This window comes from Cryobacterium sp. GrIS_2_6 (genome assembly GCF_035984545.1).
GTDB lineage: Bacteria > Actinomycetota > Actinomycetes > Actinomycetales > Microbacteriaceae > Cryobacterium.
This window is the reverse complement of sequence record NZ_JAXCHP010000001.1, coordinates 3,303,793-3,533,957: the sequence shown is the minus strand read 5'-3', so window position 1 is coordinate 3,533,957 and position 230,165 is coordinate 3,303,793. Positions and strand designations below refer to the sequence as shown.

The 230,165-nt window shown below is 67.4% G+C and carries 197 protein-coding genes, 3 tRNA genes and 3 pseudogenes (1 of these 203 running past the window's edge); 84 read left to right on the top strand and 119 right to left on the bottom strand.

The annotated features are described in order from the left end of the window. Nucleotides 1-817: the 5' portion of a DNA methyltransferase gene (locus RCH22_RS17095; RefSeq protein WP_327014852.1), read on the bottom strand. It extends 140 nt beyond the left edge of the window; 817 of the gene's 957 nt are visible here — the first part of the coding sequence; its start codon is at nt 815-817; its stop codon lies beyond the left edge, outside the window. Between the two features lie 34 nt (nt 818-851). Here RCH22_RS17095 and RCH22_RS17090 point away from each other — a divergent pair, with 34 nt between their 5' ends. After that, entirely contained in the window at nt 852-1,205 is a 354-nt protein-coding gene (locus tag RCH22_RS17090; protein WP_327014851.1) for a GNAT family N-acetyltransferase, read from the top strand. A 36-nt stretch (nt 1,206-1,241) separates the two neighbouring features. Here RCH22_RS17090 and RCH22_RS17085 read toward each other — a convergent pair whose 3' ends face one another. Together RCH22_RS17085 and RCH22_RS17080 are read right to left on the bottom strand one after the other, a co-directional pair. After that, on the bottom strand, nt 1,242-2,291 hold the full coding sequence (locus RCH22_RS17085; protein ID WP_327014850.1) for a biotin/lipoate A/B protein ligase family protein: 1,050 nt from the start codon (nt 2,289-2,291) through the stop codon (nt 1,242-1,244). A gap of 9 nt (nt 2,292-2,300) precedes the next feature. After that, nucleotides 2,301-3,164, bottom strand: coding sequence for an alpha/beta fold hydrolase (locus tag RCH22_RS17080; protein WP_327014849.1), 864 nt, complete (start codon nt 3,162-3,164; stop codon nt 2,301-2,303). 71 nt (nt 3,165-3,235) lie between these two features. Between RCH22_RS17080 and RCH22_RS17075 the strand changes: the two genes are divergently transcribed. Then, nucleotides 3,236-3,712 (top strand): MarR family transcriptional regulator, encoded by a 477-nt coding sequence (locus RCH22_RS17075; protein ID WP_327014848.1) that lies wholly within the window; start codon nt 3,236-3,238, stop codon nt 3,710-3,712. After that, nucleotides 3,709-5,040 (top strand): MFS transporter, encoded by a 1,332-nt coding sequence (locus tag RCH22_RS17070; RefSeq protein WP_327014847.1) that lies wholly within the window; start codon nt 3,709-3,711, stop codon nt 5,038-5,040. The genes RCH22_RS17075 and RCH22_RS17070 overlap by 4 nt, the downstream gene beginning before the upstream one ends. 200 nt (nt 5,041-5,240) lie before the next feature. On the opposite strand, the gene RCH22_RS17065 is transcribed toward RCH22_RS17070, so the two are convergent. Next, nucleotides 5,241-6,707 (bottom strand): peptide MFS transporter, encoded by a 1,467-nt coding sequence (locus tag RCH22_RS17065; RefSeq protein WP_327014846.1) that lies wholly within the window; start codon nt 6,705-6,707, stop codon nt 5,241-5,243. Between the two features lie 127 nt (nt 6,708-6,834). Between RCH22_RS17065 and RCH22_RS17060 the strand changes: the two genes are divergently transcribed. Both RCH22_RS17060 and RCH22_RS17055 read left to right on the top strand, forming a co-directional pair. Continuing rightward, entirely contained in the window at nt 6,835-7,230 is a 396-nt protein-coding gene (locus RCH22_RS17060; protein ID WP_327014845.1) for a sortase, read from the top strand. 153 nt (nt 7,231-7,383) lie between these two features. Further along, nucleotides 7,384-7,974, top strand: coding sequence for a DJ-1/PfpI family protein (locus tag RCH22_RS17055; protein WP_327014844.1), 591 nt, complete (start codon nt 7,384-7,386; stop codon nt 7,972-7,974). Between the two features lie 119 nt (nt 7,975-8,093). Here the strand turns inward: RCH22_RS17055 and RCH22_RS17050 are convergent, their stop codons facing one another. Then, nucleotides 8,094-8,873, bottom strand: coding sequence for a dienelactone hydrolase family protein (locus RCH22_RS17050; protein WP_327014843.1), 780 nt, complete (start codon nt 8,871-8,873; stop codon nt 8,094-8,096). Between the two features lie 264 nt (nt 8,874-9,137). Between RCH22_RS17050 and RCH22_RS17045 the strand changes: the two genes are divergently transcribed. Continuing rightward, on the top strand, nt 9,138-9,956 hold the full coding sequence (locus RCH22_RS17045; RefSeq protein WP_327014842.1) for an FCD domain-containing protein: 819 nt from the start codon (nt 9,138-9,140) through the stop codon (nt 9,954-9,956). Between the two features lie 112 nt (nt 9,957-10,068). Beyond that, the gene (locus RCH22_RS17040; RefSeq protein ID WP_327014841.1) at nt 10,069-11,331 is read left to right on the top strand and encodes an alpha-hydroxy acid oxidase; all 1,263 of its coding nucleotides are present in this window, start codon (nt 10,069-10,071) and stop codon (nt 11,329-11,331) included. Nucleotides 11,332-11,397: 66 nt separating this feature from the next. Here RCH22_RS17040 and rocD read toward each other — a convergent pair whose 3' ends face one another. Together rocD and ddaH are read right to left on the bottom strand one after the other, a co-directional pair. Further along, complete coding sequence (gene rocD / locus RCH22_RS17035; protein WP_327014840.1) at nt 11,398-12,696, bottom strand: ornithine--oxo-acid transaminase; 1,299 nt, start codon at nt 12,694-12,696, stop codon at nt 11,398-11,400. Beyond that, on the bottom strand, nt 12,693-13,538 hold the full coding sequence (gene ddaH / locus RCH22_RS17030; protein WP_327014839.1) for a dimethylargininase: 846 nt from the start codon (nt 13,536-13,538) through the stop codon (nt 12,693-12,695). Before ddaH ends, rocD begins: the two co-directional genes overlap by 4 nt. Nucleotides 13,539-13,813: 275 nt before the next feature. On the opposite strand from ddaH, the gene RCH22_RS17025 reads away from it, so the two are divergent. Further along, nucleotides 13,814-14,251, top strand: a complete 438-nt coding sequence (locus tag RCH22_RS17025) for an Lrp/AsnC family transcriptional regulator (protein WP_134449176.1) — start codon at nt 13,814-13,816, stop codon at nt 14,249-14,251. Between the two features lie 40 nt (nt 14,252-14,291). On the opposite strand, the gene RCH22_RS17020 is transcribed toward RCH22_RS17025, so the two are convergent. Both RCH22_RS17020 and RCH22_RS17015 read right to left on the bottom strand, forming a co-directional pair. After that, a complete protein-coding gene (locus RCH22_RS17020; RefSeq protein ID WP_198413731.1) occupies nt 14,292-15,065 on the bottom strand; it encodes an ABC transporter permease in 774 nt (257 codons plus the stop codon). A 109-nt stretch (nt 15,066-15,174) separates the two neighbouring features. Beyond that, nucleotides 15,175-15,627, bottom strand: a complete 453-nt coding sequence (locus RCH22_RS17015) for a YdeI/OmpD-associated family protein (protein WP_327014838.1) — start codon at nt 15,625-15,627, stop codon at nt 15,175-15,177. A 94-nt stretch (nt 15,628-15,721) separates the two neighbouring features. Here RCH22_RS17015 and RCH22_RS17010 point away from each other — a divergent pair, with 94 nt between their 5' ends. Further along, nucleotides 15,722-16,084, top strand: a complete 363-nt coding sequence (locus tag RCH22_RS17010) for a GntR family transcriptional regulator (protein ID WP_327014837.1) — start codon at nt 15,722-15,724, stop codon at nt 16,082-16,084. Nucleotides 16,085-16,155: 71 nt separating this feature from the next. Here RCH22_RS17010 and RCH22_RS17005 read toward each other — a convergent pair whose 3' ends face one another. The 4 genes from RCH22_RS17005 to RCH22_RS16990 all read right to left on the bottom strand — a co-directional run bounded on the left by RCH22_RS17005 (nt 16,156) and on the right by RCH22_RS16990 (nt 24,873). Continuing rightward, nucleotides 16,156-17,154 (bottom strand): NAD-dependent epimerase/dehydratase family protein, encoded by a 999-nt coding sequence (locus tag RCH22_RS17005; RefSeq protein WP_327015560.1) that lies wholly within the window; start codon nt 17,152-17,154, stop codon nt 16,156-16,158. A 5-nt stretch (nt 17,155-17,159) separates the two neighbouring features. Then, a complete protein-coding gene (locus RCH22_RS17000; protein ID WP_327015559.1) occupies nt 17,160-20,000 on the bottom strand; it encodes an alpha/beta fold hydrolase in 2,841 nt (946 codons plus the stop codon). An 11-nt stretch (nt 20,001-20,011) separates the two neighbouring features. Then, a complete protein-coding gene (locus tag RCH22_RS16995; protein WP_327014836.1) occupies nt 20,012-21,034 on the bottom strand; it encodes a 3-oxoacyl-ACP synthase III in 1,023 nt (340 codons plus the stop codon). Between the two features lie 212 nt (nt 21,035-21,246). After that, the gene (locus RCH22_RS16990) at nt 21,247-24,873 is read right to left on the bottom strand and encodes a bifunctional proline dehydrogenase/L-glutamate gamma-semialdehyde dehydrogenase (RefSeq protein ID WP_327014835.1); all 3,627 of its coding nucleotides are present in this window, start codon (nt 24,871-24,873) and stop codon (nt 21,247-21,249) included. 164 nt (nt 24,874-25,037) lie between these two features. On the opposite strand from RCH22_RS16990, the gene RCH22_RS16985 reads away from it, so the two are divergent. The 4 genes from RCH22_RS16985 (at nt 25,038) to RCH22_RS16970 (ending at nt 29,536) form a co-directional block, all read left to right on the top strand. Beyond that, nucleotides 25,038-25,919: a LysR family transcriptional regulator gene (locus RCH22_RS16985; protein WP_134449181.1), complete on the top strand. Its 882-nt coding sequence runs from the start codon at nt 25,038-25,040 to the stop codon at nt 25,917-25,919. Between the two features lie 323 nt (nt 25,920-26,242). Further along, the gene (locus tag RCH22_RS16980; RefSeq protein WP_327014834.1) at nt 26,243-27,178 is read left to right on the top strand and encodes an aldo/keto reductase; all 936 of its coding nucleotides are present in this window, start codon (nt 26,243-26,245) and stop codon (nt 27,176-27,178) included. An 83-nt stretch (nt 27,179-27,261) separates the two neighbouring features. Then, the gene (locus RCH22_RS16975) at nt 27,262-28,878 is read left to right on the top strand and encodes an NAD(P)/FAD-dependent oxidoreductase (protein ID WP_327014833.1); all 1,617 of its coding nucleotides are present in this window, start codon (nt 27,262-27,264) and stop codon (nt 28,876-28,878) included. A gap of 124 nt (nt 28,879-29,002) precedes the next feature. After that, complete coding sequence (locus tag RCH22_RS16970) at nt 29,003-29,536, top strand: SRPBCC domain-containing protein (RefSeq protein WP_327014832.1); 534 nt, start codon at nt 29,003-29,005, stop codon at nt 29,534-29,536. A 91-nt stretch (nt 29,537-29,627) separates the two neighbouring features. Here RCH22_RS16970 and RCH22_RS16965 read toward each other — a convergent pair whose 3' ends face one another. Next, entirely contained in the window at nt 29,628-30,191 is a 564-nt protein-coding gene (locus tag RCH22_RS16965; protein WP_327014831.1) for an acyl-CoA thioesterase, read from the bottom strand. 42 nt (nt 30,192-30,233) lie between these two features. On the opposite strand from RCH22_RS16965, the gene RCH22_RS16960 reads away from it, so the two are divergent. Beyond that, nucleotides 30,234-30,872 carry a LysE family translocator gene (locus tag RCH22_RS16960; RefSeq protein ID WP_327014830.1) on the top strand — a complete coding sequence of 213 codons (639 nt, stop codon included), beginning with the start codon at nt 30,234-30,236 and terminating at the stop codon, nt 30,870-30,872. A gap of 10 nt (nt 30,873-30,882) precedes the next feature. Here the strand turns inward: RCH22_RS16960 and RCH22_RS16955 are convergent, their stop codons facing one another. Together RCH22_RS16955 and RCH22_RS16950 are read right to left on the bottom strand one after the other, a co-directional pair. Then, the gene (locus RCH22_RS16955; protein ID WP_327014829.1) at nt 30,883-31,863 is read right to left on the bottom strand and encodes an alpha/beta hydrolase; all 981 of its coding nucleotides are present in this window, start codon (nt 31,861-31,863) and stop codon (nt 30,883-30,885) included. Between the two features lie 96 nt (nt 31,864-31,959). Beyond that, nucleotides 31,960-32,505 (bottom strand): YbhB/YbcL family Raf kinase inhibitor-like protein, encoded by a 546-nt coding sequence (locus RCH22_RS16950; RefSeq protein WP_327014828.1) that lies wholly within the window; start codon nt 32,503-32,505, stop codon nt 31,960-31,962. Nucleotides 32,506-32,639: 134 nt separating this feature from the next. Here RCH22_RS16950 and RCH22_RS16945 point away from each other — a divergent pair, with 134 nt between their 5' ends. Then, complete coding sequence (locus RCH22_RS16945; protein WP_327014827.1) at nt 32,640-34,340, top strand: cation:proton antiporter; 1,701 nt, start codon at nt 32,640-32,642, stop codon at nt 34,338-34,340. 112 nt (nt 34,341-34,452) lie between these two features. Next, nucleotides 34,453-35,346 (top strand): rhodanese-related sulfurtransferase, encoded by an 894-nt coding sequence (locus tag RCH22_RS16940; RefSeq protein WP_327014826.1) that lies wholly within the window; start codon nt 34,453-34,455, stop codon nt 35,344-35,346. Between the two features lie 455 nt (nt 35,347-35,801). Here RCH22_RS16940 and RCH22_RS16935 read toward each other — a convergent pair. Then, nucleotides 35,802-36,062: pseudogene (locus RCH22_RS16935) on the bottom strand (LssY C-terminal domain-containing protein); the annotation flags it as partial. A gap of 125 nt (nt 36,063-36,187) precedes the next feature. On the opposite strand from RCH22_RS16935, the gene RCH22_RS16930 reads away from it, so the two are divergent. After that, nucleotides 36,188-37,204, top strand: a complete 1,017-nt coding sequence (locus tag RCH22_RS16930) for an MDR family oxidoreductase (protein WP_327014825.1) — start codon at nt 36,188-36,190, stop codon at nt 37,202-37,204. A 366-nt stretch (nt 37,205-37,570) separates the two neighbouring features. Beyond that, entirely contained in the window at nt 37,571-40,264 is a 2,694-nt protein-coding gene (locus tag RCH22_RS16925) for a LuxR C-terminal-related transcriptional regulator (RefSeq protein WP_327014824.1), read from the top strand. A gap of 24 nt (nt 40,265-40,288) precedes the next feature. On the opposite strand, the gene RCH22_RS16920 is transcribed toward RCH22_RS16925, so the two are convergent. Continuing rightward, a complete protein-coding gene (locus RCH22_RS16920; protein ID WP_327014823.1) occupies nt 40,289-41,626 on the bottom strand; it encodes a glycosyltransferase family 2 protein in 1,338 nt (445 codons plus the stop codon). Nucleotides 41,627-41,918: 292 nt separating this feature from the next. Between RCH22_RS16920 and RCH22_RS16915 the strand changes: the two genes are divergently transcribed. The 4 genes from RCH22_RS16915 to RCH22_RS16900 all read left to right on the top strand — a co-directional run bounded on the left by RCH22_RS16915 (nt 41,919) and on the right by RCH22_RS16900 (nt 47,180). Continuing rightward, nucleotides 41,919-43,280, top strand: a complete 1,362-nt coding sequence (locus RCH22_RS16915; protein ID WP_327014822.1) for a nucleotide sugar dehydrogenase — start codon at nt 41,919-41,921, stop codon at nt 43,278-43,280. Nucleotides 43,281-43,364: 84 nt separating this feature from the next. Further along, on the top strand, nt 43,365-44,423 hold the full coding sequence (locus RCH22_RS16910; RefSeq protein ID WP_327014821.1) for an NAD-dependent epimerase/dehydratase family protein: 1,059 nt from the start codon (nt 43,365-43,367) through the stop codon (nt 44,421-44,423). Further along, complete coding sequence (glmS, locus tag RCH22_RS16905; protein ID WP_327014820.1) at nt 44,423-46,207, top strand: glutamine--fructose-6-phosphate transaminase (isomerizing); 1,785 nt, start codon at nt 44,423-44,425, stop codon at nt 46,205-46,207. Before RCH22_RS16910 ends, glmS begins: the two co-directional genes overlap by 1 nt. Before the next feature lie 148 nt (nt 46,208-46,355). Further along, nucleotides 46,356-47,180, top strand: coding sequence for a hypothetical protein (locus RCH22_RS16900; protein WP_327014819.1), 825 nt, complete (start codon nt 46,356-46,358; stop codon nt 47,178-47,180). Nucleotides 47,181-47,198: 18 nt separating this feature from the next. On the opposite strand, the gene RCH22_RS16895 is transcribed toward RCH22_RS16900, so the two are convergent. The 12 genes from RCH22_RS16895 to hemE form a co-directional block, all read right to left on the bottom strand. Then, nucleotides 47,199-47,543: a hypothetical protein gene (locus RCH22_RS16895; protein ID WP_134449197.1), complete on the bottom strand. Its 345-nt coding sequence runs from the start codon at nt 47,541-47,543 to the stop codon at nt 47,199-47,201. A gap of 78 nt (nt 47,544-47,621) precedes the next feature. Beyond that, nucleotides 47,622-48,953, bottom strand: coding sequence for a glutamate-1-semialdehyde 2,1-aminomutase (gene hemL, locus RCH22_RS16890; protein WP_327015558.1), 1,332 nt, complete (start codon nt 48,951-48,953; stop codon nt 47,622-47,624). After that, nucleotides 48,953-49,939, bottom strand: a complete 987-nt coding sequence (gene hemB / locus RCH22_RS16885; protein ID WP_327014818.1) for a porphobilinogen synthase — start codon at nt 49,937-49,939, stop codon at nt 48,953-48,955. Before hemB ends, hemL begins: the two co-directional genes overlap by 1 nt. Before the next feature lie 76 nt (nt 49,940-50,015). Beyond that, on the bottom strand, nt 50,016-50,807 hold the full coding sequence (locus RCH22_RS16880; RefSeq protein WP_327014817.1) for a uroporphyrinogen-III synthase: 792 nt from the start codon (nt 50,805-50,807) through the stop codon (nt 50,016-50,018). Nucleotides 50,808-50,810: 3 nt separating this feature from the next. Next, nucleotides 50,811-51,764 carry a hydroxymethylbilane synthase gene (gene hemC, locus RCH22_RS16875; RefSeq protein WP_327014816.1) on the bottom strand — a complete coding sequence of 318 codons (954 nt, stop codon included), beginning with the start codon at nt 51,762-51,764 and terminating at the stop codon, nt 50,811-50,813. Then, nucleotides 51,761-52,879: a ferrochelatase gene (locus RCH22_RS16870; RefSeq protein WP_327014815.1), complete on the bottom strand. Its 1,119-nt coding sequence runs from the start codon at nt 52,877-52,879 to the stop codon at nt 51,761-51,763. The genes hemC and RCH22_RS16870 overlap by 4 nt, the downstream gene beginning before the upstream one ends. Next, nucleotides 52,879-53,643, bottom strand: coding sequence for a hydrogen peroxide-dependent heme synthase (gene hemQ, locus RCH22_RS16865; protein WP_327014814.1), 765 nt, complete (start codon nt 53,641-53,643; stop codon nt 52,879-52,881). The genes RCH22_RS16870 and hemQ overlap by 1 nt, the downstream gene beginning before the upstream one ends. Before the next feature lie 71 nt (nt 53,644-53,714). Further along, nucleotides 53,715-54,008, bottom strand: coding sequence for a DUF3618 domain-containing protein (locus tag RCH22_RS16860; RefSeq protein ID WP_327014813.1), 294 nt, complete (start codon nt 54,006-54,008; stop codon nt 53,715-53,717). After that, nucleotides 53,998-54,456, bottom strand: a complete 459-nt coding sequence (locus tag RCH22_RS16855; protein ID WP_327014812.1) for a phage holin family protein — start codon at nt 54,454-54,456, stop codon at nt 53,998-54,000. The genes RCH22_RS16860 and RCH22_RS16855 overlap by 11 nt, the downstream gene beginning before the upstream one ends. Next, nucleotides 54,453-54,857, bottom strand: coding sequence for a YtxH domain-containing protein (locus RCH22_RS16850; protein ID WP_327014811.1), 405 nt, complete (start codon nt 54,855-54,857; stop codon nt 54,453-54,455). Before RCH22_RS16850 ends, RCH22_RS16855 begins: the two co-directional genes overlap by 4 nt. Before the next feature lie 95 nt (nt 54,858-54,952). Then, the gene (locus tag RCH22_RS16845) at nt 54,953-56,512 is read right to left on the bottom strand and encodes an FAD-dependent oxidoreductase (RefSeq protein WP_327014810.1); all 1,560 of its coding nucleotides are present in this window, start codon (nt 56,510-56,512) and stop codon (nt 54,953-54,955) included. Then, entirely contained in the window at nt 56,469-57,692 is a 1,224-nt protein-coding gene (gene hemE / locus RCH22_RS16840; RefSeq protein WP_327014809.1) for a uroporphyrinogen decarboxylase, read from the bottom strand. Before hemE ends, RCH22_RS16845 begins: the two co-directional genes overlap by 44 nt. An 83-nt stretch (nt 57,693-57,775) precedes the next feature. Between hemE and RCH22_RS16835 the strand changes: the two genes are divergently transcribed. After that, complete coding sequence (locus RCH22_RS16835; RefSeq protein WP_327014808.1) at nt 57,776-59,140, top strand: glutamyl-tRNA reductase; 1,365 nt, start codon at nt 57,776-57,778, stop codon at nt 59,138-59,140. Nucleotides 59,141-59,308: 168 nt separating this feature from the next. Here RCH22_RS16835 and RCH22_RS16830 read toward each other — a convergent pair whose 3' ends face one another. Next, nucleotides 59,309-60,694 carry a glycine--tRNA ligase gene (locus RCH22_RS16830; protein WP_327014807.1) on the bottom strand — a complete coding sequence of 462 codons (1,386 nt, stop codon included), beginning with the start codon at nt 60,692-60,694 and terminating at the stop codon, nt 59,309-59,311. A 210-nt stretch (nt 60,695-60,904) separates the two neighbouring features. Between RCH22_RS16830 and RCH22_RS16825 the strand changes: the two genes are divergently transcribed. The 4 genes from RCH22_RS16825 to RCH22_RS16810 all read left to right on the top strand — a co-directional run bounded on the left by RCH22_RS16825 (nt 60,905) and on the right by RCH22_RS16810 (nt 66,057). Continuing rightward, nucleotides 60,905-63,214, top strand: coding sequence for a carbon starvation CstA family protein (locus tag RCH22_RS16825; protein WP_327014806.1), 2,310 nt, complete (start codon nt 60,905-60,907; stop codon nt 63,212-63,214). A gap of 40 nt (nt 63,215-63,254) precedes the next feature. After that, nucleotides 63,255-63,503, top strand: a complete 249-nt coding sequence (locus RCH22_RS16820) for a YbdD/YjiX family protein (protein ID WP_327014805.1) — start codon at nt 63,255-63,257, stop codon at nt 63,501-63,503. Nucleotides 63,504-63,682: 179 nt separating this feature from the next. Further along, on the top strand, nt 63,683-64,699 hold the full coding sequence (locus tag RCH22_RS16815; RefSeq protein ID WP_327014804.1) for an alpha/beta hydrolase-fold protein: 1,017 nt from the start codon (nt 63,683-63,685) through the stop codon (nt 64,697-64,699). A gap of 2 nt (nt 64,700-64,701) precedes the next feature. Beyond that, nucleotides 64,702-66,057, top strand: a complete 1,356-nt coding sequence (locus RCH22_RS16810) for an alpha/beta hydrolase-fold protein (protein WP_327014803.1) — start codon at nt 64,702-64,704, stop codon at nt 66,055-66,057. 490 nt (nt 66,058-66,547) lie between these two features. Here RCH22_RS16810 and RCH22_RS16805 read toward each other — a convergent pair whose 3' ends face one another. The 3 genes from RCH22_RS16805 to RCH22_RS16795 all read right to left on the bottom strand — a co-directional run bounded on the left by RCH22_RS16805 (nt 66,548) and on the right by RCH22_RS16795 (nt 71,138). After that, complete coding sequence (locus RCH22_RS16805) at nt 66,548-68,047, bottom strand: cytosine permease (RefSeq protein ID WP_327014802.1); 1,500 nt, start codon at nt 68,045-68,047, stop codon at nt 66,548-66,550. A gap of 115 nt (nt 68,048-68,162) precedes the next feature. Then, complete coding sequence (locus RCH22_RS16800) at nt 68,163-68,990, bottom strand: serine hydrolase (RefSeq protein WP_327014801.1); 828 nt, start codon at nt 68,988-68,990, stop codon at nt 68,163-68,165. Between the two features lie 183 nt (nt 68,991-69,173). Then, complete coding sequence (locus tag RCH22_RS16795; RefSeq protein ID WP_327014800.1) at nt 69,174-71,138, bottom strand: M13-type metalloendopeptidase; 1,965 nt, start codon at nt 71,136-71,138, stop codon at nt 69,174-69,176. A 70-nt stretch (nt 71,139-71,208) separates the two neighbouring features. Between RCH22_RS16795 and RCH22_RS16790 the strand changes: the two genes are divergently transcribed. Beyond that, nucleotides 71,209-72,570, top strand: coding sequence for an MATE family efflux transporter (locus RCH22_RS16790; RefSeq protein WP_327014799.1), 1,362 nt, complete (start codon nt 71,209-71,211; stop codon nt 72,568-72,570). A 128-nt stretch (nt 72,571-72,698) separates the two neighbouring features. Here the strand turns inward: RCH22_RS16790 and RCH22_RS16785 are convergent, their stop codons facing one another. The 9 genes from RCH22_RS16785 to RCH22_RS16745 form a co-directional block, all read right to left on the bottom strand. Continuing rightward, the gene (locus RCH22_RS16785) at nt 72,699-74,252 is read right to left on the bottom strand and encodes an aldehyde dehydrogenase family protein (protein WP_327014798.1); all 1,554 of its coding nucleotides are present in this window, start codon (nt 74,250-74,252) and stop codon (nt 72,699-72,701) included. After that, nucleotides 74,252-74,896 carry an HD domain-containing protein gene (locus RCH22_RS16780; RefSeq protein WP_322136912.1) on the bottom strand — a complete coding sequence of 215 codons (645 nt, stop codon included), beginning with the start codon at nt 74,894-74,896 and terminating at the stop codon, nt 74,252-74,254. Before RCH22_RS16780 ends, RCH22_RS16785 begins: the two co-directional genes overlap by 1 nt. 46 nt (nt 74,897-74,942) lie before the next feature. Then, nucleotides 74,943-76,319: an FAD-dependent oxidoreductase gene (locus tag RCH22_RS16775; protein WP_327014797.1), complete on the bottom strand. Its 1,377-nt coding sequence runs from the start codon at nt 76,317-76,319 to the stop codon at nt 74,943-74,945. Between the two features lie 5 nt (nt 76,320-76,324). Then, nucleotides 76,325-76,645 (bottom strand): 2Fe-2S iron-sulfur cluster-binding protein, encoded by a 321-nt coding sequence (locus RCH22_RS16770; protein WP_327014796.1) that lies wholly within the window; start codon nt 76,643-76,645, stop codon nt 76,325-76,327. A 40-nt stretch (nt 76,646-76,685) separates the two neighbouring features. After that, a complete protein-coding gene (locus RCH22_RS16765; RefSeq protein WP_327014795.1) occupies nt 76,686-77,504 on the bottom strand; it encodes an SDR family oxidoreductase in 819 nt (272 codons plus the stop codon). Further along, nucleotides 77,497-79,443: a PEP-utilizing enzyme gene (locus RCH22_RS16760; protein WP_327014794.1), complete on the bottom strand. Its 1,947-nt coding sequence runs from the start codon at nt 79,441-79,443 to the stop codon at nt 77,497-77,499. Before RCH22_RS16760 ends, RCH22_RS16765 begins: the two co-directional genes overlap by 8 nt. Nucleotides 79,444-79,521: 78 nt before the next feature. Then, the gene (locus RCH22_RS16755) at nt 79,522-80,637 is read right to left on the bottom strand and encodes a PEP/pyruvate-binding domain-containing protein (protein WP_327014793.1); all 1,116 of its coding nucleotides are present in this window, start codon (nt 80,635-80,637) and stop codon (nt 79,522-79,524) included. Next, nucleotides 80,637-82,013 carry a cytochrome P450 gene (locus RCH22_RS16750; protein ID WP_327014792.1) on the bottom strand — a complete coding sequence of 459 codons (1,377 nt, stop codon included), beginning with the start codon at nt 82,011-82,013 and terminating at the stop codon, nt 80,637-80,639. The genes RCH22_RS16755 and RCH22_RS16750 overlap by 1 nt, the downstream gene beginning before the upstream one ends. A 141-nt stretch (nt 82,014-82,154) precedes the next feature. Further along, nucleotides 82,155-82,961, bottom strand: a complete 807-nt coding sequence (locus tag RCH22_RS16745) for an IclR family transcriptional regulator (RefSeq protein ID WP_327014791.1) — start codon at nt 82,959-82,961, stop codon at nt 82,155-82,157. Nucleotides 82,962-83,073: 112 nt separating this feature from the next. On the opposite strand from RCH22_RS16745, the gene RCH22_RS16740 reads away from it, so the two are divergent. The 3 genes from RCH22_RS16740 (at nt 83,074) to RCH22_RS16730 (ending at nt 85,878) form a co-directional block, all read left to right on the top strand. Continuing rightward, a complete protein-coding gene (locus RCH22_RS16740) occupies nt 83,074-84,324 on the top strand; it encodes an MFS transporter (RefSeq protein ID WP_327014790.1) in 1,251 nt (416 codons plus the stop codon). 45 nt (nt 84,325-84,369) lie between these two features. Further along, nucleotides 84,370-85,065, top strand: coding sequence for an endonuclease NucS (gene nucS / locus RCH22_RS16735; RefSeq protein ID WP_134449228.1), 696 nt, complete (start codon nt 84,370-84,372; stop codon nt 85,063-85,065). A gap of 144 nt (nt 85,066-85,209) precedes the next feature. Continuing rightward, on the top strand, nt 85,210-85,878 hold the full coding sequence (locus RCH22_RS16730) for an HAD hydrolase-like protein (RefSeq protein WP_241975487.1): 669 nt from the start codon (nt 85,210-85,212) through the stop codon (nt 85,876-85,878). A gap of 89 nt (nt 85,879-85,967) precedes the next feature. Here RCH22_RS16730 and RCH22_RS16725 read toward each other — a convergent pair whose 3' ends face one another. Then, complete coding sequence (locus RCH22_RS16725) at nt 85,968-88,106, bottom strand: glycosyltransferase family 39 protein (RefSeq protein ID WP_327014789.1); 2,139 nt, start codon at nt 88,104-88,106, stop codon at nt 85,968-85,970. Beyond that, entirely contained in the window at nt 88,103-89,401 is a 1,299-nt protein-coding gene (locus tag RCH22_RS16720; RefSeq protein WP_327014788.1) for a bifunctional glycosyltransferase family 2/GtrA family protein, read from the bottom strand. The genes RCH22_RS16725 and RCH22_RS16720 overlap by 4 nt, the downstream gene beginning before the upstream one ends. 121 nt (nt 89,402-89,522) lie before the next feature. On the opposite strand from RCH22_RS16720, the gene RCH22_RS16715 reads away from it, so the two are divergent. After that, complete coding sequence (locus RCH22_RS16715) at nt 89,523-90,050, top strand: universal stress protein (protein WP_327014787.1); 528 nt, start codon at nt 89,523-89,525, stop codon at nt 90,048-90,050. 27 nt (nt 90,051-90,077) lie between these two features. Here RCH22_RS16715 and RCH22_RS16710 read toward each other — a convergent pair whose 3' ends face one another. From RCH22_RS16710 to RCH22_RS16700, 3 genes are read right to left on the bottom strand one after another with little or no spacing between them, the layout of a single operon-like run. After that, nucleotides 90,078-90,620: a hypothetical protein gene (locus RCH22_RS16710; protein ID WP_327014786.1), complete on the bottom strand. Its 543-nt coding sequence runs from the start codon at nt 90,618-90,620 to the stop codon at nt 90,078-90,080. Between the two features lie 18 nt (nt 90,621-90,638). Then, nucleotides 90,639-92,702: a primary-amine oxidase gene (locus RCH22_RS16705; RefSeq protein ID WP_327014785.1), complete on the bottom strand. Its 2,064-nt coding sequence runs from the start codon at nt 92,700-92,702 to the stop codon at nt 90,639-90,641. Between the two features lie 58 nt (nt 92,703-92,760). Further along, nucleotides 92,761-94,245, bottom strand: a complete 1,485-nt coding sequence (locus tag RCH22_RS16700) for an APC family permease (protein ID WP_327014784.1) — start codon at nt 94,243-94,245, stop codon at nt 92,761-92,763. Nucleotides 94,246-94,519: 274 nt separating this feature from the next. Here RCH22_RS16700 and RCH22_RS16695 point away from each other — a divergent pair, with 274 nt between their 5' ends. Both RCH22_RS16695 and RCH22_RS16690 read left to right on the top strand, forming a co-directional pair. Further along, the gene (locus RCH22_RS16695) at nt 94,520-96,043 is read left to right on the top strand and encodes an APC family permease (protein ID WP_327014783.1); all 1,524 of its coding nucleotides are present in this window, start codon (nt 94,520-94,522) and stop codon (nt 96,041-96,043) included. Beyond that, on the top strand, nt 96,040-96,753 hold the full coding sequence (locus tag RCH22_RS16690) for a helix-turn-helix domain-containing protein (RefSeq protein ID WP_327014782.1): 714 nt from the start codon (nt 96,040-96,042) through the stop codon (nt 96,751-96,753). The genes RCH22_RS16695 and RCH22_RS16690 overlap by 4 nt, the downstream gene beginning before the upstream one ends. Before the next feature lie 6 nt (nt 96,754-96,759). On the opposite strand, the gene RCH22_RS16685 is transcribed toward RCH22_RS16690, so the two are convergent. Further along, complete coding sequence (locus tag RCH22_RS16685) at nt 96,760-96,978, bottom strand: three-helix bundle dimerization domain-containing protein (RefSeq protein WP_327014781.1); 219 nt, start codon at nt 96,976-96,978, stop codon at nt 96,760-96,762. Nucleotides 96,979-97,129: 151 nt separating this feature from the next. On the opposite strand from RCH22_RS16685, the gene RCH22_RS16680 reads away from it, so the two are divergent. Further along, entirely contained in the window at nt 97,130-97,630 is a 501-nt protein-coding gene (locus RCH22_RS16680) for a heme-degrading domain-containing protein (RefSeq protein ID WP_327014780.1), read from the top strand. Here the strand turns inward: RCH22_RS16680 and RCH22_RS16675 are convergent. The 3 genes from RCH22_RS16675 to RCH22_RS16665 all read right to left on the bottom strand — a co-directional run bounded on the left by RCH22_RS16675 (nt 97,617) and on the right by RCH22_RS16665 (nt 100,878). After that, nucleotides 97,617-100,472 carry an EAL domain-containing protein gene (locus tag RCH22_RS16675; RefSeq protein WP_327014779.1) on the bottom strand — a complete coding sequence of 952 codons (2,856 nt, stop codon included), beginning with the start codon at nt 100,470-100,472 and terminating at the stop codon, nt 97,617-97,619. The genes RCH22_RS16680 and RCH22_RS16675 overlap by 14 nt on opposite strands. 87 nt (nt 100,473-100,559) lie before the next feature. Continuing rightward, entirely contained in the window at nt 100,560-100,745 is a 186-nt protein-coding gene (locus tag RCH22_RS16670; protein WP_327014778.1) for a hypothetical protein, read from the bottom strand. A gap of 7 nt (nt 100,746-100,752) precedes the next feature. Next, on the bottom strand, nt 100,753-100,878 hold the full coding sequence (locus tag RCH22_RS16665) for a hypothetical protein (protein WP_327014777.1): 126 nt from the start codon (nt 100,876-100,878) through the stop codon (nt 100,753-100,755). Between the two features lie 300 nt (nt 100,879-101,178). Here RCH22_RS16665 and RCH22_RS16660 point away from each other — a divergent pair, with 300 nt between their 5' ends. After that, nucleotides 101,179-101,553 (top strand): hypothetical protein, encoded by a 375-nt coding sequence (locus RCH22_RS16660; protein ID WP_327014776.1) that lies wholly within the window; start codon nt 101,179-101,181, stop codon nt 101,551-101,553. Nucleotides 101,554-101,565: 12 nt separating this feature from the next. On the opposite strand, the gene RCH22_RS16655 is transcribed toward RCH22_RS16660, so the two are convergent. After that, entirely contained in the window at nt 101,566-102,060 is a 495-nt protein-coding gene (locus RCH22_RS16655; protein ID WP_327014775.1) for a hypothetical protein, read from the bottom strand. Nucleotides 102,061-102,150: 90 nt separating this feature from the next. Here RCH22_RS16655 and RCH22_RS16650 point away from each other — a divergent pair, with 90 nt between their 5' ends. Further along, complete coding sequence (locus RCH22_RS16650) at nt 102,151-103,443, top strand: GNAT family N-acetyltransferase (RefSeq protein WP_327014774.1); 1,293 nt, start codon at nt 102,151-102,153, stop codon at nt 103,441-103,443. Between the two features lie 202 nt (nt 103,444-103,645). On the opposite strand, the gene RCH22_RS16645 is transcribed toward RCH22_RS16650, so the two are convergent. Both RCH22_RS16645 and RCH22_RS16640 read right to left on the bottom strand, forming a co-directional pair. After that, complete coding sequence (locus RCH22_RS16645) at nt 103,646-105,292, bottom strand: DUF222 domain-containing protein (RefSeq protein WP_327014773.1); 1,647 nt, start codon at nt 105,290-105,292, stop codon at nt 103,646-103,648. A 271-nt stretch (nt 105,293-105,563) separates the two neighbouring features. Then, the gene (locus RCH22_RS16640) at nt 105,564-106,298 is read right to left on the bottom strand and encodes an FCD domain-containing protein (RefSeq protein WP_327015557.1); all 735 of its coding nucleotides are present in this window, start codon (nt 106,296-106,298) and stop codon (nt 105,564-105,566) included. A gap of 198 nt (nt 106,299-106,496) precedes the next feature. On the opposite strand from RCH22_RS16640, the gene RCH22_RS16635 reads away from it, so the two are divergent. The 5 genes from RCH22_RS16635 to RCH22_RS16615 all read left to right on the top strand — a co-directional run bounded on the left by RCH22_RS16635 (nt 106,497) and on the right by RCH22_RS16615 (nt 111,798). After that, the gene (locus tag RCH22_RS16635; protein ID WP_327014772.1) at nt 106,497-107,927 is read left to right on the top strand and encodes a gluconate:H+ symporter; all 1,431 of its coding nucleotides are present in this window, start codon (nt 106,497-106,499) and stop codon (nt 107,925-107,927) included. 1 nt (nt 107,928) lies between these two features. Continuing rightward, nucleotides 107,929-108,546 (top strand): gluconokinase, encoded by a 618-nt coding sequence (locus RCH22_RS16630; RefSeq protein WP_327014771.1) that lies wholly within the window; start codon nt 107,929-107,931, stop codon nt 108,544-108,546. 185 nt (nt 108,547-108,731) lie between these two features. Beyond that, entirely contained in the window at nt 108,732-109,328 is a 597-nt protein-coding gene (locus RCH22_RS16625; RefSeq protein ID WP_327014770.1) for a hypothetical protein, read from the top strand. Nucleotides 109,329-109,443: 115 nt separating this feature from the next. Beyond that, nucleotides 109,444-110,736 (top strand): aminotransferase class V-fold PLP-dependent enzyme, encoded by a 1,293-nt coding sequence (locus RCH22_RS16620; RefSeq protein WP_327014769.1) that lies wholly within the window; start codon nt 109,444-109,446, stop codon nt 110,734-110,736. Then, nucleotides 110,737-111,798 carry a hypothetical protein gene (locus tag RCH22_RS16615; RefSeq protein ID WP_327014768.1) on the top strand — a complete coding sequence of 354 codons (1,062 nt, stop codon included), beginning with the start codon at nt 110,737-110,739 and terminating at the stop codon, nt 111,796-111,798. It begins immediately after the preceding gene. Between the two features lie 93 nt (nt 111,799-111,891). Here the strand turns inward: RCH22_RS16615 and RCH22_RS16610 are convergent, their stop codons facing one another. The 10 genes from RCH22_RS16610 to RCH22_RS16565 all read right to left on the bottom strand — a co-directional run bounded on the left by RCH22_RS16610 (nt 111,892) and on the right by RCH22_RS16565 (nt 124,113). Further along, entirely contained in the window at nt 111,892-112,332 is a 441-nt protein-coding gene (locus tag RCH22_RS16610; RefSeq protein ID WP_327014767.1) for a DUF2269 family protein, read from the bottom strand. 24 nt (nt 112,333-112,356) lie between these two features. Beyond that, nucleotides 112,357-112,995: a hypothetical protein gene (locus tag RCH22_RS16605; RefSeq protein ID WP_327014766.1), complete on the bottom strand. Its 639-nt coding sequence runs from the start codon at nt 112,993-112,995 to the stop codon at nt 112,357-112,359. Beyond that, the gene (locus RCH22_RS16600; RefSeq protein ID WP_327014765.1) at nt 112,992-113,963 is read right to left on the bottom strand and encodes an ABC transporter permease; all 972 of its coding nucleotides are present in this window, start codon (nt 113,961-113,963) and stop codon (nt 112,992-112,994) included. The genes RCH22_RS16605 and RCH22_RS16600 overlap by 4 nt, the downstream gene beginning before the upstream one ends. Beyond that, on the bottom strand, nt 113,950-114,921 hold the full coding sequence (locus tag RCH22_RS16595) for an ATP-binding cassette domain-containing protein (RefSeq protein WP_327014764.1): 972 nt from the start codon (nt 114,919-114,921) through the stop codon (nt 113,950-113,952). The genes RCH22_RS16600 and RCH22_RS16595 overlap by 14 nt, the downstream gene beginning before the upstream one ends. After that, nucleotides 114,918-116,039 (bottom strand): DUF2092 domain-containing protein, encoded by a 1,122-nt coding sequence (locus RCH22_RS16590; protein WP_327014763.1) that lies wholly within the window; start codon nt 116,037-116,039, stop codon nt 114,918-114,920. Before RCH22_RS16590 ends, RCH22_RS16595 begins: the two co-directional genes overlap by 4 nt. A gap of 120 nt (nt 116,040-116,159) precedes the next feature. Beyond that, nucleotides 116,160-117,749 (bottom strand): AMP-binding protein, encoded by a 1,590-nt coding sequence (locus tag RCH22_RS16585; protein WP_327014762.1) that lies wholly within the window; start codon nt 117,747-117,749, stop codon nt 116,160-116,162. Between the two features lie 114 nt (nt 117,750-117,863). Beyond that, nucleotides 117,864-119,615, bottom strand: a complete 1,752-nt coding sequence (locus RCH22_RS16580; RefSeq protein WP_327014761.1) for an aldehyde dehydrogenase family protein — start codon at nt 119,613-119,615, stop codon at nt 117,864-117,866. Nucleotides 119,616-120,301: 686 nt separating this feature from the next. Next, on the bottom strand, nt 120,302-121,603 hold the full coding sequence (locus RCH22_RS16575) for an ISL3 family transposase (RefSeq protein ID WP_322135197.1): 1,302 nt from the start codon (nt 121,601-121,603) through the stop codon (nt 120,302-120,304). Between the two features lie 255 nt (nt 121,604-121,858). Further along, nucleotides 121,859-123,328, bottom strand: coding sequence for a HAMP domain-containing sensor histidine kinase (locus RCH22_RS16570; RefSeq protein ID WP_327014760.1), 1,470 nt, complete (start codon nt 123,326-123,328; stop codon nt 121,859-121,861). Further along, nucleotides 123,325-124,113, bottom strand: a complete 789-nt coding sequence (locus RCH22_RS16565) for a winged-helix domain-containing protein (RefSeq protein ID WP_327014759.1) — start codon at nt 124,111-124,113, stop codon at nt 123,325-123,327. Before RCH22_RS16565 ends, RCH22_RS16570 begins: the two co-directional genes overlap by 4 nt. Before the next feature lie 185 nt (nt 124,114-124,298). On the opposite strand from RCH22_RS16565, the gene RCH22_RS16560 reads away from it, so the two are divergent. Further along, on the top strand, nt 124,299-125,135 hold the full coding sequence (locus tag RCH22_RS16560; RefSeq protein WP_327014758.1) for an undecaprenyl-diphosphate phosphatase: 837 nt from the start codon (nt 124,299-124,301) through the stop codon (nt 125,133-125,135). A 77-nt stretch (nt 125,136-125,212) separates the two neighbouring features. Here RCH22_RS16560 and RCH22_RS16555 read toward each other — a convergent pair whose 3' ends face one another. From RCH22_RS16555 to RCH22_RS16520, 8 genes are all read right to left on the bottom strand, one after another. Then, nucleotides 125,213-126,634, bottom strand: coding sequence for a rhamnulokinase family protein (locus tag RCH22_RS16555; RefSeq protein WP_327015556.1), 1,422 nt, complete (start codon nt 126,632-126,634; stop codon nt 125,213-125,215). Nucleotides 126,635-126,845: 211 nt separating this feature from the next. Beyond that, nucleotides 126,846-128,885, bottom strand: coding sequence for a bifunctional aldolase/short-chain dehydrogenase (locus RCH22_RS16550; RefSeq protein WP_327014757.1), 2,040 nt, complete (start codon nt 128,883-128,885; stop codon nt 126,846-126,848). Between the two features lie 109 nt (nt 128,886-128,994). Beyond that, the gene (gene rhaI, locus RCH22_RS16545; RefSeq protein ID WP_327014756.1) at nt 128,995-130,161 is read right to left on the bottom strand and encodes an L-rhamnose isomerase; all 1,167 of its coding nucleotides are present in this window, start codon (nt 130,159-130,161) and stop codon (nt 128,995-128,997) included. After that, nucleotides 130,158-130,550 carry an L-rhamnose mutarotase gene (locus RCH22_RS16540; RefSeq protein WP_327014755.1) on the bottom strand — a complete coding sequence of 131 codons (393 nt, stop codon included), beginning with the start codon at nt 130,548-130,550 and terminating at the stop codon, nt 130,158-130,160. The genes rhaI (RCH22_RS16545) and RCH22_RS16540 overlap by 4 nt, the downstream gene beginning before the upstream one ends. A gap of 168 nt (nt 130,551-130,718) precedes the next feature. After that, entirely contained in the window at nt 130,719-131,783 is a 1,065-nt protein-coding gene (rhaS, locus tag RCH22_RS16535; RefSeq protein ID WP_327014754.1) for a rhamnose ABC transporter substrate-binding protein, read from the bottom strand. A 60-nt stretch (nt 131,784-131,843) separates the two neighbouring features. Then, a complete protein-coding gene (locus RCH22_RS16530; protein WP_327014753.1) occupies nt 131,844-132,893 on the bottom strand; it encodes an ABC transporter permease in 1,050 nt (349 codons plus the stop codon). Beyond that, nucleotides 132,890-133,873, bottom strand: a complete 984-nt coding sequence (locus RCH22_RS16525) for an ABC transporter permease (protein WP_134446407.1) — start codon at nt 133,871-133,873, stop codon at nt 132,890-132,892. Before RCH22_RS16525 ends, RCH22_RS16530 begins: the two co-directional genes overlap by 4 nt. A gap of 59 nt (nt 133,874-133,932) precedes the next feature. Continuing rightward, entirely contained in the window at nt 133,933-135,456 is a 1,524-nt protein-coding gene (locus RCH22_RS16520; protein ID WP_327014752.1) for a sugar ABC transporter ATP-binding protein, read from the bottom strand. 281 nt (nt 135,457-135,737) lie between these two features. Between RCH22_RS16520 and RCH22_RS16515 the strand changes: the two genes are divergently transcribed. Then, nucleotides 135,738-136,745 (top strand): substrate-binding domain-containing protein, encoded by a 1,008-nt coding sequence (locus RCH22_RS16515; protein WP_327014751.1) that lies wholly within the window; start codon nt 135,738-135,740, stop codon nt 136,743-136,745. A 163-nt stretch (nt 136,746-136,908) separates the two neighbouring features. On the opposite strand, the gene RCH22_RS16510 is transcribed toward RCH22_RS16515, so the two are convergent. Continuing rightward, nucleotides 136,909-138,189, bottom strand: a complete 1,281-nt coding sequence (locus RCH22_RS16510) for an MFS transporter (protein ID WP_327014750.1) — start codon at nt 138,187-138,189, stop codon at nt 136,909-136,911. Nucleotides 138,190-138,529: 340 nt separating this feature from the next. Between RCH22_RS16510 and RCH22_RS16505 the strand changes: the two genes are divergently transcribed. From RCH22_RS16505 to RCH22_RS16495, 3 genes are all read left to right on the top strand, one after another. Beyond that, complete coding sequence (locus RCH22_RS16505; protein WP_134446406.1) at nt 138,530-139,171, top strand: class II aldolase/adducin family protein; 642 nt, start codon at nt 138,530-138,532, stop codon at nt 139,169-139,171. 97 nt (nt 139,172-139,268) lie between these two features. After that, nucleotides 139,269-140,435, top strand: a complete 1,167-nt coding sequence (rhaI, locus tag RCH22_RS16500) for an L-rhamnose isomerase (protein WP_327014749.1) — start codon at nt 139,269-139,271, stop codon at nt 140,433-140,435. A 133-nt stretch (nt 140,436-140,568) separates the two neighbouring features. After that, a complete protein-coding gene (locus tag RCH22_RS16495; RefSeq protein WP_327014748.1) occupies nt 140,569-142,029 on the top strand; it encodes a rhamnulokinase family protein in 1,461 nt (486 codons plus the stop codon). Nucleotides 142,030-142,170: 141 nt separating this feature from the next. On the opposite strand, the gene fucO is transcribed toward RCH22_RS16495, so the two are convergent. After that, nucleotides 142,171-143,322, bottom strand: coding sequence for a lactaldehyde reductase (fucO, locus tag RCH22_RS16490; RefSeq protein WP_369125301.1), 1,152 nt, complete (start codon nt 143,320-143,322; stop codon nt 142,171-142,173). Nucleotides 143,323-143,565: 243 nt separating this feature from the next. Here fucO and RCH22_RS16485 point away from each other — a divergent pair, with 243 nt between their 5' ends. Both RCH22_RS16485 and RCH22_RS16480 read left to right on the top strand, forming a co-directional pair. Then, nucleotides 143,566-144,375: an HAD-IA family hydrolase gene (locus RCH22_RS16485; protein WP_327014746.1), complete on the top strand. Its 810-nt coding sequence runs from the start codon at nt 143,566-143,568 to the stop codon at nt 144,373-144,375. Further along, nucleotides 144,372-146,891 carry a glycosyl hydrolase family 65 protein gene (locus RCH22_RS16480; RefSeq protein WP_327014745.1) on the top strand — a complete coding sequence of 840 codons (2,520 nt, stop codon included), beginning with the start codon at nt 144,372-144,374 and terminating at the stop codon, nt 146,889-146,891. Before RCH22_RS16485 ends, RCH22_RS16480 begins: the two co-directional genes overlap by 4 nt. Before the next feature lie 23 nt (nt 146,892-146,914). Here RCH22_RS16480 and RCH22_RS16475 read toward each other — a convergent pair whose 3' ends face one another. From RCH22_RS16475 to RCH22_RS16450, 6 genes are all read right to left on the bottom strand, one after another. Then, nucleotides 146,915-147,940 carry an aldehyde reductase gene (locus tag RCH22_RS16475; protein WP_327014744.1) on the bottom strand — a complete coding sequence of 342 codons (1,026 nt, stop codon included), beginning with the start codon at nt 147,938-147,940 and terminating at the stop codon, nt 146,915-146,917. Nucleotides 147,941-147,963: 23 nt separating this feature from the next. After that, a complete protein-coding gene (locus RCH22_RS16470; RefSeq protein WP_327014743.1) occupies nt 147,964-150,378 on the bottom strand; it encodes an excinuclease ABC subunit UvrA in 2,415 nt (804 codons plus the stop codon). Nucleotides 150,379-150,450: 72 nt separating this feature from the next. Continuing rightward, nucleotides 150,451-151,506 carry a D-2-hydroxyacid dehydrogenase gene (locus RCH22_RS16465; protein ID WP_327014742.1) on the bottom strand — a complete coding sequence of 352 codons (1,056 nt, stop codon included), beginning with the start codon at nt 151,504-151,506 and terminating at the stop codon, nt 150,451-150,453. Nucleotides 151,507-151,523: 17 nt separating this feature from the next. Continuing rightward, nucleotides 151,524-152,501: a sugar kinase gene (locus tag RCH22_RS16460; RefSeq protein WP_327014741.1), complete on the bottom strand. Its 978-nt coding sequence runs from the start codon at nt 152,499-152,501 to the stop codon at nt 151,524-151,526. Between the two features lie 10 nt (nt 152,502-152,511). Beyond that, the gene (locus RCH22_RS16455) at nt 152,512-153,288 is read right to left on the bottom strand and encodes a hypothetical protein (RefSeq protein WP_327014740.1); all 777 of its coding nucleotides are present in this window, start codon (nt 153,286-153,288) and stop codon (nt 152,512-152,514) included. Continuing rightward, nucleotides 153,285-154,589: an MFS transporter gene (locus RCH22_RS16450; RefSeq protein ID WP_327014739.1), complete on the bottom strand. Its 1,305-nt coding sequence runs from the start codon at nt 154,587-154,589 to the stop codon at nt 153,285-153,287. Before RCH22_RS16450 ends, RCH22_RS16455 begins: the two co-directional genes overlap by 4 nt. A 223-nt stretch (nt 154,590-154,812) precedes the next feature. On the opposite strand from RCH22_RS16450, the gene RCH22_RS16445 reads away from it, so the two are divergent. After that, nucleotides 154,813-155,382, top strand: coding sequence for a PadR family transcriptional regulator (locus RCH22_RS16445; RefSeq protein ID WP_327014738.1), 570 nt, complete (start codon nt 154,813-154,815; stop codon nt 155,380-155,382). A gap of 37 nt (nt 155,383-155,419) precedes the next feature. Continuing rightward, a complete protein-coding gene (locus tag RCH22_RS16440) occupies nt 155,420-157,135 on the top strand; it encodes an AarF/UbiB family protein (protein WP_327014737.1) in 1,716 nt (571 codons plus the stop codon). 25 nt (nt 157,136-157,160) lie between these two features. On the opposite strand, the gene RCH22_RS16435 is transcribed toward RCH22_RS16440, so the two are convergent. After that, entirely contained in the window at nt 157,161-157,694 is a 534-nt protein-coding gene (locus RCH22_RS16435) for a DUF6611 family protein (protein WP_327014736.1), read from the bottom strand. 640 nt (nt 157,695-158,334) lie between these two features. Here RCH22_RS16435 and RCH22_RS16430 point away from each other — a divergent pair. From RCH22_RS16430 to RCH22_RS16420, 3 genes are all read left to right on the top strand, one after another. Next, entirely contained in the window at nt 158,335-158,814 is a 480-nt protein-coding gene (locus tag RCH22_RS16430; RefSeq protein WP_327014735.1) for a hypothetical protein, read from the top strand. A 69-nt stretch (nt 158,815-158,883) separates the two neighbouring features. Continuing rightward, nucleotides 158,884-159,363 (top strand): hypothetical protein, encoded by a 480-nt coding sequence (locus RCH22_RS16425; protein ID WP_327014734.1) that lies wholly within the window; start codon nt 158,884-158,886, stop codon nt 159,361-159,363. 180 nt (nt 159,364-159,543) lie between these two features. After that, entirely contained in the window at nt 159,544-161,127 is a 1,584-nt protein-coding gene (locus RCH22_RS16420; RefSeq protein WP_327014733.1) for a hypothetical protein, read from the top strand. Nucleotides 161,128-161,529: 402 nt separating this feature from the next. Here RCH22_RS16420 and RCH22_RS16415 read toward each other — a convergent pair whose 3' ends face one another. From RCH22_RS16415 to RCH22_RS16400, 5 genes are all read right to left on the bottom strand, one after another. After that, nucleotides 161,530-161,721 (bottom strand): hypothetical protein, encoded by a 192-nt coding sequence (locus tag RCH22_RS16415; protein WP_327014732.1) that lies wholly within the window; start codon nt 161,719-161,721, stop codon nt 161,530-161,532. 865 nt (nt 161,722-162,586) lie between these two features. Then, nucleotides 162,587-163,048 carry an RHS repeat-associated core domain-containing protein gene (locus RCH22_RS16410; RefSeq protein WP_327014731.1) on the bottom strand — a complete coding sequence of 154 codons (462 nt, stop codon included), beginning with the start codon at nt 163,046-163,048 and terminating at the stop codon, nt 162,587-162,589. A gap of 64 nt (nt 163,049-163,112) precedes the next feature. Further along, entirely contained in the window at nt 163,113-163,400 is a 288-nt protein-coding gene (locus tag RCH22_RS16405) for a hypothetical protein (protein WP_327014730.1), read from the bottom strand. Nucleotides 163,401-163,498: 98 nt separating this feature from the next. Further along, complete coding sequence (locus tag RCH22_RS21235; protein ID WP_369125309.1) at nt 163,499-163,738, bottom strand: RHS repeat-associated core domain-containing protein; 240 nt, start codon at nt 163,736-163,738, stop codon at nt 163,499-163,501. 538 nt (nt 163,739-164,276) lie between these two features. Continuing rightward, complete coding sequence (locus RCH22_RS16400) at nt 164,277-166,946, bottom strand: RHS repeat-associated core domain-containing protein (RefSeq protein WP_327014729.1); 2,670 nt, start codon at nt 166,944-166,946, stop codon at nt 164,277-164,279. Nucleotides 166,947-167,056: 110 nt separating this feature from the next. On the opposite strand from RCH22_RS16400, the gene istA reads away from it, so the two are divergent. Both istA and RCH22_RS16390 read left to right on the top strand, forming a co-directional pair. Further along, entirely contained in the window at nt 167,057-168,607 is a 1,551-nt protein-coding gene (gene istA, locus RCH22_RS16395) for an IS21 family transposase (protein WP_327012688.1), read from the top strand. Further along, nucleotides 168,604-169,353: an ATP-binding protein gene (locus RCH22_RS16390; protein WP_327012687.1), complete on the top strand. Its 750-nt coding sequence runs from the start codon at nt 168,604-168,606 to the stop codon at nt 169,351-169,353. Before istA ends, RCH22_RS16390 begins: the two co-directional genes overlap by 4 nt. A 109-nt stretch (nt 169,354-169,462) precedes the next feature. Here RCH22_RS16390 and RCH22_RS16385 read toward each other — a convergent pair whose 3' ends face one another. The 4 genes from RCH22_RS16385 to RCH22_RS16370 all read right to left on the bottom strand — a co-directional run bounded on the left by RCH22_RS16385 (nt 169,463) and on the right by RCH22_RS16370 (nt 172,355). Then, on the bottom strand, nt 169,463-169,954 hold the full coding sequence (locus tag RCH22_RS16385; RefSeq protein ID WP_327014728.1) for a hypothetical protein: 492 nt from the start codon (nt 169,952-169,954) through the stop codon (nt 169,463-169,465). Nucleotides 169,955-170,368: 414 nt separating this feature from the next. After that, nucleotides 170,369-170,818, bottom strand: coding sequence for a hypothetical protein (locus RCH22_RS16380; RefSeq protein WP_327014727.1), 450 nt, complete (start codon nt 170,816-170,818; stop codon nt 170,369-170,371). Nucleotides 170,819-170,847: 29 nt separating this feature from the next. Next, nucleotides 170,848-171,801, bottom strand: coding sequence for a DUF3039 domain-containing protein (locus RCH22_RS16375; protein ID WP_327014726.1), 954 nt, complete (start codon nt 171,799-171,801; stop codon nt 170,848-170,850). Nucleotides 171,802-171,962: 161 nt separating this feature from the next. Beyond that, nucleotides 171,963-172,355, bottom strand: a complete 393-nt coding sequence (locus RCH22_RS16370) for a helix-turn-helix domain-containing protein (RefSeq protein ID WP_327014725.1) — start codon at nt 172,353-172,355, stop codon at nt 171,963-171,965. A gap of 445 nt (nt 172,356-172,800) precedes the next feature. Here RCH22_RS16370 and RCH22_RS16365 point away from each other — a divergent pair. Next, a pseudogene (locus RCH22_RS16365) lies at nt 172,801-174,043 on the top strand (IS256 family transposase). A 975-nt stretch (nt 174,044-175,018) separates the two neighbouring features. Further along, entirely contained in the window at nt 175,019-175,615 is a 597-nt protein-coding gene (locus RCH22_RS16360; RefSeq protein ID WP_327014724.1) for a hypothetical protein, read from the top strand. A gap of 143 nt (nt 175,616-175,758) precedes the next feature. Here the strand turns inward: RCH22_RS16360 and RCH22_RS16355 are convergent, their stop codons facing one another. The 5 genes from RCH22_RS16355 to RCH22_RS16340 all read right to left on the bottom strand — a co-directional run bounded on the left by RCH22_RS16355 (nt 175,759) and on the right by RCH22_RS16340 (nt 180,615). Then, nucleotides 175,759-177,789 carry a S8 family peptidase gene (locus RCH22_RS16355; protein ID WP_327014723.1) on the bottom strand — a complete coding sequence of 677 codons (2,031 nt, stop codon included), beginning with the start codon at nt 177,787-177,789 and terminating at the stop codon, nt 175,759-175,761. A 286-nt stretch (nt 177,790-178,075) separates the two neighbouring features. After that, complete coding sequence (locus RCH22_RS16350) at nt 178,076-179,218, bottom strand: ATP-binding protein (RefSeq protein ID WP_327015555.1); 1,143 nt, start codon at nt 179,216-179,218, stop codon at nt 178,076-178,078. Nucleotides 179,219-179,308: 90 nt separating this feature from the next. Next, nucleotides 179,309-179,515 (bottom strand): CU044_2847 family protein, encoded by a 207-nt coding sequence (locus RCH22_RS21230; RefSeq protein ID WP_369125308.1) that lies wholly within the window; start codon nt 179,513-179,515, stop codon nt 179,309-179,311. Between the two features lie 418 nt (nt 179,516-179,933). Continuing rightward, entirely contained in the window at nt 179,934-180,311 is a 378-nt protein-coding gene (locus RCH22_RS16345; protein WP_327014722.1) for a hypothetical protein, read from the bottom strand. Beyond that, nucleotides 180,301-180,615, bottom strand: coding sequence for a hypothetical protein (locus RCH22_RS16340; protein WP_327014721.1), 315 nt, complete (start codon nt 180,613-180,615; stop codon nt 180,301-180,303). Before RCH22_RS16340 ends, RCH22_RS16345 begins: the two co-directional genes overlap by 11 nt. Before the next feature lie 104 nt (nt 180,616-180,719). Here RCH22_RS16340 and RCH22_RS16335 point away from each other — a divergent pair, with 104 nt between their 5' ends. Next, on the top strand, nt 180,720-181,613 hold the full coding sequence (locus RCH22_RS16335; RefSeq protein WP_327014720.1) for a hypothetical protein: 894 nt from the start codon (nt 180,720-180,722) through the stop codon (nt 181,611-181,613). Nucleotides 181,614-181,902: 289 nt separating this feature from the next. Here RCH22_RS16335 and RCH22_RS16330 read toward each other — a convergent pair whose 3' ends face one another. Beyond that, complete coding sequence (locus RCH22_RS16330) at nt 181,903-182,181, bottom strand: helix-turn-helix transcriptional regulator (protein WP_322138500.1); 279 nt, start codon at nt 182,179-182,181, stop codon at nt 181,903-181,905. A gap of 137 nt (nt 182,182-182,318) precedes the next feature. On the opposite strand from RCH22_RS16330, the gene RCH22_RS16325 reads away from it, so the two are divergent. After that, nucleotides 182,319-183,200 carry a hypothetical protein gene (locus tag RCH22_RS16325; RefSeq protein ID WP_322138501.1) on the top strand — a complete coding sequence of 294 codons (882 nt, stop codon included), beginning with the start codon at nt 182,319-182,321 and terminating at the stop codon, nt 183,198-183,200. After that, complete coding sequence (locus RCH22_RS16320; protein ID WP_322138502.1) at nt 183,197-184,966, top strand: hypothetical protein; 1,770 nt, start codon at nt 183,197-183,199, stop codon at nt 184,964-184,966. Before RCH22_RS16325 ends, RCH22_RS16320 begins: the two co-directional genes overlap by 4 nt. Nucleotides 184,967-185,209: 243 nt before the next feature. Here RCH22_RS16320 and RCH22_RS16315 read toward each other — a convergent pair. Then, a tRNA-Leu gene (locus RCH22_RS16315) sits at nt 185,210-185,293 on the bottom strand. A 286-nt stretch (nt 185,294-185,579) separates the two neighbouring features. Here RCH22_RS16315 and RCH22_RS16310 point away from each other — a divergent pair. The 7 genes from RCH22_RS16310 to pknB all read left to right on the top strand — a co-directional run bounded on the left by RCH22_RS16310 (nt 185,580) and on the right by pknB (nt 194,566). Further along, on the top strand, nt 185,580-186,338 hold the full coding sequence (locus RCH22_RS16310) for a DUF3662 and FHA domain-containing protein (RefSeq protein ID WP_327014719.1): 759 nt from the start codon (nt 185,580-185,582) through the stop codon (nt 186,336-186,338). Further along, complete coding sequence (locus RCH22_RS16305) at nt 186,335-186,952, top strand: FHA domain-containing protein (RefSeq protein ID WP_327014718.1); 618 nt, start codon at nt 186,335-186,337, stop codon at nt 186,950-186,952. Before RCH22_RS16310 ends, RCH22_RS16305 begins: the two co-directional genes overlap by 4 nt. A gap of 4 nt (nt 186,953-186,956) precedes the next feature. Beyond that, nucleotides 186,957-188,186: a PP2C family serine/threonine-protein phosphatase gene (locus RCH22_RS16300; protein WP_327014717.1), complete on the top strand. Its 1,230-nt coding sequence runs from the start codon at nt 186,957-186,959 to the stop codon at nt 188,184-188,186. Next, the gene (locus RCH22_RS16295; protein WP_327014716.1) at nt 188,179-189,579 is read left to right on the top strand and encodes an FtsW/RodA/SpoVE family cell cycle protein; all 1,401 of its coding nucleotides are present in this window, start codon (nt 188,179-188,181) and stop codon (nt 189,577-189,579) included. Before RCH22_RS16300 ends, RCH22_RS16295 begins: the two co-directional genes overlap by 8 nt. Next, nucleotides 189,579-191,030 (top strand): penicillin-binding protein 2, encoded by a 1,452-nt coding sequence (locus RCH22_RS16290; RefSeq protein ID WP_327014715.1) that lies wholly within the window; start codon nt 189,579-189,581, stop codon nt 191,028-191,030. The genes RCH22_RS16295 and RCH22_RS16290 overlap by 1 nt, the downstream gene beginning before the upstream one ends. Further along, nucleotides 191,027-192,760, top strand: coding sequence for a protein kinase (locus tag RCH22_RS16285; RefSeq protein ID WP_327014714.1), 1,734 nt, complete (start codon nt 191,027-191,029; stop codon nt 192,758-192,760). The genes RCH22_RS16290 and RCH22_RS16285 overlap by 4 nt, the downstream gene beginning before the upstream one ends. Nucleotides 192,761-192,868: 108 nt before the next feature. Then, the gene (pknB, locus tag RCH22_RS16280) at nt 192,869-194,566 is read left to right on the top strand and encodes a Stk1 family PASTA domain-containing Ser/Thr kinase (RefSeq protein WP_327014713.1); all 1,698 of its coding nucleotides are present in this window, start codon (nt 192,869-192,871) and stop codon (nt 194,564-194,566) included. 166 nt (nt 194,567-194,732) lie between these two features. Here pknB and RCH22_RS16275 read toward each other — a convergent pair whose 3' ends face one another. Further along, nucleotides 194,733-195,947, bottom strand: coding sequence for a hypothetical protein (locus RCH22_RS16275; RefSeq protein WP_327014712.1), 1,215 nt, complete (start codon nt 195,945-195,947; stop codon nt 194,733-194,735). Nucleotides 195,948-196,236: 289 nt separating this feature from the next. On the opposite strand from RCH22_RS16275, the gene RCH22_RS16270 reads away from it, so the two are divergent. Continuing rightward, the gene (locus RCH22_RS16270; protein ID WP_327014711.1) at nt 196,237-197,895 is read left to right on the top strand and encodes a DUF222 domain-containing protein; all 1,659 of its coding nucleotides are present in this window, start codon (nt 196,237-196,239) and stop codon (nt 197,893-197,895) included. A gap of 103 nt (nt 197,896-197,998) precedes the next feature. Here RCH22_RS16270 and RCH22_RS16265 read toward each other — a convergent pair whose 3' ends face one another. Genes RCH22_RS16265 through RCH22_RS16255 form a run of 3 tightly spaced genes read right to left on the bottom strand, consistent with a single transcriptional unit; the run spans nt 197,999 to nt 199,638 of the window. Next, on the bottom strand, nt 197,999-198,637 hold the full coding sequence (locus RCH22_RS16265; protein WP_327014710.1) for a gamma-glutamyl-gamma-aminobutyrate hydrolase family protein: 639 nt from the start codon (nt 198,635-198,637) through the stop codon (nt 197,999-198,001). Beyond that, entirely contained in the window at nt 198,634-198,795 is a 162-nt protein-coding gene (locus RCH22_RS16260) for a hypothetical protein (RefSeq protein ID WP_166787341.1), read from the bottom strand. The genes RCH22_RS16265 and RCH22_RS16260 overlap by 4 nt, the downstream gene beginning before the upstream one ends. Before the next feature lie 9 nt (nt 198,796-198,804). Beyond that, nucleotides 198,805-199,638 carry a class E sortase gene (locus tag RCH22_RS16255; protein WP_327014709.1) on the bottom strand — a complete coding sequence of 278 codons (834 nt, stop codon included), beginning with the start codon at nt 199,636-199,638 and terminating at the stop codon, nt 198,805-198,807. An 80-nt stretch (nt 199,639-199,718) separates the two neighbouring features. Between RCH22_RS16255 and RCH22_RS16250 the strand changes: the two genes are divergently transcribed. Then, nucleotides 199,719-199,964, top strand: a complete 246-nt coding sequence (locus tag RCH22_RS16250) for a cell division protein CrgA (RefSeq protein WP_134448576.1) — start codon at nt 199,719-199,721, stop codon at nt 199,962-199,964. 78 nt (nt 199,965-200,042) lie between these two features. Here the strand turns inward: RCH22_RS16250 and RCH22_RS16245 are convergent, their stop codons facing one another. Both RCH22_RS16245 and RCH22_RS16240 read right to left on the bottom strand, forming a co-directional pair. Further along, the gene (locus RCH22_RS16245) at nt 200,043-200,738 is read right to left on the bottom strand and encodes a rhomboid family intramembrane serine protease (RefSeq protein ID WP_327014708.1); all 696 of its coding nucleotides are present in this window, start codon (nt 200,736-200,738) and stop codon (nt 200,043-200,045) included. A 155-nt stretch (nt 200,739-200,893) separates the two neighbouring features. Then, nucleotides 200,894-201,433 carry a peptidylprolyl isomerase gene (locus RCH22_RS16240; RefSeq protein ID WP_134448572.1) on the bottom strand — a complete coding sequence of 180 codons (540 nt, stop codon included), beginning with the start codon at nt 201,431-201,433 and terminating at the stop codon, nt 200,894-200,896. A gap of 122 nt (nt 201,434-201,555) precedes the next feature. Here RCH22_RS16240 and RCH22_RS16235 point away from each other — a divergent pair, with 122 nt between their 5' ends. Continuing rightward, nucleotides 201,556-202,083, top strand: coding sequence for a hypothetical protein (locus tag RCH22_RS16235; RefSeq protein ID WP_327014707.1), 528 nt, complete (start codon nt 201,556-201,558; stop codon nt 202,081-202,083). An 84-nt stretch (nt 202,084-202,167) separates the two neighbouring features. Here RCH22_RS16235 and RCH22_RS16230 read toward each other — a convergent pair. The 9 genes from RCH22_RS16230 to dnaA form a co-directional block, all read right to left on the bottom strand. Next, nucleotides 202,168-202,240: transfer RNA gene (locus RCH22_RS16230), tRNA-Ala, on the bottom strand. Between the two features lie 89 nt (nt 202,241-202,329). After that, nucleotides 202,330-202,403, bottom strand: a tRNA-Ile gene (locus RCH22_RS16225). A gap of 125 nt (nt 202,404-202,528) precedes the next feature. Further along, nucleotides 202,529-202,939, bottom strand: coding sequence for a DUF3566 domain-containing protein (locus RCH22_RS16220; protein ID WP_134448568.1), 411 nt, complete (start codon nt 202,937-202,939; stop codon nt 202,529-202,531). Further along, nucleotides 202,932-205,442, bottom strand: coding sequence for a DNA gyrase subunit A (gyrA, locus tag RCH22_RS16215; protein ID WP_327015554.1), 2,511 nt, complete (start codon nt 205,440-205,442; stop codon nt 202,932-202,934). The genes RCH22_RS16220 and gyrA overlap by 8 nt, the downstream gene beginning before the upstream one ends. A gap of 64 nt (nt 205,443-205,506) precedes the next feature. Continuing rightward, entirely contained in the window at nt 205,507-207,483 is a 1,977-nt protein-coding gene (gyrB, locus tag RCH22_RS16210; protein WP_327014706.1) for a DNA topoisomerase (ATP-hydrolyzing) subunit B, read from the bottom strand. Between the two features lie 122 nt (nt 207,484-207,605). Next, the gene (locus tag RCH22_RS16205) at nt 207,606-208,094 is read right to left on the bottom strand and encodes a DUF721 domain-containing protein (protein WP_134448564.1); all 489 of its coding nucleotides are present in this window, start codon (nt 208,092-208,094) and stop codon (nt 207,606-207,608) included. Further along, nucleotides 208,087-209,268: a DNA replication/repair protein RecF gene (recF, locus tag RCH22_RS16200; RefSeq protein ID WP_327014705.1), complete on the bottom strand. Its 1,182-nt coding sequence runs from the start codon at nt 209,266-209,268 to the stop codon at nt 208,087-208,089. The genes RCH22_RS16205 and recF overlap by 8 nt, the downstream gene beginning before the upstream one ends. A gap of 8 nt (nt 209,269-209,276) precedes the next feature. Then, entirely contained in the window at nt 209,277-210,425 is a 1,149-nt protein-coding gene (gene dnaN / locus RCH22_RS16195; RefSeq protein ID WP_327014704.1) for a DNA polymerase III subunit beta, read from the bottom strand. Nucleotides 210,426-210,797: 372 nt separating this feature from the next. Next, on the bottom strand, nt 210,798-212,219 hold the full coding sequence (gene dnaA / locus RCH22_RS16190; RefSeq protein ID WP_134448558.1) for a chromosomal replication initiator protein DnaA: 1,422 nt from the start codon (nt 212,217-212,219) through the stop codon (nt 210,798-210,800). A gap of 457 nt (nt 212,220-212,676) precedes the next feature. Between dnaA and rpmH the strand changes: the two genes are divergently transcribed. The 8 genes from rpmH to RCH22_RS16150 all read left to right on the top strand — a co-directional run bounded on the left by rpmH (nt 212,677) and on the right by RCH22_RS16150 (nt 217,889). Next, nucleotides 212,677-212,814 (top strand): 50S ribosomal protein L34, encoded by a 138-nt coding sequence (gene rpmH, locus RCH22_RS16185; protein ID WP_010204566.1) that lies wholly within the window; start codon nt 212,677-212,679, stop codon nt 212,812-212,814. Nucleotides 212,815-212,822: 8 nt separating this feature from the next. Continuing rightward, nucleotides 212,823-213,218, top strand: coding sequence for a ribonuclease P protein component (gene rnpA, locus RCH22_RS16180; protein ID WP_327014703.1), 396 nt, complete (start codon nt 212,823-212,825; stop codon nt 213,216-213,218). Between the two features lie 10 nt (nt 213,219-213,228). Beyond that, nucleotides 213,229-213,552: a membrane protein insertion efficiency factor YidD gene (yidD, locus tag RCH22_RS16175; RefSeq protein ID WP_327014702.1), complete on the top strand. Its 324-nt coding sequence runs from the start codon at nt 213,229-213,231 to the stop codon at nt 213,550-213,552. A gap of 8 nt (nt 213,553-213,560) precedes the next feature. After that, nucleotides 213,561-214,538 carry a membrane protein insertase YidC gene (gene yidC, locus RCH22_RS16170; protein WP_134448555.1) on the top strand — a complete coding sequence of 326 codons (978 nt, stop codon included), beginning with the start codon at nt 213,561-213,563 and terminating at the stop codon, nt 214,536-214,538. Between the two features lie 66 nt (nt 214,539-214,604). Then, complete coding sequence (locus RCH22_RS16165) at nt 214,605-215,132, top strand: R3H domain-containing nucleic acid-binding protein (RefSeq protein ID WP_327014701.1); 528 nt, start codon at nt 214,605-214,607, stop codon at nt 215,130-215,132. Between the two features lie 6 nt (nt 215,133-215,138). After that, complete coding sequence (gene rsmG, locus RCH22_RS16160; RefSeq protein WP_327014700.1) at nt 215,139-215,777, top strand: 16S rRNA (guanine(527)-N(7))-methyltransferase RsmG; 639 nt, start codon at nt 215,139-215,141, stop codon at nt 215,775-215,777. Nucleotides 215,778-215,862: 85 nt separating this feature from the next. After that, complete coding sequence (locus RCH22_RS16155; RefSeq protein WP_327014699.1) at nt 215,863-216,801, top strand: ParA family protein; 939 nt, start codon at nt 215,863-215,865, stop codon at nt 216,799-216,801. Further along, complete coding sequence (locus RCH22_RS16150) at nt 216,801-217,889, top strand: ParB/RepB/Spo0J family partition protein (protein ID WP_327014698.1); 1,089 nt, start codon at nt 216,801-216,803, stop codon at nt 217,887-217,889. Before RCH22_RS16155 ends, RCH22_RS16150 begins: the two co-directional genes overlap by 1 nt. Before the next feature lie 432 nt (nt 217,890-218,321). Here RCH22_RS16150 and RCH22_RS16145 read toward each other — a convergent pair whose 3' ends face one another. The 6 genes from RCH22_RS16145 to RCH22_RS16120 all read right to left on the bottom strand — a co-directional run bounded on the left by RCH22_RS16145 (nt 218,322) and on the right by RCH22_RS16120 (nt 226,265). Further along, nucleotides 218,322-219,281: a D-alanine--D-alanine ligase gene (locus RCH22_RS16145; protein WP_327014697.1), complete on the bottom strand. Its 960-nt coding sequence runs from the start codon at nt 219,279-219,281 to the stop codon at nt 218,322-218,324. A 42-nt stretch (nt 219,282-219,323) separates the two neighbouring features. Continuing rightward, a complete protein-coding gene (locus tag RCH22_RS16140) occupies nt 219,324-220,643 on the bottom strand; it encodes a PLP-dependent aminotransferase family protein (protein WP_327014696.1) in 1,320 nt (439 codons plus the stop codon). A gap of 135 nt (nt 220,644-220,778) precedes the next feature. Beyond that, entirely contained in the window at nt 220,779-221,102 is a 324-nt protein-coding gene (gene trxA / locus RCH22_RS16135; RefSeq protein ID WP_134448545.1) for a thioredoxin, read from the bottom strand. A 9-nt stretch (nt 221,103-221,111) separates the two neighbouring features. Beyond that, the gene (trxB, locus tag RCH22_RS16130) at nt 221,112-222,086 is read right to left on the bottom strand and encodes a thioredoxin-disulfide reductase (RefSeq protein WP_327014695.1); all 975 of its coding nucleotides are present in this window, start codon (nt 222,084-222,086) and stop codon (nt 221,112-221,114) included. Between the two features lie 167 nt (nt 222,087-222,253). After that, nucleotides 222,254-223,873, bottom strand: a complete 1,620-nt coding sequence (murJ, locus tag RCH22_RS16125; protein ID WP_327014694.1) for a murein biosynthesis integral membrane protein MurJ — start codon at nt 223,871-223,873, stop codon at nt 222,254-222,256. Beyond that, the gene (locus RCH22_RS16120; RefSeq protein ID WP_327014693.1) at nt 223,866-226,265 is read right to left on the bottom strand and encodes a DUF6049 family protein; all 2,400 of its coding nucleotides are present in this window, start codon (nt 226,263-226,265) and stop codon (nt 223,866-223,868) included. The genes murJ and RCH22_RS16120 overlap by 8 nt, the downstream gene beginning before the upstream one ends. A 79-nt stretch (nt 226,266-226,344) precedes the next feature. Here RCH22_RS16120 and RCH22_RS16115 point away from each other — a divergent pair, with 79 nt between their 5' ends. The 5 genes and pseudogenes from RCH22_RS16115 (at nt 226,345) to rplI (ending at nt 229,921) form a co-directional block, all read left to right on the top strand. Continuing rightward, nucleotides 226,345-227,778, top strand: a complete 1,434-nt coding sequence (locus tag RCH22_RS16115; protein ID WP_327015553.1) for a CCA tRNA nucleotidyltransferase — start codon at nt 226,345-226,347, stop codon at nt 227,776-227,778. Between the two features lie 268 nt (nt 227,779-228,046). Next, nucleotides 228,047-228,394, top strand: a pseudogene (gene rpsF, locus RCH22_RS16110) (30S ribosomal protein S6); the annotation flags it as partial. A gap of 240 nt (nt 228,395-228,634) precedes the next feature. Then, nucleotides 228,635-229,138: a single-stranded DNA-binding protein gene (locus RCH22_RS16105; protein WP_134448535.1), complete on the top strand. Its 504-nt coding sequence runs from the start codon at nt 228,635-228,637 to the stop codon at nt 229,136-229,138. Nucleotides 229,139-229,199: 61 nt separating this feature from the next. Beyond that, the gene (gene rpsR, locus RCH22_RS16100; protein ID WP_035835236.1) at nt 229,200-229,463 is read left to right on the top strand and encodes a 30S ribosomal protein S18; all 264 of its coding nucleotides are present in this window, start codon (nt 229,200-229,202) and stop codon (nt 229,461-229,463) included. A gap of 8 nt (nt 229,464-229,471) precedes the next feature. Further along, nucleotides 229,472-229,921, top strand: coding sequence for a 50S ribosomal protein L9 (rplI, locus tag RCH22_RS16095; RefSeq protein ID WP_134448533.1), 450 nt, complete (start codon nt 229,472-229,474; stop codon nt 229,919-229,921). Nucleotides 229,922-230,165 lie beyond the last annotated feature (244 nt).

Sequence of the window (230,165 nt, the reverse complement as noted above, 5' to 3'; positions counted from 1 at the left end):
CGAAGAAGTCGAGCACCCAGTCTCCCTCGCGGCTCGAGGCCTGGATCATCCGCCGTAGGATGCCGACCGGTTTCTGTGTGGGGTAGCCGGTCTTCTCCTTGCCCGTCGGCGACACGATCGTGTGCCACCAGACGTCCGTGGGCAGCTTGCCACGGGCGACCTTCTCGGGAGTGACGAGGCCGGGGGCCATGTACGGCTCGCGGTCGACCGTCGCCGAGTCGAAGTAGTAGTGCTGCGGGTTCTTCACGTAGACGAGGATCGTGTCGTGCTTGGTCGGCCAGCGGTTCTTGGACTTCGCGCCGTAGTCGTAGGCCCAGATCAGTTCGTTGAGGAAGCAGTCGCGTCCGAAGAGCGCGTCGAGGAGCACCTTGGCGTAGTGAGCCTCGCGGTAGTCGAGGTGCAGGTAGAGCGTGCCGTCTTCGGCGAGGAGGCGCCAGGCCTCGATAAGCCTCGGTTCGAGGAAGGCCCAATAGTCCTCGAACTGGTCGTCGTAGCCGAGCAGGTCGCCCTTGATCCGCGCGTAGAGCTGCCCCTTGAAGCCGGTGATGGTGCCGGCGGCCGCCAAACCGCCCGCTCGCGACGGAGACACAGCGACCCCAGTCCGGGGGACATCCGCCGATGCCGGGTCAGAGGCAGGCCCGGTGACCGCAGCCACTCGCACCGAAGTGGTCGTGCGCCGATTCTGCTTGCGACCGGTGTTAAAGGGCGGGTCGAGGTAGATCAGTGTGAACGCCCCGTCGGGAAGGTCCGGCAGGATTTCGAGGTTGTCTGCACGGATGACACGGTTGGGGGAGGACGGGGACCACGCGGTTGGCATTCCCTCATTGTGTCAGTCGGCTTACTCTATGGGGATGACTACTGACTCCCCGACGACCGAATCGACGACTCCGGCGGATGCGAAGACGCAGGATACCGCGCGGCCCACCTTCCGGCATGAGCCGGCCCTGTCCCGGTACAGCCTGCTCTTCGGGGAAACGACCGCGGGTTTCGCCGACTATGAGATCGACGGCTCCCGGGTGCTCTTCACCCACGTCGAGGTCGACCCCCGGCACCGGGGCGAAGGACTCGCGAGCATCCTCGTCGAGCAGGCCCTCGACGACATGCGAGAGCGCACTGACCTGACGGTCGTCGCCGTCTGCCCCTATGTCGTCGCGTGGATCGACAAGCACGCCGAATACCAGGACCTGCTGACCCGCGGCCGGTAGCCGCTGTCCCCCGGTCGAGCAGACCTCGACCGTCGCTTAGGGGACGCGGGCGATCCACTCGTCGGTGCCGAACTTGCTCGCCACGAGAGCCGCGGCGGCAGCGTATTCCGCCTCGGTGATGTCTCCCTCGGCCGCGCCGTACATGGTCGTGAAGGTCTGCTTCATCCGGTCGATGATCTCGGCACGGCTGAGGCCGGTCTGGCTGCGGAGCGGATCGACCCGTTTGACGGCACTCGTGATGCCCTTGTCGCTGAGCTTTTCGCGACCGATGCGCAGCACCTGCACCATCTTCTCGCCGTCCATGTCGTAGCTCATAGTCACGTGGTGCAGCACGGCACCGCTGCCGAGACGCTTCTGCGCGGCGCCGCCGATCTTGCCGGTCGGGCTCGTGATGTCGTTGAGCGGCTGGTAATGCGCGTCGATGCCCAGCGAGCGCAACGCCGTGAGCACCCATTCGTCGAGGAAGGCGTAGGAGTCGGCGAAGGTCATTCCCTGCACGAGCGCGGTGGGAGCGTAGATCGAGTAGGTGATGACCGAGCCGGCCTCCATGAACATGGCGCCGCCGCCGCTGATCCGGCGGACGACGGTGAAGCCGTGGGCCTCCGCCTGCTCGGCGTCGACCTCGTTTCGGAGCGACTGGAAGCTGCCGATGACGACGGCGGGCTGCGTCCACTCCCAGATCCGCAGCGTGGGCTTGCGCCTGCCCTCGCCGACCTCGATCGCGAGCACCTCGTCGAGCGCCATCTGCATCACCGGGGGCACGGCCTTGGAGTGCACGAGCTGCCAGTCGTAGTCCCGCCAGCCACTCGCCTGCGCGAGGGACCTTCGGATCGCAACCGCCACCGACTCGGGGGAGAACCCGAGCAGGGTGGCCTGGGCCGGCAGGGCCGCGCGCACCGCGGCGGCGAGCCCGGCAGCATCCGTGCCGGCCGCCAGGCCGGTCACGGCCGCATTGATCGCCTCGAGGGCATCGTCTGGCTCGAGGAAGAAGTCCCCCGCCAGCCGGAAATTGACGATCGTGTCGTCGACGACGTCCAGGTCGACGACCACGAGCTTGCCACCAGGGACCTTGTATTCACCATGCATGAGGCCAGCCTAACCGTCGATCCCGCCGACCCCAGGGGGTAACTGCCTGTCGAGCCAGCCGATCAGCTCGTCGAAGACCTCGGCGCGGTTCGTTTCGTTGAAGACTTCATGCCGGGCACCGGGATATACCACCAGGCGAATGTCCCGCAGCCCTGAGCGTCGCGCGTATGCGTTCTTGAGCATGGTTGCGCTGCGCTCCCCGCCAACGGTGTCGTCCCCGCCGACGAGAATCAGGAGCGGGAGGTCGGCCGGCAGTCCGCGCGCCGGGCGACCGAAGAGACGCGCGGCCTCCCGGAGGCCGAAGAGCTCCGCGAGCGGGGTCAGTGTCGTCAGCGGATCGGCGACAAAGGCGTCCGCGACCGCGGGATCACGGCTGAGCCATTCGACGCCCGTCGTTCCGAGGTGCTTGTGCCGCGCATTGAGGTCCCCGCCATTGAGGTACCCCGGCCAGCGATAGGCGGTACCGGTCAGGACCACCGCGGCATAGGCATCCGCGTGCTCGTTGAGGATCATCTGCGCCATGAACGAACCCCAGCTGTGCCCCAGCAGAACGAGCGGCAGGTGCGGGTGCGCCGAGCGGATGATGCCGCTCAGCTGATACACGCCGGCGACCGCGGCCCGCAACCCGCCAGGGCCGAGCCGTCCGAGCCTGGTCGAATCGCCCGCATACTGTCGCAGCCCGGTCTGCCCGTGGCCGCGATGGTCGTCCGCGTACACGGTGTAGCCGGCCTCGTTCAACCGGCCGACGAGCTCGGTATAGCGATTGGCGTGTTCACCGACGCCGTGCACCACCTGAACGACCGCCCTCGGGCGCGGCACCGGCCAGACGTAGTACTCGAAGGTGACGCCATAGTCATCCGTATAGGTAGGCACGGGGCCAGTCTGTCAGAACGAGAGAATTCACGGGAATACTTAGCCTCGCTAAAAGGTTACAGTTATGAGTTATGGAATCCATGCTCAAACCGGCCGTGACCCCGCCGGACACCCACGCCGGACACCGACCGAGCGTTGCAGAGCTCAGCCATGACTTCCGCGTCGCAAACGGTCGCCTCGCCCGCCGCCTGCGCCAGGAAAAGGCCGACAACGAGCTGAGCGCGAGCCAGTTCTCCGCGCTCGGCTCCCTCTTCTTCAACGGCCCATTCACCCTGCGCGAACTCAGCGAGCACGAGCGCGTCACTCCGCCCTCGATGAGCCGCACCGTCGGGGTGCTCGTATCGGCCGGCCTCGTCCACCGGGCGGGCTCCACGGACGACGGCCGCAAAATCATCCTGACCGTGACCGACTCCGGTCGCACCCTCATGCACGAGACCCGCAACCGACGGGATGCCTGGCTCGCCCTGCGCATCGCCAAGCTGAGCCCGGAGCAGCGCAGCGTGCTCACCGAGGCCATCACCGTCATGAAGGAGCTCACCGACAGTTGAGTACCATGTTCCGCTCCCTGCGCGTCGCGAACTACCGAATCTGGTTCGCAGGCGCCCTCGTGTCGAACATCGGTACGTGGATGCAGCGCACCGCCCAGGACTGGATCGTCCTGACGATGCTCACCGACCACAACGCAACGGCGGTCGGGGTCGTGATGGCCCTGCAGTTCGGGCCGCAACTCCTGCTGATGCCGTGGTCCGGCCTGATCGCGGACCGGTTCAACCGGCGCAGGCTCCTGATCATCACCCAGAGCCTGATGGGCGTCCTGGCCCTCGGGCTCGGCCTGATCGTCGTGACCGGCGTCGCCCAGCTCTGGCACGTCTACGTCTTTGCGTTCGGACTCGGGATCGTCGCCGCGATCGACTCTCCCGCACGGCAGACCTTCGTCTCGGAGCTCGTCCCCGACAGCAACCTGTCCAACGCGGTCGCACTGAATTCGGCCTCGTTCAACGGCGCCCGCCTGATCGGCCCGGCCGTCGCCGGCCTGTTGACGGTCGCGGTCGGTGCCGGCTGGGTGTTCCTGATCAACGCCGTCACCTTCGCCGCGACGGTCTTCGCGATGGCCCTGCTGCACACGAGCGAGCTGCGCCCCCAGCCGCGGGCGCCGCGGAAGCGGGGCCAGCTGATGGCCGGGTTCCGCTACGTCGCGCATCGGCCCGACATCATCGTCGTGCTGATCGCGGTCTTCCTGATCGGAACCTTCGGGCTCAACTTCGCGATCTTCACCGCAACCATGGCGACGGTCGAATTCCACATGGGCGCAGGCGAATTCGGGTTGCTGAGTTCCATCATGGCCGTCGGCTCTGTCGCGGGCGCACTGCTGTCGGCCCGTCGCAGCCGCCCGCGCCTGCGCCTCGTCGTCGCCGGCGCCGCGCTCTTCGGCGTGGCGTGCGGAATCGCCGCGGTGATGCCGACGTATCTCAGTTTCGCCGTCTCGCTCGTCTTTGTCGGGCTGTTCTCGCTCACGCTCATGACGACCGCGAACGCCTATGTGCAGACCACCACGAAGCCCGCGATGCGCGGACGGGTGATGGCGCTCTACATGGCCATCTTCGCCGGCGGCACCCCGCTCGGCGCGCCGTTCGTGGGCTGGGTCGCCGACCGCTTCGGCCCGCGCTGGGCACTGGGTGTCGCGGCGCTTTCGGGCATCCTGGCCGCGGGGGCCATGCTGTTCTGGCTGATCAGGTACCGCAGCCTGCGCGTACGGTACCGCCGCGGGGTCGTGCCTCACGTGCAAGTGCACCACGACGGCGACGGACGCGACCGCGACCCGATCGACGTGGAGACCGCCACCCGCGAGATCGCGATCATCGAGGCGACCCGCTAGGTCGCTCCCGCGCCCGTTTCGGACAGGCCGCGCCCTGTCCGAGCCGCGCCCGCGCCGGTTTCGGCAGCGCGCGCCCGCCCTTTCGGGAGCGGGCTGCCGAAAGCGGCGCGGCGGCGACCGCAACGGCGGGGCGACGGATGCCGGGGGGGCCTGCCAGCAACATCCGCTCGCCGGGTCGCAGGTCTGGCGCAGGAACCTCGCTAGCGCACGCCGCCCATGAGGCGGAGCACCGGCCGGGCGAAGACCGCGAGCCCGATGCCGAACAGGATCGCGACGCCGCCGATCACGCTGAAGTAGAGCGTCTCGGGGACCTCGGTGTACCACTGGGCAAGCGAACCGGACACGGCCGTGCCCAGGGCGATCGACAGGAAGAACAGGGCGACCATCTGGGTTCGGAACGGCGCAGGCGCGAGCTTCGTGGTGAGCGCGAGGCCGACCGGGCCGATCAGGAGCTCGGCGACCGTGAGCACGAAGAGGATGCCGATCATCGCGAGCATCGGCGTCGAGTTGGCACCGCCGCCCACGAACGGCAGGAAGCCGAGGAAGGCCACGCCCATCACCGCGGTGCCGAGCGCGAACTTGACCGGAGTCGACGGCTGGCGGCTACCCCAGCGGGTCCAGAGCGCGGCGAAGACACCGGAGAGCAGGATGATGAAGACCGGGTTGAAGGACTGGATCCAGGACACCGGGATTTCCCAGCCGAACAGGTGCCGGTCGAGGCGCTCGTCCGTGTAGATCGTGACGACGGTGAACTGCTGCTGGGAGAGCGACCAGAACACGGCGCTCGCGAGGAAGAGCGGGATGAAGGCGTAGACCCGCTTGCGCTCGACGATGCTGATCTGTCGGTTGCGCAGGATGACGACGAAGTAGCTGATCGTCGCGATGATCGTCAGGGCGATCACGAGGGTGACGAGGCCGTCCGCCGTGATCACGCCGACAAGCACGAGCACCACGACGAGCACGGCGGCGGTAACCGCGCCGACGAGGTAGGGCGTCCAGCGCGAGCGCGGGAGCGGGTTCGGGACCTGGTGCACGATCTCGGGCAGGCTCCTGCGTCCGAAGGAGTACTGAGTGAGCCCGATCGCCATGCCGACGGCGGCGAGGCCGAAGCCGAAGTGGAAGCCGGCCGTCGTCTGCAGGAGCCCGGTCAGGATCGGGCCGAAGAACGCGCCGAGGTTGATCCCGAGGTAGAAGAGCGAGAAGCCTGCGTCGAGGCGAGGGTCGTCCCGTGTGTAGAGCGAACCGACGACGCTCGTCGCATTGGCCTTCAGGCCACCGCTGCCGAGCGCGATCAGCAACAGTCCGACGGTTACGCCGGCGACGCCGGGCACGAGGGCGAGGGCGAGATGCCCGAGCATGATCACGATGGCGCTGTAGAACAGCACCCTCTCACTGCCGAGCACCCGGTCGGCGATCCAGGCGCCCAGGATCGTCGAGAGATAGACCCCTCCGCCGTACGCGCCGACGATGCCGGCGGCGGTCGCCTGCTCGATCCCCAGGCCGCCTTCGGCGGCGGAGTAGTACAGGTACAGGAGCAGGATGCCCTGCATCCCATAGAAGGAGAACCGCTCCCACATCTCAACGCCGAAGATATTGGCGAGAGCTCGCGGCTGCCCGAAGAAGCTGCGGTCTTTGTGGGCGGGGACGGGTTTTTCGACCGTGGTCATCTCTCGACTGTATCCGCTGGCCCCCGGATCAGGGGCATCGGGGACCCTCAGGGCGCCGCGCCGGGGCACGATACGATCGTGGTCACAGGGCGAACGAGCACGAGACGTGCGGGCGAGAGGGGGGCGAATGGACGCGCACGACCTCATCGGGCTCATCAGCGAGGTCCTGACCCTCGTCGGGTTCGTCGGCGGCGCCGTCCTCTATGTCCTCGGGCTTGGGATCCGCGGTGTCAAGGGCGGCTGGGTCGCCACGGATGGCGTGATCGCGTCCTCGGGATCGCACACGGTCATCCGCTGGTTCGACCGCTCGGGGGACGTGCACGAGCGGGCCGCGAACACGCACGAGAGCCACCGGCTCGCACCGGGCGACGACGTGCCGGTCTGGTACCACTCCCGTGACGCATCCCGCGGGGTCACGCATGCCCCGGAATCGGAGGGCAAGGCCCTGCGCCTGACCGGGCTGATCCTGCTCGGCACCGGGCTCGCATCGGCGGTCCTCGGCGTCGTGCTGATGTTCGTCTGAGCCGGCCTGGAGCCTTTCCCAGCTGTTCCGCACCGGCCTGCGCCGGTGGCACTTGCCCGGCGCGCCGGTCGGGGGAACACTGAAGGCGTCAACGGACGACCCGTCCACTGAGTTCAGCAGCGTTCAGATTCACACAGTTCAGAGAGGAACGTCATGACCAAGATCCTCATTCTCACCGGCGACGCCGCCGAGACCCTCGAGGTGTTCTACCCCTACCAGCGGCTGCTCGAGGAGGGCTTCGAGGTGCATATCGGCGCCCCGGAGAAGAGGAAGCTCCAGTTCGTCGTTCATGACTTCGTGGACGGCTTCGACACATACACCGAGAAGCTCGGCCACACCTGGGACGCCGACGTGGCGTTCAAGGACGTCGACCCGGCCGACTACGCGGCCATCGTCGTCCCCGGCGGCCGCGCACCGGAGTACATCCGCAACGACGAGGACGCGAAGCGGATCGTCCGGAACTTCTTCGAGCGGAACGCTCCCGTCGCCGCACTCTGCCACGGCCCGATGCTGCTCGCCGCTGCCGGGGTGCTTCACGGCCGCACGAGCTCGGCGTACCCGGCCCTGCAGATCGACGTCGAACTCGGCGGGGGCGTGTTCGAGAACGGCGCGGGCGTCGTCGACGGCAACCTCGTCTCGGGCAGGGCGTGGCCAGACCACCCCAGCTGGATGCGCGAATTCATGAAGCTGCTCGCGGCATCCGGTGTCACTCCCGCCGAACCCGCCCTCGCCTCGGCCCGCTGAGACCGGCACGCAACGCCGTCGCCGGCACCCGAACCGATTCGACGGAGATTCTGCCCGGAAAGCGCTTAGATCGCGTTCATACCCAGAGTCCTGAAAACCCAAAAACTCCGTCCAATCGGTTAGGGGCGGGCGGCGTTGTGGTCCGTGAGAGGCGGGGCGGAAGCGAGGTGTTCGGCGAAGAACGCCTCGATGCGGGTCCAGGCGTCGGCGGCGGCCTCCGGGTCGGGGCCGGCGCCGAGGATGCGCTGCGTGAGGAAGCGGACGGCGGCCGGACCTGTTTCGGCATCGTTGAGGAAGGAGTGCCCGGCCGTCGGGTATTCCTTGACGTCGTGTGGCACGCCGGCACTCTCGAGCGCGCCCTCGAGCCGGGCAGCGGCGCCGACGAGAGAGCGGTCCCTGCCGCCATAGCTGCCGACGATCGGGCACGCACCCTCCAGGGCCGCGTCGAGGTCTTTCGGCAGCCGGCCATAGTTGACGGATGCCGCGGCGAACCCCCGCGTGGCGGCCGCGAGCGCGAAGCCGCCGCCCATGCAGAAGCCGAGCACACCCACCTCACCCGTGCAGTCCGCCCGGGCGATGAGCGCCTGCCGCGCGTTCTCGATGTCGACGAACGCGCGCCCCTCGCCCGCGGTCAGGGCGCGGAAGGTCGCGACGAGGCACTTCCGGGCGCCGCCCTCCGTGAAGAGGTCGGGCATCAGTGCGAGGTAGCCGGCCGCCGCGAGTCGTTCGACCTGCCGGCGCATCACGTCACTGATGCCGAAGGCCTCGTGGACGAGCACAACCCCCGGCCAGGGACCGGAGCCGGCAGGCACCCCGAGCACCGCGCGGAGTCCGGCGCTTCCGCCGTTCGCGGCCGGAAGTTCGAAGTCGATCAGCTGGGGTGCTGGGTTCGCGGTCATGGGGCCTCCTGGCCTGGACGTGCTCGGGTTGGAGGAACCTTATCGCACCGAAACCGCCCGTCGCTGAACGGCCCGGGCCCGGACCCAATCCGTCCTTTCCGGTCGAGAGTCACCGGCGCATCAGGCGCCCTCGACCGGAAAAGCACGGGTCAACCAGTGCTGGCCACGGGCGTCCACCGCCGTGTAGTGTGTGGTCAGACCACAGCGGCTTCATTTCACAGCCGCCACGACGACCAACACCACCCCACTGCCGAGGAGGAGCCCGTGACCGTTGACGCCGTGCCCACGCAGGGCGCACTCCCGGACGAGCGCAGAGCCTGGCAACTCGTGCTCGAGTCGATCGAGCGCGAATTGCTCTCCGGCCGGCTGCGTCCCGGCGACCGGCTCGCACCCGAGCGAGCCCTCGCCGCCTCCCTCGGCGTCGGCCGGTCGAGCGTGCGCGAGGCCATCCGGGTGCTCGAGGTGCTTGGACTCGTCCGCACCGCGACCGGCTCAGGGCCGACATCGGGGGCGATCATCGTGGCGCTTCCCGGCGGCGGCATGTCCGCGCTGATGCGGCTTCAGGTCGCGGCCCAGGGCTTCCCGGTCGAGGACGTCGTGAAGACCCGGCTCGTGCTCGAGGCCGCCGTCGTCACCGAACTCGCCGAGGCGCACGACCCGGCGTCGCTCGAACCGGCGTTGCTCGAACCGGCGTTGCTCGAACCGGCCGAACAGCTCCTCGACGCGATGGATGCGCCGGGCCGGACCGAGTCCGAGTTCCTCGCACTCGACGCCCAGTTCCACCTCGCCCTCGCCGAAGCAACCGGGAACCAGGTCATCACCGCGACCATGGCCGGACTCCGCAGTGCGATCGAAGCGTACGCGCGCGCGGGCGTTGCTGCGCTCGGGTCGTGGGCGGAGACATCCGCCCGCCTCAGGCTCGAACACCGCGAGATCGTCGCGTGCATTCGCGCGGCCGACCCCGCCGCAGCCCGCCGGGCCGTCCAGGCCCACATCGCCGGGTACTACGCCGAGACCCGGCTCACGGAGAGACCAGACGATCCCGACCTCGTCGGGGCGCCGCTCCCTCCCGAGCCGGCCTGACCTGACCTGACCTGACCTGACCTGACCTGACCTGACCCGCCGATCACCCGATCGCCCGACCTCCGTAGCCCCCGACCCGCCCTGCCCCAACCCCAGAACGGAAATCCTGACCATGGTTCAACGACGCATCCCCAAGATCAAAGACCTCGCCCCACTCATGCAGTTCAAGGTGCCGGAGCTCAACGCGAAGAAGCGCCGCCTCGAGAGCGCCCTCACCATCCATGACCTGCGCGCGATCGCCAAGCGGCGCACTCCGAAGGCGGCCTTCGACTACACCGAGGGCGCAGCGGAGGCGGAGATCTCGCTCGCTCGCGCCCGCCAGGCCTTCGAGGACATCGAGTTCCACCCCGCCATCCTCCGCGACGTCTCGACGGTCTCGACCGGCTGGGACGTGCTCGGGGCGCCGGTCGCACTACCGTTCGGGATCGCACCGACTGGGTTCACCCGGATGATGCAGACCGAAGGCGAGATCGCCGGCGCGCACGCGGCAGCGAAGGCCGGCATCCCGTTCTCGCTCTCCACGATGGGCACGACCGCTATCGAGGACGTCAAGGCCGCCAACCCGGCCGGACGCAACTGGTTCCAGCTCTACATGTGGAAGGACAGGGACCGTTCGATGGCCCTGGTCGACCGGGCCGCCAAGGCCGGTTTCGACACGCTGCTCGTGACGGTCGACGTGCCCGTTGCCGGAGCGCGCCTCCGCGACAAGCGCAACGGCTTCTCCATCCCACCGCAGCTCACCGTTGCCACCGTGGTCAACGCCCTGCCGCGCCCGGAGTGGTGGATCAACTTCCTCACGACCGAGCCCCTCGCCTTCGCCTCCCTCGACCGCTGGAGCGGCACCGTCGGGGAACTGCTCGACACCATGTTCGACCCGACCGTCACCTTCGACGACCTCGCCTGGATCAAGGCGCAGTGGCCGGGCAAGGTCGTCGTCAAGGGCGTGCAGAACGTGGCGGATGCCGCCAGGCTCGCCGAAATGGGCATCGACGCGATCATCCTCTCCAACCACGGCGGTCGCCAGCTCGACCGAGCGCCGATCCCGTTCCATTTGCTGCCCGAGGTGGCCCGCGAGGTGGGCAACGACCTCGAGGTGCACCTCGACACCGGCATCATGAGCGGCGCGGACATCGTCGCGGCCGTGGCCCTCGGCGCACGGTTCACCCTCGTCGGCCGCGCCTACCTCTACGGGCTGATGGCCGGCGGCGAGGCCGGCGTCGACCGGGCGATCGCGATCCTGTCGGAGCAGATCACCCGCACGATGCGACTGCTCGGCGTGACGTCGCTCGAAGAGCTCGAGCCCAGGCACGTCACCCAGCTCGCCCGGCTGAGCCGCATCGCCCGGCCGGAGGGCGTGCCCGCGACGCAGAGCTAGCGAGGCCGAGATGGCCCGTTTCCACCGAGCCGACTCGTCGAGGTTCGCGCAGACCCGACGCGGACGCTACGCGGCGGCGAACTCGTCGAGGACGGTCGCGAGCTGGGCGACGGCCCAGTCGAGGTCGGCCTCGGACACGCAGAGCGGCGGGGCGAGCCGGATCGTGGAGCCGTGGGTGTCCTTGGCCAGGACGCCGCGGACCATCAGTGCCTCGCACACGGCGCGGCCGCTCGCGAGCGAAGGGTCGATGTCGATTCCGGCCCAGAGCCCGGCGCCACGGACCGCGACAACTCCTCGCCCGACGAGGCCATTGAGGGCTTCGTGCAGGTGGGCACCGAGCACGCGGGCGCGTTCCTGGTACTCGCCCGTGGCCAGCATCCGCACGACGGCGCTGCCGACGGCGGCGGCGAGCGGGTTGCCACCGAAGGTCGAGCCGTGCTCGCCGGGGTGCAGGACGCCAAGGACGTCCCGGTTGCCGACGACCGCCGAGACGGGCACGATCCCGCCGCCGAGGGCCTTGCCCAGGAGGTACAGGTCGGGCACGACGCCGACGAGGTCGCACGCGAAGGTCGCTCCGGTGCGGCCGAGACCGGACTGGATCTCATCGGCGATGAAGAGCACGTTGCGGCGCGTGGTGATCTCGCGCACAGCAGGGAGGTACCCGGCGGGCGGCACGACGATGCCGGCCTCGCCCTGGATGGGTTCGAGCAGCACGGCGACCGTGTTCTCATCGATGGCGGCCTCGAGGGCCTCGGCGTCGCCGAACGGCACGGTGCGGAACCCGGGCGTGAACGGGCCGAAGCCCGCGCGGGCCGACTCGTCGTCGGAGAAGCTGATGATGGTGGTGGTGCGGCCGTGGAAGTTGCCCCCGGCGACGATGATGTTCGCCTGGTCCGGTGCTACGCCCTTCACACGGTAACCCCAGGCGCGGGCGACCTTGATCCCGGACTCGACGGCCTCGGCGCCCGTGTTCATCGGGAGCACCATGTCCTTGTGGGCGAGCTCGGCGAGAGCCGTGACGAACGGGCCGAGCTGGTCGTTGTGGAACGCGCGGCTCGTGAGCGTGATCCGGCCCAGCTGGGCTCGGGCGGCATCGAGAAGCACGGGGTTCGAGTGGCCGAAGTTGACCGCGGAGTACGCCGCGAGGCAGTCCAGGTAGCGCTTGCCATCGACATCCGTCACCCAGGCGCCGTCGCCGGTCGCGACGACGACGGGAAGCGGGTGGTAGTTGTGGGCCGCGTGCTCCTCTTCGAGGGCGATGAAGGCGGCGGGCGTTGTCGATGCCTGTCCCGGCGTGCCGAGTGCGGCATCCTTCGTCTGGTCGGCCCGGTTCGCGTCCGGTCGGGTGTTCGTGTGGGTGCTCATCGGCGCAGCTCCAGGGTGCAGCACTTGACGCCGCCGCCGCCGAGCAGGAGCTCGGAGAGGTCGACGCCGATCGGGTTGTAGCCGCGTTCGCGGAGCTGGCGCTCGAAGTCCTTCGCGCGGGAGGCGATGACGACGTTGTAGCCGTCTGAGTAGGAGTTGAGGCCGAGGATCGCCGCATCCTCCTCTGTGACGATGATGGCGTCGGGGTAGCGTTCGCGCAGCACAGCGAGGCTCTGCTCGTCGAAGGCGCTCGGCAGGTAGGCGATGTTGGTGTCGTCGAGGACGGCGATCGCGGTGTCGAGGTGGTAGAAGCTCGGGTTGACGAGGTTGAGCGTGATCACCGGGCGGCCGTAGATCGCCGACACCTCTTCGTGGCTGTTCGAGGCGCTGCGGAAGCCGGTGCCGGCGAGGATGACATCTCCGACGAGAAGGAAGTCGCCCTCGCCCTCGTTGATCTCGACGGGCACCCGCACGTCGAAGCCGCTGGCGCGGAACCAGTCCATGTAGGCGGGGCCCTCCGGCTGGCGCTCCGGGTACGTGAACGCGGCGCCATAGGCGATGTTGTCGATTACGAAACCGCCGTTGGCGGCGTAGACCATGTCGGGCAGGCCGTCGATCGGGTCGATCAGGTGCACGTCGAAGCCGAGGCCGACGTAGGTGTCGTAGAGGGTCTGCCACTGGGCGACGGCGAGGCTCGTGTCGGTCGGGATTGCCGGGTCCATCCACGGATTGATCCGGTAGACGACGGTGAAGTAGTCGGGCTTGCACATCAGCACCGTGCGCTTGACGGCCGTGCGCACCGGGGCGAGCTGCTGGGTTGTGGGGTCGAGATCGATGGTCATGAGGTCTCCTTCGGCTGCGCTCCGTCTGCTACTGACGGAATCGGAACGCGGGGTGGATGGCGGACCAGGTCACTCATGAGAGCTCCGCGCGGTCGAACGTGAACGTCGAACAGTGAACAACGAACGGGTGAACGGCACCGCGCAAAGACGCCGTGCTTATTCTCACACAGCGTGAATCAACGTTGCACGCCAAAATGCGCGCATAACCGGCGTGATCGTCGACATATGCGCAGGAATTCCACGCCGGTGCGCGGAATTCCCCCTAGACTCTCGGAATGGACAACCTCGACCGCGGCATACTCGACCTTCTGAGACAGAATGCGCGCGCGGGCTACGGGGACATCGGCTCGGTCGTCGGGCTGTCCGCCTCCGCGGTCAAGCGCCGGGTCGACCGGCTCGTCGCCGACGGGATCATCCGCGGGTTCACGATCCAGGTCGACCCCGCGATCGATGGCATGAGCACCGAGGCATATGTCGAGCTCTTCTGCCGGGGGACGGTCGCCCCCGACGAACTCCTGCGCATCCTCTCCGGCGTGCCGGAGGTCGTCGACGCAGGCACCGTCACGGGAAGCGCCGACGCGATCGTGCACATCAGGGCGCGGGACATTCCCGGGCTCGAGGCGGCACTCGAGAAGGTGCGCCTCGCACCCAACGTCGACCACACCCGCAGTGCGATCGTGCTCTCCCGGCTCATCCACCGCGCAGCCGAGTAGCCGCGCCGCTGCCCGCGAGAGTGGTCTTCGTCGGTGGTGACTAGGTGGGGATCGTGGCGGGCTTCATGCGGATCGGCGCGAGGAACTGGATCAGGGTGACGGCCGTGATCGCACCGGCGCAGAGGATGCCGGCGAGCACGACGATCTGGAAGCGCCCGGCCTCGAGGGGCGAGGCTCCGCCGAAGATCGCGCCGACGAACGCTCCGGGCAGGGTGACGAGGCCCGTGGTCTTGGTCTGGTCGGTTGTGGGGATGATCGCAAAGTAGACGGCGCGGCGCGCCAGGTCGAGCGTCGACTGCCGCGGGGTCGCCCCGAGCGCCATCCAGCCCTCGACCTCGTCCCAGTGCTCGGTGACGGCCTCGCCGAAGCGCCGGCCGGTCAGGGTCGCAATCGACATCGCATTGCCGATGATGATTCCGCCGTAGGAGAGCACATACCGCGGCGAGAATTCGATGGCGCCGACCGAGAACACCACGATGAGTGTCGCAAGGATGCCGAGGCCCATCGCTGCAGCGATCCAGCCGAAGTGCTGCCGGGTCGCCCCGAGGCGCCGGTTGACCGTGCTCACCGCGGCGATGAACATCACGCTGAGTCCGACTCCGACCCAGAGCGGATCGGAGATGATTCCGCTCAGGATGAGGCTGATCGCCGCGAGCTGGAGCGTGCCCCGGAGGATCGCGAGTGCGGGGGCGTACGGCCGGGGCACGTGGAAGCCCCGGAGCAGGGCGGTGACGACCGCGATCAGTAGCAGCACCCCGATGAGGCTGGGCAGGAGTCCGCCCAGTTCGGCGGGGAGGTCGGCGGGCCAGGTCACCTTCTGAGCCTAGCGAGCCATCCGGTTCGACCTCGCTCCACACGGGGTCAGTCATGCCCTCTGAGTGGAAAGCACTTCTCCGAACCGGGAATCGACGGCGCGCCCGAGGCTAGGGAGTCGGTGCGGCCGGCGCGAGTGCGGACCGGGCCGCCTCGATCCGGCGCCGGCGGGTCTCCGGCGTCTTCGCGCTCTCGATCGCGAGGACGTGGGCGCGCTGGTTGCTGTAGGACAGAGCAGTGAAGGCGGCCCGGGCATCCGGTTGCTCGTCGAGCGCTGCGGCGAAGTCTGCCGGCACCTCGACCACCCGGGGTTCGGTGTCGAGCTCGACGTCGACCTCGATCTCGTCCCCTGCGGCGACGCGTGCCTGTTCTCGGTTCTCGGCGCTGAGCGCGATCATGAATGCGCCGCGGTAGGGGGCGACGGAGCTGCGGTAGGTATGACCGCCGATCGTGACCGTGATGGCGTGGCGCTTGCCGGGGCCGAGACCCGCGACGACCTCCTCGGGAACGCGGATGCCCGTTGCCGATTTGCCGGAAAGTTCGAGGACGGTCGTGAATCTCATGGAACCGAGTATGCCGCACCGAGCGGTTCCGCGCACGGGTCCCTGCGGGCTAGCTTGGTACATAACCAACACAAGGAAACCGGGTGCGGGCACCATGAAGCTGACCATCGACGAGCACTCCCCCACGCCGCCGTTCGAGCAACTGCGACTTCAGGTGCTCGAGGCCGTTCGGACCGGTGCCGTGGCGCCCGGAGACAAGCTGCCGACCGTGCGCCGGCTCGCCGACGAACTCGGATTCGCCCCGAACACGGTGGCCCGGGCCTACCGCGAGCTCGAGCAGGGCGAGGTGATCGAGACCCGCGGCCGCCAGGGTTCCTTCATCGCCGCAACGGGCGACCCGACCCTGCGCCAGGCGCAACGCGCCGCTGCCGACTTCGCCGAACGGATGCGCGTGCTCGGCCTCGACGCGGACGACGCGCTCGCGCTCGTCTCGGCCGCGCTCGGCATCCGCCCCTGATCAATCCGCACGCGCCCCGCCTAGCCGCGAAAGCGGGTGAATAGTCGGTTCGAACCCTTCACACCGACGATTCACCCGCTTTCGCGGCCACCGGGAGCGGGGAGCTGGGCGTAGGAGGCGGCGAGGCGGCGGAAGCCATCGTCGAGGGTCACCTGTGGGGTCCAGTGCAGGTCGGCGCGCGTGCGGCGTTGGTCGAACCAGTGCGCGGTCGAGAGCTGTTCGGCGAGGAAGCGGGTCATCGGGGGCTCGTCGGCTCCGGGGCGTACTCGCCAGGCGGCCTCGATCACGGAGCCGCCGCCGCGTGCGAGCGCGGCGGGAACCGACCAGGCCGGTGGGCGAACCCCGGCCGCCCGGCACATGCCGGCGAGGAGCTCGGCGACCGGTCGGGGCTCGCCATTGGTGATCACGTAGGCGTTGCCGTGCACCTCGCGCACCCGGTCGAGGGCGGCTCTGATCGCCGTGGCCGCATTGTCCACGTAGGTCGTGTCGATGAGAGCTGCGCCGTGCCCGAGCAGGGGAAGGCGCCCCGCCCTGGCCCGCTCGACGATCCGGGCGACGAGCTGGGTGTCCCCGGGGCCCCAAACCAGGTGCGGTCGCACGACCACGACCCGCATGAGTGCAGAGTCGGCGTCGAGCGCGAGCAATTCGGCGCGGGCCTTGGTGCGGGCGTAGTCGCCGCGGGCACGAGCGGGATCTGCCGGGCCGGCATCGCTGCCGACGATGGATGTCCCGGCGTGGGCCACAGAGGGAGACGAGACGAAGACGAAGCGCGAGACCCCGGCATCCGCTGCCGCGGCGAGCAGGGAGCGGGTGCCGCCGACGTTGACGGCCTCGAAGTCGCGCGGGTCGCCCGCGAGGGAGACCTTGGCCGCGAGGTGAACGACGGCGTCCATGCCGATGACGGCATGATCCACGTCCTGGGCCGTGGTCACGGATCCGAGCAGGTCACGGGCCCCTGCGACGCCAGACGGTCGCCGCTGGAAGCAGCTCACCTCGTATCCGGCCGCGACCAGCTCTGCCGCGACCGCGCGACCGAGGAAACCGCTCGCCCCGGTGACGAGCACCCGCAGGGGGGTCACGGTCGCGTCATCCGCCCGCCGGAGAGGATGCCGCCCGCCCACCGGGCGAGCCGGCTGCGGTCGATCTTGGAATTGTGCCGGATGTCCGTCGGCAGCTGGGGAACCACGAGGACCGCAGCGAGGGGTGCCGGCGATGCCGTTCGGACAGCGGCAGCGAGTGCCTCCGTCGCGAGTCCGACCCGGCGGGCGGGCGGTCTCGTTTCGACGACGGCGACCAGCTGTTGGGTACCCACCGGTCCGACCCCGACGAGGGCTGCACGGGCGACACCGGGGTGTCCGGGGTTCGGCCTGCCGGACATGCCCGCGGTGACCGCATCGCGCGGCGTCAGACGGACGCGTTCGATGGCCTGCTCGGGGCCGACCGGCGTGACGACCCCCTCCGCCGTGACGATGACGTGCGGCAGCCGACCCTCGACCCAGAGCCGACCGTCTGCGTCGAGGTGGCCGACGTCGCCGGTGCGGTGCCAGCGTTCTCCCGCGATCGCGCCGCGCCTGGCGGCCCGGTCGGTGAGCCAGAGCCGGTCGTAGTGGTCTTCGACGTGGGGCGCGGAGACGACGATCTCACCCGTGACACCGGTCTCATCGGACAGTGCTCCGGTGGCTGCGCCCCGGTCGTCGAGAGCGCTGATCCGGATCCGGGTGGTCCCGGTCGGGTAACCGACGCAGACGCCGCCAGCGGTGGCCGCGGTCGCGGCCCGGATGCCCTCGAGGGTGATGTCTGTCATCAGGAGGCCCTCGGTCATGCCGTACGGGGTATGCGCTGTCGCGTCCGGCATCAGCCGCGCTGCGGCCGCGAGGAGCGGCTCTGCGACCGGCGCGCCTGCGGAGAGGAAGCTGCGCACCCCGGCGAGGGACGCCCGGTCGGCGGCGGTGAGGCTTGCCGCCGTCGCGACGACGTTCGTCAAGGCTGCCGGCGACAGGAACACGACGGATGCGTCGATCGCGGCGACAGCGGCGGCCACCGCGGTCGCGGTGAGCGTCTTCGGCGAGGTGACGTCCATGTCGGGGGTCACCGAGCGGGCGCCGAGGGCGGGGCCGAGGAGGGCGAACGGCGCGAAGCCGGCGACGAGGCCCGTCCCTGGGCCGACGCCGTACTGCTCGCGGAGCGCCCAGCTGACCGCGGCGAGCTGGCCGTTCGTGTAGACGACGCCCTTGGCCGGCCCCGTCGACCCGGACGTGAAGAGCACGGCTGCCGTGTCTGCCGCGGTGGGCTCTGGTGGCAGGCCCTCTTCCGCGCCGAGCGACTCCAACTCGGCGAGAGTGAAGGAGACGTCGAGGAGCCGGGCAAGCGGCCTGGCGAGGGTGACCGCGGCGATCTTCTGGCCGGGCCAGCCGAGCGCCCGGGCGGCGACCAAACCGGGGGTCGCTCCAATGACGTGGTCGGGACGCGCGCCCCGGACGGCCCGGGTCAGGCCGCGGAGGCCGAGGCCGGCATCCGCGACCACGACGACGGCGCCGATGCGCACGCAGGCATACAACACGGCCGTGAGGTCGGCGCCTGGAGGAACGAGAAGCGAGACCCGGTCGCCCTTGCGGACGCCGATCTGGTGGAGCCCTGCGGCCAGCCGGCGCACGCGCGCGGACAGCTCGCGCCAGCTGACGCTGAGCTGAGCGGCACCGTGATCGGGCGCCATGTCCACGAGGGCGATGTCGTCGCTCTCCCGGAATTCATCGAGGTAGTGCCAGAGCGGCTGGTAGTCGACACCGGATTCGGGCGCGGTTTCCCCGTCCGAGATGTCCTGTTCCGGTCGAGAGTGACCGGCGGATCGGGCGCTCTCGACCGGAACGGGCTTGGCGGCGGTCAGGGGGGCGGGCACGGCGGCGAGCAGGGCGCGGTCGGCGAGCCAGATCAGTGCGGCCGCGGCGTAGTCGACGTCCTCGGCCACCAGGTGCCCTGCCCCCTCGAAGCGGTGCACGTCGGCGTCGGGGAGCCGGTCGAGGAGGTCGTCGAGGTACCGGTCGCTGAAGATCGGGTCGGCGGGACCCCAGAGCAGCAGGGCCGGCACGCCGAGGCCGCGGAGTCCCGAGGCGATGCGGTCGAGTTCCGGCGTGCTGACGGATCCGGGACCGACCGGGATGTCGGCGACGAACGCGCCGATCCCGCCCCGCCGGGCCGCTCCCCGGTACGGCGCCCGGTAGGCGCGTTTGACGGCGGCGGACAAGGGCGGATGCGCGAGCGCGAGCGTCGTATCGAGGAACGCGGGCGTCGTGACGGTCGCGGCGCCGAGCACACCACCCTGCAGGGCCAGCCGCAGGGGCGCAGGGATCGCGGCGTCCTCCGGCTGGTGCACGCCGGTGTTGAGCAGCAGCACGCCCGCGAGCAGGTCCGGGTGGTCGATCGCCCAGCCGAGAGAGACGACTCCGCCCCAGTCATGGCCGAAGGTGAGGACCGGGCCGGTGAGTCCCAGCGGTTCCGCGCCGAGCGCGTCCGTGAGGTCGCCCAGGTCTGCGACCCGGCGTGCGAGCGGGCGCACCGTCCCGGTGCGCTCGGAGAAGCCCATTTCGAGCTGGTCGACGGCGATCACGCGCCAGGCCTCAGCGCCGCGCGTGGCGGCATCCGTCGCCTGCGTCACGAGCGACCGCCACAGGTACGACCAGGTCGGGTTGCCGTGCACGCACAACACCGTACCGACCGGGGTGATGCCGCGGGACGCGAGCACGGGCCCGTTGTCGAGCAGGTGCCAGGTGCGGATGCCGGCGCCCGGCTCCTCAGCCTCGACCAGCCTCGAGAACGCAGGGTCGAGCCCCGGCAGCCCCTCTGGCGGCAGGGACGCCGGCGCGGGCGTCGCCGCGGCGCGCGGCAGGCGGTACTGGTGCTGTTGCCGGGGGTGGGTCATGGTGCGGCCGGTCACCAGGCCAGTTCCATCATTGCGGTGTTGAGGCCGGAGCCGACCCCCATGAGCAGCACCCGGTCGCCGCGACGCAAGGTCTTGGCCTCTTCGGCCAGGGTGATCGGGATCGACGCCGGCCCGACGTTGCCGAACAGCGGGTAGGTGAGGGGCACCCTCGCCCGGTCGAGCCCGGTGGCCTTCACGATCGCGTTGGTGTGCACGTCAGAGACCTGGTGCAGAATGTAGCGGTCCATGCTCGACCAGTTCCAGTCGCGCTTCGCCTCCGTCCAGGCCGAGACGACCAGTTCCATGCCGCCCTTGAGCAGCGCCTTGGCGTCGGTGAACATGCCGTCGACGCTGCCGACGCAGAGTCCGTTGAACTGGGTCGCGGCGCGGGTGACGCCGCCGAGCATGCGATGGCCTTCCGGATGCCGGTCTGCACGTCCGAGGACGGCCGCGGCAGCCCCTGACCCGAGGGTCAGGCTCGCGAATTCGCTCATGAAGTCCTTGCGGCCGATGTCGGGCCGTCCGAGCCGGTCGATTGTGTTGGACTGGATCTCGTCGGCGTCCTCGCCGTCGATCACCACCGCGTAGTCGACCTGGCCGGAGTCGATCAGTTGCGCGGCGAGGGTCATCCCGTTCACGAACCCGAGGCACGCGTTGGCGATGTCGAAGTTGGTGGCCGACGACGGCAGGCCGAGGCCGTGGTGGATGCGCACGGCGACGGAGGGCTCGAGGTGCTTGCGCGTGACCGAGGTGTTGATCAGGAGACCGACCTGGCTCGGCTCGACGCCTGCGTCGCTCAGGGCACGCTTGCCCGCTGACACGGCCGCGTCGTCGAAGGCGAGGTCGCTGCCCCAGTTGCGGCGTTCGTAGACTCCGGCGACGCGCTGGAGCAGGCCGCTCGGGAGACGCAGGCGTTTCAGGGCCGGCTGCAGTCGACGGTCGATCTCGATCGAGGTAGTGACGATCGGTGCGAGGGTGCTCGCGACCGCCAAGAGCGCGACGTTTGTGTGCGACGTCGTTGCGTTTCCGTCCAAGTGCTGTTCCCCTGTCGAATTGTGGCGCCGCTGGCACGCCACGGTCCCCGGTATTATCCCCCACTCAACTGATCGTTCCTCATACGCAGGCTGTGTGCCGCGCCCCCCTGACCGCCCGCCCCATCCGCGAGAGAGCACTTTTGGCCCTTAACACCGTGGTTTGAGGACCAAAATTTCACGCCCGCGGGGTCCCTGCGGGCCCGGCGGGGCGGTCAGATGATGCCGGCGGAGAGGGTGCTCGGGTTGCCGAAGCGGTGGGCCGTGATCGAGATCGCCTGCTCCCGCAGGAACGGCAGCAGCTCGACCCTGCCTGCCTGGGTGACCGGGTGGGCGTAGACGGCCACGTCGGGGCTGCCGCGGAGGGCGTGCGCGAGCTGGGCCGCCGCATCCGTCGCCCCGGTCAGCGGGTCACCGCCGATCAGCCGCACCCGGCTCGTCGTGATGTCGCCGGCTGCGGCGCGGGCGAGCCATTCTGCGTCGCTCTCGACCGTGACCGGGATCTCACGCTCGGCGAGGGCACCCCGTACGATCGGCGGTATGGGCAGCGTGCTCGACACCGTGAAACGCGACTTCGAGAGGGTCGCGGCGATGAGCACCCGCAGCAGGTTCGACAGTGTGCCGTCCTCGGCGAGGCGCACCGTGACGGGCAACGTCCGGTAGCGGAACAGGTTGCGTTCGACACCGAGCCCGGAGACGTCCCTGACTGCCGCGAACTCCTCGCGCCAGGCGAGCGCGTCGCTGAGGGCCGAGCGGCGCAGTACGTCGAAGTCGGCATAGTCGAGCACGGGCTGCGAGCCCTCGATGAGCTGCGTGACGCTCGGTTCGAGGCCGCGCAGGTGCAGGGTCGAACTGTTCCTGCCCGGGTTGGTCACCCAGCTGCCGAGGCCGTAGAGATAGTTCGGGCCACCGGCCTTCGTACCTGCTCCCACTGACGAGCGCTTCCAGCCGCCGAACGGCTGGCGCTGCACGATCGCGCCCGTGATCCCCCGGTTGACGTACAGGTTGCCCGCCTCGATCGTCTCGAGCCAGGTCGCGAGTTCCTCGGGGTCGAGCGAGTGCAGCCCGGAGGTGAGCCCGTAGTCGACCGCGTTCTGAAAGCGGATGGCTTCCTCGAGTGTGCGCGCATGCATCACTCCCAGCACGGGCCCGAAGAACTCGGTGAGGTGGAAGTAGGAACCGGGAGCGACTCCAGTGCGGATGCCCGGCGACCACAGCGCGCCGTCCTCGTCGAGCTGTTTCGGTTCGACGAGCCAGCTCTCGCCGACGCCGAGCTCGGTGAGGGCGTGCAGGAGCTTGCCGTTGGCGGGTTCGATGAGCGGGCCCATCTGGGTGACCGGGTCGGAGGGACGCCCGACCCGCAGGCTCGTCGCGGCATCGACGAGCTGGCCGAGGAAACGCTCGGACCTGGCGACGGAACCGACGAGGATGACGAGGCTCGCTGCGGAACACTTCTGTCCCGCGTGCCCGAACGCGCTCTTGACGACGTCGGCGGCGGCGAGGTCGAGGTCGGCGGACGGGGTCACGATGATCGCGTTCTTGCCGCTCGTCTCTGCGAGAAGGGGCAGGTCCTCGCGGAAGCTCCGGAACAGCTGCGCGGTTTCGTAGGCTCCGGTGAGGATGACCCGGTCGACCGCGGGGTGCCCGATCAGCCGGGTGCCGAGCTCCCGGTCGGCGAGGTCGACGAGCGAGAGGAGTTCGCGGGGCACCCCGGCCTCCCAGAGCGCCTCGACCATGACCGCTCCGGAGCGCTGGGCGAGCTTCGCGGGCTTGACGATGACGCCGGAGCCTGCCGCGAGCGCGGCGAGCACCCCGCCTGCGGAGATCGCGACGGGGAAGTTCCACGGCGGGGTCACGACGGTGAGGCGCGGGGGCACGAAGATCGCGCCCTGCACGGCATCGAGCGCCCGGGCGCTCTCGGCGTAGTAGTGCGCGAAGTCGATGGCCTCGCTCACCTCGGGGTCGCCCTCTGCGATGGTCTTGCCGGTCTCTGCGGCCATCACCTCGATCAGGCGGTCGCGGTTCGCTGCGAGCGCGAGACCGGCCCGGTGCAGGATCGCGGCCCGCTCCCCGCCGGGGCGCTGGCCCCATTCGTTGCCGCTCGCTGCGACGGTGTCGATGATGACGTCGAGCTGTTCCTCGGTGTCGACGCGGGCGGCGAGGATCGTGTCCATGCCGAGGCGTGACCCCTCGACCTGGGCGAGGATCCGGCGCCCCCACGCGCGGTTCGCGGGCAGCGAGGGGTCTGTGTCCGGCTCGTTGTGGAAACGGCCGATGCCGGCGGCCGCGTTCCCCGCGCCCGCGTGGGTCAGGACCGCGGCCGTGTCGCTGAGCGAGCCGCGGGTGAAGCCGAGCACGGCATTGGTGAGGCCGAGGTCATCGTCGGTGTGCTGCGCCGCTTCGGCCGCCGACTCGGTCGCCTCGAGCTGGGTGACCGCCGAACGGTCCTGGCTTCGGTTCGGCGCGGGCACGAAGGCCTCAGGGCCGACCGATGATTCGAGGGCCCGGAGTGAGGCGAGGAAGCGCTCCTTCTCGCGTTCGAAGAGCGGGGGCGAGGTCGTGAGTTCGAAAACGGCGGACATGAAGTTGTCCTGGCTCGCATTCTCCTCGAGGCGGCGGATCAGGTAGCTGATCGCCACGTCGAACTCGGCCGGGTTGACGACGGGCGTGTAGAGCAGCAGCCTGCCGACGTCCCGGCTCACGGCCTCGGCCTGGCTCGTCGCCATACCCAGCAGCATCTCGAACTCGACCCGGTCGTCGACGCCGCGCCGCTTGGCGAGGAGGTGGGCCCACGCCACGTCGAAGAGGTTGTGCCCGGCGACGCCGATGCGGACGGCATCCGTGTTCTGCGGGGTCAGCGCCCAGTTGAGCACCCGCTTGTAGTTCGTGTCCGCGTCCTGCTTGGTGCCGTAGGTTGCGAGCGGCCAGTCGTGCACGATCGCATCGACGTGTTCCATGGCGAGGTTGGCGCCCTTGACGACGCGCACCTTGATCGGGGCTCCCCCGGCCGCGCGCCGGTTCTGCGCCCAGTGAGTCAGGCCCTGCAGGGCGCCGAGCGCGTCGGGCAGGTAGGCCTGCAACACGATGCCGGCCTCGAGGCCGAGCAGGCGGGGCTGGTCCAGGATGCGTTCGAAGACCGCGATCGTGAGGTCGAGGTCGCGGTACTCCTCCATGTCGAGGTTGATGAACTTGGGCACAGCGGATGCCGCGGCGAGCTCGTAGAGCGGGGTCAGCCTCTCGACGACCCGGGTCACAGCCTCGTCGAACGACCACATCGAGAGCTGGCTCGCGATCGAAGACACCTTGATCGAGACGTAGTCGACGTCGGGGCGGGCGAGCAGTTCCCTCGTGCCCTCGAGCCTGCGCAGGGCTTCCTTCTCTCCGAGCACGGCCTCGCCGAGCAGGTTGATGTTGAGCCGGTTGCCGGATTCGCGCAGGCTCGCGATCGCGGGCCCGAGCTTGTCCGGCGTCGCGTCGACGACGAGGTGGCCGACCATCTGCCGCAGCACCTTGCGGGCGGCCGGGATGACGACCCACGGCAGCACGGGGCCGAGCACGCCGCCGAGGCCGATGGCGCCGCGCAGGTACCCGGGCAGGAACCCGGGGGCCTTCTTCGCGACGGCCTGCAGGTTGTAGCCGGCGACCATGAGGTCCTGGGGGCGCATGACGCCGTCGACGAAGCCGACCGTGAAGTCGAGGCCGTTCGGGTCCTTGAGCACGCCGGCGAGGCGTTCGGCGGAGACGTCCGCCGGAATGGCGGTGCTCTCCGCGAGCCACTTCCTGACGAGCGTGACGACCTCCGCGCTCTGGGCCTGGTGCACGACGGACGGTGAGTTGCTCATGGTCACGAGGGTAGTCTTTCGCTCGCGCAACGGCCGGGAGCCGTTCCGGGGGGGACGGAATCTGAGTCCAGTGTCGCGGCAACGTCCGATAAGTAAAAGCGACCGTTTGTGCAGAGTAGTGGTTAGTATTTGTGTGCAATGGAGCCGAGCGGAAGGTGCACGGGATGCTGGACGTCCGGAGGTTGCGCCTGCTTCGTGAACTGAAGATCCGCGGGACCCTCGCCGGGGTCGCCGAGGCGCTCTCGTACAGCCCGTCCGCGGTCTCCCAGCAACTCGCCCTGCTCGAGAAGGAGGCGGGCGTCGAGCTCCTGCACAAGGTGGGTCGCCGCGTGCAGCTCACCGCGCAGGCCGAGATCCTCGTCGACCACACCACCCACCTGCTCGAACGGCTCGAGATCGCCGAGGCCGAGATGATGGCCTCGCTCACGACCGTCTCGGGCACCGTGCGGGTGGCGGTCTTCCAGTCCGCGTCCCACGCCGTGATCCCCCGGGCGTTGACCCTCCTGGCCGCCGAATTCCCCCAGCTGCGTGTCGAGGTGACCGAGCGCGAGCCGGAGCGCGGCCTGTTCGAAGTGAGTGCCAGGGACTTCGACCTCGTCCTCGCCGAGCAGTACCCGGGGCACGGGCGTGCCCACAGGGCGGACCTCGACCGGGTCAACCTGGCGACGGATGCGCTGCGACTCGCGCTGCCGTCCGCGAGCGCGAGCGCTGATCTCGCAGGCCTGGCGCGGATGCCGTGGGTCATGGAACCGGAAGGTACCGTCTCCCGGTCGTGGGCGAGCCAGCTCTGCCGCGAAGCCGGGTTCGAACCCGATGTCCGGTTCGAGACCGCGGACCTGATCGCGCACATCCGCCTGATCGAATCCGGGAACGCCGTCGGTATCCTGCCCGACCTGGTCTGGGCGGGTGCCGAACCCACGGTGCGCCTCGTCGACCTGCCCGGCCACCCTCGCCGCACCCTCTTCTCTGCGGCACGCCGCTCGAGCACGAAGCGGCCGGGCGTCGTCGCCGTGCGCGACGCGCTCGCCCGCGCGGTCACGCCTTGACGGCGGTCTCGCCTTGACCGCGGTCACGCCTTGATCGGGGTCACGGGCGGGCCTTCAATGGGGTGAGCCAGCCCGCAACAGCGTGCGGAATGGGAACATCCGCGATGACCCTCAAGGACCAGGGCGGGAAAGAGATCGGCACCCTCCGACGCCAACCGACGAGCAGCCCGAGCTGATCGGCAACGCCGGCAAGGAGAAGCGACCCCGGGGAACGGCGCTGGCGACCGCGCAGCCCCGGCTGACACATTGATCGTTCGCCCTTCTCAATCGCATCACCGTCAGTTGTTTTACTTCTGCACCCGCCTCGCCTAGCGTGAATCCACATGAAGACTTTCACCCTGCCCGGCACCGATATCGTCGCTCCGAACGTCATCCTCGGCCTGATGCGCATCCAGGAGAAGAGCGACGAAGAGGTCCGCGAACTCGTGCGCACCGCCCGCGACGCCGGGATCGACTTCCTCGACCACGCTGACATCTACGGCTCAGAACTGCACGGCTGCGAACGCCGCTTCGGGGAGGCCCTGCAGCTCAGCCCCTCCCAGCGTGACGAGATCACGATCCAGACCAAGACGGGAATCGTCGGGGACGGGCCGTACTTCGATTTCTCGTACGAGCACATCATCGAATCCGTCGAGGGGTCCCTCGCCGCCCTGCGCACCGACCACATCGACATCCTGCTGCTGCACCGCCCCGACGCCCTCGTCGAACCCGAGGAGGTCGCCCGCGCGTTCGACGAACTCGAATCCACGGGCAAGGTCCGGGCATTCGGCGTCTCGAACCACACACCGCGCCAGATCGACCTGCTCCGGAAGTACGTGCGCCAGCCGATCGTCGTCAACCAGCTGCAGCTCTCGCTCACCCATGCGCCGATCATCGCGCAGGGGGTCGCCGCTAACATGAGCGGGCAGGAGCAGGCCGTCACCCGCGACGGGGGCGGAATCGTCGATTACTGCCGCCTGAACGACATCACCATCCAGGCGTGGTCGCCGTTCCAGGCCGGCTTCTTCACGGGGGTGTTCCTCGGCTCTCCCGAGTACCCCGAACTCAACGCCGTCATCGACAGGCTCTCCGCCCACTATGGCGTCCCGCCGATCGCCATCGCGACCGCCTGGATCGTGCGTCACCCGGCCAGGATGCAGGTCGTTCTCGGCACCACCACCCCCGAACGCGTCGCCGGGGCGGCCCAGGGATCCGACGTGACCCTCACCAGGGCCGAGTGGTACGAGCTGTTCCGCGCCGCCGGGCACATCGTTCCATGACCGTAGCGCAGCCGGTCCGCTGCGGGCGAAGCCGGTCGTGAAGCGGCTGGGCGCGGTCCGGGCGCGGTTGCTAGTCTCGAGGCGTGACGGAACCCACTCATGACGTTGTCATCGTCGGCGGCGGCCACAACGGATTGACCGCCGCCGCGTACCTCGCCCTCGCCGGCCGCAGCGTGATCGTGCTCGAGCGCGCAGAACACGTCGGCGGTGCCGCGGTCTCTGCCGAGGCGTTCGCGGGCGTCGACGCCCGCCTCTCGCGCTACTCCTACCTCGTCAGCCTGCTGCCGCAGCGGATCATCGAGGACCTCGGCCTCGAGATCGGCCTCGCCCGCAGGCGCTTCTCCTCCTACACGCCGAACCCGGCCGATCCGGCCGGCGGCCTCCTCGTCGACAACGGCGACGCCGAAGCCACCCGGGCGAGCTTCGACCGGATCGGCGCCGGAGCCGATTCCGACGCCTGGGCCGCCTTCTACGCCGACACCGGACGGGTCGCCCGAGCGCTCTTCCCCACGGTCTGCGAACCCCTGCCGACCCGCTCCGAGGCCCGGCTCCTGCTCGGCGACGACGCCCTGTGGGAGCGCTTCGTCGAGCATCCCCTCGGACGGACGATCACCGAGGCCTTCACGAACGACCTCGTGCGCGGCGTCGTCGCGACCGACGGCCTGATCGGCACCTTCACATCTGCGGAGGCGGGCGACCTCGCCGCGAACCGCTGCTTCCTCTACCACGTGATCGGCAACGGGACCGGGGACTGGGACGTTCCGATCGGCGGGATGGGCGCCGTGACGGGCGAACTCGAGAAGGCGGCACGCGAGGCGGGCGCCCGGATAGTGACCGACGCCGAGGTGACGAGCGTCAGCCCGGACGGAACCGTGCGCTACCGGCGCGGCGGCAGCATCCGCGAGGCCGCCGGGACGGTCGTTCTCTCGGGGGTCGCCCCCTGGGTGCTCGAGCAGCTCCTCGAAGCGGATGCCGGCGGCCGGGGCACACCAGAGGCCGCGCGTGCGGACGCGCCAGAGCCCGGGCCGAAGCCAGAGGGCGCCCAGGTCAAGGTCAACCTGCTGCTGCGCCGGCTGCCACGGCTCCGCGACACGACGGTCTCCCCCGAGGCTGCGTTCGGCGGCACCTTCCACATCAACGAGACGTACACCCAGCTCGAGGGCGCGTACGACGAGGCCGTCCGGGGGATCATCCCGGACCGGCTGCCCTGCGAGATCTATTGCCATTCCCTGAGCGACCCGAGCATCCTCTCGCCGGAACTCGCGGCGTCCGGCGCACACACCCTCACCGTCTTCGGCCTGCACGCGCCGAACCGCTGGCTGAGCGACGAGAACAACGACGCCACTCGGGCGAGGCTGCAGGACGCCGTGCTCGCCTCGCTCAACTCGGTGCTCGCCGAGCCGATCGAGGACCTGCTGCTGACGGATGCCGCCGGCGGGCCCTGCATCGAGACGAAAACGACCCTCGACCTCGAGCACGCCCTCTGCATGCCGGGCGGGAACATCTTCCACGGTCCCCTCGAGTGGCCGTTTCTCGACGACGACGCCCCGAGGGACACCGCGGCGGAGCGCTGGGGCGTCGCGACCCGGCACCCGCGCATCCTGGTCTGCGGCGCAGGCGCCCGGCGCGGCGGCGGGGTCAGCGGCATCGGCGGGCACAACGCCGCAATGGCGGTCCTCGAGGCAGAGCTCGACGACTGAACCGGCGGCTGAACCCGCGGCCGGGGCTCGCTGACGGAGCCGTCGGGCGATGCTGTGGCACGGGGACGCCCAACGGGTTTAGCCTGAAGACACGGCTCGTGTTTCACTCATCGCGGAGGTCCCCATGTCAGCCAAACCCACCGGTCGCCTTGCCCATCGCGAGGACGGGCTGTACCTCATGCTCGATCGGCTCTTCACCGCACCCATCGACGACGTCTGGGCGAGCGTCAGCCGGCCAGGCGGCCTCGCCGGGTGGATCGGGACGTACACCGGTGCGCCGGAGACCGGCGCCGTGCGCTTCAAGCTCTCCGAAACGGATGCCGAGTGGACGTACGTGACGATCCTCAAGTGCATCCCGCCGAAGCGGTTCACCGTCAACCTCGGCGAAGGGGACGCTGCGCGGCACCTGATCCTGCACCTCGTCGAAGGCGCGGGCATGACCACGCTCACCCTCGGGCAGCGCCTGCACTCCGCCGCGGATGCGGCACGGGTCGGGCCGTTCTGGGACTACTACCTGGATCGCCTCGTCGCGATGCGCACCGGGCAGCCCGTGCCCGGCCACGAGCACTACGCGGGCGCGCACGAGCTCTACTACTCCGAGCTCATCGTCCCGGACAAGCCCCCGGTCGTTCCCGTCCCCGCACCGCCGCGCGCATAGTCCTGCCGACCGTCCCCGAGGGTGCGAGCCCTCCCGGACGTGGGCCCGCCAATGCTGCTGCGCCCGCTGCCGAAACGGCCGCTGCCGCCGGCTATTCCCAGAGACTCGGGGCGGCCGCGCGGGTCGCGGGCAGGGCGACGTCGGCGCTCCACTCGAGCAGCCACGTCGGGACGGTGAGACCGGCGGGCGCCTGTCCTACGGCGGCGAGCAATTCCTCGATGCCGACGACGCCTCCGCCGCGCTTGAGGAAGCGGCCCCGGATGAAGCCGAGGGCGAGGATCTCGGGGTTCCCATCGGCATCCGGTCGCACGAAGCGCTGCTCCACGTAGACGGCCTTCTCGTCGAAGCCGAGGATGCGCGATTCGACGGCGAACCGCTGACCGACGGTGAGCGATTTACGGAAGCTGATGGTCTCGCTCACGACGACGGGGTACCAGCCTCGTGCGGTGAAGATCGGCCAGATGCCGGTGCGGTGCAGCAGGTCGAGCCTGGCGATGTCCATGATCGACAGGTACACGCCGTTATTCATGTGCCGCAGGATGTCCTGGTCGGTCGGGAGGGTCACGAACCGGGTTCTGACGACGTCGTATGACCCGACGCGGGGGCCCCGCTTCGACAGCCAGCCGTGGAAGAGGGTGCGCATCAGCATATGCATCCTGCGATGTTAACACCTCGGGTGATTGGGTAGCATTCCGGTATGGTCCCGATCGATCACCTGCTCACCTTCGCGCTCGCTTCCGTCGCCCTCATCGCGCTGCCGGGGCCGACCGTGCTGTTCGTGATCGGACGCTCCCTGGCGCTCGGGCGTCTCGGCGGTTTCCTGAGCGTGCTCGGAAACGCCCTCGGCATGCTGCCCCTCATCGCGGCCGTCGCGCTCGGCCTCGGCGCGATCGTCACCCAGTCGATCGTGGTCTTCACGATCGTCAAGGTCGTCGGGGCCGCCTACATCGTCTACCTCGGAATCCACGCGATCCGGTACCGCGGCGCGGTCACCCGGACCCGCGGTGTCACGCTCGTCGCCCGGCCGTGGTGGCGGCTACTCGCCGAAGGGTCGGTCGTCGGCGCCACCAACCCCAAGTCCATCGTGTTCTTCGTCGCCGTGCTTCCCCAGTTCGTCGACTACCGTGCGGGCGCGGTGCCGCTGCAACTCCTCACCCTCGGCACGATCTTCGTCGTGCTCGCCCTCGCCGGCGACAGCGTCTGGGCCATCGCCGCCGGCTCGGCGCGGGACTGGTTCGCGAAGTCGCCGAAACGGCTCGAAAAGCTTTCAGCGGGCGGCGGGGTCATGATGATCGGCCTCGGCGGCGTCCTCGCCGCGACCGGCGCCCAGAGCTGACCTGCCGTCCCTAACCGGGGACGGGGACCGCAACGGGCAGGGCCGCGACGCGACGGACGAAGGCGCCGAGACGGCGGTACACCTCCTGCGATTCCGGATGCCGAGCGTCCTGCTGCCAGGTGTGATGGGTGTTCGCCTGCCGCCGGTCGTAGATCAGGCTGTCCACCTGGATCGACCTGCGCTTGAGCGCTGCGATGAAGTTCAGGTTCGCCCGGTAGAAGTAGTCCCGTTCGCTCGTCGTGACGAAGACCGGCGGGAAGCCGCTGTCGAGCCATTCGATCGGGTTCATGAACCGCGCCGCGGTCCGCAGCACGACTCCGCGCCCCCGCTCGGGCAGCAGCATCCGCAGGAAGTTGAGGCTCAGCACGAAGCCGCGCTCAAACATCACCGAGAGGTCGGCGATGCTGCAGTGCTGCACGAGGCCGCGGAGGTAGCCCGGATCCACGCGGGGTTCGATGCCGTAGTGGGCCGCGAGTTCCGGTTCGAAAGCGGATGCCGCCAGGAGCGCCGCGATGTGGCCGCCTGCCGAATCCCCACCGAGGACGATCCGGGTGGGGTCCCCGCCGAAGTCGGCAACGTTGCGGGCCACCCAGTCGAGCACCGCATTGCCGTCCTCGAGCATGTGCCTGAGCTGGAACCGGGTGGCCATCCGGTAGTTGGCGTTGACGACGATCATGCCGTCAGCGGCCTGGCTCGCACAGTACTTCGTGAGCGGCGCCTTGTCGCCGGAGGTCCAGCCTCCGCCGTGGAAATACACGTACACCGGGAGAGGCCCGGCAGGGTCGTGCGGCACCATCACGTCGAGCAGGTGGTCGCGGCTCCCGTCCCCGACGTAGTCGACGTCGAGGTGGTAGTCGACGGTGGAAATCGGCTCGAGGTTGAACTTGTGCAGTTCGCCGGGGGAGAGCCGGATCATCAGGGCCCGCCAGACCCAGACGGGAACACGGCGGAGGCTGGTTTCTCGGGGTTTCAGGGTGATGCCTGCGGTCATGCGAGGGTGCTGCGGATCTGGTTCACAGCACGAACCTAGGTCCCGCGCGTGTGAGCAACCTGAGAGGACCTCATGTTCTTGTCGGGGGCAGGCTTTCTAGGGGTGCAGCGCCGCCCCGCCGAAGGCTCCGGTCGCCTCGATGACCGCGCGGCCGAGGGTGTGGAACCGGAGGGTGAAGCCGAGCACGGCGGGAGTCGACCCGGGGTCGAGGTCGAGGGCGGGGACATCCACAGCGTGCGCGATGAACTGGTAGCGGTGGGTACCGGTTCCGGGCGGCGGGCTGGCGCCGATGAAGGAGGTGAGCCTCAGCTCGTTGGGGAGGGTGACCGCGCCGGCGGGCAACTGGGCACCGCCGGGGGCGCCGGCTCCGGCGGGCAGGGACGTCACGGCGGCCGGGATGTTGAAGACCGCCCAGTGCCAGAAGCCAGAACCGGTCGGGGCATCCGGGTCGTAGAGAGTGACCGCGAAGCTCTTCGTGTCGGCCGGGAACCCGCTCCAGGACAGCTGCGGCGACCGCTCGAGGCCACCGGCTCCCGCAGCGAACTGGGCGGCCGAAAGCGGTGACCCATCGGTCACATCCGTGCTCGAGAGCGTGAAGAGCGGCACATCGCCGTAGACGGCGAGCGGATCTGCGGTGGTCATGGTCCTCCTGGCGACGGGGGTTCTTGTGCGGGTTGCCACCAGTTTAGGCTCCGGGCGTCGACGCTTCGAAGATCCTCAGGCGCTGCCAAGGTCGCACAGCGGTCGGGTCCAGCCCGGCTCGCAACGGTCCAGCAATGGACTATCCCCTTCCCGGCGTCTTCGGCATCCTGACCATCGTGTCGGTTGCCGTCATCGCGCCGCGGCTCGGGTTCGCCGCCCCGCTCCTCCTCGTACTCATCGGGATCGCGGCGAGCCTTGTCCCCGGCGTACCGGCCTTCGACTTCCCGCCCGAGCTCATCCTCGCGGTCGTCCTCCCTCCGCTCCTCTATTCGGCGGCGGTCACCGTGCCGTTGCACGACTTCCGCCGCAACGCAACGGCGATCACCGGGCTCTCGGTGCTGCTCGTGATCGTGAGCGCCGTCGCGAGCGGAGCGCTGTTCCACTGGTTACTGCCCCGCCTCAGCGCTCCCGCCGCCCTCGCGCTCGGTGCGGTCGTGAGTCCGACGGATGCGGTCGCCGCGACCTCGATGGGGCGCCGGCTTGGGCTGCCACCCCGGTTGGTGACCCTGCTGGAGGGTGAGGGACTGCTCAACGACGCCTCGGCCCTCGTACTGCTCCGCTGTGCGATCGCGGCGACGGCAGGCGGGGTGTCCCTGATCGGCGTGGCCGGGGACTTCGTGTTCGCGGTCGGAGTCGCGATCGGGATCGGTCTCGTCGTGGGGCACCTGACCGTGTGGCTGAGGTCGCGCGTGGGGAACGTCGTACTCAACACGACGATCTCATTCGCGGTGCCGTTCCTCGCGTTCATCCCGACCGACCACGTCCACGCGTCCGGGGTGCTCGCCGTCGTCGTCGCCGGGCTCGTGACCGGGCATCGGGGACCGCTGGTCTTCACGGCGGAGGTGCGGATCAGCGAACGGGTGAACTGGCGGACGATCCAGTTCGTGCTCGAGAACGGCGTCTTCCTCCTGATGGGCCTCGAACTGAAGTACCTGGTCGGCGAGGTGCACGAGGACCATGTCAGCGTCATCGAGGCCGTCGGTATCGGGCTTCTCGCGACCGTCGTCCTCGTCGGCGTCCGGGGCGCCTTCGTCGTCCCCCTTATCGCCCAGCTCACACGACACGAGCGAAGGGCCCGCGCCGGCGGCCGGGAGGTCGACTCCGCACTGCGGCGGTTGCGCACGGCCAGGCACGAGGATGTCGCCCAGGCCAGGGCCCACAGGAGGCTGACCAGGAAGCGGGCGGACCTCGACTTCCAGACGGTCGAGAGCCTCGGCTGGCGGGACGGCGCTGTGCTCGACTGGTCGGGGATGCGAGGCGTCGTCGCGCTCGCCGCCGCGCAGTCGCTGCCGACCGGCATCCCCTACCGGCCGCAGCTGATCTTCATCGCGTTCACCGTTGCCCTCGTGACACTGCTCGTGCAGGGCGGCACCCTGCCGCTGCTGATCCGCAGGCTCGGGCTCACCGGAAGCGCCGAGGCGGATGACCAGCGTGGCTTCGCAGCCCTGGTCGGCCAGGTCAGCGCGGCCGGTCTCGAGAGTCTCGGCAACCCTGCGCTCGCGCAGGACGATGGCGAACCGTTCACTGCGGAGGCGCTGTCCCGGGTGCGTGCGGACAGCATCCGCCGTGCACAGGCGCTCGACGAGACGGCGACCCCGGCCACCGGCGCCCCACACCACCAGAACCGTGCGCTCCGGCTGCGCGTGCTCGCACGTGAGCGCGCCGCCCTGCTCGACGCCCGTGATACCGGGGTCTACGGCTCGCACCTCATCGAGAGGGCCCAGCGCATGCTCGACCTCGAGGAAACCCGGCTGACCTCCAACCCCTGGGCATAACTCCTGCACATTCCCCGACGGTGGACTTCCTGCCGCGTGATTCCGGGGCGCCCGCCGCCAACCCCGGGAATGTGCAGGAGTTATGCCGAACCAGGACGGGTAACATGGCGCGGTGGCCATTCCGAAGATCCTGCTTTACTACGTCTTCACGCCGATCGCCGACCCCGAGGCCGTGCGACTCTGGCAGCGTGACCTGTGCGAAGCCCTCGCCCTCCGCGGTCGCATCCTGATCTCGAAGGACGGGCTCAACGGCACGATCGGCGGCGACCTCCCGGCCGTGAAACGTTACGTGCGGAAGACGCGCGAGTACCCGGCGTTCCACGACATAGACTTCCGGTGGAGCGAAGGCACCGGGCTCGACGAGACCGGCCTGAGCCTCGACTTCCCGCGCCTCGTGGTGAAAGTGCGCGAGGAGATCGTGAGCTTCGGCGCTCCCGCCGACCTCACGGTCACCGCGGCAGGAGTGCAAGGCGGCGGCACCCGGCTCTCCCCCGCCGCGCTGCACGAACTCGCCGCCGAGCGCGGCGACGACCTGGTCTTCTTCGACGGCCGCAATTCCTTCGAAGCGAAGATCGGACGCTTCCGGGGCGCCGTCGTTCCCGACGTCGCGACGACCCGCGACTTCGCCGCCGAGCTCGACAGCGGCCGGTTCGACCACCTCAAGAACCGGCCGGTCGTGACGTACTGCACCGGCGGCATCCGCTGCGAGGTGCTCAGCTCACTGATGAAGGACCGCGGATTCGGCGAGGTCTACCAGCTCGATGGCGGCATCGTGGGGTACGGCGAGGCATACGGGAATGCCGGTCTCTGGGACGGTTCGCTTTATGTCTTCGACCAGCGGATGTCCGTCGACTTCGCCGGGGACACCGCGGTCCTCGGTCGCTGCGCCTGTTGCGCGGCAGCGACGAACCAGATGCAGAACTGCCGCGAGCCGTCCTGCCGCGCACAGCTCGTCGTCTGCCCTGGCTGCGCCGCTCCGGCGCCCGCCTGCCCCGCGCACTCCTAACCGGCCGCGCGCGGGCGAGCTCACTGGCGTCCCCGGCCGAGAGGGCGAGCAGGATCAGGATGTCGAAGGTGACGCTCACGAGCGAGGTTCGCAGGGTGATCGCCGCCCCGTTGGCGGCATAGTCGACGAAGCTCAGGATGATGCTCACCGTCGCGAATGACATCGCGACGACCCGCGCCCAGTTCCGGCCGAAGTACACGAGTGCGGCGAACCCGAGGTTGAGGGCGAGGACGACCCCGTAGCCGGCCAGCAGGATCCCGAGGGTGACCCCTGCCGTCGCGGGGTCGACGGTGCCAGCCGGCTTGCCGTCGAGGGCGATGGCCGCGACGAATCCTGGCCAGTCGAGCGCTGTGAGGACGATGACACCGAGACCGGACAGGACCCGCGCGCCGAGCATCAGGGCTCCGACGCTGATCGATGCCGGCCGCCGCCGGTGGACGCCGGGCGCGGACGGCACGATCGAAGGTCCCCGACGCGAGCCAGTCGACCCTCGTCCCACCGGGGAGTAGCCAGCCGTCCGAGCAGCGCCAGAACCGCGCGTGGTGCCGCTTGGCCGGATTCTCGGCGACCTCCTGCTGGTAGGCGAAGTCCTGCATCCGGTCGAACAGGAACAGCGCACTGACCGGCGCCTCGTCATAGCTGCGCCTCGCGAGCGTCGCCGAGACCATCCTCCAGGTTGTGCCTGGCGTGATGTCGTCCGCCCGAAAGGCGTCCATTCCCGCGCTCACCGAGAGCCGGCACGGCACGACCCGCACGTTCTCTGGCACGAGGGCGGCGGTCAAAGCGTTCATGCTACCGAGTAGGCGGAACGCGGGTGAGGGGCGGGAAGTAGGCTCGGAGCATGACTAGTGAGACTCAGTTCCGCGCCATCGTCGTCGAACGAACTGTTGCGGAGGACGGCACGAAGTCGCAGCACGCGACGCTCACGCTCGTCGACGATTCCTTCCTGATGCCGGGTGACGTGACCATCACCGTCGACTACTCGAGCCTCAACTACAAGGACGGGCTCGCGCTCGCCGGCCGCCCCGGGGTCATCCGCTCCTGGCCCCTCATCGCCGGGATCGACCTCGTCGGCACCGTCGAGTCGAGCGAGGACCCGCGCTGGGCACCAGGAGACCGGGTCATCCTGAACGGCTCCGGCCTGGGCGAGACCCACCACGGCGGCCTCGCCGAACGCGCGAGGGTCTCCGGCGCATCTTTGGTACGCCTGCCCGCCGGGATCAGTGCCCTTCGGGCCGCCGCGATCGGCACGGCCGGATTCACCGCCATGCTCGCCGTGCTCGCGCTCGAACGCGCCGGGACAACGCCGGACTCCGGCCCTGTGCTCGTCACCGGCGCCGCCGGCGGCGTCGGCTCGATCGCGGTGGCCCTGCTCTCGGCCAGGGGCTACCGGGTGACGGCATCGACCGGCCGCGTCGACGAACTCGGCGACTACCTCCGCGGCCTCGGGGCCGAGGCGATCCTGGACCGGAGCACCCTCTCCGAGCCCGGAAAACCGCTTCAGGCCCAGCGCTGGGCCGCGGCCGTCGACTCCGTCGGAAGCGCCACCCTCGCCAATGTCCTCGCCCAGGCGAACTACGGGGCCGTGATCACCGCGTGCGGCCTCGCCCAGGGCGCCGACCTCCCGACGACGGTGATGCCCTTCATCCTGCGCGGGGTCAGCCTTGTGGGCATCAATTCCGTCGAGGCCCCACCGGCCCTCCGGGAACAGGCATGGTCGCGGCTCGAATCCGACCTCGACCTGGCGCTCCTCGACGGCCTGACGTCGGGCATCACGCTCGAGGAAGCGATCCCGGCGGCCGATGACATCCTCGCGGGTCGGCTGCACGGGCGCACAGTCGTCGCGATCCACGAATAGCTCGGTCAAACGCGATTCAATCGCGGCAGAACCGCCCAGTACCGCTATCACAGCGGATGCCCCACGGCGCACCCCCAGGCTTTCGGCGCGCCGTAATCCCCCACTAGTGGGGGATACTTTGGAAGAAAATGAGCGTACCTTGCATAACAGGAACCCCCTTCACCGGGGGTGACAGGTCCCGGGCCACCCATTCCGGAACCGCATACAGGTAGTAATGCAGAGCACCGACTCATCCCCGAGGCGGCTGCTGTACTCCCCCAATAGAGTGATCCGCACGCACTCGTTACCCGAAACGAAGCGCCGTCTCATGAATGAACTCTTTCACCGACCCCCGGAATGGTCCGGAATGATTCCTGGGGCCGTCGCATGAAGTCCAGCATCCACCGCGACACGCTGGGCGCGATCCTCGAACTCGCAACCGCCCCTCATGAGTCAGCCATGCTGGTCGTCGGGGAGCCCGGATCCGGCAAATCGCGCCTACTCGCCTCCGTCGAACCGATCGCAGGGATCGAGATCTTCCGGGTCAGGATCAATCCTGCGGAAGCCGGCTTCCCGCTCTCCGGCCTCTCGGCCTTCGTCGCCTCGTTCCAGACCCCGGCCGCCGCGGCGCTCTCGAGCGAACTCCTCATCCCCGGCGAAGCGGATGCCCGGCTCGCCGCCCGCGCGGCGGAACTCCTCGCCCTGATCCGCGACTTCACCCCCGCGACAACCCTCCTCCTGATCGACGACCTCGACCTGATGGACCTCCCGAGCCAGACCGTGTTCGCGATGGTCGCGGCGCGCCTCGGCGGCACGGGGCTGCGCCTCGTGGGCACCGTGTGTGCAGAGCCCCCCGTCGGCCCGCTCGCTTCGCTCCCGCGCATCACCCTCGACCGCCTCACCTTCGCCGAATCGATGCTCCTCGCGACCGAACTTCTCGGGTCCCAGTCCGACGAGGCGCTCCGGCGGATGCTGGCATCCTCCTCATCGGGAAGTCCGTCCGAAATCGCCAGGAACGCCCGGCTCCTGACCAGCAGGCACCTCGGGAACGCCGCCCCTGTCGCCCTGCCGTTCCGCGCCTCCCGCGCTCCCTCGACGCGGACCTCGCAGGAACCGGACGACCAGCACCTCCTGCTGGCGATGCTGTCCTGCTCCTACCTGAGCAGCCAGGATCCGATCCGGCAGAGCGGCGACCCCATCCGAGGCGCCCTGGAAGAACTCCTGTCCGCGGGAACCGTCATCCGCGACGGCCGGTACCTCCGGATTTCGGACTCAGCGCTGCGTTCCCATCTCTATTGGTCAATCGACGCCGGTACCCGCGCCGAATTCCATGCCCGTGCCGCCCGCAGCGAGGACGCACCCGGCGGGGATCCCGGCCTCGCCGCGTGGCACCGCAGCTGGGCGGACGCCGGCAGCCTCTCCTCGGACGAACTGCTCGCTTCCGCTGCCGAATTCGGCCGCAGGGGCCTGATCTGGCAGTCCGTCGAACTCGCCGAACGCGCCCTCGCCCTCGCGCTCGACGCCACCGGAAGCCCCGAGGCCCTGCTCGAGGTCGCGGAGGCGCTGTACCTGCAGGGCGAACTCTCCTATGCGGCCCGCTATGCCAGGCTCGGCCAGCGCAGGACCGGCTCGCTCGCCACGGTCACAAAGCTCGCGACCCTGCGCAGCGGAATCGAATTCATGTCGACCCACCAGCTGCTCACGACCGACCTCGACGACTGGGTAGGGCCGCGCGGCGCGAGCGGCAGGACGGAAGACCTCGCCCGCATGCTCGGCATGAGCGCCCTCAGTCACGCCGAGCGCTGGGAGGTCGACGCCGCGCGGGAAGCCCTCGCCAGGGGCCGTCATCTCCTCGAAAGCGCAACCCCGGAGTCCGTCGAACTCCACGAGCTGTCCGCACTGCTGCTGTCCGCTCTCGAGGGTGACCCTGGACCCTCGACCCGGATGTTCGAGCGGCTGTCCCGGCACGGCTGGACCGAGGAGACGAGCGCCAGGGCCCTGTCCGTCCTCGGCCGCAGCCTCACGTTCATCGACCGATACGGCGACGCCAGGCGGGTACTGCGCACCGTCGTCGGCCTCGAGCCCCCGCCGGACCCGATCGTCCTGCAGACGGCCAGATACTACCTCGCGGAGAACGAAATTCTCGCCGGAAACCAATTCGAGGCCATGGCCATCATCGAATCGCTCACAGGATCCGGGACGGAACAGGTGCATCGCCGCCCGCTCCAGCTGCTGACGGCCTGGTACTGGCAGGCCCGCGGAGACCGAGTGCGCGCGGACGCGGCGATCGAGCTCTGCAACCGCAGCTTCGCGACGAGCGACCATCCGGCTCTCGCCGCCCGGCTCGTTGCCGACCAGGGCCGGTTCGCCCTCATGGAGGGCCGGTTCGACGATGCGATCGCATTCCTGCACCGGGCCGGCGCAATCGGGTCAGCGTTCCGCAACCCCTCGCTGCTCCGGAGCCACGTCGACCTGATCGAGGCATACGTGCTGTCCGGCCGACTGCGGGAGGCCGTGATCCAGTTCCGTGAGTTCCGGGCCAGGGCCCGGCTCTTCCACACCCGGTGGACGGTGCTCGCCACTGCGCGGGCCGAGGCCCTCCTGACACCCGGCGAGGCATCCATCGCCGTCTTTGAACAGGCCGCTGGCCTCTGGCAGCCGGGCGATTCGCAATTCGAGCAGGGCCGCACCCTCCTGAGCTTCGCCGACCGGCTCGTGAGCCTCGGGCACGGCAGGGAAGGCGCAGACCAGTACCTGGCCGCACGGATGATCTTCACCCAACTCGGCGCCATCCCGTGGGCCAGAAAAGCGGATGCCGTCCGCCTGGGCACCCACGCCCCGAGCGTCAATCCCCTCCTCGCGACCCTTGCCCCCGACGAACGACTCGTCGCCGAACTCGTGCAACAGGGCAAACGCAACAAGGAGATCGCCGCCGAGCTCTTCGTGTCCCTGCGCACAGTGGAGGTGCGCCTCACCCGGACATACAACAAGCTCGGTGCCAAGTCCCGTTCGCACCTGATCGCGCTGCTCTCCGGCACCGGCACGGTACTCTCAGACGGCGCGGCAAGCGGGATGGTCTGATATACAGGGACCAGTCGGGTCGCGCTACCCCGGCAGGGCGTCGCCGACCGCAATCCCGGGGCTCGCCGCAGTGTTGCTCCGTCGTTCCGGGCTCTTCCACGTGCCGCTCGACCGGCCGAATAAAGCCTGCGGGATGGTCCGGAGACAGATGAACGCGTCGACGATGCGCACGAGCGGGAAGCCGATCCCGAGCACCAGGTAGTGCACCCGCCCGGTCACGATCACGACCAGGATCGTGAGCAGGTAGTCCGGCACCAGCACCCCGATGACGATGGAGGCCGGAGGGACCGCCTGCGCGACCGCGATCGACACCGGGTCTGCCGAGACCTCGCCCCAGGCCGCGGCCGCAAGCGACATCAGGAGCAGCGGCAGGAAGATCAGCATCATGATGCTGCTCGTCACGAGTTCGAAGACGTAGAGGGCGAGGGCTCCCCAGAAGGTCCCGAACCGGAAACCGTGCCGGCGGACCGTCTGCCAGAAGCCGAGCGTCCACCGGCGCAGCTGTTTCGTGTAATCCCGGAAGGTGTCGGGGTCCTGGGTATACGCGATCGCCGCAAGGGGGTGGAAGGCGATGCGGCCGAGCCGCTTGGCATGCACCTCGAATGTCATGTTGAAGTCCTCGATCGCGAGCCCCGGAGCTGAAATGTCGATGTCGGCGAGGATCCGGCTGCGATACATGCTCGCGAAGCCGGGGACGATCGACACCACGTTCGCGAAGCGGGCGGCCTGGCCGTACTTGAGGAGGAACTGCACGACCACATAGAACCGTTCGCGGTACGCCACGAGAAAACGGCCGAGGCGGGTCGGCGATGGCGGGTCCGTCACCGTCGCGGCGCGGCCGGCGACGGCGACGACCCCGGGATCGTCGAAGTACGGCAGGCCCGTCTCCATGTAGTCGTCCGCGAGCTGCGTGTCCGCGTCGAGCAGCATCACGATCTCAAAGCGTTCGTCAAGCCGGAAGTGCATGATCGCGGCGACGAGCGCACCGGCCTTGCCGCGGTTGGGCAGGAGCTCGACGACGTTCGCCCCGCTCTCCTCCGCGATCATCGCCGTCGTGTCCTTCGAAGCGTCCGAGGCGATGAAGATGTTGCCGACGGGCACGAGCCTGGCGGCCGAGCGGATCGTGTTCCGGATCACGAGTTCTTCATTGTGCGCCGCGATCAGCACGGCAACGTCCTTCGGGGTGACGCGGCCGCCTGCTCCGGCGGCCGCCCCGCCAGCGGCCTGCTGTGCGAGCCGGTGGCGCGCACTCCGCGGCCGCTTCCGGAATGCCTGCGCGACGACCCGGCCCAGACCGACCGTGCCCCATAGGGCGGTGTTCACCCCCACCACGAGGACGAGCACCACGACCAGGCTCAGCATATGACTCTCCGTCGACCTGCCGGACGCGGGGTCGCTCCGGTGGTCCGACCGTACACGCGGGACAGGGCGCCCGCGACGGCACGCAGGTGCGGTTAACCACATCCGGGTGCGGGATGCCCACACGATCCCGCAGAGTCCCGACCATGGCTTGCCCGGATCGCAACATCTGCAGAGACTGGCCGCGGGAACACCACACGCCGTACCTCGCCGAGTCCCGAAACTCCTCGCTTGCCGGCGGCGCATCCGCGAACCGCACCTAAACACACAGACTTACCCGAACAAAGGACCTGGAATGTCAATCGAAATCGTCGACGACTCTTCCCTGCCGCTCACGCACCAGGGCCGCCAGCGCACGAACGCGGACGCCCGGCTCATCCCGGTCATCCCCCGCACCCAGTTCGACTTCGACGTCGCCATCGTGGGCCTGGGATACGTCGGACTGCCGACGGCGCTGTCCCTGCACGCCGCCGGTCTCCGCGTTCTCGGCGTCGACGTGAGCGAACGCCGGCTCGCCGTGATCCGCAGCGGTGAAGCCGACCTCCTCGAGTCAGACCGCGATCGCCTCGAGACGGCACTGGAGGGCGACGACTTCCAGATCACGGGCGACACCTACCTGCTCGGAGACGCGGCAGCGGTCATCATCTGCGTCCCCACGCCGATCGACGAACACCTCACGCCCGACCTCGAGATCCTCGCGAGCGCGTGCACGATGGTCGTCGACGCCGCCGTTCCCGGCCAGCTCCTGATGCTCACATCCACGACGTACCCCGGCTGCACCAGGGACCTCCTCGTCACCCCGCTGCTCGTGCGCGGCCTGACCGCGGGCAAGGACATCTTCGTTTCCTTCAGCCCCGAACGCATCGACCCCGGCAACGACCGCTTTGCCCACGAGGACGTGCCGCGGGTGGTCGGCGGCGCGACCCCGGCCTGCCAGACTGCGGGAGCCGCCCTCCTCGGCCGCTATGCCCGCAACATTCACGGTGTCAGCTCCCTCGAGGTCGCCGAGATGAGCAAGCTCCTCGAGAACACCTTCCGGGCGGTGAACATCGCCCTCGCGAACGAATTCGCCGAGGCGTGCCTCGCCCTCGGACTGTCGGTCATCGAGGTCATCAACGCCGCAGCGACCAAGCCGTACGGGTTCATGCCCTTCTTCCCCGGCGCCGGCGTCGGCGGACACTGCATCCCGTGCGACCCGCACTACCTGCTCTGGCAGCTCCGCAAGGCGCACGTCGACGCGCCGGTCATCGAACACGCGATGAGCGAGATCGCCGGCCGCCCGCGGCGGGTCCTCGAGCGGGTGCGCGAAACCCTCGCCGACCAGGGCAAGCCGCTCCGCGGCGCACGCGTGCTCGTTGTCGGAGTCTCGTACAAGCCCAACGTCGCCGACCTCCGCGAGTCGCCTGCCCTGGATATCCTCAGCATGCTGGCCGACCAGGGCGCGGACGTCGGGTTCCACGACCCGTTCTTCGGGTCCGTCCGGCTCAGGAACGGCAGCGAGCTCACCGCGACGGTCGACCCGGACGCATTCGGCGCCGACCTTGTGGTCCTGCACACCGACCACGACAACGTCGACTGGGAATGGCTGTCCCCCGAGGTCCTCGTGCTCGACACGACCTACCGTCGCACCGACCTGCCCCGCCGCGTGCAGCTCTGACCCCTTCTTTCCCGGGCGGATGCCTGGGGCCGCTCGGCCCCCGGCATCCGTTGCCCTGCCCACCCCTTCGATCGGAGAACCACCGTGAAATCATTGATCACCGGCGGCGCCGGCTTCATCGGCAGCCACCTCACCGAATACCTGCTGGAGCAGGGTGACGACGTCATCGTGCTCGACAACCTCTCGACCGGCTCGCTCCGCAACCTCGCCAGAGTCAGTGACAACCCCCGGTTGCGTTTCGTCCAGGGCAGCATCCTCGACAAGGCACTCGTCACCGACCTCATCACCGGGCGTGACCGGGTCTTCCACCTCGCCGCGGCCGTCGGCGTCAAGCTCATCGTTGAGGAGCCCCTGACGAGCCTGCGCACAAACATCCACGGCACCGAGAACGTCCTCGACGCGTGCGTCGCCGCGGGGGTGACCCTGCTGCTCGCGTCGACGAGCGAGGTCTACGGGAAGAACACCGCTGACAGCCTCGACGAGGAGTCCGACCGCATCCTCGGCTCCGCCCTCAAATCCCGGTGGACGTACGCCGCCGCGAAGGGAATCGATGAGGCGTTCGCGCACGCCTACTGGAGTGAGTTCGGACTCTCGGTTGCCATCGTGCGCCTGTTCAACACGGTCGGGCCGCGGCAGACCGGGCGTTACGGCATGGTCTTCCCCAACCTCGTCGGCCAGGCGCAGCGAGGGGAACCGCTGACGGTCTTCGGCGACGGACGACAGACCCGCTGCTTCTCCTACGTAGGCGACATCGTGCCCGCCCTCGTCCGGCTCGCCGAGACTCCGGCGGCGTACGGCCTGGCCGTCAACATGGGCGGCGCCCAGGAGATCTCGATCCTCGGCCTCGCCGAGCGCGTGATCGACGTCCTCGGCTCGACGAGCGACATCAGCCTGATTCCCTACGAGCAGGCGTACGCCCCCGGCTACGAGGACATGCGTCGCCGGGTCCCCAACAACGGCCTCGCGCGGAAGCTCGTCGACTTCGAACCGAGTACCCCTCTCGACGATGTGATCCGGAACGTGGCCGGCGCCGCGGCGGCCGGCGGAAACGCCAACGAGGCCATGGCCCTCGCGGGTTCGCCGCTGCATCCGCACGACCCCGGCCTCGTCGCCGCCGGCAGCCAGATCCCCGGGGGGCTCTGATGTGCGGGATCATCGCCTGTCGCGCCATCGAACCTGCGCCCGGCTATCTCGTCGCGGGACTCAAACGCCTCGAGTACCGCGGCTACGACTCTGCGGGCATCGCCGTGTCCGCAGAAGACGGCACGACGGCCGTGTTCCGCACGGTCTCGCGCGTCGACTCCCTGACCGGGCTCGTCGAGGACTGGGGCGGCCCCTTGCTCGCAGGCACCGGCATCGGCCACACCCGCTGGGCCACGCACGGCGGGGTGAGCGTGCAGAACGCGCACCCTCACCAGGACTGCGAGGGCCGCCTGAGCGTCGTGCACAACGGCATCCTCGACAACGCGGACCGGCTGCGCGCAGAGCTCGTGCATGCCGGGCACCGGTTCACCTCCGAGGTCGACAGTGAGGTCATCTGCCACCTCGTCGAGGACCGCCTGCTCGACTCCGACGATCTGCTCGGAGCGGTGAGCGCCGCGGTCGCCCAGCTGACCGGTTCGTGGGCCCTCGTCGTCCTCGACGCGCGGACAGGGCGCATGGTCGCCGCCGCACACCGCTCGCCGTTGCTCGCTGCCCGTTCCGCAGCGGGAATCTTCCTCGCGAGCGACATTTCGGCGATCGGCGACTGGGTCGACGACTTCCACATCCTCGCGGACGGTGACGTCGTCGAGGTCACGAACGACCTGGTCTGGACCAACTCCGGGATCCCGACCCCGCTTCCCATGGCCATCCCGCGACCGCCGCGGCCGCAGTTCTCGCTGACCGTCGAAGCCGACGACCACATGGCCACCGAGATCCGGGAGCAGCCGGAGGCCGCGGCCCGCCTGCTCGACGAGGTCGGCGGCCGGATCGCGACCGGCGAGCTCTGGAACGACCTCGGTCTGCCCCGGTTCGACCGGATGCGGGTGGTCGCGTGCGGGACCTCCCTCAACGCCGGAGAGGTCATCGGTTCCACACTCAGCCGGCTCGGCGGGCTCGGCCACTCCTCCGTCGTCGCGAGCGAAGCGGCAGGCTCTGTCGTCGAACCGGGAACGCTCACGGTGATGATCAGCCAGTCTGGCGAGACCGCGGACGTGCTCCGCGCCCTCGAAGAGGGACCGGAGGGCTCTCCGGTGCTCGCCCTCGTCAACAACGTGCACTCGACGCTCGGCCGCAAGGTCGACGCAGTCCTCAGCTGCGCGGCCGGGCCGGAAATCGGTGTCGCCGCCACGAAGACGTTCGTCTGCCAGGTCATGGTCGGCACCGGGCTCGTGATCTCGTCGCTCGTCGCGAGCGGCAGGATGGACGTGGCCAGGGCCCACCGGCTCGTCAACGACCTGTACCTGATTCCGGAACAACTCGCGGAGGCCGCTGCCGCCGCGCGGGCGCTGATTCCTCCCCTCGTCGAGGAGGTGCGGGGCGCCAAGGGTTTCCTCTTCCTCGGGCGGGGCGCCGGTGTCGCATACGCCGCGGAGGGCGCACTCAAGCTCAAGGAGATCACGTACCGTTGGGCGGAGGCCTACCCGGCCGGCGAACTCAAGCACGGTCCGCTCGCGCTCGTCGAGGAGGGCACCCCTGTCGTAGTGATCGACGACGACGATCCCCGGCTGGCCGGGAATATCGCCGAGGTGCGCGCGCGCGGCGGGCGCATCATCACGATCGGCCGGCCGGGCAGCAGCGTCGAAGTCCCGTTGTCGCTCGGAGCACCGTGCGGGCCGCTCGCGGCCGTCGTTCCGCTGCAGATGCTCGCACTCGGCCTCGCCGTCGAGCTCGGCTTTGACGCGGACAAGCCCCGCAACCTCGCCAAGTCGGTCACCGTGGACTGAGCGGGGCGGGGGTGGCCGGTGCGAGCCGGCCGACGTTCCGCTGGGAAGGTGGTGAAGATGACCCGTGAGCGCACGAGAGGCCGGGTAGCATCTCAACGCCATCGGCTGCCGACCCGGTGTGGACATTCTGTGTGGTGGAGGAGGGTGAATGCCGGAAGACGATGAGCCAGCGGGCGGGACCCCTCGCCGGCGCGCGCTCCTGATCAGTCTCCTCGCGATCGGCTTGACGGTCCTGGCCGTGCTCACGATCGTGGTGTCGACCGCTCCGCGACCCGGCCAGAGCACAGCTCCCCCCTCGGCCAGTCAGTCCCCCGTCGCGGGCGGGTACCCCTGGCACACCGGGATCGTTTCGACGACGTTCTGGGTCGGCGAGATCTTCGACCCGAACGCCGCGGACGGCAGCCAGGTCTATTCGACGTATGACTCGGAGTGGATGGCGAGCTATGGCGGCTGCGACGGCGTCCGAACGGCGGCCGACTGCCAGACCGAGGTGCGGACGGCGGCCAACGACTACTTCCCGACCCAGCTGGCACCGAAGGAGAACCCGTTCTACCTCGATCTCCCGTTCGACGACCTAAACGACGCCCAGGCGTTCGCGACCCGCGAGCAGGTCGTACCGTGGGCCGGCCATTCGGCCTACGCGGGCTCGGCGGGCGATGACACCGTCAGCCTGATGAAGAACCGGTGGGTGCGCATCCGCTCGAACGGCCAGACCTGTTACGGCCAGATCGAGGACGCCGGGCCCGGCCAGTACCATGATGCCGCCTACGTGTTCGGTGCGGACGATGCCCGGCCGGCCAACAAGAAGTTCAACGGAGCGGGCATGGACATCTCCCCAGCCCTGAACGGCTGCCTGCGCTTCAGCGACATCAACGGGGAGAACGACACGGTCGACTGGCAGTTCGTCGAGGCGGCTGACGTGCCGCCGGGGCCCTGGACGAAGATCGTCACCACGAGCGGCGTGCGCCCGTAGCCCACGACCTGCGACGGGCTACAGCTTGAGCGAGGCGATCAGGTCGGGGGCGTGGTTGGTGGTGAGGATCACGCGCGAGAAGTCCTCGTCGATGAGGTCGATCACGACGGCCTGGCGGCGGCGCTTGATCGCGAGGAAGTCCTTGCCCCCGTGGAACTTCCAGGTGCCGACCGCGAGCACGAGCGGAACCTCGAGGCCGGGGGCGCGGATCCCGCGGATCCAGATCCACGGGTCGTCCGTGATCGTCACCGAGCGGATGTTGTCCCGTGCGACGACGATGTCCTCGCGGCGGAAGGCGAGCGTCTTCTCCGCCTTCGTCAGGTGTACCTCGAGCCGATCGGGATGAACGCGCAAGGAAGCCATAGGCCTAGTCTGCCCCGTTCGGAAGGTATTCCCGCTGTCGAAACCTCACAATGCAGTAACGCGGAACTGTGCGCTCCGTCAGTCAGGGACGACGGCGGCCGCTGCCGCCTTCGCCGCCGCGGGCAACGCGTCGAGAATCCACTCGATCGCCTGTCCGTCGTGGGCCGCAGAGACGAACCAGGCCTCGAACACCGAGGGCGGCAGGGACACTCCGGCGTCGAGCATCGCGTGGAAGAACGGGCCGTACCGGAAGGACTCCTGGCGCTGCACGGCGGCGTAGTCCCGTGGGGGGTGCGCTGCGGCATCCGCCCCGAACGCGAAGCTGAACAGGTTGCCCGCCCGCTGCACGCTGTGAGCGACACCCTCTGCGGCGAAGGCGGCGGAGACCGCGTTCGAGAGCAGCAGCGCCGTCGCATCGAGCCGCGGATAGACGGTGTCGTCGAGGGCGCGCAGGGTCGCGATGCCCGCTGCGACGGCGACCGGGTTCCCGGACAGGGTGCCGGCCTGGTAGACCGGGCCTGCAGGGGCGAGGTAGTCCATGACGTCGGCGCGTCCACCGAGGGCCGCGACGGGCAGGCCGCCACCGATGACCTTGCCGAACGTGAAGAGGTCGGGGCTGTACGGCGCAGCGGGAGTCTCTCCCGCGTTGTCGAGGCCCCAGTACCCGGCCGGCCCGACCCGGAAGCCGGTGAGCACCTCGTCGATGATGAGCATCGCCCCGTAGGAGTGCGCGAGCTCGGTGAGGGCTGCGTTGAAGCCGGGGTCTGGCGCGACGACGCCCATGTTCGCGGCGGCGGCCTCGGTGATGACGGCGGCAATCCTCCCCGGGTGGGCTTCGAACGCGGCGCGCACGGCCTCGAGGTCGTTGTACGGGAGCACGAGAGTCTGCGCCGCAGTCGCAGCGGTCACACCGGCGGAACCGGGCAGGGCGAGGGTCGCGAGCCCGGAACCGGCCTGGGCCAGGAGTCCGTCGGAGTGGCCGTGGTAGTGGCCGGCGAACTTGATCAGGAGTTCGCGACCGGTGAAGCCGCGGGCGAGGCGAATGGCCGTCATCGTGGCCTCCGTGCCGGTCGAGACGAGGCGCAGCTTGTCCACGGCGGAGACGCGGTCCTCGATCAGCTCGGCAAGTTCGGTCTCGTCCGGAGTGGACGCACCGAAGGACAAGCCGAGTGCTGCCGCGGCCTGGACCGCGTGGACGACCTCAGGGTGCGCGTGGCCCAGGATCGCGGGCCCCCAGGAGCTGACGAGGTCGACGTAGTCGCGGCCGTCGGAATCGGTGACGTAGGCTCCTGAGGCCTTCACGAGGAACAGCGGGGTGCCGCCGACCGAGCGGAAGGCCCGGACCGGCGAGTTCACGCCGCCGGGAATGGCGCGCTGGGCGCGGGCGAACAGCTCGTCGTTGCGGGTCATCACGTGCGGTTTCCTTCGGTGAGCCAGGCGGCGAGTTCGACGGCCCAGTATGTGAGCACGGCGTCTGCGCCTGCCCGGCGGATGCTGAGCACCGATTCCTCGATCGAACGGCGGCGGTCGATCCAGCCCTGGGCAGCGGCCGCCTCGATCATCGCGTACTCGCCGGACACCTGGTATGCCCAGACCGGGACGTCACTCACGGCCGCGACGTCTGCGAGCACATCGAGATAGCTGCCTGCCGGCTTGACCATCACGACGTCCGCGCCCTGTTCGATGTCGAGCAGGGCCTCGCGCACGCCCTCCCTGCGGTTGGCCGGGTCGAGCTGGTAGCTGCGCCGGTCGCCCGTGAGCGTCGACTGCACGGCCTCGCGGAACGGACCGTAGAACGCGGAGGCGTACTTCGCCGAGTATGCGAGGACGGCGGTGTCCAGGAATCCCGAACCGTCGAGGGCCGCGCGCACGGAGGCGACCTGGCCGTCCATCATCCCGCTGAGCCCGAGCAGCCGGGAACCGGAGGCGGCCTGGACCAGCGCCATCTCGTTGTACCGCTCGAGGGTCGCGTCGTTGTCGACACTGCCGTCGAGCGCGAGCACCCCGCAGTGGCCGTGGTCGGTGAATTCGTCGAGGCACAGGTCGGTCTGCACGACGAGCGCGTCGCCGACCTCGTCGGCGATGGACCGGGTCGCGACATTGAGGATCCCCAGCGGGTCGGTCGCGCCGGAACCGATGGCGTCGCGCACATCCGGCACCCCGAAGAGCATCACGCCGCCGATGCCTGCGGCGGCGGCCTCGGCTGCGGCCCGGCGGGCACTGTCGATCGAGTGCTGCACCACGCCGGGCATGGAGGTGATGTTCACCGACTCCCGCCCTTCGCGGACGAACATCGGCAACACGAGTTCGGCGGGGTGCAGACGGGTTTCACTGGCGAGCCGGCGAAGTGCGGGAGTGGAACGCATCCGCCGCGGCCGAATAACAGGACTAATCACCTGTCTACCCTACCCACGCCAGCCGAGACACCACTCGAGCCCCCGCGAGAGCGGGAGGGAGGGGAAGGTTGAAGCTCTAGCGGAGTTCGGCGAAGTGCGAGAGGGCCTCGATGAGCGCCTCGGCGCTGGGCGCCTCCGCGACGAGGTCGACGCGGAGTCCGACGGCCGCGGCGTCCTTGGCGGTGCGCGGACCGATGCAGGCGACGAGGGTTGTCTCGGGGACCGGTCCGAACTGCTCCTGCACCTGTTCTGCGACGCTCCCCGAGGTGACCAGGAGCGCCTGCACCTTGCCGGCCGCGACGTCCGCAACGACCCGCGGGTCCACGGGAACCCCGATCGTGCGATAGGCGACGACGGACTCGACCTCGTGGCCGATCCGGCGCAGGCCCTCGGTGAGCAGGGGCTTGGCGATCTCGGAGCGCAGGGTGAGGATGCGCAGGGGCACGACACCCTGGGTGGCGGCTTCCCACTCGGCGAGCAGGCCACGGGCGGAGTTGTCCTCGGCGGGGACGAGGTCGACGCGATAACCGGCAGCGACGAGAGCCGCGGCGGTGGTCTCGCCGACGGCGGCGATCCGGGTGCCGGGAGCCACGACGGCGCGGTGCGAGGAAAGCACATCGACGGTCGTCGCGCTCGTGATCGTCATCCAGTCGAAGTCGCCGTCCGCGAGGTGGGCGAGCGCCGCGTCGAGCGCAGGGGCGTTGTCGGTTGCGGCGAAATTGATCATCGGGGCCACGATCGGCTGCGCACCGCGCGAGCGGAGGTCCGCGGCGACGTGGTCGCCCCACGGGCCGCCGCGCGGGACGAGGACGCGCCAGCCGGCAAGCGGCTTGGTGGGATTGGAGAGGGTTTTGTAGCGCCAGGTCATTTCTTAAGAAGTCACCTTCATGGGGGCAAAATCGGCAGCCCCGCCTTGGATCAGATCACGGGCCACACGCTCGGAGACGTCCTGGGCGGCCTCGACCAGGTGGATGACGGAATGTGAATCGGGCGTCGCGGCGTGCGAACTCACGATACTTCGGGCACCATCAGGACTGTACACCGTGGCAGTCAGGAACAACAGGCCGTCGTCGATCGCCGCCATCGCGCCGATCGGGGCGGCGCATCCGGCCTCGAGTCGCGCGAGCACGAGACGCTCCGCGGTCGTGGTGGCCTGGCTCGTCGCATGGTTGATCGCGGCGAGCGCGGTTCCGAGCGGGCGATCAAGCCTGCCCTCCCGCACCTCGATCGCGAGGGAACCCTGGCCGGGCGCGGTCGGCCAGTCGGAGAGCTCGAGGTACTCGCCCTCGACCGCGCTCAGGAGGCCGAGCCTGCTGAGGCCGGCCGCGGCGAGCACAACGGCGTCGAGGTCGCCTGCGGCGACCCTGCCGAGCCGGGTGTCCACGTTGCCGCGGATGTCGACGACGAACAGGTCCGGCCGGGCCTTCAGGAGCTGGGCGACCCGGCGCGGGGAGCCGGTGCCGACCCTGGCGCCCTCTGGGAGGGTCTCGAGGGTCAGTCCGTCGCGGGCGCAGAGCACGTCACGCGCGTCGGCGCGGCGCGGCGTGGCGCCGACGACGAGGCCGGGGTACAGTGCGGTCGGCAGGTCCTTGAAGGAGTGCACGATCGCGTCGCAGTCGCCGTTCAGCAGGGCCTCGCGGAGGGCGCTAGCGAACACGCCCGTCCCGCCGAGGCCGGAGAGGGGTTCCTTCGAAGTGTCGCCGTGGGTCGTGATCACGACGAGCTCGACGTCGGTGCCCGCTGTTGCTGCGATCCGGTTGGCGACCGCCTGGGTCTGGGCGAGGGCGAGGGCGCTCCCCCGGGTGCCGATCCTGATCGTGCTCACGGCGCGATCCCGGCGAGGGCGGGCTTGAAGCCGAGGCGCACGTTCTCGCAACAGCCCGGCCGGCAGACGTCGTACCAGGGTCCGAGCGGGGTCATCGCGGGGCGTTCGGCTGCCGGCGTGTCCTCGAGGCGCTCGACCACGAGGTCGATCAGCCCGCTCACGTATGCAGGGTCGACCCCGGGCGTGGGTACGCGCACCGAGTACAGTCCCTGCTCGCGCGCGGTCTCCGTCGCCTCGTTGTCGAGGTCCCACATGACCTCCATGTGGTCGCTCACGAAACCGAGCGGCACGATCACGACGGCGCGGATGCCCCTGGCCGGGAGCAGCCGGATGGCGTCGTTGATATCGGGCTCGAGCCACGGCATGCTTGGCGGCCCGCTCCGGGACTGGAAGACGAGCTGCCACGGGGTCTCGCTCGCCGCGGCATCCACTGCGGCGACGGCGGTCATCACCGCGTGCGCGACGGCGAGGTGCTGGGCCTCGTATGCGCCGCCCTCACCGAAGCCGCGCTCGGCGGGTCCGCTCTTCGCGGCGTCCGTCGACGGGATCGAGTGCGTCGAGAACAGGATCTCCACCTCGGTGGCGAGGTCGATGCCGGGGATCTGGGCGGCGACATCCGCGAGGCCCTTGCTGACGCCGGCGATGAAGGGGGTGACGAAGCCGGGGTGGTCGAAGAACTGGCGGACCTTGTCGATGTGCACCACGCCGGTCAGGCCGGTGACCTCGAGCGCCGCCGCGAGGTCTTCCCGGTACTGGCGGCAGCCGGAGTACGAACTGTATGCGCTTGTCACGATCGCGAGCAGGCGGTCCTGGCCGTTGGTGTGGGCCTCGGCGACGACGTCGCGGAGGTAGGGGTCCCAGTTGCGGTTGCCCCAGAGCACGGGGATGTCGATGCCGCGGCGGTCGAGTTCGGCTTCGAGCGCGGCGCGGAGCACTCGGTTCTGGGCGTTGATCGGGCTGATGCCGCCGAAGTGGCGGTAGTGGGTCGCGACCTCTTCGAGGCGTTCCTCCGGGATGCCGCGGCCGCCCGTGACGTTGCGGAGGAAGGGGATCACGTCGGCCTGGCCCTCCGGTCCCCCGAAGCCGGCCAGGAGGATGGCGTCGTACGCGCTCACTACTGAAGCACCTCGACGAGTTCCGCGGTGGAGATGCGGCGTCCGGTGTAGAACGGGACCTCTTCGCGCACGTGGCGGCGGGCCTCGGTGTTGCGGAGCTCCCGCATGAGGTCGACGAGCTCGGTGAGCTCGTCGCTCTCGATCGGGAGGAGCCATTCGTAGTCGCCGAGGGCGAAGGCGGAGACGGTGTTGGCGATCGCACCGCGGAAGGCGGCGCCCTTGCGGCCGTGGTCAGCGAGCATGGCGCTGCGCTCGGCCTCCGGGAGCAGGTACCACTCGTAGCTGCGGACGAACGGGTAGACGGTCAGCCAGGCCTTGGGTTCGACGCCGCGGAGGAAGCCGGGCACGTGGCTCTTGTTGAATTCGGCGTCGCGGTGCACGCCCATCGCGTTCCAGGTCGGAAGCAGGCTCTTGAGGAGCCGGCTGCGGCGCAGCTCCCGGTTCGCCCACTGCAGGGTCTCCGCCTCGGGGGCATGGGTCCAGATCATCAGGTCGGCGTCGGCGCGGAGGCCGGACACGTCGTAGAAGCCGCGGACGGTGACGCCCTCTGCCTCGACGAGTTCGACGATGTCGTCAAGCTCGAGGACGGCGTGCGGCACGTCGCGGCCGTCAAGGTCGTCCGGATTCGTCGGGTCCTTGCGAAGCACGGCGAAAAGGGTGAAGCCCTGGGGCGACGCCGCACTCGTTGCGTCACCGGTGAGGGTGTCGGCGTCGGGGGCGGGGTGGGAAGAGGTTACTGCCTCTCCGGCAGCCGGCTGAGTCATGAGTACAGTCTCTACTTTTTTGTGACGAGAGCCAAAAGACTCAGCCGGTGCCCGGCTGGGGCGTTTCCGATTCAGTCGTCGAGGACTGCCCTGAGCGCGAACCAGACGGCGGCGCCGACCGCCAGCGCGCTGCCGATGGCGACCCCGAGCAGTGCCGTGGGGTTCTCCTCGCCGAGCTTGTGCAGGCGGCGCCTGGCAAGGCGTTCCTGGTCACGCAAGCGCTTCGGGACGTTGAGCTTGTACTCGATTGCGTCGAGGGTCAGCGCGAGCTGCGCGCGCGCGGCGGTCGCCTCGGCGCGCAACGCATGCGTGGACTTCGATGGAGTCGCTGCTGCACCGGTCGTTTTGTCCTGTTCAGTGCTCATAGTCTCCGACTCCCTTGATCGCGTCCTCGTCCCGGCGGATGCTTGCCGCGAGGCCGTCCGGGTCGGCGCGCGTTCCGGCCTTCACCCGGTTGACCCCGATCAGCACGAGGATCGCGGCAATGAGGAGCAGGGCCACCGCGACGATGAGCGTCGCGAGCCAGAGCGGCAGCACGAGCGCGAGGGCGATCACGGCGAGCGCGACGAAGACGATGACCGCGAGGAATGCGAACACCCCGGCCACGACGAAGAGGCCGATGCCGACGCCGATGTTCTTCGCCTTGCCCGCCATCTCGGACTTGAAGGCCTCGATCTCGGCGTGGATGAGCGCGGCGAGCTGCCCGGGCAGCTCGGAGACGAGGGTGATCAGGGTCTTGCGCGGGCGCGGGCCGAACCCGCCTGCGCGGACACCCTCGGTCGGTGGTCCGGTCACGACCGGCGACCCGGTCACAGCGAGGGTGCTTCCGATGTGGGCGCGCCCGGGTCGGGGGTGCCGTGGTCAGGGGTCGCCGTCGAGGTGGCCGACGGTGCTGACGCCGCTGACGCCGCCGGGCGTTTCGTAGGCCAGGACGTGCCGTACCGGGGGCCTGGGCCAGCGGCATCCGTGGCCTTCGCGGTCTTGTCCGCGAGGGTGCCGACGAGCTTCTTGGCGACGTTGATGAGCGCGGCCGGCACATCGCCGACCCGCTCGAGGGCGAAGTCGCGGACCTCGGTCACGCGGCGCTGCACGGGGTCGGCGTTCCAGAGGCTCTCGGCCGAGGCCACGATCTGGTCGTAGCGCTTACGTCCGGCACGGGCGCCCAGGACGTAACCGACGAGTCCACCGGTGATAAAAAGAAGCTTTCCCCGCATCTGTCACTCCATTCTTCGTCGTTCACGTACGTCTCAGAGTATCCCGCCTGCGGAAACGGTGAAGGGCAAACTGCCGGACTGCTGGGGAGAACGGCTCAGAGAACCAGCGCATCGCGACGGGTCCGGCCGGCGGTCGCGAGGGCATCGGGGATGACGGAGGCAAGCCCGGTTCCGGAAAGCCAGGCCCCGGTGACCTCGAGCCCTTCGAGGGCCGCGACGGCCCGACGCACCTGGTCGACGCGGTCGCGGGCGCCGACGGTCGCCGGCGAGAGTGCGTCGCCCCACCGGGTGCGGTCGAAGCCGAGCACCTGGTCCGCCGAGAGCAGGGTACCGAGGATGGCGGAGGCATCCGCGAGGGCGAGGGAGAGGAGTTCGTCGTCGGTGAGGCGGGCGCTCGGGCTCTTCTGCCCCGCACGGCCGTAGGACAACCGGAGCACGTGCACGCCGGGACCAGCAGTCTCGGCGACCCAGTCCCATTTCGCGGTGACGTGGGTCAGTGCTTTTGCGGTAATGCCGGGTGCGCCAGCGGCGACGAGGACCCCGGTGCCGCGCGGATGCGCGTCGAGCTCGGGGGCGGCGAGCACGAGGGTGGCGAGCTCGATCGGGGTCGGCTTCGGCCAGTGCAGGGCGCTGAGCGCCTTCTGCTGCGGCCCGAGGGGCGCGATGAGGGCGAGGGCCTGGGCGCCGGGCGTCGCGAGGATGACGAATCGCGCCGACAGGGTCTCCGGAATGGTCTCCGGAAGGTCGCCGGATTCGCGGCCCCCTGGCGCGGCGGTCGCTTCGGGGGTATCGGGGGCACCGGATTCTTCGGGGGCTTCCGTCCGGGGCGCGATCGTGACCTGCCAGGGTTCGGCCGTAACGGGGCGGATGCGGGTGACGGCGGCCTCCGTGAACACGTCGACGTCGAAGCGGTCGAGTTCGGCGCGGAGCGCGGTCACGAGGCCGGCCATGCCGCCGCGAAGCCCGGAGACCGCGGAGCCGGCGGGAGCGGCGCTGCGGAGGGAGAGCACGGCGCCGGACAGCGACCCGGTCACGGTGAGGGCGGCGTTGAGGCCGGGAGCGACGACGTCGACTTCGAGATCGTCTGCGGAGGAGGTGTATACGCCCGCGGTGACCGGCTCGACGAGACGTTCAAGGACGCGGCGGCCCATCCGCTTGCGAACGAGTTCGCCGAGGCTGTGCTCCCTGCCGATCGTGAGCACGGGCATGAGCCGGTCGAGCCAGGCCCGCAGGGCGCCCGGCCAGCCGATCACGCGGCGCACGTCCTCTGCGAGCGGGGAGCCGGGGATGCCGAGGACGCCTGCCCGGGGCATCGGAACGCTCACCGCGGCTCCGCCCGGACGATCGGACGGCAGGCAGAGCCACGCACCGGCGGCGTTCGGCTGCACGACCCGGTCGGCGAGACCGAGTCCTTCGATGAATTCGGCGACGGCGTTGCGGCGCACCGCGAAGCTCTCCGCCCCGCTGTCCAGGGTGAGCCCGGCGACCTCGTGGCTCGCGAGCGCCCCGCCGAGGTCGCTGCCCGCCTCGAGCACGGTGACGCTCAGCCCGACCCTGGCGCACTCGCGAGCGGCCACGAGGCCGGCCAACCCGCCGCCGACGACGACGACGTCACGCACGCCGCTCATCCGCCCGCCCCGCAGCGCTTCGCTCATCGCTCGCCGGCTCGCTCGGTACGGTCGCGGATGCCCCGTGTGCTCCGGTCTCCCCGTGAGCGCCGTCCGTGACCTCGTGCACGAACGCGACGAGGCGGGTGAGCACGGTCGGGTCGGTCAGCGGCGGGACGCCGTGGCCGAGGTTGAGCACGTGGGCAGGAGCGGTACGCCCGCGCTCGAGCACGTCGAGGACGTGCGCCTCGAGGACGGGCCACGGCGCGGCGAGGAGCGCGGGGTCGAGGTTGCCCTGCAGGGGGACGTTACCGCCGAGGCGGCGATTGGCCTCGTCGAGCGGCACCCGGTAGTCGACGCCGACGACGTCCGCACCGACGGCGTGCATCTCGTGGAGAAGTTCGCCGGTGCCGACGCCGAAGTGCACGACGGGGACGTTGCGGCGGATCGGTGCGCCCGCACCGGGCGCGGTCTCGGCATAGCTGAGGTCGCGCACGTGGGCGATCGCAGCAGCCGATGCCGGGGCGACGAACCGGCTGTAGTCGGCGAGGGAGAGCGCACCCGCCCAGGAATCGAAGAGCTGTGCCGCGCTCGCTCCTGCGAGCACCTGGGCGCGCAGGAAGCGGCCGGTCACCTCTGCAGTCCAGTCCATCAGGGAGGCCCAGGCCGCAGGGTCGGCGTGCATCAGGGTGCGCGCGTGGATGTGGTCCTTGGACGGGCCGCCCTCGACGAGGTAGGCCGCGAGGGTGAACGGCGCCCCGGCGAACCCGATCAGCGGGGTCCCGCCGAGCTGGGCGACCGTTCGGGCGACGGCCTTCCGGATCGGGTCGAGGGTGGTCTCGAGCACGGCAGGGTCGAGGGAGACAAGCTCAGCGACGTCGCGGGCGGTGCGGACGGCCTTGCCGAGCACCGGCCCCATTCCGGCGACGATCTCGACGTCGACACCGACGAGCTTGAGCGGGATCACGATGTCGCTGAACAGGATTCCCGCGTCCACCTGATGCCGGAGCACGGGCTGGAGGGTGATCTCACTGGCCATCTCCGGGTCGAGGCACGCGTCGAGCATCCTGGTTCCGACCCGCAGCGACCGGTACTCGGGAAGGGAACGCCCGGCCTGGCGCATGAACCACACGGGGGTGGCCTCCGGGCGGGCGCCCTGGTATGCGCGGATGAGGCGGGAATCGGCGGTGAGTCCGGAGGCGAGGGGGTGTTGTGCGTCGAGGTTCATTTGTGTCAATTCTGTCAAACTTTCAGGAGCCAAGCGCTTTCCGGATATCATCCACGCCCAGATTGACAAAGTAGACTCACGGAGTGCTGATCTGCCTGTCCGCGAACCACAAGAACTCGAGTTTCGAAGTACTCGAGAAGCTGTCCGTCGGCGCGCCCGGCACGGCAGGCGGCATCCTCGAGCGATACCCGAGCCTGTCCGGAGCGGTCATCGTCGCAACCTGCAACCGCTTCGAGGCCTACCTCGACCTCGACGAGCCCGACGGCACCTCCCCCCTCGAGGCCGTACAGGCCGCGATCGCGGGCGTCAGTGCCGGCACCGGCGTCACCGCGGACGTCCTCCGCGAGACCCTCGACTTCGTGCACGGCAACGGCGTGGCCGAGCACCTGTTCGCGGTGACGAGCGGCCTGGAATCCGTCGTCGTCGGCGAGGGCGAGATCGCAGGCCAGGTGCGCCGCTCCCTCGAGCAGGCCCGCGAGCGCGGCACGACGACCCCCGAACTCGAGCGGCTGTTCCAGCGCGCATCGCAGACCTCCCGCGGTATCAAGAACCGCACCGGAATCGGCGCGGCCGGGCGGTCACTCGTGCGCCTCGCCCTGCAGCTCGCCGAGACCCGCATCGTGGACTGGGCGAGCACCCGCGTGTTGCTCGTCGGCACCGGCCGTTACGCCGGCGCCGCCCTCGCCGCGCTCCGCGACCTCGGCGTCACGGACGTGCGGGTCTACTCGCCCACCGGGCGCGCCGCCAAGTTCGCGGGCTCGCATGGCATCACCGCGGTCACCGAGTCGGCATTCGCCGTCGAGGCCGATCGTGCCGACCTGATCCTGACCTGCACGACCGTCGAACACCACGTCGTCACGGCCGCACTGCTCCGGGCGGGCGCGGCAGCAACCACGGGTGTCGACGCCGGAGCAGAGTCCGCCGCTCCGGCCGCCCGACGGCTCATCATCGACCTCGGCCTGCCGCGCAACGTCGCCCCTGACGTCACCGAGGTCCCGGGAGTCGAGCTGCTCGACCTCGAGACCATCCGCATCCACGCCCCGCTCGAAGAGCTCAACGCAACGAGCGAGGCCCGCCTGCTCGTCGACCGCGCCGCACGCAAATTCTCGGCGGTCGCGGAAGAGCAGAGCCTCACCCCAGCGGTCGTCGCGTTGCGCAGCCATGTCTTCGACCTGCTCGATTCAGAGATCGAACGGGCTCGCGCGCACGGCGACGATACCGAACAGACCGAGCGGGCGTTGCGGCATCTCGCGAGCGTCCTGCTGCACACGCCGATGGTGCGCTCACGCGAACTCGCCAGGGCCGGCGAGCAGGCCGCGTTCACCGGCGGCCTCGACGCCCTCTTCGGCATCCGGGTCGAGTCCGGCGCCGGCTCCGCGGCCGAGTCCGCTGCGCTCCTGAATCCGTTCCCCGGATCGGCGTCCGGGACCGCACACCGCGCCTCCTGAGCGATCGGCACGCAGCGCGACCGTGATCGCGGCGGACATCCGCCGAGGCACGCTCACTGACCGGCAAACACCTCACCAATTCGACGGAGTTTTTGCCCGGAAAGCGCTTAATTCGCGCTCGCACGTGCGAAAAACTCAAAAACTCCGTCGAAGTGGTTCGGCGGCGGGTCAGGCTCCGCGGAGGCGCTCGGCGAGGTACGCGTCGAGCTTGTCGAGCGGCACCCGCTCCTGCTGCATGGTGTCGCGGTCCCGCACGGTGACGGCCTGGTCTTCGAGAGAGTCGAAATCGACCGTGATGCAATACGGGGTACCGATCTCGTCCTGGCGGCGGTAGCGGCGCCCGATCGCGCCGGCGTCGTCGAAGTCGACGTTCCACGACTCGCGCAAGCGGGAAGCGAGGGAGCGCGCCATCGGCGAGAGCGCCTCGTTGCGGGACAGCGGCAGCACGGCGGCCTTGATCGGCGCGAGGCGCGGGTCGAGCTTGAGCACGGTGCGCTTGTCGACGCCGCCCTTCGCATTCGGCACTTCCTCCTCGTGGTACGCGTCAACGAGGAACGCCATCAGCGAGCGGGTGAGCCCGGCCGCAGGCTCGATCACGTAGGGCACCCAGCGCTCGTTCTTGGTCTGGTCGAAGTACGAGAGGTCCTTTCCTGATGCCGCAGCGTGCGTCTTGAGGTCGAAGTCCGTGCGGTTCGCCACTCCTTCGAGCTCGCCGAACTCACTCCCGCTGAACCCGAAGCGGTACTCGATGTCGACGGTGCGCTTGGAGTAGTGCGAGAGCTTCTCGGCGGGGTGTTCGAAGAAGCGCAGGTTCTCCGGCTCGATGCCGAGGCCGGTGTACCAGTTCATGCGCTGCTCGAGCCAGTACTCGTGCCAGGTCTCATCTGTGCCGGGCTCGACGAAGAATTCCATCTCCATCTGCTCGAACTCGCGGGTGCGGAAGATGAAGTTGCCCGGTGTGATCTCGTTGCGGAAGCTCTTGCCGATCTGGCCGATGCCGAACGGGGGCTTCATCCTGGCCGCCTGGAGAACGTTGGCGAAGTTCACGAAGATGCCCTGCGCGGTCTCTGGACGCAGGTAGTGCATGCCCGCCTCGTCGTCGACGGGGCCGAGGTAAGTCTTGAGCAGGCCGGAGAAGGCGCGCGGCTCCGTCCAGATGTGCCGGTTGCCGCAGTTCGGGCAGGGGATGCCGTCGAGGCCGCCCTCTGCGGGGCGCCCCTTCTTCTCCTCGAACTCCTCCTCGAGGTGGTCGGCGCGGAAACGCTTGTGACAGCTCGTGCACTCGACAAGCGGGTCGCTGAAGACCTCGACATGACCGGATGCCTCCCACACCTTCCTGGGCAGGATAACCGAGGAGTCGAGCCCGACGACGTCGTCGCGGCTCGTGACCATGAAGCGCCACCACTGCTTCTTGATGTTCTCCTTGAGCTCAACGCCGAGGGGCCCGTAATCCCACGCGGACCGGGATCCGCCGTAGATTTCACCCGCCTGGAAGACGAACCCGCGGTGGCGGGCGAGGGCGATGACTGAATCGAGGCGGGAGGGTGCGGCCACGGTGGCTCCAATGGTCGAGGGTGGATGTGGGGCGTGCCGTGCGGAAAATCCCGGTCAGGCGTACTCATTTTAGGCTCTCGTCCCGGTGCGCCCCTCTGGCTGTTAGCCTTGCTAAGGAATCATCTCGAATTTAGCTTGTTCTCAGCTTGGATTCGGCACGACCGTGAACCGCACCTCAGCACCATCTGCACCACCCTCAAAGGAGAGATCATGGGCACCAGACCCCGCACGCCGCACGACGCTTTCACGGGGGCCGGTCCGCTCGATCGCGATCCGTCCCTGCTCCCTGTCGCACTCGACCAGACAGAGCACGACGCCCAGGAGCGACGCTGGACCCCGGCCAAGATCGCCCTCTGGGCCGGCATCTCCCTCCTCGGCGGACTGAGCTGGGTCATGCTCGCGGTCGTCCGCGGCGAAACCGTGAACGCCATCTGGTTCGTTTTCGCGGCGGTGTGCACCTACCTGATCGGCTACCGCTTCTACTCGAACTACATTCAGAAGCACCTGCTGAAGCCCGATGACCGCAGGGCGACCCCCGCCGAGTACAAGGCGGACGGCAGGGACTTCGCGGCGACGGACCGCAGGGTGCTGTTCGGCCACCACTTCGCCGCGATCGCCGGGGCAGGCCCGCTCGTCGGCCCGGTGCTCGCCGCGCAGATGGGCTACCTGCCCGGCACGATCTGGATCATCGTCGGCGTCGTTCTCGCCGGTGCGGTGCAGGACTACATCGTGCTGTTCTACTCGATGCGCAGAGGCGGACGTTCCCTCGGCCAGATGGCCCGCGACGAGCTCGGCAAGATCGGCGGCACCGCCGCCCTGATCGCCACGATGGCGATCATGGTCATCATCGTCGCGATTCTCGCCCTCGTCGTTGTCAACGCCCTCGCCGCGAGCCCCTGGGGCGTCTTCTCGGTCGGCATGACCATCCCGATCGCGCTCTTCATGGGCTGCTACCTGCGCTTCTTCCGGCCGGGCAAGGTCAGCGAGGTGTCGATCATCGGGTTCGTGCTGCTCCTGGCCGCCATCATCGGCGGCGGCGCCATCTCAAACACGGCGTGGGGAGCATCGTTCTTCCACGTGGACCCGGTGCCGCTCGCTATCGGCATCATCATTTACGGCTTCGTCGCCGCGATCCTCCCGGTCTGGCTGCTGCTCGCCCCGCGCGACTACCTCTCGACCTTCATGAAGATCGGAACGATCGGGATGCTCGCGATCGCGATCATCATCGTGCGCCCGGAGATCACGGTCCCCGCATTCAGCGAGTTCGTCGCCAACGGCGGACCGGTCGTGAGCGGGTCGCTCTTCCCGTTCCTCTTCGTCACGATCGCCTGCGGCGCCCTCTCCGGCTTCCACGCCCTCATCGCCTCGGGCACGACCCCGAAGCTCATCGAGAAGGAACGCCAGACCCGCTTCATCGGCTATGGCGGCATGCTCATGGAGAGCTTCGTCGCGATCATGGCCCTGGTCGCCGCCGTCTCGATCGACCGCGGCATTTACTTCGCGATGAACTCCTCAGCGGCCCTCACCGGGGGCACCGTCGAAGGCGCTGTCGCGTTCGTGAACAGCCTCGGGCTAACCGGGGTCAACCTCACCCCCGAGATGCTCACCCAGACGGCGAAGGACGTAGGAGAGGCCACCATCGTTTCCCGCTCCGGCGGCGCCCCAACGCTCTCTGTCGGGCTCGCGCACATCATGCAGCAGGTCGCAGGCGGCTCGGGCATGATGGCGTTCTGGTACCACTTCGCGATCATGTTCGAGGCGCTGTTCATCCTCACCGCCGTCGACGCGGGCACCCGCGTCGCGCGCTTCATGCTCCAGGACAGCCTCGGCAACTTCTTCCCGAAGTTCAAGAACACCTCCTGGCGCACGGGGGCCTGGCTGACCACGGGCATCATGGTTCTCCTCTGGGGCGCCGTGCTGATCATGGGCGTCACGGACCCGCTCGGCGGCATCAACACCCTGTTCCCGCTCTTCGGGATCGCGAACCAGCTGCTCGCCGCAATCGCACTCGCGGTGTGCATGGCGATCGTCGCGAAGCAGGGCAAATTCACGTACATCTGGATCGTCGCCGTGCCCCTCGCGTTCGCCGCGATCATCACGATCTACGCCTCGATGCTGAAGATCTTCTCAACCGTCCCCGCGGTCGGTTACTTCGCCCAGAACAAGGCATTCTCCGACGCCCTCGCGGCGGGGAAGACCTCGTTCGGCACGGCGCCGAGCGTCGCGGCCATGGAGGCCGTGGTGCGGAACACGATGGTGCAGGGTCTCCTGTCGATCCTCTTCGTCACCCTCGCGATCATCGTGATCGTCTCCTCGGTCGTTGCGACCTGGAAGTCCTGGAAGAGCCGCGATTTCGGCACCAACGAGGACCCCGCGCTCCCGTCGCAGATGTTCGCGCCGTCCGGCTTCCTGCCGACCGCGGCAGAAAAGGAACTGCAAGGCCGCTGGGAGGCCCAGGCAGCCGCCGAGAAGAGTGCCAGGGCGGCGACGTCCGCCGGCGCGGGAACACCCGGCCGGTGAGGGCCCGGTGATGGGACCCGGGGCACTCCGGGGGCAACGGATGCTCCTGGCCGACAGGACCGCGCTCGCTGCGCTCCTCGCCGGCATCCGCCGGGCAGCGCGGAGCGTGGCCTGGTACGTCAGAGGGGTGATGGGAGAGGACGCCTGGGACAAGTACCGGGCGCACCACGAGGCCGCGCACGGGACCGCGGACCCGGCTCGCCCCAGCGAGCGGATGATGACCGAACGCGAGTTCTGGCGGGACCAGACCGACCGCCAGGACGCTAACCCGCAGGGCCGTTGCTGCTGACGATCCCCCGACCGGTCGCGAAAGCGGGTGAGCCGTCGTCATGACTGGGGCAAACCGACGACTCACACGCTTTCGCGGCCCTGTATTCGGCCGCTCGCACCGAATGTCCAGCTTGTCTTCCTAACGTCGGCAATGACGGAGTGACAGGGCTCGCGTCGGCTTCGGGAGAGGGCGGTCGGATGGGCAACCGGTCCACCCCGCGGCGTCGCTGGATCGCCGCAGGCGCCGCAGGCGCCGCCAGCATAGTGCTGCTCGTCGCCACCGTCGTCGTCACGGTCAACGTCGCTACGGGACTCGCGCAGCCGGACCAGGCGGTCCCCGAGCTGTCCCTGCCCGACGGGCAAGCACCGCCCGCGCCGGCGGCGGATGCGTCGTCCCCACTGTCCGCGACCTGGCGGCCACCGGCCGACCTGCCCACCCAGGGCACCATCGGCAGCGTCCGGATCCCGGCGACCGCTTCGGGTTTCAGCGCGCGCGACGCCGAGGTCTACCTCCCGCCGGCCGCGCTCGTCCCCGACGCCCCTGCCCTGCCGTTCGTCCTGATGATGATGGGACAGCCGGGAGACCCGGACGCCGGCCCGATCGCATCTGTGCTCGACGCCTTCGCCGCAGCCCACAACGGCCTCGCCCCGATCGTGCTCGTCGCCGACCAGCTGGGCGACCCGGACGTCGACTCGCTGTGCCTCGACACGGCGGAATACGGCCGGGTCGAGACGTACCTCGAGGATGACGTTCTCCACTGGGCTCGCGGCAACCTCAACATTGAGGCCGGCCGCGAATCGTGGACCGTCGCCGGGTTCTCGAACGGCGGCCAGTGCGCCTTGTCGCTCGCGCTCCGGCACCCGGAGGTCTGGGGCAGCCTCATCGACGCCTCCGGCACCGTGTTTGCGGGACTCGAGACGGAGCCGGAGGTCCTGGCTGACGTGTTCGGGGGTGACCAGGCGGCCTACGACGCGACAAAACCGGCGAGGCTGCTGGGCAAGAGCCGCTACCCTGACACCACGGCCGTGTTCACGGTCGGCTCGGAGGACTCGGTGATGGAACCGGGGCTGAAAGATCTGAGTGGAATGGCCAGGGCTGCGGGGGTGTCGGTGACATATTACGAGGTGCCCGGCGAGGGCCATTCCTTCGAGGCGCTGGACGCCGGACTCACCGGCGCCTTCAGCGTGCTCGCGAGCCGGCTCGGGCTCGGCTAGGCGTGGACGCTCTCCAGACGCTCCTGCGCACGGATATCCTGCACGGCCCCGTCATCGTCGGCGCGTACACCCTGTCCGGCGCGGCCGTGGTCTTCCTGCTCGCCCGACGACCGACCGCGCGCTGGCTCATGACCGTCGCGGTCGTGGTCGCCTCCGGAGGCGTTGTCGCGGTTCTCCTCTGGTTCTTCCTGGTGCGGGTCTTCAACGTGTTCGGGATGGGCCTCGTGCCCGTGGCGTACGCGTGGCTCGGCGCGGCCTGCGCCGCGGTCGGGATCGCCCTCGTGAACCTGTGGAAGACGCGGCCGGCACGCCGGATCCTCGCCGCCGCATCGGTGTTGCTCTTCGTCGCAACGGGGGCGCTCGGGATCAATGCGGGCTACGGCCTTGACCGCACCCTCGGCGCGCTTCTCGGGGTGAACGTGCTGCCGCCGATCGCACTGAATCCGGCAGCGCCACGGTCGACCCCCGTCGCCGGCACCGGCTCCAACCCTGGCTCGAGAGGCGACCCCAACCCTGACCGGACGGGCCGCGCCCTCTGGCAGACGTGGAATCCACCCGCCGACATCCCCGCCGCGGGAAACACCGGGAGCCAGGTGATCCCGAACACCGTCTCCGGATTCCTCTCCCGGCCGGCCGGAATCTACCTGCCACCTGCGGCCCTCGTCCCGGACGCGCCGGCATTGCCGCTCGTGATCATGCTGCTGGGCCAGCCCGGCAACCCCGACCCGGAATACGTCGCGGCGAGCCTCGACCGTGAGGCCTCCCAGCACGGAGGTCTCGCGCCGATCGTCGTCGTCGCCGACCAGCTGGGCGACCCCTCCGTCGACCCGCTGTGCCTCGACACCGCCAAGTATGGGAACGCGGAGACGTTCCTCACCAGGGACGTCGTCGGCTGGGCTGCGGCGAACCTCAACGTGACGCACGACCACCGGTACTGGACGATCGCCGGGTTCTCCAATGGCGGCCAGTGCGCGATCTCGCTCGCGGCCAAGCACCCCGACATCTGGTCGAACGTGATCGACATCTCCGGCGAGTCATTCCCCGGCTCCGAGATCCAGGACCAGACCCTGAACGACGTGTTCGGCGGCAGCCAGGCGGCCTATGACGCGCAGAAGCCGGTGAACCTTCTCGCGGGGCACCGCTACCCGGGGACATTCGCGATCTTCACTGCCGGCGCAGCGGACCCGGGCGTCGCCGCCGGGCAACGGATGCTCGTCGGCGCAGCCCAGGCCGCGGGGATGACCGCGTCGTACGCCGAGATCCCCGGCGTCGGGCACGAAGTGGGGGCGCTGAACGGAGGACTCGACGCCGGCTTCGACGCGCTCTACCCGCGTCTCGGCCTCGCTCCGCCCTCCTGACCCCTCCCCGCGGCGCGGGACGCGGGTAGGGTCGTCGCATGAGTGAACGGGACGCGGGCGGGGGCCAGGTATCGCGCGTCCACCCGGAGTCGGTCGAGGAGTGGCGCGCCTGGCTCGTGGAGAACCATGCGGTATGAAACGCGGTCTGGCTCGTCTTCTGGCGGAAGACCGCCGGCCGGCCGATTCTCGCCTACGAGGACGCCGTTCTCGAGGCGCTCTCCGTCGGCGGGATCGACAGCAAACCGGCCCGGCTGGACGAGCAACGGACGAGGCTCCACTTCTCACCGCGGAAGCGCGGCAGCGCCTGGGCGAGGCCGAACAAGCTGCGCATCGAACTGCTCAGGTGCGAGGGGCGGATGCTGCCGCCCGGGGCGAGCGGGCCAATCAGTGGAAGCCGAAACCCCCGGCCGCACCCGCACCCGCACCCGCGCCCGACTGACCGCGGCCCCGTCCGCGCTCCCGCGCCCCGCTGCCTGCCGACGCGGGTGGATCAGACGGGCTGCCACTCCTGTGCGCGGACGGCGCCGCGGCCGACGAGCAGCATGCCGCAGAAGCCGATTGCGAGGGCGACGAGCACGCCGAGATTCGCGAACGCCCAGTCGCCCGTTCGGCCCCCGAGGCCGAGGGGATCGAGCAGGTACCCCTGCCAGGCGAGCCAGTCCGCGAAGCCGTTGGTGACGAGGCCCCAGCCCACGACGGACCCGAGCAGGAGGAGTGCGAGCGCGCCGACCCGCACGCTCCCGTAGCGCCCGCGCGGGTCGAGGAGGCCCGCGGCGTCGTAGTCGGAGCGGCGGAGCGCGAAATCGGCGAGGAAGATGCCGCACCAGGCCGCAACGGGCACGCCGAGGGTGATCAGGAAACCCTGGAAAGGACCGAGAAAGCTCCCGGCGAAGAACACGACGTAGATCGCGCCGAGCACCATGATCACCCCGTCTATCCCGGCGGCCGCGAAGCGCGGCACCCTCAGCCCCGCCGCGAGGAGCGCCAGCCCTGAGGAGTAGATGTCGAGCACGGCGCCGCCGATCAGGCCGAGCACCGCGACGAGGGCGAACGGAACCAGGAACCAGGCCGGCAGGATCGTCGTGAGTGCGCCGATCGGGTCAACGGCGATGGCGGCGCTGAGGTCGCTCGATGACCCGGCGAGCAGGAGCCCGAAGAGGAGAAGCACGGCGGGGGCGAGCGAGGCGCCCGCCGTCGTCCAGCCGACGACGCCGCGGCTCGAGGCCGAGCGGGGCAGGTACCGGGAGTAGTCGGCGGCGGCCTGCACCCAACCGAGGCCGAAGCCCGTCATCATGAAGACGAGCGCGCCGATCACGTGGGGGGTGTCCCCGGCGGGGATCGCCGCGATGGCCGGGAAGTCGATGTGGTCGACGACGAGGAACACGTAGACGACCGTGAGCAGGCCCGTGACGATCGTGATCCACTTCTGCAGCCGCATGATCAGGTCGAAGCCGAAGACGCCACCGAGCACAACCAGGCCGGCCACGACAACGAGGGCCACCACCTGGGTGAGCGCCCCGCCGTCCCAGCCGAGCTCGGTGAAGACCGTCGCCGTCGCGAGCACAGCGAGCGAGGCGAGCACGGTCTCCCAACCGACGGTGAGCAGCCACGACAACACTGACGGCACCCGGTTGCCGTCGACGCCGAACGTCGCCCGGCTCAGGGTCATCGTCGGCGCGTGGCCGCGCTTGCCCGCGAGCGCCACGAACCCGCAGAGCGCGAAGGAGAGCACGATCCCGACGAGGCCGACGATCGTCGCCTGCCAGAACGAGATGCCGAAACCAAGCAGGAACGAGCCGTAGCTGATGCCGAGCACCGAGACGTTCGCCGCGAACCACGGCCAGAACAACTCGCCCGGGCGGCCGCGGTGCTCTGTGCGGTCGACGGCGTTGATGCCATTGAGTTCGACCTCGAAGACCGGGCGGATGCCGGGACTCGCCCCCGGCAGGCCGGTGTCCGTCTCCGTGTGCTTCCGGTCGTTCGCGGACATCCGCTGCCCCTTTCGTCGGCGGGTCTCTTGGGGTGTGCAGGCGGTTCGGTTATTCAGAAACTCAGGAACTCAGGAACTCAGGAACTCAGGAACTCAGGAGCTCAGGAAATCAGGTTCAGTGCACGTACTCGAGCAGGTCGAGGCCGACGGCCCGCATCCCGTCGAGGACCGCGAGGCGCAGGGGCAGGCGGGTGTCGGCGAAGGACATCGAGACGGCATAGGCGACGCCGGCCCGCGGGCCGCGGAGTACGCCGGCCTCGCTCCGGACGCCGGGCCCCGTTCCGGTCTTGTTGACGAGGAGCAGCCCGTGGTCGCCGCCGCGGTGCGCGAAGGGATCGAGCCCGAAGGCGCTCGCGACGAGGGAGAGGTCTGCACCGAGGGACAGCCAGCCGATCACGCGTTCGCTCGTCGCGGCATCCACGACCTCCCCGCGGGCGAGGGACGTGAAGAGCCCCGTGAGTTCCTGGGCGCTGCCGACGGAGAGCTGGGGTGCGTGATCGGGGCCGCGTTCGTCGCGGACGAGGTCGAGCAGAGCGGTGTGGGAGATGCCGAGCTGTTCGGTGCGGGCCTGGACGGCCGCGAGACCGACCGCGCGCAGGAGCACGTTCGCGGCGAGGTTGTCGCCGAGACCGCCGACGAGGGCCGCGAGGTCAGCGACGGGAAGCGACGGGGCCTGCAGGTGCTGCCAGACGCCTGACCCTCCGACCGAGTCCGCCGGGGTGCGGTCGAGGATGGTGAGGGCGCCGAATTCGGCGTTCGGGAGCCGGGCGGCGACCTCGATGAGGAGGAGGACGGTTCCGATCCCCGCTGTCGGCATCACGACGTGGTCGTCGACGGAGAAGAGGACCTTACCGGTCGCGAGGTCGGTGGCGCGGGCCGAGACCTGCACTTCGGCGCCGGCGAGGGTGCCGAGGGCCTGGAACCCGCGGCCGAAGTTCGCCATCGACTCCGAAACGCCGTGCCGTCCCCTGCTCGGGGCACCGCGACGCGACCGTCGCTCCGATTCCCGCGCTGGCGTGGACACTTTTTCGGGTCCCTCCGTGTTCCGGCTCCGATTTCCGGCTCCGTGTTCCCCTCAGCACCATAGCCCAGACGCCCGACATGCGCCGGGGCCGGACCCTCGGGGCTACCAGATGGTGACGCGTTTGTCCGGGTCGAGCCAGAGTTCGTCGCCTGCCGCGACGCCGAAGGCCGCGTAGAACTCGTCGATGTTCCGCACGATCTGGTTGCAGCGGAACTCATTCGGCGAGTGCGGGTCGATCGAGATCAGGCGGATGGCCTCCTCGTCGCGCATCTTCAACTGCCAGGCCTGGGCCCAGGACAGGAAGAAGCGCTGGGCGCCGGTGAGACCGTCGATCACGGGCGGCTCTGCGCCGTCGAGGGAGATCAGGTAGGCCTTCCAGGCGATCGAGAGGCCGCCGAGGTCGCCGATGTTCTCGCCGATCGTGAGCGCGCCGTTCACGTGGTGCTCGGGGATCTGCTTCGGCGCCAGGGCATTGAACTGCTCGATGAGCGAGCTCGTGCGCTCTTCGAATGCCGCACGGTCGTCAGCGGTCCACCAGTCGGTCAGGAGCCCATCGCCGTCGTACTTCGAACCCTGGTCGTCGAAGCCGTGCCCGATCTCGTGCCCGATGACGGCACCGATGGCGCCGTAGTTCGCCGCGGCATCCCGCTCGTCTGAGAAGAACGGGAACTGCAGGATGGCCGCGGGGAAGACGATCTCGTTGAAGCCGGGGTTGTAATAGGCGTTGATGGTCTGTGGGGTCATGAACCACTCGTCGCGGTCGAGGGACTTGCCGATCTTGCCCAGCTCGCGCTGGAACTCGAACTCGTTCGCGGCACGCACGTTCTTGATCAGGTCGCCCGCCACCATCGACAGGGTCGAGTAGTCGCGCCACTTGTCGGGGTAGCCGATCTTGGGCGTGAACTTCTCGAGCTTGTCCTGGGCACGCGCCCGGGTCTCCGGGGTCATCCAGTCGAGCTCGGCGACGCTCTGGCGGTATGCCTCGACGAGGTGGCCGACGAGCACGTCCATGCTCGCTTTCGCGCTCGGCTTGAAGTGCCGTTCGACGTAGATCCGGCCGACGGCCTCGCCGAGGGATCCCTCGACGATGGAGACGCCGCGCTTCCAGCGGTCCCGCAGCTGAGGTGTCCCGGTGAGGGTGCGGCCATAGAAGTCGAAGCTCGCCTCGACGAAGTCGTCGGAGAGGTACGAGGCGCTCGAGCGGATGATCTGCCAGCGCAGCCAGTCCTTCCACCCGACGATCCCGTCCTCGGTCAGCATCTCGGCCAGGCCGGTCACGAAGCTCGGCTGGCGGACGACGATCTCGTCGAGGGCTCCCGCCGGTGCATCGAGGCCCGCGAGCCAGAGGTGCAGGTCCGCTCCGGCGGCCAGGGCCGTGACCTGGCCCCAGGTCTTGAGGTTGTAGGTCTTCTCGCTGTCGCGGGAGCGCACGTTGTCCCAGTGGTGACCGGCGAGTTCGGTTTCGAGGTCGAAGACGCGCTGCGCCCTGGCCGCGGCGTCGTCGAGGCCGGCGAGGCCGAACATCCGCTCGAGGAAGGAGCGGTAGGCCTCGCGGACGGCCGCGAACTTCTCCTCGCGATAGTAGGACTCGTCCGGCAGGCCGAGCCCGCCCTGCTCCATGAAGACGAGGTAACGCTCCGGGTCGCCCGGGTCGTTGTCGACATAGAGCTGGAAGGCGCCTGCGACGCCGGCACGCTCGAGGCGGCCGAGGGTGCCGAGCAGGGAGGCGATGGAGTCGATCCGGTCGACGGTCGCGAGGTCGGCCGCGAGCGGGGTGGCGCCGAGCGCATTCACCCGCGCTTCGTCCATGAAACTCGAGTAGAGGTCGCCGAATTTGCGGGCTTCTGTTCCCGGTTCAGCGGTCTGCGCCTCGAGGATGATCTCGCGCACGGCCTTCTCGGACTCCTCGGCGAGGAGGTAGAACGATCCCCAGCGGGCCTTGTCCGCTGGGATCTCGGTGCGGTCGATCCATTTCCCGTTCACGTGGCGGAAGAGATCGTCCTGTGGGCGGATGCCCGGGTCGAGTTCGTCGCGGTCGATTCCGGATGCGGTCCCCAGCTCAGTCATGCGTCCATGCTATTCGCTGTGCCCGGGAATTCGAGCCGGGGTGCGACGCCGGACGAAGCCGAACCGTGCGGTGTCGGCGAGCGACGCTAGAGTCGGGAGCATCGCCATCTTCCGCCAGCGGCCCATCGACCGCGAGATCCTGCGCCTCGCCCTCCCGGCGTTCGGCGCCCTCGTCGCCGAGCCTTTGTTCCTGCTCGCCGACTCGGCGATGGTCGGGCATCTCGGCGCGGTCGACCTGGCCGGACTCGGCCTCGCGAGCGCGGTGTTGCAGACCGTCGTCGGGCTGATGGTGTTCCTCGCGTACAGCACGACCCCTGCCGTCGCCCGCTGGCTCGGCGCGGGCGACCGCGGCAGGGCCGTGTCCGTCGGGATCGACGGCCTCTGGCTCGCGCTCGGCCTCGGTCTGGTGCTCGCGCTGCTCGGCGCGGCGCTGAGCCCGCAGCTCGTGGGAGCCTTCGGCGCGGAGCCTGCCGTCGCCGCGGCATCCGCCCGGTACCTCACCGTGTCGATGCTGGGACTACCGGCGATGCTGCTCGTGTTCGCGGCGACAGGACTCCTCCGCGGACTGCAGGACACCCGCACGCCGCTCTGGGTGGCGGGGCTCGGCTTCGCGGCCAACATCGCGCTCAATCTGTGGTTCATCTACGGTCTCGGACTCGGTCTGGTCGGCTCGGCGCTCGGCACGGTCGTCGCGCAGTGGGCGATGGTCGCGGTATATCTCGTCGTGGTCGTGCGGCACGCCCGGCGTGAGGGTGCCCGGCTGCGGCCGCACCGCGGCGGGATGCTGCGGGGGGCGTCGAGCGGCGGCTGGCTGTTCCTGCGCACGGTGAGCCTGCGTACGGCGATGCTGCTCGCGGTGTTCGTCGCCACGAGCCTCGGCTCGCCCCAGCTCGCGGCGTTCCAGATCGCGATGACCCTGTTCGCGGCGATGGCGTTCGCCCTCGACGCCCTCGCGATCGCCGCCCAGGCCCTCGTCGGGCGCGGCCTCGGGGCCGGCGATCTCCCTGGGGTGCGCGCGGTGCTGCGGCGCTGCCTCGAGTGGGGTGTGCTCGGCGGTGCCGCCATCGGCGCGCTCCTCGTCGTGACGAGCCCCCTGCTCGGCGGACTGTTCACGACGGCGGCAGAGGTGAGCTCGCTCCTCCCCCTGACACTCGTGGTCCTCGGCCTGTCCGGGCCGCTCTGCGGCCTCGTCTTCGTGCTCGACGGCGTGCTGATCGGCGCGGGCGATGTCCGCTACCTCGCCGTGACCGGGGCGGTCAACCTGCTCGTCTTCGTGCCGCTGGCCTGGGCGGTGCTCGCCTGGGCGCCGCAGGGCGCCGTCGGGCTCGCCTGGCTGATGGCGGCGTTCGCATTCGGCTACCTCGGCGCGCGCGGCCTCACCCTCGGCCTGCGCGCCCGCGCCGCGCGCTGGCTGGTCGTCGGCGCCCGCTGACGCGCCCGCACCGACGCGCCCGCACCGACACCACCGCTCCCGATTCACCCGTCGCGCGCCCTGTGCGCCAGGCACACCGGGCGCGCACCGGCGCACGTGGCGCGCCAGACGGTGCCGGAGAGTCCCGGCTAGCGGATGCGGCGGTGCACGGACTGCGGGCGCAGGTAGGCGTGCAGGCCCTCGCGTCCGAACTCGGCGCCGAGGCCGGAATCGTGCCGCCCGGCGAAGGGTGCGTTGTGGTTGGACGCGAAGAAGCCAAGGCCGACGGAACCGGTGTCCATCCGGGCGGCCGCATCGAACGCGGCGTCGGCATCCGCTCCGAACACCGTGCCGCCGAGGCCGAACGCGGTGTTGTTCGCGATGCCGATCGCCTCGTCGAGCGTGTCATAGCGCAGGATCGACAGCACCGGCCCGAAGATCTCCTCGCGCGCGATCCGCATCCCGGGCGTCACGTCGGCGAACACGGTCGGTTTCACGAAGAAGCCGCGGTCGAAGCCGCTCGGCACGTCACCGCCCGTAGTCGCCCTGGCGCCCTCTGCGATGCCGGAGCGGATGTACCCGCGCACCGTTTCGCGCTGCGCCCGTGTCGCGGCGGGCCCGAAGACGGTGTCCGGGTCCATCGGATCGCCCTGCTGCGCGGCCTGGATCGTGGCCGTGACCATGTCGACGAGTTCGTCGTAGCGACCGGCCGGCGCGAGGATGCGCGTGGAGATGTAACAGGTCTGCCCGGTGTTGCGCATGCAGCTGCGAATCAGGACCTGCTGCATCGCCGTGAGGTCGACGTCCGGCAGAACGAGCGCGGAGGACTTGCCGCCGAGTTCGAGGGTGACCGGCCGCAGCAGCTCGCCGCACGCCGCGGCGATTCGCCGCCCGACCGGGGTCGAGCCGGTGAAGGCGACCTTGTCGACGCCGGGGTGCCGCACGAGGGCGTCGCCGACGGCGCTGTCCCCCGTGACGATGTTCACGACGCCCGCCGGGATGCCTGCCGCTGCCACGGCATCCGCGATGAATCGGATCGACAGCGGCGTCGGCGATGCCGGCTTGATCACGACGGTGCACCCGGCCATCAGCGCCGGCGCGAGCTTCGCCACGACGAGGTTGATCGGGAAGTTCCACGGCGCGATGAGCGCGCAGACGCCGACCGGGTCCTGCCGCACGATGGTTTCGGCGGATCCGTCGGGGAACGGGCGCACGTCGGGGGTCTCCACGTAGCCGGCCAGTCCGGCGAAGTAGCGGAAGATCGCTGCAGCATTCGAAGCCGCGCGCCCGGTCTCTGCGACTGGCGAGCCGTTCTCCCACGTGTTGGTGTGCGAGATCGCCACCGCCCGCTTCTCGATCTCGCCGGCCAGGCGTTCCAGGTAGCCGGCGCGCACTGAGGGGGCCAGCCCGCGCCATCCGTCAGCGCCTGCGCCCGCACGCGCGAACGCGCGGCGGGCGGCCGCGAGGGCGAGGTCGACGTCGGCGGCGGACGCCACCGGCACGCTGCCCCACTCCGCTTCCGTCGCCGGGTTGGTCACGGTGGTTCGACCGGTTCCGCTCGCCGCACGCCAGGCGCCGTCGATGAAGAGGTCGTCGGTGTGCCGATAGGGCAGCATGGCCGGGAACCTCGCCGGCTGGGCGAGCCAGGCGGCCGTGGCCGTGGCCGCCGACGTCGGTGCCGCGTCGGTCGTCTGCCCTGTCATCAGAGCACCGCGATCTTCAGCAGCGCCTCTGCCCGGTCGAGTTCGATCGTTGCCATCTCGAGTCCGGCAGCGGTGATGAGCTCCGGCAGGATCTCGGCCCGCAGGCGCCTGCAGTAGAACGACGGCGTCTGGCCGAACCAGCTCGAGGCCAGGGCGATGCCGGCCGGGGTGAAGCGCCAGAGCCGGTCAGCGTCGCGCACGAGCGAGTCCTCGATCGAGTACGACTCGACGCGGGTGTCGTGGCCGTCGATGATGTCGGTGACCCGAGTGATGAAGGCCTCGTCGTAGCCGAGGCCCGGCAGCACCTCCCTCGCGATCATGCAGCCCTTGAGCTCGTGCTCGTAGCGGATCTGGGCCTGGCGCCAGTTCGCGCCGAAGCCCTCCGAGATGATCTTGGTCTCGTCCACCCTGGCCCAGCCGCTGTCGTGCAGCAGGATGGCCACCCGAACGACGAGGGCGTCGGCCTCCGGGTAGGCCTCGCAGAGCCGCTCGGCGAATGCGAAGGAGATCGGCACGTGGATGTCATTGCTGCGCGTGCGCATCTCGGTCTCGACGGCGCGCCAGAGCGGGTCGAGGTCGCTCGGGCCGTCCGCGGCGACGGCGATGGGCGAGGTGTCGATGGACTGGTCGGTCTGCAGTGTCATGGCGTTCTCACTTCGAGGTTGGGGCGCCGGAGCGCGGAGGCTGGGGCTAAGCGGCCGGACTGCCGGCGGGAACGGGGACTGCAGGGGGAGCAAGGTCAACGGCCACCGGCGCAGCCACCGCACGCCCGGCATCCGCCGTCTCGACGGCCACGAAGAGTTTCTTGAGCGGAACGGTGGTGTCGGTCGCGACATCCGCCGGCACCGAGAGGCCCCTGTGGAGGGCGTTCTTCACGGCCATGAAGTCGAGCGGGCTGTTGATGCAGTCAGCGGCGATGAGCCGGCCATCCCGGTAGTAGAGCACCGAGAACTTCTCCGAGTCCGGCTCGCCGCGCAGAACGACCCGGTCGTGCCCGCCGCTCAGCCCGGCGATCTGCAGTTTGAGGTCGGCCTGGTCCGACCAGAACCACGGCACCGTCCGGTGCTCTGCGGGGAGTCCGAGCAGGGTGGCCGCGGCCACCTTGGCCTGCTCGACCGCGTTCTGCACGCTTTCGAGGCGGATGCGGCCGACACCGAAGTCCCCGATCGACGGGTTCGGCATGTTCGCGCAGTCCCCGGCGGCCACGGTGAGTCCGTCGGAGGCGAGGGCCCTGGCGTCCACCACGATGCCGTTCTCGACCTCGATGCCCAGTTGCACGGCGAGCTCGGTGCGCGGCACGACCCCGACGCCGATCAGCACGACGTCCGCCGCCACGATCTCGCCGGAGCCGTCGCCGTCGCGCGGACCGAGCTCGACGCCGGTGACCCGGTCGTGCTCGCCGACGAACCGCACGACCTGCGCGTTCAGCACCACGCGGATGCCGCGGCGCCGGTGCGCCTGAAGGTAGAACTCGCTGGTCTGCTCGGAGACCGCCCTCCCGACGAGGCGGGGAGCCGCCTCGAGCACGGTGACGTTCTTGCCGGCGGCCCTGGCCCCCGCTGCGACCTCGAGGCCGATGAAGCCGCCGCCGACGACTACGACGTTCCGCGCCTCCCGCAGTTGCTGCTCGAGCACGGTCGCTTCCGTCGCGGTGCGCAGGTAGCTGACGCCCTCGAGCTCGGAGCCCTCGAACGGGATCGTCCGCGGTACGGCTCCGGTGGTGAGAGCGAGCCGGGCGAATGCGAAGGTGCGGCCGGACTCTGCCGTCGCGACGCCGCCGTCCGCGTTCCGGATGATGCGGAAGATCCGCTCCCGCGGCACGAGGTCGATGGAATGCTCGCGGTAGAAATCGTGGGTGCGGAAGGCCAGGGAGTCAGCGGTCGCCTCGCCCTTGAGGAACGCCTTGGAGAGCGGCGGCCGCTGGTACGGGGCGTGGGGCTCCTCGCCGACGAGGGTGATCGGGTCGGTGTCGCCGAGTTCGCGCAGGGTCGAGGCGAGCTGCACCCCGGCCTGGCAGTTGCCGATGATGAGGGTGCCCAGCCGGGGTGCTGCGGTCGTGTCGCCCATGCCGGTCACACCTGCGTTTCGGGGGTCTGCACGTGCACGGACACGTCGTCGGTCAGTTTCAGCTGGCAGGAGAGCCGGGAATTGTCCTCCCGATCGATGGCCGTCCCGTCGAGCATGTCGTCCTCGAGGTCGAGCTTCGGCGGGAACAGCCCGGCGCTGTCTGCGCAGAGGAAGACGTGGCAGGTCGCGCAGGACAGGCTGCCGCCGCACTCGGCGACGATCCCGGGAACGCCGTTGCGCACCGCGGTCTCCATCACGGAATCGCCCGCGAATCCGGTGACGATGGTCTCTGTGCCGTCGAAGGCGACGTAGCTCACGGTTGGCATTTCTCGGTCTCCTGGTTCGGTTCTCTGGGATACGGGTGGGTCAGAGGAACTGCCGGCCGCCGTCGACCACGAGGGTCTGGCCGGTGATGTATGCGCTGCCGGGTGCGGCGAGGAACAGGGCGGTCCCGACGATGTCCTCCGGTTCGCAGGCCCGCTTGAGCGAGCCGCGGTCGACGCCGTAGCTCTCCGCGCCCGCGATGAGCCCGTAGCTGGCCTCGGTCAGGGTGAAGCCGGGAGCGATCGCGTTGACCGTCACGTTGCGGTCGCCGAGTTCCTTGGCGAGCACCCGGGTCAGCGCTATGACGCCGCCCTTCGAGGCCACGTAGTGGGCCCACTGGGTCGATCCGCTCATCACCGTGGCGGAGGAGAGGTTGATCACCTTTCCGCCGTCCGGCAGGTATGGCGTGCAGGCCCGGGTGACGAGCCACGGCCCCTTGAGATTGACGGCCATCACCCGGTCCCACTCGTCGGGGTCGAGTTCGGTGAAGGGGGCACGGGTCACGGTGGCGTAGATCGCGGCGTTGTTGATGACGACGTCGATCACGCCGGCGTGGGCCAGTGTCACCGCGCCGGGGGCGGATGCGCCGGGCAGGGCCTCGGGGACCCAGCCGGCGGCATCCGCGGCCAGCCGGGTGACCGAGGCGAGGTCGGTGACGTCGACCGGGAGGGCGAGGGCGGTTCCGCCGGCCTCCTCGACGAGAGCGACGGTCTCCCGCGCGCCTTCGAGGTTGACGTCGGCGACGACCACCCGGTCGCCCTGGGCAGCGAAGCCCAGGGCGAAGGCACGGCCCAGGCCGCCGGCGGCGCCGGTGATCAGCACCGTCCTCTGCGAGACCCCGGCCGCGCCGTGCTCAGGCATGGCTGCTCTCGGCGAGGACGGCGTCGAGCTGGGCGGCCGCGGCAGGGACCAGGGCGAGGTCGTGCTCGTGCTCGTGCTCGTGCTCGTGCTCGTGGGCCGGGCCTGCCACGTCCTGATCGGCGTCGTGATCAGTCACGATCGTCACGGTCCCGTTGTTGCCGTCGACCCGCAGCCACTGTCCCGTCCTGATCTGGGCGGATGCGGTTCCGGTTCCGGTGACGGCCGGCATGCCGTACTCACGGCAGACGATGGCCGCGTGGCTCATCATGCCGCCGATGTCGGTGACGGTCGCGCGGATCTTCCCGAAGATCGGGCCCCACGACGGCGCCGTGACGGGAGCGACGAGGATGTCGCCCTCCTGCACCTCGGAGAGCTGGTCGGAGCTGCGGATGACCCTGGCCGGGCCCTCAGCGACGCCGCTCGAGGCGGCCATTCCGCGGAACTCGCCTTCCGGCGCGTCGGAGTCGCCGAGCCAGTTCTTGATCTGGTCGCTCGTGATGCCCCAGAGCATCAGGGTGAAGGGCTCAGTGATCACCGCGGGCGGCGTGTTCAGCGCCGGCTGCGGGCGCTCCTCGGAGAGCGCGTCGACGATGACCCTGCGCCGGGCGACCTCGGCCGGCCAGTAGTCCGGGCCGATCGCGGGAGCCCCGACGGCCCAACCGGTGACGTAGTCGAAGAGCGTCTCGCGCACCTCGTCGCGGCGGAGGTAGAACATGTCGTTCGCCTCCGGCCAGAACCCGGCCTCGGAGAGCATCTTCGAGAGCTGGCGGGCCTTCCGCCAGAAGACGCCCATGGTCCAGTGCTCGATGTAGAAGTTGTGGTTCTCCACGTAGGGGTAGACCTGCCGCGCGAGGCCGAGCTTGCCCTGGAATGCGGCGAGCTGTTCGGGGCTGAGCAGTTCGGAGTACTCCTCGGTGATGCGGTCCCGCTCGGCGACGAGTTCTGCGACGGGACGGTCGATGCCGACACCGTTCTGCACGCGCACGATGTAGTCGGCGATGTAGCCGAGCGGTAGCTCGAGGTGGTCCATCCAGTACTTGTCGTGGGCGTAGAAGCCGTTGCCGACAGTGAAGTTGAACCAGGGATCCTGTGCCTCGGTCCAGGCCGCGAGCCACTCCGCTCCGCCTGCGGCCGCGCTGATCGCGGCGAGGGTCTCCTCCGGGTTCTCGGTGTCGCCGAAGTGACCGTCGACGCCGAGTTCGACGGCGAGCTTGGCGAGCTTCTTGAGTTCGTCATCCGGTCGGAAGAGTTCCATGTCGACGCCCTGCACCATCTTCGCGACGGCCTGGTCCGGGATACCGGGGAAGACCTCCTTGCAGAAGCTGAAGAAGTCGAGGTAGGCAACGTAGCCGAGGTTGAGGAACTCGAAGTGGTACTGCCAGGCCCGGTACGTGAGGGAGACGAGCTTGTCGAAGTTGCCGAGGAGCGTGTCGTTCGGGCCGGTGCCCTTTCCGCTCGTGACGTCTTCGAGGGGAACAGCGTCCGGCAGCGCATCGAAGGACAGCGCGCCCAGCTCGTCGATCGTTCCGCGGATCTTGCCCTGCCACTTCGCGAGCAGTCCGTCCCAGTTCTGGAAGTAGTGACCGGCGCGTGCCATGAACTCGGGAACCCGGGCGGCGATCTCCGTCTCGGGGACGCCGACGGGCGACATGAACACGTAGCCGTTGTGGATACGGAACTCGATGCCGTTGGCCGGCGGGATGAGCAGGTGGCGGGAGTTGTACTGGCCGAGGCAGGAGACGGCGAACTCGAAGCCGATGGTTTCGAAGGGCTTGGTCACCGTCGGCCAGTGCTGGCTGTCGCAGAACCAGAATTTGGCCTCCTCGACCTCACGCCGGTTCTCCTGGAAGACCAGGTTGTAGGCGTAGAGGTCCTTCCAGCCTTCTGCGGCGGCCGCGGGCTTCTGGTCGTACGGGCTGGGGAATGACTTCTCTGTCATGGGTCAACCGTTCTGTGTGGGTAAACGCGGGTGGAGGGGACGAGCGGGGAAGCTGAGGCGCAGCGGATGCGCGGGAGATCAGGCCTTGCCGGCCTGCGTCATGAGCGAGCGGGTGATGCTCTCGATGCCGAACCCGGCGGACTGCGTCGGAATCGAGCCGGACGCCGCCCCGGAGAACACCGTCTCGGGGCGAGACTGCAGCAACAAAAGGTTCTCCCCGTCCGGCAGGTCGCGGTCGAGGGCCCATTCGATGTCCTGGGGGCACCGGAAGTGCTTCTCGGCCCGCTTGGCGATCGCGGCGATCGCGGTGATCTCCGTGTCGCTGATGCAGAGGCGCCCGCGGCGCTCGGCCGTGACCTCGCGTTCGACGAGGGACTTGCTGGCGGGGTCGGGCACGAGTTCGGCGTGCTTGTCGCCGATCGAGTGCTTCACCACCATGAGCATGACCTTGTCGACGGTGATGTTGTCCGGCGTCACCTGCCCGGACACGACGAGCTCGCCGAGCCCGTACGAGGCCTCCATCACGATCTTGGAGCGGTCGCCATTGGTCGGGTCCATGGTGATCGCGACGCCGGCGACCCGGGCGTTGACCATCTTCTGCACCGCGACGGCCATCGAGAGGCCTTCGTTGGGGATCTTGTTCTTCAGCCGGTAGATGATGGCGCGGGAGGTGTAGAGCGAGGCCCAGCACGCGCGGATGTGCTCGGTGACGTCTTTGACGCCGAGGAGCCAGAGGTAGGTGTCCTGCTGGCCGGCGAAGCTCGCATCCGGCAGGTCCTCTGCCGTCGCCGAGGACCGCACGGCGACAGGGACAGGGGACTCGAAGCGCGACTGCAGTGCCTCGTATGCCTCGATGGTCGTGGCGTGCAGCTCGGCGGGCACCGGCCGCGAGGTGATCTCGAGGCGCAGCTGGGCCGACACCCGGTCGACGGCGGTCACGTCGTCGGGATCGAGGTTCGCGAGCATCTCGTAGATGTCCTTCTCGATGCCGGCCTCGCGGATGAACGCGTCGTATGCGGCCGTCGTGATGGCGAAGCCGGGGGGAACCGGCATCCCGGCCGCGGTGAGCGCGACGAGGGACGCACACTTGCCGCCGAGCTGCTCGTGCAGCGGCGGAAGCCCGGCGTCGAAGAACTGGATGTATGCGGCGTGGGATGCCGGTGTTGCGGTGACAGCGGGGGTTGGGGTTTCCATCAGGCGTTGGCCTCCCAGGTGACGGGAACCGACGTCGGCGCCCTGAACGACAGGTTTTCTCCGAAGACGATCGCTTCGGGATCGACGATCCTCAGGCCGGGGACGGCCCGGATGGTCTCTTCGACGACGATCTTGTCCTGCAGCTTGGCGAGCATGTTGCCGAGGCAGTAGTGGATGCCGAAGCCGAAGGAGAGGTGGGTGCGGGCGTTGGCCCGTTCGATGTCGAAGACCTCGGGCTCCTCGAAGACGCTGGGGTCCCGGTTGGCCGATCCCATCAGCAGCAGGATGTTCGCGCCCTTCGGTATCGGGGTGCCGGCGATCTCGGTGTCGACGAGGGCCTTGCGCCGCCAGCCGACGATCGAGGGGCTGTAGCGCAGCGTCTCGTCGATCGCCCCTGCGGCGCGTTTGGGGTCCTCGACGAGCTTCTGCCACTCGCCGGGGTTGCAGAGCAGCATCCGGATCGTGTTGGAGATGAGCGTCGTCGTGGTCTCGTGGCCGGCGAAGAGCAGGCTGTAGCAGACCGACGCGATCTCGTGGTCGGAGATCTCGCCGCCGGCCAGCTGGGCGCGCACGAGGTCGGTGACGAGGTCGGTTCCGGCAGTTCCGGCGTCGATGGCCTCGTGGGCGGCGGAGACCAGGCGCCGGCATTCGGTCCAGTAGTCGACGAGGTTGTGCGCGTGCGGGATCTGCTCCTCGTCGCTCAGGTCTCCCCAGGTCATCGCGGCCCGCGAGTCCGACCATTTCTTGTAGGTCGGGACCATCTCCGGCCCGACGCCGAGCAGGCCGAGGATCGTGATCGTGGGGATGTCGACGGCGACGTCCTTCAGGAAATCGCCCCGGGCATCCGGATGCGCGAGCATCTGCGTGAGGAGCCGTGCGGTGTTCTCGCGGATGGTCGGCTCGAGGGCCTTGTACCGGCGTGGGCTGAACTCCTGCTGCACGATCGTGCGCATCCGGGTGTGCTCTGGAGGAACACGGGCCGAGAGGCCGGAGTATGCGGTGAAGCCGCCGTCGTCCATGATCTTCGTCGCGGCGGCTCCGCGCGGCCGCACGGGGGCCTGGGCGTTCTCGCTGCTGAAGGTGACCCAGTTGTCGAAGACGGCCTTGACGTCCGCGTAGCGGGAGACGACGTAGTAGCCGATGCGCTCGTCGAACATGACGGGCTGCTCGTCGCGAAGCTCGGCGTATGCCGGGAACGGGTCGTTCATGTCGAACGGGGAATAGCCGTGGTGGCCGCTGGCGGCCGCGGCGAGCGCGCGGTGGTCGACGGGGCACTGCCCTGCTGCGGGCTGGGCCGCTTCGGGCTGGCCGGGGGCCGGCTGGGCTGCGGCCGGGTGCGTGGTGGCGGGCTGTGCCGTCACGGGCTGAGCGTTCACGAGTGCTCCTTCTGTCCACTTCTGCGGGGACTGTCCACTTCTGCGGGGATCTGGCTCCATCTAATGCTCCCGGAGCTGGGAAGCGCCGGGCTTGTCCCACTGGGCGGAAGTGGGGTTGGGGAGGCGCCCGTTCAGGCCGGTTCAGGACTGCTGCGGTTTGCGGACACGCGCCGCCGGTTGCAGTGCAGCCTTCGGCAGGTGGGCGATCCCCGCCTGGATGCGCTCGGCCGTGCCGAGCAGGATGGGCAGGTTGCGTTCGAGCTGGTGCGCCCGCGAGGTGGGCAGCACGATCCCGAGCCCGCCGAAGATGCGCCCGTCGGCCTGGAACACCGGCACGGCGAGCGAGCACGATCCGAGCCGCACCTCCTCGGAGGCAACGGCGAAGCCCTGGCCGCGTACCTTGTCGAGTTCCTTGCGGAGTTGCTCCGGGTCGGCCTTGGTGAACGGGGTGCGCTGCACGAGCGCCGCGCCCAGCACTGCATCACGCACCCAGCCCGCCTCGAAGGCGAGGATCGCCCGGCCGACAGCGGTCGCGTGCATCGGCAGCCGCCCGCCCACCCGGGAGGCCTGCGGGACTCTCCTGCTCCCGTAGACCCGGTCGATGTAGAGCACGTCCGCGCCGTCGCGGATGGCGAAGTGGGCGGTCTCCTGTGTGAGGCCGAACAGGTCCTGCAGGTACGGGCGCACGACGTCGCGCAGCTGCCGTCCGGCATGCTGGCCGAGTTCCCAGAGCCGGAGGCCGATCTGGTAACGGCCGCGGGCATCCCGCTGCACGGCGCCCCATTCCTCGAGCTCGCCGAGCAGGCGGTGCACCGTGCTCTGGGGCAGGCCGCTCTCGGCGCAGATCTCGGAGAGCGTCCGCGCGGACGGGCTGGACTCGAAGACGGCAAGGATGCTGAGCACGCGCGAGGTCACCGTCTGCCCCGGTGAGGTGGTGCGTCCTGCCACGATCCCCCCTCGCGCCCCGCTGCGCTCGACTCCAGCCCCATCGTACGTCGCCGGAGATCGGATAGCGTTGACGGGATACCCCCCCCCGACCGAGCCTGTTAAGGAAACGACCATGACCGCGCCCTCCGAACCGTCGGATGCGTCCGCTCCGCATCCCGGATCACCGAACGGCCCTGGCACCCTCGCCTGGCGCAACGCCGTCTTCGCGGTCTTCTTCATCAGCGGACTCGGCCTCGCCAGCTGGGTCGCACGCATCCCCGCGGTTCGCGACAGCCTGCGGCTGGACACCGCGCTCGTCGGCGTCCTCATCTTCGGCCTCTCGGCAGGCTCTGTGCTCGGCCTGGTCGTCGCGGTGCGGCTCCTCACCCGTTTCGGCGCCCCTCGGGCCATGACGATCAGCGTCGCAACGTCCTCGATCGGACTGGTCGTGGTCGGTACCGGTGCGACACTGCTCGGATCCGCCCCTGTCGTCTTCGCCGGCCTGGCCGCCGTCGGCCTCGGGATGGGTTCGCTCGACGTGATGATGAACGTCGAGGGCGCTGCGGCCGAACGGGCGATACGCAAGACGTTGATGCCGCTGATGCATGCCTGCTTCAGCCTCGGAACCGTCGTCGGGGCGCTGCTCGGTGCCGCGGCATCCGCACTCTCCGTCTCGGTGTTCTGGCACCTGACGGCGATTGCGGCGCTGGTGTTCCTGATCGCGGTCGTGGCCGTTCGGTCGATTCCTGAGCTCGAGAACGCTGCCGAGACGAGGGCGCCTGGCGAGCCGGCCAGCACCTGGCGCAGCCGGCTGCGAGTGAGCCTGTCGGTGTGGGCAGACCCGGGCGTCCTGCTGATCGGGGCGATCGTGCTCGGGATGACATTCGCGGAGGGCTCGGCGAACGACTGGATCGCGCTCGCTTCCGTCGACGGCCACGGCTTCAGTAATACCGCGGGCGCGATCGTCTTCGGGGTGTTCGTCGCAGCGATGACCGTCGGCCGGGTGATCGGCGGGCCGGTGATCGACCGGTTCGGCCGCGTTCCCGTGCTGCGGGCCTGCGCCGTCATCGGGGTGCTCGGGCTGCTCCTATTCATCCTCGCACCGAACGACTGGGCACTCTACGCGGGAACCGTGCTGTGGGGCGTCGGAGCCTCACTCGGCTTCCCTGTGGGCATGTCGGCCGCCGCGGACGACACGAGGAATTCCGCGGCCCGGGTCAGCGCCGTCGCCATGATCGGCTACTTCGCCTTCCTCGTCGGGCCGCCCGTTCTCGGCCTGCTCGGCCAGAACTGGGGCATCCTGAACGCCCTGTACCTCATCGTCGCTCTGATGGCCCTCGCCGGCCTCGCCGCGCCGGCCGCCCGCGAGCGCCACCGGCGCTGACCCCTCCCTGTCGAGCGGTTGCTTCAGACCGGTTAAGCTCGATGCGTGCGCCTCGTAATTGCCAACTGCTCCGTCGACTATGCCGGAAGGCTGAACGCACACCTGCCGCTCGCCACCCGCCTCCTCCTGCTCAAGTCGGACGGCAGCGTGCTCGTGCACTCCGACGGCGGCTCGTACAAGCCGCTCAACTGGATGAGCCCGCCGTGCTCCCTCGTCGAGCAGGTTCCCGATGACGAACAGACGGATGCCGGCATCACCCAGGTCTGGACCGTCACCCACGCGAAGACCGCAGACCAGCTCATCGTCAGCATCCACGAGGTCCTGCACGACTCCGCCCACGAACTCGGCATCGACCCCGGCCTGATCAAGGACGGCGTCGAAGCGCACCTGCAGAAACTGCTGGCCGAGCACATCCATCTCCTCGGGGACGGCCACACTCTCGTCCGCCGCGAGTACATGACGGCGATCGGCCCTGTCGACATCCTCGCCAGGGACGCCGCCGGCCACTCGGTCGCGGTCGAGCTCAAGCGCCGCGGCGACATCGACGGGGTCGAGCAGCTCACCCGGTACCTCGAGCTGATGAACCGCGACCCGCACCTGGCCCCGGTGGCCGGGGTTTTCGCCGCACAGGTCATCAAGCCGCAGGCCCGGATGCTCGCAGAGGATCGCGGCATCCGCTGCCTCGTGCTCGACTACGACGCGATGCGCGGCCTCGACGACACGCAATCCCGCCTGTTCTGACCTGCAAGGGAGGGCCCTGACGGGCGTTTTCTTTCGAGGGAGCGCTCTCATGGCGGCAGGGGTAGCAGCCCATCGGATTCCGGCATACAGTGGAAAATTACCCATTTCGTGGGAAATCGGGGCTCTGGCCTCTAGGATTAGCGAGTGAATTCGACTTTGACTCGCACCTGGAGTGCAATACTTTTTGACCTCGACGGAACCATCACCGATTCCGCCCCGGCCATCACCAACTCCCTCGCCCGGACCTTCGCCCTTCTCGGCCGACCGGTTCCGACCGACGCCGAGTTGCTCGCCTATGTCGGCCCGCCCCTCTTCGCCGCCTTCCGTGAGTACGCCGGCATGACGGCAGAGGAGGCCACTGAGGCCGTCGCGGTCTACCGCGCCGACTATCACGGCGAAGCCATGCTCGACACCGCCGTCTACCCGGGCGTCGCCGGCCTGCTCCAGCGCGTGCACGAGGCCGGAATCCCCCTCGCCCTCGCCACGAGCAAGCCGGAGCACGCCGCGATCACGATCCTCGAGCACTTCGACCTGGCCCGGTTCTTCACGGTCATCGTCGGGGCGAGTGACGCGGAGACCCGCAGCGCCAAGGCCGACATCGTCGAAGAGGCCCTGAACCGCCTTGCCGCCGTCGGCACGAGCCTCAGCACCCCCGTCATGGTCGGCGACCGCAGCTACGACGCGGAGGGCGCCGCAGCCCATGGCGTGCCGACGATCCTCGTCGAGTGGGGCTACGGCTCTCCCGCAGAGGCCGCCGCAGCGACCGCGACCGTCTACTCCGTCGACCAGCTCGCCAAGCTCCTCCTCGGCTGACCCGCAGCGGATGCCGCGGCGCGCGCCCGACGCTCCGCTCCGGCATCCGCAGCGATCGTGTACTCGGACGTGGGCGCCGCCGCCTTGTGCTACGAGGCAGAAGCCGCCGCCGTTGCACCCGCCGACAGGTCGTAGAGCGCGACGCTGTCGACGGTCTGGGCGGTGAAGTTCTCCGCGACCCAGGCGGCGATCTCGCTCGAGGCACTCGATCCGCCGTTGGCCTGGCCGGTCGTTCCACTGATGAAGTAGTGGATCTTCCCCGCGGCCACATCGGCCTGGAACTCGGCGAGGGTGGGGGCGGGGTCGCTCCCGTTGAAGCCGCCGATCGCCATCACCGGCAGTTGGGTCGCGAGTTGGTAGCCGGCGGCCGAGTCCGACCCGATCGCCGCGGCGATCCAGGTGTAGCTGTCGGAATCCACCGAGAGCAGCGCGGCGAGGCTTGCACTGACGCTCGCTGATCCCATGATTCCTCCGGCACCGCCGGGGCGCCCTCCGGTCGGCAGCGTCCCTGTCGTGCCGTTCGGGACAGTGCCGTTCGGGACGGTGCCGTTCCCGCCAGGCGGGCCGGCCGGCGGAGTGCCGCCCCCGGCGAATCCGCCGGCGTTGCCGCCGGGGAACCCGGCCCGTCCGCCGGGCATTCCACCGCCGCCCATCCCGCCCATGCCGCCGGAAACGGTCGGGCCGGCCGTGACGATCGACCCGGTGTGGGCCGTCGACACGGTGTCGAGCGTGTAGGCAACGGGTGCCAGCAGTGCGCCGGTGAGGGCGATCGCGACCGTCGCTCGGCCCCACCACTTCCCCGGCAGCCTCCTGAGCCAGGCCGCCAGCGGCGGCACCATCAGCAGTCCGGCGGCGACCAGGCCGAGCGCGGCTACGACGAACTTCAGCCACGGCAGCCAGTCGGTGGCGCGGTCGAGCAGCACCCACGCCCAGGCGCTTGTCGCGAGCATCGCGACGGCCGCCGTGATCCGGGCCCAGAGCGCCGTGCGTTTCATCCAGGCGAGGCTCGCGCCGATCGCGAAAGTTCCGGCGAGCGCGGGCGCAAGGGCGACCGTGTAATAGGCGTGGAAGATCCCGGCCATGAAGCTGAAGGCCAGCGCGGTCAGGATCAGGTGCCCGGCGAAGAGGAGGAGGGTGGCCCGGCGGAGCGAGATCCGCGGGGCGCGGCGGAGCACGACGAGCGCCGCGACGCACAACAACAGCGCGGCGGGCAACAGCCAGGTGATCTGGCCGCCGAATTCGCCGAGGAAGAGCCGGAAGATCCCGGTTTCACCCCACATGCCGCCCGTCACCGCACCCGTGCCGCCGGCGCCTCCCGTGACGCTCCCGGTCTCGCTCCCGGTGAGCCGGCCGAATCCGTTGTACCCGAACGTCAGCTCGAGGAAACTGTTCGTCTGCGAGCCACCGATGTACGGACGCCAGTTCGCCGGGACGAGTTCGACGATGGCGACCCACCAGCCTGCCGAGACGATCACGGCCCCAAGGGCCGCGAACGAGTGCCAGAGGCGGGTGCGGAACCGGTGCGGCGCCGCGTACAGGTAGACGGCCGCGAGCGGAGGCAGGATCAGGAATGCCTGCAGCTGCTTGGTCAGGAATCCGAAGCCCACCATCGCGCCCGCCCAGAGCACCCATTTCAGGGCGCCGGTCTCGATGCCGCGCAGGGTGAAGTAGGTGGCGAGGCTGAGGAGGAGAACGAGCAGGGCATCCGGATTGTTGAACCGGAACATCAGCGCGGCGACGGGGGTCACGGCGAGTACGGCGCCGGCGAGCAGGGCCGTGCCTGCCGAGAAGCGGCGGCGCACGGTGGCGAAGAGCACGCCGACCGATGCGACGCCCATCAGGGCCTCCGGCACGAGGATGCTCCACGAACTGAGTCCGAACAGGCGCACCGAGAGGGCCATCAGCCACAGGCTCGCCGGCGGCTTGTCGACGGTGATCGCGTTGGCGGCGTCGGAGGACCCGTAGAAGAACGCGGTCCAGTCGACAGAGCCGGCCTGCACAGCGGCGGAGTAGAACGAGTTCGCCCAGCCGCTCGCGCCGAGGTTCCAGATGTAGAGCACCGCTGTCGCGAGCAGGAGACCCAGCAGGGCCGGCCGTTCCCAGCGCGCGGAGCCGGCCCTGCCCCGCACGAGGGTGCGCGGAAGGGCCGCGAGGCGGGTCACGAAGCGGGCGCCGAAGCGGGCGTCGAGCGGAGAGACGGCGGGGCGCGGGGAAACCTGGGTCGTCATGAACTGGTCACTTCCTGTCGGGCGGGAGCGTCCCTCCGGGAGGGCTCGTCGCGGGAGGTCACTTCGTCGCGGGAGGTGCGTGGTTTCGTCCGGGTCGGGGCCGGCGTCCGCTGGCTCCGGAAGACCCAGAGCCGCAGCAGCACGAACCGCATCACGGTCGCGAGGAGATTGGCCGCCGTGAGCACGATGATCTCGGTCTGGGGCCCGGCATCCGCTCGGACAAGGTGCAGCACGAGGAGGGATCCGCTCGTCACGAGCCAGGCCAGGCCGAAGATCACGAGGCCCTGCGCCTGGTGCTTGACCGCGCTTCGCCGCCCGCGCACGCCGAAGGTGAGGCGTCGGTTGGCCCAGGTGTTCGCGATCGCGGTGATGAGCAGGGACAGGAAATTGGCCAGCTGGGCCGGCATCACGTACTGGAGCACGAGGTAGAGAAGCGCGAACGCGATGGTCGACAGCACGCCGATCACGCCGAACCGAAGCACCTGGCCGAGGAAGGTCGGCGGGGTCGGCGGGGTCGGCGGCTCGAACGGCGGTCGGCCGAGCTCGGCGTAGATCTCGTCGACGGGGATCCTGCCGGTGACGAGCGAGTGCGCCACCCGGACCAGGCCCTTGAGGTCGTCGGCGGCGGTACCGACGACGTCGACCCGGCTGTCGGGGTCGTCGATCCAGTCGACGGGCACCTCGTGGATCCGGAGCCCGGCGCGCTCGGCGATGATGAGCATCTCGGTGTCGAAGAACCAGCCGTTGTCCTCCACGAGGGGGAGCACCCGCTGGGCGACGTCGCGGCGCATCGCCTTGAAGCCGCACTGGGCGTCGCTGAATTCGACGCCCATCGTCGTGCGGACGAGGGCGTTGTAGCTTCGGGAGATGAACTCGCGCTTGCCGCCGCGGGTGACGCGGGACCCGCGCGACAGCCGGCTGCCGATGGCGACATCGGAGTGGCCGGAGAGCAGCGGGGCGACGAGCGGCGGGAGCGCGCGGAGGTCGGTGGAGAGGTCCACGTCGACGTATGCGACGACTGCGGCGGGCGAGGCGAGCCAGACCCGCTTGAGCGCCCGGCCCCTGCCCTTCTCGACGAGGTGCACGGCGTGGACGCCCGGCAGTTCGGCCGTGAGCGAGTCGGCGATCGCGGCGGTGTTGTCGGTGCTGGCGTTGTTCGCAATGGTGATGCGCCAGGGTTCGTCGAACTGGTCGGTCAGGTACGCGTGCAGCACACGGATGCTGCGCGCGAGGGTCTGCTGTTCGTTGTACACGGGCACGACGACGTCGAGGGCGAGAGCTGCTGATCGGGTCATGGTGGCCACTCTCCGCCCAGAGGCTATGCCGGAGCACTGGCCGCGTTATGAGTGCGGAAAGGAAGACCTGTGAGGTGCCTGTGCTGCCCGACAGGGCTAGGGTGGGGTCGAAGGAGGCCCCGTGACCGCCGCACAGCCGAATGATCGCCGGCAGACCGCGAGGATCGTCGTCGGGGTAGACACCGGACAGCCGGATGCCGTCGTGCAGCAGGCCGCCGTCTTCGCGGAGCACTTCGGTGCGGAGCTCGTCTGCGCGTGGGTCGACACCGGACGCTACGTGATCGAGGAACACCCGGACGGCAGCGTGACCTCGCTCTCCTTCGATCCCGATGTCGTCGACCTCGCCGACGAGGCGCTTCCTCCCCGGCTCGCCGCACGGCTCGCGGCTGCGCTCGAAGGCCGCCCGGTCGCGTGGAGCACCCGGGCACTCGCCGGGGATCCCGCCCTCGCGATCGGCACACTCGCCGACACCCTCGGCGCTGCCATGATCGTCGTGGGTACCCGGGAGTCGAGCGTCCGAGCGGGCCTTCAGGCCTTCTTCAGCGGTTCGATCGCGGTGCGCCTCGCGCATCGCCAGCACCGGCCGGTCGTGATGATCCCGCTCGCGCCGGTCCCCTTCGAACAGCGCCTGCCGTGGGAGCCCGCCTGATTCTCACCAGGAGTCCTGCGTAGCGGCTCAGGCGAAGGGCATCACGGCCATCGCCGCCGTCATGGCCGACATCCCGAGGAGGTTGCCGCGTTCGAGCCGGGTGCGGCTCTCGGTCACGAGCAGCATGAGGGACCACACCACGAACGCGCCGCCGGCCACGCAGACCAGGGGCAGCAGGAGCGAATCCGAGTGGGTGTGCCCCGCCGCGGCGGCCGCACCCGGGGACATCACCGTGTGTGCCATCATCTGGCCGGCCGTGACCACGAGGCCGAGCGGGTGGTGCAGCAGCATCGTCTGCCCCGCACCTCCGTGAGGTAGCGCATTCTGAGGCGCGCCCGTGGCGGTGCTGCGGCGGAGCAGCGCCGAACAGGTCAGTCCCCAGGCGATCAGGATCGCCGCCCACGGCACGGGCCCGAGGCCGAAGACACCGAAGGCGGAATCCGTCATCGCCGCGAGCATCACGAGGGTGGAGACGACCGCGAGGCCCGACCGGGAGCGCCGGCTACCGAGCACGCAGCAGAGGTTGAGCGACGCGCCGCCGATCATGATTCCGTGCAGTGCCCAGGTCACCAGCGCTCTCCTCTCGTCCTAGTGGTGCGTGTGCTCGTGCGCCGCGCCGTCGTGGCCGTGCGAGCAGTGCGACACCGGTTCGTTGGCCGGCACGTTCATCGCGGGGTTCGCACCGAAGAAGCCGTATGGCTTGAGCGTGAACTTCGCGTAGTCGACCGGCATCACCGGCCAGTCCTCGATCCGGGGGAAGTGCGTCGGCCCGAAGGTGTGCCAGAGCACGATGTCCTCGCCGTCGATCGACCTGTCGCCCGCGATGTACTTCGTGATGCCGTCTCCGCCCGGGTTCTGGTGCACGAAGTCACCGGCCGCGAACTGCTCAGCCGGGTCGTACTGGGTCACGAAGAGGTGCTTCGTTGCGAACTCGGCGCGCTTCGCGATCGAAGACCCCGGGTCGGCCATCAGCGTCGGAGACTGCTCCGGCTGCAGAACATAGCCGGTCGGGCGCCCGAGCCGGTTGGTCTTCTCGGTGTTGACGATGTGCCAGGCCCTGGCGACGGATGCGTCGGCGACCCGCCCGGAGCCCGCCTCACTCGAGAGCCGGGTCGTCTTCTTGGTGAAGGCGTTGCCGTGCGGGTTGCCCGGCCCCATCGGCAAGCGCACGCCGTCGATCTCGTCGACGGCGTTGGACAGCCCGTCGACCATCATGTCGAGCCGCGCGCTGAAGAGGTGCTGGTGGTACGGGGCGCCGAGCCCGGGAGCGACCTCGCTGGCATACGCGTAGTCTCCCTCGATCGCGGTCTCTCCGATAGGCTCCCCGATCCCCGGGTATGCCGATGTGAAGAGGATGCCGGTGAGCTTGGCCTCGCACTCGATGGTGCCGTCGAGCGACAGGTACCAGTAGAACCCGTAGTCGTAGTTGCCGACGGTGGTGAAGAAACTGATCACGAGTCGCCGCTGCCGGCGCACCTCGTTGGAGCCGGTGAACATGTCGCCGTGCTTCCAGAGCGTTCCGACGTCCTCCTCGTGCATGCAGATGCCGTTCTTGATCGTGAACGGGTTGCCGAGTTCGTCGGCGAGGACGGCGTCGAAGTACTTGATCTCGCCGACGCAGTCGCAGCCGAGCGCGAGGGAGTTGGTGAACCGGCCGAAGAGGTACTCTCCGGTGTCGAAATAGTTCTGCCAGAACCGCACCGGGGACGGGTCCCCGTAGGGCACGAGCATCTCGTTGATCGAGGCCCGGTAGATGACCGGGCGCTCCTCCCCCGCGTCCGTGAAGGAGAGCTGGCGCAGCACGAGGCCCTCGCGGGTATCAAAGCCGACCTGGAACTTCCAGTTCGCCCAGCTCACCCACTCGCCGTCGACCGTGAAGCTCGGTCCTTCCGGCTGGGAGATCACGATCGGCTTGAGGGTCGTGAGCGGGGCGCCCTGCACGGCCGGGTCGTCGAAGTTGCCGCTCTCCGCCGGGATGTCGAGGGTGCCGACGTCGATGAGGCGCGTGATAGTGCGGGAGGCGGTGTCGACGTAGGCGGAGAGCCCGTCGACCGGGTGCGCCCAGGGGTGGTCCTCCGGGTAGTCCTGGCGGAACGCGAGCACCCGGACGATCCGGCGGCCGACCTCTTCCGGGTAGTCGTAGTGCCCGGCAGAGAGCGGCACGACAACGACCTCGTCGATCGTGGTGCCCCGCGCGGCGAGTGCGGCGACCCAGCGCGGGTCCTCGGCGACGATCCCGGCGATCGCGTCGAACTCGGCGAGCAGCACGGGCAACTGGCCGGCCGACCCGTCGAGCACGCTCGTCGTGAGCACCGCGCGACCGGGGATGGAGACGATGTTGTCCGTCGACCGGCCGGTCTCCATGTCGAGAAGCATCACCCGGGCCTGCCGGTCGGGAAGCGGCCCGGTGCCGTCCTGCCAGGCGAGGACCTCACGCTTGTGCGGTTCCCACAGCCCGACATAGGCGAAGCGGGTGGTCGCGTTCCAGTCGGCGCCCGCCGTGACGACGTCGCGCACGGTCTCGAACTCTGCAGCGGTGAGGCTGCCGACCGGGTGGCTCGGCACGGTCCCGGCGTCGTGCTGGTCGTGGTCGTGATCGTGGCCGCCGTGTTCGTGGTGGCCGTGCGGGGTGTCGAGATCGGTGATGGTCATGGTTCTCCAGTCGAAGGGTGGTGAGAGGTGAGCGGATGCTGCGGGCGGGGTCAGCGGGTCACCCGCCGATGGCATCCGTGATCTGGTCGTATGCGACCCGGTTGGTGCGCTTGAGGATGAGCGCCTGCACGAGTCCGCCGAGCGGGAAGAGCACGACGAGGCCGAGCAGGACCGCGCTCACGACGCCGAACACGGGGGCTCCGTCCGCGTCGACGTCACCGACGAGGAAGGGGAAGTTCGTGGCGATGAGCACGGCGGCGCCGAGCAGGCCGAGCAGGCCGAGCACCGGGGCGATCACCGTGTTCCAGAGCCGCCTGTCCTTCTTGGTGCGGGCGAAGTAGACGACGACCGCGACGCTCGTGACGGCCATCAGGACGGCGATCGCGAGGGTCGCGACGCCGGAGAACCAGGTGAAGACCTGGAGCACCGGGTCGAGGCCGAGCACCGCGAACAGGATCGTCAGGATCGCGGCTGTCGCGGTCTGCACGATCGAGGAGAGGTGGGGTGCGGAGTGCTTCGTGTGCACCCGGCCGAGGAAGTCGGGAAGGACCCGGGCGTTGGACATCGAGTGCTGGTAGCGGGTGATCACGTTGTGGAAGGACAGCACGCACGCGAACATGCTCGTGATGAGCAGCACGTTCATCACGACCTGCCCGATCGGTCCGAGGTAGGCGAGGGTCGTGATCAGGATCATCGCGCCCGGGTTCTCCGCGGCCTGGGCGACGACGCCGCTCGGTCCCCACGCCATCACGAGCGCCCAGGACGCGAGTGTGTAGAAGACGCCGATGCCGATCACGGCGACGTAGGTGGCCCGCGGGATGGTGCGGCCGGGGTCCTTCGCCTCATCGCGGAAGATCGCGGTGGACTCGAAGCCGATGAAGGCGGCGATCGCGAACATCAGGCCGATCGCCGGGGAGCCGGTGAGCACGTTGTTCGGCTCGAAGGGCGCCATCGACAGGCCCTCAGGGCCGCCGTTGACGACCACCGCGACGACGAGCGCGAGCACGACGCCGACCTCGCCGAGCAGGAGCACCCCGAGCACCTTCGAGCTCAGGTCGATGTGCCGGTAGCCGAGGAACCCGACGAGGGCGACGGCCGCGAGCGAGTAGAGGTACCAGGGCAGGTCCGGTGCGCCGAGGCCCGTGAGCGTGACGCTCAGAATGTAGCCGACGTACCCGTAGACCGAGACCTGGATGGTCGTGTATGTGAGAAGCGCGAGGAAGGCCGTCGCGAGGCCGGCCGGCTTGCCGAGGCCGTAGTTCACGAAGGTGAAGAACGCGCCGGGCTTCGGCACGTGCCTGGTCATCGCGGCGAGGCCGACGGAGAAGAAGAGCAGGACGATCGCCGCGATGGCGAACATCGAGGGGAATCCGACCCCGTTGCCGAGCAGGATGCCGAGCGGAGCCGAGCCGCCGATGACGGTGAGCGGCGCTGCGGCGGCCACGACCATCAGCACGATCGACGTGACGCCGAGGGAACCGGTCAGGGAACGTTCGGCGGGCAGTGTGCCCACGGATGCCGTTGGATCTTTCGTGAGGGTCATGTCATCTCCAGCTCGAGCGGGTTCGTCAGGGAAAGTCGGGGAGGCGGTGCGGAAGGTCTGCGGCCAGCCTGTCGGACCCCTGTTGCCGACCGGTCTCGCCGGGGTAAACGTCCGGGCGGCCCGAATGAGACACGGGCCGCCCGTTGTCCCACTCGGCGGTCACGCGACCGAAACACTCCCGAAGCGCGGCCGCAACGCCGGATGGTTAGCCTGAGGCTCCGCACCGCCGCCCCCGACCGTGAGCTTGTGAACGAGAAAGAACGAGGCCGGACCGATGACCGCACTGGCCAGGGCCATCAACGATCCGCAGCCGGTCGACGGCATCGGAACCCGCTCGCCCGTCGACGGGCTCGACCGGCGCAGTGTGGGATTCCTCGACGTGCTCGCGCAGTCCGTGTCCGCCGTCGCCCCATCGGCCGCCGCGACCACGATCCCCCTCCTCGTCGCCGTCGTCGCCGGCGGCGCGACGGTGTGGTCGCTCGCGACCGCGATGCTGCTCGCGTTCCTTGTCGCGACGACGATCAACCAGTTCACCCGGCGCATCGCCGCGGCCGGGTCGATCTACACCTTCGTCTCCCGCGGGCTCGGCACCATGGCGGCGTTCGTCGCCGGCGTCGGCCTGCTCGTCGGCTACGGATTCATTTCGATGTTCGCGCTCGGTGGCGCCGGGTACTACCTCACGATCGTGGTCGGCAGGTTCTGGCCGGCGCTCACCGGGTCCGTCCTCGTCGCGAGCCTGCTGATCGTCGTCATGGCGGCACTGTGCCTGCTCGTGCTGGCCCGCGGCATCCGTCTCTCGACCAGGATCACCCTGCTCGTCGAGGCGGTCTCGGTGCTCATCATCGTCGTGCTCGTTGTCGCGCTGCTCGTGCGACTCTGGCCGGTGCTCGACTGGTCGCAGCTCGCACCCGGCGCAATCGACCCCGCCAACTTCGCGGTCGGGTCCGCCCTCGCCCTCACGGCCTTCGTCGGCTTCGAGAGCGCCTCGACCCTCGGCGTCGAGGCGAAACGCCCGTATGCAAGCATCCCGCGGGCGATCGTGTTCACGGTGCTCGGGTCCGGGCTGCTCTACCTGCTCGCCTCGTTCAGCCAGCTCGTCGGGTTCTCCGCCCTCGGTCGCGCGATCGCGGCGAGCGCGTCCCCGGTCAACGATCTCGCCGCCGCATACGGAATCGACGCGGCCGGCCTGCTCCTCGACGTCAGCATCGCGACCTCGTTCCTCGCCTGTGCGATCGCGTCGACGACCGCGCTCGTGCGGGTGCTCTTCTCCATGGGCCGCGAGGGCCTGCTGCCGAGCAGGTTCGGGCGCACCCACCCGCGCTATCGCACGCCGTTCGGCGCGGCACTCGTCGCGATGACGGTGATCACGGCGGTGTTGCTCACGACGATCGCGCTGTCCGGCAGCATCTGGCAGACCATGGAGGTGCTCATCGTCGGGGCCGCGGGCGGCTACATGACCGCGTACCTGCTCGTCTGCGTCGCCGCGCCCGTGTTCCTCCGGCGGATCGGCGAGGCCACCTTCTGGCCGGTGTTGTTCGCGGTGCTCGCCGCCGTGCTGCTGGGCGCCGTGCTCCTCACCTACCTCGCCGTCGAGAGCGGCTCGGCCAGGGCGCTCGGGGTCTGGGTCTTCCTCGGCGTGATGGCGCTCGGCCTCGCCTGGTGCGGCCTGCGATTGCGGAGGCGCCCCTGGCTTCGGGACACCATCGGGGTCTACGACGTGCCCGTGACAGGCGACGTCCTCGGCGGCCCGGGCCCGGCGGATGCCGCGGCGCGGGAATCGGGCCGGGCCGGGCCGTGACGGGCGCCGCGCACCTCGGTGCCCGCCAGCCGAAGGCCATCCAGAGCGCCCTGACGGTGCTCGAGGAGGTGGCCCGCTGCGGGTCGGGGGTCACGGCGCGGGAGATCTCGGACAGCCTCGGGCTCCCGAAGGCGACGGCGTACCGGCTGCTCAACCTGCTGGTCCAGGACGAGTACCTCGTGCGGATGCCGGACCTGCGCGGGTTCGCCCTCGGCCGCAAGGTCGTCGAACTCGCCCGCCTGGTCGCGCCCGCCCAGCCACCGGAGGCGGTGCGCGAGGTCGTCGACCGGCTGCGGTCCCGCATCCGTGGCGGCATTCACCTCGTGCGGTACGACAGCGATGGGGTCCGGGTGATCGATCCGGACCCAGACTACCCGCCGAGCGTGTCCGTCAGGAGCGCGCGGGCGCTCGAAACGAGTGCGATGGGCCGGCTGCTGCTCGCAGAACGTCGGGGGGCAGAGTCGGGGGTGCTCGGCGAGGACCCGGAACTGGCCGGGCAGCTCGCAACGGTCCGGACCGACGGCTACGCGTACTTCCCGAGCCCATGGGCGCCGGGGACCGGCTGTCTCGCGATCCCGATCCGGAACCGGGAGGGAACGCTTGTCGCGGGGCTCTGCCTGTCGGCCCCGGCTGCACGGATCGGCGAGCCTGCCGAATTCCTCGCCCTGCTCAGGATGGGCGCACGGGAACTCGCGCCCCTGCTCGCCTGAGGGAGATCAGGCCGCGGCAGGCAGGTGCAGTGCGGCCCGGCGCAACCGGTCCTTGACCGCGTGTTCGATCAACACGGGGATGTAGTCCCGCAACGGATTCCGGGCGAGCGCGAGTTGCTGCGCGTGCACGGTCTTCTCAATACTCGTCGGCGGTTCGTTGGGAAACTTCTTTTCCAGTCGCACAATGATCTGCTCGACCGCGCGGTCTTCCTCTTTTCGATTCACTCCTTCAGTCTCTGCCTGCAGCGGCGCAGGGTCAAACGCTGGAAACGACTCAGACCGGATTGCCGCTCTGTCAGGATCCACCCGCACGACGACGCGACAGTGGAAGACTGTCTGAGGCGGCGAATGCCGCATTCCCTGGGAAAGGCTCGAGATGACCGACGCACCGCAACTGTCCGCAGAGGAACACCTGCTGGAGATTCTCCTCGAGCAGGAGCGCAGCATCCAGTTCGATTCCTTCGGTTTCGCGGACGCCTGGGCGGTCGGCTCCCTGCTCGTGGAGCTCGGGCTCGAACGTGACCACCCCATCGCGATCGCGATCATGTTCGGAGACCAGCGGGTGTTCCACGCGTCCCTGCCGGGAGCCTGCGCCGACAACGACGGCTGGCTCGAGAACAAGTTCCGGGTTGTCCGCAGGTTTGCGAGTTCCTCGCTCGCCGTCGGCACCCGTTTCCGCGCCGCGGGCCGCGACTTCGACACGTCATCCCGGCTCGACCCGCGCACGCATGCAGCCCACGGCGGCGCATTCCCGCTGCGCGTGCGCGGGGCGCTGATGGGCGTTGTCGGGGTGTCCGGACTCGCCCAGCAGCTCGATCACGACCTCGTCGTCGAGGCGCTCGCGGCGCACCAGGCGCACCACCTCACCCGCGGCTGACCAACGCCCGCGCGACGGACGCGAACGCGGGCATCGGCCGGCCGAGCAGGTAGCCCTGGGCGAAAGCGCAGCCGGCGTCCCGAAGCGCGACGAGCTGGTCTTCGGTCTCCACCCCTTCGGCCACCACGTCGATGTCGAGTTTCTGCGCGAGCGCGATGATCCCCTCGACCAGGGCGACGGATGCGGCCTCCGGCAGATTCGCGGTGAAGGTCCTGTCGATCTTGATCTGGTCGACGGGGAGGGTGTTGAGCCAGGCCAGGGTCGAGAATCCGGTCCCGAAATCGTCGAGCGAAATGCTCACGCCGAGCCGGCGCAGTTCGGTGAGGCGTTCCACGACGCCAGGAAGATCGATGAGGGCCCTGCTCTCGACGATCTCGAGGACCAGCCGCTCCGGACGGAGCCGGTTGCGGTTGAGGGCCGCGCGCACGGTCGGGATCAGCCGCGGGTCGACGAGGGTGGCACTCGCGAGGTTCACCGCGACGTGCAGTGGCGCCTCCCCGGCAGCGGCGAGGGCAGCGGCGTCGCCGAGGGCCGCGAGGTCGGCGAGGGCCTCCCCGAGCACCCACAGGTCCAGGTCGGCGACGAGGCCGGTCTCCTCCGCGAGCGGCAGGAAGGCAGCGGGGGCCAGCAGGCCCAGGCGAGGATGGTCCCAGCGGATCAGGGCTTCGGCCCCCACGACCCGGTCAGGGGAGGCGAGCGCGACGACGGGTTGATAGTGCAACCGCATCTCGGCCCGCCCGAGTGCCTCGACGAGCTCGCCCTGGAGCGAGGCCACCGGGTCTGTCCGGTTGCTGTCGTCCGCGAGGGCGACCTGGTTCCGGCCGGTCCGTTTCGCGTCGTACATCGCGGTGTCCGCGGCGGCGAGCAGCCGTTCTCCGCCATCCCCCGGGCCGTTGTGCACCGCGACCCCGATGCTCGCGGTGATGCGCAGATCGTGGCCGGAGACATGGAAGGGCCGGTTGAGGCTGTCGACGACGCGATGAGCGAGGTGGACTGCCTGCTCGTGACCGGGAAGTTCGTGGGCGAGGACCGCGAATTCATCGCCCCCGAGACGTCCGATGGTCGCCTCGGCACCCAGGCACCCGCGAAGCCGAACCGCGATCTGGCGGAGCAGTTCGTCGCCGGCGCCGTGACCGAGCACGTCATTGACCTGTTTGAAGTTGTCCAGGTCACAGAACATCACGGCGGTGCACGAGCCCTCCGCGCACGTCGACACTGCAGCATCGAGCTCACTCGCGAACAGCATCCGGTTGGCGAGGCCGGTCAGCGGGTCGTGCAGGGACTGGTGACGAACCGTGGCGAGGAGCCGGGCGTTCTGCAACGCGATGGCGCCTTGATGGCTGACGCCCTCGATCCGCGCGAGCGTGCTCGGCGAGATGCCCGAGGCAGGAGCGGAACGCCACCCGCCGGCGACGACGACGCCCATCAGCACATCGCCGGCGAGCAGCGGCACGATGATCGCCGTGGTCATTCCGCATTCCGCGAGGAGGCCGGCCAGTTGCGGGCTCGCGGTGGTCGCCGACAGCGGGACCGGCCGCTGGTGGGCGAGGAGTTCGACCAGTTCGGGCGTCTGCGCGGCGGCGATCGGCGACGCGAGCACCCGATCCCTCTGGGGCGTATCGAGCCCGGCGGTTGCGACCGCGTGCATCACGCCGGGGCCGGCGTCCCAGAGCAGCACCGCGGCGGCATCACAGCCGGCGATCGCGGGTACCGCGAGGGCGACCGCGTCGGCGACGGCCTCGCTGCCATTGCTCGTCGCGAGCTCATGGGCGAGCACCAGCATGGCCGCCGCCCTGCTCTCCTCGCGCCTGCTGTCGTCGAGGGCCGTGAACAGGTCGAGCGCCGCGGCGGCGTGGCCGGCGTAGGCCTCGAGCAGGGTCCTGTCCCCCTCTATCGTGGTGTGGCCAAGGGAATAGAGTGCGGCAAGGCGTCCGTAGCTGCGACGGCTCGAAGCCACGTCCACGATCACCGCCCGGTCGCCGAGCGCGTCGCCGTCGAGGATTCGCGCGGCGACCCTGGCCGCCTTGGGGGCATCGAGCCCCTGGAAGCGAAGCACGGGCTCGCCATGGTCGGAAGTCAGGATGAGCAGGTACGCCGGCGCAAGCACTGCAGACGACGCACGGGCGACGATGCGGGCGAGAACGTCGTCGACATCGTCGCTTCCGACGAGGTCTGCTGCGGCGAGCTGAACCTCCTTGACCTTCTCACGCAGGAGCACAAGGGACCGGTTGGTGGGAAGGGCCCATGACCGCAACGACCACCAGCGGCGCCGGGTCGACCACGTCACTTCGTAGACGCAACACTCATATCCGTCGCACTGGCACTCCGGGTGGACCACGATCGCGGCATTGAGCCCGAACATGGACGGCAGGGCGGCGAACAGGCCCTGGGCGTACTGGCAGTCGAGACGCGACGGACGATAGCCCTCGTGCAGCCGGTAGCGAAGGCTTGCCGACGTTCCCCGCACGGAAACGGAGTCCATTGTCGATGTGGTCGTGAACTTGGGAATGAACCGCGGCAATTGGCGGTACACCGCTGCGGGTGACGCGAAGGCGCTCAGGAGCTGCACAAGCACCGGATGCAGCCCGTCGGTGACGACCGTCGAGCCCACCTTGTACATCGTGCGCGGGTCGTCGAGCACGGTCGTCGCTGCCTCGAAGAGCCGGATCCTGGTGTCGTAGCTCACCCAGTTTGCTGTGTCCTCAAGCCAGTCGATCGACTCCGTGACCCCGGCCCGGGCGAGGACCTCGGCAACGGCAGCGACTCCGCCGTGTGCGCGCACATGGCCGAGGAGAAGGGAAACTGTCGTGCTCGACGTCTCCCGTGGCTCCAGCGTCATCATCGCCCCCTGGTTGCATACTATCGACTGGACCCGCACACGAGGCGGTCTGGAGCCGGCTGCTCAGCGGGCTGAGGGTACAGCGGTCGGTCAGCTGGCGGGGTCATCCGGGCTCGTCGCCGCGGACGTCGCGGTATCCGCAGCGGGAGCGGAGTACCGCATCAGTGACTTGTGCCGCAGGTTGTACTCGCGCTTGAGTTCATTCCAGCGCGGCAGCGAGACCTGGTTGGCCGGCGAGGCCGCGTTGGGTTCGCCTGACGATTGCGCTTCGGACACGGTGGTCTCAGTCCTCGTCGTCGTCACGCGTCGTCGCGACCGGACCGCGGCGGGCAGCGAACTCGCGCTTGAGCGCCGACCAGCGCACGGTGGATACGTAGTGGATGGTGGAGTTCTTCGTCACGTCGGCCATGGGTTCTCTCAGTCTCAAACGGTTGATGAACGGCGCGCCGCTGAGCCTGGTTCAATGTGTGAGCGATCGAGATTGACACGGTTTCGCATCCGTGGATGGAAACCCGACCCATCACTATCGGTGGACGGGATCGCACATTCATGGTACATCTGCCGATCGGAATCCGGTCATCGAGGGAGGCCTGAACGGCGGGGCCGCATTGTTTCCTTGCGTGACGGATGCCGGGACATCCGCCGGTCGCCGACCTAGGCTGGCTGACAACCGAGAGCGACACCGCGACACGAAGGGACAGAGACCGCAATGACCCCGCAGCACCCCACTCTCCGGAAGATCCCGCGTCCCGACTGCTCACAGGGTCACACGTGCACCGGCAGTGCACCGGGTCATGCCCTTCCGCTGATCCAGCAGCGCGTGTCTGCGGCGACGCCGAGCAAGTGGCGCGACGCGATCGTGACCGCCGTCACCCACTCGGGCTGGATCTCGTTGACGACCCTCGACGATCACGCCAAGGTCTGGGTGTGGAACCACGCGGACCTCGGCGCCTCGGCCTCCGTCGGTGAACCAGTCGCACTTCACGACGTCTATCACGTGCTCGCGATCGGAGCCGAGCGCGTGAACGTGCTCCTGGCGCCGGTCGAGCTGTTGGCTTTCTCCGACCTCGTCGGGCTGTCCTAAGGGACCTCTGCTTTACGCCATCGGCATCATGGACTTCATCGCCGACATCATCCGTTCGCACGCGGCCGCGCACTGACGGCAGGCCTCAGCGCACATCTTGCACTCTTCGCTCGTTTCGGCGTGCATCATGCACTCGTCGGCGCAGGCCATGCACATCTTCATGCAGGCATCCATCTGGGCCAACATGACCTGCATGTCGTAGCCGGAGGGGCGCAGCATCATTCGCATCATCGCGTGGGTCATATCGGCGCAGTCGAGGCACATGCTCATGCACTTCGACATGCCGGTCATGCCCATGGCCATCATGTCGTCGGCGCAGACCGTACAGGCCTGCTCGCACGCGCTGCAACACTCGATCATGTCCTGCATCGCCGCCATGTCGAGGCCGCTCATGCTCTTCATCGCCGTCGAAGAGTCCATCATCCGTGCTGTCATGCTCATCATTTCAGTCATCCCGCTCCGGAAGCCCGGCGTCGGTCCATGCCGGCTGATGACCGTGGCGTCCACGTTACGAAATGTTACGCTGCGCGGTCACGCGCCCTCAAGGGGCGAGTGCCCTAGATTGTGGGAACAGACATTCCCGTGCGAAGGAGCACCATGACCGGCTGGCGGATCCGCGATTTCCACGCTGACGACCTCGATGGGATCCTCCGGCTCTGGCAGGAGGTCACCGCGACCAAGACCGAACCGGTCTACGGCCTGGCCGAAGTGCTCGCCTCCTGCCAGAAGGACCACGCCGTCGTCGCCATGCACGGCGACGACGTCATCGGGGCCGCCGTCGGCCGTGCTGCGCATGCCCAGGGCTGGATCGTGTTCCTCGCGACCGCGCAGTCCTGGCAAAGCCAGGGCATCGGCACGGCCATGCTCGCGGCACTCGAATCGAAGATGGCCCCGCACGGCCTGACAAAGCTCTCGGCGCTGATGCCGGAGACCGAGAGCCGGGTCGACGCCTTCCTCAACCGCGGCTTCGTCGTCAAGAAGCAGCTGAGCTACTTCGAGCGCGAGATCCCGGTGCAGCGCGAGGGACTGAAGGCGCTCGGCGAGCTCGGCGGGCGCATCCTGCCGCGCGACCTCTGGGCGGCCGTCGGCGGCATGCGCGCCGAGAAGGAACTCCTCGAGCGCCGGCTCGTGATGCCGCTCGCCGAACCGGACCTCGCCGAACAGTACGGGGTCGTTCCGCCCAAGGCCGTCGTGCTCTTCGGCCCTCCCGGAACGGGCAAGACCACCTTCGCCAAGGCGATCGCGTCCCGGCTCGAGTGGCCCTTCGTGGAGGTCTTCCCCTCCCGGCTGGCCGGCGACCCGAAGGGACTTGCCGGCGCGCTGCGGGAGACCTTCCTCAAGATCTCCGAACTCGAGCACGCCGTGGTTTTCATCGACGAGGTCGAGGAGATCGCGGCCCAGCGCGGCGGCGAACCGCCGTCGCCGCTTCAGGGCGTCACCAACGAGTTGCTCAAGATCATCCCGGCATTCCGTGAGCGGCCGGGGCGCCTCCTGGTCTGCGCGACCAACTTCATCCGCGCCCTCGACTCCGCACTGCTCCGGCACGGACGCTTCGACTACGTCATCCCGATCGGGCTTCCGGATGCCGCGGCGCGCGCGGCCATCTGGGCCGGCTACGTGCCGGCGCTCGTCGCCGGCACGGTCGACTTCCGGGCCCTCGTCACCGCGAGCGAGGGCTTCTCGCCCGCCGATATCGAGTACGCGGCCCGCCGCGCTTCGCAGGAGGCACTCGAACGGGCACTCTTCACCGCGGACGATGTCCCAGCGGATGCGCCGAGCGGCCCCCGGACCGAGGACTACCTCGCTGCGATCCGTGCCACCCGTACCACGGTCTCGCCGCAGGTCGCAGCCGAGTTCCTCGAGGACATCGAGCGGCTCGCCCGGCTCTGACCGCATGAGCGACGCCCGGCAGCCGCCCCTCCTGCTCGCGGGCCCGGCGCTGCGTTCTGGCCCCGGCACTTCTATGCGGCCCGGGCCACCGGTGGCTCCCGGTTGCCAACGACTCACGGCTGACGGCTGACGGCTGACGGCTGACGGCTGAGCCTCCACCGGCGCTCGCCCCGCCACCGGGCCGATGCCCATCTGCCCTGCTTCAGTCGTTGTCGCGGAGGATCGTGTTCTTGCTGGTGAGCAGGATGGGTTGCTGCTCGGGGTCGAGTCCGGGTGGCGGGGTCAGCCAGTATCGGCTGTTGTGGTCGCGGGTGATGCGCCAGTGTTCGTTGTGGAGCCTGAGGTGGTCGGCCCGGCAGAGCAGGATGCCGTCGTCGAGGTTGGTCTGCCCGGTGTCGTCCTTCCAGTGTTGGATGTGGTGGGTTTCCGTCCAGGAGGGTGGTCGGTCGCAGCCGGGCCACATGCAGCCGCCGTCACGAATGGCGAGGGCCGTGCGTTGGGCGGGGCTGAAGGTGCGTTGTTCGCGGCCGAGGTCGATACCGCTGCCGTGGTCGTCGAAGGTGACGTCGAGGATCCCGGTGTTGCAGAGGGTGCGTTCGAGGGTTTCGGGGGAGACCGTGACCGCGGTCCCCTCGATCACGCCCGGCTGGAGCGCGGGCGCCTCGGCTCCACGCTCCGCCCCGGCATCATCGGTGGGTTCGGCTGTGGGCCCGGTTGCGGATGGGGCCGCGGCTTCGGGAACGGGCCCGGTCCGGCCGGACACGATCGGCTCGGGGCCGGCCGATGCTGTGCCCTGCGGTGCTATTCCAGTCGGCGTGGTGCCGGTCGGCCAGGTCCCGGTCGGTGCGGTCCCAATGGCTGTGGTGCCGGTGGGGCGGATGGTGACCATGCGGACTGCGGGGCTTCGTCCGCCGGCGATGCGTTTCGGGTCGGCCTTCACGCCGAGTTTGATCAAGGCAAGGAATCCGTCGGCGGTGAGCTGCTCGGTGCTGCGCGGGTCGTCCTGCACCCGCCTCGCCCACGCCGCCTGGACCTTGTCCACGAACCGAACCCCACCCCGGCGAGGACTGGTGATGGCGTCGTAGGTGCTGATCAGGTACTCGCCGTCTTCCGGGGCGAACAGGCCGACCATGCGCACCTGACCGGTGGAGAGGCGCCAGAACCGCAGGGACCGGTCGTCGTAGACGGCTTTCTCCCGGGCGGCGATGCCGGCCTCATCGAGCACGTCCCGCACCCGGCGGGCCCGCTTGAACAACTGGTCAGCGTTCAACGTTCGCGCCTCGCCGAGGAGCCGGGCGAGCGCTGTCGCGAGTTTCTCCGCGGTGATCGCCCGGTCCAGGTCGCCGAGGCCTTTGCGGAGTGAGTCCGCCTTCTCGACACTGAGCCAACCCTCACGGAGGGCCCGGCCGATCGGGGCGTGCCACGGCGGCACCGCGGCCGCAGGAACCGGCAGGTCGGCAGGCGGTGGGTCCGAGGCCGTCCCGTCCAGGGGCGGAGTCTCATCGAGCAGCTTCTGAGCGTCGGCGGCTTCCCGGGCGGCCTTCTCGGCGGCGTCGGTCTCCGCGAGCCACCGGCCGACCGCGAGAAGCTTGCCCACGTCACCCTTGCTCGACCCGGAAATTGCCTGCAGCAGGTCTTCCGGGGTCCGGAACCCCTGCCGGGCCGCGAGGCCTTGCCCCCCGAGTTCCGGCCGGGACCGCCTTGCAAGGGTCGCCGCGAACCACGCCGCCTGGGTGTCCAAGGCCCGCCGGGCCCCCGCGATCAACACGTGCCCTTCAAGCACCGCCTCGTCACTGAGCGTGTCGACAGCGGCGGACGAACCGCCCAGCCCGGTGACGACATCCGCCATTGACCGCAACCCCCCCCTAGCACACCGTCCCGCACCGGGTCGTCCTGCACCGGGTCGTCCTGCACCGGGTCGTCCTGCACCGGGTCGCCAGGCGGCTGATCGGGTGAAGCGGGCGACTCCGGGAGGTTGGTCATGCCCCCACATTACGACCGACCACCGACATTCTTTGAGCAAGGCTCAGGTCTGTGGAAACCCCTCCTGATCAGGCGCCTGGTGAGGAGAATCCGCTGGATCAGAAACGTCCGTGATCCGCGGGGCGGGGTACCCGGCCTCAGGCCTGACGGGGAGACTCCGCCATGAACTCGGCGAGTGTCGCCTCGATCGTGGCGAACGACCAGCGGAAGGCGGCCTCCCCGTCGCGCACGGCGAGCGCGTGCGCGAGCTCGTGGTGGCGGTGCGCCGACGGCGGCGTGTACGAGGTGATCGTGAACCGTTTTTCCTCTTCGCGGGTACGGAGCAGTGCGGCAACAGTGCTCGCGAAGTGCCCCATCACGGCATTTCCGGAGCCGCGCAGGATCAGGGTGTGGAAGTCGATGTCGGCCTCGAGGAAGCCGCGACCGTCACCGTCGCGGTCGGCGATGACCATTGCGTTCGCGGCCGCCTTGACCGCCGCGAGTTGCTCGTCCGTCATGGCATGCGCGCTGAGCCGGGCGGCGACGGGCTCGATTCCGAGGCGCATTTCAAGCATCTCGCGCATCTGGGTGAAGTACTCGGACCCGCGGCCACGCCAGACGATGATCTGCGGGTTCATCAGTTCCCAAGAGGTGCGGGGCAGCACCTGCGTTCCGACCCGCTGCCGCGGCTCGATCATTCCCAGTGACTGCAGAACCCGCATCGCCTCACGCAGCACCGACCGGGAGACCGCAAAGGTCTCACTGAGTTCGTCGAGGTTCAGGATGTCGCCGGGTGCGTAGCGCGCATCCACGATCGACTGGCCGACGGCATTGACCACCCGCGCGTGCAGGCCACCCACACGCTGGGAATCCGTGACGGTGCCGCTCTGCATCTGCACTTCTTTCCTTTGGCGTAGCCGGGAGGTCTCGGGGGCCCCACCGAGATCGTACCCACCACGCGGGCGTCGACGCGATTCGGGGGGTGGCGCGCTCGCACATCCTGTGCAACACTCAATTATCTGATTTATCAGACTATTGCTAATTTTTTGACGATGGGGTCGCAGAGACGCGGCCTCGGAATGGAATCTGAGATGAATCTCGCCCTTGCGGTTCAGACGGCCACACAGTCGGCGGTCCAGTTGGTCGTGCACGCGGCCGACCCGATCAAACCGGCCAGCGGTGACGCCCAGCTGATCATCGCGGCCGTCGTCGGCATCGCCGTCATCATCACCCTCATCACCTGGCTGCGCGTGCACCCGTTCCTCGCCCTCGCGATCGGCGCCGTCGGCGTCGGCGTCGGCGCGGGACTCGCCCCGAGCGCAGCCGTGACGAGCTTCAGCACCGGCTTCGGCTCGACGATGGCGAGCGTCGGCATCCTCGTCGGCTTCGGCGCCATGTTCGGAAAGCTGCTCGCCGACTCCGGCGGAGCCGACCGGATCGTCGACTCCCTCGTGAGCCGGTCGACGACCCGCACCCTGCCCTGGGTGATGGCGCTCATCGGCGGCCTGATCGGCCTGCCGATGTTCTTCGAGGTCGGCCTCGTGCTCCTGATCCCCGTGATCATCCTCGTCGCCCGCCGCAGCGGCCTCTCCCTGATCCGTATCGCGATCCCGGCCCTCGCCGGCCTCTCGGTCATGCACGGCCTTGTGCCGCCGCACCCCGGCCCCCTCGTCGCCGTGACGACCCTGGGCGCCAACCTCGGCCTGACCCTCGCGATCGGCGTGCTCATCGCCATCCCGACCGTCATCATCGCCGGCCCGGTCTTCAGCAAGTTCGCGGCCCGCTGGGTCGACGTGCCCGTACCCGCACTGTTCCTCACCACAGCCGACACCGGTGAAGTGACCCACAGCAAGCGCCCGAGCTTCTTCGTGACCCTGTGCGGCATCCTGCTGCCCGTCGTGCTGATGCTCGCCCGCTCGATCGCCGACGCCCTCGCGCCGGGGTCGACCGCGCCGCTGAACGCTGCGCTCGACTTCCTCGGCACCCCGATGATCGCCCTCGGCCTCGCCGTGATCTACGCCATGATCTTCTTCGCCCGTGGCGGCGGCATGACCCGTACCGCAGTCTCCACATCGCTCTCAGCCTCCCTGCCCCCGATCGCCGGGATCCTGCTCATCGTCGGCGCGGGCGGCGGCTTCAAGCAGGTCCTGATCGACACCGGGATCGGAACCGTCATCGCGAACGCCGTCGCCGGCAGCAGCGTCTCGATTCTGCTCCTGGCCTGGTTCGTCGCTGCGCTCATCCGCGTCGCTACGGGTTCTGCCACGGTTGCAACGGTGACCGCCGCCGGTATCCTCGCCCCGGTCGCAGCGACCCTCGGCGCAACGGATGTCTCGCTGATGGTTCTCGCCATCGGAGCCGGTTCGCTGTTCCTCTCGCACGTCAACGACGCCGGATTCTGGCTCGTGAAGGAATACCTGGGCACCACCGTCGGGCAGACCCTGAAGACCTGGACGATCATGGAGTGCCTCATCTCCGTCACGGGCCTCGCCGGCGTGCTCCTGCTGAACATCGTGATCTAGCGTGACCGGCACAGAACAGCTCTTCGAGAACCAGCAGCCCGTTCTTGTCATCATGGGCGTCTCCGGCTCCGGAAAGTCCACCGTCGCCGGGCTCCTCGCCGGCCAGCTCGGCTGGGACCTGGAGGAGGGCGACGACCTGCACCCGCAGGAGAACATCGACAAGATGTCGGCCGGGCATCCGCTCGACGACGACGACCGTGCTCCCTGGCTCGAGACGATCTCCTCCTGGATCATCGAGCACACCATGGCCGGCGTGCCCGGGATCATCACGTGCTCCGCGCTCAAGCGCAAGTACCGCGACGTGCTTCGCGAGCACAACGTGATCTTCGTGCACCTGACCCTGCCGACGGAGCTGATCCTGCGACGCCTCGCCACCCGGCAGGACCACTACATGCCGGTGTCGCTTCTCGACTCCCAGGTCGCGACCCTCGAGGCGCCCGGCGACGACGAACGCGCCATCACGATCGATGCGGGGCGTGCGCCTGCCGCGGAAGCCGCGGAGATCGTGCGACGCCTCGGCCTGACCCCGCGTCCCGGATCATCGAGTCTCGGCGCTCCCGACCCAGGGCAGTCGTCCGTGCACCCGGTCGCCGCGGTGGCCCGGAAGGCCAGGCCCTGACGGGCTTGCGCCGACCGCGCGACGCATCCACGCAAACGACCCCCGCTCAGCCGGGGGTCGTTTGTGCGTGCGGGCCACGTTTGTCAGGTTATTCACCCCCGATTCCGGTACGGTATGCGTGTGTCGCTTCGGACGGAGCGATTCATCGCATCCGCTTCGACCGGATGCCGGCAGCGGGAGACGAGATGAGGCTGGCAGGCTTCTCCGTCTCGTTGCACCCGCACCCTGCTCCCCGCACCGCTGGTCTCCGTACTGCGATCCTCGCGGCCCTCGCCCTCATCGCGGTCCTCGCCTGCGTGCTCTTCGCCCATGTCGGCGCCGACGGCCAGGATGTGAACGTGCCTGCAGCGGTCAGCCCGATGGCGACGTCCACCTCAGCGACCACCTCCCCGTCGGCATCCACCGTCTCCTCCGGCACCGTCGTCCCCGGCACCGTCCTCTCCGACACCGTCCTCTCCGGCACCGTCGCGCAGGCCGTGGCGCTCTCCGCTTCCGTCGCCGTGACCGCCACGGCAGCGGCGACCGGGATGGCCCGCACGATCGCGGCATCCGTCGGCCAGCGCGTGCTGTGCTTCGAGGGCAACTCCCTCGGCGGCGGCGCCATGGCCGCGATGTCCTGTTCTGTATTCCTCGTCCTCGGTAGCCTCCTGCTGATCGCGGGCGGCCCGTCGGCCCTCGGACTCCTGTTCGCGGCGGGCACTTTCGTGGTCGGCACCTTCCGCACCATCGCGCTGCACCTGCACCGCCCGAGCCTCACGCTGCTTTCCATCAGCCGCGTTTAGGCCGAATCCCGCTCCCGCGCTTCTCCGGCCCTCCCGCCGAACGGATGCGTTCCCCTGCCGTTTTCACCGGCACCCGCGGATTTCGACCCTGTGACCTGAATGGACTACTGAACATGTGCACATCTTCCTGCCCGACGATCCTGGAGCGGACGGGGACGGCGTCGTGAAACGCACCGGACTCTTCGGCAGGGGCGCGGCCCCTGCCGCTCCGACCGCATCCGCTGCGGCGGGCCGTCTCGGCGACTTCGGCTACCTCGAGCCTCGAGAGGTCTACCTCGACGCGGCCTGCCAGAGCCTGCGCCCGCAGCCGGTGATCGACGCCCTGAACGAGTACTACACCAGCTACAACGCCTGCGGCGGCCGGGTCAAGTACGCGTGGGGCAAGCGGGTCGACGAGGAAGTCGCGGCAACGCGGACCGCCGTACTCGCCAGGATCGGCCTCTCGGCGCGCAGCCATGCGGTCTCGTTCACCCTCAACACGACCTACGGCATCAACCTGCTGCTCCAACAGCTCCCCCAGGGCCGCTTCGGCCGGGTCGTGACGAGCCACGCCGAACACAACTCGGTCTTCCTTCCGACGATGACCGTCGCGAAACGGCTCGGCCTGCCGAGGCTCGTGCTCGACAGGGCCCCCGACGGCGCCCTCGTTTACGACCCCGCGCAGCTCGAACGCGCCGTCGTCGTCGTGAACGCCGCCTCGAACATCGACGGCAGCACCCTGACGAACCTCGCGGACCTCGTCCGCGACACCCACGCCCGCGGCGGCATCGTCATCCTCGACGCCGCCCAGGCGATGGCCCACGAGCACACGCTGCTCCGGGGGACCGACGCCGACGCCATCTGCTTCTCGGCGCACAAGATGTACGGGGCGAGCCTCGGCGTCGTCGTGACACGGATCGAGCTGCTGCGCTCCCTCGAGATCGGATTCGTCGGCGGCGGCATGGTGACGGATGTCCGCACAGACTCCTTCGACCTCGTCACGGACGACCTTGGTGCACTCCTCGAACCAGGCCTGCAGGCCTGGGGCGAGATCATCGCGCTCGGCCGCGCGCTCGACTGGCTCGGACACGTCCGCCCTGGCGGTCTGGCACCGCACGAACACATCGAGAGCCTCTCCGGCCGCCTGTTCGACGGCCTCAGCGCGATCCCCGGCCTCGTCGTGCTCAATCACGCCGCGAGCCCGGTCATCAGCGTCTACGCCCCGAAGCAGGATTCGCACCGACTCGCGGTGTTCCTCTCCCAGCAGCAGATCATGGTGCGCAGCGGCTACTTCTGCGCCCACCACGAGCTCAAGGAACAGCTCGGGCTTCCCCCGCTCCTGCGCTTCTCCCTCGGACTCCATTCCACTTCGGCGGACATCGACCGCGCACACGACGCCCTCGCCCGCCTCCTGAAAGGCCTTTCCTAAGTGTTCTGCATCGCAGCATTCATCGTTCTCCTGTTCATGGCGGCCATCTCGGCCCGCTATCGCAAATACCTCGCGAAGGCGTGGAACTGTACATTCCGCAGAATCACCTTCCGCCCGTGTGACACCACCTTCAAACAGGACATGAAGGACCACATGCTCGCCCCGATCGCCGCGCGCAGGCCCGGCCTGGTCAAGCCCGCGAGCATCGGCCTCGAGGTCGTCGCCGTCCTGATCATCCTGACGACCATCTGGAGCGGGTACGAGGTCGTCAAGAGCGGCGTCAACCTCTACGTCTACGGAACCTGCAACAAGCAAGACTCAGCGTCCTGCAGCCTCGGCGCCGAGGCATGCTCCATTCCGGACCAGACCCCGGGCTTCGGCGATTCCCTCGCCGCGTGGGACATCGTCGGCGCCTTCGGCAACGAGTTCGCGAGCCTCGGCGAGACCTTCTCCGCCATCCCGAGCCGGATGCAGAACTGGGACGCCGCGGCATACCTGCCCGCGGACGCGACCTACCTGAACCCCTACGACGCGAGCAAGAAGACCGCGATCGAGGTCATCGACCCCGGCTGCACCTACTGCCTGCAGCTCTTCAACAACATCGAGAAAGCCGGCTTCGGCGAGAAGCAGAACCTCAGCTACATCGCATACCCGATCCAGTCGGCGACCGGCTACAAGTTCAAGAACTCCCTCCTCGTCACCGAGCAGCTCGAGGCCCTGCGCCTGAACCCGCTTGAGGGCGCAACGACTCCGGTCGACTGGGAGATCCTGAAGCGCATCTACACCGAGAAGAACGACGCCGGGGTCTCCTGGCAGGTCTCGATCAACAGCATGGAGTCCGCGGACGCGAGTGCGCTTCTCCAGGGCTGGGAGCTCGAGTTCGGGCTCAGCCAGGCACAGGCCGACCACGTCGACCAGGTCGCGGCATCCGACCAGGTCACGCAGATCATCGCAGCCAACAAGAAGACGGTCGAGGAGAGTATCCACACCGTGAAGATCCCGACGATCATCTTCGACGGCCGTCGCCACGACGGCCTCGTCTCCGTCGGCGACCTGGGCTGACCCGGCCCGATCGTTCCACTCAGTTACGAAAAAAGCACCCTCACCGCGCGCGGGAGGGTGCTTTTTCCGTTTTTCAGCCAGCGGATGCCGGGGCTACGGCTTCCAGACCATCAGCACGACGATCGCCACGAGCAGCAGGCTTGCGACACCGGAGCCGGCGGCGATCCGCGGGTAGCCGGCGGCCTTGGCGCCGGCGGCATCCGTCGCGAGAGACTCTGCTGCGGCCTTGAGCGCCGGCACGACGAGGAACAGGTTGATTGCCAGCGCGATCACGTAGAGCACGAGGGACAGCCACACCCAGGTCGATCCGAAGGTCCAGGCGTCATCGGCCTCCTTGAGGCCGAGCGCCCCGAAACCGAAGATCGCGACCACGATCGAAAGCAACGTGAAGATGTTGACCGACTTCGCGAGGGTCGCAACGGGACCAGCCTGCCCCGCCCGGATGGAGCGCATTGCGGTCATCGGGAGGATGGCCATCGGCCCGACGATGAAAACGGCGGCGACGATGTGCAGGACGTTGATCAGAATATGCATGCCTACAGGGTAGAACCGTTCGGGTCAGGAGGAGTGCACAACGCCGGGGTGGTCCGCGGGGAGGCCATGGCGCTTTCCTGCGTGCAGCATCCGCAGGTTCTTCGTCTGCCAATCGTGCACGGCCTGGTGTTGCGGCTCGAGCGCGCGCAGCTCGGCGCAGGCCGTGACCTGGCGGCCGCAGGAGCAGAGCCGCGGCGTCGCCTCGTCGGCGTGGTGCAGCGTGCCGAGGCGCCAGAGCACGGCCATCGCCCAGTCGATCTGGTGCTGGGCGAGCTCGGCCCGCCGCTCGGCGCGCTTGACGAGGTCGGTCTCGAGGATGCCGCGGAGTTCCGTGCCCGGCGCGTGCTCGAAGTCACGGGCCGTGATCCGGCGAAGGTCGTCGACCTGGCCGGTCAGCCGGGCGATGGCGGCATCCTTCTCGGTGTCGCTCGCCTGCGCCTTCTCGGCGAAGCGCCTGTGCTTGTCCTGCTGCTCGGCGAACCGGCCGAGCCAGAGCTCGATGTGCTCGGCGTCGCGCCGCTCTGCCTTCTCTGCGCCGAGGTGGTGCAGGCACAGCGCGCAGACCACCTGGTCGCTCGCCGAACCGAAGGTGAACGGCTGCAGCGACCGGCAGCAGAAGCACTGGGCGAGCACGGGCACGTACAGGGGATACGAGTGGGTCACGAGAGGATGTCCTTGGTCACGAATCGGCCGTAGGCGAGTGCCCCGAACGCGAGGATGTAGCCGCCCTGAAGCAGCGCATTGGCCCCGAACGACGTCCAGTCGATCGGCTGCCGCAACAGGTCGGCGAAGTCGAGCCAGTAGTGGCTGAACAGCCATGGATGCAGCCAGTCCAGTTGCGGGAGCGCGTCGAGCACCTGGGCGGTCACCGAGAGCACGATCGTCGCGGCCATGGCCCCGACGGGCACCTCTGTCAGGGTCGAGATGAACAGCCCGATCGCCGAAAGGCCGAGCAGGGACACCGTGACGTATGCCGCGATGAGCAGCGACCGAAGTACGGACTCGCCGACCCCGATGGTGTCGCCGGAGAGCAGGGTGACCGGGCCGACCGGGAACAGGGCCGCGCCGATCAGTGCGCCGGAGACCGCGACGGTCAGGGTCGCTGCTATGCAGAAGGCCGCGGCGCCGGCGTACTTGACGAGCAACAGGCGTACCCGCCCTGCCGGGGCGACGAGCAGGTAGCGCAGGGTGCCGAGGTTCGCCTCGCCCGCCACGGTGTCGCCGGCGACCACCCCGACGGTCAGCGGCAGGAACAGCGGGATCGACACGATCAGGGCGGTGATCGCGACGAAGAGACCATTCTGGGTGATCCGGTCGAGGAAGGCCGGGCCGCGTCCCGGCGTGACGGGGCTGGATGTCAGCCGGACGGCGATGGCGATGAGCACCGGGATCGCGGCGAGCGCCGCGAGCATCGCCCAGGTGCGGCGGCGGCGGAAGAGCACGGTGAGTTCTGAGCCGAGGAGCGTGGCACCGGAGGCCCCACGCGGCCTGGCGACGGCGGTCGCGATCGCCGCGTGCCCGGTCGACTCCGGCACTGATGCGGCCGGCACCGATGCGGCCGGCCCGGTCGAGTCGGGCCCGGTCACGGCCGGCCCGGTCGCTGCCGGTTCCCTGGGATCACTGGGCGACATCGAAGCCCTCCCCGGTGAGTGCGACAAAACGTTCTTCGAGGCTCGCAGCCGCGACGGTGAAGCCGCGCACGCGCACTCCGGCGGCGACGAGGGCAGCGACGATGTCTTCCGGTGCCGGTGCGGCAGCGGTCAGGGCCGCGCTCAGGTGACCGGGAGCTCCCGCAGCCGAGACGAGCGTCACGGGAGTGAGTCCCAGCCGTTCGAGCACCCGCCTGGCCGCCGCGGCATCCGGTGTGTCGAGGCGCGCGTGCGCCTCGCCGGCGCCGCGCAGCTCGTCGAGGGTGCCCTGGGCCACGAGAGTGCCCGCGCGCATCACGGCGACGTGGCTGCACATCTGCTCGACCTCGGCGAGCAGGTGACTCGACACGAAGACGGTCGTGCCCTCCGCGGCGAGCGAGCGCACGAGGCTGCGCACCTCGCGGGTGCCCTGGGGGTCGAGCCCGTTGGTGGGTTCGTCGAGCACGAGCAGTTCGCGCGGCATCAGGAGCGCGTTGGCGATGCCGAGCCGTTGCTTCATGCCGAGTGAGTACGCGTGCACTTTCTTGCCTGCGGCGTGGGTCAGGCCGACGCGCTCGAGGGCGTGCTGCACCCGTCCGGCGCGGGTGGCCGCTGGCGCGCCCGGATCCGCGGTATCGAGCCGACGCAGGTTGGCGGCGCCGGAGAGGAACGGGTAGAACGCGGGCCCCTCGACGAGGGCGCCGACGCGCGGGAGCACCGCGCGCAGCGACCCGGGCATCGTCCGGCCGAGCAGGCTGATCTCCCCGCTCGTCGCGCTCGCGAGGCCGAGGAGCATGCGGATGGTCGTCGTCTTCCCCGAGCCGTTGGGTCCGAGGAAGCCGAAGACGGAGCCCGTGGGCACGGCCAGGTCGATGCCGGCGACGGCGGCCTGGCGGCCGAACTGTTTGGTGAGACCGTGGGTTTCGATGGCCAGTTCGACGGATGCGATGGCGGGGCTCACCCTCCCTCGGCGACGGCCTGGAGCCGCTCAGTCGGCACGGCGCCGGCGAAGACCCGCCCGTCATCGGTGAGCAGCACGCTCACGAGAGCGGTCGAGATCACGCGCCCGCCGGTCACGGCGGTTGTGAGCTCGCCGAGCAGCGGCGAGGAGGAGAGTTCGGCGGGAACGGATCCGGCCGGGAGTTCGACGACGGCGTCCCAGCCCGTGCCGTCCACACCGCTCGAGTGAACACTGACGCCCTCGAGGAACTTCTTCGCCTCCGCCTGCGCGGCCGCGTGCTGGTCAGCGGCATCCTTCTGGCCGAGGGACGCGGCATCCGGGAGGGCCTGCTCGGTCACGCTCGCGCCGGCGGGCGGCGAGAACGTGAAGAGCGAGGCATCCGGTGCCCCCAGCGTGAGTTCGGTGAAGGCGATCCGGAACGCCGGCTTCTCCTGCCCGCGGGCGGTGACCTCGACGGCGAGTGGCAGCCCGGTCTCCGAGTCGACCGAGATCGACACGGTTCCGACGAGGGTGCCGGCGGTCTTCGGGGTGAGCACGAGGTCGTAGACGCTCCGACCCGCGACGCTGCCGTCCGTGCCGACCGATACCGTCGTGCTCGGGTCGACCGCGGCGAGGAACTTCGCGGCGAGCTGCTCCGGCGTGGCCATGCCGCCGTGGGTGGTCGCGTCCGTGTCCGCGGCGTCCGTCGCCGGCAGGGTCACGTGCGTTGCAGAGTTGTCCTTCGAGTTGTAGAGCCAGACGTCACTGCCGTTGCGCACGAGGTCGCGTTCGGCGAGGTTGTCGAGCACCTGCAGGCGGATGTTGTCCGGCCCGTTGAGGTAGACCCGCCCGGTGTGCGAGCCGGTCAGGAGTTCGAGCGGGGAGGCGGCGCCGGCGTTCCCGCTCGCGGTCGGCCCGGTCGTCGGCAGCTCGGGCAGGCCGAGCTCCGAGGTCTGTGCGATGGTTCCGGAGAGCGCGTCGACGGTGCTGGTGCCGACGAGGGCGAGCACCTGCGCAGGCGTCTTGTCTGGCAGGTCGACGGCTGCACCCGCGGTGAGGGGGACGGCGAGCGCGCCGACGGCGATGACGGCGGGGATGACGATGGCCGGAAGCCACTTCATGAGGTTTCGGGGAGTCATGAGAACGACCCCTGAGTGTCGCGATTCATAGTCAGATCCTACGTCCGTCCGGGACGGCTCGCACGGCCGCGGGCAGGCAATCCGGGCGCGCTGGGCGAACTCCCAGCACGCCGGGTCCGCTCACGGCGTGGGGGCGAGCGCGCGCAGGTCCTTCCGCAGGATCTTGCCGGACGTGGACTTGGGAATGACGTCGATGAAGGCCACCTGCCGCACCTTCTTATGGGGCGCCACCCGCTCGGCGACGAAGGCCATCACGTCCCCCGGCAGGAGCACGTGGCCGGGAAGCACGACGACGAAGGCCTTGGGCACCTCCTGGCCGTCGGCATCCGGTGCGCCGACGACCGCGGCGTCGGCGATCGCCGGGTGGCTGAGCAACAGGGCCTCGAGTTCGGCCGGCGCGACCTGGTAGCCCTTGTACTTGATCAGCTCCTTGAGGCGGTCGATGATCCTCACGTAGCCCTCCGCGCTGATGGTCGCGATGTCGCCGGTGTGCAGGAAACCGTCCGCCTCGAGGATCTCCCGGGTCGCCTGCTCGTTGCCGAGGTAGCCGAGCATCACGTTCGGGCCGCGCACGAGCAGTTCGCCCGGTTCGCTCACTCCGATATCGGGAATGACGATGGCGAGGCCGGTCTCCGGGTCGACGAGCTTGCACTCGATGTTCGGGAGGGCGAGGCCGACGACGCCGTGCGGGATGTCATCGCGGCCCCGGGGCATCGCGTGCGAGATCGGGCTCAGCTCGCTCATGCCGTAGCCCTGGCGCACCTGGCAGCCGAGGCGGTCGGCGACGGCATGGGCGAGCGAGGCGTCGAGTGGCGCGGCGCCGGAGAACAGGGTGCGCAGGCTCGACAGGTCGTAGTCGTCCACGAGCGGATGCTTCGCGAGGGCCACGGCGATCGGCGGCGCGATGAACACGTAGGTGGCCCGGTAGTCCTGGATCAGCCGGAGGAATTCCGGGAGCTCGAAGCGGGCCATCGTGATGACCGTCGCGCGGGCCGCGAGGGCGATGTTGAGCAGCACCGTCATCCCGTAGATGTGGAAGAACGGCAGCACGGCGAGAACGCGGTCGTCCGGGGTGCCCTCGAGCACCGGAATCGCCTGGGCGACGTTGGCCACGAGGTTGCGGTGGGTGAGGATGACACCCTTCGGCCTGCCGGTGGTTCCGGAGGAATAGGGAAGCACGGCGACGTGGGTGGCCGGGTCGAAGACGACGACCGGTGCGGGGTGACCCTCGAGGATGAGGTCGGCGAGGGACAGTCGCGTGCCGTCGTGGTCGAGCAGGGCGACGGCATCCGCTGCCAGGCCGGCAAGCGCGGCCGCCTCGCTCGCCTGGGGCAGGAACGGCGTGACGGTGAAAAGCAGCCGTGCCTGCGAGTCGCGCAGCTGGGAGGCGATCTCGGCGGCGCCGTAGAGCGAGTTGATGGTCGTCGCGGTCGCGCCGGAGCGGAGGATGCCGTGGAACATGATCGCGAAAGCTGTCGAGTTCGGGGCGTGCAGAGCGACGACGTCTCCGAGGCCGATCCCCCGGGCAGAGAGGGCACCGGCAACGGCGTCGATGCCGGCCACGAGCTCGCGGTAGCTCGTCGGCACACCGGTGGCCGCGTCGATCATGGCGGTGCGGTCCCTGTCCTCCTCGGTGATCGAGCCGAACAGGTAGTCGTAGACGCTGAGGTCGGGAATCTCGACGTCGGGGTGCGTGCTGGCGATGATCATCGGTATCTCCTTCGATACGGTGTGCGAGCGGGGCCGGGTGCGGGGCAGGTGTATATCGGGATTGGCATGGAGGGACTCAGGCATATCGAAGCCAGGCATTTACCCGTTCGAGAGTCACGCCCGGAAGGCCGAGAGGAAGATCGCGGGCGTCTTCCACCAGGACGGCCGGCCGACGAATTCGGTGAAGAGCCGGGTGGTCTTCGCCGCGCTCCGCGCGCTGACGAACCACGGCGGCTTCGGGAAGAGCGCGAATTCGCCGTGCCAGACCGACCGGGGGAAGGGCCGGAACGGCCCGCGGACGATGGTGCGCTCGGTGTCGGCGAGCAGGAGCGCGTTGTGCACGACGCCGATGCCGCTTTGGACGTCGGCCAGCGAGTGGCCGGGGAACGCACCCCACGGCGCCGCTGCCGTGAGGAAGCCCATGGCCGTCCAGGCGTTGACGGCGATCGTGCCGTAGCGCAGGCGCTCAAGCGCCGCGGTGAACCCCCTGCCGAGCCCGCGGATCGTGGCCGGGGTGCCGAGGATGTTCGCGCCGAGAGTGCCGAGGAAGTCCTCGTTGGCCGCGGTGACCGCCGCGTCGAGGAAGGCCTGTCCGGTCCCTTCGAGTTCGATGACGCCGAGCACGGGAGCGAAGGCCTCGACGCCGGTGAGCGCGGCGGGGTCTGCCGTACCCGCCTCGACCAGGAGACGACCGCCGGCCGGGCCGAGCCGGGTGGCCTCGGGGTAGGCGGCGAGCGCGGCGCGTACCCGGGCGTCGCTTCCCGGGTACCAGGGCGGCCGTGCGGGCGCTGCGGCGAGGGCCGCCCGCAGCGCCGCGAGGAAGTCTGCCTTCTGCGGCCAGTCGCGGCTGAGCACGACCACCTGACCGGCGATGCAGTTGTAGCCGCCGTTGTGCAGGCGCTGGGTGGCCACGTGCTCGGCCTGGAAGATCACGTCCCGGCGACTCCAGGTCCCGGGGAGGACGATGATCGGCGCTACCCCGCCGAGCTCGCTCGTGATGGGCTTCTGCAGCAGGGGGGTGCCGGCGGCGCGCCGGGCGCGTCCCTCGGCACCCGGGCCGAAGACGACGACATCGTGGGTCGCCGCACTTCCGGTGATGTGCACGTGGCTTACACCCTCGTGGTGGGCGAGGTACCCGCCGACCGCCGCGCCGCCGGAGACGATCGAGAGCAGTCCCGCCTCGATGAGGGGGGCGAAGGCATCCGCGTAGACCGGAGAGAGGGCGTCGAGCACGGGATTGACCTTGAGCACCGAGACTCGGTTGTGCGCGATCAGTTCGTAGAGCACGTCGAGCGGCGGGATCGACGTGATGTTGCCAGCTCCCAGCACGAGACCGACTCCCCCGGTGCGTGACGGATGCCGCTGGCCGAGCCCGGCACGCGACCGCGCCTCCTCCTCGGTCACGCCAGGCCTGAGCCAGGCCTCAGCGGAGAAACCGTGCAGCAGGAGTGCCTCGAAGGGGGTGCCCGGGAGCACGGGAACGGTGATCCGGCCACCGGGGGCGCGCCCGAAGCGGGTGGCCCGGAGTGGGCTCTCACCGCGATCGAGGGCTCTGATCGAGTTCTGCAGGGTCGCGAGGTTCGTCAGCACGACGTAGGGGCCGGACAGCCACTCCTCGCCGACGAGCGGGGAGTCCTGGTCGAGCCCCTTTGCGAGGGCCGCGACCCGCACCCAGCGCTCGGCCTGGGCCGCGACCGTTGCGGCGACGGCAGCGAGCAATGCGGAGCGCGCGGCCAGGGGCATGTCCGCCCAGCGGGCAACGCCGGCGTCGAGGCCGGAGACGACCGTGTCGAGGGCCGCGCGGACTGCCGCGGAGAGCTCGTCGGCGGGACGTTCGTTGACGGCGGTCGGTTCGGTCGAGGTCATCAATCTCCCTTGATTGCTGCCGGTGGCTCGTGCGGCCCGCGCGCCCGGCCGGACGGCCGGACGGCCCGAGCCTGCGGCGTGCGCGTGCTGAACCAGCAGAGTACCGCACGGCCCTCGACGGGTCCCCACCCCAGTGCGCGGGTGTCGCGCGGATGCGGACGGCACGGCGAGCGTCGCTCCGGGTGCCGGGAGTCGCTGTCCCACCGGGCGACGGCGGCGCCGGCGGCGACAGTCGACGGCGTGCGGGCCGGCGGGTCCGGAGGCCCGCGGGCACAGGAGGAAACCGCGGGTTCGGATCACCGAGCTTTCGGGACGATCAGTGATCCGGACCACGCAGGGCATCGATCTCCGGTGAGGCCTCGGGCGGCCGTTGACCGGTTCGTTTCTGGTGCTGACCAGCGTCTGCGTCGAAGGCGGCAGTTCGTTGATCTTTTGAAAACGTAGGACGTACGCCCGGGGATCGCAACCGGTGCCCGATGCGGCGGCTCGTCGGCATCTGTCTCGAGAGGTGAGTGCGCCCGTCGCGGAACCGTGCCAGCGAAATAGCGCTCAATCAGGTATTTGTCATGGATGAACATCCGTACAACTCAGCGGTTTCCTGCACCGGAAGTGGCCGCATCGGGTGAGGCTGCGCTGATCCGGCGCAAATCCGAGGGAAAAACGGGCTCTCCTGACTCTTCCGTGGGTTAGTCCCGGCCGGGAAGCACGGGTTTGTGCCCGCCGAGGCTGAGCATTGCGAGGGCGATGAGGGCCTCGGGTGATTTGAAGCCGAACGCGATGCGGGTCATGAGGCGGATCTTGGTGTTCATGGATTCGACGCGGCCGTTGGAGAGGCTGTGCTCGATGGAGGCCAGGATCGCGGTGCGGTGTTTCACGATGCTCTTCTGCAGTTTCACGAAGGACGGGATGCGGCAGCGGCGAGCCCAACCAACCCATTTGTCGAGAGCTTCGGTCGCTTCCTCGAGAGGCAGTTTGAAGATCACACGGAGGCCTTCCTTCAGGTAGTACGCCCGAGCCAGCCGGGGGTCGGTCTGCACGATCCAGGCGAGCTTCGTTTGTTGCTTCTCGGTCAGGTTTTCCGGGTTCTTCCAAAGCGCGTATCGGCAGTTCTTGATGCCCGTCGCCCGGGCGCTGTCTGGGCGTGCCGGGGCGTCGGCTGGGGGCCGGCCGCGAGTGCGTCGGGCATCGTTGTGCCGGGCGGCTTTGCGGGCCTCGTTCCACGCGCCCCGGCGGACTTCATCGAGGGCCTCGGTGGCCCATTTCACGACGTGGAACGGATCAGCGCAGCGAACAGCGTTCGGCGCTCGTTCCGCGACAACACTGGCGATCCAGGCCGCACCGTCCGCGGAAACATGCGTGATCAGTGCCGAACGCTCCGGCCCCAACGCATCAAAAAACGTCTCGAGGGTGGCCTTGTCCTGGCCTGGTGCCGCCCAGACGAGACGGCCAGAATCGTGGTCCACGACGCAGGTCAAGTACTTGTGGCCGCGCTTGTAACTGATCTCGTCAATCCCGATCCGGGTGAGGCCCGCGAACTGGTCGAACTGCTTCTCCGTATCTGCCCAAACCCGGGTGATGATCGCGCCCACGGTGCGCCACGCGATGCGCATCAGCACGGTGATGGCGGACTTGGATGTTTGCGTGGCCAGCCACGCGACCTGGTCATCGAAGAACAAAGTGTGCCCGCTCTGATGCCGGGCCCACGGCACGGCGGCGACCGTCACGCCATGCACCCGGCAGCTCACCCGCGGCGCCGCAGCTTCTAAGTGGATTTGCACCGAGCCGGCGTCCAGGGATCGCCAGCGGCGCCGCCCGTCACCGGCGTCGTAGCGCGGGCAGCGCTTCCGGCAGGCCCCGCACCGGTTCCGCATCGATGCCGTTGGGCGCACCGACGCGACCAGCATGCCCGTATCCGCGTCGAGATCGACCGCTTCGACGATGGTTTTGTCGACTCCGAGCAGAGTCCGCCATAGTGTTGAGTTTTGCACGCCGTTTTCTCGTCCCTGTGTTTCTTGCCTTTGTCAGTTAGAAACCTAGACGGAGAGCGGCGTGCACTCGTTAAGGCGCTCGGAAACCACCCACGGTAACGTCAGGAGAGCCGAAAAACGAGGGAAATCCGTGGGAAGTCCGTGGGGTGCATGGCCCGTTCCAGGCGGAAGGAACCGGGGCGGGACGGCTGCCGTGGCGACGATGCCGGCGCACAAGGCGGCCGGGACAGGACTCCCGGATGCCCGGAACGCGCGTCAGTGTGCCGGCGCGAGGCCCGTCTCTTCTGCGGGGACAGCGGGGAGGACCAGCACGAACCTGCCGTGACGATCGCCGGGGACCGCTTCCACCGTGCCGCCCGCGGCGACCGCGACCCTGCGCGCAAGCGCCAGGCCGAGCCCGGCACCGGGGCTCTCTGCCGCCCGGTATCCAGGCGTGAACAGCAGCTCCGGGTCGAGGTCTCCGATTCCCGGACCGTCGTCTCTCACGCTGATCCGGATCGAACCGCCCTGCGCGACCGCCGCGACCGTGACCCGCGTGCGGCCGTACCGCACGGCGTTCTCGAGCAGCGGCGCGAGGGCACGCAGCGCGACGGCCTGCGGAACCCCGAGCTCGAGACCGGGAGCGGGGGCGACGACGATCTCCGGCGCCGCGTCAGCCGGCGCCCCGGCCGCTGCCGCGACAGCAGCGTGCAGCACGGCGTCTACCGGCGCCCGCTCGTCACGGTTCACCTGGCCGCGGGACACCGAGAGCAGGGTGCCGATCACCTCGGTGAGCTGGTCGACGGATGCGCCGATTCGGCCGAACCGCTCCGCTTGCGCCGGCGAGAGCGTCGGATCGAGTCCCGCGAGCTCCGCCTCAGCCCGGATCACCGTCAGCGGGCTGCGGAGCTCATGGGCGAGTTCCGCGGTCAGGCGCTGCTCCGCGATGATCGTGCGCGAGACCCGCGCGAGCAGGCCGTCGAGCACCTGGCCGAGGCGGGTGAGTTCGTCATGGGGCTCGCCGAGGTCGAACCTCCCGGTGAGGTCATCCGCGCTCCATGCGGACGCCCGCCTGGCCATCACCTCGACGGGCCGCAACGCGCGGCGCACGATCCAGGCCGCCATCCCGCTGACTCCGAGCACGACGAGAACGGCGGGGCCGATGCCCACGAGCATGGTACGTGTCTCGGTCCGCTGGTACGGCGCGAGGGACAGGCCGACCACGGCGACGCCGATCCGTTCCGTCTCGCCCGGCAGGACGATGGGCACCGCGCGGAGTCTCCAGCCGCCGCTCTCGCGCTCCGTCGGCTCAGTGACCGAGCTCAGCGCCGCGAGTCCGGCCGTGAGTTCGGACGGTCCCGCGACCGGCGCCGGGTCCGATTCCCCGCCGGTCGGCGTCGAGCCCGTCCCGGTCGCGGTCGCGCTGACGAGCCGGCCGGATGCGTCGTAGATCCAGGTGACGTCGCCGAGGCCGCCGGCCGCGTTCCGGGTGACCCCGATGCCGTCACCCTGGCGCGCGACCGTCGCGAGGGCGGATGCCGCGCGCTCGGCGAGGAGGCCGTCGATGTCCTCGCTCACGACGTGCGTCAGCACGGCGACGGTCAGGGAGAGCAATGCCGCCATGCCGACGGTCGTGAGCAGCGCCGTGGCGAAGACGAGGCGGCGGCGCAGCGACCTCACGCGCGGCAGGGCCGGCAGCCGCGATCGTCCCTGGCGGCGCCCGGACGAGTCCCTGGTCCCGGTCATCGGAGGGCGTACCCGACGCCGCGCACGGTCTCGATCCGTCGCGACGGCGGAGACTCGCGGGCGGCATCCGCCCCTGGCCCGGCGAGCGCAACGGCACCGCCGCCTTCGTGGTCGCCGCGGTCGCTGCCTTCACTGTCGCGGTCGCCGTCGCCGTCGCCGTCGCTCTCGCCGTCGAGCAGTTCGAGCTTGCGGCGCAGCCTGCGCACATAGGAATCGACGGTGTTCTCGGCGACGATGGCGCCGTGCGGCCACGCGGCCGCGACCAGGTCGCGCCGGCGGACGACCTCGCCAGGGCGGGCGAGCAGGGCTGCGAGCATCCGGAACTCGGTCGGCGTGACGGCGATCTCGAGGTCGGCCCTGGCCACCGTGAACCGCTGGGGGTCGAGGCGGAGGCCCGCCGGCTGCCGGTACGGCTCCGGCCTGCCCCGGCGAGCCAGGGCGCCGACCCGCACGAGCACCTCGGCGAGCGCGAACGGCTTGCCGAGGTAGTCGTCCCCTCCGGCGTGGAAGCCGGTGACGATGTCCTGCACGCCCGTTCGCGCAGTGAGGAAGAGCACGGGTGCGAGCTGTCCGGCGGCCCGGAGGGCCTGGCAGACGTCGCGACCGTCGGAGTCGGGCAGGCCGATGTCGAGCACGATCACGTCGACGGGCTGTCCAGGGCCGAACAGAGCGACCGCCTCCGCGCCGGTGTGCGCGAGCAGCAGGCTGTAGCCGGCGCCGCCGAGGGCCTCGGCGAGCACCCGGCGGATGAGGGGGTCGTCTTCGCAGACTCCGACGGTGGGCATGGGGCAATCGTACGCAGTGCCCGCGTGCCGCCCGTGTGAACGGTGCAGGTCAACAGGGGTGACGGGCGTGCCGGTCAGGCGGCGGGCAGGTTCGGCGGCCTAACCTTCTGCTGCACGAGGTCTTCGGCCCGTCCACCGCCGCCCGGCGCCGATTTCCTGTCCGCACTCCACGCAAAGGCACCAGCATGAACCTGATCCAAGCGCTGATTCTCGGCATCGTCGAGGGAATCACCGAATTCCTCCCGGTCTCGAGCACGGGACACCTGACCCTCACCGAGAAGCTCCTGGGGCTGAAGCTCGACGACCCGGGGGTGACCGCGTTCACGGCGATCATCCAGTTCGGCGCGATCGTCGCGGTGATCCTGTATTTCCGGGCCGACATAATCCGCCTGGCCGTGGCGTGGTGGCAGGGCCTCTTCCACCGTGAGGCGCGACTCACGCACGACTACCGCTTCGCCTGGTACGTCATCGCCGGTTCGGTGCCGATCGGCATCGTCGGCTTTCTCGGCAAGGGCCTGATCGGGGGACCGCTGCGCAACCTGTGGGTCGTCGCGGCCGGGCTGATCGGCTGGAGTGTCGTGATGTTCATCGCCGAGCGTGTCGGCAAGCGCAACCGCCCGGAGGAATCGACGACCCTCAAGGACGCGCTCGTCATCGGCGTCATGCAGTGTGTCGCGCTGATCCCCGGCGTGTCCCGCTCCGGTGCGACCATCAGCGCCGGCCTGTTCCGCAACCTCGACCGGGTCGCCGCGACCCGGCTGTCCTTCTTCCTCGCCATCCCGGCACTGACCGCTGCGGGTGCCTATGAGGGCCTCTCCTCGGCGAGCGATATCTCGGCCTCTGTCGGCTGGGTGCCCACGATCGTCGCCACCGTCGTCAGTTTCCTCGTCGCCTATGCCACGATCGCGTGGCTGCTGCGGCTCGTCGCGAAGCACAGCATCGCGGTGTTCATCGGGTACCGGGTCGCGCTCGGCCTCCTGATCGCCGGCCTGCTCGTCACCGGGGTCGTCGCCGCAACCTGACCCCACCCCCACCCGTCGCTCTCTCGCGGCAGGGTGAGCGGGGCCTGCGGGGCGGGGAGGCGAAGGGCGGGGCGGGGTCAGGCGTGGGGTTCGTAGTGGCGGGGCGAGTATGCCTGGGCGACGAGCGTCCGGAGCGCCTCGAGGCTGCCGTGGGCGAGGCCCTGCGCCCGCGCCTGGATCAGCACGTTCCCGATCGCGGTCGCCTCGACGGGTCCCGCGAGCACGGGCAGGCCGGTGAGGTTCGCGGTCAGCTGGCAGAGCAGCTCGTTCTGCGAGCCGCCGCCGACGATGTGCACCGTGCGGATGCTCGTGCCCGAGAGTTCGCTCGCAGCGCGCAGGGTGCTGGCGTACTTCGTTGCGAGGCTCTCGATGATGCTGCGCACGAGGTCGACGGGGGTCGCGGGTGCGGCGAGCCCGTGTGCGGCGCAGTGCTCGCGGATCCGCGCGGGCATGTCCCCCGGTGCAAGGAAAGCCGGGTCGTCGACGTCGAAGACCGTCACCGGCCCGGTCACCTGCGCAGCCTGGGCGAGCAGGAACGGCAGCTCGAACGCGATGCCCTCCAGGTCCCAGCTGCGCATCGACTCGCTCAGCAGCCAGAGTCCCATCACGTTGCGCAGGTAGCGCACCCGCCCGTCGACGCCGCCCTCGTTGGTGAAGTTCGCGGCCCGGCTTTCCTCGCTCAGCACCGGGGAGTTCAGCTCGACGCCGACGAGCGACCAGGTCCCCGACGAGATGTATGCGGCGTTCTCGTCCCTCATCGGCACGGCGACGACAGCGGATGCCGTGTCGTGCGACCCGACGGCGACGAGGTCCAGTCGCGAAACGGCCCCGAGCTCGTGGGCCACCCCGGGCAGCAGGGATCCGATCCGGGAGCCCGGGTCGACGAGCCGCGGGAAGATCGAGCGCGGCAGGCCGAGGCGTGCGATGAGCGCATCGTCCCAGTCCCCGTGACCGGAACCGTGACCGGAACCATGACCGGAACCGTGGCCGTGCCCGTGCCCTGTCGACACCGCGAGCAGCCCGGTCGTCGACGCGTTGGTGCGCTCGGCGACGCGCTCCCCGGTCAGCCAGAAGCCGAGCAGGTCGGGAATCAGCAGCATCGTGTCCGCGCCGTCGAGGCCGCCGGCCTGCCGTTCTGCGGCCAACTGGTACAGCGTGTTGAACGGCAGGAACTGGAGCCCGTTCCCGGCGTAGAGCTCGGCGTGCGACACCAGGGCGTGGATCGACTCGACTCCCGCAGCCGTGCGCTCGTCCCGGTAGTGGAACGGGTTGCCGAGCATCCGCTGCCCGGAGAGGAGCGCGTAGTCGACGGCCCAGGAGTCGACGGCGGCGCTCCGCAGCCCCGGTTCCTCCCGCACGGCGGAGTGCAGGCCGGCGAGGACGTTGCGGTAGAGGTCGAGGATGTCCCAGTGCAGCCCGTCGATCGTGCGCACCGGCAGGTTCGGGAACCGGGCGACCGGCCGGAGTCGCAGCTCGTTGTGGCCGACGTGCCCGAGCATGACCCGTCCGCTCGATGCGCCGAGGTCGATCGCGGCGACGGTCCCCGCGCTGCTCACCACGACGGCACCCCCGCGAGAGTCGCCGTTCCGGTCGAGAGTGCCCGGTGGAACGGCAACTCTCGACCGGAATGGCGAGCCTCGGTACCAGGGCGGCCAGCGGCATCCGCTCGCTTGTGCGAGAACGCTGCCGTGCGCGAGCGGATGCCCCCGCTCATCGCAGGAAGGCGGCGGCGACGCCGGCGTCGACCGGGATGTGCAGCCCGGTGGTGTGGCTGAGGTCGCTCGTGCACAGCACGAAGACCGCGTTGGCGACGTTCTCGGGAAGCACCTCGCGCTTGAGCAGGGTGCGCTGGGCGTAGTACTTGCCGAGGTCCTGCTCGTCGACGCCGTAGACCGCGGCGCGCTTGGCTCCCCAGCCGCCGGCGAAGATGCCGGAGCCGCGCACGACACCGTCGGGGTTGATGCCGTTGACCTTGACGCCGTACTCGCCGAGTTCGGCGGCCAGCAGGCGCACCTGGTGGGCCTGGTCGGCCTTCGTCGCCGAGTACGCGATGTTGTTCGGGCCCGCGAAGACCGAGTTCTTGCTGGAGATGTAGATGATGTCGCCGCCGAGCTTCTGGTCGATCAGCACCCGGGCCGCGGCGCGCGAGACAAGGAAGGAACCCTTCGCCATCACGTTGTGCTGCAGGTCCCAGTCGGCGACCGTGGTCTCGAGCAGGGACTTGGAGAGCGAGAGCCCGGCGTTGTTCACGACGAGGTCGAGGCCGCCGAAGGCGAGCACGGCGGCGTCGATGCCGGCCTGAACCTGGTTCTCGTCCGTGACGTTCGCCTGAACGCCGATCGCGATATCCGTGCCGCCGATCGCCGCTGCGGCCTCCTGCGCCTTGGCCAGATCGAGGTCGGCGATCACGACGCAGGCGCCCTCGGCCGCGAGCCGGGTGGCGATCGCCTTGCCGATGCCGCTCGCGGCGCCGGTCACGAGCGCGATCCGTCCGGCGAGCGGCTTGGGCTTCGGCATCCGCTGGAGCTTGGCCTCTTCGAGCGCCCAGTATTCGATGGCGAACTTCTCGGCCTCGTCGATCGGGGAGTAGCGGGAGAGCCCCTCGGCTCCGCGCATCACGTGGATGGCGTTGATGTAGAACTCGCCGGCGACGCGCGCGGTCTGCTTGTTCGCGCCGTAGCTGAACATGCCGACGCCCGGGATCAGCACGATGAGCGGGTCGGCACCCCGGATGGCGGGCGACTCCGGGGTCGCGTGCCGGTCGTAGTAGGCCTGGTAGTCGAGGCGGTACTGCTCGTGGAGTTCGTGGAGCCGGGCGAGGGACTCCTCGACCGAGGCGTCCGCCGGGAGGTCGAGCAGGAGCGGCGTGACCTTGGTGCGCAGGAAGTGGTCGGGGCAGCTCGTGCCGAGGCCGGCGAGCCTCGGGTGTTCGGCGCTGGCGAGGAAGTCGAGGACCTCGGGCGCGTCGGTGAAGTGGCCGACCTTGGCGCTGTCGGTGGAGACGAGGCCGCGGAGGGTCGGCGCAAGCGCGGCGGCCTTGGCGCGGCGCTCGGCCGCCGAGAGCGCGCCGAAGCCCTCGAGCGGGGCGCCGAAGGGCTCCGACTTGGAGTGCTCCTCGATGTAGGAGGTGGCGGTCTCGATGATCCAGAGCGAGTTCGCCTCGGCCTCCTCGCTCGTGTCACCCCAGGCGGTGATGCCGTGGCCGCCGAGGATCGCGCCGATCGCGCCGGGGTGGGCGTCCTTGATCGCGGCGATGTCGAGGCCGAGCTGGAAGCCGGGGCGGCGCCAGGGCACCCAGATCACCCGGTGGCCGAAGATCGAGTCGGTGAGTTCTTCCCCGTCGACGGCCGTCGCGATCGCGATGCCGGCGTCCGGGTGCAGGTGGTCGACGTGGGCCGCGTCGACCAGGCCGTGCATCGCCGTGTCGATCGAGGGGACGGCGCCGCCGCGCCCGTGCAGGGCGTAGTCGAGGGCGCCGACCATCTCGTCTTCACGATCGAGGCCGGGGTAGACATCCACCATCGCGCGCAGCCGGTCGAGGCGGAGCACGGCGAGGCCGGACTCGGTGAGGGTGCCGAGGTCTCCGCCGGAACCCTTGACCCAGAGCAGCTCGATGGTGGTGCCGGTGACGGGGTCGATCTCGGTGCCCTTTGCGGAGGTGTTGCCCCCGGCGTAGTTCGTGTTCTTGGGGTTCGCGCCGAGGCGGTTGGAGCGGGCGACGAGCGCCGCGGCCGTGGGATTGGTGGTCATGATCTGCTTTCCAGGGGCTGGGAGAGGAGCTAGAGGGCACAGGACGAGCGGGGGCAAGCACGGGCGGTGCGGGGTGTCGGGCCCCGACTGTTGCGGCGGGGAGGGTGGTCTAGGCGCCCCAGCCGGCCTGGGTGCCGCCGACGCGTTCTGCGCAGATCTTCTCCTGGTAACCGGATGCCTTGAACGCGGCGATCGGGTCGGCGGCGAGTCCGCGGGACTCGCGCCACGCGGCGAGGTCGGTGCGGACGTCGGAGTAGAAGGCGTCCATCATGATGCCGTTGGCGCCGAGGACGTCGCCGGCCTCCTGGGCGGCAGCGAGGGCGACGGTGTCGACGGAGAGGGCGCGGGCGGTCATTTCCTGCACGTTGAGCACGGAACGGATCTGGCCGGGGATCTTCTCCTCGACGTTGTGGCACTGGTCGAGCATGAACGCGACGGTGGAGTCAGGTCCGTAGCCGCCGCCGCGGATGACTTCGTAGAGGATCCGGAACAGCTGGAACGGGTCCGCGGCGCCCACGATGAGGTCGTCGTCGGCGTAGAAGCGGGAGTTGAAGTCGAAGGAGCCGAGCTTTCCGAGGCGGAGCAGCTGCGCGACGATGAACTCGATGTTCGTGCCGGGTGCGTGGTGGCCGGTGTCCAGGCAGACCATGGCGCGGTCGCCGAGGGCGGCGACCTGCGCGTAGCTGGTTCCCCAGTCGGGCACGTCGGTGTGATAAAAAGCGGGCTCGAAGAACTTGTACTCGAGGACGAGGCGCTGGTTCTCGCCGATCCGGGCGTAGATCTGGGCGAGGGAGTCCGCGAGGCGGTCCTGCCGGCCGCGGATGTCGCCCTGGCCCGGGTAGTTGGTGCCGTCCGCGAGCCAGATCTTCAGGTCGGCCGAGCCGGTGGCGTGCATGATGTCGATGCAGTCGAAGTGGTGGTCGATCGCCATCTGGCGCACCTTGGGATCGAGGTGGGTCAGGCTGCCGAACTTGTAGGCGTCGTCCTGGAAGGTGTTCGAGTTGACCGTGCCGAGCGTGAGACCCTTCTCCGCGGCGAACTCGCGCAGACCGGTGTAGTCGTCGACCTTGTCCCACGGGATGTGCAGGGCCACCTTCGGCGAGAGGCCGGTGACCTGGTGCACCTGCGCGGCGTCGGAGATCTTCTCCTGGATGGTGCGCGGGGTGCCGGGCGTGCCGAACACCTTGAACCGGGTGCCGGAGTTGCCGAACGCCCAGGACGGCAGTTCGATGACCTGCCCCTCGAGCTGGGCCAGGGTGTCGGGGCTGATGCTCACGTTGTGCTTCTTTCGGTCGGGGCAGCGGATGCGGCGGCGAGGGAGTCGAGTTGGTCTTCCAGATTGAAGATCTCGGTCAGTGGGAGGAAACCGGTGTCGGGAGCACCGTCGAGGGCGACGAAGAAGTCGCCCATCTCGGCCTGCCAGCGGGCGTTGACCTCGGTTGCGGCCATGCCCGCCTGGGCGGCGGCGAGGCTCGCGGTCTCGAAGTAGCCGATCAGCAGCCCGTCGTCGCGCAGGAAAATGGAGTAGTTGTTCCAGCCCGTGCTCTTGAGGGCCAGCAGCATGTCGGGCCAGACTGCGGCGTGGCGGCGACGGTATTCGGGGATCAGCTCCGGCTTGACCTGGAGCTGAAAGCACACGCGGTGCTGGGTATCGCTGCTCGACATTGAGGTTCCTTGCTGGTTCGGATTCCGAAAATGAATCGATTCAAGCTTGCCGTGCGGAGCGCATTCCCGCAAGGCCGCGGGACGGATGCAACCGGCATCCGCCCCGCAGCCGACTCGCGCGGGCACTGCGATAGTGCGGGTGATACGGGGTTGTGCGGGTGGAACGACCTAGAAGTTGAAGTCCGCGATGTTCTCCTTGGTGAACGTGAACGGCTCGCCGAGGAGCACGGTGGCATCCTTGCCGACGGTGAATTCGCCGAGGGCGCCTGCGGTGAACTTGTCGCCTTCCTTGCCGGTGATGGTCCCGTCGATCAGGGCCTTGGCGCCGAAGGCGGCGAGGTAGCCGAGGTCGGCCGGGTTCCAGAGCGCGAATGCCGTGACCGTGCCGTCGTTGACGTAGTCACGCATCTGGTTCGGCGTGCCGAGACCGGTGAGCGCGACCTTGCCCTTGTACTGCGAGGTCTGCAGGTAGCGGGCCGCCGCTGCGATGCCGACCGTTGTGGGCGAGATGATGCCCTTCAGGTTCGGGTGCGACTGGAGCAGGGCCGCCGTCTTGTCGAAGGAGGTCTGGTCATCGTCGTTGCCGTAGACGGTGTCGACGAGCGTGACGTTCGGGTGGTTCGCGGCGAGTTCCTTCTTCATCGTCTCGATCCAGGCGTTCTGGTTGGTCGCGTTAGCTGAGGCGGAGAGGATGGCGACCTCGCCGGTGTCGCCGATCTGCTTGGTGATCAGGTCGACCTCGATTTTGGCGATGCCGTCGGCCGTGGCCTGGTTGATGTACAGGTCGCGGTACTGCGGGTCGGTGTCCGAGTCGAAGGTGACGACCTTGGTGCCGGCCGCTCGGGCCTCGTTGAGGGCGCTGCCGATCGCCGTGGGGTCGTCGGCGGAGATGATGATCGCGCCGACTCCCTGCTGGGTGAGCGTGTTGATGAAGCTGACCTGGGCATCGGCCGCGGCGGTCGCCGGGCCGACCTCGGCGTAGGTTCCGCCGAATTCGGTGATCGCCTTGGATCCGCCCTTGTCGGAGGTGTCGAAGTAGGCGTTGCCGAGGTTCTTCGGCAGGAACGTGATCGCGTAGTTCTTGTCGCCGGAGCCGGACGCTGCTGCACCGGTGGAGGTGTCGGTCGAGGCAGAACTGGAGCATCCGGTGGCGAGGATGGCGATGGCTGCGACGCCGGCGACGAGCGCGACAGCGCGGGCGCCGTGGCGCCGGGTGGGGGTGGAAGGAGACATCGTTGTGCCTTTCAGGTGGGGTGAAGCGGATGTTGGTGGTCGGGAGAGGGAGCGGAGCGGTTACTGCTTCTGTTTCTCTGGCGTGGCACGACGGAAACGCAGGCTGCGGAACCACGACAGAAATCGGGGGGAGAGCACGGACAGGATCAGCAGGGCGCCGGTGATGATGTTGATGACGTCCGAGCTGACATTGGCGAGGCGGAGCGCGCTCTGCAGCACGCCGATCAGGAGGACGCCGGCGATGACGCCGTGGATGGCGCCCTTGCCGCCGAAAATGGACACTCCACCCAGGAGGACCGCGGCGATGACCGACAGCTCGAGTCCCATCGCATTGTCACCGCGGGCGCTGCCGTAGCGGAAGGTCCAGTAGATTCCGGCGAGCGCGGCGATCAGCCCCGTGAGCATGAAGGCGACGACCTTGGTGCGATTGACGTGCACTCCGGAGAAGTGCGCGGTCTCGGTGCTGAAGCCGATCGCCACGATTCCGCGGCCGAAGGGGGTGAAGTGCAGGAGAGCGACGAAGACCACGATCAACGCGACGACCAGCACCATGGCGACGGGGATGCCGGTGCTGCCGAACTTCGACTGGGCGAGGCCGGTCCAGAACGCCGGGAAGCTCGTGACGGCGGTCGTCCCGAGCAGGCCGACGGCGATGCCGCGATAGAGGGCGAGCGTGCCGATGGTGACCGCGAGCGAGGGCAGGCCGACCACGGTGACCAGGAGCCCATTGATCAGGCCCGCGACGAGGCCCATCACCAGGCAGGCGACGATGGCGACCGGGACCGGCCAGCCGGCCTGGGTCAGGATGCCGAGCAGGACGCTGCTCAGGCCGAGTGTGCTTGCGACGGAGAGGTCGATCTCGCCCATCATGATCACGAGGGTCATCGGCAGGGCGATCATCAGGATCGGCGCGACGTCGAGGAGCAGGAAGCCGAGGGTTGTGGTGGTGCCGAAGCGTCGCACCTCGAGCGAGGCGATCACGATCACGAGGATGAGGGCGACGATGACCGCCATCTCGCGGGTGAGGAGCAGTCGCATCCAGAAGGGACGACCGTAGTCGGCGTAGACGCGCGTGCCGGTCCGGCTGTCGGCCGGGGCGGAGATGGTCATGCGGAGACCTCCCGTTCTGAAATGAGTTGGCGGGAGAGTCGGAGGGAGAGGACCCGGTCGAGCACGATAGCGCCGATGATGAGTGTGCCCACGACCGCCTGCTGCCAGAAGTCGGGGATGCCCAGGATGGGCAGGGCACGGTTGATGGTGAGCAGCAGGACCGCACCGATGGCCGCGCCGTAGACGGTGCCGCTGCCGCCGAAGATCGCGACGCCGCCGATCACGGCAGCACCGACGGCCTGCAGCTCGAGCCCGGTGCCCGTCTGCGAGTTTGTCGTTCCATAGCGGGCAGCGAAGAGCACGCCGGCGAGCCCGGCGAGGGCGCCGCAGAGAAGGAAGGCGACGAGGATGCGACGGGTGACGCCGAGTCCGTACAGCTGCGCGGCATCGGGATCCGAACCGATCGCGTAGAGCTCCCGACCGCCACGCTGGTTGCGCAGGTACCAGCCTGCGACGAGCACCACGATCAGCGCGATGATCGTGAGGTACGGCACGAAGAGCAGCGCACTCGTACCGAGGGCGAGGAAGTCCTTGGGCAGGTCGGACGCGTTCACCCGGTTGCTGCCGGCCCAGAGCACGTTGATGCCCCGGTAGGCATACAGGGTTCCGAGCGTGATCACGAGAGCCGGCACCTTGCCGAACGCGACGAGGGCGCCGTTGAGCAGGCCGAGTGCGGCACCGAGTGCCATGCCTGCGGCGAAGACGACGATGATCGGGATGCCGGGCACGTCGATGAAGAGGCGCCCGGTCAGGTAGGCCGTCAGTCCGACGACAGAGCCGACCGACAGGTCGACCGATCGGGTGATGATCACGATCGCCTGGCCGACGGCCACGAGCACGAGGATCGACGGGGTGAGGAGCAGGTCCCGGAATCCGTCCTGGCTGAAGAGGAAACTCGGGTTCTTGATCGTGGTGATGAGCACCACGATCACGAGGGCGGCGAGGATGCCGGTCTCGCGGGAACGCAGGAAGGTGCGCAGACCACGCTGGAACCCTCCGCCGCCCGCTCCGGTGGGCGTCTGGGTGCTGGTTGTCGTGGTCACTGGATGGACTCCGTTGAGTGGGTGGCAGCGAACATGATGGACTCGGCCGTGGCATCCGCCCGAGAGACCTCCGCGGTGATGCGGCCTTCTCGTACGACGAGTACACGGTCGGCCATACCCAGGATTTCCGGCAGTTCCGAGGAGATCATCACGATTCCGAGGCCCTCCCCCGCGAGCTGCGAGAGCAGGCGATGCACCTCGGCCTTGGTTCCGACGTCGATCCCGCGGGTGGGTTCGTCGATGATGAGCACCTCGGGGTGCGTCGACAGCCACTTGCCGAGCACGACCTTCTGCTGGTTTCCGCCGGAGAGCGTTCCGACCTCGGTGTCGAGGGCGTTCGTCTTGACCTCGAGGCGGCCGGCCCAGTCCTTGGCGGCCCGGTTCTCGAGGCTCGAGTCGATGAACCCGAAGCGACTGAGCCGGGTACGGGTCGAGAGGGTCAGGTTGCGGGCGACGGATGACTCGAGCACGAGGCCCTGCTTCCGGCGGTCCTCGGGCACGAGGGCCATTCCGGCAGCCATGGCCGCGGTCGGGTTGAGCTTCGGAACGGACTTCCCGTGCATCCGCACGGCTCCGGAGTCGTAGCGGTCGACGCCGAAAACGGCGCGCACGATCTCGCTGCGACCGGCGCCGACGAGGCCCGAGAGCCCGACGATCTCGCCGGACCGCACCGTGAAGGACACATCGTGGAAGACACCGGCGGAGGTCAGCCCCTCGACTTCGAGCAGCACGTCGCCGACAGGGGCGACCTCCTTCGGGAACAGGTCGGTGACCTCGCGGCCGACCATCCTGCGCACGATCTCGTCGACGCTCGTGGACTGGATCGCATCGGTCGAGATGTATTGCCCGTCGCGCATGACCGTGATGGTGTCGCAGAGGGCGAAGACCTCGTCGAAGCGGTGCGAAATGAAGACCAGGGCGCGGCCCTCGTCACGCAGGCTGCGGGCGACGGCGAAGAGCCGGTCGACCTCGACGCCGCTGAGGGCTGCGGTGGGTTCGTCCATGATCAGCACCCGGGCATCCACCGAAATGGCCTTGGCGATCTCGATGATCTGCTGGTCGGCGATCGACAGCCCCTCGGCCGGGCGGTCGGGGTCGATGCGCACCGCGAGGCGGGTGAACAGTTCCTCGGCCTCAGCGCGCATGGCCTTGCGGTCGATCCGGCCGAAGCGCTGGGTCGGCTGGCGACCCATGAAGATGTTCTCCGTGACCGAGAGGTCGGGGAAGAGGGTGGGCTCCTGGTAGATGACCGCGATGCCGGCCGCCTTGGCCTCGGCCGTCGAGCGGAAGTCGACGCTTTCGCCGCGGAGCAGGAAGTCCCCCGCGTCGCGCTGGTAGAGACCGGCGACGATCTTGACGAGGGTCGACTTGCCCGCGCCGTTCTCCCCCACGAGGGCGTGGATGGAGTTCATGTGCACGGTGAGGTCGGCGGACGTGAGCGCGACGACCGATCCGAAGGCCTTGGCCACTCCACGCAGTTCGAGGGCCGGCGGGCCGGAATTACTGGGGCTGATCGACATTGACGGGTCCTGACCTCCACATTGAGGAACGCTGGGGAAACGCGCGAGCGGGCGTTGAATCGTTTTAATTCTGCGAACACAGGGAAATCTATTTCGATGCCACCGCAGCTGTCAAGTAACAACTGCGTAACGACGAGCTATTCTCGGAGCATGGTGGCAGTGGGCGGAACAAACCCCGACCCGCCGCGAAAACACCGCGCGGATGCCGGTGGCTGGATATCCGTGCCCCGATCTGACACGATTCATCGTGGCCCCGTGCGGCCCGATCTGGAGAAGACCCGATGTCCGTAAGCGTGCGTGAGGTGGCCGCGACCGCCGGCGTGTCCGTCGGCACGGTGTCGAATGTGCTCAATCGCCCGGACAAGGTTTCCCCGAGCACCGTCGAACGCGTCCAGGCGGCGATCAGCCAACTCGGTTTCGTGCGCAACGACGCAGCCCGCCAATTGCGTGCCGGTCGCAGCCGGAGCATCGGCCTCGTCGTCCTCGACGTCGCCAACCCCTTTTTCACGGATGTCGCGCGCGGCGCCGAAGACCGCGCGGCCGAGGACGGCCTCACGGTGCTCCTCGGCAACAGCGACGAGAACCCGGGGCGCCAGAGCGCCTATCTCGACCTCTTCGAGGAACAGAGGGTGCACGGCGTGCTCATCTCACCCCTCGGGGACGTCGGCGACCGCCTCTCGCGGCTCCGCGCCCGCGGCACACCGACCGTGCTCGTGGACCGCGAGATCGCCGACCGGAGCTTCTCGTCCGTCGCCGTCGATGACGTGGCCGGCGGATACCTCGCCGTGAGCCACCTCGCCGCCATCGGACGCACCCGGATCGCCTTCGTCGGCGGCCCCCAGAGCATCCGCCAGGTCGTCGACCGGCTCGAGGGCGCCCGCAAGGCCGTTGCCGAGCACCCGGGGGTCGTCCTCGAGACGATCGACACGGACTCGCTCTCGGTGTTGCAGGGGCGATCCGTCGGCGAGCAGCTGCTCGCCCGGGCCGCGGGCGAACGCCCGGACGCCGTCTTCGCGGCCAACGACCTGCTCGCGATGGGCGTGCTCCAGGCGTTGAATATGCTCGGCGACGTACGGGTCCCCCGCGACATCGCCCTGATCGGATACGACGACATCGCCTTCGCGTCCGCTGCCGTTGTGCCGCTTTCGTCGATCCGCCAGCCGAGCGCCCTGATCGGGTACACCGCCGTCGACCTGCTGATGCGCGAGGCCGAGGGCGGCGAGGACTTCGAGCACGAGCAGATCCAGTTCCAGCCCGAGCTCATCATCCGCGAGTCGACCGCGGGCTGAGCCCGCGGCATCCGACCGCCCACGCAGCCCGCGCCCGCGCCGGCTTCCGCAGCCCGCCCCCTTTTCGACGGAAACCGCGCCGGTTTGCGCAGGCCGCGCCCGCTCTTTCGGGTGCGGCCTGCGCAAACCGGCGCGGCGGCGAAGACCGGGGCGCTGGATCCGGCTAGAAGTGCATGTTCATCGCGACCGGTTCCCCGACGACGGGCGCTTCGACGACGGGCTGCTCGGAGACGACGTCTTCCGGGTATCGTTCGGCTTCGATCTGCTGGAGGCTCTTGCCCTGGGTGTGCGGCGCCCAGACGGCTCCGACCACGAGCGAGACGGCGAGGAAGCCGATCAGGATGAGTCCGAGCCAGGACAGCCCGATCGAGGTCAGCAGGATCGGGAAGACCATGCTGAGCAGGCCGACCATGATCCGGGCGACGAAGAACAGGATGCCCTGCGCGCTGGCCCGGTACTCGGTCGCGAAGAGCTCGCTGGCCCAGAGGCCGTAGAACGCCTGCGCGCCGATGCCGGCTGCGACGCCCCAGAGCACGGCGAAGGAGAGCAGGGCCGGCATGGTGGGTTCGGCGAAGACGAGGACGGCCCAGGCCGCAATGCCCAGAAGTGAACCGACGATGTAGAGGATGCGACGGTTGAACCTGTCCGCGAGGCGCATGAAGCCGAAGTAGGTCGTGGCCACGGTGAGACCCCAGACGAGCGCCTGCAGCAGGTACTGTTCCGTGGCGCTCTCGACGCCCGCGGCGGCGTACACCCGTGGCATGAAGATTCCTGCCTGTCCGGCGACTATATTCCAGAACGAGTACACGCCGATCAGGAAGAAGATCGCGGTGATGTTCGCCTTCTTGCTGAAGAGCGCCTTGACCCCATGGAAGACGTTGGTGGATGTCGCCTTCGCGTTGGATTCCTTCCAGATCGCCGTCTCCGGCAGTCCCTGCCGCATGTACCAGGTAATGAAGGCCACGACGAAGAGCTCGGCGAAGATGAGCCGGCTGCCGAGGAGGCCGAGGGGCTCGACGGCGACGGCGAGGAGGAAGCCGATCAGCGGGCCGCAGGACCAGGCGAGCTGGGCGGCGCCGACGTGCTTAGCGCGCTGCCCGGCCGGCGCCTGCTCGGAGAGGTACGTCCACGAGGCCGGAACGCCGGCCCCGACGGCGATACCGGTGATGATGAAGGCGAGCAGCAGCATCCCGTAGCTCATCGCGAACACGGCGAGGGCGACGCCGAACATATAGACGATGAGGTCGTAGGTATAAATGAACTTGCGACCGTACTTGTCGCACAACGGGCCGCCGATGAGCGCACCCGCCGCCGCACCGAACGCGTTCGCGCTCAGGGCCGCGAGCAATCCGACCGCGAAGTCGTCGATCCCGAATTCCTTCTGCCAGAGCGACAGGCTGGTTGCGATCGCGATGATCGATCCCGCTTCGATGTAATTCGACATCGCCACCGAGATGGTGGCTTTCATTCCGGTTGTGCTTTTGTTTCCAATTCGGACCACGAATGGTCCTCCTTTGCTCTCGTCATTGATGCAGAGGCTCGTGGCCTCGGCTTCGAGGACGCGATGCGGTGGCGCCGGTGGCGCCGCACCCTTCATTGAATGAAACGATTCAATAAGGTGTTCCAGCAGACTACGTCACAATCGTGTGCCTGCCTAACCATTTCGGGTGCGCCGTGACCGGGGGCGACGCTCCTGGGAACCGGGGAGTTGACGCGCTGCGGTTTCCGGAGTTATAGTCAAGATAGTTGAAACGATTCAATTACCACGAAGACGAGGACATCCCATGAGCTTTGCCAGTCGCGAACTCCGCGAAGAAATCCTGTACTGGTGCAAGGAGTCGGTGCGCACCGGACTCAACTTCAACACCCAGGGCAACATCTCGATTCGCCTGCCCGAGCATGACGCGATCGTCATTACGCCCTCCGGCATCCGCTACGACGTGCTGACGGTCGACGAGATGGTCGTCGTCGGCTATGACGGCGTCGTCATCGAGGGGGACCTGTTCCCGTCGACCGAGACGGATGTCCACCTCGCCCATTACCGCCGCCGCCCCGACATCAACGCGATCGTGCACACCGAGTCACCGTACGCGAACATGTTCGGCGCCGTCGGCAAGACCATCGACCCCGTGCTGCTGAACATGGTGCTCTACGCCAAGGGTGCCGTGCGCATCATGCCGTTCGAGTTCTCCACCAACAAGGACTTCGGCGAGCTCAGCGCCGCGCTCATGGGCGACGACACGAACGCCGTCGTCTGGGGCAACCACGGCATGATCTCGGTCGGCGAAGACGTCGCCGGCGCATTCAAGGTCGCCGTCGCGGTCGAGGCCAACGCGCAGGTGCTCTACGGGGCCCTGCAGCTCGGCACCCCGAACATCCTCGAGCTCGAGAAGATCGTCATCCCCGAGGGTGCGCGCCTGCCCTAAGCGGCATTCGGCACCCGATGTGCGGCGGACCCGAGCGGGCCGCCGCCGCGCTCAACCTCAGCAGTATCCACAGACAGACCCACAGAGAAGTGACCACATGACGGTATCCGCAGAAACCCTTCGCCTCCTGGAAAGCCAGGCCATCGAGCTCCCGTCGTGGGCGTTCGGCAACTCGGGCACCCGGTTCAAGGTCTTCTCGACCCCCGGCACGCCGCGCACCCCCCAGGAGAAGATCGCCGATGCCGCAACGGTCAACAAGTTCACCGCGCTTTCCCCGAGCGTCGCGATCCACATTCCGTGGGACAAGGTCGACGACTATGCGGCGCTCGGAAAGTACGCCGAAGACCTCGGCGTCGCGCTCGGCACGGTCAACTCGAACACGTTCCAGGACGACGCCTACAAGTTCGGCAGCCTGACGCACATCGATCCCACAGTGCGCCAGATGGCGATCGATCACCACTTCGACTGCATCGACGTGATGAACCAGACCGGATCGGAAGACCTGAAGATCTGGCTCGCGGACGGCACCAACTACCCGGGCCAGGGCGACATCCGCGGCCGGCAGGACCGCCTCGCGGACTCCCTCGCCCAGATCTACGCCCGGATCGGCGAGAACCAGCGCCTCGTCCTCGAGTACAAGTTCTTCGAGCCCGCTTTTTATCACACCGACGTGCCCGACTGGGGAACCAGCTACGCGCAGGTCGCCGCCCTCGGCGACCGCGCCATGGTCTGCCTGGACACCGGCCACCACGCACCCGGCACGAACATCGAGTTCATCGTCGCGCAGCTGCTCCGCCTCGGAAAGCTCGGCTCCTTCGACTTCAACTCCCGCTTCTACGCCGACGACGACCTCATCGTGGGCGCCGCGGACCCGTTCCAGCTGTTCCGGATCCTCTACGAAGTCATCCGCGGCGGCGGCTACGGACCTGACTCCACCGTCGCGTTCATGCTCGACCAGTGCCACAACGTCGAGGAGAAGATCCCCGGCCAGATCCGTTCCGTGCTCAACGTGCAGGAAATGACCGCCCGCGCCCTCTCCGTCGACACCGTCGCCCTCGCTGCCGCCCAGGAGGCCGGCGACGTCCTCGGCGCCAACGGCATCATGATGGACGCCTTCTACTCCGACGTCCGCACCGACCTCGCCGCGTGGCGCGAGTCCCGCGGACTCGCCGCCGACCCGATCGCCGCGTTCAAGGCATCCGGTTACCAGGAGAAGATCTGCGCAGAACGCGTCGGCGGCACCCAGGCCGGCTGGGGCGCCTGACCCCGCCCGCCCGCGCAACACCGCCGAGAGTCGCCGTTCACGCCCAGGTCACCCGTTACACCCGGCGATCTCGGCGACAACGGCGACTTTCGCTGCACCACCCATACACACGTCGACAACAGAGGGTACGAAGATGACCACCACCACGGATGCCGCAGTCGTCGCGGCCGTCGACCTCGGCGCCACGAGCGGCCGGGTCATGCTCGGCCACGTCGGGCCGAACGAGCTGCGCCTCCGCCCGGTGGCCCGCTTCGCGAACGGGCCGATCCGCCTCAATGAGGACGGGCATCCGTCGCTGCACTGGAACATCGTCGAGCTCTACCGCAACGTGCTCGCCGGCCTGACGACCGCCGCCGCGGAAGAGCCCTCCCTCGTGAGCATCGGCGTCGACTCCTGGGCCGTCGACTACGCGCTGCTGCGGCAGGGGCGGATGCTGCAACTCCCGTACCACTATCGCGACGCGCGCACCCAGCCCGCTGTCGATCTCGTCCACCGGGTCGCCGCCCCCGCCGAACTCTATGCGGCCAACGGACTCCAGTTCCTGCCGTTCAATACGCTCTACCAGCTCACCGCAGACCTGACCGCCGGCTCGCTCGACCAGGCCGACCAGGTGCTGCTCGTGCCCGACCTTCTCAACTACTGGCTCACCGGCGTTGCTGTCGCCGAACGCACCAACGCATCGACGACTGGCCTCCTCGGCGTCGGCAGCCGCGAGTGGGACGAACCGCTCATCGACCGGCTCGGCTTCGACCGCCGGATCTTCCCGCGCCTCGTCGATGCAGGGACCCGGATCGGTTCCCTGCTCCCTGACGTCGCCGGCGAGATCGGGGCCCGCGCCCCGATCGACGTGACGGCCATCGGCTCGCACGACACGGCATCCGCCGTCGTCGCGGTGCCTGCCCTCAGCGACGACTTCGCCTACATCTCGTGCGGCACCTGGGGGCTCGTCGGCGTCGAGCTCGAAGCCCCCGTGCTCAGCGCGGCCGGCCACGCGGCCAACTTCACTAACGAGGGCGGCGTCGACGGCCGGGTGCGCTACCTGCACAACGTGATGGGCCTCTGGCTGCTCAGCGAGTCGATCCGCACCTGGGAGCACGCCGGCGAGACGATCGTTCTCGCCGACCTGCTGTGTGCGGCCGGCGAGGTCACCGGGCCCGTCGCCGTGTTCGACGCCGACGACCAGCGCTTCCTCGCCCCCGGGGACATGCCGGGCCGCATCCGCGACTACTGCCTCGAGCACGACCTGCGCGTTCCGCGCTCGAACGCCGAACTGGTGCGCAGCATCCTCGAGAGCCTCGCGGATGCCTTCGCCCGCGGCGTCGAGCAGGCGAGCCTGCTCTCGGGCGCGAACGTCAGCGTCGTGCACATCGTCGGCGGCGGCTCGCAGAACCGCCTGCTCTGCCAGCTCACGGCAGACCGGATCGGGCTGCCCGTGCTCGCCGGCCCCGTCGAGGCCACCGCGATCGGCAATGTGCTCGTGCAGGCGCGGGCCCAGGGCCTCGTCACCGGTTCGCTCGAGGGGCTGCGCGCGCTCGTCGCCCGCAGCTTCGTACCCGAGCGGTATACGCCGGTCCGGACTCTCGTCAGCCGATAGCCGGCACGGGGAAACAGAAAGGAGCGGCCGGCGCACACGCGCCGGCCGCTCCTGTTCTCAATCCACCAACCCGAGGTCTACCTTTCCGGTCGAGAGCGCCCGGCATACGGGTCACTCTCGACCGGAAAGGTGACTCTGGGATCAGTAGATCGAGGTGTACAGCGCGAGGATCTGCTCGACGGTCACGTCGCGCGGGTTGCCGCCTGTGCAGACATCGTCGAAGGCGGCCTGGGCGAGTGCCGGGAGGTCTTCCTCCTTCGCACCGATTTCGCGCAGTGCCGTCGGGTTGCCGAGGTCGCGGGCGAACGCCGTGACGGCCGTGACTGCCGCGGTGCGGGCATCCTCCACCGACAGGTCTGCGGCACCGGCGACCTTGAAGGCCACCGCGATGTCGCGGAAGCGGTCGCCGGTCGCGTCGGCGTTGAACGCCATCACGGGGGCGAGCAGGATGCCGTTGGCCACGCCATGCGGGGCGTTGTAGAAGGCGCCGAGCGGGTGGGCCATCCCGTGCACGAGGCCGAGGCCGACGTTGGAGTAGCCCATGCCCGCGATGTACTGGGCGAGGGCCATCCGGTCCGCGGCAACCGGATCGCCGTCGGCGGCGGCGGCGAGCGACTCGGCGATCATCGTGATCGCCTTGAGGTGGAAGAGGTCGGAGAGTTCCCAGGCGCCCTTGGTCGTGTAGCCCTCGATCGCGTGGGTGAGCGCGTCCAGTCCGGTGGCGACCTTGAGCGAACGTGGCGCGGAGGACATCATTTCGGAGTCGACGACGGCGACGACCGGGATCGCGTGCGGGTCGACGCAGACGAACTTGCGGGAGCGTTCGACGTCAGTGATCACGTAGTTGATCGTGGTCTCTGATGCGGTTCCCGCCGTCGTCGGAACGGCGATGATCGGAACGGAGGCCCGCTTCGTGGCCGCGACGCCCTCGAGCGAGCGCACGTCCGCGAACTCGGGGTTGTTCGTGATGATGCCGATGGCCTTACAGGTGTCCTGCGGCGAGCCGCCGCCGATGCCGATCAATACGTCTGCGCCCGAAGCCGCGAAGGCCGCGACGCCGCGCTTGACCGCTTCGATCGGCGGGTTCGGGGTGACATCCGAATAAACCTCATACGGGATTCCGGCATCGTCGAGGAGTGACGTGACCTTGCCGGTGACGCCGGTCGTGACGAGCACTTCGTCCGAGACCACAAAGGCCCTGGTGAAGCCGCGGGAGGCTATTTCACCGGGGATGACGCTAATGGCCCCTGCGCCGAAGTGTGCCGTTTGGTTCCAGATCATGCGAGTGATCATTGTCTGACTTCTCTCTGTGCGCGTTCAACGTTGAATCGTTTCACTTAGAGAAAGTGTACTCGCCGAATGCACAGGGCATAGGCTTGTTTTGTACTCAGGCGCAGGCCCACCCCGGACCCGGTGGACACGCGTCGCTCGCGATCCTCGTCACCGCCGCCGAGATGTCGGCACCCGGGCGAATACATCCCCCACCATTCCCCGGCGCCTCCATTTTCAGGCATCTATCGAGAAGAGCTCCCGTCTATGACTTCTCCGACATTTCCCCTTTCGCCAGCCCAGGCCCGCGACCGCATCCTCGGTTTGCGTGGCGTGCTCTTCGACCTCGACGGCGTGCTGACTCCCACCGCCGACGTGCACATGGTCGCGTGGTCCCGGCTCTTCACCCCCTTCCTCGAAGACCAGGGGGTGAGTCCCTCCTATAGTGATGCCGACTACTTCAGGTATATCGACGGCAAGCCCCGCTACGACGGCGTGCGCAGCCTCCTCGCCTCGCGCGGGATCACGCTGCCAGACGGCGACCCCACGGATGCCCCGACGCAGGACACCGTGTGCGGCCTCGGCAACCGCAAGAACGCGGCCTTCAACGAGACCCTCGCGGAAGACGGCGTGACGCCCTACCAGGGTTCCCTCGACTTCCTCGACTACGTGGTCAACGCCGGGCTGAAGGTCGCCGTCGTCACGAGTTCCCGCAACGGCGAACTCACCCTCGGGGCAGCGGGCATCCGTGATCGCTTCGGTATCGTCGTCGACGGCAACCTCGCCGCCGAGCGCCAGCTCGCCGGGAAGCCCGCGCCGGACACCTATGAACTCGGCGCCGAGCTGCTCGGTCTCACTCCAGCAGAGTGCGTCGTGGTCGAAGACGCCGAGTCGGGAGTGCAGGCCGGCCGCGCCGGTGATTTCGGGCTGGTCCTCGGCGTCGACCGCGGCGTCGGCCCGCAGACTCTTCTGGACGCCGGAGCCGATATTGTCGTCTCAGACCTCGATGAACTGGTGCCCCGCCCGTCCGAGCCCAGCACGTCACCCGAAACCGCAACGCAGGAGGCCACCGCATGAACCTGACCGAAGAGGTCATCCTGGACCCTCTCGACCGCAATCGTTTCCCGGTCGACGAATGGGCCCTCGTCGAGACGGCGTTCACCGGAGCCGACATCGGTCGCACCGAGACCCTCTTCGCGGTCGGCAACGGCTACCTCGGCCTGCGCGGCAACGTCGACGAGGGCAGGGACGGCCACGTCCAGGGCACCTACATCAACGGTTTCCACGAGACCTGGCCGATCAGGCACGCGGAAGAGGCATTCGGTTTCGCCCGCGTCGGCCAGACGATCGTCAACGCTCCCGACGCCAAGATGATCCGCGTCTACGTCGACGACGAACCCCTCGTGCTGACCCTCGCCGAGTTGCTCAGTTACGAGCGCCGGCTCGACTTCACCACCGGCGTCCTCTCTCGCTCACTCGTCTGGCGCACGCCCTCGGGCAAGCGGGTTCTGATCCGGTCGCGCCGGATGGTGTCGTTCACCGACCGGCACCTCGCGATCATCGACTACGAGGTCACCATGCTCGACGCGGATGCGTCCGTCGTGATCTCGAGCCAGATCCTGAACCGCCAGGACGGCATCAGCGAATACGACCGGCCCAAGGCCTCGATGACGACAGACTGGGACCCGCGCAAGGCGGAGTCCTTCACCGACCGGGTGCTGCAGCCACGCTTCAAGCGCGCCTCCGGCGGCCGGTACATCCTCGGCTTCCGCTGCACGAATTCCGCGATGACGATCGCCTGCGCCGCCGACCACCAGATCGAGACCGCCAACGAGTTCGTCGAGTCCTCCGCGATCGGCGACGACCTCGCCAAGCACGTGTACACGATCAAGGCCAAGCAGGGCAATTCAATCCACATCACGAAGACGCTCAGCTACCACACCTCCGCGGGCGTGCCCACTCACGAGCTCGCCGACCGGTGCGAACGCACTCTGGACCGCGCGCGGGACGAGGGCATCGAATCGTTCATCGCCCGCCAACAGGAATGGCTCACCGATTTCTGGGCGCGCACCGACGTGCAGCTTCCCGGGCAGCCCGTGCTGCAGCAGGCCGTGCGCTGGAACCTGTTCCAGCTCGCCCAGGCTTCGATGCGCGCCGACGGCCAGGGCGTCTCCGCGAAGGGCGTGTCCGGCTCCGGCTATGGCGGCCACTATTTCTGGGACACGGAGGTCTACGTCCTGCCGTTCCTGACCTACACCTCGCCGAACGCGGCCCGCAACGCGCTCCGCTTCCGGCACGGGATGCTCGACCAGGCCAGAGACCGCGCGACGGAGCTCAACCAGCTCGGCGCCCTGTTCCCGTGGCGCACGATCAACGGGCTCGAGTCCTCCGCCTATTACGCGGCGGGCACTGCCCAATACCACATCGACGCCGACATCGCCTATGCGCTCAGCCAGTACGTCGCCGCAACCGGCGACGAGGACTTCCTCGCCCGCGAGGCCATCGACATCCTCGTCGAGACGAGCCGAATGTGGGCGGACCTCGGCTTCTGGCGAGGCAACGGTCACGGCAACGACGTGTTCCACATCCACGGTGTCACCGGGCCGGACGAGTACACGACCGTCGTCAACGACAACCTGTACACGAACATCATGGCGCGCTCGAACCTGCGGAACGCCGTGACCGCGGTCCGCCGGCTGCGGTACATCGACCGCGACGCCTACGACGCCATGGTCGCCCGGTTGAACCTCCAGGACACCGAGGTCGCCGAGTGGGCATTCGCCGCCGAGGCGATGCACATTCCCTTCGACAAGGGCCTCGCCATCCACCCTCAGGACGCTCAGTTCCTCGAGAAGGAACGCTGGGACCTGTCGCAGACGCCTCCGCAGAACCGGCCGTTGCTGCTGCACTACCACCCGCTCGTGATCTACCGCTTCCAGGTCCTCAAGCAAGCGGATGTCGTCCTCGCGCTGCTCCTGCAGGGGGACCAGTTCACGCCGGAGGAGAAGCTGGCCGACTTCGACTACTACGACCCGCTCACGACCGGCGACTCGACCCTGTCCGACGTGGTCCAGTCGATCATCGCGGCCGAAGTCGGGTACCACGAGCTCGCGCTCCGGTATTTCACCTCCGGCCTGTTCGTCGACCTCGCGGACTTGCACCACAACGCGGCGGACGGCGTTCACGTCGCATCCGCCGGCGGAGTCTGGAGCGCCCTCGTCTACGGATTCGGCGGCATGCGCGATCACAACGGCCGGGTCACCCTCGACCCGCGGCTGCCGGAAGGCTGGGAGGGGCTCACCTTCCGGATCACGCTCAAGGGCACGCGGCTCCGAATCGACCTCAGGCAGGCCGAGGTCGAGGTGACCGTCGAAGCCGGAGTCGAGGCGAAGCTCGCCGTGCGCGGGGCGCCCGCTTTCACGGTGCGTCTCGGCCAGCCCGTCATCGTCCCGCTCGAACACCAGGGCGCCCGCACTCCCGGGGCTCCGTCGCCGGCTGCGATCGAGGGCGGACGTCGCGACGACGGCACCGTGATCACCTCGTCGATCCCGACGATCGCGCACCTGACCGACTTCATGGACCAGGTCGACTGATCCCGCCTCTCGTGCGCCGCCGGTCAGAGGAGCCGGAGGCGCACGAGGCTCTCCGCCGTGGCGAGGATGGCCTCCTCGTTGGACCGTGGCTCCCAGCCGAGCATCCACCTGGCCTTTTCGTGCGAGGCGTTCCGCGTCCTGCCGAGTTGCGGGGCGACCTGCCGGAGCGGGGCGCTGAACGGGGCGAGGACCCGGACGAGCCAGGTCGGCAGCACCCGGCGGGGCACCCGACGCGCGACGTCGCCGAGGTTCGACCTCAGCAGGGCTGCGATCTCGGGAAAGGTCGTCGGGGGTCCGGCGACGGCGAGGAACCGTTCGCCGGGCGCGAGCGGGCTCGTCATGGCGCGCACGTGCAGGTCGGCGACATCGCGCACGTCGATGATGTTGGTCTCGATCCGCGGCACCGCGGGCACCGCACCCGTCAGGAGCCCGCGGAGGAGTTCGACGGAACTGGAGAGGTCCGTCCCGAGAACGGGCCCGAAGATCCCGACCGGGTTGATAACCGTGAGCTCGAGGGTGCCGCCCTCGCGGTCGACGAAGTCCCAGGCGGCACGTTCGGCGATGGTCTTCGACCTGACGTATGCGCTCACAGAGGCGGTCGGGTCCGTCCAGTCGTCCTCGGTGAACGGGCGGTCCGGATGCTGGGCGCCATACCCGACGGCGGCGAACGAAGAGGTCAGCACGACCCGCTTCACGCCGCCGTCCCGCGCGGCCCGGAGCACCCGCAACGCGCCGTCGCGGGCGGGGACGATGAGCTCGTCCTGGTCCGCCGGCTCGCGCACGGGGAACGGCGAGGCGACGTGCAGGACGAAGGCGCAGCCGTTCACCGCTTCCGCCCAGCCGACGTCGGAGAGCAGGTCGGCGACGGTGAAGGAGAGCGCGCTGCCGGCATCCGCCCCGCCCGCGGCGACCATCGCGCGTACCTCCGGCTCCCGGGTGAGGGTGCGCACCGTCGTGCGCACCCGGTAGCCCGCGGTGAGGAGCCGCACGATGCAGTGCGCACCCACGAAGCCGGACCCTCCGGTCACCAGAACCAGCTCACCACTCATCTCAGCATTCCCATGCCTTGAAGTTACTGCACCACTCCCTGGCTGAGGCGGCGTGCGAGATACGGCGCCGTCTTGCTACCCGTATGGGCGGCGACGACCTCCGGCGGACCGGCCACAAGGATGCGCCCGCCAGCCGAGCCTCCGGACGGGCCAAGATCGATCACCCAGTCGGCCGCCGCGATGACATCGAGATTGTGTTCGACCACGACGACGGTGTTGCCCGCGTCGACCAGCCGGTTCAGCTGGGCGAGCAGGAGCTGGACATCCGCCGGGTGCAGGCCCGTTGTCGGTTCGTCGAGCAGGTACAGGGTATGGCCGCGGCGGGCGCGCTGGAGCTCGGAGGCGAGCTTGATGCGCTGGGCCTCGCCACCGGAGAGCTCCGTAGCGGGCTGGCCGAGGCGGAGGTAGCCGAGGCCGACCTCGCGGAGGGTCTCCAGGCTGCGGGCGGCGGCAGGCACGTCCGCGAGGAACCCGGCGGCGGCGTCGACGCTGAGGCCGAGGACGTCGGCGATGGTCTTGCCGCGGTAGTCGACCTCGAGGGTCTCCGGGTTGTAGCGGGATCCGTGGCACGCCGGGCACAGGGCGTAGCTGCCGGGGAGGAAGAGGAGTTCAACGGTGACGGAGCCCTCACCGAGGCAGGTCTCGCAGCGGCCGCCGGTGACGTTGAAGGAGAAGCGCCCGGCCCCGAAGCCGCGGCTGCGGGCAGCGGGGGTGGCCGCGAAGGCCGCGCGGACCGCGTCGAACAGGCCGGTGTAGGTGGCGAGGTTCGAGCGGGGGGTGCGGCCGATCGGCTTCTGGTCGACGGTGACAAGGCGGTCAACGGGGCCATCGGCAACGATTTGGCTGATCAGAGATGATTTTCCCGATCCGGAGACGCCAGTGACCGCGGAGAGGAGCCCGAGCGGGAACTCGGCGTCGAGATCCTGAAGGTTGTGCACGTTGACCCCGCGCAGGCCGAGCCAGGCGTGTGGTTCCCTCCGCGCCGGCACAGGGACCGCGGCATCCGTCGTGTCGGAAGCGGGGAACAGGAATCGCCGGGTCACCGACTCCGGGACCCCGGCGAGCCCGCCGACCGGACCGCTGTAGAGCACCTCGCCGCCGCCGGTTCCTGCGTGCGGACCGACGTCGATGACCCAGTCGGCGGCGCGCACGACGTCCATGTTGTGTTCGACGACGAAGACGGAGTTGCCGGAGGACTTGAGCTGCTCGAGCACGACGAGGAGGGGTTCGGCGTCGGCGGGGTGCAGACCCGCGGAGGGCTCGTCGAGCACGTAGACCACGCCGAAGAGACCCGACCTCAACTGGGTCGCGATTCGGAGGCGCTGCATCTCACCGGGCGAGAGCGTCGGGGTGGAGCGCGAGAGGCTGAGGTAGCCGAGGCCGAGATCGACCAGCACCTCGATGCGCGCGAGCAGGTCGCGGCTGATCGTGGCTTCGACCCCTCCGGATGCCTCGCCGCGCCCGGCGGACCCGGCCTGCGTGAGCGGGCGGAGGGTCTCGGCGAGGGTGGTGAGCGGCAGCCCGGCCAGCTGGGAGATGGAGAGCCCAGCCACCGTCACGGCGAGGGCGGCCGGGGTGAGGCCGCTCCCGCCGCAGAGCGGGCACGGTCCGGACTCCACGAACCGGAGCGCACGCTCCCGCTGACCCTGGCTCTGCGAGTCGGCGAGGGTGTGCAGAACGTAGCTGCGCGCACTCCAGAACCGGCCCTGGTACGGCTTGGCGACCCGGTCGCGCTGCGGCGTGATCTCCACGACGGGCTGCTCCTCCGTGAAGAGGATCCAGTCCCTGCTCTCAGCGGGGAGGTCGTTCCACGGCACGTCGACGTCGTAGCCGAGGGTGATCAGGATGTCGCGGAGGTTCTTGCCCTGCCAGGCGCCCGGCCACGCCGCGACGGCGCCCTCGCGGATGCTGAGGGTCCCGTCGGGCACGAGGCTCGCGCGTGTCGGGAGGTGCGCGATTCCGAGCCCGTGGCAGCGTGGGCACGCCCCGGCCACGGTATTCGGGGAGAAGGAGTCCGATTCGAGCCTGGGCGCATCCGCCGGGTATGTGCCCGCACGGGAGTACATCATGCGCAGGGAATTCGACAGAGTCGTTAGGGTGCCGACCGTCGACCGCGAACTCGGCGTACCACGTCGCTGCCGCAGGGCGACCGCGGGAGGGAGGCCCGTGATCTCGTCCACCTGCGGAGTGTGGCCCTGCTGGATCAACCGGCGGGCGTACGGGGCGACCGATTCGAGGAACCGGCGCTGGGCCTCGGCGAAGATCGTGCCGAAGGCGAGCGACGACTTGCCGGAACCGGAGACGCCGGTGAAGGCGACGATCGCGTCGCGGGGCACGTCGACGTCGACATCCCTCAGGTTGTTCTCCCTGGCTCCCCGCACCCGCACGAAACCGGGGGTGGCAGAGACGGACGGGAGAGACGGGATCGCAGTATGCATCTGTCCGACCCTAGTCACCGCACCTGACTGCGCGCCGATTCGGACAGCAGGCCAGGCCTGGGAACGATCGACTCAGTAGAACTCGACCGTGTTGACGATGTTGCGGAGAGGGAGGCCGTCGAGGAACCGGGTCGCGTTGTCGGCGAAGAGTTCGGCGATCCGGCGTTCCTCGTCGGCGTCGAGGGCGGCGGTATGGGGACTGATCACGACGTTCGGGAAGTCCCAGAGCGCGCTCGCGGTGTCGAGCGGTTCCTTCGCGAACACGTCGAGGGCGGCGAAGCCGATCCGGCCGGACTCGAGGGCACGGATGAGGGCGTCCTCGTCCACGACGGTGCCGCGCCCGATGCTGACGAAGGTCGTTCCCGGCCGGACCGCGCCGAAGACGTTCTCGCCGACGAGTCTCAGGGTCGCGGCCGTTCCCGGCAGGGCGACGACGATCGCGTCCGCGCGTGCGGCTCCGGCCGCGAGGTCCTCCGTTCGGATCAGCTCGTCGACGAAGGGAACGGGCAGGTCATCCCTGCTCGTCCCGATCACACGCATCCCGAGCGCCTTCGCGAGCCGGGCGACCTCGCGCCCCACTCCGCCGAGCCCGATAACGAGCACCGTCTGGTCGCGCACCTGGCCGAGGGCCCTGCGCTCCGGCCACGCGTGCGCGCGCTGGTCGCGTTGGAGCGCGGGCAGTTGCTTCCCTCCGGCCATGATGCCGAAGATCGCGAATTCGGCGAGCGGGCCGCCGTGCACCCCGGCAGAGGTCGTGAAGACCACCCGGTCGAGATCGGCCTGGCCCAGGCCTGCGGACTTGACCTGGGAGCCGCCGCCCGCTGCCATCACCTGCACCCAGCGGAGTCGCGGATTCGCCTCAACGGTTCGGCGAAGCGCGACCGGGTTCACGTCTGGGATGCCGAAGAGCACGTCGGCCGAGTCGAGCATCCGCTCGAAGTCGGCCTGCTGTCCGGCCGTGCGCCGGAAGGCGGGATCGCCGCGGTAGTCGGCAGGGCGGCGCATCGGCGGCAGGAGGGACTGGTCACGCACGAGCTCGATGCGGGGTTCCGCCCGCTCGATCAGCAGGCAGAGCTCCTCGCTCAGTGGTGTTGCGACGATGACGTGGAGCGTTGCGGTGGTGGTCATGCTGTCAGTCTCCCTGATCAAATAGATGCCGGCGCATGCGCCTCGAGGAATGTAGCGAGCCCGGCCCGGTCAGGTAGGCCCTCCTGGTCACCGCGCGACGTCGTTGCCAGCGCGCCGACCGCGCCGGCACGGTGCACCCAGTCGGCGAGCGGGAGCCCGTCGAGGGCCGCACTGAGGAACCCAGCGGAGAAGCCGTCGCCCGCACCGACCGTGTCGACGACAGACACGGGGAACGGCGGGCAGCTCGCGTGCGTCCCGTCCGCAGCGAAGAGTTCGGCGCCGCGGGACCCGGCCTTGACCGCGACGACCTTCACGCCGCGATCGAGGTACCAGCGGGCGATTCCCGCCGGGGTGGTCTCCCCGGTGAGGATGTGCCCTTCGCTCGTGCCGGGCAGCACCCAGTCCGCCTGCACGGCGATCTCGTTGATCGCGCGCACCATTTCCGCGGTGTCGGGCCAGAGGCTGGGGCGCAGGTTCGGGTCGAAACTCACCGTCGCGCCGGTTTCACGTGCAACATCGACGGCCTGGGCGGCGAGGTTCCGCGGTCCGGAGCCGAGCGCGAGCGGGATCCCGGTCAGGTGCACGTGCCCGGCACGGCGCACGTAAGCGGCCGTCGCCTCGGTGGGCGCGAGCGTACGTGCCGCTGAGTGCGACCGGAAGTAGACCACGAGCGGGTCTTCGTCCTCGCCCGGCCGGTTCTTCAGCTGGAACCCGGTCGGTTCGTTCGCGTGCAGGTCGACCTCGCCGACATCGATGCCGTTCGCCTCGAGCTGCTGCAGGACGAATTCACCGAACGGGTCCGTGCCGAGACGCGTGATGAACCCGACGCTGTGGCCGAGCCGCCGCAGACCGACGGCGACGTTGAATTCCGCGCCCGCCAGCCTGCGGGTGAAGCGGTCGACCCGGGCGAGCGGACCGGACTCCTCCGCGACGAACATCGCCATGATCTCGCCGAAGGTGACGACGTCGAAGTCCCGCTGGACAGTGCTGGGCATGTGGTTCCGTTCAGTCGCTGGTCGGTTCGGCGAGGACCCGGCGGACCTTCGCCAGTTCGCTCGCCGCGGTGGCCCGATCGGGGATCGGGTATTCGAGCACGACGGGCACATGGGTCCCGATCTCGCCGAGCACGGAACGCCAGTCGACGTCGCCCTCGTCGAGCAGTACGGAGTGCAGCCCATTGAGGCGGTCGATGTCCTTCAAGTGGAAGACTGTCGCGTAACGTCCGAGTTCCCGGGCGGCGGCGACCGGGTCAACGCCCGCCCAGAGCCAGTTCCCGGCATCGAACGTGTACCCGATCGGAACGTTCTGGGCCCGCAGGTCGCGGAGGAGCGCAGCCACGACATCCAGTCGCCCATTCCGCGCGGTCTGGTCGTTCTCGATCGTGACCCGGGCGGATACCGCCAGCAGGGCCTCGGCAAGGCTCCCAGTCCCTGTCGGCTCGTCCCGGGGCTCGCCGATGTTCAGCTTGACGCTGAGAGCTCCGAGCGTCGCCGCTTCTTCAAGGTAGCCGGTCAGGAGAGGAGAGGCCTCACCGTCCACGAAGAGCGACTCGGGAACGGAGTAGTAGACATCGAGTCCGGCCTCGGTCGCCCGGCCGGCGATCGTCAGGAGTTCTTCGTGCCGGGCCGCAGACCCGGGCGAGAGGTACTCTCGGCGGATCTCGATTCCGGTGGCCCCGAGCGCGAGTACCTCGGCGACGAGGTCGGCCTGGACCGTGGTGGACGCGTCGAGGGCCTCTTTGTAGACCATGGTGTTGACGAACACCGGCCGGGAGCCGCTCACGGGAGTGCCGGTGCGCTGGGCGATGCCGCGGGGATCGTGCCCTGGAGTTTGAAGTCCGGCGTCGAGACGGCCTTCACCACGATCGTGAACACGACGGCGATGATGAGTGACAGGGCCATGAAGATATAGGACGCATCGTTCGACCCGGTGACGTTATTGAGGAAGCCGACGAAGTAGGCCCCTGCGAAGGATCCGAGGGCGCCGAAGCTGTTGACGAGGGCCATCGCGCCGCCCGCGACGTTCTTCGGCAGGATCTCGGGAACGATCGCGAAGAACGGCCCGTACGGGGCGTACATCGCGCCGCCGGCGATCACGAGCAGGATGAACGACAGCCAGAAGTTGGACGTTCCGACGAGGTAGGAGGCGTAGAACGCGACCGCCGCCACCAGGAGGAACGGCCAGATGAAGAGCTTCCGCTTCAGGAGCCGGTCGGAGAAGAACGAGGCGACCACCATCAGCACGGTCGCGAGCAGGTACGGGATGGCGGTGAGCCAGCCGATGATCACAATGTCGAAGGACGACGCTGTCTTGATGATCGAGGGGAGCCACATGACGAAGCCGTAGACGCCGATGCTCCAGAAGAAGTACTGGATGCAGAGCTGGATGACGGCCTTCTGCTTGAATGCCTCGCGGTAGTTCGGCACGGCGTGCAGTCCGACCTGTTCCCGGGCGAATTCGGCGTTGATGTCCTTCTTCTGGCCTGCGGACAGCCACTTCGCGTCATTCGGGGAGTTGTCGATCAAACGCAGCCAGACGAACGCCCAGATGATGGAGGGGAGACCCTCGATGATGAACATCCAACGCCAGCCCACGCTGCTGACGAGGTAGGCCGAGACGACGGACATCCACAGCACGGTGACCGGGTTGCCGAGGATCAGGAAGGTGTTGGCCTTGGAACGTTCGCCGCTGGTGAACCAGTTACTGAGCAGGATGAGCATCGCGGGCATGATGGCCGCCTCGACGATACCGATCGCGAACCGGATGACGAACAGCACCCAGATGTTCGTGACGATGCCGATGCAACTGGCCAGGATCCCCCACAGGATCAGCGCGTAGAAGATCAGCTTCTTCGCGCTCCGTCGTTGCGCGTAACTCGCGCTCGGCACCTGGAAGAAGAAGTAGCCGAGGAAGAACAGGGCGGCGAGGAAGGCCGAGGCGCTGGCCGTGATGTTGAGGTCTTTCGCCATCCCGGCGGCGGCACCCAGGCTGTAATTCGAGCGGTCCAGGTACGCCAGGCTGTAGGTGATGAAGATGACCGGCATAAGCCGCGACCATCGGGATGATGCGAGTTTCTCGCTCATTGACTGAATCTCTTCCTTGAGAAGTACCGCAGGGCACATCAACCATCGTTCCATTGGGCGGAATAATGTTTGCCCTGACGGAATTCAGCCTACGCTCGGGAACGCTTCAGTTGAGAACCCGCCCGACGCATGGACGCGCCGCACTGAAATCCAGCTCGAGATCTCGCTGAACGTTATATCGTTAGGTATCGTCGAGCTCTGGTACGGCGCTGAGGAGGTCATCATGAGTGGTTCATTTATGGGAGACGGATTTCCGGGACGCAAGGGCGGACCGGGCGAAGGTTGGGCCGGTACCGCCATCTGGGAAGCGATGGAGCAGCTGCGCGGCCAGTTCGAGCAAAAGGTCGGCACGAGGGTCGGGCGCGGCGACGTCCGTACCGCGGTGCTCGCGCTCCTCCTGGAGCAGCCGATGCACGGCTACCAGATCATCCACGAGATCGAGGAGCGCAGCAACGGGGCGTGGAAGCCGAGCCCCGGCTCGGTGTATCCGGCGCTCCAGCTGCTCGCCGACGAGGGTTTCATCACGGCCGAGGAGGCCAACGGTCGCAAGACCTACGCGCTCACGGAGGAGGGCCGCGCGGTAGCGGATGCCGCAGCCGAAACCTCCGCCCCCTGGGAGGCCCCGAGCGCCCGCGACAGCGGCCGGGCGACCGCACTGCCCAAGGCGGGAATCGGCCTGGCCCAGGCCGCCGCACAGGTCGGGCGCTCCGGCAGCCCGGAGCAGGTGGACAAGGCCGTCGCCGTGCTCGACGCGGCGCGTCGCCAGTTGTACTCCATCCTCGCCCAGGATTGATCGAGTGCCCGAAGCACGCCGGCGTCAAGGAGATCCGATGACCGACGGCGGGAACATGCGCGCCCGCTACCGCCGGATCCTGCGGTTCGCCGCGCGGTACCTGGTGCAGACCTGGTGGTACGAACTGTTCCTGCCCCGGATCGGACTCGCCCGACTCGCGGCGCGCAACCGGTCGGCGCGGCTCCAGCGCATCGCGCAGCGCTTCCACGTGCTCGCGGTCGACCTGGGCGGCCTCATGATCAAGGTCGGCCAGTTCATGTCGTCCCGGCTCGACGTGCTGCCGCCCGAGATCACCAAGGAGCTCGAGGGCCTGCAGGACGAGGTCCCGGCCGTGCCGTTCCCGGCCATCCGGGCCCTCGCCGAGGCCGAACTGGGGGTGACACTCGAGCGCGCGTTCTCGTTCGTCGACCCGACCCCTCTCGCCGCGGCATCCCTCGGTCAGGTTCACCGTGCGCGGCTCTCGGAAATGGATGCTGCCGAAACGGGTCTGCTGGACGTCGTCGTGAAGATTCAGCGTCCGGGTATCGGCGAGATCGTCGACGTCGACCTCCGTGCGCTGCGCCGCGTCGCCGGCTGGCTCAGCCACATTCGCCTCGTCTCGGACCGGGTCGACATGCCCGTCCTCGTCGAGGAGTTCGCGGTGACCAGCCTCGAGGAGATCGACTACCTGCATGAAGCCGCGAGTGCGGAACGATTCGCGGGGGACTTCGCGGACGACGCCCGCGTCAGCGTTCCCGAACTCGTGTGGGAGCGCACCACCCGGCGGGTGCTGACCCTGCAGGACGTCACCGCCATCAAGATCAACGACGTGGATGGGCTCAGGGCTGCGGGCATCGATCCGTCTGAAGTCGCCACCGAGTTCGCAGCGGTCATGTTCGATCAGCTCTTCGTCAATGGGTACTTCCACGCCGACCCCCACCCGGGCAATATCTTCGTCACCCCGTTGGCCACCGCCGACTCCGCCACAACAGCGGATGCTCCCGGCCGGGCCTGGAAATTCACGTTCATCGACTTCGGCATGATGGGCGAAGTACCCGACGCCCTGCGTCGGGGTCTCCGGAACCTGCTCATCGCCGCCGCGTCCCGCAACGGCAAGGGCATGGTGGACGGCATTCGCGAGGTGGGCGTGCTCCTGCCCTCCGCGGACACCGCGGAACTCGAGAGGGCGCTCACGGCGCTGTTCGCCCGTTTCGGCGGGATGGGCTTCGCCGAGCTGCAGGAGGTCGATCCGCGCGAGTTCCGCGCCTTCGCGAACGAGTTCGGTGATGTGGTGCGCACCCTGCCGGTCCAGCTGCCGGAGAACTTCCTGCTCATCGTGCGCGCGATGTCGCTGACCAGCGGGATGTGCAGTTCGCTCGACCCGGCCTTCAACATCTGGAACGCCGTCGAGCCTTACTCCGCTCAGCTGATCCGGGCCGAAGGCGGAAACCTGGTGCAGGATCTCGCGAAGCGAACGGTGGCGGCCGCGGGACTCATCGCCCGGCTGCCCCAGCGGCTCGATACCCTGATCACGCGGGTCGAAGACGGCAACCTCACGGTGCAGACCCCACGGCTCGAGCGCCGCCTGGACAGTCTCGAGCGAACGGGACGGAGGATCATCTCTGCGGTCCTCTTCACCGCCCTGCTGATCGGCGGCATCCTCCTCCGTGCCGACGACGTCGTCTTCGGAACGGTGCTCATGGCCGTGTCCGTTCTTCCGCTGCTCCACGCCACCCTCGCCGGCACCGTCGCCCGCCGAGGACCCCTGCCCTAGGGAGCTGTCGAAGTCCCGGCCGATGTCACCGCCCGGCACCGAGGTGATGCTGGGCGTCGGAGTACGCGGACGACCACACCAGTTCGTGATCAGCAGGCGATGACGCTCCGCAGGCGAGTGACTCCTCGGCGATCAACAGCGTCAAGGCGAGCCCCGCCAGATAGCGGGACTCTGCCGAGATTCGCGTGTCAGGGGCGAGGCTGGAGCTCACGACGGTCAGCTCGAGGACGCCTCGACGAATCGATCCGGCTGCCTGGGCGACGGCAAGGGTGCTCGCGACGTAAAACGCGATGCAGGCCGTGATCACCAGGAGTCTCGGTGCGCCCGCCTCAACAAGCGTTACGAACTCTCCGAACACGGCCACCAGGCCGAGCACCGTCCAGCCGCGCCACACGCGAACCCGTCGGCGCTGCCGTGCGGAGATCCCCGCCGGATACAACACGAGCCGCTGACTCGTGCTGCCGTAGCGACCGGCCGAAACCGTGTAGCTGCCCCACCGGCAGCGTCCGTCGAGGAGTGGCGAGAGCCATCGACTGAGCGTGAGTTCCGAGAGGTCCATTCGAGCGCTGTTCACCAATCCAGCGTCATCCCGGGCGCAGGGGTGCCGCGCCATCCTTACGGAATCCATGCGCCGAAACGGAGTTTCCCTACGGATTCACTACGCTCGCGCTACTCCCGTCCAGGCAAGCAGCCGGATGTTGGGGCGTGCCGTCATCCGCCACCACAGCCGTCTCGGCTCAATGGGTTCAACTTCGCCACGAATGCGAGCGGGGCGCTAGCCATGATTCGTCTCAGAGTGACCAGCAGGGTCTGGATCGCGACAGCATTGGTCTGTGCATCGTGCCTCGGCCTGACGAGTTGTGTCGCCAACGACTCCACCACGGAGATCCGGCTGTTCCTTGCGCAGAAACCCGGTCCCGAAGACGCGCTTCCCTCGGCGCTCAAGGCTGCGAGTGACGGCCTCGACGCTGCTTCCAGTCGGTTCGTCGGCAGCACCAGAGATGTGAGCTATTTCGTCTCCAAGTACACGGATCCGCAACGAGGCACCCCGGGCTTCTGGCTGATGGTCGCAAAACTGCCGGACGGTCCTTCGAATTCGTTCTGCGGTTCCGCAGACGGAATGTGGACGCCTGGAAGCGGCACCGGCGGAGCACGGGTCATCGAGAGAAACGACGACGTTCTGCGCGGGCGGCACATCGATGAGCTGCGCGTCGAAGCCGGCCAGTTCTTCCGTTGGCGATTTTTTTGCGCCGGGGGTCTGGCGCACCGCGCATCCCTTTTCGCTGTCTGCGCCCCCCGGCGACGACCTGCTTCGAATCACCGTGAAGGCGCTCGACGACGGCAGCCACACACTTCACTCCCTCCGGCCGGGCACGCGCGTGCTCGCCGAGGGGCCGTACGGGGCCATGACGCACCGGAAACGCACGCGTGAATCCGTTCTGCTCATCGCCGGCGGCGTGGGAATCACTCCCATGCGCGCACTCTTCGAAGAAATCGACGTCGGCGACGGCTCGCTGACCCTCCTCTACCGGGCCTCACGGGACGATGACGTCCCCGACGTCGCTGCCCGCGACGTCTGCGTGTGCGCATCGCGCGGCCTGTCCAGGGCCGTCCGATCGGCGCTTAAGGACGCCGTACATCCACCTGCCCGTCCGCACGAGCAAGTCTTCGCGCTCTAACAGCGCATCCAGAGTCGCGTGCATCCGCTCGAAAATGACGAAAAGCCCCCGGGTAACCGGGGGCTTTTCTTGTCCGACTGGATCATTCGACCCACGCTGGCCGCTGGCTGCGCCCGGACGACTGCCGAGATCATGCACCTCAAGGTCGAGGACGTGGACTCCACCGCCGGCGGCGTCACCATCACCGTGACTGGTGCAAGCCCGCGGACGGTCGTCTGCCTCGCCGATTGGGAAGACGACGTCAGGCGGCTCCTGGACGGGCCGCCCGTTTTGGACTACGTCTTCGTCAAGGACGAGCGCCCCAGCAACGCGGTCGCGTACGTGAATAAGTTCTTGAACTCCACGGCGAAGGGCCGCGAGTTCCCGACCGTGGAGCGCCTTCGGTCGACGTGGATTGTGGGGCATCTCGAGGCCAGGACGCCCATCGTCGCCCTCGTCGAGGCGCTCGGCGTCAAGACGTTCAGCATGTTCAAACGACTCGCACCCTTCGTGAGGATGCCCGAAGCGGCCGAGCTGCAGGTACTCTTCCGCGGGGAGCCGCCCCCATGACGACGGCACTTGCGCCTCCGGCGTCCGCAGCGGTCATGGAGCAGCTCCAGCGAACGCTGCCCAAGCACGGTTCACCGGCAACTCCAGCCGTATCTCCCACAGCCAGGTCGAGTTCATCGGCAACTCGTCGACGACTCCAAGGTCGCCGACCGAATTGACGCCTGGCGGGTGGAGGACCGGGTGAAGACCGCGCCTGGCGGACGCCACAGTGTCGCCAGTACCCGCACGGTGCTCATCCTGTTCCTGCTTCTCAGCACCGAGCACAGCGCCCTGTTCGTCAAGGAGATGGCGACCATCGCTTCCGACCGGTTGAGCGGAAAGTCCCTGCGACACCTTGACTTGTGGGGCAAGCGGGAGACCATAACGGGCTGGTACTTCCCGCTCTGGCGCGCCCTGCACCGAGCCCTGGATGCCATCGACCCCAAGCCCGGCAAGCAGTGGAAGTTCTCCACCCCTGAACAATACGAAGAGACGCTGCGGCGCCGTGTCGAGGCAAACAGCGAGGTCAAACAGGCGCGCCTGGACTGGGTGTGCAACGCCTTGATTGAAGCGACCCTTCAGCTCGTGCCCGAAGCGGCCCGAAGCCAGTGGCAGGGTGACCTCTGCGTGGACGCGACCGTCGTCCCCGCCTACGGCAAGCGCGGTGCCCCGCGGTCCAAGACGCACGTGGCCATCGAGTCCGACGCCGGCTGGTACCGCCGCACCAGCAGCCACAAGGAGACCAACGACTCGACGAAGTCGGTGAAGTCTGTGTTCGGCTGGGACCTGACCATCGCCGTGCAGACCAACCACGACCCCAAGTCCCTGCCCGGATACCCGCTCCTGGTCGCGGGCATCGGCTTCAACATCCCCGGCACAGCGCTCATCCACACCGCACGCCACATCTTCGAAAGCGTCGCCGAAAGAGGGCACCCCGCCGGCCGCGCCACCGGTGACCGCGGGTACCACGTCGCCGCTGTAGCCAAAGAATTCCAGATCCCCCTCCGCATGCTCGGCTACACCGTCGTCACCGACTACCTCGACATCCAACTGGGCCTCAAGGACGGCTATGCCGGCGCCATCCAGGTCGAAGGCGCACTGTACTGCCCGTCGATGCCCGAAGGCCTCGTCAACGCGACTGTCCTCTACCGAGCCAAGGACATCGACGCCGACACTTGGCGAAAACGCATCGTCGAACGCCGCCAATACATGCTGCGCCCCAAGGAGAAGCCCGACGCCAAGGGGCGCGTCCCGATGATGTGTCCCGCCCGCGGACCCGGAGCCACCGTCAGCTGCCCACTCGTCGAGAACGGCTGTACCAAGGTCGACGACGCCCTGACGACCATCTACAACCCGCCCGTCAAGCCCGACACAATCTGCACCAACGCCTCCTCGGTGAGCGTCCCACTCGACGCAGGCGCGAAGCTCGCGCAGCACTACCAGTACGGCAGCAACGAGTGGCAGGAAATCTACTCCCACGACCGCAACACCATCGAAGGAGCCAACGGCTTCCTCAAAGACAGCTCCCACGAAGCCATCGGCGACTCCAGCCGCCGACGCGTCCGCGGTTCCACCGCCCAGTACCTGCTCGTGAGCATCCTCGTCGTCGCCGGCAACCTCCGGAAGCTGCAGAAGTTCCGCGACGACATGCTCCGGCCCGAGACTGACGACGAACGCGCCGACCGCAAGGCACGGAAGCTCCTGCTCAGGAAGAGGCGCAAGAACCGCAAGGACAAGCGCGTCGCGGCCTGGGACGACTTCCAGGCGTCGCCGACCAAGACCTAGGCCCGGCCCGGGTCCACCGACACTTTCACCCGCAATACACGGCGCTCCAGCACGCTCGAAAACAACTCCTCGAGGCAGCTGGGGCGCTTTTTCGCACCCATGGAGCCGACCCGGGCGAGATCGGCCTCGCTGTGAGGCGACGTAAGCGCCGGGAATGACGAAAGGCCCCCGATTTCTCGGGGGCCGTTCTTGTCCGACCGGGTTTCGCAAATAGATTCAACCTATTTGGCAATCAACCCGCTGTGGGTTGATTGCCTTTCTCGAGAAGGGCCTTGTATCCCCGACGTTCCCGTGCCGCTTTCAGCCCGCATCTGCGCGGATCCTCCGCCATCCCCTCGAAAATCCTCTACTTTTGAATTCCGTCAACTTCGCACTCGACATAACCTCGTGACGGTTCCGATATCACCATTTCGACGGTCGGTTGACGATGATCATCACGACAGCGAGCAAGACGACGGCGGCACCGAGCACAAGAGACCAGTCCGCTCCGGGCCCTTGGAAGCCGCGAATCCTGCTCAGGAGGGATGACATAAATACCGCGAGGACAACACCACCGACTGCGATGGAGAATCGAAACAGTTGCTTCCTAGTCACGTTTGGCTCTCCTTTCCCCTCAAGCGGTTGTCAGCTGAGCCGGGAAAATGCAATCAGCGCCGCTACAAGGAAGCAGACTCCAACTGCCGAAAGTACTTGAACACCAATCCGCCCTTTTGTGTGTTTTCCCCCTTTGACGCGAGGGTGACGGATTGCATAGACAATTGTTGGCACGCCCATGAGTACGCCAGCAATTGTCAAAAAGACCACAAGCCTCATCATTATCCAATCAGCAAATAGTGGCGGCGATGATGCCTCACACAAGACCGAGAGCTCCTGCGGCCCCGCTGAGGACACCAAGTACTGCACCTGCAAGCAGCCCGACGATAGTGCCCACGGCGCCGATAGCAGCGTATCCGCGGACTAGTGAAATGGCACCGGCACTGACACTTGAAATCGTGAAACCGCGGCACGTCAGGGTTGAACTTACTGAGACTGACCGATGAATTTTCATCACTGATTACTCGCGTCTCCGATTCGATACACCAACCCAGGACGAGCAAGAGGCCCAACGTTTACCAGCAAGCAACGTCGGGCCCTATGAGAGGGACATCCCGGCAGCCCACCAGAGCGCAAGCGAAAGGGCGGCCCCACTGACACAAGCAAGCACCACCGTCAGAATGCCATCGCGTTTGCTGAATCCAGTCTTTGATTTGTCGAACCGGGCTGCCCAATAGGCGAGGATTGCGGAACTCGTGAGCCCCAAGACGATCCCAGCAACTGAGACCACGGTCGGCCTTTCGTCTTTGTTTAGTGCGCCGAAGTACAGAACTGCGGGCGCGATACTACCGACGAGAAAGATCAGCGCTCCACCGATCAGCCCGACCCGAGGTTGAGTCCCACGCGTAGTCATTGGTGAACCTCTCTAGTCGCAATATAGGGACAAGATCCCTAAGAATAACGTGAACACGGTGCCGGCAACGGCCGCGACAATTCCGCCAGCCACGGTTGGCGAAAGCACTCCCGCAGCAGTCCAGGTGACTCCTACAATCGTCCCCACTATCAATAGCCCAGCGCTGCAACCGGTCGGCGCTAGACCCGTCGGATCCTTCCCGCTGATCGGGTTGCAGCCCGCGTACGCGTACCGGTTGGCATCCTGCCCGCTGGGGTCGACCTGCGTGAATCGGCCAATTGCCGGGTTGTAGTAGAGTGCGCCGAACTTGGTGTATCCGGTGCTGACGTCTTTGTATCCGCCGGCGTACTGCCAGGGATTATTAGCAGCCTGCGCACCCGGCGAAGTCGTATCTCCCCAAGAGTCGTAGGCGAAAGTGGCAACCTTGACGTAGGTGACCGCTGACGCGAGCACCGATGAAGAAATTTGATGCATCACAAGTGCTCTCTAGGATCACGTTGCGCCGTTCCTTCGATCAGGCTCCGTTCGCTCTATGACGCTACGAGCCAGCGCCGCCGGACGGGCTGTCTTGTTGATCGTCCTCATTGAGCTTCTGCCGCAATCGTGCCTTGTCATATACGGGGTCGGACCGATACCAAAACAGCCCGCCGGCAACAAACGCACCCAGACCGACTAATCTTGCTGACCAAGAAGCAAATGCCATGTAGGATCCTGGAACCAGAATCGACAGAATCAGGGCAATCAAAGCTATAGCCCAGAGCCCAACCGCAATTTTTCGCATGCTATTTGTCCGGCGAGACTTGGCGTGCTTGTGGGGGCTTGACATGGTCTGCTCCTTGAGTCGTCCTTGCGTCTTGGGTATGGGCGGGCTGCGTACAGGGGAAAGCGCTTTGGCTGTAGCATCGCCGATTATGGTCCCGCCCGCTAATGCGGCCAGGGCAACAATGCTGCGGACTTACCGGTGGGGTCTTTCCCGCTGATGGGGTTGCATCCCGCGTACGCGTACCGGTTGGCTTCCTGTCTGCTGGGGTCGGTCTGGGTGAATCGACCAATTGCCGGGTTGTAGTTGCGGGCGCCGAACTTGGTGTATCCGGTGCTGACTTCTTTGTATCCGCCGGCGTACCGCCAGGGGTTATTCGCAGCCCAGGCTCCCGCCGAAGTTATATTTCCCTAGGAGTCGTAGGCGTACGAGGCAGCCTCTGCTTGGGCGCTGTCTCTAAGCAGGATGGTCGATGCTCAATTCTGTGGCCGCGGGAGCCGCATATAGGTCTTTCGGACTCCGGTGACGATGGGGCGCACACCTAAGACCAGGCCGAGCACACTCTGGACCCGGGCCCGACAGACACATCACCCGAGGTTTATGCATTCGCGCTCGGCTCCATGGCCTCAATGAGGTCGTTGCTGTCGTAGTCATAGTGCGTCGAATCATCCGTTAGCGTCACCACAATTCATCCTGTAATCACGAACACCACGAGTGTGATTAGCCCTACGGAGGCTGAGATGTACAGCCAGCGTCTGACCAGTCGTATTTTGCGACTAGAACCATCCTTGCCGCGGGCGAGTAGCGAAAAATGAATGATTGCCGCTGCCACAACTGAGACGACCGCTAACGCGAACAACTGCGCGAATATTGAATGCATTGCAAGTCCTGTCTAGCGTCGTTGTGTGATTCCGTCGGCCTGCGTTCACCTTTTCGTGAAAGTTACGATATGCAAAGGGCGCCGATCAAAGCGCCGGGGATCCCGGTGGCTGTGGCCACGACGAGGGAGATCCCGCCGACTGTGCCCGCGAGGCTGAGTCCTCCCGTCACAGGGACCGCAAGAGTCCCCGCGATGGCGGAAGCTACGCCCGCAACCACCCCTATACCTCCGAGAACAGCGCCCGCAATCCCAGCTCCGGGAGCACAGGATAGACCCGTCGGATCCTTCCCGCTGATCGGGTTGCATCCCGCGTACGCATAACGGTTGGCTTCTTGCCCGCTCGGGTCGACCTGCGTGAATCGGCCAATGGCCGGGTTGTAGTAGCGTGCGCCGAACTTGGTGTATCCGGTGCTGACGTCCTTGTATCCGCCAGCGTACTGCCACGGATTGTTCGCGGCCTGCGCACCCGACGAGGTCACATTTCCCCAGGAGTCGTATGCGTAGGTGGCCACTTTCGTTTGCGCGCTGTCCGTAAGCAGAATGGTCGACCCGAGGATGTCGGTCGTGTAGTAGAAGCTTCCGACGCTGGTCCGCATACTCACGAGCGACCCATTGGGGTCGCGGATGAACGAGGTGGTCACGCCAGCAACTGTCTGACGAGTGACCCCGAGGGACCCGTTGACGAAGCTTGTTGACCCGGCCGTGAGTCGCTCGTCGTTGCCGAGGCCCGTGTACCCGAACGCTGTCGTGGCTCCCGTTCGGGTGGTCGAGGTGAGCTGGTCGAACTTGTTGTAGGTGCTCGTGTCGGGCCCGGCGGCAGTTGTGTTGCCGTTCGCGTCGTAGGCGTAGGCCGTCGCGCCGGTGGGTGTCGTTGCGCACGTGCCCACAGTGGCGGCTGTCCAACAGAGCTGGTCGGCGCCGTTGAAAGCGGCGTAGACCGTTGCCGCCCCGGTCTTGACTGCGGAGGTCCGGTTGCTGTTGGCGTCATAGCCCCAGGTCTCCGTGGTGGGACCGGCGACAGTGGACGTGAGCCGGTTCATCGCGTCGTAGCTGTAGGTGCTTACGGCGCCGGTCTCGGTGGTCGTGGTCTTTATCAGGCCCCCGTTCTTGGTCCCATTGGTCGTGTACGTGTAGGCCCGGCTGGCCAGCACGGTTCCTGCGGTGTCGGTGGCGGTGATGCTCGTCGTTCGGGAAGCGCCATCGTAGACGCTCGCGTTTTTCACCCCGCTGGGGTACTTCACCGCGGTGCGGCGGCTTGCCGTGTCGTATTCAAAGCCGGTGCACTTGGTTGCGTTCGGGAAGGACGGGGTCGCCGGGCACGAACCGCCGGGCTCGGCGAGGAAGGTCACCCGGTTCATGCCGTCGTATCTATAGGTCACGGTGCCTGTAGCATCCACGTACGTCAGGACGTTTGACGCGCCGTCGTACGTTGCGCTGGTCGTGGTTCCGGCGCCGGTTTTCGATGTGGCGCGGTTGAGCTTGTCGAAGCTGTAGGTCGTGATTCCCGTGTCGTCCTCACGTTGGCTGAGGTTTCCAGCCTGGTCGTAGGTGTAGGTGACGCACAGGGAGGCGCAATTCACTCCGTGGTCAATCTGGATCAGCCGGTCGTCGTCGTCATAGTCGTAGTGGGTCGTCTGGCCTTTGCCGTCGACGCTGATGACTAGGCGGGACGCATCATCGTAGGTGTTGGTGATGACGCCCAGGGGCGCAGGGCGGGTGATCGTCGACGGGTTGCCCTTCGCGTCGTAGGCGAACGTGGTGACGTTGCCTTTGCCGTCGGTGGATGTGCAGGTTTCGCCTTTTTTGGCGCCGCAATTCGTTCCGGCGAGGTCACCTTGGTAGGCGACGACAGGCGTCCCGCCGAGTCCGCCGGGAGCTTGGGTCTGGTGTCGCCTGTTCGTGTTGCTGTCGTAGGTGTTGGTGGTGACGTTGCCCTCGCTGCTGGTCGTGGAGCTGGGCTGGTAGTTGGAGAGCGGGTTGCCGGTATTGGCCGGATAGGCAAACGAGATCTCGCCACCGGTTCCTCCCGTGCCCGCCGAGGAGGTCACCTTGGTCAGAGAGTTCGCAGTGTTGTATGTGTAGGTCCCACCGTTGCCGCCCGCGGCGGAAAAGCTCGTTTGGTTGTCGTGCGCGTCCGCAGACAGCTGCGTGGAGGTTCCCTCCGGGCCTCGAATTTGAATCACCTGGTTCGAAGCGAGGGGATTCAAGCGGTAGGTGGTGATTTTGCCGTTCGGGTCCGAGATCTGAGCGAACGACCCTTCCACGGGCACTGTGTAGTACCCGTACTGCCAGATGCTCTGTTCGGGGGCACCGGCGGCGTAGGTGGATTGAACGAGCTGCTTGGTCGTCGTGTCGTACGCGAGTGTCGTCACGGTGCCGCGGGAATCAGTCACCGTGGTGATCCTGTTGCTGGGCGCCCCGTATCCGAAGTCCAAGGTCGCACCCGTTGCGTCGGTGATCGTGGACATCGCGCCACTCGGACCGCCGTAGGCAATCGAAATCGTGCGGCTCAGCGCATCGTCGGTGATTCGAGACGGCTGCCCGGGATTCGCCGGGTCCTCGTAGAAGAACTTCACCGGGCGCCCGCCAACCGTGTCGTCGATTTGAGCGAGCAAACCGGAAGCGTTGTAGGTATACGTGATCCGGTTCGGAGCCGTCGCGTTCTGGTCGTTGGCGTACTTGAGTGAATATTGGCTTCGATGGGCACCACCTGTGGTGCGAGTGAGTCCCACTGTTCAGATGCGTGATTTGTATCGTTCAGCCCCACTACCGGCGTGGTTGAGCCCCACCTGAAAAGCTCCTTCCACCGTGTGAGCGCCACACGGTGGAAGGAGTACCGGCAATGGTACGGAAGATCAAAGCGAAGCAGATCCTGCAGCTGCGTAATCAGGGCTTGTCGCGACGGGCTATCGAGTCCGCCCAGGGAATGTCCCGGCACAGCATTCGAGCTGTGCTCGATGCAGCAGAGCGGCTCGGGCTCGACTGGGACGACGTCGCCGAGTTGTCGGAGGCCAAGGTGTATTCGACGTTGTTCCCCGGCCGCGGCGTCCACGAGAGTGTGTTCGCGCAGCCGGACTGGGCGCGGGTGCATACGGAGTTGGCCAGGGTCGGGGTGACGTTGAAGCTGTTGCACCAGGAGTATGTAGACGCCTCATCGATGGCGCAGGCGACGATGAGCTACGACCGCTTCTGCCGCCTCTATGGCGAGCACGCCGCTGTCTCGGGGGCGACGTCGCGGGTCGGCCACAAAGCCGGCCGTAGCATCGAGGTCGACTGGTCCGGGCCCACAATGCAACTACTCGATCCGACGTCGGGCGAGATGTCGAAGGTGTATTTGTTCGTCGCGTGCCTGCCGTTCAGCCGCTATGCGTTCGTGGAAGCCACCCTGGATATGCGGCAGGAGTCGTGGCTGCGCGCCCACACTGCAATGTTCGCGTTCTTCGGCGGCAGCGTCCCACGCCTGGTGCCCGACAACTTGAAGACAGGGGTGATCTCCCACCCGAAGGAAGGGGAGGTCGTTTTGAACGATGCCTACCGGGAGATGGCTGCGCACTACTCGGCCGCGGTGCTCCCCGGCAGAGTTCGGCACCCGCGCGACAAAAGTAGCACTGAGAACACGGTGGCCCATGTCGCGACCTGGGTCATCGCCGGTTTGAGGAAGGAGACGTTCACCTCGCTGGCGCAGTTGCGCCTGCGAATCCGGGAACAGATGGATGCCTACAACCGGGAGCCGTTCCAGAAACGCGTCGGGTCCCGCCTCAGCGTGTTCACCACCGAGGAGAAACCTCTGTTGCAGGCGCTGCCAGCGGCACCGTTCGAGATCAGCACGTGGTCCTATAAACGAAAGGTCAACGCCAACGCCCACGTGGTCTGGGCCAAGAATTTCTACTCCGTCCCTTTCAGCCACATCGGCGCGCTGGTAGACCTTCGTGTCACCGAGACGATGCTGGAGGTCTATCGGCGCGACGAGCGTCTGGCCAGCCATTTGCTGCTGCCGGTCACGACGACGAACCAGTATCGGACGAACGATGCGGACTTGCCCGAGGGGCGCAGCTTCCAGGCCTGGGACCGAGCCCGGATCGAGGAATGGGCCGCGCGGATCGGGCCGGCAACCGTCACCGTGACGGCCAAGATCTTCGAGACCGTCTTCATCGACGAGGCCGGCTTCGACGCCGCGCTGGCCGTGCTGAAACTGTCGCGCCGGTTCCCTCCGGCCCGGGTCGAGGCCGCCTGCGCACTCGCGCTGCGGGGGCCGGTCCGCTCCCCGCGCTACGCGCATTTGCGGCCGATCCTCGACACCGGGCAAGACAAAACCGGACAAGTTCCGGAACCGGAACCGGACGATGGCGGGTATGTCCGCGGCAGCGCCTACTACGCCGGAGGGAACCGTTGAGCGCGCTGGACGGGGAGACTAAACGCAAGCTCCGCGAGATGAACGCCGGCGAGCTGCTGGAGGCCATCGACCTCCAGGACGAGATTCTCTCGATCAGCCTGACCTTCGAGGAACGGGTCCGGCTGGCCGTCGACGACGCCTACTCGAGCTTCATGCATTCCAAGGTCGACGGGCTGATCCGGCGGGCGGGACTGCGTTACCCGAACGCGGATCTGCGGCGCATCGACCTGCTCGACGAGCGCGGCCTCAACCGGCAGGTGCTGACCCAGCTCGGGACCTGCTCGTTCGTCACCCGGCAGCAGAACGTCGTCTTCCAGGGCTTTACCGGGTCGGGGAAGTCGTATCTGGGATGCGCGATCGCCAAACGGGCCTGCGAACAGCGCATCCGCGCCCACTACGTCCGCATGCCCGACCTCGAGGAAGCCTGGGTCGCCGCGCAAGACGCCCCGGGCGGGGCGGGCAAGTTCCTCCGCAAATATGCCGCGTTCACGCTGCTGGTCATCGACGAGTGGCTGCTCGATAAGCCGACGGAATCGATGCGGACAATGCTGCTGGAGCTGATGGAGCGCCGCTACGGCGAGACATCAACAGTGTTCTGCACCCAGTATCAACAGAAGGACTGGCACCAACGCCTCGGCGCCAGCGTCCACGCCGACGCCATCATGGACCGCATCATCCACAACACCACCTGGGTCGACACCGGCACCTACAACATGAGGGAACAAACCGCCCTCGCAACCGCGTAATCCGTGACGGGGAGCACCAGTGGTGCTGAGCCACACCACCACTGGTGCTCTTCCGCACGACCAGTGGGGCTCAACCGCACGATCGGGTGGGGCTCAGAGACTCGAATACTCACTTGAGGGCGAACTTCGACCCGTCGTACACATAGTCGTTCGTGAAACCGGTGTCGTTGAATCGGATAGTGACAGTCGTCGTCGTGAACGTCGTAATGGTCGCATTCAGCCCGGGAGGCATTGTCCACTGCCCCGTCCCAGCCGGCACGAAAGCGTATGTGCCGCCGTCCGGCGCGGTGTAGGTGACGGTATTGTCAGCAGCTACGGTGAGGGCGGTCTCTGCCCCGCCGACCGAAAGTGTAGGGCGGGCATCGTTTAGAGAGTTGTACCGCCAACCGACGGTGAGATCCCGGCCGACCCCGTGCACGTTGAGCAGCTGCCCGGTCAGCACCATGTTCCCGTTGGTTGGGTTCCAGCCCAGGGCGCTGAAGTCAGTCAGGTGCCGGGACACCATCATCGACACGTCCCGATTGCCCGACTTGGAGCCGTCGGGACCTGAGGCGGGCGGCAAGGTCATCGGGACCAGAAACTGCTTCGCGGTTGAAGACACGTTGCGCACCGCCGGAACGCGAACATGAGACGCCGACGCCCGCACGTGCGCGGTGGCGACCACCGGCTCGGCTTGTGCCCGAGTCGCTGGAACGCTGACCACCGCCGCGACCATCGATACCAGGACAAGACTCGACAAGAACACCCTCGAAACAGCCACGATGAGCCCCCCCAAATGTTCCGTGTTCACCGTAGAACACGAATCGACCGTGCACGTACCGTGCGGCACGCCTCGACCGTAAGACGGACTGACAATCTCCGCTCACCCCAGTTCGGGGGCAATTATATGGCTCTCATCAGGGGTAAAACTGAGGATTGCTCTACTCAACCCGATGGCTCGCTGGTTTCAACTCGCAAATGCTCCAATTTCCTGAACGCGAGGTCGAGTCGCTCCGCACCTCCCCACGCCAAATCTCTACTCCCCGAGCACCCTGTCGACAAGCTTCCCCAGCCGCACGACAGCTTCAAACCCCTTGCGGCTCACCATGAACCCAATGAGCCCGTCCTTGTCGAGTCGGCCTACCGCACGGAGCTGACGAAGGTCGTGGAGCGCATCGCGCTTGCCGGCTGCGTCGGCCCACCCGTTGTTTCGGTTCCAGAGGATCCGGTCATACAGCTTTACCTCCGCCTCGCCGAGCTGAGCGGGTACCTCGCGCGTGGCCACGTTGAACGCCCCGCTCGCAGCTGCCCAGCCGTGAAGAGGCACGGTGGGGAACTCGACGACGACGACTTTGCTGGCGCTGTCGCTGGGAAGCGCTCGAGAGAGAAGTTTGAGGCTGGGGTGAAGCAGGACTACAACGCGCGCCTGGTTTCGGAGGCGCCCGGACGATTTCTCTGTGACGAAGTCCACGCCCTTGAGATCCATTACGGTGCTGATTTTTCGTGGTTTGCGCCTTATGCCGGGAGGCTATCGCGGACATTCGCGCACGTCAGACACACAAGGAGCGCCTTGTGGTCATGCATGGGCACGAACCAATGACCACAAACCGCCCGAACTGCGGTTCCCTCAAGGGACGCTTCGGTTAGTCCTGTGACTGGGGTGTAGTGGGCGATGGTCCCCATTCTCACTACGCCGGGAAGATCTTCCGCAGCCAGGACTCCTTCGCTCCTCGTTTGACGAGCATGTGCACTCATCGCCTGGTCCACGAGGACTCGATAAGACGTGGCCTCACCGGCGAGGGGAGCCGTTGTCCATTCAAGCGTTTCGGGCTGAATGGACGCGAGAATCGTCCGAGTCGCAATGCCAGTCAGGTTCGCGTATTTCCTTTCCGTAGGAACAATGGTCAGAATTGCCTCGGTTAAATGCTCGCCTGCCTCTTCAAGGGTCTCGATGGAAATGGACAGTTCCATGAGGGCGTCTAGCTCTACTGCTGGTCGCAGGATTTTCAGAGGACCGGCATTGGATGTATCCAGAGCATTCGCCAACAGAATCAGCACGGAGAGGTGAAGTTGAGCTTTCCACGCGTCCAGCTGTGCGACCTTGCAGTCGACCACTTGCAAAGCCCGGTCTTCAGCCTGCGGAAGGAACGCATCGGAATTTCCGGTGCATTCACCTGCGAACCACGAGTAGAAATCTTCGGGCGAACCCGCTCTGTGATATCCCGCCGCCCCAAGCCATACGGTTTGGGACCCATCCTCAATCAAAATAGTTGCCGCTCCACGCCAACGCGACGAAAAGGTCTGCTTCCACCACTTGCGGTCGGATACCGCACTAATGGCTTCGCGGAGCGTGCTTGCGTCATCCGCACCTGAGAACTGGTCGTCAAACGCCTGAATAAGGGGATGCCGCAGTCGCGATATTGGAGGTAGTCGCCGAAGCAGGTCTCCAATTTCGGAATCCTTGGCCATGCCGGCCATTCGCCGTGCAACGACTCGACGAAGCTCCAACGCGTTCCTCAAGTCAGACGGATCAGTCCAGTCCTGCTTCAGGTCGTCACAAATACTTCGGAGGGTAACGCGTCGGGCTCTGCTCACTAACTCAGCCTACGAGACCCTCAGCAGAAAACCCGCTAGGACATTTCGTCGAGCGCAGCGTCCTCAGAGGCACTGCCCCCAGCGAAGGCCAGCGCAGTCTGGCTTTGCGCGTGGAACATCCGGCTTTGATAGGCCACTAGATCTCTACCAAGAATCCTCTTATCTCGCACGCCCACGACGAAAAAAGGAAGCGCGCCCGAATCGAGAACTTTGTATAGATGAGTTCGACTTAGCCCGAGAAAACGGGCAGCTTCGGATGGCGTGACCGAAGAACCCTCAGCGAGGACGAGGACATTTTCTCCTCTTCGCAATTCAGTGGCCATGGAATCGAGCGCACTCTTTAGCGTTCCGGAAGGAAGCTGATCTCGGGTGCTTTCGAGAGTTCTTAGCTGGTCGGTGGAAACGTCGGATACGGAGACCGTTGTCATTGTCGGATGCTCATTCCGGAAAGTGAATTTTGGATAGTTAGTTTTATATGGGCTAAGGACTAGAGCCTCGGCGGCGCAACGTGGTTGAAGAATTATCAACAAGATTTTCGGTGACGCATGTCATAAGTGTCACAGGTGCCACAACTGTTGTCAACTCGTCGACGCAGCGGTGAGGCCCACCGGAAGTTCGTGAAAGACGCCCGACCTTCTCCAGAACTTGGGTAACCTCTCAAGACTGTGCCCCGTCGCTGCCAGCAGGGTGGCATTAATCGCGTATCCATTGGCGAGAAGGTAGGCATGTTAACAATGGGGGCGTACGAACGAGCGGTTGCGTCCAATAGCGTGGTGTAACCCCGGCCCTGATGGGCGTGTTGCACCGATGTGAGGCGGCCACCGCGTGATTCTTGGAAAGACCGATCAAGTCTTTTCCGAAGGAGTACACGCGATGACCGCACCCCATTTTATTGACCCTGCCCGTTTCCTGTCCGAACAACTCGAGCAAGCCTCGCCGGACCTGATGCGGCAGATGCTGACCACGTTCATCAACGCGCTGATGAGTGCCGAAGCGGAAGCCGTCTGCGGCGCCGAATACGGCCAGATCTCCGCCGACCGGACCAACTCCCGCAACGGTTACCGACACCGGGACTTTGACACCCGCACCGGCACCCTCGATGTCGCGATCCCGAAGTTGCGCACCGGCACCTACTTCCCGGACTGGCTCCTCGAACGTCGTCGCCGCGCCGAGGCCGCCCTGACCAGCGTCGTGGCGACCTGCTACCTCCTCGGGGTGTCGACCAGGCGGATGGAGAAGCTAGTCGAGTCCCTCGGTATCACTCGTCTCTCCAAGTCGCAGGTGTCGATCATGGCCAAGGACCTCGACGAGCAGGTCGAGCAGTTCCGCACCCGCCCCCTCGACGCCGGCCCCTACACGTTCGTCGCCGCCGATGCCCTGGTGCTGAAGGTCCGCGAGGGCGGCCGTGTCGCCAACATCCACGCGCTCCTCGCGACGGGCGTGAACAAGGACGGGCACCGCGAGATCCTGGGTTTGCAGGTCACCAGCGCCGAAGACGGTGCCGGCTGGCTCGGTTTCTTCCGCGACCTGACCGCCCGCGGCCTGACTGGGGTGAAGCTCGTCACCAGCGACGCCCATGCCGGCCTCGTCGCCGCAATCGGGGCCACCCTGCCCGGCGCCACCTGGCAGCGCTGTCGAACCCACTACGCCGCGAATCTGATGTCCGCGACCCCGAAGTCCAGCTGGCCGTGGGTGAAGACCCTGCTCCACTTGCGTCTATGAACAGCCCGACAAGGACGCCGTGCACGCCCAGTTCGACCGGGTCCTGAACGCCCTCGAGGACAAGCTCCCCGCGGTCGCCACCCACCTCGAGACAGCCCGGGCCGACGTGCTCGCGTTCACCGGGTTCCCGAAGGAGATCTGGCGTCAGCTCTGGTCCAACAACCCACAGGAACGCCTCAACCGTGAGATCCGCCGCCGCACCGACGTCGTGGGCATCTTCCCCGACCGCGGCTCCCTGATCCGGCTCGTCGGAGCGGTCCTGGCCGAACAACACGACGAATGGATCGAAGGCCGCCGCTACCTCGGCCTCGACGTCCTCAGCCGCTCACGCCTCACCATCGTCCCGACCGAGAAGGAGGAACCCACAACCGAACTCGGCGCCCTCAGCGCCTAAAAATCCAAGAATCACACGGCAAACGCGTTACACCACACATTTGGACTTGACCGAACGAGCTCTGCACGGCGTGGGTTCCAGCTATCACCTTGACCGTTGGCGTCTTTGGAAATCTCGACACAGAGTCGCTGAGAGATTCGCGACTCCGAAGACGCGAGGAAGTGGCTCGAGTTAATGGGCGCAAACGGTATTTGCCGACAGGCGAGACTCCATCGAGCGCTACTGGACCCTCCATGTCGCCCGTGGCCGCTAGGTTCTGGATATGGGACCAAGTGAATGGATTGCAGTCGCTGCTGCATTTCTCGGCGGCACGGCGTTGCTGCTTGGGGAATATCGGAACCGGCAAGCCCGGCTTGCCGCCAGCGAACGAAACATCGTCGACTGGGAATTCAGCTGGCCCGAACGAGATGTGCTGGAGCTGCGCAACGGTAGACCGGACGGAGCGCACGATGTCCTCATAAAGCTCACGTCGGACTATGTGCGCGTGGAAGGCCAACGACCCAAGATGCTCAGAGGCGACGTCTTGGACCTCCCCGTTCCCCACTTGGCCTCAACTTGGGATTCAGCGGCCCAGAGACGGCAAGTCCCCGAGGAGTATCCGGTAGTGACGAGAGTCCCCTTTGGCGCACGGATTGCCTGGACATCACCTCGAGGCCGACAGCAAGAGACCGCGGTCACCTCGTCCGTGTCAGCGCCTGACGGCCGGACCGCCTAATGCGGGCTTCGCGGGGTCGACTCACCGGGCCCGAACGTACCAATTGGCCTCAGGTCATCGGGGTAGCGCTCATCGTCTCTGGGGTCCTACTGTCCGTCGCCATGTTCGTGCCAGGAATTGACCCGTTTCTTCGAGCAGTTGGCGCAACCACAGCAGGGTTATTCATAGGCGGCGGCCTCCAGCTGAATCCTTTGACCCTACTTCGGAAGGCGGTATCTCACCCCAACCCCAACTTAGGGTGGATCCTCATCGCGGCGTCTGTGGCCCTGGCGACGAGTTTTGGCGTCCTTATCGTTTTCCGTCTGTGGACGGATGGTTGGGTATCCTTCGGGTTTCTTATATTAGGTCTGGCAGTTTGCGCGCTCGGCTCGGGTCTTGGGTATCTCTATCCCGGCGACAAGAAACACCCTGAAGTATTTCTGCTGCCTGTGGGATTCAACTGCCTACTCCTATTCGAGACCGGACTTCACACGGACGCGAGCTCCTTCCCGCTAACGGTGATGGTCTTTGTCCCAGCATTGGTCGTTTCCGTTGTGCTCACGGTTTGGGCGTTTCAAATTCGCGGAGCAACAACCGCCGAATATGCCAAGGCGACCGAGGTCGCTCGTGGCGTCTTTTGGGGCTGGATCCTCCTTTTCGCCGCGAGCGTCTTTTCATCCATGGTCGGGATCGAGCTTGATGGCAAAGACTCCCTCGACCCGCTCCGCTTCCTGCTGCCGCTAGTTACGTTTGGCTCGGTCATTGCAGCTGTAACGAGTGGGTTTTCGAGGTACTCGGAGGTTCATGCTGCACTCAAATTCGGGGCCTCCGTTTCAGAAACTGAGCGACCACGTCCAGACCCTCGTGATGCGCAATAGACAGAGTCGCTCACCTCCTACAACTCATACGGCGGAATGGAATGGCAGGAACCCGAACAACAGCCCTTTTAGCCAGCTGGTGCGCTATTTCGTGCGCGAAACCCAACCCGGACGGGGCCGCCTTCGCTGCGATGCCGTGAGAGCTAGGTGCGGACCTGGCTTGGCAGTGCAGGAACACCGTGCAGCATCGGATACTCAGCTTGAATTCGGTCGTAGAGTTCGCCAGACATATCAGTGTCGACAACGCTGACAACCAATGCAAACGGGATTGGTGGCACAGCATCCGTGAGCGCGCCAAATTCCCTGGCCAGGTAATTCATGTGCAGTCGTGGCTTAAGGTAACTGCCAGCAGGCAATGTCAGGCGGAAGTGGCGAACGGTCTCCCATTTGCCTTCCTTCCGCCGCCAAGACTCTGAGCGGTTCGCTGACTCACTCGGTGTGAGTGTCTTTGAGAGGGGATGCCTGCTGGGCGTCCAGCCCAAAAGTTCGGCAGTCGCGGCTTCAGCGCTGCCTCTCAGTGCCGTTACGTTGCGCGGCTCATCTCCCGGTTCATTGAATCGGTAGTGCTCCTCATTAGGGCGAAGGGTGAGGTCCAATGACGCTTTTGTATATTCAAGCGCGTCCGATGGGTCGGTGGGGCTTGCATACGCGAGAGTGATCTTTAGCTCGAGCTTTGAGCTGAAACCACTCGGGGTAGGGATTTCGTACGATAGGTCTTGCTTTCGTAAAATTCGGTCTCTGTAGAGAATATGCACGTTATTTGGACCGCAAATCAGGCTGGCATTGAACGATAGCGGCGCGCGACCGTGTCCTACTTCCGTAATCATTTTCATCGGGCGGGGGCGTTCTGCGAAATGGACCGCGAAGGCACGGAGCGTGCTCGGGTCAGCACTATCAAGGCGGTTGATTAGGCCCGAAAGGGCGTGTGTTACCACCGGTGCGGCGAAACTCGTCCCAGCGTCCTTTCGAAGTTGTCCATGCGCTGTAAGAACCCACATCGGATCGACCGCGGTACCACCAAACTGCACTACAGCTGGACTAATGCGGCCGCCGTATCGACCGGGCCCATATGAAGACTCCGGTGAACGCAACCATTTTGGTTGCGGGGCCGGAATGTCGCAGGCTCCAACAGTCAACCCATTGACCATATCGGCTGGAACCTGAACTCGGTGCAGTCCGGTCCCCGGAGAATAGTGCCCGTCATTGCCTGCTGCGACCACGATGAGAACTTGCTTCTGCCATGCAAGCTCGTCGAGCTCGTTCGTCCAGCGATTAGGAATTGAGTGGTCGGCGACCGGAAGTCGAGGGCCGAGGCTCAGGTTATAAACGTCATGAAGGCCATTCTCAATAACAGCTTTGATCTGATCAAGCGCCCAGAAACAGTGCAAGTCGTTCGGTACGTTCACGGGAGGAAGGATCCGATAGCTTTCGACCGGGAGGTACGGGATTGGAACTTGCTCATCGTCCTCGACCAGGCCATACATTGCGGCCCCGACGACTGCAGTTCCGTGTTGAACGAATTGCGAATCTTCGGGACTCCCTGTGAGCTCGACATCCGCGCTTGGGAAAAACAGTGAGTTCTGCTGCGCTTTACCTATTCCTCCATCAAACACGCCTACTGAGTGAGCAATGCTCTGCGGGATCAGGGTCGAGGGGGCAAGTGCGCGCTCCACACCACGAATACTGAGTCCGGAGGTCGGTCGGAATGTCGGCATGGGTCGCAACGACCGTAGCGGATTGAACCGAAAGGCAAGCGCCAGCTGATCGCGTCTCAGGCGCACTGGAATGAACGTAACGTCTCCAACAGGCCGGACATAGTCGAGTACAACTTCTCCGCCAGAAAGCAAAGAAATGTAGTCAGCGAATTTCGTGATGACCTGGTGGGACACCGCAACTCGCGCACCTTGCGCATTCACTGCTGCGTTTAGGACCGCCTCATACGTAACCACCTCGGCTGCGAGGTTCACATCAGAGTCATCACCTGAATTAGTTGGCAAACTAAATTGGTCTAGTTTTTTGATGTCCGATTGCAGTAGCACATTAGTTGATCCGACGGCACTAAGGAGGATGGAGGACAGCCGTTTGACCCCGTCCATGGGCACACTGAGAATAATTCGTTTCGTGACTTCATTGGGATAAGTCTTTGCGCGGGTGACTTTGTCGCTTCGGTCCACGACAGTCCCGACTTGGCGGGCTCCCATTTCCGCAAATAGTGTTTTCGGCAGGTGGGATGCGGCTAGGAAATTTGGGCGCAGACGAGCTTCCATGTACACGCGCTCATCGCGCAGATCGGGTGAGAGCAAACTGAAGTACGTCGCGATTGCTTCCGCTTGTGGGGCCAGGCTCGCTATGACCCCAGGGAGGTCTACCGGAAAGAACGGTTCCTTCTGCGGTGATCCAGGCTTGCCTAGAACGCTTGTTCGCAGCGCCTCTCCACCCGTCAGTAGCGGTCGATTCTTGCTAACGCTCGACAAATCCGCCATCTCGTTGCCCCCTCGCCCGCTGGATACCGGCGTTTACCGTCGGATGGCTCAAGCTAGCATGCTCTGCAATGGCTCGACTTGACATTCCGTAGTCGTCCTTGAGCTGTCGCCACATCTCGCCTTGCGCGACTCGGTCACCAGCGTGCATCTCTAGGAGACGTTCCAGTAGTACCTGACGAAGAGGGCGAGCTTCAACAATTGAGTGACGATAGACAGCGCGACAGAACCGAACAACGTCAGAATTGCTTGTCCCCAATAGCGCGTCGGCCGTAATTTTGGTGATTTGCGCGTCCGGCGCTTCACGGCCGAAGACGCCACTCAGCATTGCCTCGATTTCTTGTGCATCCGGCAAAGGTATTTCGACTGCCAAATCGAAACGCCGTTGGACAGCCGGATCTAGTAGTTGCGAGTGATTGGTCGCGGCGACTAGGAGGCTTCGACCCGTCCAGGCATCGAGTTCCAAGAGAAGAACGTTGACGAGCCTTTTCAACTCACCAATGTCGCTTGAGTCATCCCGTCGTTTGGCGAGAGCGTCAAATTCGTCGATTAGGAACACGCACTCAGTCGCTTCTGCTTCCGAGAAGGCTCCTTTGATGTTTCTGCCGCTCTCACCGAGAAAACTTGACATCGTCTGCGCAAGATCGACGACGATCAGAGGCAAACCGAGATGTCCGGCAAGCCAATGGGCGGACATGGTTTTGCCGACTCCGGGGGGACCGCTGAGAAGCACTTTCGAGACGGGCGCAAGGCCCGCGACTCGGAGTTCTTCACGTGCGGCACGCTCGCGAATGAGCATCGTTAGATGGTCCCCCATCTTGCCGTTGAACTCAAGTCGCTGAGCGGAAGGCGCGGGGACTTGTAGAGAAACCGTACCTGCCGACGTTCCGTCCCGAAATGAACGTTGGAGACCCCGCGCTGGGCTGCTTGAGTTTCGAATAGCTAGATCTACGGCCGCTGTGAACGCGGCCGTGTCACGGATTCCGGTTGGGGGTTCATTCATCAAGCGTCGTCCCAGCCGTTCCGCAGCAGCTTTATCACCACTCATGCCCACTCGGACAAGGTCGGCAATCGCAAGATGCGTGCCGTGGCGGACCTGGTAAGAATTATTGTATTCTGCCATCACGCTTTACACACTACGTGAAACCACCGACATTAGCAGGTAATGCTCTTGGTAAGGCGGTGAAGTATCAGAGTGCTTTTCGATACAGCGCTACTTATTCCAGGTGGCTGTTACTGAGAATGTGGATTCCATTCCTGCCCTGCCCACCAATGGCATACCGCCCTCTGCGGACACCGAGACCCCAAATGAGATCTCCAAGACATCTGGCATGGATTCCACGAGCGCGTCTTGCACCGTCCCAAAAACGCTGCCACACGTGTCCGCTATGGCTTCACCGATGCGCTTGGTAGTGTCCACGACGTCCTTGGTCACAATGCTCCGAGGGTGCAGGCCCGACGATGCTACATATTCTGGGGCGGAAAGGACTTCAATTAGATAATCAACCACCGCGGGCTGGCTCCTTTAGGTAGAACGGCAAACCAAATTCAGCCCCCGAAATAGAGCGGGTAAGCTCGAGCCGTTTGTCAATGCTACCGACGCTCCGCTGTCCCGATTTCCAATGACGGGAGGACGGCGGTTGGTGCGACCAAAGCATCTGCGAATGATTCGAGAATGATCGATCCCTGTGGATGCTTGACCATTGTTCCCCAAATGCGATTTCCGGTGCCGGCTTGCGCCGGACTAGTAGTCCGCTTTTCGCTCGACACCATTACTGGGCTGTGCATGTCTGACCAGCAATGCCGCATATGCTCGTCCAGCAGTTAGCATTCACGCCCTACCACTCCACCGTCGCGTCGGCCCTAGCCTTCTCGAGGAGCTCGTCCGGCTCATCCAGGTGCTCCACCGGCCGGTCGCCGCCGAAGTAGCCGGAGGGGAAGCACAGCCAGACGACGAGCTCGTTCTGCGACAAGGCCACCTCGTGCGCGAGCTCCACCAGGGCGGGAATGACCGGTGCGACATGTCCCGATTCGAATTGGAAGCCCGGATACGCGTACGCACGTCCTCGCTCGATGGCGAGGAGCTGTCCATCCGCTCTCATCCGAGAGACCACGTCGACATCGGTCTTCGGCAGATTCAGGGCCTCCAACACCTCCTCAGGGCTGAGCAGCCCCCAGGTCGCCTCTATTTCGCGCCAGACCGTCTCAATCCTCATGGCCGGCACCTGACTGCTCGACGCGCTCAATCCGGCGGATCTGGCTGGTGACATGCCAGTAGAATTCCGTCATCTCGTCGTCGGAGATCATCGTCCATCGGCCGGATTCGCCGACACTGCACGCCTCTAGGCTGCGGAGTGGCCGCGTTACGTCGTTGAAGGTGGCCGGCCTGCCCGGTCCTGGAATGCGTGTGACCGTCTTGGCGTCCAAGTCCACGATGTGCGAGCTGCCCTGCGTGACAACGCGCCAGACGCCGCGCTCGTCACCAGCTAGGGACGTGACCTCCTGCGGTTCGTTCTCCATTTTCGCCGACCCTCCCTGTCGACCATTTCGCGTGGCCGACACACTCTGGATTCAGGTACCTTCGATGCATATACTAATCCGCAATTCGAGTATTTGGAGTTGCGGTGACAAGTTCCGACTACGAACCGAATCTGGACTTGGCAGTCTGGATCGAAGTGAAGCAATTCGTCCTCGACGCCGTCGCGGATTCGTCCGACAGCACCCCATACACGGCGGCCGAGTTGAAGGTCGCGGCGTCACGCCTCGCTGCATGGACCTGGCAGACGGCAGGGCTCCCGTTGGAGCGCAGTGTCGTGTTCCGACGGGACGTGGTGTCCCGGTTCATCGCTGTCGGCTGCCCCACATTGAAGCCTGCCTCACGGGGCAACCTCCGGAGTCAGCTTCTGCGGATGTCCGAGATACTGCTCGACCCGGGAGAAGTGCCCCGGCGACTCGCCGCGCTCGAGCCGTCAGAGCCGGCAGCCCCGTACTCGAGCGCGGAGCTGATCTCGCTTCGCAGTTGGGCCTCCACGCAGTCGACTCCGGCACGGCGCGCGAACGCCTGGGTGCTGCTGGCCACCGGTGCCGGCGCTGGACTGGCCGCATCCGAAATCGGCCAGCTCCGCGTGCGCGACATCGCGGTTGACGAGGGCGGCGTGCTCCTGCAAATCAACGGTGAGCGCCCACGGTCCGTGCCAGTACTTCGAGAGTGGGAGCAGGTCTTGGTCGACCGGACCCTCACCCTTGAGCCAGAGAAGTTCGCCTTCCGAGAGAACCACGGCGCCTACTACCCGAACCTCATCGCCAACTTCATCGACCGCAGCCAGGTCGTCGGCGTCAAACCCCAGTCCCAGCGACTGCGCGCAACCTGGATACTCCGGCATCTGGACGCGGCCACACCGGTCGTCCCGCTCATGCGCGCTGCCGGCATTGAGTCTCTGGAGGCGCTCACACGGTACGTGCGGTTCGTGCGCGACTGCGATGCGAGTGAGGTTAGGGCGCGGCTGCGGGACGCGTGAGAGGGGGATCGGTGTCCGACTCTTGAAACGCGAGTTGATTGCTCCACGAACTACGAAAACAGGATGTCAGTGGTCCTGAATACGCTCAGATCATCCCGAGCAGCATCGCCGCAACAGGTCTCCGGGCGAGACGACGTTGAATCAATTCGTTCCGCGTCTGCTGCCGTCAATCAGCGAATGAGCACCTGGCCAAAAGTGCGCGCATAGATACGGCGTGCAAACTACTTCCACCATCCGACCGACAGTCCCCACCGAGACCGCTCAGCGCGCCCCAGAGAGGCACCCGAATCTACTTGTCGAGCCGCCCCGGCCAGAGGTCCACGCCGAAGCCTATTTCGAGCTTGGCGATGGTGGCGAGGTCGGGCCAGGAGCGGCCGTTGAGTACGGACATCATCGTCGAGGGGTCCACGCCCACGTCGCGGGCCGCACCGCGGATGCTTCGGTCTCCGATGGCGGCCTTCACGTTCAGAGCGAACTGCCGGGCGACCTCCCCGACGGGATCTACCGAGGACATTTCGGGCCAGTTGTCCGTGAGGTCGTGCGGAATGGGTCGGGCGGGCCTGGACATAGGACGAGCGTAGAGCACGGAACGCGGGGTGCCCGATGACACCCGAGGCTTTGGCCCTTGTCGACGATATACATAACGCATATAGTAATCTGCAATTGGACGCGAATGTCGCCCAAACCATTCAGAACTTCACTCCGATGATTCCCAAACGCCTCTGGGACGACGTCGCGGACTTCACCCGGTCCGCCGTTGCAGACTTCGCGCCGACAAGCAGCGCCGAAGCCAGCAAAGCCCTGACCGCTGTGTCCCGGCTCGCCGTCTGGACGACGGAGACGGCCTGCCTCCCGCTCGAGCGAAGCATCGTCTTCAGCGGACGACACATCGAGACGTTCGCCGCACGCCAGTTGGGAGGCTTCTCTCCTGTCGTCGCGCGGGCAGAGCGCCTGCGCTTGCTCCGCATCGCCGGCGAGCTCCACTCGTTCGACCCGGTGCGCCGCGACGCAGGGAAGAAGCCGCGCCCGAATCCCTTTGCCCCGTATTCTTCGGCGGCGATGATTCGGTTCCGCAGTCAGGCCGCCACGCGGTCCACCGCGCTGCGCCGTCATAACTGGATGGTGCTGCTCGCCCTCGCCGCGGGCTGCGCCTTGACGACTGCCGAGATCGTGCACCTCAAGGTCGAGGACGTGGACTCCACAGCGGACGGCGTCCTCGTCACCGTGACGGGTGCAAGCCCGCGCACGGTCGTCTGCCTGGCCGACTGGGAGGACGACATTCGGCAACTCCTGCGGGGGCCGTTGGTCGTGGACTACCTGTTCGTGAAGGACGAGCGCCCCAACAACGCGGTCGCCTACGTGAAGAAGTTTCTGAACTCCACGGCGAAGGGCCGCGAGTTCCCGACCGTGGAGCGCCTGCGGTCCACGTGGATTGTGGGGCATCTCGAGGCCAGGACACCCATCGTCGCCCTCGCCGAAGCGCTCGGCGTCAAGACGTTCAGCACGTTCGAACGGCTCGCGCCGTTCGTGCGGATGCCCGAGGCCTCCGACCTGAAGGTCCTCTTCCGCGGGGAGCTGCGACCATGACGGCGACACCCGCGCCGCCGGTGTCTTCGACAGTCATGGAGCAGCTCCGACGGACGCTGCCCAAGCACGGATTCACCGGCAACGCCAGCCGCATATCCCACAGCCAGGTCGAGTTCATCGGCAAGCTCGTCGACGACTCCAAAGTCGCCGAGCAAATTGACGCCTGGCGAGCTGCGGACCGGGTGAAGACTGCGCCGGGCGGACGTCAGAGTGTCGCCAGCACCCGCACGGTGCTCATCCTTTTCCTGCTGCTCAGCACCGAGCGCAGCGCCCTGTTCGTCAAGGAGATGGCGACCATCGCTTCCGACCGGTTGAGCGGGAAGTCCCTGCGACACCTCGACCTGTGGGGCAAGAGGGAGTCCGCCAAGGGCTGGTACTTCCCGCTCTGGCGGGCCCTGCACCGAGCTCTGGACGCCATCGACCCGAAGCCGGGCAAGCAGTGGAAGTTCTCAACCCCTGAACAATACGAAGAAACGCTGCGACACCGTATCGAGGCCAACAGCGAGGTCAAACAGGCGCGCCTGGACTGGGTGTGCAACGCCTTGATTGAAGCCACCCTCCAGCTCGTGCCCGAAGCGGCCCGTAGCCAGTGGCAGGGCGATCTCTGCGTGGACGCCACCGTCGTTCCCGCCTACGGGAAGCGCGGCGCTCCACGGTCCAAGACGCACGTGGCCATTGAGTCCGACGCAGGCTGGTACCGCCGTACCAGCAGTCACAAGGAGACCAACGACTCGACGAAGTCGGTGAAGTCCGTGTTCGGCTGGGACCTGACCATCGCCGTGCAGACCAACCACGACCCCAAGACCCTCCCCGGGTACCCGCTCCTCGTCGCGGGCATCGGCTTTAACATCCCGGGGACAGCGCTCATCCGCACCGCGCGCCACATCTTCGAGAGCGTCGCCGAGAGAGGGCACCCCGCGGGCCGCGCCACCGGCGACCGCGGGTACTTCGCTTTCGCGAAGACCGAGGAACTGCACATGCCACTTCGCAAGCTCGGCTACCTTGTCGTCACCGACTACCTCGACCTCCAGCTTGGCCTCAAGAACGGCTATGCAGGTTCCATCCAGGTCGAGGGCGCCTTGTACTGCCCGTCAATGCCCGAAGGCCTCATCAACGCGACCCTCCTCTACCGTGCGAAGGAAATCAACGCCGCCACCTGGCGGAAACGTATCGTGGAACGCCGCCAGTACATGCTGCGCCCCAAGGAGAAGCCCGACGCCAAGGGACGCGTCCCGATGATGTGCCCAGCCCGAGGGCCCGGCGCAACCGTCAGCTGCCCGCTCGTCGAGAACGGTTGCGCCAAGGTCGACGACGCACTGACGACCATCTATAACCCGCCCGTCAAGCCCGACACAATCTGCACTAATGCTACCTCGGTGAGCGTCCCGTTCGAGGTCGGCGCGAAGCTCGCCCAGCACTATCAGTACGGCAGCAACGAGTGGCAGGAAATCTACTCCCACGACCGCAACACCATCGAAGGCGCCAACGGCTTCCTCAAAGACAGCTCCCACGAAGCCATCGGCGACTCCAGCCGGCGACGCGTCCGCGGCTCCACCGCCCAATACCTACTCGTGAGCATCCTCGTCGTCGCCGGCAACCTCCGGAAACTGCAAAAGTTCCGCGACGACATGCTCCGGCCCGAGACCGACGACGAACGCGCCGACCGCAAGGCACGGAAACTCCTGCTCCGGAAGAGGCGCAAGAACCGCAAGGACAAGCGCGTCGCCGCCTGGGACGACTTCCAGACGTCACCAGCCAAGACCTAGGCCCGGCCCGGGTCCACCGACACTTTCACTCGCAATACACGGCGCTCCAGCACGCTCGAAAACACCTCTTCGAGTCCGCTGGGGCGCTTTTTCGTGCCCGAATGGCCTTTGCGTGGTGAGTCGGCTTCGCCGTGAGGCAACCTAAGCGCCAGGAATGACGAAAGGCCCCCGATTTCTCGGGGGCCTTTCTTGTCCGACCGGGTTTCGCAAATAGATTCAACCTATTTGGCAATCAACCCGCTGTGCGCGAGGGGGGACTTGAACCCCCACGTCCTTTCGAACACTGGCACCTGAAGCCAGCGCGTCTGCCAATTCCGCCACTCGCGCGAACTTAGAGAGGCTAGCACTATTCAGGGTGCGAATGCCATTCGTGGAGCCGCCGGGCGGGGCGGGGCGGAAGGACGCGCGCAGCATCCGCCCCGTTTGCCGTCTCGTGACCCTCTCGGACGCGAGGCATGGGAGACTGCCCCCTGGCCGGACTGAAACCGACCCACCTCCGTGCCCATAGCCGCCTCCCGTAGGATGACAATTCCGGTTCCATGTGCCCGGCGGGCGAGTTAACACGCGAGGCAAGTAACATGCTGATAGCCGAAAGGATCGGATCGGGAGACCTGTGGGCATTCTGGATAACTTTGAAAAGGGCCTTGAGCGCGCCGTAAACGGCGCATTTGCCAAGACCTTCAAGTCGGGACTACAGCCGGTGGAGATCACCTCCGCGCTGCGTCGCGAACTGGACACCAAGGCAGCGGTGGTGTCCCGCGACCGCATCCTCGCGCCCAATCGCTTCACCGTCCGCATGAGCCACACCGACTTCCAGCGAATGACCAACCTCGGACCGGCACTCATCGACGAGCTCACCGACCTGGTCCAGCAGCACGGCAACGAGCAGCGCTATCAGTTCGCCGGCGGCATCGCGATCAGCCTCTCCGACGACCGCGGCCTCAGCGAGGGAATGGTCCAGATCGACTCGTCCACCGTCAAGGGCAGCGTCACCTGGACGCCCGTCGTCGATGTCGGCGGCAAGCGGTACCCGCTCCGCAAGTCGACCACGGTCATCGGTCGTGGCACGGATGCCGACATCACCATCGACGACACCGGCACCTCCCGCCGCCACGTCGAGATCACCTGGGATGGCGCCCGTGCGCAGGTGCGCGACCTCGGCTCCACGAATGGATCCCAGCTCAACGGAGTCGCCGTCAAGCAGGCGATCCTCGAACCGGATTCGGTCATCACCATCGGCCGCACCCGCATCGTCTTCCGGGTGCTCGCCCAGGCCCACGCGGATGCCCCCGCTGCCGACAAGCGCTCCGACCTGCCGGCCGCACCGCACGAGCGCCACGACATGGGCGGATTCTGGGGGCCCTCCGCATGAATGTCAGCGAGCTGACCCTGCTCGTCCTGCGGCTCGGTTTCCTTCTCATGCTCTGGCTCTTCATCTTCGGCATCGTCTATGCCCTCCGCAGCGACCTCTTCGGCCAGAGGGTCCGCAAGCAGCCCAAGGACGGCGCCCCCGCCGTGGCGTCCGCCGGACTCGCCGCTTCATTCCCGTCGGCCGTACCGGCCGCGGCTCCGGTAATGCAGGGCGGTCCCGCCTTCGTCCAGCCGCCGGCGGCATCCCCTTCAGCACCGACGGAACAGTTCTCGGCGCAAGCCGCGAAGAATGACCTCGGCCCCGGCGACAAGGCCACCGCCCAGAACGCGACCAGGCTAGTGATTACCTCCGGCCCGAAGGCCGGCACCGAATTCCCGTTGACCGTGGATTCGGTCACGATCGGTCGCTCCGCCGATTCAAGCCTCGTCATTCGCGACGACTACACGTCGACCCACCATGCCCGGCTGATGCTGTGGAATGACAAGTGGATGATCCAGGATCTCGATTCGACAAACGGCACCTTCCTCGCGGGCGTACGCCTTGCGGTTCCGACTCCTGTCCCCTTGAACACCACCGTCAAGATCGGCGCGACCAGCTTCGAGCTTCGGCGGTAGGTCCATGGCGACAGTCAGTCACAGCGCGGCCGCGTCCCACGTTGGAAAGATCCGGTCCAACAACCAGGACTCCGGTTACTCCGGCCAGCACCTGTTCCTCGTGGCAGACGGCATGGGCGGGCACGCGGGCGGCGACGTTGCCTCCGCGATCGCGACCAAGCGCATCATCGAGGCCGACCGGGACTACCAGAGCCCGCAGGACGCCGAATTCGCGCTCCAGGCCGCCCTCATCGCGGCAAACTCGCTCCTCGCGGAGACGGTCTACGAGCACACTGAGCTGACCGGAATGGGCACGACCGTCAGCGCCCTGATCGTGCTCAACGACGAGGTCGCGATCGCCCACATCGGCGACTCACGCATCTACCTGCTGCGCCAGGGCGAGCTCTCCCAGATCACGATCGACCACACCTTCGTGCAACGCCTCGTCGACAGTGGCCGCATCACCGAGCAGGAGGCGATGGTGCACCCGCGCCGCTCGGTCCTCATGCGCGTGCTCGGCGACGTCGAGGCCGCCCCCGAGATCGACACCTCGATCCTCGCGACCTTCGCCGGCGACCGCTGGCTGATCTGCTCTGACGGACTGAGTGGCGTCGTCTCCAACACGAGCATCGCGGCCGCACTCTCGAGCGATCTCGACCCGCAGGACGTCGCGGATCGACTCGTCAAGGAGAGCCTCGACGGCGGAGCCCCTGACAATGTCACGATCGTCGTCGTCGACATCGGCGCGCCGGGCGAACGCATCGACACCCCCATCGTCGTCGGGTCGGCTTCCGCACCGCTGGCCTTCGGGGAGGAACCCGGACGCAGCCGTGCCCTGCGGATGTCGAGCCTGCGCCTGCACCCCGTTCGCGAGACCCACTTCGAACCCGACTCCCAGGACTACCTCACCGAACTCATCGAGGAGGATGCCCGCCGCGCCCGCCGCCGCAAGGCCACCTGGCTCGCCGGCGTTATCCTGCTCATCGTCGCCCTCGTCGGCGGCGGAATCCTCGGCTACCAGTGGACACAGACGCGGTACTACGTAGGCGTTGAGGGCAGCACGGTCGCGATCTTCCGCGGCGTGCAACAGGACCTCGGGCCCATCTCCCTCCACTCCGTTTACGAGGAGACCCCGCTCCAGGTCACCGACCTGCGGGTCTACGACCGGCAGCAGGTCGAGCAGACCATCAGCGCAGCTTCGCTCGATGAGGCCCGCCTCGTGATCGAGCGCCTGACGAAGGCGAAGAATGAGTAACGCGCGGGCAACGGATGCCCCCACGCGCGCTCCGAAGTCCAAGCCAGGGAGCAAGCGGCGACTGCACCTGCCGCAGAAGATGCGGAACGTCGAACTGTTCCTGCTCATCGTCGCGTGCGGAATCAACGCCTCGGCCGTCGTGCTCGTCCAGCTCGGGGCGCTCGGGCACATCGATACGACCCTCGTCGTGCTGGGCGCAGGGTTGTCCGGCCTCGTGCTCTGCCTGCACATCGTCCTGCGCTTCGTGGCGCGGGACGCCGACCCGTTCATCCTGCCGATCGCCACGCTCCTGAATGGCATCGGCATTGCGATGATCTACCGCATCGACATCGCCAACGGAGACGCCGGCTGGAACAGTGCCGCGGTTCGCCAGACCGTATGGAGCGGCCTGGCGATCGCCTGCGCGATCACGGTGATGCTCGTCATCCGCAACCACCGGGTGCTCTTCCGCTACACCTACGTGTCCGGGTTCGTCGCGGTCGTCCTGCTCCTCCTCCCGCTCGTCCCCGGCCTCGGCCGCGAGGTCAGCGGTGCCAGGGTCTGGATCGGCATCGGCTCCTTCGCAACTTTCCAGCCCGGTGAAATTGCAAAGATCGCCCTCGCGATCTTCTTCGCCGGCTATCTGGTCCGCAACCGGGACAGCCTGTCGATGGTCGGCCGCCGGGTGCTCTGGATGAAGTTCCCGCGGCTGCGCGACCTCGGTCCGATCCTGGTGCTCTGGGCCCTCTCGATGTCGGTCATTATCTTCCAGCGCGACCTCGGAACGGCGCTCCTCTACTTCGGTCTTTTCTTAGTCATGCTCTACATCGCGACCGGCCGGCTCAGCTGGGTCCTGCTCGGCATGACCCTCTTCATCGGCGGCGCGATCATCGCCAGCCAGACCCTCGACTACGTGCACGGCCGGTTCCAGAACTGGCTCGATGCGCTCAACCCCGACGTCTACAACGCAGACGGCGGCAGCTACCAGCTCGTCCAGGGCCTGTTCGGGCTTGCCAAGGGCGGGCTTCTCGGCACCGGCCTCGGCCAGGGACGCCCTGAAATCACCCCGGTTCCGCAGAGCGACTACATCATCGCGAGCCTCGGAGAGGAACTCGGCCTCGCCGGGCTGTTCGCGATCCTGGCCCTGTACCTGCTCTTCGTGGCCCGCGGCATCCGCATCGGCTTCGCCGGCAACGACGACTTCGGCAAGCTCCTCGGCGTCGGGCTCTCCTTCGTCGTCGCCCTGCAGTGCTTCATCGTGATCGGCGGTGTCACCAGGGTCATTCCGCTCACGGGGCTCACGACACCCTTCCTCGCGGCCGGCGGGTCATCGCTCGTCGCCAACTGGATCATCGTCGCGCTCCTGCTTCGCCTGTCCGACACCATCCGCAACCAACCCAGGCTGGTGGTCTGATGAATCGCGAACTCAAGCGCGTCAGCATTGTCGTCATGCTGATGTTCGTCGCCCTGCTCAGCTCGACGACGATCATCCAGGTATTCCAGGCCGAAAGCCTGTCCGCAGACTCCCGCAATACCCGCACGCTCTACGACAGCTACATGGTCGAGCGCGGCGCCATCCTTGTTGCCGGCACCCCGATCGCACAGTCGGTCCCGACCGATGACAACTACAAGTACCTGCGCACGTACAGCAAGGCCGCGCTCTACGCCCCTGTCACGGGGTTCCTGCCCATCAACGGCGCGGCCACCGGGCTCGAGCGCGCGCTCAACGGCGAGCTCAGCGGCACCTCGGACTCCCAGTTCTTCGACCAGATGAACTCCCTCGTCACCGGGCAGGTCTCCAAGGGCGCCTCGGTCGAGGTCACGATCGACCCTGGCGCCCAGCAGGCCGCCTGGGATGCCCTCGGGAACCTCACCGGTGCCGTCATCGTCACCGAGCCGAAGACCGGCCGGATCCTGGCCATGGTGTCCAAGCCGAGCTACGACCCGAACCTGCTCGCCGTGCACGACAACGAGGCCGTCGCCGGCACGTACCAGAGCCTCGTGAGCGACCCGGGTAACCCCCTCATCAACCGGTCCATCGATGCGCTCAACCCTCCAGGCTCCGTCTTCAAGCTCGTCGTCGCATCCGCTGCCATCGAATCGGGCAAGTTCACCCCCGACAGCGCTTTCCCGAACCTGGCGACCTTCACGCTGCCGGGCAGCTCGTCGATCGTGATCAATTCCGGTGGCGGCACCTGCGGCAGCGGAGACACGGTCACGATCGCCACTGCGCTGCGCCTGTCCTGCAACATCCCCATGGCCGAGCTCGGGCTGCAGCTCGGGTCGACGGCCATCCGGGAGATGGCCGAGAAGTACGGGTTCAACACGAGCTACTCGGTTCCCCTCGACGTCGCGACGAGCGTGTACCCCACGGTCCTCGACGACGCGCAGACAGCACTCTCGGCATTCGGGCAGTTTGAAGTGCGCGCAACCCCCCTGCAGATGGCGATGGTGTCGGCGACGATCGCAAACGGCGGTGTCCAGATGGCGCCGAACCTGGTGGAGGAAATCATCGCCCCCAATCTCAGCCCTCTCGAAAGCTTTACGCCAAAGACAGTGAAACAGGTGATCAGCGCCGCAACCGCGGCCACGATGACCCAGATGATGGTCAATGACGTCGCGGATGGCGCGGCGAGCAATGCAAGAATAGACGGGGTCAACGTGGCGGGAAAAACGGGTACGGCCGAGAACGGAACTGGCGAGCCATACACACTCTGGTTCACCGGTTTTGCTCCCGCAGGAGATCCAAAATACGCGATCACCGTCCTCGTCGAGGATGGCGGAGGTCTTGGCCAGAAGGGGTACGGCAATTTGCTCGCCGCACCCGTTGCAAAGCAGGTACTAGAGGCGGTGCTGAACAAATGAGACCCACAGCAGGGCTCACCTTCGGGGGACGCTACGAACTGAAGTCCCGGATCGCCATCGGCGGAATGGGCGAGGTCTGGCAGTCCGTCGACCTCGTAATCGGTCGTACCGTTGCAATCAAGATCTTGAAAGACGAGTACCTCGGTGACCCGGGCTTCCTCGAGCGCTTCCGCGCCGAGGCCCGTCACGCCGCTCTCGTCAACCACGAAGGCATCGCCAATGTCTTCGACTACGGCGAAGAAGACGGAAGCGCGTTCCTCGTCATGGAACTCGTACCAGGCGAAGCCCTGTCGACGATCCTCGAGCGCGAGCACGTCCTGCCGACCGACAAGGTCCTCGATATCGTCGCTCAGACGGCATCCGCACTGCACGCCGCGCACGCCGCGGGACTGGTGCACCGGGACATCAAGCCAGGGAACCTGCTGATCACCCCCGACGGCCGCGTCAAGATCACCGACTTCGGCATCGCCCGCATCGCGGACCAGGTTCCACTGACCGCGACCGGCCAGGTCATGGGCACCGTGCAGTACCTCTCGCCCGAACAGGCGAGCGGTCGCTCGGCGTCGCCGACGACCGACATCTACTCACTGGGGATCGTGGCATACGAGTGCCTCGCCGGACGCCGCCCGTTCACGGGCGAGTCCCAGGTGGCCATCGCGATGGCGCAGATCAACGAGATCGCCCCTGACCTGCCCGACACCGTCTCCGAGCCGGTCCGCAACCTCGTCATCTCCTGCCTCGCGAAGAACCCGGCGGATCGCCCGGCATCCGCGGCCCACCTCGCGAGGGCCGCGACCGCCCTGCGCCGCGGTGATGTCGCACTCGCGGCCGCTTCCGTTCCTGCCGTTATGAACGGGGTCACCCCCACCATGGCGACCATGCTCATGCCCGGTGCCGGCGCGAACGCGCAGGCAACCACGCTGCTTCCCTCCGGGCTGCCGCCCGTCACGCGTGCGTCAGCGGCAGCGGCGGAGGCCGAGGAGGCCGCGAAGAAGAAGCGGAGCCCCTGGACCTGGCCTCTCATCGCCCTGATCGCACTGCTGGCCCTTGTTCTCATCGGTGGCATTGTCGCGTTCGTTTCCCAGCAGAACAGCGGAAGCACCCCCGTGACGACGTCGACAACGTCGAGCACTCCGACGCCGACTCCCTCGAAGACGCCGAGAGCCACTCCGACGCCCACGCCGACGCCAACCCCGACCCCGACGCCCACCACAGCGGAGGTAACCGAGTCCGATTTCATCGGTAAGACGAGCGCGGAGGCTCGCAAGATGCTCGCTGACATGGGCTTCGTCGCCGACGTCGCAACGGGCAAGGCCTCGGTCGACCCGGCCACCCAGGTCGCGGACACGGTCTACTCGGTCAACCCGACCGGCCCGGTGAAGAAGGGCGAGAAGATCACGGTCACGGTCTACGCTCCGGCCGTCGTGCCCGACGCCCCGAGCGCCGCTCCGACGACAACCACGACCACCGTCGCCAGCGGTAAGACGGTGACCTACACCTGGGTCGCGCAGTCGTGCCCCACTGGCCAGACCCTGGCCGGGTACAAGCTCGAGGTCACGGGCGGCACGGTGCAATCCGCGAACCCGACGGGCGCCGATGTCACCACGGCGACCGTCGTCGCCGGCCCGGTCGGATCGATGACCGTCAAGTACCTGTACTACTGCGGACAGGTCGCCTCAGCCTGGTCGCCGTCCTCTACCGCGGTGCCGATCACCGCTGCGACCCCGTAAGACTGACGCAGGGACGTCAGCTAAAATAGCCAAGATCCGCGCAACCAGGGTTGCCTCAGCCGGGGCGATGTCCGGAGCCGAATGGTCGACAAGAGTGGGAGTGAGTCTGTGAGTGATGAAGGCCGCCTGCTCGCAGGTCGCTATCGAGTGGGGGCACTCATTGGTCGCGGCGGCATGTCCGACGTGCATATCGGCACCGACGCGCGGCTCGGCCGCACGGTTGCGATCAAGCTCCTGAAGTCGTCCCTCGCGGCCGATCCCGCCTTCCGCACCCGCTTCCGCCAGGAGGCCCAGGCCGCGGCGCGAATGGCGCACCCCACGATCGTGCGTGTCTTCGACGCCGGCGAGGAGACCGTCGGAGAACCCGGCGGCCTCGAATCGCAGATTCCGTTCATCGTGATGGAATTCGTCGACGGACGCCTGCTCAAGGACATCATCCGCGAAGGCCCGGTCCAGGCCACCGAGGCCGTGCGCATCATCGACGGCGTACTGACGGCGCTCGAGTACTCGCACCGCGCGGGTGTCGTGCACCGCGACATCAAGCCCGGCAACATCATGATCACCAAGACCGGCCAGGTGAAGGTGATGGACTTCGGCATCGCCAGGGCCATCTCGGATTCCTCGACGACGGTCGCCCAGACCACGGCGATCCTCGGCACGGCCTCGTATTTCTCCCCGGAGCAGGCCAAGGGCGAATCCGTCGACGCACGCACGGACCTGTACTCCACCGGCGTCGTCCTCTTCGAGATGCTCACCGGCCGCGCGCCCTTCCGCGGCGACACGCCGGTCGCCGTCGCCTACCAGCACGTCAGCGAGACACCGGTCGCCCCCAGCTCGATCAACCCCAAGGTTTCCCCGGCACTCGACGTCGTCGTGATGCGCGCCCTTGAGAAGGACCGTTTCGCCCGGTACCAGAGCGCCGTCGAATTCCGAACGGATGTCGAGATCGCCGGCTCCGGCGTGATCCCGCTGCACCGCCCCGTCGATGAGGCCACCGCGAGCCTTTTCGGCGCACCGCCCACGGCGACCTCCGGATCGGAGCTCGCGCTCAAACAACTCGCCGAGGACGCCACAATGGTGCGCACCCAGCGACGGCCCCCGGTCATCTGGATCTGGGCCGGCATCCTCAGCGTGATCGTGATCGTGCTTTCCGTGATGATCTGGGCCTTCAGCCTCACCCCCAGCAGCGACCTCCCGGACAACTCCCGGAAGGTGCCCTCGTTGGTCGGCCAGAGCTACGAGACCGCCCAGAACACCCTCATCGAGTCCGACCTCGCTGCCACGATGGCCCAGGAGGCCAGCGCAACGGTCCCCAAGGACAAGGTCACCCGCACAGACCCGCCCGCTGGAACGATTGCCCAACCGACCGATGTGATCAAGGTCTACGTATCAACGGGTCCGCAGCCCGTGACGGTGCCCGATGTCACGAACCTGCCGATCGCCGACGCCCAGGCCGCGATCAGTGCTCTCGGGCTCCTGCCAGGGTCGATCACCAAGGAGAACTCTGCGACGATCGCGCCCAACCTTGTGCTGCGCACCGACCCGGCACTGTCGGCCAGTACCCAGACCGGCGACACCGTCGATCTCTTCATCTCCAGCGGCCTCGTCACCCTGCCGAACCTCGTCGGCCAGTCTCTGACAGCCGCGAGTGAGCTGTTGCAGGGCGCGTCAGTACAGCTCGTGCCCATGCCGACCCCGGACACGACCTGTGCCAGTCAGCCGGGCTCTCCGGTCACCAAGCAATCCCAGGCCCCCGGCGACGTGCAACAGAAATCCGAAGTCGCGCTCACCTACTGCGCCAAGTAGTTCCACCCTCCCGCAGGAGCGCGGAAGCTGGTGAGTGTGGCTAACTCAGGAAATCGTTGTGGCTGGGTGGAATCGGCAGCACTGGTCCGCGGGCCGGTGCGGCCCGCCCTGGCGAATCTCCTGAGTTAGCCACCGAAGACTCGGCGTACTCGTCATCGGATCGGCCTTACGATTTCGGTGAGATGGAGTCGAGTTTGAGTTTGGATTCCTTGGCCTCTGCGATTTCGCGGGCCTGAACTCGAGCGCGAGCTTTCTTCGCGCGTGCTTCGGCCATCGCGAGTTGGGCTTTGGGCGCCCAGAGGCTGCTGAGGAGGATCTCACCGTCCGCGTTGGCCGTTTTGTCATAGGTAGCTCGGTAGGTGCGAGGTGGGTGGCCGTCGTGCTTGCTGAGGAAGTCGCGGATGTCGCTGGCGTAGTCGGTGGCGGTGTCCACGCGAAGGCGCGCCAAGCGCATGAGAATCAGGACATTGTTCAGTCGGGCTCGGTTCCTGAACACGAATGCGCGGGGTCGGATCATCGCCCGGATCTCTCGCAAGGGTTGTTCGACGGCGCTGTTGGAGTAGACGGGTGGGATCCGTGAGCGCCCCTGTGTCTGTCCTCGCATCCAGGTGACGTTCCTGGCGAGCCAGCTGTTCGTCAGCAGCAGTCGTGGCCGGCTGGTGATTTCAGCCTCGAACGCGTCCCACTTCTCTCGCGAGGTGAAGGCTCCATGAAAGAGGGTCCGGACGGGGTCGTCGGAGTCGAGTTTGTCGCTTTTGAACGCGGCCAGGGCTCGCTCGCTGAGGTGGTGTTCGCAGTGGTGGACAAGGTTCACGGCGGCCCATTGTCCCCAGTGGACGTTGATGGCGCCGATGATGGCGACGTCCTGATCGCAGACGATTGAGTCTGGTTTCCCGGGCAAAGAGCTGAGGAATTCCGCCCACGCTGCGGTGTCGCTGGAGGGTGAGGCTTCGAGTTTCCAGAGTCGGCCGTTTTTCCCGTCCTTGTCGTATCCATACGCGGCCAGGATGAAGAAGAGCGCCAGGCTCTTGGTCGTCAACGGGTCGGTCCAGCTGAACGTCGACGAGTCCAGCACTAGCACTGCAGGCCACCGTGTCTGCTCGTGGCGGGCGGCGACGGCCGGAACGAAGTCGGCCATCCAGTCCGCGACGGTCTGGCCGTTGATGACATCTTTGCGTTCGCCCGTCTTCCCGATGTTCGCTCGGGCCCGGACCCGCAGTGCGGCGTCGGTATAGGTCTGGCCGCGGCCGATGTCCACGAGCGCACCGGCGATCTCCCGCACCAGGTACTCGCCCTCGGCCGGAGCGACGGGCCCAACATGAGGTGCGATATGGTTCTCGCACTCCACGCAGGTTGAGTCAACCGTGATCGTTCGACTCATTACTCCGAGAAATCGGTGATAGGACCCGTCCGGGAGCACGCAGCGCCAACGCTGCTTGGGCCGTCCGCCCTCACGTTGGATTCCATCTCGGACGATACGGACGCTTTCGTGGCCGCGGGGACAAATGACGGCCTTCGCGCTCACGGCCGGCCGGTTTCAATCACCGGAACAGGCTATGCGCATCTCACCGAAATCGTAAGGCCGCTTCAGGTCTGAAACTCACGATGAGAAGCCCAAAATTATGTGAGTAAGTCTCGAATTCCTGTCCGATTCGCGGTAGAATCGGGGTATGGCAGGAGCTTCAGATCCCCAGTCACACACCCCGCAGACACCCCGTTCCGGGGCCGATGGGGATCAGCCCACCGTGAGCGTTGAGTCGGCCCATGCGGTTGCGGTTGCCGTGGGTTTCGAGGGCGCTGACGGTCTGGCCGGGTCGGTGCCGTCGGTTCATGCGGATGCTGTCGCCCGGCTCGCCGAGGCGCGTTCGGCTCTCGCAGACGCACTGGCGGCCATCCCGGTGGGCTTGCTCAGCGATGCGGAAGCGGTCACGACACTGAAAGAAGTGGAGGCCATCGGGCGGACGGTGGATGCGGCCCGGGTGAATACGGCGACGGATGTGGACCGGCGGGCGCGGGTGCTGGGCCGGGAAGGCCTGGCGTGGAAGATGGGTTGCCGGGGCCCGTGGGATGTGTTGACCCGGGTGACGCGGGTGTCGGGGCGGGAAGTGAAGCGGCGCATCAAGCTCGGGGACGCGGTGTTGCCCCGCCGGGCGGGGTTGGCGGTGTTGCCGCCGTTGTTCCCGGTGGTGGGGGCCGCGTTGACCGCGGGGGACATCGGGGTGGAAGCGGCCGAGCTGATCACGACGGGGCTCGGGTCGGTCAGTCACCGGGCGGTCCCGGCGGAGGTCGAGGTCGCCGAGCGTGCCCTGGTCGCCACGGCGGCCGGGTGGATCACCCCGGAGACCGAGATCCTCGCCGGCGCCGGGGTGCCTGCGGCGACGGACCTGGTCCGGGGCATGGTCGCGCAGTGGCAGGCGGCCCTGGACCCCGACGGGGTGCTCCCGCAGGAGGACGTGTTCGAGGCGAAGTCCAACATCGGCTTCGGACAACTCAAGAACGGCTTGTATCCGGTGAAGGGTGGGGTGACACCGGAACTGTTCGGGGTGATGAACACCCTCTTCGACGCCTTCCTGAGCTTCCACGCCCGCCCGGCGTTCCCTACCGCCGAGGAACAGGCGCTCATGGATTCGGGGCAGTTGATTCCCGGCGCCGAGTCAGCGGGCACCGGCACCGACACGGGCCCGGAGCTTGACGTGATCGAAGCGGCGCTGCGGGAGCGGCGCGCGGACACCCGCACGGGCGGGGAGAAACGCGCCGACATCCTCCGGGCCTTGTTCGAACACGCGGCCCGCGACACGGACACGCCCAGCATGGGCGGGTCGGCGCCGACGGTGATGGTGCACGTGAACGCGGCCGACCTCGCCTCCGGGGTCGGGGTCGGGTGGATCGACGGGGTCGAAGCGCCGGTGTCGCTCAAGACGGTGCGTCAGCGGATCTGTGACGGTGGCTTCCAAGGGGTCCTGTTCGGGGCGAACAACCAAGTCCTCAAGCTTGGTCCGGAACGGCGCTACTTCAACCGGGCCCAACGCCGGGCCATCACCGCCCGGGACGGCGGCTGCATCATCCCCGGCTGCAAAGCCCCGGCGCACTGGGCCGAAGTGCACCACGTGAAGCCGTGGGCCACCGGCGGCCCAACGAACGTGGACAACGGGGTGCTCCTGTGCTGGTTCCACCACCACACCATCGACACCTCGGGGTGGGAGATCCGGATGGTGAAAGGCTCACCGCAAGTGCGGGCCCCCGGGTTGATCGACCCGCACCGGCTCTGGCGGCCACCGAACCGACACCGCGCCCACCAGGTCCTCACCGGACCACCCAACCGCGACTGACCGGGCGCGACCACCCAGCGTCGAAACGTTGAACCGTCGAAACGAACACTCTAACGGAGCGACCGTGGCCCCTCGCTTCGGAGCACAGCCGTGCGGACTAACCCTAGGAAAGCTTGAGTATGGGGTGGAGTCCTCGCGCGGTCTCCTGAGCCTCTGGCAGGCCGGTGAGGGCCAGCCAGTTGGCAAGCATGAGGTAGCCGCCCTCGGTCAGGACCGATTCCGGGTGGAACTGCACGCCGAGAATCGGAGCGGATGAGTGCCGCAGCCCCATGATCACGCCGCCGGCCGTGCGCGAGGTCACGACGAGGTCGCTCGGAACGGTGGAATCGACGACGGCGAGCGAGTGGTACCGGGTCGCCGTGAAGGGCTGCGGAACGCCCGCGTAGAAAGCGCTGTCGTCGTGCGTGACCTGGCTCGTCTTGCCGTGCATGAGCTCCTCGGCGTTCGTCACCGTGGCCCCGAAGGCTTCAGCGATCGCCTGGTGCCCCAGGCACACGCCGAAGAGCGGCGAGCCGGCCTCGAACGCGGCCAGCACGACTGCAATGGACACTCCCGCGTCGGCAGGCTTCCCCGGCCCCGGCGAGAGCAGCACACCGTCGAACTCGGCGATGCGCGCTGCGGCATCCTCCGGCGCGAACGCGTCGTTTCGCACGACCTCGGTCTCAGCTCCGAGCTCCATCAGGTAGCCGTTGAGGGTGTAGACGAAGCTGTCGTAGTTGTCGATGACGAGTATGCGGGTCATGGGGTGCCGACCGTCGATTCCTGGCTGTTGACGATGGTGTCCACCCACGGGAAAACCCACGTGGCGAGGACGAAGAGGACAAGAGCGATGAGCACCAGCACCTGGAGGATGCGGAGCCAGAGCGGGCCGGGGAGGACCCGCCACAGTGCTGCGTACATATGAGCCTCCTAGCCCGCGGCCTGGGCTGCGATGATGGCGGCGAGTTCCGCGGGCGGGCCGGCCGTGATGGGCTGCCAGGAATCGAAGACGCCGTAGGCGATGATGCGTTCCGCCGTCGAATAGAGCGGATTGCAACTCGTGAGGGTAATGATGCGATCGGTCGCGGTCGCCCCCGGTGCGTGCGGGACGGCGGCGAGCACGCCGACGTCGGTCGGTTGCACGTATTCCAGGTCACGGAACCGATATGTGTAGTACCCGTCGGCCGTCTGCACGAAAATGGGGTCGCCGAGCTGCAGCTCGTTGATCAGGTGCATGCCGCCGCCGTTGGCGCTGCGGTGTGCCGCCACGACGAAGTTCCCGACCTCGCCGGGCATCTGAGTGCCGGGGTAGTGCCCGATACCGAGGCGTGGGCTGTTGAGCACGTTGTGGCCGACGCCCTCAGCGATGGTGCGCGAGTACGCGGAGCCATAGCGGGGCACGTACAGCACGGCGAACGGCTGCGCCTCCGCGGGGGCGACGCTGACGACGGGAGTCCCGAAGCCCGGCGTCTGGACGGGAACGGCCCTCGGCGTGTTCGTGGCGGTCGGCGTTGGCGTCGCGCTGGCCGCCTGCGCGTCGCCGATCCACTGCTGGCTGATCTGGTTGGCCGCGCTCGCTTGTTCCCCGGCAACGACGAGGTCGTTCCACCACAGTTGCCAGGCGATGAAAAGGAAGACGAGCACGCCTCCCGTGATGAGCACTTCACCGATGACACCGATCACGCTCACCGGCCTGCGGCGCCGGGAAGCGCGCCGCTCGCGGCGACTCTCCGTTTGCGCAGCGGGCGGGGTGGCGTCGGACATGGTTCCGATTCTAATCGGCAGTGGTGGCCGGCAGGCCCTGGAGAGGTCGCCTGATGGGCAATGGCGCTAGAATCGCAGGCATGGCACGAACGAATCCCCGCACCAAGCCCGCCCGCACCGAGGTCGTTCGCTCTGGCGAGGACGCCCCGAACGCCGTCTGGTTCAAACCAGTCATGTTCGGCTTCATGCTCATCGGACTGGCGTGGATCATCGTCTTCTACGTGAGCCAGGGCACCCTGCCGATCGCCGGCCTCGGCTCCTGGAACATCCTCGTTGGATTCGGGATCGCCTTCGTCGGCTTCCTGATGACGACCCGCTGGCGTTAACCTCTCGGCTACCCCCTTTTAGGGGCCAATTACACCGGTGTAATTATCCCCAGTTGTGGACAGACCTGTGGATAACTTTCAGCCCAGGAACTTGACGAAACTCAGGGCGACGAGCACGATCGCGAAGCCAGCGACAAGCAAGTTCTGCAGCGACTGGTGCTTGCTGCGCCGGGTCTGCACGTAGATCAGGCCGAGGATCGCCCCGCCGATCAGGCCGCCGACATGCGCCTGCCAGGCAACATTGAGGTTCGGCAGGAAGCCGATCACGAGGTTGATTCCGACCAGGATCAGCAATTGTGTTGAGTTGCCCCCGAGGCGCCTCTGGATCACCAGGAACGCGCCCATCAGGCCGAAGATGGCACCGGACGCCCCGACGACCGGTGTGAGCGGACCAGCGAGGAACAGCACCCCGAGCGAACCCGCGAGACCACTCAGAAGGTACAGGACGAGGAATCGACCGCGGCCGAGCATCCCCTCGAGGATCTGGCCGAATATCCACAGTGTGTACATGTTGAGAAGCACGTGGAAGATGAAGCTGGTCGAGTGGACGAAGACACTGGTGAGCATTCGCCAGGGCTCGAAACTGCCGGGGTACGAATAGATGCCCGCATAGAGCAATGCGCTCGTCACGTCGAATCCGGGGACGAGCTGCAGCAGGAACACCGCGAAGGTGACCCCGATGATGCCGTACGTGACGACCGGCCCACGGCTTGAGGAGATGCGGGTCAGCAGGGCCGGGCGGGTGCGCGGGGCGTTCTGCCGCTGCTCCTTCATGCACTCGGGGCAGATTACGCCGACGGCGGCCTGTGTCTGGCACTCCGGGCAGATGGTGCGCCCGCAACGCTGACAGAGAATGAAACTTTGCCTGCCCGGATGCCGATAGCAGAAATTGGCTGCGGATCCGGGCAGGTCAGTCATTCGAAGTGGGCCTAGACCTGCTCGACGGTGACGGACTCGATGACGACCTCGGTGAGGGGACGGTCACGGCCATCGGTCGGCACGGTGGCAAGCTTCGCGACGATGGCGCGGGAGGCTTCGTCCTCGACGGCGCCGAAGATGGTGTGCTTGCCCTGCAGCCACGTGGTCGGGACGACCGTGATGAAGAACTGCGACCCGTTGGTGCCGCGGCCACCCTGGATGCCGGCGTTGGCCATCGCGAAGACGTACGGCTGGGTGAAGTCGAGGTCGGGGCTGATCTCGTCGTCGAACTGGAAGCCGGGGCCACCGGTGCCCTGGCCGAGCGGGTCGCCGGCCTGGATCATGAAGTCCTTGATGATGCGGTGGAAGACGGTGCCGTCATAGAGGGGGGTCTTCGAGACCTTGCCAGTGCCGGGGTGCTTCCATTCGATCTCGCCGGTGGCGAGGCCCACGAAGTTCTTCACCGTCTTCGGCGCGTGGTTGCCGAAGAGGTTGACCTTGATCGGTCCGAGCGATGTATTGAGCGTTGCGACGGCGGTGTGCTTTGACATGGGGTCAATTCTTGCACAGGCGCGAAGACAGATCCTGACCGTCCACGCCATCCGAAGCCCTCTTGCGGTATTGCGTGGCAAGATGGATGGTGTTCGCCACATGACATCGATGGAGGGTCCAGATGAGCCTGTCACGCAAGCGCCGCAAGGAACTTACGAAGCTGCGCAAGAGCGCAGACGAGTTGTGGAACCACCAGCAGGAGGTTCTCGATCGGGCAAACGTGCTCGCACGTGATGCCGCACACCAGGCGGGGGTGCTCACCCGCGAGGAAGTCGTTCCCCGTGTCCGCGACAGCTACGACCAGTTGGTACGCCCGAAGATCCAGGCAACCCAGGATCTCGCAGAGGATGTGCGCAGCCAGGTCGTCACGAAGGTGCTTCCCGGCATCGGCACTGCTATCGGCACCGTCATGAGCGTCGGAGACGTCGCCAGGGATGCCCGCGTTCGTGCGGCCCTCAGCCGCCTGCACTTCCAGCAGCCCGTTGTGATCGAGAAGAAGGGCCCGGGGGCCGGCGCATACATCGCGCTCGGTGTCGCCCTGGCCGCCGCCGCAGGAGTCGCGTACGCCGTCTGGCAGACGTTCCGCGCCGATGACGAGCTCTGGGTCGCCGACGACGAGCCCAAGAACGAAACGTCCGTCGAGTCGTAACAGACAGAGACACACAGAAGGCCCGCATCCACTGGATGCGGGCCTTCTGTCATTCTCGTGCAGTAGTCATTCTCGTGCAGATTGTGGAGCCACGGGGAATCGAACCCCGGACCTCCTGCTTGCAAAGCAGGCGCTCTACCAATTGAGCTATGGCCCCGTACATTCACGGGGGTGATGGCCGGAACGGCCGGTACGTCTTATAACTGCTACTGCATAGAACTGCGACTGCGTGAAACTGTAACTGCGTGGGGATACCGGGATTTGAACCTGGGACCTCTTCATTATCAGTGAAGCGCTCTAACCAACTGAGCTATATCCCCCTTATTGGGCAGATTTGAGACTACCGGAAACCTCCGGTTTCTCCCAATCGAGCAGCCGATTCGATTCGGATGCTGCCCGATTGGGAGCGGCGGTGACGCGGGTGACGCGGGTGGAGAAGGTCGAGCTAGTTATTCGTGAAGCCGACGAGCAGTCCGCCGGTGATCTTCACGCTCAGGTTGTACAGCACGGCGTAAACGGCACCCAGGGCCGTGATGACGACCGTGTTCAGCACCGCCACGACGACAGCGAAGCCCATGACATTGCCGATGGACAGGATGCTGGCCAGATCGGAGGAAGACCCCGCGATATCGGCGTACAGTGCGTCGATCTTGCCGAAGATCCCGGTGCCGTTGAGCACCGTGAAAATCAGGAAGGTCGCGACGATGGTCACGATGCCGAGGCACAGGGCGATTAGGAACGACAGCTTCACCGCCGACCAGAAGTCGATGTACACCAGCTTGAGCCGCACCTGCTTGGTTGTCACAGTGGGCCTCCGGCCGGACTTCTTGGCAAGTTTCTCAGCAACACTACTCATCTAACGGTTCTTCCTCTCCCGAATCGCTCTCCGGCTCGTCCGCAGTTTCCTCGACGATCAGGTTACGTTCGGAGTTCTTCGCAATGGCGATGATCCGGTCTTCTTCCGCAAACTTAGCGAAGACGACGCCCATCGTGTCCCGTCCCTTGGCAGGGACTTCTGCGACGTCAGAGCGTACCACCTTGCCACTGGCAAGGACCACGAGTACTTCGTCCTCATCATCCACGATAAGGGACCCGACGAGGTCCCCGCGATCATCGTTGAGTTTGGCGACCTTGATACCGAGTCCGCCACGGTTCTGCAGGCGGTATTGATCGGCCGCGGTGCGCTTGGCGTATCCGCCCTCCGTCACGACGAACACGTAGCCGTCGTCGGAGACAACGGAGGCGTCGAGAAGCCGGTCATCACCGCGGAAGTGCATCCCGATCACGCCGGAGGTGCTGCGGCCCATCGGCCGGAGGGCTTCATCGCTCGCTGTGAACCGGATCGACATGCCCTTCCTGGAGACGAGCAGCAGGTCCGAGTCTTCCTCGACGAGCAGCGCGGAGACGAGCTCGTCGCCCTCGCGCAGCTTGATCGCGATGATTCCGCCGGTACGGTTCGTGTCGTACTCGCTCAGGGCCGTCTTCTTGATCAGGCCGTCGCGAGTGGCGAGCGTGAGGTACTGGGCCGCCCCATAGTCGCGGATGTCGAGGATCTGCGCGATCTCCTCGCCCGGCTGAAGTGCGAGCAGGTTGGCAACGTGCTGGCCCTTCGCGTCGCGACCGGATTCCTGGGCCTCGTACGCCTTCGCGCGATAGACCCGGCCGGTGTTCGTGAAGAACAGCAGCCAGTGGTGGGTGGTCGTGACGAAGAAGTGTTCCACGACGTCGTCCGCGCGCAGCTGGGCGCCCTTGACGCCCTTGCCGCCACGGTGCTGGTTACGGTAGTTGTCGCTGCGAGTGCGCTTGATGTAGCCGCCCCGCGTGACGGTGACCACCATCTCCTCTTCGGGGATGAGGTCTTCGACCGACATGTCGCCGTCGAAGCCGAACATGATCTCAGTCCGCCGGTCGTCGCCGAATTTCGTGGTGATCTCGGTGAGTTCGTCGCTGATGATCGTGCGCTGGCGCTCCGGGCTCGCGAGGATCGACTGGAACTCGACGATCTGCAGCTCGAGTTCGGCGGCCTGGTCGATGATCCTCTGACGTTCCAGGGCCGCGAGGCGGCGCAGCTGCATGGTCAGGATGGCGTCGGCCTGGAGCTTGTCCACGTCCAGGAGGTCCATCAGGCCGGTGCGGGCGTCGTCGACGGTCGGAGACCGTCGGATGAGCGCGATCACCTCGTCGAGGGCGTCGAGGGCCTTGAGATACCCGCGAAGGATGTGAGCATCCGCTTCGGCCTTGTTGAGCCGGAACTGCGTGCGCCGCACGATGACGTCGACCTGGTGGTCGACCCAGGCGGAGACGAAACCATCGAGGGGCAGCGTGCGGGGTACACCGTCGACGATCGCGAGCATGTTCGCGCCGAAGTTCTCCTGCAGCGGGGTGTGCTTGTAGAGGTTGTTCAGGACGACCTTCGCGACCGCGTCGCGCTTGAGCACGATCACGAGGCGCTGGCCGGTGCGGCCGGAGGTCTCATCGCGGATGTCGGCGATGCCGCCGATCTTGCCGTCCTTGACGAGGTCGGCGATCTTGATCGCGAGGTTGTCCGGGTTGACCTGGTACGGCAGCTCGGTGATCACGAGGCAGGTGCGACCCTGGAGCTCTTCGATGCTGACGACGGCCCGCATCGTGATGGACCCGCGACCGGTGCGATAGGCATCCTGGATGCCCTTGATCCCGAGGATCTGGGCGCCGGTGGGGAAGTCTGGTCCCTTGATCCGCTGGATGAGGGCTTCCAGAAGCTCCTCGCGGGTCGCGTCCGGGTTCTGCAGGTACCAGAGGGCGCCGGCGGACACCTCGCGCAGGTTGTGCGGCGGGATGTTGGTGGCCATGCCGACCGCGATGCCGACCGAACCGTTGACGAGCAGGTTCGGGAAGCGCGAGGGGAGCACGGTGGGTTCGAGCGTGCGGCCGTCGTAGTTGTCCTGGAAGTCGACGGTGTCCTCGTCGATGTCGCGCACCATTTCGAGGGCGAGCGGGGCCATCTTCGTCTCGGTGTACCGCGGGGCGGCAGCGCCGTCGTTTCCGGGGGAGCCGAAGTTTCCCTGCCCCAGGGCGAGCGGGTACCGCAGGCTCCAAGGCTGCACCAGACGGACGAGGGCATCGTAGATGGAGGAGTCACCGTGGGGGTGGAACTGGCCCATCACGTCGCCGACGACGCGCGCGCACTTGCTGAAAGCCTTGTCCGGGCGGTAGCCGCCGTCGAACATGGCGTAGATCACGCGGCGGTGCACGGGCTTCATGCCGTCGCGCACGTCGGGAAGCGCACGCCCGACGATGACGCTCATGGCGTAGTCGAGATAGGAACGCTGCATCTCGAGCTGCAGGTCGACCTGGTCGATCTTGCCGTGCTGCTCCAGATGAGCCGCCTTCGCGGCGGCCTCCGCTGCAGTCTCTTCGTTGGTCGTATTGTTGGTGGTCTCGTCAGATGTCAAGGAAACGCACGTCCTTCGCGTTCTTCTGGATGAAGTTGCGGCGGGACTCGACGTCCTCGCCCATCAGTGTGGAGAAAATCTCGTCCGCAGCCGCTGCGTCGTCGAGCGTGACCTGGAGCAGCGTGCGGGTCTCAGGCGCCATCGTGGTTTCCCACAGCTCCTTGTAGTCCATCTCGCCGAGGCCCTTGTAGCGCTGGATGCCGTTGTCCTTGGGGATCCGCTTGCCCGCAGCAGCGCCGTCGGCGAGCAGCGCGTCGCGCTCCTTGTCGGAGTAGACGTATTCGTGCGGGGCATTCGTCCATTTGAGCCGGTACAGCGGCGGCTGCGCGAGGTACACGTAGCCGAGGTCGATGAGCGGCCGCATATACCGGAACAACAGGGTCAGCAGGAGGGTCGTGATGTGCTGGCCGTCGACATCCGCATCGGCCATCAGGACGATCTTGTGATATCGCACTTTATCCGGGTTGAATTCCTCGCCCATGCCGGCGCCGAAGGCCGTGATCATGGCCTGGACCTCGGCGTTTCCGAGGGCACGGTCGAGACGGGCCTTCTCCACGTTCAGGATCTTTCCGCGAAGGGGCAGAATCGCCTGGTATTCCGGGTTACGACCCTGCACGGCGGAGCCGCCGGCCGAGTCACCCTCGACGATGAAGATCTCCGAGAGCGAGGGGTCCTTGCTCTGGCAGTCCTTGAGCTTGCCCGGCATGCCGCCACCCTCGAGGAGGCCCTTGCGCCGGGCGGTTTCGCGGGCCTTGCGGGCAGCCATCCGGGCATTCGAGGCCTGGAGAGCCTTACGGATGATCTCCCTGGCCGGGATCGGGTTGCGGTTGAACCAGTCGGAGAGCTGGTCGTTGGCGACCTTCTGCACGAAGGACTTCGCCTCGGTGTTGCCGAGCTTCGTCTTGGTCTGGCCCTCGAACTGCGGTTCGGCGAGTTTGATCGACACGACCGCGGTCAGGCCTTCACGCACATCGTCGCCGGTGAGGTTGTCATCCTTTTCCTTGAGGATGCCCTTTTCCCTCGCGTACTTGTTGACGAGGGTCGTGAGCGCTGCGCGGAAACCCTCTTCGTGGGTGCCGCCCTCATGGGTGTTGATGGTGTTCGCGTAGGTGTGGACGCTCTCCGTATACGCGGTGGTCCACTGCATGGCCACTTCGAGCGCCATCTTGCGTTCGTGGTCTTCGAAGTCGAATGAGATGATCTCCTCGTTGACGAGTTCGGCCTTCTTCGCACGGTTGAGATACTCGACGTAGTCGACGAGTCCCTTCTCGTACATGAAGGTCTTGTGCATCGGGGCGCCCTCTGCGTCGAGGTGCTCCGGCCGTTCGTCGGTGAGCGTGATGGTGAGTCCCTTATTAAGGAACGCCATCTGCTGGAAGCGCGCCCGCAGGGTTTCGAAGTCGAAGTCCGTGGTCTCGAAGGTCTCGGCGCTCGGCCAGAACGTGATCGTCGTTCCGGTTTCCTCGGAGGCTTCGTCCTGGCTCAGCGGGGCGACCGGGACACCGTCGTGGAAGCTCTGCCGCCACACGTGGCCCTGACGGCGAACCGCGACGTCGAGCCGGGAGGACAGCGCGTTGACCACGGAGCTTCCGACGCCGTGGAGGCCACCGGAGACCGAATAACCGCCGCCGCCGAATTTTCCACCGGCGTGGAGCACGGTCAGGACGACCTCGACCGTCGAACGGCCCTCCGCCTTGTGGATGTCGACGGGGATGCCTCGCCCGTTGTCGGCGACGCGCACGGCTCCGTCGGCGAGGATCTCGATGCCGATCGTGTCGCAGTGTCCCGCGAGGGCCTCGTCCACCGAGTTGTCCACAATCTCGTAGACCAGGTGGTGCAGACCTCGGGGACCGGTCGACCCGATATACATACCGGGGCGCTTCCGAACGGCTTCAAGTCCTTCGAGGACCTGGATATCGTCGGCGCCGTATCCATGCTCCGGCTCGATCAATGGTTCGACTGACATCTGTTATGGAGCTCCTGACCGTCGCGCGGGCGACCCTTGAGTCTACCAAACAGGGCATGGTCTCCCGGCCATAAACGGGGATCTGACGCGTTTTGCCTAGTCGGTTGACCTGTTTTGGCTCCCTAGCCGTAGGTATCGCGTGGACCGCGCCCTGGAATTGATCTGGGACCCTTTTTCCAGGAGGGAGCGTTGGGTCCCTGAAAACGGATTGACAGGATGCCCGCGTCCGGATACCGGACCGAGATGTGCGTCATGATTTCGACACGCATCATGCGCAGCTGGGTCGCCCACGCCGTCGACTCGCAGTGCACGGTCAGGACGCCCTCGTCGATGCCAGCGGGAGTGGAGTGTTTCGAGGTTTCCTCACCGGCGAGTTCGATCCAGGATGCGAGCAGTTCCGACTGCGCGAGGGGTGAATTCCAGCCCAGTTGCAGGGTCAGGGAGTCGATCGTGTCCCCGAGGCCACGCGGATCGCGGCCGATGCCGAACGGGACACTCGAGCCGGTGTCGTCTCGCACCCGGCGCCTCGCCTTGACGCGCTTCGCGTTCGGGTCGCCGAACACGTCCTTGAAGCGCAGGTAGACCCGTGCGGCCTCGCTCTGCTCAGCCATCGATGACCTCTCCGGCGTGGATGTGAATCGTGTGCGCGGCCAGTTGCTTGGGGACATCCTCGAACACGGCCGCCGTGATGAGCACCTGGTCGAATCCCAGGACCGCGGCTGCGAGGCGGCTGCGGCGCGATTGGTCGAGTTCGGCGAAGACGTCGTCGAGGATGAGGACCGGATCCCCACTCGAGGAGTCCCTGCGCAGGAGTTCGGCGGCCGCGAGCTTGAGCGCGAGGGCGAACGACCAGGATTCGCCGTGGCTCGCATACCCACGCGCTGGCAGGGCATTGAGCATGAAGACCACATCGTCGCGATGCGGTCCGACGAGGGTCATCCCACGGTCGAGTTCCTTCCTGCGCACGCCGGCCAGGGACGCACGGAACAGGTCGGCCGTCGCCCCGGCCTCCTTCGCCCCGGCGTCATTCGTGGCGACCGATGCTCCGGAGGGAGTGCTCTCCTCGCTGCCGAGGGTGTCATCCAGTCCGAGGATGCTGAGGGCGCCGAGTAGGGCCGGCCCGTGATCGGCGCCGACGACGGCCTCATACGCAGTGCGGAGGGGTGTGCCGAGCTCTTCGACGAGCTTCGCCCGCTCGTCGATGATCTCCGAACCGAATTCCACAAGACGGTCGTCCCACACTTCGAGGGTTCCGAGCTGGGTTGTGCGCAATCCGGACGCCCTCGCCGATTTCAACAGGGAATTGCGCTGCCGGAGCACCCTGTCGTAGTCGGCGAGCACGCCGGTGAGACGCGGAGACCGGAGAATGAGCAACTGGTCGAGAAACCTGCGTCGTCCAGACGGGTCGCCGCGGACGAGCGCGAGGTCTTCCGGAGCGAACAGGATGCTCGAGAAATACCGCGGCAGTTCCCTCGTCTTGATCACCGAACGGTTGATCTGCGCCCGGTTCAGTCCCGAGCGGTTGATCTGCACTTCGGCGAGGAGGTCCCGGCCGTTGTACTCGAGTTTGGCCCGGATGATCGCGGATTCCTCACCCGACCTGATCATCGCGGCCGTCGTCGACACTCGGTGCGAACCCAGTGTGCTCAGGAAGCCGAGGGCCTCAACCAGGTTGGTTTTACCCTGGCCGTTGCTCCCGACGATGAGGTTCGGTCCAGGATGGAACGGAACCTCGACCTGCGCGTAGTTGCGGAAGTCGGTCAGGGACAGGTGAGTTACCCGCACCGGAGTTCTTAGCGCAACAGCAGGTTCGGCTGGAGCAGGTACTTGTAGCTGTCAGCTCCCGGCTGGTCGCGCGAACTCTGGCTCGTGATCAGGACGGGGCCCGGCTTATTCGGGTTTTCCGTCTTCGTAAAGGAAATACGCACGAATTCGGAATGCACGGCCGTGAGGCCGTCCAGCAGGAATTGCGGCTTGAGGGAAACAACGGTTTCGACGCCGGACAGGATCGCGTCGACGGATTCCTTGGCCTGTGCCTGTTCGGAGCCGACCGCTTCGAGCGTGAGTCCGTCGGTCGTGAACGAGAAACGCAGCGCAGCCTCGCGTTCGAGCACGAGAGCGACACGGCGGGTTGCCTCGATGAGTTCCGCGGTATTCATCACAGCGTAGTTGTCGACCTGGTCGGGGAACAACCGGCGAACCGGCGGGTAGTTTCCCTTGATCAACAGGCTCGTGACGGTCTTCTTATCGGCGGTGAATGCGATCAGTTCGCGATCGTCGGTGTTGGTGATCGCGATGGCGATCGTTCCGCTGTGTCCGAAGGTCTTGCCGACTTCCTGCAGGGTACGAGCGGGTACGAGCGCGGTGATCGTGTCTGTCGCGACCATCGTTCCGGGGTCCCAGTCGATTTCTCGCACGGCGACACGGTAGCGGTCTGTCGCGACGAGGCTCAGGCTGTTTTCGGAGATCTGCAGCTGGACACCCGTGATGACCGGCGTGACGTCGTCACGCGATGCGGCGACGGCGACCTGGGCGACGGCAGTGGCGAAATCTTCGGCGGGAACCAGACCGGCCTGGCCGCTGACGACCGGGATGCTTGGATATTCCTCGACAGGCATGGACAGGAGCGTGAAGCTCGCGGTTCCACAGCTGACCGTGATGCGGGAGTCCTTGGTGACGAAGGTGACGGGGGCGTTCGGCATCCGGCTGGCGATCTCGGCGAGGAGGCGACCGGACACGAGAACCCGACCGGTTTCTTCGACCTCTGCGGCGATTTCGGTTTGCGCAGATACCTCATAGTCGAATGACGAGAGGATCAGGCCGGTCGCTGTTGCTTCGATCAGCACACCGCTCAAAATGGGCAGCGTGGTGCGCTGGGGAAGGAGTTTGACAGCAAAAGAAACGGCTTCGCTGAAAACGTCCCGGTTGGCCTGAAATCTCACGAAGTCACTCCTGTCGGTCGGAGACCTGTTTGGCCTCAATGGTAGTCGTTCTCACAACGGCCCCGGCGTCGCTCGATTTCCTCCGGCCTCGGAGGAAAGGTTGTCGGCCAGGGAGAAGTTTAAGTTTTTGTTAATCTTCTTAACCTTTGTGGAAACTGTGGATAACTCTGTGGATGCGTCTCATTCACTGGGAACTACAAACATGTAACTTGTGGGCAGCCTGTGAGCGTTAATCGGACCCCGGTTCAGCGCGAGCCTTGCCACCAGCGGAGTTTGCACAAGCCGGACGGTAGTTTCCACAAATTCGGACAAGTTGTTCGACGAGTTTCCACAGGGTTATCCACAACTGTGAAAACTGAGGGATTCTGCGGCTTATTTGTAGCGGTGGTCCTGTTTGATGCGGTTCGTGAGCTCGGTGACCTGGTTGTATATCGAGCGGCGTTCCTTCATGAGCTCGCTGATCTTCTTGTTCGCGTACATCACGGTCGTATGGTCCCGGTTGCCGAACAGCTGGCCGATCTTCGGGAGGGAGAGATTGGTGAGCTCGCGGCAGAGGTACATCGCGATCTGGCGGGCCGTGGCAACCGCTTGCGAGCGTGAGGAGCCATAAAGGTCCTCGACGGTGAGCTTGAAGTAGTCCGCCGTGTTGGTGATGATGTCGACCGGCGCGATGACGTTGTCTTCGTCGAGGGTGATCAGGTCCTTGAGCACCGTCTGGACGAGGTCCATGTCGACGGGCGTTCGGTTGAGGCTCGCGAAGGCCGTGACCCTGATCAGGGTTCCCTCGAGCTCGCGGATGTTGGACGAGACCTTGGAGGCCATGAATTCGAGGATATCGTGGGGAACCTGGAGCTTCTCGCTCTGGGCCTTCTTACGCAGGATGGCGATGCGGGTCTCGAGGTCAGGGGCCTGGACATCCGTGATGAGGCCCCACTCGAAACGGGACCTCATGCGGTCTTCGAAACCGGTCAGGGCTTTCGGCGGCAAGTCGCTCGTGATGACGACCTGCTTGTTGTGGTCGTGCAGAGTGTTGAAGGTGTGGAAGAACGCCTCCTGGGTCTCCGCCTTGCCCTGCAGGAACTGGATGTCGTCGATCATCAGGATGTCGATATTGCGATACCGGGACTGGAATGCCGAGCCGCGGTTGTTGGCGATCGAGTTGATGAAGTCGTTGGTGAATTCTTCTGAACTGACATAACGCACTCGGATACCGGGATAGAGGCTCATGGCGTAGTGGCCGATGGCGTGGAGCAGGTGGGTCTTGCCCAATCCGGAGGAGCCGTAGACGAAGAGCGGGTTGTACGCCTTGGCCGGTGCCTCGGCAACGGCGACCGCGGCGGCGTGCGCGAACCGGTTCGACTGCCCGATCACGAAGTTGTCGAAGCTGTACTTGGAATTGAGCCGGGTGTCGTGCGGGCTCTCGACGGGCGGCGCGCTCTCGAAAACCGATTGGGGCGTCGCGGGTGTCTCGACGTCCCTGGGCAGTGCGGACTCCTGGACCGGCCGGAGCGACTCCTGCTCGAGTTCGGGATTGACGACGACGTAGAAGGTCGAGACTGCGCTCGCCTCGGACAGTTGACCCATCGCGGCGAGCAGCGGCACCCGCATCCGCTGGTTCAGCATGCTCGCGGTGAACTCGTTCGGTACTTCGAGATAGAACGTGCCGGCCGCGATCCCCTTGGGTTCGACCAGGTTCAGGAAGCCGTAGAGCATCGGGGTGATGGTGTCATCCGATTCGAGGCTGGTGAGCACTGCCCGCCAGGTGTCCGCGATCGGTTGTTCTTCGGCTGCCATTGTTCCCTCTGTCGATACTGTCTGGTGAAACGCTGTGTGTTGAAACTGCGTGTCGGTACTGTCGATGATTTCTTGAATGCACCCGGCACGGCCGGGAGAGTCGACACCAGTGTGGGCCGAATCGACGGCCTCAGCAAAAGCATCCACAAGGTTATCCACCGCCTGTGCGCAATTCGGGCTGTGTTTTACAGCCATTGCGGGCTGCCTGTGGATAACTTGTCCTCACGGTAGTCACTGTCTGCCGCGGCGGCCAACTCTGTTGTGGATTCGGTACGTGTCGTTCACCGGAAACCGAGAAATCATCTGCAGAATCTGCCGTTTACCGCCGTCGGGTTTGACCAGCACCGATTGAGGCCGTAGTTTTAATCAGTTGACCCCAGCCCGCGGGCTACCTCACTCTTTCCCGGCCGTTCTACATTTTTTGGCCTGCGGAGATTCAATACGTGGAGACCACACAATGAGCAAGAGAACTTTCCAGCCGAACAACCGTCGTCGCGCCAAGGTGCACGGCTTCCGTCTTCGCATGCGTACCCGTGCCGGCCGCGCGATCCTCGGTGCCCGCCGTCGCAAGGGTCGCACCGAGCTTTCCGCCTAAGCACTCACGTGCTCGCGGGGACCAATCGCATCACGAGCGGCAACGACTACAAGATGGTCGTTCGCCGTGGCGTGCGTGTTGTTGGTCCGCACTTCGTGACGTACCTGCGTGACAATTCCGAGGGGTTACCCCCTCGGTTTGGTTTCATCGTTGCCAAAAACGTGGGGAACGCCGTCCGGCGCAACCGAATGAGACGTCGCCTGAAGGCGGCGTGCTTCGGTCTGCTCCCCACGGTGCACCCCGGCACGGATGTTGTGATTCGCGCACTTCCTGCGGCGCACGAAGTGGAGTGGCCGGTTTTGCAGGCCGAAGTCAGCCAGGCCCTCCTGAGTTTCCAGCGCCGAAGTGCGGCGGGCACGACCGGATCCGGCCATCCCCGGCCGGAACGACTGCCCTCCCGATGAATAGCCCGCGATGGTCGACCTCGTGAAGACGGTGTTGGCGTGGGTCCTTCTGTTCCCACGCAATCTGGGGGTTGTGCTCCTGCGCGTCTACCGCGCGGTGATCTCACCGCTGTATGGCGACGTTTGCAGGTACTATCCCTCTTGTTCGGCGTACGCACTCGGCGCCGTTCAGGAACATGGCCTTGTTATCGGGTCCGGTCTGGCTGCACGCCGCCTGGCCCGGTGTCATCCGTGGGCCGAAGGCGGAGTCGATGACGTTCCGCTGAAGCGCAAGCGTCGCTACGCCGTGACGTCGTTTGGATTTGTAGTCCCAGTGAGCCACGGAAAGGGCTGACCCAAAGTATGGACCTCCTAGGTACGATTCTCTGGCCTTTGAAATGGGCCGTCGAGCTCCTGCTCGTCGCCTTCCACTGGTTGTTCACGACCGTCGGCCTCGGCTACAACGATGGCATCACCTGGGTGCTCGCGATCGTGGGACTCGTGCTCGTCGTGCGCGCCGCGCTCATCCCCATCTTTGTACGGCAGATTCGCAGCCAGCGCAAGATGCTTGAGGTGGCTCCCCAGCTCAAGAAGATCCAGGACAAGTACAAGGGCAAGAAGGACCAGTTCTCCCGCGAAGCAATGTCCCGCGAGACCATGGAACTGTACAAGCGCACGGGTACGAACCCGCTGAGCTCGTGCCTTCCCCTCCTGCTGCAGATGCCGATCTTCTTCGCGCTCTTCTCCGTCCTCAACGACGCGCAGCACGCCAAGGCCGGCGTCGGTCCGCTCAACTCCCAGCTTGCGGAGAGCTTCGGGAGCGCGACCCTGTTCGGGGTTGCACCGCTGCACGAATCGTTCTCCACCCAGTGGGCCCTGCTCGTGGCCGGCAGCCCGTACAACCTCGCCGTGATGCTCATCGCGGCCACCATGGTCGTTCTGATGACTGCTTCGCAGTTCATCACGCAGCTTCAGATCGTCTCCAAGAACATGTCGCCGGAAACCAAAGCGAGCCCGATGTTCAAGCAGCAGCGCATGATGTTGTATTTACTCCCGCTCGTCTTCGCCTTCTCCGGTATCGCCTTCCCGCTCGGCGTCATGTTCTACTGGCTGACCTCGAACATCTGGACCATGGCCCAGCAGTTCCTGGTCATCCGCAACATGCCGACACCGGGCAGTGAAGCGGCCAAGGCCCGCGAGGAGCGTCTCGCGCGCAAGGGAAAGCTCATCGCGAAGGATGGCGACATCATCGTGGTCGAAGAGCCGAAGAAGCAGCAGCCGCAGCGTCAGCAGCCCGTTGGCAAGTCCCGCGCCAAGAAGCAGACCGGCCCGAAGAAATAGACTGGTCCGAAGCGACTGAACAGGCCGAAGCTCCTGAACAGAACGACTGAGCAGAACACAGAAGAGATGGACATCGTGACTGAGAACACCGACGTGATCGCCGCGGATTCCCCCGCGGAAGACGACTCCCCCACCCTCGATCAGCTCGAGAAGGAGGGCGACGTCGCCGCGGACTACATCGAGGAATTCCTGGACATCTGCGACCTCGACGGGGACATCGACATCGATGCCCGCAACGGCCGCGCCTACGTGTCGGTCAATTCGACGGATGCCGGAAGCCTGCGCCTGCTCTCCCGACCGGACACTGTGAACGCCCTGCAGGAACTGACCCGCCTCGCGGTGCAGAACAAGACGGGGTCCTTCTCCCGGTTGATCCTCGACATCGGCGGCTCCCGTGAGGCCCGCCAGGCGGAGCTCGGCGTCCTCGTGACCCGGGCGATCGAGCGCATCGCCGCAGGCGCGACGGAAGCCTCCCTGCCGCCGATGTCGTCCTATGAGCGCAAGCTCGTACACGACCTCGTCTCCGAGCACGGTTACGTGTCGGAGTCGACGGGCGAAGGCCGCGACCGTCACACGGTCATCACCGCGGCGTAGTTTCACGTGGAACCCGTGAACGACACGCTCGAGATCGAACCGGTCGTCACGGCCGGGCTCTTCGGGGACCGCATCGACGTCGCACGGACCTTCGCGGCCAACCTCGCGACGCAGGGCGAGGAGCGCGGCCTGATCGGTCCGCTCGAGTTGCCCAGACTCTGGAGCCGGCACATCCTGAACTGTGCGATCGTGGCCCCGCTGCTCCGGCCCGGACTGGTCGGCGACGTCGGGTCCGGCGCCGGACTACCCGGTCTCGTGCTCGCGATCATGCGGCCCGACGTCGACTTCGTACTTATCGAACCGATGGAGCGCCGAGTGGCGTGGCTGACCGAGCAGGTTGCGGAGCTCGGTTTAACCAACACGACCGTGACGCGCGCCCGTGCTGAGGAGCTGCACCTTTCGCATCCGCTCGACCAGGTCACCGCACGCGCAGTAAGCGCTTTCCGAACACTGATTCCCCTGACGGCGCCGCTCCTCAGGGCAGGGGGCGAGCTTGTGCTCATGAAGGGCGCCGGTGCGCAGGGCGAGATTTCGGCGGCTGCGAAGGAAATTCGTCGCTTCCACCTCAGCAATGTCGAGGTGATCACCCTCGGTGAGGGCGTGCTGCAGGACGTGACGCGGGTCATAAGGGCTACAGTTGATTAGTCCCCGATCGGCGTTTCGCACACGCGAACACGGATCGTGCATCACCCTCGGATGGCTCTTCAACCGTCGAACGTAAAGGTTTCACGTGAAACAACCCGGCCAGGAACAGCACGAGACCACGGCCGCACGCGGTTTTGACAGCAGCACTCCCCTCGCCAGGGAAATCACCGAGCTGACGCGCAGGCGTCAGGTGATCGCAGCGGAGAAGCTGCCCAAGCCCGAGCGCACCCGGATCATCACGGTGTCCAACCAGAAGGGCGGCGTGGGAAAGACCACGACCGCCGTGAACCTGGCAGCGGCACTGGCCAGACAGGGTGCCCGGGTGCTCGTGATTGACCTCGATCCGCAGGGAAACGCCTCAACTGCCCTCGGTGTCGAGCACCGCGCCGACACCCCGAGCGTTTATGACGTGATCATCAATGACGTGGAACTCGCCTCTGTTGTGCAGAGCAGCCCCGAATTCGGCTCACTCTTCTGCGTGCCGGCAACGATCCACCTTGCGGGGGCCGAGATCGAGCTCGTCTCCCTCGTCGCACGTGAACAGCGGCTGAGCCGTGCCCTCATCGTGCACCTCGCCGCGATGACTGATCCCTACGACTACGTTTTCATCGACTGTCCCCCATCCCTTGGGCTCCTCACGATCAACGCCTTTGTGGCCGCGAAGGAAGTCCTCATCCCGATTCAGTGCGAGTACTACGCGCTCGAGGGCCTGAGCCAGCTGCTCAAGAACATCGAGTTGATCGAGAAGCACCTGAACCCCGAACTCACCGTGTCGACCATTCTGCTGACGATGTACGACAGCCGCACCAACCTGGCCAACCAGGTGGCGCAGGATGTGCGCGATCACTTCCCCGACCAGGTGTTGAGCACCCTCATTCCGCGCTCTGTGCGGGTTTCTGAGGCGCCGAGTTACGGTCAGAGCGTGATCAGTTACGACCTGAACTCGGCAGGATCGCTCTCCTACCTTGAAGCAGCAGCGGAAATCGCCAGACGCGGTGCCCCCCAGACAGGAGAACGACAGTAATGGCGAAGAGAACAGGCCTCGGCCGCGGTATCGGCGCCCTGATTCCGATTCAGGACGACCCGACTCTCGCCCGTCCCGTGGACGTCTTCTTTCCGTACTCCCCGGCGGCGAAGGCGAGCGCTGCCGCCGCACACACGGCGGCGAGTGACTCGGCCGGGATCGACGCTGTTGGTCTCGCGGTGGTGCCGGACTCGGGTGCTCCCGCTGAGGACGGCCCGCTCGAGGGCGGTTCTGCTGTGGTCGAGCGGGCGGATGCGGACGCGCCCGTCCTCGTACCGGTTCCCGGTGCCCGGCTCGCGCAGCTCAATCCATTCGATATCGTCCCGAATGCCGTGCAGCCCCGCAGCGTGTTTGACGAATCCGATCTTGCGGAACTCGTGCACAGCATCCGCGAGGTCGGTGTGCTGCAGCCGATCGTGGTGCGCCCCCTCCCCGATCAGCCCGGAAAATACGAGCTCGTCATGGGTGAGCGCCGGTTGCGGGCGACCAAGGAAGCGGGCCTCGATTCCATCCCCGCCGTTGTCCGGGAGACCGCGGACATCGACATGCTCCGTGACGCACTTCTCGAGAACCTGCATCGTGCCCAGCTCAATCCGCTCGAAGAGGCGTCGGCGTATCAGCAGTTGCTCGCGGACTTTGGAATCACCCAGGACGAACTCGCCCAGCGAATTGGCCGGTCACGGCCACAAATCACTAACACGATCCGTCTGCTGAAGCTTCCGGAAGCCGTGCAGGTGCGGGTCGCCGCGGGTGTCCTGTCCGCCGGTCATGCCCGTGCGATCCTCTCCGTGGGCAATCCGGAAGGGATGCTTCGTCTCGCGGACAAGATCGTCAACGAGGATCTTTCTGTGCGCGCGGCGGAAGCCGCGGCGACGGCGGTGCCGAAGGTGCAGGCTCCGCGACCGTCGGCAGGCAAACGCCAGGGTCACCTCGATGAGATCGCGTTACACCTCGGCGATCGCCTGGACACCCGGGTGAAGATCAACCTGGGCGCGCGCAAGGGACAGATCAATATCGATTTTGCCACGATCGGCGACCTGAATCGGATTCTTTCGGTGTTGGGTGAGCCCGGGTTCGGGTCGAACTAGATCCCTGGGTCGAACAGGCCAACTCCCCTGCGGCGTTTCATGTGAAACATCACGCACGCACGCGCGTCAGTTGGGCCGGTTCGCTGGCGGCGTGCCTGATGCGAAACGACGCAGTTGGCGCGCTTCATCAACGGGGCACCGTGTCGACGCGATGTTCTGCCCATGTTTCACGTGAAACGGTGACGCGCGACGCGAACTCCAGGTATGTTTCACGTGAAACGCGCTCTTTCACGGACTGTCTGCCGCACGTCAATCCTGGAGCGAGTGTTTCACGTGAAACGTTGTCCTGAGAGACGAGCGGAAACGCCAGTTCTGCCTGATTTCAGGTCATCAGAAGGCATCCTAAGCCGACTCTGGCGCTGCGGGCATGTCCGAAGCGCGCCCCGAATGGGCTGAATTTGCTGTGAAATGGGCGATCTGGTCGGATCGAAGTCAGTCCACGGTCGCGACCGCGGCTCGCGCGAGTGACTCGTAGACTTCGCCGAGCGTCGCACCTGAAGCTTCGATGGACTGCGGGACCAGAGAGGTCTCTGTGAGCCCGGGGAGCACGTTGGCTTCGAGGAACCAGACCACGCCGTCTTCGTCGACGATAAGGTCGATCCGGGAGATGTGCCGGAGGCCGAGCAGCGTGTGAATGTCGACCGCCGTCTGGGTGACGAGCGTGGCGATCTCCGCGGTGATGCGCGCTGGTGCATAGAAGAGGGTCTCGCCGGCGTTGTAGCGGGCCTCGAAGCTGTAGACACCATTGATGGGCACGATTTCGACGGCGGGGAGGGCGACCGGGCCGAGTCCGGAGTCGATCACCGTGACGGCGAGTTCGGTGCCGCGGACCTTTTCTTCGACGAGGGCCACCGAGTTGTAGGTGTAGGCCTCGACCATGGCCCGCGGAAGCTCGGCCGCGGTCTCGACGATGGTGACACCCTGCGCGGATCCGCCCTGGGAGGGCTTCACGACAAGGGGAGTGGGAAGTGCCGTCAGGAGATGCTCGAGAACACTCGCCGCTCCGAGGTCCCGGAAGGTCTCTTTGGAGAGGGCAATCCAGTTCGGCGTCGCGAACCCGGCGCGTCGGACGAGTTCCTTGGCGGTGGGCTTCGTCCAGGCGAGGCTCGCCGGACCGCCGCGGGAGCCGACGTGGGGGATACCCGTCGTCTCCAGGAGCGAGAGGAGCGCGCCGTCTTCCCCCGTGGCTCCGTGCACGACCGGGAAGATGACATCCGGGGCCCGAGTGGTGAGGTCGAGCAGGAGCCCCGCCTGCGGGTCGAGGAGGGTGACCGTGTGGCCGAGACCGGTGAGCGCGTCCGCGACCCGACGCCCCGAACGGAGCGAGATATCGCGCTCATGCGAGATTCCGCCGGCGAGAACGATGATCGCAAGGGGAGAAATATCGGTCATGATCAGGGATTCCTTGCTAATAGCTTGGGAGTGGTTCGTGGGCTAGGAGATGTCGGTCGGCAGCGGGTTAAAGCGACCGGGTGTGCGGAGCGGATCAAGCGAGCCGGTTCCGGCGAACGTTTCGAGTAGGTCGAGCTCATCGCGGACTACGGTCGCGAGGCGACGAACGCCGACCCGGATCTCGGCAGGGGTCGGATAGCAGAACGACAGGCGGATGTTCTGCTGGCCGTCGCCGTCGGCGAAGAAAGCGGTCCCCGGCGTGTACGCGACGAGCTCCTTGACGGCGCGCGGGAGCATCGCCTTGGAATTGAGCAGCTGCGGAAGAGTGACCCAGACGTAGAATCCGCCATTGGGATTCGTCCAGATGAGTTCGGGCAGGTACTCGTCGAGTGCATTCAGCAGGGCATCCTTGCGTTCGTGGTACACGCCTCGGAAGGTGTTGATCTGCCCTTTCCAGTCGGCAGTGGCCAGGTACTCCGAGATCACGAGTTGGCTGAACGAGCTCGGCGACAGAACGGCGGCCTCGTTCGCGAGCACCAGTTTTTCCCTGATCGCGTGGGGTGCGAGGGCCCAACCGACTCGGAAGCCCGGAGCGAGGGTCTTGGAGAAGGTGCCGAGGTAGACGACGCCGTCCTGTTCGAGGGAGCGCATCGCAGCCGGTGCCGGCTTGTCGAAGTAGAGCAGGCCGTACGGGTTGTCCTCGAGGACGAGGATGTTGTTTGCGCGGCAGATCTCGAGAATTTCGATACGCCGTTGCCAGCTCAGCGTGACGCCGGCCGGGTTGTGGAAGTTCGGGATCGTGTACAGGAACTTGATGGTCTTGCCTGCAGTCCGGAGCTGCTGGATGTGCTCACGCAGGGCTTCAGGGATGAGACCGTGTTCGTCCATGGGGACATGGTCGACCTCGGCCTGGTACGACTTGAAGATGACCATGGCCGTCACATAACTCGGTCCCTCCGAGATCACAACGTCATCGGGATCGAGGAAGAGTTTACTGACGAGTTCGACGGCGTGCTGCGAGCCGGTCGTCACGACGACATCGTCGGCGTGGGCACGGATGCCTTCGAGGGCCATGACCTCGAGGATCTGTTCGCGGAGCGCCGGTACTCCCTGGCCAGAGCCGTATTGCAGGGCGACGGGACCCTGCTCGCGCATGACCCGCTCCATGGCATTGACCACAAGGTCGGGGGGTAGGGCTGCCACGAACGGCATTCCGCCGGCCAGTGAGACGACCTCGGGGCGAGAGGCGACGGAGAAGAGGGCCCGCACCTCGGAGGCCCGCAGCCCGGCGGCTCGCTCGGCGTAGTGGTGGTACCACGGGTCGAGGTTGTTACCGGCCTGGGAAGAGCCCTGTGCAGTCACGTCACATCCGTTCTGGTGAGGGTTCAATCGTAGGCCCACCCGGATACGACAAAGCCCGCCCGGCGGTGCCGGGCGGGCTTCATCCATCTCTACGTTCGGTGTTTCACGTGAAACCGACCGAGCGGGACAGGACCTCTAGGCCAGGTACGCGGCCAGGTCGGAAACGAGGACGACCTTCGGCTTGGCGCCGATGACGGTCTTGACGACCTCGCCCTTCTGGAACACCTTCATGGCGGGAATCGACGTGATCTGGTATTTCGCGGCGAGGGCGGGGAAGTCGTCGACGTTGAGCTTGACGATGTCGAGCTTGTCGGCGTGCTCTGCGGCGATCTGGTCCAGGATGGGGCTGACGGCGCGGCAGGGGCCACACCATTCCGCCCAGAAGTCCACGAGGACGGTCTTCTCGTTGTTGATGACTTCCTGGTCGAAAGTCGCGTCGGTAACGGCGCGTGCGGACATGTGTGCTCCTTAGTTGGTGGCTGTTGCGAATGCGGAATCGCCGGCGCTGGCCAGCAGTTCCGCGGGGAGGGAAGCGAGGTAGTGCTCCGCGTCGAGCGCAGCGACGGTGCCGGAGGCGGCCGCGGTCACGGCCTGGCGGTAGTGCGGGTCGATGACGTCGCCGGCGGCGAAGACGCCCGCCTGGCTGGTCAGGGACGATCGTCCAGCGACGGCGATCGTGCCGTCCGTCGTGAGATCGAGCTGCTTGTGGACGAGGTGGGTGCGCGGGTCGTTGCCGATCGCGATGAAGACCCCTCCGACGGGAAGGATGCTCTCGGCGCCGGAAACCGTGTCGCGCAGCACCAGGCCGTCGACGGCATCCGTGCCCGTGATGCCGGCGACCGTCGAGTTCCAGACGAACTCGATCTTCGGGTTGGCGAAGGCGCGATCCTGCATGATCTTGGAGGCGCGCAGGGTGTCCTTGCGGTGCACAACGTAGACCTTGCTCGCGAACCGGGTGAGGAAGGTGGCTTCCTCCATGGCGGAGTCGCCGCCGCCGATCACGGCAATCGCCTTCTCCTTGAAGAAGAAGCCGTCGCAGGTCGCACACCAGGAGACGCCGCGCCCCGAGAGGCGCTCCTCGTCTTCGAGACCGAGTTTGCGGTAGGCGGAACCGGTCGCGAAGATCACGGTCAGGGCCTCGTGGGTCTCGCCGGAACCGAGAGTGACCCGCTTGACCGCACCGGTGAGGTCGAGTTCGGTGACGTCGTCGTAGACGACCTCGGTGCCGAAGCGTTCGGCCTGCTCCTGCATCTTCTGCATGAGGTCGGGGCCCTGGACACCCTCGGGGAAGCCGGGGAAGTTCTCCACCTCGGTCGTGTTCATCAGCTCGCCGCCGGCCTCGACCGAACTCGCGATGAGGAGCGGCTTGAGGTTGGCGCGCGCGGCGTAAATGGCGGCCGTGAATCCGGCAGGGCCGGAGCCGATGATGATGATCTGACGCACGCGTAGACTCCTTCGCAGTGGGGGGCAGGGCAGGTGTGGCTGCCTCACTGCCGGGTACAACACATCCTAATCGGATGCTATTCCGCGCCTCCCAGCCGGGGGCCTCCGTTCACGGCCGGTTGCCAGTGTGCCTGGCCCGGTCATCACCTCGCTGGTGGCGTACCGGACTAGTTCGTGCCGCGCGGGCGGAACCGGTTGATCAGCGGCACCAGGAAAACCCTGAGTTCCTCGCTGCGCATGAGCAGCAGCATTCCGAAGTAGGCGAGCGACATCACGCCGCCGATGATGATCATCGAAACGATGGCCTCGAACCGACCGGAGACGGCGAAGCCGCCCTCGTGAGCACCGCCGAGGAGCAGGAGTATTCCGAGGCCGATGAGGAGGGGAAGAATCGCGGCGACCAGATACCGCACCAGGCTCCGCAGGATACGACGGCCGTCGAGACCGCCCAGACGACGCCGCAACAGGTGGCCGGCCAGGACCGTTTGCAGGATTCCGGACACCGTCACGACAAGCGCGATGCCGACGGCGATCCAGGCCGGGGGCAACAGGGAGCACGCGAGCACTCCGGCCACGACGAGGATGACCTGGAACAGGGTGAAGAAGAACGGGGTGCGGGTGTCGCCGAGCGCATAGAACGTGCGTTGCAGGACGAACAGCACGCAGAAGGCGACGAGACCGAGAATGTAGGCGATGATGACGTTCCCGGTGCCCTGCACCTGCTCGAACTTCCCCTGGGTGAAAACCGCCGCGAACGGGTAGGCGCAGACCAGGATGACCATCGACGCGAGCACGATCAGGAGTGACGTCCCTCGTATAGCCGAAGAAGCATCCGTTCTGAGCTTCGCAACGTCGCCGCGGGAGGCATGCTCGCTCATGCCGGTGAAGTAGGCGGTGGCCACGGAAACGGTGATGACCGAGTGCGGGAGCATGAAGATGAGCCAGGCCGTCGCGAGCACGGCGACGGACGCCTTGCCCGTGGCCTGGGTGACGACCTGGGTTTCAATGATCCCCGCGGCCGTGCTCAGCAAGAGCATGCCGAACGTCCAACTCGCGGTCTTGCCTGCGGCGCCGAGCCCGACCCCGCGGAAGTGGAAGTCAGGGCGGAAGTGGAGTCCGATCCGACGCCAGAAATAGAAGAGCACGACAGCCTGGGCGACGACGCCGAGCGTGGCGGTGCCTCCCAGCAGTGCGACCATGCCCGGGGTGAAGTCGCTCGCCGTGCGATCACCGGTGGGATCGGCTCCGGCCACGAGTGCGAAAACGACGATTCCGGCCAGGGCGACCACGTTGTTGAGAACCGGAACCCAGGTGAACGGGCCGAACGACTTGCGCGCATTGAGCACTTCACCCAGAACCGTGTACAGGCCGTAGAAGAAGATCTGCGGCATGCACCAATAAGCGAATGCGATGGCGAGGTTCAATTGCGCGGGGGGCAGGTGCAGGCCGATGAAGGGCGTGATGACCGGGGTGAGGAGTGTTGCGGCCAGCGTCGTGACCGCGAGGATGGTGAGCGCCAGGGTCAACAGCTTGTTGATGTACGCGGTGCCGCCGTCGACGTGGAGTCCGGCCCTGACGATCTGCGGAACGAGGACCGCGGTGAGGACTCCGCCTGCCACGATCGTGTACACCGTGTTCGGGAGCTGATTGGCGAGCGCGAACGCATCGGCACTCGTGCCGTACAGGCCGATCACGCCGGCGAGGACGATGACCTTCAGGAATCCCAGAATGCGGGAGACGATCGTGCCCGAGGCGAGGAAAGCGCTCGCACGCCCGATGCTAGCCACGCGGCACGACCGGGGGATCGACGGGGGGCTCCGGGGTGAGCTCTGCCAGGGGATCGACAGGGGCGTCTGTCGCCTGCGCGACCGCAGTACGTTCCCGACGGCGGCGCTGCACGTTTCTCCAGATCCCGAATCCGAAGAAGAGCACGAGCAGGGCGGCGAAGATAAGCGAACCGAGGCCCTCCCAGTCCGCACGCACGTTGATCGGAATCTGACTGGGCTGCCCGACGACGGAACCGTCCGGGGTGAAGAGGGTGATCCGCAGCGTGACCGCACCGTTCCCGACAGCCGCGGTCACGGGGACCTTGACGGTCCTGGCCGAGGATGCCTCGATCGTCGCCTCGATGACATCTCCGCCGACGATGAGTCGGCCGTTGGACGGGACGACCTGGACTTTCACCGTCACGGACTGCCCGAGGGCGTTATCGAGGGTGATTGGGATGTCGACCTGACTGCCGACGACGTTGATCGGACCCTTCGTGGACACGCTGATCGAGGAGAGCAGTACAGAGGAGTCCACGAGACTCGAATCGACGGCCTCGCTCCAGGCACCCGCGTCCTGCGCCCAGCTCGTCGACAGCAGCGCGAGCGTCGTCAGTCGCTGGGTGGCGGTGATGGCGAGCGGTTTGGAGAGCGCCGTCGAGAACGCCGTCACCTCACCTTCACGGTGCAGCAGAGTGCGCGCCGTGACGATGCGGGCATCGGACACCGCCTGGGACTGGAAGCTGACATCCGTGGCCGGCGACGCCGCACGTGCGGCGGCCAGGGTCGCCGGTAGACGCCAGCCCAGGCCCGAAAGGGCCGCGAGGGTTTCGCTCAGCCGGACTCCGCCCGGCGCGGTGTCACGGTCGAAGGTGGCGAGGAGTGTGCGCACGGTCGCGGGGCGTTCGGCGGAGACCACCGCGATCTGGGAGCTCAGCTCGGCCATCGCCACCTGCCAGTCGCTATCCGTCGTCGCGGTGGCCGCCATGCGGAGCGCTGCAGAGATGGGTTCGTCGGTGACCAGGGCGTTTCCGTGCCCGCCGGCCAGGACCACGTTCGCGTTGGGGGTCTCGGTGAGGTCAGACTGCGCGGTGTTGGCTCCGCCGAGGATGAGGCTCGAGAGGCCGCCCGCCGTGAACACATCGAGGTCGGCGGCCGAGACCGTGCCCGTCAGCGGCCAGCCGATGCCCGTGGCCGTGTAGTTCCAGGCCAGGAGTTGCTCGCTCGTGGGGACTGTGCCCGGAGTGATCACCGGTGTTGAGGTCGGGGGTGGAGTCGGAGTGGCGGTGTCAGTCGCCGTGTCGGTCGTCGTGTTGGTCAGGCCGGCAGGGGTGCTGCCGGTTGCCGTCGGAGTCGGGGTCGGCGTTGATGTTGATGGTGTCGGTGTCGGCGCCGGTGTCGGGGAGGTGAAATCCGAGGCGTTGATCGACTGGTCGAACGAGAGGGGAACCAGAAGGGTGCCCGCACCGGCCTGGGCCTGAAGCGTGAGGTCGGCATCCGCATAGCCGAGCGGGAATATATCGTTCTTCGCCTGACCGAGGCGACTGAGCCAGACCACGGCACTCGCCGGTGCCGTGTTGCCGAGGATACGGATCGACGCGATGATCATCGGATCGATCCCAATCGTCACGTCGCGGTTGATCACGCCGTCGAGCTGCCGGCTCAGCCTGCCGCCCGGTGCGGTGTAGGTTTCGAGTGATTTCGCCGGGATGAGACCCTCGGTCTGCTCCGGCACCGTGATCGGCATCACGACAGTGAGAGCCACCGGGGTGACGACCTCGTTGGAATACCAGACGAAGGTGCCCCGCCCCTGGGCGAGGACGGACCCGTCCTCGGTGATCGTGGCCGAGATGCCGCGGGCGCCCCACGCGTTGCCCGAGGTGAGGCCGACGTCCGCGGAGGGGACCGAGACGGCCACTGTCGCCGTTCCCGCGGGCGGGATGGCGGCCGGAAGTGCCGAGCGCAGCATCAGGTCGCCGGGCTTGCCTGTCTTGGTGGGATGCAGCCAGGCGGTGAGTGCGCTGCGACTGGTCAGTGCCCGTTCGGCGAGGTAGAGCTCGATCGTGCCGGGGGTGATGGTTTCGGCACTGTCGTTGGTGATCCTTACGGTGACCGCGAGGTCCTGTCCTGACCGCAGGGGTGCCAGCGAGACGGGGGCGACCGTGACCGTGACCTGGTCCGTCGTCGCAGCATCCGCTGTCGGCGTCGGCGTCGGCGTCGGCGTCGGAGTCGCCGTCGCGGCGGCGGCCGCGCTGGTGGGGGCGCCGGGAATGAAGCCAGACGAAGCCAGGGGAAGCAGTCCGGCGAGGATGCCGATCAGGAGCGCGGAGACGGGGACCCTGAGGTGCGACCAGCGGCCGCTCGCCGCCGTCGGGTGCGCGGGCCGACGCGCAGTACTTGACTCGGCCACCATATAGGGGATTCTACGGCGTGCGCCCTGAGTAACCGGTCTGCGGCTGCCGCGCCGGCGACCAGGAACTAACATGGGGGGCATGCAGAGCGTCGCGACAGCCCTCACGCGGCTGGGCGACCTGGCTGCCACTCCTTCCGTATCCCGCCTGGCCCTGGCCTTCGAGGCTGCGGGCCACGAGCTTGCCCTCGTTGGCGGTCCGGTGCGCGACGCGTTCCTGGGCCGGACCCTGCACGACCTCGATTTCACGACGGACGCGACCCCGGAGCAGATCCTCGAGATCGTCACCCCGATCTCCGAGGCGCAGTGGGACATCGGCCGGGCCTTCGGGACCATCGGGGCGAAGGTCGCGGGCGAGACCGTGGAGATCACCACCTACCGGGCGGACAGCTACGACGGGGTGACCAGGAAGCCGGAGGTCGTATTCGGGCTGAGCCTGGAGGACGACCTTCTCCGCCGGGACTTCACGGTCAACGCGATGGCGTTGCGCCTTCCCGGGCTGACCCTGGTCGACCCGGCGAACGGCATCGGCGACCTCATGGCCGGGGTCCTGCGGACGCCGATCTCGCCGGAGATTTCCTTCGGCGACGACCCGCTGCGGATGATGCGTGCCGCCAGGTTCACCGCCCAACTCGGTTTCACCCTCGACCTCGACACCGCGATCGCGATGGACGCGATCGCGTCGAGCATCCGCAATATCTCGGCGGAACGGGTCTGCGAAGAGCTCTGCAAGCTGCTCCTCTCGGACAACCCGCACGGCGGCCTCGAGCTGCTGGTGGACTCCGGCCTGCTCGACATCGTCCTGCCGGAGATTCCGGCGCTGCGCCTCGAGGTCGACGAGCACCACCACCACAAGGACGTCTATCAGCACACCCTCACCGTGCTCGACCAGGCGATCGGCTACGAGAAGTCCCGGGAGAGCTTCCCGGGCGGACCGGACCTGATCGTGCGGCTCGCCGCCCTGTTCCACGACATCGGAAAGCCGGCGACCCGGAAGCTCGAGCCGGGCGGAATCGTGAGTTTCTACCACCATGACGTGGTGGGCGCCAAGCTCGCGAAGAAGCGCCTGCGTGCGCTGCGCTTCGACAACGACACGATCGCGGCCGTCTCCCGGCTGATCGAGCTGCACCTGCGCTTCTTCGGGTACACCGAGGGAGCCTGGACGGATTCTGCCGTCCGCCGCTACGTGCGCGACGCCGGCGACCAGCTCGAACGGCTGCATATCCTCACCAGGGCCGACGTGACCACCCGTAACCGGCGCAAGGCCGACCGGCTGGGCTTCGCATACGACGACCTCGAGCAGCGCATTCGCGAACTCGCCGAGCAGGAGGAGATGGCCGCGGTGCGGCCAGACCTCGACGGAGAGCAGATCATGGCGATCCTCGGCGTGAAACCGGGGAGGGAGGTCGGCGAGGCCTACCGTTTCCTACTCGAACAGCGCCTCGACGACGGGCCCCTCGGTGTCGAGGAGGCAACGCGCCGCCTTCAGGCGTGGTGGGCGGGCCACGGCCAGTAGCCACTCCCCAACAGGGGCGGATGCGCGCACTTCTCCACAAGCGCTGCTTCCGGCTGCACGGTCCACGCGCGTCCCGGCATGCTCGGACTGACGTAAACACAGACGGCGTGGAGGGCGCCGCGGCGCTGTGGTGGCTTTTGGCCGTCTCATCGAGTAGTCTGGGCAGGTTGTCTGCGCGCCGGATTCCCGGCCTCCGCCTTCAGCACATGCACAACCCTCCTGTTGCAGAGATTCTGCAGCCGTTTAGTCCGAAGGAGGTGGGTTAGTCATGCATCAGTACGAGTTGATGGTTATCCTCGATCCCGAGATCGATGAGCGCACCGTAGCTCCCAGCCTTGACAAGTTCCTCAACGTTGTTCGCAACGATGGTGGAACGATTGACAAGGTTGACGTTTGGGGTCGCCGCCGTCTCGCTTACGAGATCAACAAGAAGTCCGAAGGCATCTACGCAGTCGTCGACTTCACCGCGAATGCTTCTGCCACGGCCGAGCTCGACCGCCAGCTGAAGCTGTCGGAAGCCGTCATGCGCACCAAGGTTCTCCGCGCAGAAGAAGGCATCGCCCAGGTCGCCGTCGCGAGCAAGCTCGCCGCCGAGAAGGCCGCCCGCAAGGCAGCCAACCCGAAGGTCATTGCCGCGAAGGCAGAAGCAGCAGCCGCCCCGACCGCCAAGGTCGCCGCATCTGTCAAGCCCGCATCGGCTCCCGCCGCAGCAGCCGTCAAGGCCGCAGCCCCGGCAGCCCCGGCAGCTCCTGCAGCAGTCGCCACCCCGGCAGCAGTCGCCAAGCCCGCAGCGGTTGCCACACCGGCATCCGCAGCAGCCGTCGACACCGCCGACAAGGCAAGCGACAAGTAGCCCATGGCCGGCGAGACCGTAATCACCGTGGTGGGCAACCTGACCAGCGATCCGGAACTGCGTTATACGCAGGGCGGGCTTGCGGTTGCCAACTTCACCATCGCATCCACTCCGCGCAATTTCGATCGCGCAGCCAACGAGTGGAAAGATGGCGACGCATTGTTCCTGCGCGCGAGCGTTTGGCGTGAATTCGCCGAGCACGTCGCCGGTTCACTGACCAAGGGTTCTCGTGTCGTCGCTACTGGGCGGCTCAAGCAGCGTTCCTATGAAACGAAGGAAGGCGAGAAGCGCACAAGCTTCGAGCTCGAAATCGACGATATCGGTCCTTCGCTCAAGTACGCCACTGCTTCGCTCACTCGTGCTGCATCGTCGTCCTCCCCACGCGGCGGTAACTCCGCAGCGGCCGGGAACGACGAGCCCTGGGCAGCCACTCCTCCCGCCGCCGTGAATACCGGTGGCGACGTGTGGAACACCCCGGGCAACTTCAGCGACGAGACACCCTTCTAGCCGCTCGCGGCGCTCCGGCGCCGCCAGGCTGAAACGCACTTCTTAAGAAAGTAAGGAAATCATGGCTGGAAAGTCGAGCGGCGACCGCCGCAAGCCGCTCCGCGGAGCTAAGGGTGGCAAGAACGCCGCTCCCGCGAAGTCGATCCGGGTTGGTGTCATCGATTACAAAGATGTCCCCACCCTGCGCAAGTTCATCTCCGAGCGTGGAAAGATCCGCGCCCGTCGTATCACCGGTGTCTCCGTCCAGGAACAGCGCCTCATCGCCCGTGCCGTCAAGAACGCCCGCGAAATGGCGTTGTTGCCCTACGCCGGCTCAGGCAGGTAGGTAGCCAAATGTCGAAAATCATTCTGACGCACGAGGTCTCCGGCCTCGGTGCACCCGGCGACATCGTCGAGGTCAAGAACGGGTTCGCCCGTAACTACCTCTTCCCGCAGGGTTGGGCCGTTTCCTGGACCCGCGGAGGCGAGAAGCAGATCGAACAGATCAAGGCTGCTCGTGTCGCCCGTGAGCACGCCACGCTCGAAGAGGCCCAGGCCCTGAAGGCAACCATCGAGAACACCAAGGTCCGTCTGGTCGTCAAGGCCGGAACGGGCGGACGCCTCTTCGGCTCCGTCAAGACCACGGATGTTGCCGAAGCCGTCGCCGCTGCAGGCCTCGGTGCCATCGACAAGCGCAAGATCGAGCTCAGCCCGATCAAGTCCGTCGGCGAGCACCAGGCAACGGTTCGTCTTCGCGACGAACTGAGCGCCACCATCACCCTCGTGGTGGTTGCTGCCAAGTAAGCAGTCACACTGCCGGCCTAGCGGCGGACTCCCACCGGAGTCCGCCGCTAGGCTCGTTTAAGGCTCCAACCACCCCTTTCGAGGGTGATTTCAGTTGACGAATCCCCACATTTGTACACAGGATTTCTTCTGGGCACCAACGTTCAAGGTGTACTTGAACCAGCTTTTTCCTCACAGCTGTGAATAGAATTTATGCCTGATCAAAAGGCATTAAATTTTCAAAGCAGAATAGTTGTCCACAGCC

What these genes read in the sequence shown, in the direction of transcription:
- RCH22_RS17090 (WP_327014851.1), top strand. Translation starts at nt 852, where the DNA reads ATGACTACTGACTCCCCGACGACCGAATCGACGACTCCGGCGGATGCG.
- RCH22_RS17085 (WP_327014850.1), bottom strand. Translation starts at nt 2,291, where the DNA reads ATGCATGGTGAATACAAGGTCCCTGGTGGCAAGCTCGTGGTCGTCGAC.
- RCH22_RS17075 (WP_327014848.1), top strand. Translation starts at nt 3,236, where the DNA reads ATGGAATCCATGCTCAAACCGGCCGTGACCCCGCCGGACACCCACGCC.
- RCH22_RS17065 (WP_327014846.1), bottom strand. Translation starts at nt 6,707, where the DNA reads ATGACCACGGTCGAAAAACCCGTCCCCGCCCACAAAGACCGCAGCTTC.
- RCH22_RS17060 (WP_327014845.1), top strand. Translation starts at nt 6,835, where the DNA reads ATGGACGCGCACGACCTCATCGGGCTCATCAGCGAGGTCCTGACCCTC.
- RCH22_RS17055 (WP_327014844.1), top strand. Translation starts at nt 7,384, where the DNA reads ATGACCAAGATCCTCATTCTCACCGGCGACGCCGCCGAGACCCTCGAG.
- RCH22_RS17050 (WP_327014843.1), bottom strand. Translation starts at nt 8,873, where the DNA reads ATGACCGCGAACCCAGCACCCCAGCTGATCGACTTCGAACTTCCGGCC.
- RCH22_RS17040 (WP_327014841.1), top strand. Translation starts at nt 10,069, where the DNA reads ATGGTTCAACGACGCATCCCCAAGATCAAAGACCTCGCCCCACTCATG.
- rocD (WP_327014840.1), bottom strand. Translation starts at nt 12,696, where the DNA reads ATGAGCACCCACACGAACACCCGACCGGACGCGAACCGGGCCGACCAG.
- ddaH (WP_327014839.1), bottom strand. Translation starts at nt 13,538, where the DNA reads ATGACCATCGATCTCGACCCCACAACCCAGCAGCTCGCCCCGGTGCGC.
- RCH22_RS17025 (WP_134449176.1), top strand. Translation starts at nt 13,814, where the DNA reads ATGGACAACCTCGACCGCGGCATACTCGACCTTCTGAGACAGAATGCG.
- RCH22_RS17015 (WP_327014838.1), bottom strand. Translation starts at nt 15,627, where the DNA reads ATGAGATTCACGACCGTCCTCGAACTTTCCGGCAAATCGGCAACGGGC.
- RCH22_RS17010 (WP_327014837.1), top strand. Translation starts at nt 15,722, where the DNA reads ATGAAGCTGACCATCGACGAGCACTCCCCCACGCCGCCGTTCGAGCAA.
- RCH22_RS17000 (WP_327015559.1), bottom strand. Translation starts at nt 20,000, where the DNA reads ATGACCCACCCCCGGCAACAGCACCAGTACCGCCTGCCGCGCGCCGCG.
- RCH22_RS16990 (WP_327014835.1), bottom strand. Translation starts at nt 24,873, where the DNA reads ATGAGCAACTCACCGTCCGTCGTGCACCAGGCCCAGAGCGCGGAGGTC.
- RCH22_RS16985 (WP_134449181.1), top strand. Translation starts at nt 25,038, where the DNA reads ATGCTGGACGTCCGGAGGTTGCGCCTGCTTCGTGAACTGAAGATCCGC.
- RCH22_RS16980 (WP_327014834.1), top strand. Translation starts at nt 26,243, where the DNA reads ATGAAGACTTTCACCCTGCCCGGCACCGATATCGTCGCTCCGAACGTC.
- RCH22_RS16970 (WP_327014832.1), top strand. Translation starts at nt 29,003, where the DNA reads ATGTCAGCCAAACCCACCGGTCGCCTTGCCCATCGCGAGGACGGGCTG.
- RCH22_RS16965 (WP_327014831.1), bottom strand. Translation starts at nt 30,191, where the DNA reads ATGCATATGCTGATGCGCACCCTCTTCCACGGCTGGCTGTCGAAGCGG.
- RCH22_RS16960 (WP_327014830.1), top strand. Translation starts at nt 30,234, where the DNA reads ATGGTCCCGATCGATCACCTGCTCACCTTCGCGCTCGCTTCCGTCGCC.
- RCH22_RS16955 (WP_327014829.1), bottom strand. Translation starts at nt 31,863, where the DNA reads ATGACCGCAGGCATCACCCTGAAACCCCGAGAAACCAGCCTCCGCCGT.
- RCH22_RS16950 (WP_327014828.1), bottom strand. Translation starts at nt 32,505, where the DNA reads ATGACCACCGCAGATCCGCTCGCCGTCTACGGCGATGTGCCGCTCTTC.
- RCH22_RS16945 (WP_327014827.1), top strand. Translation starts at nt 32,640, where the DNA reads ATGGACTATCCCCTTCCCGGCGTCTTCGGCATCCTGACCATCGTGTCG.
- RCH22_RS16930 (WP_327014825.1), top strand. Translation starts at nt 36,188, where the DNA reads ATGACTAGTGAGACTCAGTTCCGCGCCATCGTCGTCGAACGAACTGTT.
- RCH22_RS16925 (WP_327014824.1), top strand. Translation starts at nt 37,571, where the DNA reads ATGAAGTCCAGCATCCACCGCGACACGCTGGGCGCGATCCTCGAACTC.
- RCH22_RS16920 (WP_327014823.1), bottom strand. Translation starts at nt 41,626, where the DNA reads ATGCTGAGCCTGGTCGTGGTGCTCGTCCTCGTGGTGGGGGTGAACACC.
- RCH22_RS16915 (WP_327014822.1), top strand. Translation starts at nt 41,919, where the DNA reads ATGTCAATCGAAATCGTCGACGACTCTTCCCTGCCGCTCACGCACCAG.
- glmS (WP_327014820.1), top strand. Translation starts at nt 44,423, where the DNA reads ATGTGCGGGATCATCGCCTGTCGCGCCATCGAACCTGCGCCCGGCTAT.
- RCH22_RS16900 (WP_327014819.1), top strand. Translation starts at nt 46,356, where the DNA reads ATGCCGGAAGACGATGAGCCAGCGGGCGGGACCCCTCGCCGGCGCGCG.
- RCH22_RS16895 (WP_134449197.1), bottom strand. Translation starts at nt 47,543, where the DNA reads ATGGCTTCCTTGCGCGTTCATCCCGATCGGCTCGAGGTACACCTGACG.
- hemL (WP_327015558.1), bottom strand. Translation starts at nt 48,953, where the DNA reads ATGACCCGCAACGACGAGCTGTTCGCCCGCGCCCAGCGCGCCATTCCC.
- RCH22_RS16880 (WP_327014817.1), bottom strand. Translation starts at nt 50,807, where the DNA reads ATGACCTGGCGCTACAAAACCCTCTCCAATCCCACCAAGCCGCTTGCC.
- hemQ (WP_327014814.1), bottom strand. Translation starts at nt 53,643, where the DNA reads ATGACTCAGCCGGCTGCCGGAGAGGCAGTAACCTCTTCCCACCCCGCC.
- RCH22_RS16860 (WP_327014813.1), bottom strand. Translation starts at nt 54,008, where the DNA reads ATGAGCACTGAACAGGACAAAACGACCGGTGCAGCAGCGACTCCATCG.
- RCH22_RS16850 (WP_327014811.1), bottom strand. Translation starts at nt 54,857, where the DNA reads ATGCGGGGAAAGCTTCTTTTTATCACCGGTGGACTCGTCGGTTACGTC.
- RCH22_RS16845 (WP_327014810.1), bottom strand. Translation starts at nt 56,512, where the DNA reads ATGAGCGAAGCGCTGCGGGGCGGGCGGATGAGCGGCGTGCGTGACGTC.
- hemE (WP_327014809.1), bottom strand. Translation starts at nt 57,692, where the DNA reads ATGAACCTCGACGCACAACACCCCCTCGCCTCCGGACTCACCGCCGAT.
- RCH22_RS16825 (WP_327014806.1), top strand. Translation starts at nt 60,905, where the DNA reads ATGGGCACCAGACCCCGCACGCCGCACGACGCTTTCACGGGGGCCGGT.
- RCH22_RS16820 (WP_327014805.1), top strand. Translation starts at nt 63,255, where the DNA reads ATGCTCCTGGCCGACAGGACCGCGCTCGCTGCGCTCCTCGCCGGCATC.
- RCH22_RS16815 (WP_327014804.1), top strand. Translation starts at nt 63,683, where the DNA reads ATGGGCAACCGGTCCACCCCGCGGCGTCGCTGGATCGCCGCAGGCGCC.
- RCH22_RS16805 (WP_327014802.1), bottom strand. Translation starts at nt 68,047, where the DNA reads ATGTCCGCGAACGACCGGAAGCACACGGAGACGGACACCGGCCTGCCG.
- RCH22_RS16800 (WP_327014801.1), bottom strand. Translation starts at nt 68,990, where the DNA reads ATGGCGAACTTCGGCCGCGGGTTCCAGGCCCTCGGCACCCTCGCCGGC.
- RCH22_RS16795 (WP_327014800.1), bottom strand. Translation starts at nt 71,138, where the DNA reads ATGACTGAGCTGGGGACCGCATCCGGAATCGACCGCGACGAACTCGAC.
- RCH22_RS16785 (WP_327014798.1), bottom strand. Translation starts at nt 74,252, where the DNA reads ATGACAGGGCAGACGACCGACGCGGCACCGACGTCGGCGGCCACGGCC.
- RCH22_RS16780 (WP_322136912.1), bottom strand. Translation starts at nt 74,896, where the DNA reads ATGACACTGCAGACCGACCAGTCCATCGACACCTCGCCCATCGCCGTC.
- RCH22_RS16775 (WP_327014797.1), bottom strand. Translation starts at nt 76,319, where the DNA reads ATGGGCGACACGACCGCAGCACCCCGGCTGGGCACCCTCATCATCGGC.
- RCH22_RS16770 (WP_327014796.1), bottom strand. Translation starts at nt 76,645, where the DNA reads ATGCCAACCGTGAGCTACGTCGCCTTCGACGGCACAGAGACCATCGTC.
- RCH22_RS16765 (WP_327014795.1), bottom strand. Translation starts at nt 77,504, where the DNA reads ATGCCTGAGCACGGCGCGGCCGGGGTCTCGCAGAGGACGGTGCTGATC.
- RCH22_RS16760 (WP_327014794.1), bottom strand. Translation starts at nt 79,443, where the DNA reads ATGACAGAGAAGTCATTCCCCAGCCCGTACGACCAGAAGCCCGCGGCC.
- RCH22_RS16755 (WP_327014793.1), bottom strand. Translation starts at nt 80,637, where the DNA reads ATGGAAACCCCAACCCCCGCTGTCACCGCAACACCGGCATCCCACGCC.
- RCH22_RS16740 (WP_327014790.1), top strand. Translation starts at nt 83,074, where the DNA reads ATGACCGCGCCCTCCGAACCGTCGGATGCGTCCGCTCCGCATCCCGGA.
- RCH22_RS16725 (WP_327014789.1), bottom strand. Translation starts at nt 88,106, where the DNA reads ATGACGACCCAGGTTTCCCCGCGCCCCGCCGTCTCTCCGCTCGACGCC.
- RCH22_RS16720 (WP_327014788.1), bottom strand. Translation starts at nt 89,401, where the DNA reads ATGACCCGATCAGCAGCTCTCGCCCTCGACGTCGTCGTGCCCGTGTAC.
- RCH22_RS16705 (WP_327014785.1), bottom strand. Translation starts at nt 92,702, where the DNA reads ATGACCATCACCGATCTCGACACCCCGCACGGCCACCACGAACACGGC.
- RCH22_RS16700 (WP_327014784.1), bottom strand. Translation starts at nt 94,245, where the DNA reads ATGACCCTCACGAAAGATCCAACGGCATCCGTGGGCACACTGCCCGCC.
- RCH22_RS16695 (WP_327014783.1), top strand. Translation starts at nt 94,520, where the DNA reads ATGACCGCACTGGCCAGGGCCATCAACGATCCGCAGCCGGTCGACGGC.
- RCH22_RS16680 (WP_327014780.1), top strand. Translation starts at nt 97,130, where the DNA reads ATGACCGACGCACCGCAACTGTCCGCAGAGGAACACCTGCTGGAGATT.
- RCH22_RS16675 (WP_327014779.1), bottom strand. Translation starts at nt 100,472, where the DNA reads ATGATGACGCTGGAGCCACGGGAGACGTCGAGCACGACAGTTTCCCTT.
- RCH22_RS16665 (WP_327014777.1), bottom strand. Translation starts at nt 100,878, where the DNA reads ATGGCCGACGTGACGAAGAACTCCACCATCCACTACGTATCCACCGTG.
- RCH22_RS16660 (WP_327014776.1), top strand. Translation starts at nt 101,179, where the DNA reads ATGACCCCGCAGCACCCCACTCTCCGGAAGATCCCGCGTCCCGACTGC.
- RCH22_RS16650 (WP_327014774.1), top strand. Translation starts at nt 102,151, where the DNA reads ATGACCGGCTGGCGGATCCGCGATTTCCACGCTGACGACCTCGATGGG.
- RCH22_RS16645 (WP_327014773.1), bottom strand. Translation starts at nt 105,292, where the DNA reads ATGGCGGATGTCGTCACCGGGCTGGGCGGTTCGTCCGCCGCTGTCGAC.
- RCH22_RS16640 (WP_327015557.1), bottom strand. Translation starts at nt 106,298, where the DNA reads ATGCAGAGCGGCACCGTCACGGATTCCCAGCGTGTGGGTGGCCTGCAC.
- RCH22_RS16635 (WP_327014772.1), top strand. Translation starts at nt 106,497, where the DNA reads ATGAATCTCGCCCTTGCGGTTCAGACGGCCACACAGTCGGCGGTCCAG.
- RCH22_RS16625 (WP_327014770.1), top strand. Translation starts at nt 108,732, where the DNA reads ATGAGGCTGGCAGGCTTCTCCGTCTCGTTGCACCCGCACCCTGCTCCC.
- RCH22_RS16610 (WP_327014767.1), bottom strand. Translation starts at nt 112,332, where the DNA reads ATGCATATTCTGATCAACGTCCTGCACATCGTCGCCGCCGTTTTCATC.
- RCH22_RS16600 (WP_327014765.1), bottom strand. Translation starts at nt 113,963, where the DNA reads ATGTCGCCCAGTGATCCCAGGGAACCGGCAGCGACCGGGCCGGCCGTG.
- RCH22_RS16590 (WP_327014763.1), bottom strand. Translation starts at nt 116,039, where the DNA reads ATGACTCCCCGAAACCTCATGAAGTGGCTTCCGGCCATCGTCATCCCC.
- RCH22_RS16585 (WP_327014762.1), bottom strand. Translation starts at nt 117,749, where the DNA reads ATGATCATCGCCAGCACGCACCCCGACGTCGAGATTCCCGACCTCAGC.
- RCH22_RS16580 (WP_327014761.1), bottom strand. Translation starts at nt 119,615, where the DNA reads ATGACCTCGACCGAACCGACCGCCGTCAACGAACGTCCCGCCGACGAG.
- RCH22_RS16570 (WP_327014760.1), bottom strand. Translation starts at nt 123,328, where the DNA reads ATGACCGGGACCAGGGACTCGTCCGGGCGCCGCCAGGGACGATCGCGG.
- RCH22_RS16565 (WP_327014759.1), bottom strand. Translation starts at nt 124,113, where the DNA reads ATGCCCACCGTCGGAGTCTGCGAAGACGACCCCCTCATCCGCCGGGTG.
- RCH22_RS16560 (WP_327014758.1), top strand. Translation starts at nt 124,299, where the DNA reads ATGAACCTGATCCAAGCGCTGATTCTCGGCATCGTCGAGGGAATCACC.
- RCH22_RS16555 (WP_327015556.1), bottom strand. Translation starts at nt 126,634, where the DNA reads ATGCTCGGGCACGTCGGCCACAACGAGCTGCGACTCCGGCCGGTCGCC.
- RCH22_RS16550 (WP_327014757.1), bottom strand. Translation starts at nt 128,885, where the DNA reads ATGACCACCAATCCCACGGCCGCGGCGCTCGTCGCCCGCTCCAACCGC.
- RCH22_RS16540 (WP_327014755.1), bottom strand. Translation starts at nt 130,550, where the DNA reads ATGTCGAGCAGCGATACCCAGCACCGCGTGTGCTTTCAGCTCCAGGTC.
- rhaS (WP_327014754.1), bottom strand. Translation starts at nt 131,783, where the DNA reads ATGTCTCCTTCCACCCCCACCCGGCGCCACGGCGCCCGCGCTGTCGCG.
- RCH22_RS16530 (WP_327014753.1), bottom strand. Translation starts at nt 132,893, where the DNA reads ATGACCATCTCCGCCCCGGCCGACAGCCGGACCGGCACGCGCGTCTAC.
- RCH22_RS16520 (WP_327014752.1), bottom strand. Translation starts at nt 135,456, where the DNA reads ATGTCGATCAGCCCCAGTAATTCCGGCCCGCCGGCCCTCGAACTGCGT.
- RCH22_RS16515 (WP_327014751.1), top strand. Translation starts at nt 135,738, where the DNA reads ATGTCCGTAAGCGTGCGTGAGGTGGCCGCGACCGCCGGCGTGTCCGTC.
- RCH22_RS16510 (WP_327014750.1), bottom strand. Translation starts at nt 138,189, where the DNA reads ATGTCGAATTACATCGAAGCGGGATCGATCATCGCGATCGCAACCAGC.
- RCH22_RS16505 (WP_134446406.1), top strand. Translation starts at nt 138,530, where the DNA reads ATGAGCTTTGCCAGTCGCGAACTCCGCGAAGAAATCCTGTACTGGTGC.
- rhaI (WP_327014749.1), top strand. Translation starts at nt 139,269, where the DNA reads ATGACGGTATCCGCAGAAACCCTTCGCCTCCTGGAAAGCCAGGCCATC.
- RCH22_RS16495 (WP_327014748.1), top strand. Translation starts at nt 140,569, where the DNA reads ATGACCACCACCACGGATGCCGCAGTCGTCGCGGCCGTCGACCTCGGC.
- fucO (WP_369125301.1), bottom strand. Translation starts at nt 143,322, where the DNA reads ATGATCACTCGCATGATCTGGAACCAAACGGCACACTTCGGCGCAGGG.
- RCH22_RS16485 (WP_327014746.1), top strand. Translation starts at nt 143,566, where the DNA reads ATGACTTCTCCGACATTTCCCCTTTCGCCAGCCCAGGCCCGCGACCGC.
- RCH22_RS16480 (WP_327014745.1), top strand. Translation starts at nt 144,372, where the DNA reads ATGAACCTGACCGAAGAGGTCATCCTGGACCCTCTCGACCGCAATCGT.
- RCH22_RS16475 (WP_327014744.1), bottom strand. Translation starts at nt 147,940, where the DNA reads ATGAGTGGTGAGCTGGTTCTGGTGACCGGAGGGTCCGGCTTCGTGGGT.
- RCH22_RS16470 (WP_327014743.1), bottom strand. Translation starts at nt 150,378, where the DNA reads ATGCATACTGCGATCCCGTCTCTCCCGTCCGTCTCTGCCACCCCCGGT.
- RCH22_RS16465 (WP_327014742.1), bottom strand. Translation starts at nt 151,506, where the DNA reads ATGACCACCACCGCAACGCTCCACGTCATCGTCGCAACACCACTGAGC.
- RCH22_RS16460 (WP_327014741.1), bottom strand. Translation starts at nt 152,501, where the DNA reads ATGCCCAGCACTGTCCAGCGGGACTTCGACGTCGTCACCTTCGGCGAG.
- RCH22_RS16450 (WP_327014739.1), bottom strand. Translation starts at nt 154,589, where the DNA reads ATGAGCGAGAAACTCGCATCATCCCGATGGTCGCGGCTTATGCCGGTC.
- RCH22_RS16445 (WP_327014738.1), top strand. Translation starts at nt 154,813, where the DNA reads ATGAGTGGTTCATTTATGGGAGACGGATTTCCGGGACGCAAGGGCGGA.
- RCH22_RS16440 (WP_327014737.1), top strand. Translation starts at nt 155,420, where the DNA reads ATGACCGACGGCGGGAACATGCGCGCCCGCTACCGCCGGATCCTGCGG.
- RCH22_RS16435 (WP_327014736.1), bottom strand. Translation starts at nt 157,694, where the DNA reads ATGGACCTCTCGGAACTCACGCTCAGTCGATGGCTCTCGCCACTCCTC.
- RCH22_RS16430 (WP_327014735.1), top strand. Translation starts at nt 158,335, where the DNA reads ATGAGCTGCGCGTCGAAGCCGGCCAGTTCTTCCGTTGGCGATTTTTTT.
- RCH22_RS16410 (WP_327014731.1), bottom strand. Translation starts at nt 163,048, where the DNA reads ATGCATCAAATTTCTTCATCGGTGCTCGCGTCAGCGGTCACCTACGTC.
- RCH22_RS16405 (WP_327014730.1), bottom strand. Translation starts at nt 163,400, where the DNA reads ATGTCAAGCCCCCACAAGCACGCCAAGTCTCGCCGGACAAATAGCATG.
- istA (WP_327012688.1), top strand. Translation starts at nt 167,057, where the DNA reads ATGGTACGGAAGATCAAAGCGAAGCAGATCCTGCAGCTGCGTAATCAG.
- RCH22_RS16380 (WP_327014727.1), bottom strand. Translation starts at nt 170,818, where the DNA reads ATGGATCTCAAGGGCGTGGACTTCGTCACAGAGAAATCGTCCGGGCGC.
- RCH22_RS16375 (WP_327014726.1), bottom strand. Translation starts at nt 171,801, where the DNA reads ATGGCCAAGGATTCCGAAATTGGAGACCTGCTTCGGCGACTACCTCCA.
- RCH22_RS16370 (WP_327014725.1), bottom strand. Translation starts at nt 172,355, where the DNA reads ATGACAACGGTCTCCGTATCCGACGTTTCCACCGACCAGCTAAGAACT.
- RCH22_RS16350 (WP_327015555.1), bottom strand. Translation starts at nt 179,218, where the DNA reads ATGGCAGAATACAATAATTCTTACCAGGTCCGCCACGGCACGCATCTT.
- RCH22_RS16345 (WP_327014722.1), bottom strand. Translation starts at nt 180,311, where the DNA reads ATGAGGATTGAGACGGTCTGGCGCGAAATAGAGGCGACCTGGGGGCTG.
- RCH22_RS16340 (WP_327014721.1), bottom strand. Translation starts at nt 180,615, where the DNA reads ATGGAGAACGAACCGCAGGAGGTCACGTCCCTAGCTGGTGACGAGCGC.
- RCH22_RS16330 (WP_322138500.1), bottom strand. Translation starts at nt 182,181, where the DNA reads ATGTCCAGGCCCGCCCGACCCATTCCGCACGACCTCACGGACAACTGG.
- RCH22_RS16325 (WP_322138501.1), top strand. Translation starts at nt 182,319, where the DNA reads ATGATTCCCAAACGCCTCTGGGACGACGTCGCGGACTTCACCCGGTCC.
- RCH22_RS16320 (WP_322138502.1), top strand. Translation starts at nt 183,197, where the DNA reads ATGACGGCGACACCCGCGCCGCCGGTGTCTTCGACAGTCATGGAGCAG.
- RCH22_RS16305 (WP_327014718.1), top strand. Translation starts at nt 186,335, where the DNA reads ATGAATGTCAGCGAGCTGACCCTGCTCGTCCTGCGGCTCGGTTTCCTT.
- RCH22_RS16300 (WP_327014717.1), top strand. Translation starts at nt 186,957, where the DNA reads ATGGCGACAGTCAGTCACAGCGCGGCCGCGTCCCACGTTGGAAAGATC.
- RCH22_RS16295 (WP_327014716.1), top strand. Translation starts at nt 188,179, where the DNA reads ATGAGTAACGCGCGGGCAACGGATGCCCCCACGCGCGCTCCGAAGTCC.
- RCH22_RS16290 (WP_327014715.1), top strand. Translation starts at nt 189,579, where the DNA reads ATGAATCGCGAACTCAAGCGCGTCAGCATTGTCGTCATGCTGATGTTC.
- RCH22_RS16285 (WP_327014714.1), top strand. Translation starts at nt 191,027, where the DNA reads ATGAGACCCACAGCAGGGCTCACCTTCGGGGGACGCTACGAACTGAAG.
- RCH22_RS16275 (WP_327014712.1), bottom strand. Translation starts at nt 195,947, where the DNA reads ATGAGTCGAACGATCACGGTTGACTCAACCTGCGTGGAGTGCGAGAAC.
- RCH22_RS16270 (WP_327014711.1), top strand. Translation starts at nt 196,237, where the DNA reads ATGGCAGGAGCTTCAGATCCCCAGTCACACACCCCGCAGACACCCCGT.
- RCH22_RS16265 (WP_327014710.1), bottom strand. Translation starts at nt 198,637, where the DNA reads ATGACCCGCATACTCGTCATCGACAACTACGACAGCTTCGTCTACACC.
- RCH22_RS16260 (WP_166787341.1), bottom strand. Translation starts at nt 198,795, where the DNA reads ATGTACGCAGCACTGTGGCGGGTCCTCCCCGGCCCGCTCTGGCTCCGC.
- RCH22_RS16255 (WP_327014709.1), bottom strand. Translation starts at nt 199,638, where the DNA reads ATGTCCGACGCCACCCCGCCCGCTGCGCAAACGGAGAGTCGCCGCGAG.
- RCH22_RS16250 (WP_134448576.1), top strand. Translation starts at nt 199,719, where the DNA reads ATGGCACGAACGAATCCCCGCACCAAGCCCGCCCGCACCGAGGTCGTT.
- RCH22_RS16245 (WP_327014708.1), bottom strand. Translation starts at nt 200,738, where the DNA reads ATGAAGGAGCAGCGGCAGAACGCCCCGCGCACCCGCCCGGCCCTGCTG.
- RCH22_RS16240 (WP_134448572.1), bottom strand. Translation starts at nt 201,433, where the DNA reads ATGTCAAAGCACACCGCCGTCGCAACGCTCAATACATCGCTCGGACCG.
- RCH22_RS16235 (WP_327014707.1), top strand. Translation starts at nt 201,556, where the DNA reads ATGAGCCTGTCACGCAAGCGCCGCAAGGAACTTACGAAGCTGCGCAAG.
- RCH22_RS16220 (WP_134448568.1), bottom strand. Translation starts at nt 202,939, where the DNA reads ATGAGTAGTGTTGCTGAGAAACTTGCCAAGAAGTCCGGCCGGAGGCCC.
- gyrB (WP_327014706.1), bottom strand. Translation starts at nt 207,483, where the DNA reads ATGTCAGTCGAACCATTGATCGAGCCGGAGCATGGATACGGCGCCGAC.
- RCH22_RS16205 (WP_134448564.1), bottom strand. Translation starts at nt 208,094, where the DNA reads ATGGCTGAGCAGAGCGAGGCCGCACGGGTCTACCTGCGCTTCAAGGAC.
- dnaA (WP_134448558.1), bottom strand. Translation starts at nt 212,219, where the DNA reads ATGGCAGCCGAAGAACAACCGATCGCGGACACCTGGCGGGCAGTGCTC.
- rpmH (WP_010204566.1), top strand. Translation starts at nt 212,677, where the DNA reads ATGAGCAAGAGAACTTTCCAGCCGAACAACCGTCGTCGCGCCAAGGTG.
- yidD (WP_327014702.1), top strand. Translation starts at nt 213,229, where the DNA reads ATGGTCGACCTCGTGAAGACGGTGTTGGCGTGGGTCCTTCTGTTCCCA.
- yidC (WP_134448555.1), top strand. Translation starts at nt 213,561, where the DNA reads ATGGACCTCCTAGGTACGATTCTCTGGCCTTTGAAATGGGCCGTCGAG.
- RCH22_RS16165 (WP_327014701.1), top strand. Translation starts at nt 214,605, where the DNA reads ATGGACATCGTGACTGAGAACACCGACGTGATCGCCGCGGATTCCCCC.
- RCH22_RS16150 (WP_327014698.1), top strand. Translation starts at nt 216,801, where the DNA reads ATGGCGAAGAGAACAGGCCTCGGCCGCGGTATCGGCGCCCTGATTCCG.
- RCH22_RS16145 (WP_327014697.1), bottom strand. Translation starts at nt 219,281, where the DNA reads ATGACCGATATTTCTCCCCTTGCGATCATCGTTCTCGCCGGCGGAATC.
- trxA (WP_134448545.1), bottom strand. Translation starts at nt 221,102, where the DNA reads ATGTCCGCACGCGCCGTTACCGACGCGACTTTCGACCAGGAAGTCATC.
- RCH22_RS16120 (WP_327014693.1), bottom strand. Translation starts at nt 226,265, where the DNA reads ATGGTGGCCGAGTCAAGTACTGCGCGTCGGCCCGCGCACCCGACGGCG.
- RCH22_RS16115 (WP_327015553.1), top strand. Translation starts at nt 226,345, where the DNA reads ATGCAGAGCGTCGCGACAGCCCTCACGCGGCTGGGCGACCTGGCTGCC.
- RCH22_RS16105 (WP_134448535.1), top strand. Translation starts at nt 228,635, where the DNA reads ATGGCCGGCGAGACCGTAATCACCGTGGTGGGCAACCTGACCAGCGAT.
- rpsR (WP_035835236.1), top strand. Translation starts at nt 229,200, where the DNA reads ATGGCTGGAAAGTCGAGCGGCGACCGCCGCAAGCCGCTCCGCGGAGCT.
- rplI (WP_134448533.1), top strand. Translation starts at nt 229,472, where the DNA reads ATGTCGAAAATCATTCTGACGCACGAGGTCTCCGGCCTCGGTGCACCC.